The sequence below is a fragment of the Vibrio sp. 779(2023) genome (assembly GCF_033344285.1).
GTDB lineage: Bacteria > Pseudomonadota > Gammaproteobacteria > Enterobacterales > Vibrionaceae > Vibrio > Vibrio alginolyticus.
This window is the reverse complement of the sequence record NZ_JAWPOM010000004.1, coordinates 108,502-281,386: the sequence shown is the minus strand read 5'-3', so window position 1 is coordinate 281,386 and position 172,885 is coordinate 108,502. Positions and strand designations below refer to the sequence as shown.

Annotated in this window: 150 protein-coding genes, 2 tRNA genes, 1 other RNA gene and 4 pseudogenes (1 of these 157 cut by a window edge); 104 read left to right on the top strand and 53 right to left on the bottom strand. The window is 44.0% G+C overall.

The window, feature by feature from the left end:
* Positions 1–144 precede the first annotated feature (144 nt).
* From R8O70_RS08415 to R8O70_RS08395, 5 genes are all read left to right on the top strand, one after another.
* A tRNA-Asp gene (locus tag R8O70_RS08415) sits at positions 145–221 on the top strand.
* 35 nt (positions 222–256) lie between these two features.
* Positions 257–333, top strand: a tRNA-Trp gene (locus R8O70_RS08410).
* 476 nt (positions 334–809) lie between these two features.
* Complete coding sequence (locus R8O70_RS08405) at positions 810–1,142, top strand: DUF1904 domain-containing protein (protein ID WP_005381768.1); 333 nt, start codon at positions 810–812, stop codon at positions 1,140–1,142.
* A 12-nt stretch (positions 1,143–1,154) separates the two neighbouring features.
* Positions 1,155–1,991, top strand: a complete 837-nt coding sequence (mepA, locus tag R8O70_RS08400) for a penicillin-insensitive murein endopeptidase (RefSeq protein ID WP_005381766.1) — start codon at positions 1,155–1,157, stop codon at positions 1,989–1,991.
* A 323-nt stretch (positions 1,992–2,314) separates the two neighbouring features.
* On the top strand, positions 2,315–2,623 hold the full coding sequence (locus R8O70_RS08395; RefSeq protein ID WP_005381765.1) for a hypothetical protein: 309 nt from the start codon (positions 2,315–2,317) through the stop codon (positions 2,621–2,623).
* A gap of 42 nt (positions 2,624–2,665) precedes the next feature.
* On the opposite strand, the gene R8O70_RS08390 is transcribed toward R8O70_RS08395, so the two are convergent.
* The 3 genes from R8O70_RS08390 to rdgC form a co-directional block, all read right to left on the bottom strand.
* Positions 2,666–2,920: a YfhL family 4Fe-4S dicluster ferredoxin gene (locus R8O70_RS08390; RefSeq protein ID WP_005381763.1), complete on the bottom strand. Its 255-nt coding sequence runs from the start codon at positions 2,918–2,920 to the stop codon at positions 2,666–2,668.
* Positions 2,921–2,922: 2 nt separating this feature from the next.
* Positions 2,923–4,323, bottom strand: coding sequence for a tRNA 5-hydroxyuridine modification protein YegQ (yegQ, locus tag R8O70_RS08385; protein ID WP_005381754.1), 1,401 nt, complete (start codon positions 4,321–4,323; stop codon positions 2,923–2,925).
* 165 nt (positions 4,324–4,488) lie between these two features.
* Entirely contained in the window at positions 4,489–5,403 is a 915-nt protein-coding gene (gene rdgC / locus R8O70_RS08380; RefSeq protein WP_005381753.1) for a recombination-associated protein RdgC, read from the bottom strand.
* Between the two features lie 224 nt (positions 5,404–5,627).
* On the opposite strand from rdgC, the gene phoB reads away from it, so the two are divergent.
* From phoB to R8O70_RS08365, 3 genes are read left to right on the top strand one after another with little or no spacing between them, the layout of a single operon-like run.
* The gene (gene phoB, locus R8O70_RS08375) at positions 5,628–6,317 is read left to right on the top strand and encodes a phosphate regulon transcriptional regulator PhoB (RefSeq protein ID WP_005381752.1); all 690 of its coding nucleotides are present in this window, start codon (positions 5,628–5,630) and stop codon (positions 6,315–6,317) included.
* 40 nt (positions 6,318–6,357) lie between these two features.
* A complete protein-coding gene (gene phoR / locus R8O70_RS08370) occupies positions 6,358–7,656 on the top strand; it encodes a phosphate regulon sensor histidine kinase PhoR (protein ID WP_005383667.1) in 1,299 nt (432 codons plus the stop codon).
* Positions 7,656–8,615, top strand: a complete 960-nt coding sequence (locus R8O70_RS08365; protein WP_213966996.1) for a PstS family phosphate ABC transporter substrate-binding protein — start codon at positions 7,656–7,658, stop codon at positions 8,613–8,615. The genes phoR and R8O70_RS08365 overlap by 1 nt, the downstream gene beginning before the upstream one ends.
* A 34-nt stretch (positions 8,616–8,649) precedes the next feature.
* Here the strand turns inward: R8O70_RS08365 and ppx are convergent, their stop codons facing one another.
* The gene (ppx, locus tag R8O70_RS08360; protein ID WP_213966995.1) at positions 8,650–10,155 is read right to left on the bottom strand and encodes an exopolyphosphatase; all 1,506 of its coding nucleotides are present in this window, start codon (positions 10,153–10,155) and stop codon (positions 8,650–8,652) included.
* A complete protein-coding gene (gene ppk1, locus R8O70_RS08355) occupies positions 10,139–12,229 on the bottom strand; it encodes a polyphosphate kinase 1 (protein WP_318184141.1) in 2,091 nt (696 codons plus the stop codon). Before ppk1 ends, ppx begins: the two co-directional genes overlap by 17 nt.
* Before the next feature lie 207 nt (positions 12,230–12,436).
* Between ppk1 and R8O70_RS08350 the strand changes: the two genes are divergently transcribed.
* From R8O70_RS08350 to phoU, 5 genes and pseudogenes are all read left to right on the top strand, one after another.
* Complete coding sequence (locus R8O70_RS08350) at positions 12,437–14,641, top strand: ABC transporter permease subunit (protein WP_258623800.1); 2,205 nt, start codon at positions 12,437–12,439, stop codon at positions 14,639–14,641.
* A gap of 30 nt (positions 14,642–14,671) precedes the next feature.
* Positions 14,672–14,903, top strand: a pseudogene (locus R8O70_RS26485) (phosphate ABC transporter, permease protein PstA); the annotation flags it as partial.
* A 65-nt stretch (positions 14,904–14,968) separates the two neighbouring features.
* Positions 14,969–16,345 (top strand): annotated as a pseudogene (pstA, locus tag R8O70_RS08345) (phosphate ABC transporter permease PstA); the annotation flags it as partial.
* A gap of 2 nt (positions 16,346–16,347) precedes the next feature.
* Positions 16,348–17,166, top strand: a complete 819-nt coding sequence (pstB, locus tag R8O70_RS08340; RefSeq protein WP_213897169.1) for a phosphate ABC transporter ATP-binding protein PstB — start codon at positions 16,348–16,350, stop codon at positions 17,164–17,166.
* Positions 17,167–17,196: 30 nt separating this feature from the next.
* The gene (gene phoU, locus R8O70_RS08335) at positions 17,197–17,895 is read left to right on the top strand and encodes a phosphate signaling complex protein PhoU (RefSeq protein ID WP_005381744.1); all 699 of its coding nucleotides are present in this window, start codon (positions 17,197–17,199) and stop codon (positions 17,893–17,895) included.
* Positions 17,896–17,957: 62 nt separating this feature from the next.
* On the opposite strand, the pseudogene ppk2 reads toward phoU, so the two are convergent.
* The 3 genes and pseudogenes from ppk2 to R8O70_RS08320 form a co-directional block, all read right to left on the bottom strand.
* Positions 17,958–18,735, bottom strand: a pseudogene (gene ppk2 / locus R8O70_RS08330) (polyphosphate kinase 2).
* Positions 18,736–18,805: 70 nt separating this feature from the next.
* On the bottom strand, positions 18,806–19,549 hold the full coding sequence (locus R8O70_RS08325) for a copper homeostasis protein CutC (protein WP_238852845.1): 744 nt from the start codon (positions 19,547–19,549) through the stop codon (positions 18,806–18,808).
* A 283-nt stretch (positions 19,550–19,832) separates the two neighbouring features.
* Entirely contained in the window at positions 19,833–20,444 is a 612-nt protein-coding gene (locus tag R8O70_RS08320) for a peroxiredoxin C (protein ID WP_005381738.1), read from the bottom strand.
* 199 nt (positions 20,445–20,643) lie between these two features.
* Between R8O70_RS08320 and R8O70_RS08315 the strand changes: the two genes are divergently transcribed.
* From R8O70_RS08315 to aceA, 3 genes are all read left to right on the top strand, one after another.
* Positions 20,644–21,549, top strand: a complete 906-nt coding sequence (locus R8O70_RS08315) for a hydrogen peroxide-inducible genes activator (RefSeq protein ID WP_005383681.1) — start codon at positions 20,644–20,646, stop codon at positions 21,547–21,549.
* Between the two features lie 606 nt (positions 21,550–22,155).
* Positions 22,156–23,784: a malate synthase A gene (aceB, locus tag R8O70_RS08310; RefSeq protein ID WP_017820561.1), complete on the top strand. Its 1,629-nt coding sequence runs from the start codon at positions 22,156–22,158 to the stop codon at positions 23,782–23,784.
* Positions 23,785–23,904: 120 nt separating this feature from the next.
* Positions 23,905–25,218, top strand: a complete 1,314-nt coding sequence (gene aceA, locus R8O70_RS08305) for an isocitrate lyase (protein WP_005381733.1) — start codon at positions 23,905–23,907, stop codon at positions 25,216–25,218.
* A 123-nt stretch (positions 25,219–25,341) separates the two neighbouring features.
* Here aceA and R8O70_RS08300 read toward each other — a convergent pair whose 3' ends face one another.
* Positions 25,342–25,791 (bottom strand): CBS domain-containing protein, encoded by a 450-nt coding sequence (locus R8O70_RS08300; protein ID WP_309474982.1) that lies wholly within the window; start codon positions 25,789–25,791, stop codon positions 25,342–25,344.
* Between the two features lie 312 nt (positions 25,792–26,103).
* Between R8O70_RS08300 and R8O70_RS08295 the strand changes: the two genes are divergently transcribed.
* The 8 genes from R8O70_RS08295 (at position 26,104) to R8O70_RS08260 (ending at position 34,256) form a co-directional block, all read left to right on the top strand.
* Positions 26,104–27,270 carry a S1 family peptidase gene (locus tag R8O70_RS08295; RefSeq protein ID WP_104978820.1) on the top strand — a complete coding sequence of 389 codons (1,167 nt, stop codon included), beginning with the start codon at positions 26,104–26,106 and terminating at the stop codon, positions 27,268–27,270.
* A gap of 268 nt (positions 27,271–27,538) precedes the next feature.
* The gene (gene queA, locus R8O70_RS08290; RefSeq protein WP_005381728.1) at positions 27,539–28,591 is read left to right on the top strand and encodes a tRNA preQ1(34) S-adenosylmethionine ribosyltransferase-isomerase QueA; all 1,053 of its coding nucleotides are present in this window, start codon (positions 27,539–27,541) and stop codon (positions 28,589–28,591) included.
* A 147-nt stretch (positions 28,592–28,738) separates the two neighbouring features.
* The gene (tgt, locus tag R8O70_RS08285; protein WP_005381727.1) at positions 28,739–29,875 is read left to right on the top strand and encodes a tRNA guanosine(34) transglycosylase Tgt; all 1,137 of its coding nucleotides are present in this window, start codon (positions 28,739–28,741) and stop codon (positions 29,873–29,875) included.
* Between the two features lie 177 nt (positions 29,876–30,052).
* Complete coding sequence (gene yajC, locus R8O70_RS08280; RefSeq protein ID WP_005381725.1) at positions 30,053–30,382, top strand: preprotein translocase subunit YajC; 330 nt, start codon at positions 30,053–30,055, stop codon at positions 30,380–30,382.
* 21 nt (positions 30,383–30,403) lie between these two features.
* On the top strand, positions 30,404–32,260 hold the full coding sequence (gene secD / locus R8O70_RS08275; RefSeq protein ID WP_005381724.1) for a protein translocase subunit SecD: 1,857 nt from the start codon (positions 30,404–30,406) through the stop codon (positions 32,258–32,260).
* A gap of 14 nt (positions 32,261–32,274) precedes the next feature.
* A complete protein-coding gene (secF, locus tag R8O70_RS08270; RefSeq protein ID WP_005383689.1) occupies positions 32,275–33,222 on the top strand; it encodes a protein translocase subunit SecF in 948 nt (315 codons plus the stop codon).
* A gap of 164 nt (positions 33,223–33,386) precedes the next feature.
* Positions 33,387–33,803 carry a hypothetical protein gene (locus R8O70_RS08265; RefSeq protein ID WP_017633921.1) on the top strand — a complete coding sequence of 139 codons (417 nt, stop codon included), beginning with the start codon at positions 33,387–33,389 and terminating at the stop codon, positions 33,801–33,803.
* 141 nt (positions 33,804–33,944) lie between these two features.
* Entirely contained in the window at positions 33,945–34,256 is a 312-nt protein-coding gene (locus R8O70_RS08260; RefSeq protein WP_017633920.1) for a hypothetical protein, read from the top strand.
* A 70-nt stretch (positions 34,257–34,326) separates the two neighbouring features.
* Here R8O70_RS08260 and suhB read toward each other — a convergent pair whose 3' ends face one another.
* Positions 34,327–35,130 (bottom strand): inositol-1-monophosphatase, encoded by an 804-nt coding sequence (gene suhB, locus R8O70_RS08255; protein WP_005381722.1) that lies wholly within the window; start codon positions 35,128–35,130, stop codon positions 34,327–34,329.
* 231 nt (positions 35,131–35,361) lie between these two features.
* Between suhB and trmJ the strand changes: the two genes are divergently transcribed.
* The 20 genes from trmJ (at position 35,362) to R8O70_RS08155 (ending at position 54,144) form a co-directional block, all read left to right on the top strand.
* Positions 35,362–36,081, top strand: coding sequence for a tRNA (cytosine(32)/uridine(32)-2'-O)-methyltransferase TrmJ (trmJ, locus tag R8O70_RS08250; RefSeq protein ID WP_005383693.1), 720 nt, complete (start codon positions 35,362–35,364; stop codon positions 36,079–36,081).
* A gap of 125 nt (positions 36,082–36,206) precedes the next feature.
* The gene (iscR, locus tag R8O70_RS08245; RefSeq protein WP_005381720.1) at positions 36,207–36,713 is read left to right on the top strand and encodes a Fe-S cluster assembly transcriptional regulator IscR; all 507 of its coding nucleotides are present in this window, start codon (positions 36,207–36,209) and stop codon (positions 36,711–36,713) included.
* A gap of 28 nt (positions 36,714–36,741) precedes the next feature.
* Positions 36,742–37,956 (top strand): IscS subfamily cysteine desulfurase, encoded by a 1,215-nt coding sequence (locus R8O70_RS08240; RefSeq protein ID WP_025768862.1) that lies wholly within the window; start codon positions 36,742–36,744, stop codon positions 37,954–37,956.
* Positions 37,957–37,994: 38 nt separating this feature from the next.
* On the top strand, positions 37,995–38,378 hold the full coding sequence (gene iscU, locus R8O70_RS08235; protein WP_005381718.1) for a Fe-S cluster assembly scaffold IscU: 384 nt from the start codon (positions 37,995–37,997) through the stop codon (positions 38,376–38,378).
* Between the two features lie 70 nt (positions 38,379–38,448).
* Complete coding sequence (iscA, locus tag R8O70_RS08230) at positions 38,449–38,772, top strand: iron-sulfur cluster assembly protein IscA (protein ID WP_005381717.1); 324 nt, start codon at positions 38,449–38,451, stop codon at positions 38,770–38,772.
* 55 nt (positions 38,773–38,827) lie between these two features.
* Entirely contained in the window at positions 38,828–39,343 is a 516-nt protein-coding gene (gene hscB / locus R8O70_RS08225; RefSeq protein WP_033905803.1) for a co-chaperone HscB, read from the top strand.
* A gap of 21 nt (positions 39,344–39,364) precedes the next feature.
* Complete coding sequence (hscA, locus tag R8O70_RS08220) at positions 39,365–41,218, top strand: Fe-S protein assembly chaperone HscA (protein WP_053302969.1); 1,854 nt, start codon at positions 39,365–39,367, stop codon at positions 41,216–41,218.
* A 13-nt stretch (positions 41,219–41,231) separates the two neighbouring features.
* Positions 41,232–41,570 carry an ISC system 2Fe-2S type ferredoxin gene (fdx, locus tag R8O70_RS08215; protein ID WP_005381713.1) on the top strand — a complete coding sequence of 113 codons (339 nt, stop codon included), beginning with the start codon at positions 41,232–41,234 and terminating at the stop codon, positions 41,568–41,570.
* A 44-nt stretch (positions 41,571–41,614) separates the two neighbouring features.
* On the top strand, positions 41,615–41,809 hold the full coding sequence (iscX, locus tag R8O70_RS08210; protein WP_005381711.1) for a Fe-S cluster assembly protein IscX: 195 nt from the start codon (positions 41,615–41,617) through the stop codon (positions 41,807–41,809).
* 161 nt (positions 41,810–41,970) lie between these two features.
* Positions 41,971–43,269: an aminopeptidase PepB gene (gene pepB, locus R8O70_RS08205; RefSeq protein WP_151514537.1), complete on the top strand. Its 1,299-nt coding sequence runs from the start codon at positions 41,971–41,973 to the stop codon at positions 43,267–43,269.
* 95 nt (positions 43,270–43,364) lie between these two features.
* Positions 43,365–43,790 (top strand): nucleoside-diphosphate kinase, encoded by a 426-nt coding sequence (gene ndk, locus R8O70_RS08200; protein ID WP_042521171.1) that lies wholly within the window; start codon positions 43,365–43,367, stop codon positions 43,788–43,790.
* Between the two features lie 372 nt (positions 43,791–44,162).
* Positions 44,163–45,290 carry a bifunctional tRNA (adenosine(37)-C2)-methyltransferase TrmG/ribosomal RNA large subunit methyltransferase RlmN gene (locus R8O70_RS08195; protein WP_017633913.1) on the top strand — a complete coding sequence of 376 codons (1,128 nt, stop codon included), beginning with the start codon at positions 44,163–44,165 and terminating at the stop codon, positions 45,288–45,290.
* A 436-nt stretch (positions 45,291–45,726) separates the two neighbouring features.
* Positions 45,727–46,677, top strand: coding sequence for a cytoskeleton protein RodZ (gene rodZ / locus R8O70_RS08190; protein ID WP_005383707.1), 951 nt, complete (start codon positions 45,727–45,729; stop codon positions 46,675–46,677).
* Between the two features lie 6 nt (positions 46,678–46,683).
* Positions 46,684–47,802 carry a flavodoxin-dependent (E)-4-hydroxy-3-methylbut-2-enyl-diphosphate synthase gene (gene ispG, locus R8O70_RS08185; RefSeq protein WP_005381699.1) on the top strand — a complete coding sequence of 373 codons (1,119 nt, stop codon included), beginning with the start codon at positions 46,684–46,686 and terminating at the stop codon, positions 47,800–47,802.
* A gap of 26 nt (positions 47,803–47,828) precedes the next feature.
* Positions 47,829–49,097 carry a histidine--tRNA ligase gene (gene hisS, locus R8O70_RS08180; RefSeq protein WP_005381698.1) on the top strand — a complete coding sequence of 423 codons (1,269 nt, stop codon included), beginning with the start codon at positions 47,829–47,831 and terminating at the stop codon, positions 49,095–49,097.
* A gap of 126 nt (positions 49,098–49,223) precedes the next feature.
* On the top strand, positions 49,224–49,838 hold the full coding sequence (locus tag R8O70_RS08175; RefSeq protein ID WP_005381697.1) for a YfgM family protein: 615 nt from the start codon (positions 49,224–49,226) through the stop codon (positions 49,836–49,838).
* 12 nt (positions 49,839–49,850) lie between these two features.
* Positions 49,851–51,011, top strand: a complete 1,161-nt coding sequence (gene bamB, locus R8O70_RS08170; RefSeq protein ID WP_005381696.1) for an outer membrane protein assembly factor BamB — start codon at positions 49,851–49,853, stop codon at positions 51,009–51,011.
* 167 nt (positions 51,012–51,178) lie between these two features.
* On the top strand, positions 51,179–52,675 hold the full coding sequence (gene der / locus R8O70_RS08165) for a ribosome biogenesis GTPase Der (RefSeq protein WP_258623793.1): 1,497 nt from the start codon (positions 51,179–51,181) through the stop codon (positions 52,673–52,675).
* 59 nt (positions 52,676–52,734) lie between these two features.
* Entirely contained in the window at positions 52,735–53,610 is an 876-nt protein-coding gene (locus tag R8O70_RS08160; RefSeq protein WP_115386389.1) for an alanyl-tRNA editing protein, read from the top strand.
* Between the two features lie 309 nt (positions 53,611–53,919).
* Complete coding sequence (locus tag R8O70_RS08155; RefSeq protein ID WP_012842112.1) at positions 53,920–54,144, top strand: zinc ribbon domain-containing protein; 225 nt, start codon at positions 53,920–53,922, stop codon at positions 54,142–54,144.
* A 13-nt stretch (positions 54,145–54,157) separates the two neighbouring features.
* Here the strand turns inward: R8O70_RS08155 and xseA are convergent, their stop codons facing one another.
* Positions 54,158–55,489 carry an exodeoxyribonuclease VII large subunit gene (gene xseA / locus R8O70_RS08150; protein ID WP_258623791.1) on the bottom strand — a complete coding sequence of 444 codons (1,332 nt, stop codon included), beginning with the start codon at positions 55,487–55,489 and terminating at the stop codon, positions 54,158–54,160.
* A gap of 231 nt (positions 55,490–55,720) precedes the next feature.
* On the opposite strand from xseA, the gene guaB reads away from it, so the two are divergent.
* The 6 genes and pseudogenes from guaB (at position 55,721) to R8O70_RS08115 (ending at position 63,391) form a co-directional block, all read left to right on the top strand.
* On the top strand, positions 55,721–57,187 hold the full coding sequence (gene guaB, locus R8O70_RS08145) for an IMP dehydrogenase (protein ID WP_017633908.1): 1,467 nt from the start codon (positions 55,721–55,723) through the stop codon (positions 57,185–57,187).
* A 99-nt stretch (positions 57,188–57,286) separates the two neighbouring features.
* Positions 57,287–58,840 (top strand): glutamine-hydrolyzing GMP synthase, encoded by a 1,554-nt coding sequence (gene guaA, locus R8O70_RS08140; protein ID WP_005381685.1) that lies wholly within the window; start codon positions 57,287–57,289, stop codon positions 58,838–58,840.
* Positions 58,841–59,147: 307 nt separating this feature from the next.
* Positions 59,148–60,353: a tyrosine-type recombinase/integrase gene (locus R8O70_RS08135; RefSeq protein WP_031430517.1), complete on the top strand. Its 1,206-nt coding sequence runs from the start codon at positions 59,148–59,150 to the stop codon at positions 60,351–60,353.
* Between the two features lie 147 nt (positions 60,354–60,500).
* Positions 60,501–61,471, top strand: a pseudogene (locus R8O70_RS08130) (ABC-three component system protein).
* Positions 61,458–61,682 (top strand): ABC-three component system middle component 6, encoded by a 225-nt coding sequence (locus R8O70_RS08120; protein WP_000926259.1) that lies wholly within the window; start codon positions 61,458–61,460, stop codon positions 61,680–61,682. Before R8O70_RS08130 ends, R8O70_RS08120 begins: the two are co-directional and overlap by 14 nt.
* Positions 61,673–63,391 (top strand): DUF2326 domain-containing protein, encoded by a 1,719-nt coding sequence (locus R8O70_RS08115; RefSeq protein ID WP_031430523.1) that lies wholly within the window; start codon positions 61,673–61,675, stop codon positions 63,389–63,391. Before R8O70_RS08120 ends, R8O70_RS08115 begins: the two co-directional genes overlap by 10 nt.
* A 92-nt stretch (positions 63,392–63,483) precedes the next feature.
* Here R8O70_RS08115 and R8O70_RS08110 read toward each other — a convergent pair whose 3' ends face one another.
* Positions 63,484–64,521: a hypothetical protein gene (locus tag R8O70_RS08110; RefSeq protein WP_031430525.1), complete on the bottom strand. Its 1,038-nt coding sequence runs from the start codon at positions 64,519–64,521 to the stop codon at positions 63,484–63,486.
* Between the two features lie 85 nt (positions 64,522–64,606).
* Between R8O70_RS08110 and R8O70_RS08105 the strand changes: the two genes are divergently transcribed.
* From R8O70_RS08105 to R8O70_RS08060, 10 genes are all read left to right on the top strand, one after another.
* Positions 64,607–64,834 carry a helix-turn-helix transcriptional regulator gene (locus R8O70_RS08105; protein WP_001069954.1) on the top strand — a complete coding sequence of 76 codons (228 nt, stop codon included), beginning with the start codon at positions 64,607–64,609 and terminating at the stop codon, positions 64,832–64,834.
* A gap of 12 nt (positions 64,835–64,846) precedes the next feature.
* Positions 64,847–65,842: a replication protein RepA gene (locus tag R8O70_RS08100; protein WP_031430529.1), complete on the top strand. Its 996-nt coding sequence runs from the start codon at positions 64,847–64,849 to the stop codon at positions 65,840–65,842.
* Positions 65,843–66,658: 816 nt separating this feature from the next.
* Positions 66,659–67,033 carry a conjugal transfer transcriptional regulator TraJ gene (traJ, locus tag R8O70_RS08095; protein WP_030000430.1) on the top strand — a complete coding sequence of 125 codons (375 nt, stop codon included), beginning with the start codon at positions 66,659–66,661 and terminating at the stop codon, positions 67,031–67,033.
* Complete coding sequence (gene traI, locus R8O70_RS08090) at positions 67,030–68,790, top strand: TraI/MobA(P) family conjugative relaxase (RefSeq protein WP_031430533.1); 1,761 nt, start codon at positions 67,030–67,032, stop codon at positions 68,788–68,790. Before traJ ends, traI begins: the two co-directional genes overlap by 4 nt.
* A gap of 237 nt (positions 68,791–69,027) precedes the next feature.
* On the top strand, positions 69,028–69,801 hold the full coding sequence (trbJ, locus tag R8O70_RS08085; protein ID WP_004729338.1) for a P-type conjugative transfer protein TrbJ: 774 nt from the start codon (positions 69,028–69,030) through the stop codon (positions 69,799–69,801).
* Positions 69,802–69,803: 2 nt separating this feature from the next.
* On the top strand, positions 69,804–70,001 hold the full coding sequence (locus R8O70_RS08080; protein WP_030000427.1) for a hypothetical protein: 198 nt from the start codon (positions 69,804–69,806) through the stop codon (positions 69,999–70,001).
* Between the two features lie 2 nt (positions 70,002–70,003).
* Positions 70,004–71,296 (top strand): P-type conjugative transfer protein TrbL, encoded by a 1,293-nt coding sequence (trbL, locus tag R8O70_RS08075; protein WP_031430538.1) that lies wholly within the window; start codon positions 70,004–70,006, stop codon positions 71,294–71,296.
* 55 nt (positions 71,297–71,351) lie between these two features.
* Positions 71,352–71,549 (top strand): hypothetical protein, encoded by a 198-nt coding sequence (locus R8O70_RS08070; RefSeq protein WP_031430540.1) that lies wholly within the window; start codon positions 71,352–71,354, stop codon positions 71,547–71,549.
* Positions 71,550–71,569: 20 nt separating this feature from the next.
* Positions 71,570–71,824 (top strand): hypothetical protein, encoded by a 255-nt coding sequence (locus tag R8O70_RS08065; protein ID WP_031430542.1) that lies wholly within the window; start codon positions 71,570–71,572, stop codon positions 71,822–71,824.
* A 186-nt stretch (positions 71,825–72,010) separates the two neighbouring features.
* Entirely contained in the window at positions 72,011–73,531 is a 1,521-nt protein-coding gene (locus R8O70_RS08060; RefSeq protein WP_031430544.1) for a hypothetical protein, read from the top strand.
* Between the two features lie 124 nt (positions 73,532–73,655).
* Here R8O70_RS08060 and R8O70_RS08055 read toward each other — a convergent pair whose 3' ends face one another.
* The 3 genes from R8O70_RS08055 to R8O70_RS08045 all read right to left on the bottom strand — a co-directional run bounded on the left by R8O70_RS08055 (position 73,656) and on the right by R8O70_RS08045 (position 75,643).
* Positions 73,656–74,123, bottom strand: coding sequence for a hypothetical protein (locus R8O70_RS08055; RefSeq protein ID WP_031430545.1), 468 nt, complete (start codon positions 74,121–74,123; stop codon positions 73,656–73,658).
* A 122-nt stretch (positions 74,124–74,245) separates the two neighbouring features.
* A complete protein-coding gene (locus R8O70_RS08050; protein WP_031430547.1) occupies positions 74,246–75,229 on the bottom strand; it encodes a DUF4917 family protein in 984 nt (327 codons plus the stop codon).
* Positions 75,230–75,514: 285 nt separating this feature from the next.
* The gene (locus R8O70_RS08045) at positions 75,515–75,643 is read right to left on the bottom strand and encodes a hypothetical protein (RefSeq protein WP_004395831.1); all 129 of its coding nucleotides are present in this window, start codon (positions 75,641–75,643) and stop codon (positions 75,515–75,517) included.
* A gap of 172 nt (positions 75,644–75,815) precedes the next feature.
* Here R8O70_RS08045 and R8O70_RS08040 point away from each other — a divergent pair, with 172 nt between their 5' ends.
* Together R8O70_RS08040 and R8O70_RS08035 are read left to right on the top strand one after the other, a co-directional pair.
* Positions 75,816–76,001 carry a hypothetical protein gene (locus tag R8O70_RS08040; protein WP_031430549.1) on the top strand — a complete coding sequence of 62 codons (186 nt, stop codon included), beginning with the start codon at positions 75,816–75,818 and terminating at the stop codon, positions 75,999–76,001.
* Positions 76,002–76,160: 159 nt separating this feature from the next.
* Positions 76,161–77,654, top strand: coding sequence for an IS91-like element ISVsa3 family transposase (locus R8O70_RS08035; protein WP_001120888.1), 1,494 nt, complete (start codon positions 76,161–76,163; stop codon positions 77,652–77,654).
* Between the two features lie 378 nt (positions 77,655–78,032).
* Here R8O70_RS08035 and tet(59) read toward each other — a convergent pair whose 3' ends face one another.
* Complete coding sequence (tet(59), locus tag R8O70_RS08030) at positions 78,033–79,235, bottom strand: tetracycline efflux MFS transporter Tet(59) (RefSeq protein ID WP_001031679.1); 1,203 nt, start codon at positions 79,233–79,235, stop codon at positions 78,033–78,035.
* 80 nt (positions 79,236–79,315) lie between these two features.
* On the opposite strand from tet(59), the gene tetR reads away from it, so the two are divergent.
* Both tetR and R8O70_RS08020 read left to right on the top strand, forming a co-directional pair.
* A complete protein-coding gene (gene tetR / locus R8O70_RS08025) occupies positions 79,316–79,918 on the top strand; it encodes a tetracycline resistance transcriptional repressor TetR (protein WP_000113092.1) in 603 nt (200 codons plus the stop codon).
* Between the two features lie 178 nt (positions 79,919–80,096).
* Positions 80,097–81,590 carry an IS91-like element ISVsa3 family transposase gene (locus R8O70_RS08020; RefSeq protein WP_001120888.1) on the top strand — a complete coding sequence of 498 codons (1,494 nt, stop codon included), beginning with the start codon at positions 80,097–80,099 and terminating at the stop codon, positions 81,588–81,590.
* 175 nt (positions 81,591–81,765) lie between these two features.
* Here R8O70_RS08020 and R8O70_RS08015 read toward each other — a convergent pair whose 3' ends face one another.
* Together R8O70_RS08015 and sul2 are read right to left on the bottom strand one after the other, a co-directional pair.
* Entirely contained in the window at positions 81,766–82,068 is a 303-nt protein-coding gene (locus R8O70_RS08015; protein WP_000251875.1) for a phosphoglucosamine mutase, read from the bottom strand.
* 86 nt (positions 82,069–82,154) lie between these two features.
* Positions 82,155–82,970 (bottom strand): sulfonamide-resistant dihydropteroate synthase Sul2, encoded by an 816-nt coding sequence (gene sul2, locus R8O70_RS08010; RefSeq protein WP_001043260.1) that lies wholly within the window; start codon positions 82,968–82,970, stop codon positions 82,155–82,157.
* Between the two features lie 472 nt (positions 82,971–83,442).
* Between sul2 and R8O70_RS08005 the strand changes: the two genes are divergently transcribed.
* The 3 genes from R8O70_RS08005 (at position 83,443) to R8O70_RS07995 (ending at position 87,634) form a co-directional block, all read left to right on the top strand.
* Positions 83,443–84,966: a Na+/H+ antiporter NhaC family protein gene (locus tag R8O70_RS08005; RefSeq protein WP_054730033.1), complete on the top strand. Its 1,524-nt coding sequence runs from the start codon at positions 83,443–83,445 to the stop codon at positions 84,964–84,966.
* Positions 84,967–85,178: 212 nt separating this feature from the next.
* A complete protein-coding gene (locus R8O70_RS08000; RefSeq protein WP_005381683.1) occupies positions 85,179–86,861 on the top strand; it encodes a chitinase in 1,683 nt (560 codons plus the stop codon).
* A 182-nt stretch (positions 86,862–87,043) separates the two neighbouring features.
* Positions 87,044–87,634, top strand: a complete 591-nt coding sequence (locus tag R8O70_RS07995; RefSeq protein ID WP_005381682.1) for an acetate uptake transporter — start codon at positions 87,044–87,046, stop codon at positions 87,632–87,634.
* A gap of 100 nt (positions 87,635–87,734) precedes the next feature.
* Here R8O70_RS07995 and R8O70_RS07990 read toward each other — a convergent pair whose 3' ends face one another.
* Together R8O70_RS07990 and R8O70_RS07985 are read right to left on the bottom strand one after the other, a co-directional pair.
* The gene (locus R8O70_RS07990) at positions 87,735–89,282 is read right to left on the bottom strand and encodes an alanine/glycine:cation symporter family protein (RefSeq protein WP_005381681.1); all 1,548 of its coding nucleotides are present in this window, start codon (positions 89,280–89,282) and stop codon (positions 87,735–87,737) included.
* Between the two features lie 307 nt (positions 89,283–89,589).
* Positions 89,590–90,846 carry a D-amino acid dehydrogenase gene (locus R8O70_RS07985; RefSeq protein ID WP_047102136.1) on the bottom strand — a complete coding sequence of 419 codons (1,257 nt, stop codon included), beginning with the start codon at positions 90,844–90,846 and terminating at the stop codon, positions 89,590–89,592.
* Positions 90,847–90,952: 106 nt separating this feature from the next.
* On the opposite strand from R8O70_RS07985, the gene R8O70_RS07980 reads away from it, so the two are divergent.
* The 4 genes from R8O70_RS07980 to R8O70_RS07965 all read left to right on the top strand — a co-directional run bounded on the left by R8O70_RS07980 (position 90,953) and on the right by R8O70_RS07965 (position 95,622).
* The gene (locus tag R8O70_RS07980) at positions 90,953–91,864 is read left to right on the top strand and encodes a LysR substrate-binding domain-containing protein (protein WP_137281744.1); all 912 of its coding nucleotides are present in this window, start codon (positions 90,953–90,955) and stop codon (positions 91,862–91,864) included.
* A 119-nt stretch (positions 91,865–91,983) separates the two neighbouring features.
* Positions 91,984–93,252 (top strand): O-acetylhomoserine aminocarboxypropyltransferase/cysteine synthase family protein, encoded by a 1,269-nt coding sequence (locus tag R8O70_RS07975; RefSeq protein ID WP_005381677.1) that lies wholly within the window; start codon positions 91,984–91,986, stop codon positions 93,250–93,252.
* A 208-nt stretch (positions 93,253–93,460) separates the two neighbouring features.
* A complete protein-coding gene (locus R8O70_RS07970; RefSeq protein WP_318184129.1) occupies positions 93,461–94,792 on the top strand; it encodes an aspartate aminotransferase family protein in 1,332 nt (443 codons plus the stop codon).
* Positions 94,783–95,622, top strand: a complete 840-nt coding sequence (locus R8O70_RS07965; RefSeq protein ID WP_047102133.1) for a 3-keto-5-aminohexanoate cleavage protein — start codon at positions 94,783–94,785, stop codon at positions 95,620–95,622. Before R8O70_RS07970 ends, R8O70_RS07965 begins: the two co-directional genes overlap by 10 nt.
* Positions 95,623–95,696: 74 nt before the next feature.
* On the opposite strand, the gene R8O70_RS07960 is transcribed toward R8O70_RS07965, so the two are convergent.
* The 4 genes from R8O70_RS07960 to R8O70_RS07945 all read right to left on the bottom strand — a co-directional run bounded on the left by R8O70_RS07960 (position 95,697) and on the right by R8O70_RS07945 (position 100,574).
* Positions 95,697–97,064 (bottom strand): Na+/H+ antiporter NhaC family protein, encoded by a 1,368-nt coding sequence (locus R8O70_RS07960; protein ID WP_017635705.1) that lies wholly within the window; start codon positions 97,062–97,064, stop codon positions 95,697–95,699.
* A gap of 180 nt (positions 97,065–97,244) precedes the next feature.
* Positions 97,245–97,832: a DedA family protein gene (locus R8O70_RS07955; RefSeq protein ID WP_005383738.1), complete on the bottom strand. Its 588-nt coding sequence runs from the start codon at positions 97,830–97,832 to the stop codon at positions 97,245–97,247.
* A 204-nt stretch (positions 97,833–98,036) separates the two neighbouring features.
* Positions 98,037–99,572, bottom strand: coding sequence for a bifunctional GNAT family N-acetyltransferase/carbon-nitrogen hydrolase family protein (locus R8O70_RS07950; RefSeq protein WP_005381670.1), 1,536 nt, complete (start codon positions 99,570–99,572; stop codon positions 98,037–98,039).
* A 120-nt stretch (positions 99,573–99,692) separates the two neighbouring features.
* A complete protein-coding gene (locus tag R8O70_RS07945; RefSeq protein ID WP_085569924.1) occupies positions 99,693–100,574 on the bottom strand; it encodes a LysR family transcriptional regulator in 882 nt (293 codons plus the stop codon).
* A gap of 397 nt (positions 100,575–100,971) precedes the next feature.
* Here R8O70_RS07945 and R8O70_RS07940 point away from each other — a divergent pair, with 397 nt between their 5' ends.
* Entirely contained in the window at positions 100,972–101,535 is a 564-nt protein-coding gene (locus R8O70_RS07940) for a porin family protein (RefSeq protein ID WP_138940408.1), read from the top strand.
* A 121-nt stretch (positions 101,536–101,656) separates the two neighbouring features.
* On the opposite strand, the gene R8O70_RS07935 is transcribed toward R8O70_RS07940, so the two are convergent.
* From R8O70_RS07935 to R8O70_RS07915, 5 genes are all read right to left on the bottom strand, one after another.
* Positions 101,657–102,796, bottom strand: a complete 1,140-nt coding sequence (locus tag R8O70_RS07935; RefSeq protein WP_025768873.1) for a lipase family protein — start codon at positions 102,794–102,796, stop codon at positions 101,657–101,659.
* A 3-nt stretch (positions 102,797–102,799) separates the two neighbouring features.
* Complete coding sequence (locus tag R8O70_RS07930; protein ID WP_225466667.1) at positions 102,800–103,351, bottom strand: DUF6795 domain-containing protein; 552 nt, start codon at positions 103,349–103,351, stop codon at positions 102,800–102,802.
* Positions 103,352–104,393: 1,042 nt separating this feature from the next.
* Positions 104,394–104,855, bottom strand: coding sequence for a helix-turn-helix transcriptional regulator (locus tag R8O70_RS07925; protein ID WP_025795024.1), 462 nt, complete (start codon positions 104,853–104,855; stop codon positions 104,394–104,396).
* A gap of 114 nt (positions 104,856–104,969) precedes the next feature.
* Positions 104,970–106,301 (bottom strand): ATP-binding protein, encoded by a 1,332-nt coding sequence (locus R8O70_RS07920; RefSeq protein WP_031415399.1) that lies wholly within the window; start codon positions 106,299–106,301, stop codon positions 104,970–104,972.
* 288 nt (positions 106,302–106,589) lie between these two features.
* Complete coding sequence (locus tag R8O70_RS07915) at positions 106,590–107,384, bottom strand: metallophosphoesterase (RefSeq protein ID WP_031415402.1); 795 nt, start codon at positions 107,382–107,384, stop codon at positions 106,590–106,592.
* A 319-nt stretch (positions 107,385–107,703) separates the two neighbouring features.
* Here R8O70_RS07915 and R8O70_RS07910 point away from each other — a divergent pair, with 319 nt between their 5' ends.
* Complete coding sequence (locus R8O70_RS07910) at positions 107,704–107,991, top strand: hypothetical protein (RefSeq protein WP_025506926.1); 288 nt, start codon at positions 107,704–107,706, stop codon at positions 107,989–107,991.
* Positions 107,992–108,004: 13 nt separating this feature from the next.
* Here the strand turns inward: R8O70_RS07910 and R8O70_RS07905 are convergent, their stop codons facing one another.
* Positions 108,005–108,391: a hypothetical protein gene (locus R8O70_RS07905; protein WP_005392195.1), complete on the bottom strand. Its 387-nt coding sequence runs from the start codon at positions 108,389–108,391 to the stop codon at positions 108,005–108,007.
* Between the two features lie 414 nt (positions 108,392–108,805).
* Here R8O70_RS07905 and R8O70_RS07900 point away from each other — a divergent pair, with 414 nt between their 5' ends.
* On the top strand, positions 108,806–110,953 hold the full coding sequence (locus R8O70_RS07900; protein ID WP_318184125.1) for an AAA family ATPase: 2,148 nt from the start codon (positions 108,806–108,808) through the stop codon (positions 110,951–110,953).
* Positions 110,954–111,105: 152 nt separating this feature from the next.
* Here R8O70_RS07900 and abiEi read toward each other — a convergent pair whose 3' ends face one another.
* Complete coding sequence (gene abiEi, locus R8O70_RS07895; RefSeq protein ID WP_162808942.1) at positions 111,106–111,633, bottom strand: type IV toxin-antitoxin system AbiEi family antitoxin; 528 nt, start codon at positions 111,631–111,633, stop codon at positions 111,106–111,108.
* A 705-nt stretch (positions 111,634–112,338) separates the two neighbouring features.
* Here abiEi and R8O70_RS07890 point away from each other — a divergent pair.
* Both R8O70_RS07890 and R8O70_RS07885 read left to right on the top strand, forming a co-directional pair.
* Entirely contained in the window at positions 112,339–112,626 is a 288-nt protein-coding gene (locus tag R8O70_RS07890) for a hypothetical protein (protein ID WP_318184124.1), read from the top strand.
* Between the two features lie 636 nt (positions 112,627–113,262).
* The gene (locus R8O70_RS07885; protein ID WP_025506639.1) at positions 113,263–113,853 is read left to right on the top strand and encodes a recombinase family protein; all 591 of its coding nucleotides are present in this window, start codon (positions 113,263–113,265) and stop codon (positions 113,851–113,853) included.
* A 329-nt stretch (positions 113,854–114,182) separates the two neighbouring features.
* On the opposite strand, the gene drt2 is transcribed toward R8O70_RS07885, so the two are convergent.
* The 4 genes from drt2 to R8O70_RS07865 form a co-directional block, all read right to left on the bottom strand.
* Positions 114,183–115,493 (bottom strand): antiviral reverse transcriptase Drt2, encoded by a 1,311-nt coding sequence (drt2, locus tag R8O70_RS07880; RefSeq protein ID WP_025506640.1) that lies wholly within the window; start codon positions 115,491–115,493, stop codon positions 114,183–114,185.
* A gap of 620 nt (positions 115,494–116,113) precedes the next feature.
* Positions 116,114–117,109 (bottom strand): hypothetical protein, encoded by a 996-nt coding sequence (locus R8O70_RS07875; protein WP_318184123.1) that lies wholly within the window; start codon positions 117,107–117,109, stop codon positions 116,114–116,116.
* Positions 117,110–117,111: 2 nt separating this feature from the next.
* The gene (locus tag R8O70_RS07870) at positions 117,112–118,869 is read right to left on the bottom strand and encodes a restriction endonuclease subunit S (protein WP_318184122.1); all 1,758 of its coding nucleotides are present in this window, start codon (positions 118,867–118,869) and stop codon (positions 117,112–117,114) included.
* The gene (locus R8O70_RS07865) at positions 118,869–120,359 is read right to left on the bottom strand and encodes an N-6 DNA methylase (RefSeq protein WP_318184121.1); all 1,491 of its coding nucleotides are present in this window, start codon (positions 120,357–120,359) and stop codon (positions 118,869–118,871) included. The genes R8O70_RS07870 and R8O70_RS07865 overlap by 1 nt, the downstream gene beginning before the upstream one ends.
* A gap of 163 nt (positions 120,360–120,522) precedes the next feature.
* Here R8O70_RS07865 and R8O70_RS07860 point away from each other — a divergent pair, with 163 nt between their 5' ends.
* Positions 120,523–120,921, top strand: a complete 399-nt coding sequence (locus R8O70_RS07860; protein ID WP_318184119.1) for a hypothetical protein — start codon at positions 120,523–120,525, stop codon at positions 120,919–120,921.
* A gap of 167 nt (positions 120,922–121,088) precedes the next feature.
* Here the strand turns inward: R8O70_RS07860 and R8O70_RS07855 are convergent, their stop codons facing one another.
* Positions 121,089–121,238, bottom strand: coding sequence for a hypothetical protein (locus R8O70_RS07855; protein WP_017790133.1), 150 nt, complete (start codon positions 121,236–121,238; stop codon positions 121,089–121,091).
* Between the two features lie 75 nt (positions 121,239–121,313).
* Between R8O70_RS07855 and R8O70_RS07850 the strand changes: the two genes are divergently transcribed.
* The 3 genes from R8O70_RS07850 (at position 121,314) to R8O70_RS07840 (ending at position 123,043) form a co-directional block, all read left to right on the top strand.
* Positions 121,314–121,688 carry an elongation factor Ts gene (locus R8O70_RS07850; protein WP_318184117.1) on the top strand — a complete coding sequence of 125 codons (375 nt, stop codon included), beginning with the start codon at positions 121,314–121,316 and terminating at the stop codon, positions 121,686–121,688.
* A 60-nt stretch (positions 121,689–121,748) separates the two neighbouring features.
* A complete protein-coding gene (locus R8O70_RS07845) occupies positions 121,749–121,955 on the top strand; it encodes a hypothetical protein (protein ID WP_086587230.1) in 207 nt (68 codons plus the stop codon).
* Between the two features lie 398 nt (positions 121,956–122,353).
* A complete protein-coding gene (locus R8O70_RS07840) occupies positions 122,354–123,043 on the top strand; it encodes a DNA-methyltransferase (protein WP_069533382.1) in 690 nt (229 codons plus the stop codon).
* Between the two features lie 33 nt (positions 123,044–123,076).
* Here the strand turns inward: R8O70_RS07840 and hsdR are convergent, their stop codons facing one another.
* The 6 genes from hsdR to smpB form a co-directional block, all read right to left on the bottom strand.
* The gene (gene hsdR / locus R8O70_RS07835) at positions 123,077–125,521 is read right to left on the bottom strand and encodes an EcoAI/FtnUII family type I restriction enzme subunit R (RefSeq protein WP_412034571.1); all 2,445 of its coding nucleotides are present in this window, start codon (positions 125,519–125,521) and stop codon (positions 123,077–123,079) included.
* 167 nt (positions 125,522–125,688) lie between these two features.
* Positions 125,689–128,109, bottom strand: a complete 2,421-nt coding sequence (locus R8O70_RS07830) for a DEAD/DEAH box helicase (RefSeq protein WP_025506825.1) — start codon at positions 128,107–128,109, stop codon at positions 125,689–125,691.
* Between the two features lie 137 nt (positions 128,110–128,246).
* Positions 128,247–128,525, bottom strand: a complete 279-nt coding sequence (locus R8O70_RS07825) for a helix-turn-helix transcriptional regulator (RefSeq protein ID WP_025506824.1) — start codon at positions 128,523–128,525, stop codon at positions 128,247–128,249.
* 398 nt (positions 128,526–128,923) lie between these two features.
* Entirely contained in the window at positions 128,924–130,150 is a 1,227-nt protein-coding gene (locus R8O70_RS07820) for an integrase domain-containing protein (protein WP_025506822.1), read from the bottom strand.
* Between the two features lie 183 nt (positions 130,151–130,333).
* Positions 130,334–130,701, bottom strand: a transfer-messenger RNA (tmRNA) gene (ssrA, locus tag R8O70_RS07815).
* Positions 130,702–130,767: 66 nt separating this feature from the next.
* The gene (smpB, locus tag R8O70_RS07810; RefSeq protein WP_005381642.1) at positions 130,768–131,253 is read right to left on the bottom strand and encodes an SsrA-binding protein SmpB; all 486 of its coding nucleotides are present in this window, start codon (positions 131,251–131,253) and stop codon (positions 130,768–130,770) included.
* 119 nt (positions 131,254–131,372) lie between these two features.
* On the opposite strand from smpB, the gene R8O70_RS07805 reads away from it, so the two are divergent.
* Both R8O70_RS07805 and R8O70_RS07800 read left to right on the top strand, forming a co-directional pair.
* Positions 131,373–131,816, top strand: a complete 444-nt coding sequence (locus R8O70_RS07805) for an SRPBCC family protein (protein WP_005381641.1) — start codon at positions 131,373–131,375, stop codon at positions 131,814–131,816.
* On the top strand, positions 131,806–132,165 hold the full coding sequence (locus R8O70_RS07800) for an RnfH family protein (RefSeq protein ID WP_005381640.1): 360 nt from the start codon (positions 131,806–131,808) through the stop codon (positions 132,163–132,165). The genes R8O70_RS07805 and R8O70_RS07800 overlap by 11 nt, the downstream gene beginning before the upstream one ends.
* A 102-nt stretch (positions 132,166–132,267) precedes the next feature.
* Here the strand turns inward: R8O70_RS07800 and bamE are convergent, their stop codons facing one another.
* The 5 genes from bamE to nadK form a co-directional block, all read right to left on the bottom strand.
* On the bottom strand, positions 132,268–132,627 hold the full coding sequence (gene bamE, locus R8O70_RS07795) for an outer membrane protein assembly factor BamE (RefSeq protein ID WP_017820585.1): 360 nt from the start codon (positions 132,625–132,627) through the stop codon (positions 132,268–132,270).
* Positions 132,628–132,869: 242 nt separating this feature from the next.
* Positions 132,870–133,352 carry a GNAT family N-acetyltransferase gene (locus tag R8O70_RS07790; protein ID WP_258623769.1) on the bottom strand — a complete coding sequence of 161 codons (483 nt, stop codon included), beginning with the start codon at positions 133,350–133,352 and terminating at the stop codon, positions 132,870–132,872.
* 21 nt (positions 133,353–133,373) lie between these two features.
* Entirely contained in the window at positions 133,374–135,038 is a 1,665-nt protein-coding gene (gene recN, locus R8O70_RS07785) for a DNA repair protein RecN (protein WP_258623767.1), read from the bottom strand.
* 166 nt (positions 135,039–135,204) lie between these two features.
* Positions 135,205–136,395: a DUF3103 domain-containing protein gene (locus R8O70_RS07780; protein ID WP_005381632.1), complete on the bottom strand. Its 1,191-nt coding sequence runs from the start codon at positions 136,393–136,395 to the stop codon at positions 135,205–135,207.
* Positions 136,396–136,660: 265 nt separating this feature from the next.
* Entirely contained in the window at positions 136,661–137,545 is an 885-nt protein-coding gene (gene nadK, locus R8O70_RS07775) for an NAD(+) kinase (RefSeq protein ID WP_005381631.1), read from the bottom strand.
* Positions 137,546–137,691: 146 nt separating this feature from the next.
* Between nadK and grpE the strand changes: the two genes are divergently transcribed.
* From grpE to dnaJ, 4 genes are all read left to right on the top strand, one after another.
* Complete coding sequence (gene grpE, locus R8O70_RS07770) at positions 137,692–138,288, top strand: nucleotide exchange factor GrpE (RefSeq protein ID WP_021034134.1); 597 nt, start codon at positions 137,692–137,694, stop codon at positions 138,286–138,288.
* Between the two features lie 417 nt (positions 138,289–138,705).
* Positions 138,706–139,980 (top strand): dicarboxylate/amino acid:cation symporter, encoded by a 1,275-nt coding sequence (locus R8O70_RS07765; RefSeq protein ID WP_005381625.1) that lies wholly within the window; start codon positions 138,706–138,708, stop codon positions 139,978–139,980.
* Positions 139,981–140,327: 347 nt separating this feature from the next.
* Positions 140,328–142,241, top strand: a complete 1,914-nt coding sequence (gene dnaK / locus R8O70_RS07760; protein WP_149192387.1) for a molecular chaperone DnaK — start codon at positions 140,328–140,330, stop codon at positions 142,239–142,241.
* Positions 142,242–142,445: 204 nt separating this feature from the next.
* Complete coding sequence (dnaJ, locus tag R8O70_RS07755; protein WP_005381620.1) at positions 142,446–143,594, top strand: molecular chaperone DnaJ; 1,149 nt, start codon at positions 142,446–142,448, stop codon at positions 143,592–143,594.
* A 69-nt stretch (positions 143,595–143,663) separates the two neighbouring features.
* Here the strand turns inward: dnaJ and R8O70_RS07750 are convergent, their stop codons facing one another.
* Positions 143,664–144,095, bottom strand: a complete 432-nt coding sequence (locus tag R8O70_RS07750; protein ID WP_017820588.1) for a type IV pilin protein — start codon at positions 144,093–144,095, stop codon at positions 143,664–143,666.
* Positions 144,096–144,198: 103 nt separating this feature from the next.
* On the opposite strand from R8O70_RS07750, the gene R8O70_RS07745 reads away from it, so the two are divergent.
* The 6 genes from R8O70_RS07745 to tadA all read left to right on the top strand — a co-directional run bounded on the left by R8O70_RS07745 (position 144,199) and on the right by tadA (position 149,613).
* On the top strand, positions 144,199–144,714 hold the full coding sequence (locus R8O70_RS07745; RefSeq protein WP_064353664.1) for a GspH/FimT family pseudopilin: 516 nt from the start codon (positions 144,199–144,201) through the stop codon (positions 144,712–144,714).
* 10 nt (positions 144,715–144,724) lie between these two features.
* Positions 144,725–145,363: a PilW family protein gene (locus tag R8O70_RS07740; RefSeq protein WP_213915303.1), complete on the top strand. Its 639-nt coding sequence runs from the start codon at positions 144,725–144,727 to the stop codon at positions 145,361–145,363.
* Positions 145,363–146,604 (top strand): hypothetical protein, encoded by a 1,242-nt coding sequence (locus tag R8O70_RS07735; RefSeq protein ID WP_064353666.1) that lies wholly within the window; start codon positions 145,363–145,365, stop codon positions 146,602–146,604. Before R8O70_RS07740 ends, R8O70_RS07735 begins: the two co-directional genes overlap by 1 nt.
* Positions 146,594–147,004, top strand: coding sequence for a prepilin-type N-terminal cleavage/methylation domain-containing protein (locus R8O70_RS07730; protein WP_005381606.1), 411 nt, complete (start codon positions 146,594–146,596; stop codon positions 147,002–147,004). Before R8O70_RS07735 ends, R8O70_RS07730 begins: the two co-directional genes overlap by 11 nt.
* A gap of 288 nt (positions 147,005–147,292) precedes the next feature.
* Positions 147,293–148,852, top strand: a complete 1,560-nt coding sequence (locus R8O70_RS07725; protein WP_017635695.1) for an AbgT family transporter — start codon at positions 147,293–147,295, stop codon at positions 148,850–148,852.
* 212 nt (positions 148,853–149,064) lie between these two features.
* Positions 149,065–149,613, top strand: coding sequence for a tRNA adenosine(34) deaminase TadA (tadA, locus tag R8O70_RS07720; protein ID WP_213915304.1), 549 nt, complete (start codon positions 149,065–149,067; stop codon positions 149,611–149,613).
* A 588-nt stretch (positions 149,614–150,201) separates the two neighbouring features.
* Here the strand turns inward: tadA and mltF are convergent.
* Positions 150,202–151,779: a membrane-bound lytic murein transglycosylase MltF gene (gene mltF, locus R8O70_RS07715; protein WP_258623765.1), complete on the bottom strand. Its 1,578-nt coding sequence runs from the start codon at positions 151,777–151,779 to the stop codon at positions 150,202–150,204.
* A gap of 299 nt (positions 151,780–152,078) precedes the next feature.
* Between mltF and purL the strand changes: the two genes are divergently transcribed.
* Together purL and R8O70_RS07705 are read left to right on the top strand one after the other, a co-directional pair.
* On the top strand, positions 152,079–155,972 hold the full coding sequence (purL, locus tag R8O70_RS07710) for a phosphoribosylformylglycinamidine synthase (RefSeq protein ID WP_318184114.1): 3,894 nt from the start codon (positions 152,079–152,081) through the stop codon (positions 155,970–155,972).
* Between the two features lie 279 nt (positions 155,973–156,251).
* Positions 156,252–156,560, top strand: coding sequence for a DUF3622 domain-containing protein (locus R8O70_RS07705; protein WP_025998700.1), 309 nt, complete (start codon positions 156,252–156,254; stop codon positions 156,558–156,560).
* Between the two features lie 90 nt (positions 156,561–156,650).
* Here R8O70_RS07705 and R8O70_RS07700 read toward each other — a convergent pair whose 3' ends face one another.
* The 3 genes from R8O70_RS07700 to R8O70_RS07690 all read right to left on the bottom strand — a co-directional run bounded on the left by R8O70_RS07700 (position 156,651) and on the right by R8O70_RS07690 (position 160,727).
* Complete coding sequence (locus R8O70_RS07700) at positions 156,651–157,091, bottom strand: hypothetical protein (RefSeq protein ID WP_005381599.1); 441 nt, start codon at positions 157,089–157,091, stop codon at positions 156,651–156,653.
* 118 nt (positions 157,092–157,209) lie between these two features.
* Complete coding sequence (locus R8O70_RS07695) at positions 157,210–159,396, bottom strand: TonB-dependent receptor domain-containing protein (RefSeq protein WP_171346003.1); 2,187 nt, start codon at positions 159,394–159,396, stop codon at positions 157,210–157,212.
* Positions 159,397–159,659: 263 nt separating this feature from the next.
* A complete protein-coding gene (locus R8O70_RS07690; protein ID WP_005383764.1) occupies positions 159,660–160,727 on the bottom strand; it encodes a succinylglutamate desuccinylase/aspartoacylase family protein in 1,068 nt (355 codons plus the stop codon).
* Positions 160,728–161,057: 330 nt separating this feature from the next.
* Between R8O70_RS07690 and R8O70_RS07685 the strand changes: the two genes are divergently transcribed.
* Positions 161,058–161,597, top strand: a complete 540-nt coding sequence (locus tag R8O70_RS07685; RefSeq protein ID WP_258623763.1) for a DUF3332 domain-containing protein — start codon at positions 161,058–161,060, stop codon at positions 161,595–161,597.
* 64 nt (positions 161,598–161,661) lie between these two features.
* On the opposite strand, the gene R8O70_RS07680 is transcribed toward R8O70_RS07685, so the two are convergent.
* Positions 161,662–163,134, bottom strand: coding sequence for an aminoacyl-histidine dipeptidase (locus tag R8O70_RS07680; protein ID WP_017820602.1), 1,473 nt, complete (start codon positions 163,132–163,134; stop codon positions 161,662–161,664).
* Positions 163,135–164,157: 1,023 nt separating this feature from the next.
* Here R8O70_RS07680 and R8O70_RS07675 point away from each other — a divergent pair.
* From R8O70_RS07675 to R8O70_RS07635, 9 genes are all read left to right on the top strand, one after another.
* Positions 164,158–165,447 carry an NCS2 family permease gene (locus R8O70_RS07675; RefSeq protein ID WP_005381592.1) on the top strand — a complete coding sequence of 430 codons (1,290 nt, stop codon included), beginning with the start codon at positions 164,158–164,160 and terminating at the stop codon, positions 165,445–165,447.
* Between the two features lie 264 nt (positions 165,448–165,711).
* Positions 165,712–166,176: an oxytetracycline resistance phosphoribosyltransferase domain-containing protein Tet(34) gene (tet(34), locus tag R8O70_RS07670; protein WP_005381590.1), complete on the top strand. Its 465-nt coding sequence runs from the start codon at positions 165,712–165,714 to the stop codon at positions 166,174–166,176.
* A gap of 91 nt (positions 166,177–166,267) precedes the next feature.
* On the top strand, positions 166,268–167,515 hold the full coding sequence (gene frsA / locus R8O70_RS07665) for an esterase FrsA (RefSeq protein ID WP_005381586.1): 1,248 nt from the start codon (positions 166,268–166,270) through the stop codon (positions 167,513–167,515).
* A 115-nt stretch (positions 167,516–167,630) separates the two neighbouring features.
* A complete protein-coding gene (gene crl / locus R8O70_RS07660; protein WP_005381584.1) occupies positions 167,631–168,020 on the top strand; it encodes a sigma factor-binding protein Crl in 390 nt (129 codons plus the stop codon).
* Between the two features lie 121 nt (positions 168,021–168,141).
* A complete protein-coding gene (gene proB, locus R8O70_RS07655; RefSeq protein ID WP_005383771.1) occupies positions 168,142–169,281 on the top strand; it encodes a glutamate 5-kinase in 1,140 nt (379 codons plus the stop codon).
* Between the two features lie 17 nt (positions 169,282–169,298).
* Positions 169,299–170,549, top strand: a complete 1,251-nt coding sequence (locus R8O70_RS07650; RefSeq protein WP_213965672.1) for a glutamate-5-semialdehyde dehydrogenase — start codon at positions 169,299–169,301, stop codon at positions 170,547–170,549.
* Positions 170,550–170,755: 206 nt separating this feature from the next.
* Positions 170,756–171,205 carry a transcriptional regulator NrdR gene (gene nrdR / locus R8O70_RS07645; RefSeq protein WP_005381578.1) on the top strand — a complete coding sequence of 150 codons (450 nt, stop codon included), beginning with the start codon at positions 170,756–170,758 and terminating at the stop codon, positions 171,203–171,205.
* Between the two features lie 7 nt (positions 171,206–171,212).
* Positions 171,213–172,340, top strand: a complete 1,128-nt coding sequence (gene ribD, locus R8O70_RS07640) for a bifunctional diaminohydroxyphosphoribosylaminopyrimidine deaminase/5-amino-6-(5-phosphoribosylamino)uracil reductase RibD (RefSeq protein ID WP_182016573.1) — start codon at positions 171,213–171,215, stop codon at positions 172,338–172,340.
* 8 nt (positions 172,341–172,348) lie between these two features.
* Positions 172,349–172,885: the 5' portion of a riboflavin synthase gene (locus R8O70_RS07635; RefSeq protein WP_005381574.1), read on the top strand. 117 nt of this gene lie beyond the right edge of the window; 537 of the gene's 654 nt are visible here — the first part of the coding sequence; it begins with the start codon at positions 172,349–172,351; its stop codon lies off the right edge, out of view.

Sequence of the window (172,885 nt, the reverse complement as noted above, 5' to 3'; positions counted from 1 at the left end):
AAGTGAAACGAAATAGCGCCGATGGTAGTGTGGGGCTTCCCCATGTGAGAGTAGGACATCGCCAGGCTTTAGTTTTATTTTCACTTTTTCGAAAAGTGAAGACAAAAGCGGACACTTGCTTATTAAAGCGAGTGATACCACTGCGGAGTGGTAGTTCAGTTGGTTAGAATACCGGCCTGTCACGCCGGGGGTCGCGGGTTCGAGTCCCGTCCACTCCGCCACTTATTTGAGCGTCGTCTCAATAAACACGAATTACAGGGGTGTAGCTCCAATTGGCAGAGCAGCGGATTCCAAATCCGCGTGTTGGGAGTTCGAATCTCTCCACCCCTGCCATACTTTAAAGCCTCAGCAGTAATGCTGGGGCTTTTTTGCATCTGAAGAAAAGAGAAGCTGACTAGTTGGAAGAGTTGTCGATTCCTCTGATACCAAAGTATCGGGGGGATTGAAAGCTCATATCTCCGGGATATTGGTCCACTTCACCTATCCCCCCATATTCATAAGCTCTGGCTTAGGTCAGGGTCTCTTTTATTCCTAACGTATAGTTTCGATGTCAGGTGTATGTTTATCCAACGAATATGGCATACCTTTGCTTCAGATAGTTTTATTTTCTAGTAATGTAATTACTAAATGTTGATGTATCGCTTTGCTCTTTCTGTTTTACCTTCGAATTTCATAACACTTTTTCTTCGTTATCGAGCACATCTGATTCACAATCTATTGAAAGGTCAGTGGTTACATTGGCTTGGATGATTACTGACTTGGTTCCTGTTATCATCATGCATTAATGCTAATAATTAGGAAGTAAGTTTATGCCACATTTTCGATTCCGTGCTGTAGAGCCACAAGCTGTTCAGGCATTATCAAAACCTCTTACGGATGAACTTCAGCCTCTAATGGACTGTCCGCGTGAGGATTTTACTTTTGAGTATATCTACACTACGTTTTTCAATGAGGGTGAGGTGAGTGCTGCATATCCTTTTGTCGAAGTGCTTTGGTTCGACCGTGGCCAGGAAGTGCAAGATGAAGTTGCCAAGCTTATTACGCAACAAGTGCGCGGTATCGCTGGTGCCGATATTGATGTTGCGGTTATCTTTTCCGCCTTATCTCCTAAAGCTTATTACGATAATGGCGAACACTACTAAAGGTTAAAGGCTATGAGGCTGAGTTTCATTGTAACTTTGGGTTTATGTTTCTCAGCTTCAGTATGTTCTACTCCTTGGGAGTCTGCGGTTAATCCTACCCGAAACTCTTCCTCCTCTATTGGTAGTTATGCTAACGGTTGTTTAGATGGTGCATTACCCTTGCCTCTCGATGGCGTTGGTTATCAAGTCTTACGTAGTAAAACGAAGCGCTACTATGGGCACCCTAAAACGATAGAGTTTATTGAAAATCTGGCGCTTAAAGCTCATCAAAATCTCAACACCACTCTGCTAATTGGTGATTTGTCTTTACCTAGAGGTGGAAGGTTCTCCTCTGGTCATTCTAGTCATCAAACCGGGTTAGATATCGATATCTGGTTAAGACTTGCTGACCAACCGCTTTCTTATAACGAATTACAACTTCCTAAACCCATGAGTGTGGTGGATTTAAAAGGTTATTCCATACTTAATCATCGCTGGGAAGAACGGCACTTTAAGCTAATTCGGTACGCTTCAAAAAGTAAGGATGTTGCACGAATTTTTGTACATCCTGTTATTAAGGAGCAACTTTGCTTGCAAGAAAACGGCAAAGATCGTTCTTGGTTACGTAAAGTACGTCCATGGTGGGGGCATCATTACCACTTTCACGTCAGGTTATCTTGTCCTGATTCGAGCGACTATTGTGTTGATCAAGCACCACCTCCAGTAGGTGATGGTTGCGGTGCTGAGCTTGCAAGTTGGGCGCCAAAAGCAAAACCTACTGATACCCCTCAACGGGTAAAAACAACCTCTAAGCCCAAACGAAAAAAAGTCGTTCCACCTCAATGCTTGCCGCTTATCAATCCTAATTAGTGTTACTCTTCAGGTTTATCTGTACTTGGTGATCTCTTTTATGAAACTGGAGAAACATCATACTTTTGTCTACATTGAATAGTACCAATACAAAAACTAACCCAATCAGTTTTGGGGACATATTATAGAAATCTAAATTAAACAAAGAGTTGTAGTATGGGTAAGTTGTAACTTCTCTGTTTAGAAAAAGATCTTTCGTCACGATACTCTGGTTTCTTAGCAATATGTCTGTCAGTTGGCTAAAAAGCGATAACAACGCAGACAAGTGTGTAAGGCAGGGATATACCCTTTTCCTGTTAGAAGAGTAAATCAAGGACAAAACCATGACTATGATTTGTGCAAAAGAATTTGCAGAGTGGTTAAGACACAGATTTAGCAGTGATACTAAAGGAGTCTCTTTGACTCGAGAGGATGTGAATCACCTGACTGGGCGTCAACGCCTTGATCCGGGTTTTGTTAATGATGTGCATTATGAGCTGATGCAATATGGAATGGCTTTCGTTACTGATACGAGCCGAGAAAACTTTTATTTAATACCTGTTTCTCAAGCGGAAAATTGGCGTGAGAGACTAGAGTATCATTTTGAAAAAGAGCTGTTCTGCAATATTATCCCTATTGAAAAATCAGGTTGAGAAAAGGTTCAACTTTGATGCCAAAGTTGAACCTAATTGCTCTTATGCTAACCCTTGAATAATCACGAATTTTTCAAGCAACTGCTCTTCAGTTTCGACATGGTTCGGATCAGTGATTATGCATTTTGTAATTGGACACACTGACTGACAGGTCGGCTTTTCGTAATGCCCCTTACACTCTGTACATAGCGCTGGATCAATTTCGAAAATGCTCTCTCCCATACTGATTGCCCCATTGGGGCATTCGGGATCACACATGTCGCAGTTAATGCATTTATCAGTAATGAGCAAGGCCATGGTTACTTACCAGTCGGGTTACGGGTGTCCTGCCCTGAGTTTAGATTACGCATTAATAGGCCATATTCTAAATCTAGCTCTGCTGGTACTGGAATGAATACAAAGTGACCGTTTCCTTTCGCGTCTTCAATAGACTCTGACTTGCGGTTTTCCATTGCCTCTAGCGTGAAAACAATATTGCCTTTTGGCGTCATTAGTTCAAGGCTATCACCGACAAGAAACTTATTTTTTACTTCTACTTCAGCCATGTCACCACGACGTTTGCCAGTGAATTCACCAACAAACTGTTGAGCATCAGAGACTGAGTAACCGTAATCGTAGTTTTGGTAAGTATCGTGTGTATGACGGCGTAGGAAGCCTTCAGTGTAGCCACGGTGAGCTAGGCTTTCTAGTGTACCCATTAGGCTTTCATCGAATGGTCGACCTGCTACAGCATCATCAATTGCTTTACGATAAACTTGAGCGGTACGTGCGCAGTAGTAGAACGATTTAGTACGACCTTCAATTTTCAATGAGTGAACACCCATCTTAGTTAAGCGTTCAACGTGCTGAACCGCTCGTAGGTCTTTAGAGTTCATGATGTAAGTACCATGCTCGTCTTCGTAAGCTGCCATTTTTTCTTCTGGACGGTGTGCTTCAGAAAGTAGAACGACTTCATCTGTTGGTTTGCCGCGACCAATTGTGGTTTCAGGACGCTCGTCTTGTACCTCGACAGGCTGTGCTTCCGTCGGGTCGAATTTCTCTACGATGTCACCAGCGTCGTTTTCTTTACCCTCTTCAACTTTGTATTCCCAGCGGCATGCGTTAGTGCAAGTGCCTTGGTTAGGGTCACGTTTGTTGATATAGCCAGAAAGTAGGCAACGACCAGAATAAGCCATGCATAATGCACCGTGAACGAATACTTCAAGTTCAGTTTCAGGGCAATGCTCACGAATTTCTTCGATTTCTTCTAGAGATAGCTCGCGAGAAACGATCACACGTTCCACGCCATTCGCTGCCCAGAACTTAACGGTCGCCCAGTTTACAGCGTTCGCTTGTACAGAAAGGTGAATTGGCATTTCTGGGAAAGCTTCACGAACCATCATAATTAGGCCTGGATCTGACATGATCAATGCGTCAGGACCCATCTCTACGATTGGCTTAAGATCACGGATGAACGTTTTTAGCTTCGAGTTGTGTGGTTGAATGTTACATACCACATAAAGCTTTTTGCCTAGGGCGTGGGCTTCATCGATACCGATTTTTAGGTTCTCGTGGTTAAACTCGTTGTTACGTACGCGAAGGCTGTAGCGAGGTTGGCCAGCGTAAACTGCATCTGCCCCGTAGGCGAATGCGTAACGCATGTTTTTCAGGCTGCCTGCTGGAGATAGTAGCTCAGGCACGAATGCTTTCTCAGTTGTCATTGCTCAATTCTCTTTTATCTGATCACAAGTCAGGCCAATTCCACCTAATGGAAATGGGGCGCAAATTTTACGTCAAAATGTGAACTGTGACTAGGGTAATTGTGCTTCAGATAGAAAAACGCCCTCAAAAAAAGTGAGGGCGTTATGGTTAACCTTTATACAAAATTAAGCGTTAGGATTCGGTAAGCCGCCTAGCGCATCGTATAGGTTGGGAAGGAAAGCACTGAACTCTCCACACATTAGAGAGAAGTCTGCATCAAATCGAGCTGCTTGATCTTCACGTGGAATATCATCGTTTTGATCTTTCAATTCATCAGAGAATTTTAGACGTTTGATGCCCGCATCTTCCGTCATAATGAACTCAATACGATCTTGCCAATTAAGCGCAAGTTTCGTCACGACTTTATCCGCAGCGATGTGGTTGCGGATTTCATCAGTGGTTAGCTCTTGCTTCTTACAGCGAATCACACCACCTTCTTCAAGTACGGATTTTAGCTCAGCTTCGTCCATCATGCTGATACCTTGAGGTGTGTCACCGCTTTTCACCCACTCGGTTAGCGTAGTTTCAATCGCCACTTCTGGAATAGCAGGAACAACAGGTAGACTACCCATGGTTTTACGAAGCAATGCTAATACATCTTCTGCTTTTTTATAGCTGCTTGCATCAACAAGGATAAAACCTTCTTTTGGCATGATGAGCACGTGAGTGTGGCTGCTGCGGCTGAATGCGCGCGGCAGTAAATCCATTACGATGTCATCTTTCAGGTTGTCTTTCTCTTTCTTCTTCAGAGGACGACCTTCTTGCGCTTCCATTGCTTCTACTTTTGCATTCAATGATTCTTTGATCACAGAGGCAGGTAGCATTTTCTCTTCTTTCTTGGCGCAAATCAGAATGCGGTTTTCTGACACGTGAGTCATCATATCGCCATGTCTACCCATTGCACTGACCCAGCCAAATTTCTGTTTGTCTTGACTGCCACACGGGGTGAATCGGAATTCAGACAGCTGAGTTTCTAGTTGTTCGGCGTTAAAAGTAACCTCGCGGTTAACGCGGTATACCAGACAGTTTTTAAACCACATAAATCTTCTCTAGGCTTGATGACAAGGGACTAATCATAGGGAATTTTTGTGCTGATGTCTTAATAGAAATGAAAAATATTCGAATGAACCTCAAAAGAAAGTTATATGAAAATTTGTTTTCAAAGGTCACAAAAGTGTCATAATTGGTAGTGATAATGCTTATGCAAAGAGAGGCGCTTTGTCTCTTAAATTCATTAGCTCAACGAACATAAGGTTACTCAATTATGTCTAGAAGGATTCTGGTTGTTGAAGACGAAGCTCCTATTCGCGAAATGCTGTGCTTCGTACTTGAGCAGAAAGGTTACCAAGCGGTAGAAGCGGAAGATTACGATACTGCAGTAACCAAACTGGCTGAACCCTTCCCTGATTTAGTTTTACTGGATTGGATGTTACCAGGCGGTAGTGGCATTAACTTCATCAAACATATGAAGCGAGAGGAATTAACGCGCAACATTCCAGTTGTGATGCTTACCGCTCGTGGTGAAGAAGAAGATAAAGTGCGCGGTTTAGAAGTCGGTGCGGATGACTACATTACTAAGCCATTCTCTCCTAAAGAGTTGGTTGCACGCTTAAAAGCGGTGATTCGTCGCGTTACTCCGACTGCACTAGAAGATGTAATTGATGTACAGGGATTGAAGCTTGACCCTGTATCGCACCGTGTTACGGCTAATGATGCGCCATTAGACATGGGCCCAACAGAATTTAAGATGCTTCATTTTTTCATGACGCATCAAGAACGCGTATACAGCCGTGAGCAGCTATTAAACAATGTTTGGGGCACCAACGTGTATGTCGAAGACCGTACAGTCGATGTTCATATTCGCCGTCTGCGTAAAGCATTGGAAGCTGCAGGGCATGATAAGCTGATCCAAACTGTTCGTGGTGCTGGATACCGCTTCTCGACGAAGGCATAAATTAACACGCAGCTTATCGGTACCATTTCTGGAGTTATGAGTGGTTGAAAGATTAACGTGGAAAAAGCTGGCCTGGGAGCTGGCTTTTTTTTACACCCCATGGGTGATAGTAGGTTGGATATTCGGTTATATGCCGTGGTTGCTTTTGGCAGCTACGGCATTGCAGCTTGTGTGGCATTTGCATAACCAAGTACGTTTATCTTCTTGGTTATGGGATGAAAAACGCCTCACGCCACCGTCTGGTAGCGGTAACTGGGAATCTTTGTTCAATGGGTTGTATCGCTTACAACAGCGCCAACGCCGCAAACGAAAAGAGCTTACTAATCTTATTCGTCGATTCCGAAATGGTGCAGAATCGCTACCCGATGCGGTAGTGGTATTCCGTGCTGAAGGCAATATTGTTTGGTGCAACAAGCTGGCTCAGCACTTACTGGGCTTCCATTGGCCAGAAGATTCAGGTCAACCTATCTCCAATCTCATTCGTACACCTGATTTTATCAAGTACCTCAACAAGAAAGACTTCTCAGAGCCATTAGAAATGCGTTCACCACTCAACGTCGAACGGATGCTGGAATTGCGTATCGTACCGTATACCGAGGGTGAGCACTTGATGGTAGTGCGTGATGTGAGCCAATTAAAACAACTTGAGGGAATGCGTCGCAACTTCTTTGCCAACGTATCTCATGAACTGCGTACACCAATGACGGTGCTACAAGGTTATTTGGAGATGACAGAAGACCCTGATATGGTCGTGGGTCCAATGTGGAGCAAAGCTCATGGTGTCATGACGGAGCAGCTCAACCGCATGAACAGTTTGGTGAACCAACTACTGACACTATCTAAAATTGAAGCGGCACCTATGCATGAACTTGAGGAAGTCGTGAATGTGCCTGCGATGCTTGAAGTGTTAGAAAAAGAGGCAGTTAGCCTTAGTGGGGACAATCAACATAAATTGAAATTTGATGTTGATGCTAGCCTACGCGTGTTGGGCGATGATGACCAGTTACGTAGTGCTATCTCTAACCTCGTTTATAATGCCGTCAAATACACGCCGCCTGGTGCAAACATTAATGTTCGCTGGTTCCAGACCTCTCAAGGCGCATGCTTAGAGGTGGAAGATAGTGGTGATGGTATTGAACCTCAGCACCTACACCGACTTACCGAGCGTTTTTATCGAGTGGATAAAGCAAGATCACGTGATACTGGTGGAAGTGGTTTAGGGCTAGCCATTGTAAAACACGCGCTGAGTCACCATGACTCTCATTTAGAAATTCACAGTGAAGTAGGTGTGGGCAGTAAGTTTTCTTTCGTATTGCCTGAGCGTTTGGTGGTGAAATAATGGCTTTACGATTGGCAAAAACATTCAGTTTATTCGCGCTTGTTTGTTCTTTTATTGCTGCCGCTCAAGATAAACCATTGCCGACTTATCATAAAACGACGGGGATTGTCGGGAACTTGCTCTCTGTTGGCTCCGATACACTTGCGGGTATGACAACGCTTTGGGTTGAAGAGTTTAAATCCATTTACCCGAATATTAATGCGCAAGTCCAAGCATCTGGCTCTTCTACTGCCCCCCCAGCATTGACCGAACAAACAGCTCAGTTTGGTCCCATGAGCCGCCCTATGCGTTTAAGAGAGGTTGAAGCGTTTGAACGTGAACATGGCTACAAGCCAACTGCGCTCAGGGTCGCCATCGATGCAATCGGTATTTTTGTTCATCAAGATAATCCAATTCAAGGGCTTAACTTTAGTCAGTTAGATGCTTTGTTTTCTGCCACGCTGCGCTGTGGTGAAAGTCAATTTGTCACAAACTGGCAGCAACTCGGTCTTGAATCACAGTGGGCAAAGCGAAACGTCCAGTTGTTTGGTCGTAACTCCGTTTCTGGAACTTACGGTTACTTCAAAAGCAATGCCTTGTGTGGCGGCGATTTCAAGACCCGAGTTAACGAGCAGCCAGGCTCCGCGTCAGTTGTGCAAGCTGTAGCGTCAACCATCAGTGGAATTGGTTATTCCGGTGTCGGTTATCGAGTGGCAGGCGTGCGCTTAGTCTCTGTGGCTAAAATGGGAAATGACTACGTGACTCCAACGCGAGAACATATTGTTAGTGGTAAGTACCCACTATCACGTTACTTATATGTTTACGTGAATAAGCACCCTGATTACCCATTAACACCAATTGAAGCTGAATTTATTCGCTTTATCTTTTCTGCTCAGGGACAAGCGTTGGTTGAGAAAGATGGTTATGTGCCCATTACGGCAGATTTTGCAGAAGAAGAGTTAAAAAAAGTCGGCCTGTAAGCCGACTTTTTATTTAGGTATGAAGAGTACGAGATCAGAAAGTGAGTGTCCACTTCGCGCTGTCCCAACGTTCTTGTTCTTCCTGTAAATCCGCGTGAAGTAATTTATTGTTTTCTAGCCATGCTTCATCTGTGCATGTGAGAATCCATTCGTCATTTTTGATAGATAAGGTGATATCAGGCAATGGATCTTCATTACGCTGCCCATTTAATACGATAGAAAGTCGTAATATTTTGATGAGGCTTATAACGTCACTCTGTTTATAGAGGTTGAAATCTGGTAGTTCTTGCAATTTGAGCGCTTTACGCTGGAAGCGAGCTAATGTTGCAAGCACTAATTGCTGCTCACGGTTGAAGCCTTGTAGGGTGGAGTGCAACAGAATATAAAAAGAGTGGCGATGGAAACTACGCAAGTTAATACTTAATCCGACTTCATGAAGCAACGCTGCCCACTCTAGTAAGTCAAATAACTCACTCTTTTTCTTAATGCCTAGTTCAGAGCGTACCTGACATAACATCTCACGTGCATGACCCTTCACACGAGCGGCATGCTCTAAGTCGACTCGGTGCTTGTTGGCTAAATTTTCTGTGGTGCGCATGCGAATATCGGAGCGTGCGAAACGTTCTTCCATTTCGTACAACAGGCCTTCGCGTAGAGCACCATCGGAGAAAAACATTTGCTCAATGCGAAGCGCTTTGAAAATCGCGGACAAAATCGCTACGCCTGCTGCGAGTACGGGTTTACGTTCTTCTGTTAGACCCGTCAGCTCAATATCTTCAATTGAATCAAATTTACACAGAGTTTCGATAAGTGTATCCAGTCGACTCGCTGTGATCAGGCCATCTTCAAAACCTAATCCTACTAGCACTTCTTGAATCGCTTTGATGGTTCCTGATGAGCCGAGAGCAATATCCCAGCCCTTTTTACGATATGTTGAAGCAATGGACTCGAGTTTTTGTTCGGCCGCTAACATCGCCTTACTGAAGTTTTTGCCTGATAGTTTGCCGTTTTTAAAGTACTGTTCTGTAAAACTGACGCATCCCATCTGTTTACTGTTGAGAAGCTCAGGCTCAAATTCTTGTCCAATAATCATCTCGGTACTGCCGCCTCCGATATCGATGACTAGTTTGGAGTTGGATTCTACTTGAGTGTGCGCGACGCCTAAGTAAATCAGGCGGGCTTCTTCTTCTCCAGGGATAATTTCTATTGGGAAAGGCATCACTTCTTTCGCACGCTCGATGAAAAGGTGGGCATTTTTAGCGCGTCTTAGTGTGTGTGTGGCGGCGATACGTACATTTGACTCATCAAGCCCTTGCAGCCTCTCAGCGAACATGGCTAAGCATTCTAGCGCACGCTCCATTGCGGCGTGACTTAAGTTCAATTCACTGTCGAGTCCTGATGCTAAGCGAACACGTTGTTTATGACGACTAACCAGTTGTAGGTCACTGCCAACAACTTTGGCCACCACCATATGGAAACTGTTTGAGCCGAGGTCTATCGCGGCAATGTAGCGAGTATCTTGTTCAAGTATTTGAGGCATCTGAATTTTGTTTTCTAGTTTGCTTTTCTATATTTTTAAGATAGTCATAGATAGCGATTTGAGAGCGAACTTTTTTGCGATTACCTCGTGGTACGTAAGCGTTACTCATTTCTTTATCTATTAAACGAGCCTTTACTGTATCGGTAAAATGGATATTCGTTATATCAATAATTCTCTGTTTCAAACGTGGATCACGGACTGGTACTGCTACCTCGATACGGTGATCAATATTTCTTGTCATCCAGTCTGCGGAGGAGATATAAACTTGCGGATCGCCATCATTGTGGGTGATCACCACGCGAGGGTGCTCAAGAAAGCGGTCAACAATACTGATGATGCGAATATTGTCGCTGATCCCCTCAATGCCCGGTACTAATGAGCACATGCCTCGAATGATCATGTTTATTTTTACACCGGAAGTACTTGCTCCATAAAGCTTATTGACGATGCCTTTATCGACTAGGTTATTGACCTTGATCGTAAGAGCGGCTTTTTTCCCTAGCTTGGCATTAGCAATTTCATTATCAATTAAGCGGTAGATTTGGGTTCGAGAATTACGAGGAGATACCATAAGGTGATTGAACTTCACTGGTCGGTATGGATTCTCAATGTAACCGAAGACATTACGGACTTCATTAGTAATTTCTTGATCTGCCGTAAGTAGGGAGAAGTCGGTATAAATTCGTGCCGTCTTCTCATGGAAGTTGCCTGTGCCGATGTGTGCGTAACGAATAATTTCTTCACCTTCGCGGCGGCTAATCATCAATAGCTTTGAGTGAATCTTAAGGCCAGGCGCACCAAAGATGACGTGCACACCCGCTTCGGTTAATACTTTTGACCATTCGATATTGGCTTCTTCATCAAAGCGAGCTTGCAGTTCGACGACCACAGTGACATTTTTGCCGTTGTGCACCGCATCAATTAAAGAGTTCATCAAGCGAGAATCTTTCGCGACGCGATAAATGTTAATCTTGATACTAAGTACTTTGGGAGCGAAGGAGGCTTGGCGCACTAACTCACTAATGTGGTCAAAAGTGTGGTAGGGATAATAGAGCAGAATATCTTTCGCTTTAATCGCGTCAAAGCTGTTGGCATAACCTTCGAAATCGGCACATTTCATTGGCGGGAGAGGTTTATTTTCAAGATATTCTCGTCCAACATTTGGAAAGCCGATGAAGTCTTTAAAGTTGTGATAGCGTCCGCCGGGGATAAGGTTATCGTAGTTAGAGATATTAAGTTTGTTACACAGAAACTCTAACATTTGAGGCGGCATATCGCGTTCGTAGACGAAGCGAACGGGCTTTGCTGTCAGTCGCTGATTTACACCCTCTGACATTTGTTCAAGCAAGCTGTACTCGATTTCATTGCGTAAATCGTATTCAGCGTCACGCGTCATTTTCATCGCATAGCCGCTAAGCTCATCATAATCAAAAAAGCCTTTGAACAGCTCGTCCAAACAGTGGCGGATAATATTATCAAGTAAGATGATGGTTTTTCGACGCTTTCCTTTCTGTTCTGGTACCATCACAAAGCGGGGAAGGTGATCGGTTGGAATTTCGATCAGAGCGTATTGGTAATGTTCTTCTTTACGCAGCTCTACGGCGATGTAAGCGTACTCGTCTTTGAGAAATTGCAGAACATCGATCTCGTCTTTCATTAGGAGGGGAGTGATATGCGGCATTACCTCTCTACGGAAGTATTTTGCGATCCACTTTTGTTGCGATTCATCCAGTTGTTGTTCGTTGACCAAGAAAATGCGACGTCGCGCCATTTCTCGAATCAATTCGCTGTAAAGCTCATCAAATTGTTCGTTAAGCTTTAGTGCTTTCGACTGCATTTTGGTTAACAGTCGTTTAGGGCTATCACTGCCACCGCGCTCTTGGCTGATTAGGATTCTGCGCTTCACGTCCGCAAAGCGTACTTTGTAAAATTCATCTAAATTGTTGGAAAAGATCCCAAGAAAGCGAATACGTTCGATCAAAGGGACGGTTTTATCGGCAGCTTCTTGTAATACTCGTTCGTTGAAAGACAACCAACTCAGTTCTTTTTCTATATAGAGTTTTTCTGCGCTCATAACCTTACCTAGCCAAAAGTGAAGTAATACGTACTCATCTTGGAAAAATGGATGAGTGAGAACATTATGAGATTTTCATTACAGATTTATTTCATACCACGCATTGCATAAGAGTTGTATTCTTTTCAGGTGTTTAATGTGAGCTGTAATATAATTGTCATCTTAACGACATATTCTAGTACTAAGTCAAAAAAGGTAGAGATTTAAATGGCACAAGCCGAGTTTTCATTGCAGGAAAAAGATAAGAAACGACTGATAAAAGATCGTTTAGTTCGACTTGCAGTGACATCCGGTGGTGTCGGCGTACTCGCGGCGCTTATTTTGATCTTTGTCTACCTCGCTATGGTGATCATTCCGCTTTTTTCTGATGCGGAGATCAAAACCAACCAAGCCATTCGAGCTACTCATATTGAAACACCACTTGCGATTTCAGTGGATGATTACGCTCAGCTCGCGTTCGTTCTAACCCAAAGTGGTGAGATTCAATATTTGTCGATGGACGATCCTACGAAACCTGCGGTGTATACACAGCAAATCGTCCAGAAACCCGTTGCTTTCTCTCAATCTGCTCCTGGGCTAGGTTGGTATGGATTTGTTGATGGGCAGGGTAAAGCGAACCTTTTCAAGCCAGAATTTAATGCCACATTGAGAGAAAATACACGTCCTCCGGAAGTGATTGAGCTAGACACCAGCATGGATCTGACGCTGAGTATGCCTCAAGATCCTGTGACTCAGTTTGTATTTGCAGCTTCGACGCCCTTACCAACGGTTGTTTGGCAGACGCAAAGCGGTGAAGTGAAAGCTCGCTGGCAAGTGGCTTCGTCTTTGGGTACGTCTCCTACAACGATCGATTTTACGTTCTCTTCAGGCTTTAATACGCCTCAGCAAATGTTGTTGACACCTGACGGTGAAACGCTTTATTTGCGCGATGGCTCTGAGTTGATAGTGTTAAAGAAAACCGCACGTAAATTTGCTGTACGGGAGGTGGTCGATCTCACTCAAGGTGATAAGAAGCATTCCGTTCGTACGATAGACTTATTGGCTGGTGCTTACTCGCTTTTGGTGACGCACAACGATGGTCGGGTGTCGCAATGGTTTGATACGCTGCAAGAAGAAAAACGCACGTTAACGCATATTCGTGATTTTAAATTGGCATCAGAGCTTAAGTATTTGTTGCCGGAGTCTCATCGAAAAGGATTTTATAGCTTTTACACCAACGGCACGTTGCAAAGCCATTATACAACCAGTGAAAAACTGGTGTTGTTTAAGCGTGCGTACAATCAAGCGCCCGCAATCGCAGCAATGTCTAACAATGAACGCTACTTAATCACTTGGCAAAATAATGCGTTAAATGTTGCGGAAGTGGACAATGCCTATCCGGAAATTTCATTGTCTTCATTATGGCAAGAAGTGTGGTACGAAGGGTATCCTGAGCCTGAATTTGTGTGGCAATCGACTTCGGCGAGCGATAACTTTGAGGCTAAGTTCAGCCTAGTACCTATTGCGTTTGGAACGATAAAAGCGGCGATGTTTGCGATGCTGTTTTCAGTACCGCTCGCAGTGCTAGGTGCTATTTATACGGCTTACTTTATGTCGCCACGCATGCGTCGTGTAGTAAAACCGTCGATTGAGCTAATGGAAGCACTGCCGACGGTGATCATAGGTTTCCTAGCGGGATTGTGGTTCGCGCCTATTGTCGAAGATCATTTGATTACGATCGTCGTTATGCTGTTTGTTTTGCCCTTGAGCACCATGATTATGGGCGGGCTATGGGCATTAATACCGCAACCTTTGCGGAATCGTCTGCCTAATGGTTGGCATGCTTTAGTGCTCATGCCTGTCATATTGGTACTGATTGGGCTTGGAGTGTGGATTTCGCCTACGATTGAGCAGACGTTCTTTGGTGGCGATATGCGCTTATTCTTAACCGAGCATGGTATTGGTTACGATCAACGCAATGCATTGGTGGTGGGGTTAGCGATGGGGTTTGCTGTTATCCCGACGATTTTTACCATTGCCGAAGATGCCATTTTCTCTGTACCGAAGCATTTATCGGATGGCTCTTTGGCATTAGGGGCCACGCCTTGGCAAACTTTAATCTATGTTGTCTTGCTTACTGCAAGCCCAGGTATTTTTTCTGCCATTATGATGGGCCTGGGACGCGCTGTTGGCGAAACCATGATTGTGTTAATGGCAACGGGCAATACGCCATTAATGGACTGGAATATTTTGGAAGGATTGCGCAGCCTGTCGGCGACCATCGCCGTTGAGTTGCCAGAGTCGGAAGTTGGAAGTTCGCATTATCGCCTGCTGTTCCTAGCTGCATTGATTTTATTTGTGTTTACGTTTGCAGTAAACGCGCTTGCGGAGTGGGTTCGTCAGAGACTGAGAGATAAGTACCGTGCGTTGTAATAATGGTTTGAATAAAGAGCGAGTAATAACGTGTTAAATTGGATTCGTTCTGGCGCACCGTGGATATGGCTAACAGGCGGTGCAGTCAGCATCAGTTTGTTGTCGGTATTAGGGTTGTTACTCCTTATCGGCTGGAAAGGCCTGACTTACTTTTGGCCAGCGCCTTTGTATCAGTGGAATGTTGCAGCGCTGACTCCTGTACAAGGCGAAGTGCTACATGAAAATACTATTCTGATTGGTCAAGTGTATGAGCGCAGCTTTGTACCGAAGAGTTATTTGCCTGAAAGCGCAGCACAACAGTTAGAAGACGATGAAGATTTTGCCACGCGACTCAGTATCAAAATCGCTAACCGAGAGTTGTATCCCGCCGATTTTATCTCCGTATTGCAAATGCAGTTGGATGAGCCCACGATGCCAAAAGAGTGGGCGGTGATAGAGCGCAGTAGCGGTGGTTATTTCTTTGGTAAGCTGGTGGCGTTTCAAGATGGTGATAATATATACACCAGTGATATTCAATCGGTACTAAATAAAAAGCTTGATGATGCAGAAACTCTGCGCCATGAGATTGATTCTTTGGTGGTCGATCAGCTTAAAGAGCTTGGTTGGAAGCTAGAGCAGTTGCGATTAGAAAAGCGCAAGCATGAATTGAATGACACGCTGACAGAAAGCTTCTTAAACGAAAACCAGACGAAAAAAGAGCAGATAGAAAAAGCGCTTGCGACGTTAGATTTGCAACTTGATGGTTTACGACTTCAGCTCTCTGACTATGCCTTGATTGTCGAGGATATGACGGGGTCACAAGTATCGATTCCGCTCGAAGACATTTTGGACTACTGGTATCCAAACCAAATGTCACTACCTGATAAAGTCATGCATTGGGGAAAACAGGTTTGGAAGTTTTTATCTGAAGATCCAAGAGAGTCTAACTCCGAAGGAGGCGTGTTCCCTGCGATATTTGGTACGGTTTTCTTAGTACTCATTATGTCGATCATTGTGATGCCACTTGGGGTGATCGCCGCTATCTATCTACATGAATATGCTAAGAATAACGCTCTAACCAGAGTTATTCGTATTGCGGTTATAAACCTAGCGGGTGTTCCATCGATTGTTTATGGCGTGTTTGGTTTAGGTTTCTTCGTTTATACGATTGGTGCCTCTATCGACAACGTATTCTATGCGGAGAAGCTACCGGCACCAACCTTTGGTACGCCGGGTTTGTTATGGTCAGCACTAACTCTTGCCGTGCTGACGCTTCCAGTTGTGATTGTGACGACGGAAGAAGGTTTAACTCGTATTCCGAGCTCCGTACGACATGGCTCTCTGGCACTTGGTGCAACTCAGTTCGAAACGCTATGGCGCGTGGTTTTGCCTATGGCGACGCCAGCTATTATCACAGGTTTGATCCTTGCGATTGCGCGTGCAGCTGGCGAAGTAGCGCCACTGATGCTGGTGGGGGTCGTGAAATTGGCATCCAGTTTACCGGTTGACGGACAATTCCCTTATGTGCATTTGGATAGAAAGTTCATGCATTTAGGTTTTCACATTTACGATGTTGGCTTTCAAACCTCCAACATCGAAGCGGCGCGACCATTAGTTTATGCTACCTCTTTCTTACTCGTGACAGTGATTGTCGGGCTAAACTTAACAGCAATCAGTATTCGCAATAATTTACGAGAAAAATACAGAACGTTAGGACAAGATTAAGTATGTTTAATTTTGATAGTACATTAGGTTATGAGCCACCATTGGATGTTCATAATTTAACGGATGAACAAACAGCCATCTCAATCGAGAACCTTAATCTGTTCTATGGTCAAACTCAGGCGCTGCATGATATTTCGATGCGAATTCCCAAAGGGCGAGTCACCGCTTTTATCGGTCCTTCAGGGTGTGGAAAGTCGACGTTATTACGTTGCATCAATCGCATGAACGACTTAGTGGAAGGGTGTCGAGTCACAGGTAAAGTGCGTCTCCATGGCAAGAATGTTTATCGTCCTAATGTCGATGTTGCGACACTTCGACGCCGAGTGGGGATGGTGTTTCAAAGACCCAATCCATTTCCTAAGTCTATTTATGAAAACGTAGTTTATGGCTTACGCTTACAAGGTGTAAAAAACAGCCGCAGTTTAGATGACGCAGTGGAGCGATCCTTGCGCTCAGCGGCGTTGTGGGATGAGGTAAAAGACCGCTTGCATGAGAACGCATTTGGCTTATCTGGTGGTCAGCAACAGCGCTTGGTCATTGCGCGGGCGGTGGCGATTGAGCCGGAAGTCCTGTTATTGGACGAGCCAACATCAGCGTTGGATCCAATCTCAACTTTAACCATTGAAGAGCTTATCAATGAGCTGAAGACTCAATATACTGTGGTTATCGTTACCCATAACATGCAACAAGCGGCGAGAGTGAGCGATCATACTGCATTCATTCATATGGGTAAGTTAATTGAATACTCTGACGCGGACTCGATCTTCACTTCGCCAATGAAGAAACAGACCGAAGATTACATTACGGGTCGCTACGGTTAAGTCGCGACTCTATACGGAATAAGGAACATCATGCACTTTGGACGTCATATTTCAGGACAATTTAACGTAGAGCTAGAATCGATTCGTACTCATGTATTAACCATGGGAGGCTTGGTAGAGCAGCAGCTTTCGTATGCTATTCAAGCCTTGCATAAAGAAGACATCGAACTGGCGCGTAAGGTTGTGCGTGACGATCATAAAGTGAATGCGATGGAAGTCTCGATCGATGACGCCTGTACACGCATTATTGCTAAGCGTCAGCCAACGGCAAAAGACTTGCGCTTAATCATGGCTATCATCAAAACGATCACGGATTTAGAACGCATCGGTGATGTGGCGACACGCATTGCTTACGTTGCCATTGAAAGCCCATCATCAAAAGAACGACAATTCCAAGTGTCGTTAGAGCCTCTCTGCCGTCAGGCAATTAATATGCTGCATCAGGTTTTAGATGCGTTTGCCCGCATGGATGTAGAAGCGGCAGCAGAGGTGCATAAACAAGATGACAAACTAGACGCCGAGTATGAAGCGGTGATTCGTCAGTTGATGACTTACATGATGGAAGATCCAAAAAATATCCCTAATATTCTGCAAGTGATGTGGTCGGCGCGCGCGATTGAACGCGTGGGGGACCGCTGCCAGAACATCTGTGAATACATTATTTACTTCGTGAAAGGGAAAGATGTACGCCATCTAGGTGATCAAAGTATTGATGACGTACTGAAGTAACTGACTTCAATAAATAGACCAGCTTTTAGGCTGGTCTATTTATTAGAGAGAAGGAAAGCACGTCAATATTTATCAGGAACGAAGGTCTGATCATCAATGGGCGCTCTGACGTAACCTTCTTTATTGAGTTCAGGTAATTCGATGGGTGAGTACTCAAGTGCTTTGTAATCAATCTGGCTTAGTAAATGACTGATACAGTTCAAGCGCGCTTTCTTTTTGTCATCTGAAGGGACGACCCACCAAGGGCAGCTTTTCGTGTCTGTATAGGCAAACATCTTATCTTTTGCTTCCGAATACTCCGCCCAGCGATGACGTGACTCCAAATCCATGGGGCTGAATTTCCAACGTTTGATCGGCGTATTAATTCGACCTAGAAAACGTTTTTCCTGCTCTTCGTCTGAAACCGAAAACCAATACTTAATCAGAATAATCCCAGAGCGTTGCAACATTCTCTCTAATTCAGGGCAAGAGCGTAAAAAACTCCTCGTATTCGTCTGGAGTACAGAACCCCATGACTTTTTCGACACCTGCTCGGTTATACCAACTTCGGTCAAATAAAACGATTTCACCAGCAGATGGTAAATGAGCGACGTAACGTTGGAAGTACCATTGCGTTTTTTCTTTTTCGGTCGGTGCAGGCAGAGCCACTACGCGACAAACACGCGGGTTTAGCTTTTCTGTAATTCGCTTTATCACTCCGCCTTTGCCCGCAGCATCACGGCCTTCAAACAGAACAACCACTTTTAACCCTTTGTGTTTGACCCACTCTTGAAGTTTTACGAGCTCAACTTGAAGGTTTTTGAGCTCCTTTTCGTATTCCTTTTTCTTCAATTTAGACATACACCTTTCCTCACTCCTTGATAAACAATATGTTAGCACTCAAAAGCTATGCGCGTGAGGTTACGGTGGTCTATTTGAGAGTTGCTACGACATCGGTTATGGCTTGTGTACTTGTGATGGGGATTAAAAAATCATCGACATCGGATGCGCCCATTTTGCTTTGTTCAGCAACAAAGGTCATTTGGCTAGGGCGTGTGGTTTTGCCTGACAGATGGATTTCAGGAACTTGAGTGTCTTCTACTAACGCACGTACGTTACTCGCATTAACGCCAGCCCCCGCCATGATTGCTATGCGTCCTTGGGCTTGCTTAACCAAAGCTCTAAGCACATCGATCCCTTGTGGTGCTGAAGGCGCAAGACCGGAGGTTAAAATACGTTCACAACCTAAGCTGATCACTTCTTCCAAAGTTTTTTCAGCGTCACGACACTGGTCAAAGGCACGATGGAAGGTCACGCCTAAGCCAAGCGCTTGAGCAAATTCACACAGCGCAGCCGCGTAAGGCATATGAATATCACCGTCTTGAGTGAGCACGCCGAACACGACACCGCTCAAGCCTGATTGGTGAGCCGCTTCAATATCCCAACGCATCATTTCGATCTCTTCTTCATTGTAGAAGAAGTCACCTTGGCGTGGGCGGACCATGGCATAAACTGGAACACTCGAAAGCTTAGCCGCTTGCTGCATAAAACCATAACTGGGTGTTAGTCCGCCTAAAGCCAAAGAGGAGCAAAGCTCAATCCGAGTGGCGCCGCCAGCAATGGCGTAGTGCAGAGATTCAATATTATCGATACAGACTTCTAGGTGAGTAACCATGTTCATTCATCCTGCTAACGTTACAAATAGGTGTTGTGGCTAAGATATTAACAGGGCAAGTAAGCAGAATCTGTATGGAGGGGATGATAAATAGAGGTAAAGTTTACGCTAAAGCGTTACCTCATTTTGGCGGTTTATCTGAAGGAAAAAGAAAGCCCAGAGCAGAGGCTCTGGGCTTTGATAGGACTTTACTTAGACTGATTGGCGTTTGCGGTTTTCCGCATTAGCTTATTGCTTTATATACATCCAACCATCACACCCGTTGAGCTAGGGTGAAGGTCTATTATTTTTTGCCTAGGTCAGCTGCGTGCTCAGATAGGAACGCTGCAACACCTTTTGGAGATGCGTCCATACCTGCTTTACCTTCTTCCCATTGTGCAGGACATACTTCGCCGTGCTTCTGGTGGAAGTTAAGAGCGTCAACCATGCGTAGCATTTCGTCGATGTTACGGCCTAGTGGTAGGTCGTTAACTACTTGGTGACGTACAACGCCTTCTTCGTCGATTAGGAAAGAACCACGGAAAGCAACGCCTGCTTCTGGGTGCTCAACGTCGTAAGCTTTACAGATTTCGTGCTTAACGTCAGCAACTAGTGGGTACTTAACTTGACCGATACCGCCATCTTCGATAGCAGTGTTACGCCATGCGTTGTGAGAGAACTGAGAATCGATAGAAACACCGATTACTTCAACACCTTTAGCTTGGAAGTCAGCTAGACGGTTGTCGAATGCGATTAGCTCAGATGGGCAAACGAAAGTGAAATCTAGTGGGTAGAAGAATACTACTGCTTTCTTACCTTTAGTGAACTCTGCAAAGTTGAAGTTTTCAACGATTTCACCGTTACCTAGAACAGCTGCTGCAGTAAAATCAGGGGCTTGACGACCTACTAGTACCATTTTTTTGCTCCTAAAAAGTATGGTTAGCTCCAAACCGAATTCAGTTGTGTCGGTTTGGTTCGTGTTTGTACGAGACAAACTATAGTACAGATTGTAGTATTGAAAAAAGCGAAATAAATAGATTGAGTTAATCGAAAAAAACGATAATAACAAAACTCTTAACTCGATCACTGGAACGGCGGTAGATACAAATACAATTATGAATAAATGGCCCAGTTTGAAGCAGTTACACTATTTAGTCACACTGCATGAAACAAGACATTTTAGTGACGCTGCAGAGCGTTGTTTTGTCAGTCAGTCGACTTTAAGTAAGGGTATTCAAAACTTAGAGGAGTTGATTGGCTGTCCATTATATGAAAAGAAAGACAAGAAAAGTCCACTGGTTTTTACCCAAACAGGAGAAATGGTAGTAAAGCAGGGGCGAGAGCTGTTAGCAAAAGGGCAAGATTTGGTCGAGCTTGGACGTATGTGCCAAGGCGACGATATGCAAGGCCAGCTAAAAGTAGGATGCATACCAACAATTGCTCCGTTTTTACTGTGTGATTTGGTACAAGAGGTGAACTACCGTTTCCCACAACTGAACCTTTTATTAAGAGAAGACACGACGACAAACTTACTCCAAGCGCTCAGACATGGTGAGCTGGATGTGCTTATTTTAGCGTTACCAGTCGAAATTGATGGGATGGAAAGCCGAGTAGTGGGTAAGGATCCGTTTCGAATGGTTATAAGCGCTAATCAAGCCCAATCGGTCCCTGTGCCGATTCGTTACGCGGATTTACCTGACGAATCCGTCTTTCTACTAGAGAAAGAACATTGCTTAACGGAACATGCGGTATCAGCGTGTAAATTAACAGACAAAGAAAAAATCAATCCGTTTACGGCAACCAGCCTCCATACACTGGTGCAAATGGTTGCGAATGGTTTGGGAACAACGTTCATTCCTCAAATGGCTATCGACCATGGCTTGCTGCATAACCAGAATTTAGTCGTGATCGATCCTCCAGGTAAACAAGCTTATCGCGAAATCGGCTTAGTTTGGCGTCCGAGCTCGTCAAGAACGAAAACATTTAATCAACTTGCAGAAGTCGTTTCAGAGCTGCTTTAGCTATTAGTATTAGCCCTTACTTCTCCATTATTTATCTAAAAGCGCACTGGAAACAGTGCGCTTTCTAGTATTTTATTCTGTTGGTAAACTTTGACTTGTAAAATTTTACAGCTCTTCTTTGATGAAGCTTTCATAAAATAGTGAAATTTCACAATGTTAATTTTACACAAAGCCCTGCATACCTTGTTTGACCCCTGTTTAAATCCATCTCTTCAGCCCTTGTGAATACAAGGTGTTTGTTTACCTGTCAATATTCATACGCTTGTTTGAAATGATAAAGCGACTTTAAATTTAATGTAATTTTATTACGTAATAACTTACAAAATAAGGCGCTTGATAGATGGTTTTTACCTTGCGGAATAAAACTTTGAATTTTCTGTTTTGTTTATATTGGGGGTTTCACTAAACCCTTTGTTGATATAGCTTATTTAAAGGCCGATACGACTTATGTCTAGATTGAAAATACACGTAGCATTACGCAATCTATCGGCATGGCTAGACGAGTTGAACACAAAGTTAAAGGATGTAATTTGTTGTTCATAACTTACAAATGTAGCTTTACGCTGACTGCCCAAGATTGATAAAGCACGTTAAGGATGAATAATTATGCTTGCTCAGACAGAACAAAAAACACAACAACTAAAGCAAACCCAAGGCATGCTTGAGGTGAATGGAGTCGTTGCTCCAGAACATCAAGCAATTTTCCCTGTTGAAGCCCAAACCTTTTTATCTCTACTGTGTGAAAAATTTGCCGGACGTGTTGAACAGTTGCTGGAAGCAAGAGAAGAGAAGCAAGCACGTATTGATGCTGGTGAGCTACCAGATTTTCTGCCAGAGACACAAGACATCCGTGAAGGAAGTTGGAAGATCCTAGGAATCCCACAAGATCTGCAAGATCGCCGAGTGGAGATTACCGGACCAACTGACCGCAAGATGGTGATTAACGCACTGAATGCGAATGTAAAAGTGTTCATGGCAGACTTTGAAGATTCAATGTCTCCTGCATGGAGTAAAGTGCTGGATGGTCAAATTAACTTGCGCGATGCTGTTAATGGCACCATCAGTTACACCAATCCTGGCAATGGCAAACATTATCAGCTGGAAGATGACCCTGCGGTGTTGATCTGCCGTGTTCGCGGCCTTCATTTAAAAGAAAAACACGTTACGTGGCACGGTCAGATCATTCCAGGTGCGCTATTCGATTTCGCTCTGTATTTCTATAACAACTACAAAGCGTTACTTCAAAAAGGCAGTGGCCCTTATTTCTACCTTCCAAAACTGCAATCGCATCACGAAGCGAAGTGGTGGAGCGAAGTGTTCCATTTCACGGAAGACTACTTCGGTTTGGATACAGGCACCATCAAAGCGACTGTGCTGATTGAAACCTTACCAGCGGTATTTGAAATGGACGAGATTCTGTTCTCGCTTAAAGAACACATCGTTGGTTTGAACTGTGGTCGCTGGGATTACATCTTTAGCTACATCAAAACATTGAAAAAACACTCAGACCGAGTACTGCCAGATCGCCAAGTGGTAACGATGGACAAGCCATTCTTAAACGCTTACTCGCGATTATTGGTACGTACTTGCCATAAACGAGGTGCTTTCGCGATGGGAGGAATGGCCGCATTTATCCCAGCTAAAGACCCGAAAGAGAATCAAAAAGTATTAGACAAGATCCAGACTGACAAATCGTTAGAAGCTAACAACGGCCACGACGGTACTTGGGTGGCTCATCCAGGTTTGGCTGACACTGCTATGGAAGTCTTTAGTGCTGTGCTGGGTGAACGCACCAACCAGTTGGATGTGAGCCGTGCAGAGGATGCGCCTATTACAGCAGCTGAACTGCTTGAGCCTTGTGAAGGCGAGCGCACTGAAGGCGGAATGCGCCACAATATTCGCGTTGCGCTGCAATACATCGAAGCTTGGATTTCTGGCAATGGTTGTGTGCCGATTTACGGACTGATGGAAGACGCTGCAACGGCAGAAATCTCCCGAGCTTCGATCTGGCAATGGATTCAACACGGCAAGTCGCTAGACAACGGATTAAAGGTCACTAAAGAGCTGTTCGAGCTCTATCTCAAAGAGGAGATTGAAGTCGTGAAGCAAGAAATTGGCGAGCAGCGCTACCATGCGGGTCGATTTGAAGAAGCAGCAGACTTAATGGCAAGGCTCACGACGAGCGATGAACTGACCAACTTTTTGACAGTTCCTGGTTATGACTACCTGGATTAATAAAGAATAACTGTAACACCAATAACGTGAAGGATTTTCAAGGCAGATAGGGAAGTACTGCCTGAGAACGGAAACTCAACGCACACGCATAAAGTGCAAATTATAAAGAGGGATAGACCAATGACTAACTTAACTCGCCGCCAACAAATTGAAGCTCTGGAAAAAGACTGGGCAACTAACCCACGCTGGAAAAATGTGAAGCGTACTTACACTGCCGAGGAAGTGGTGGAACTGCGTGGCTCTATGGTGCCTGCAAACACAATTGCACAACGTGGTGCAGACAAACTTTGGTCACTGGTCAACGGTAGTGCGAAAAAAGGTTACGTAAACTGTCTTGGTGCGCTAACGGGTGGTCAAGCGGTTCAACAAGCTAAAGCAGGTATTGAAGCGATTTACTTGTCAGGCTGGCAGGTAGCGGCGGATAACAACACCGCCTCGACGATGTATCCAGACCAATCTCTTTACCCAGTAGATTCTGTACCGTCAGTAGTAAAACGCATCAACAACTCATTCCGTCGTGCAGACCAAATTCAGTGGGCTGCTGGTAAGACGCCTGAAGATGAAGGTGGAATTGATTACTTCCTACCTATCGTAGCGGATGCTGAAGCGGGCTTTGGTGGTGTGCTTAACGCTTACGAACTAATGAAATCGATGATCGAAGCCGGTGCCGCGGGCGTTCACTTTGAAGACCAGTTAGCATCGGTGAAAAAGTGTGGCCATATGGGTGGTAAGGTATTAGTTCCTACGCAAGAAGCGGTACAAAAGCTCGTTGCAGCTCGTTTGGCTGCTGACGTAGCGGGTACAACAACATTAGTTATTGCTCGTACTGATGCGAATGCGGCGGATCTCATTACTTCAGATTGCGACCCATATGATAAAGACTTCATCGAAGGTGAGCGTACTCAAGAAGGTTTCTACCGCGTTCGCGCGGGTATCGACCAAGCTATCTCTCGCGGCCTGGCTTACGCACCATATGCAGACTTGATTTGGTGTGAAACGGCTACGCCATGTTTGGAAGAAGCACGTAAGTTTGCAGAAGCAATTCACGCTGAATACCCAGATCAATTGTTGGCGTACAACTGCTCGCCTTCATTCAACTGGGAGAAAAACCTAGATGCAGAAACCATTGCTAAGTTCCAACAAGAGCTTGCAGACATGGGCTACAAGTACCAATTCATCACGCTAGCAGGCATTCACAACATGTGGTTCAACATGTTTGAACTGGCGCACGCTTACGCTCAAGGTGAAGGTATGCGTCATTATGTTGAGAAAGTTCAGCGTCCTGAATTCCAAGCGGCTGAAAAAGGTTATACGTTTGTTGCGCACCAACAAGAAGTAGGTACAGGTTACTTCGATAGAATGACCAATACTATCCAAGGTGGTAACTCTTCAGTGACAGCATTGACAGGTTCGACCGAAGAAGACCAATTCTAATTGGCAGAGAAACACTTCCTTAATCAGCGTCAGTAATGGCATTTTGAGCGGCAACCCTGCCGCTCTTTTTTCGTTTAACCGGTGTAAAAACGAAACTTACAACAAAGAGAATACGCTTGCGTACTACTCTTCCTGCTCGATTTCTTCAGGTTCCACTTCTTCTTGCAGTTCCAATAAGTTAATCGCAATGGTCACAAAGTCACTGTCAGTAATGATGCCGACCAATCGACCTTTGGTGACAACAGGTAGACAGCCAACTTTATGCTTTTGCATATAGATAGCGCTCTCTTTGAGCCCCGCGATAGGCTCTGCCGTCATGATATTGGTGTGCATCATTTCGTAGAGCGGTGTGTCTAAAGTAAAAGATTGTTCAGCCTCATCTGGGTGCAAGCTCGATTCTTGAGCAGCAAGAATGTCGCGTTGAGTCACCAAGCCTTGTAAGTGGTTATTGGTATCAACAACCGGAATGTGTCGAATATCAAGCGCATCCATCATGCTTTTTGCATCACGCAAGGTGTGCGTGCGCAGTAAGGTATGAGGATTACGAGTCATCATGTCTTCAACCTTGATCATAGAGACCTCCAGCGGCATTGTCCTTCTCTTAAATATAGAGAATATTTTTCTGTATATCTGGGAGCTAACTCGTTTTTCATCAATTAAATAGCACAATGCTGATGGGCTGCGTAATCTGTGTTTTATTGGTGTTTTTATTAATTTGAATAAGTCGGTTTGTGTGCGAGTCAGTTGGCATTTTTAGTTGATATTGAATGTGTTCCCAAGGTAATCCAATGAATTGAATCGCACATTTTTATTCGCTGGATTTTCCAAGATTCTTCTCTCGAAGAAGATACGTCCAGGCTTACCAAATTGAAGACAGCAACCTAGATGAAACGAACAACGTGTAACAAACTTATTGCGCTGGCAGTGGCGGCATTCAGTGTGCCATCAACACAGGCGATTGTGTTAGGAGATGAACAAACCGATCCTGTTGACCGCGTTACTTTGCGAGCAAGTAACATGGCAGAGTTTCCGCTGTGTGGTGGAACGATGCTGACAGAGCAATGGGTACTGACTGCGGCGCACTGTGTGGTGATGGGACAAGGAACCAATGAAGCAACCTACTATGTGACCCCGCCGGGTGAGCTGTCGGTGAATGCGAATGCGTATGAACTTAATTCTGCAGGGCTTGATAACTTTTATCCGGTGTCTCACGTTGTGGTTCATCCGGATTACACCCGGATTTCAAAAGCTGAGACCGACAGTAATGGCAACGTGAAACCTATCCAAACCGGTTTAGATTCAGACATCGCGTTGCTGTATCTCACGCGCCCAGTGGCAAACGCGAACTTTGCTGACCTAGCGAGTAAAGTTGACATGGAGAGTATCGAAGCACGTTTGGTGGCGGATTGGAACGATAATTACCTGACCAATCAACGTGTCGAAAATGTGCAAGTGTTTGGATGGGGGGCTACTCAGCCGGATGCTTCTGAACCTTCTAATACGCTCAAAACCACCATTAGCACATTTTTACCCATCGACAAATGTTATGAGCGTTTAGAAATTGGCAGCAGTTTTCCGGGGATCATTGATTCAAGAGACAACCAAACCAAAATTTGTACGCTACCAACACAAAACCATGTATTGGAGCCAGATAGCCATACTCAATATGGCAACTCTGCATGTAAAGGTGACAGTGGTGGCCCGTTGGTCGATGTGGCGACCGGCAAACAAATTGGTATTGTTAGTGGCGGCCCCCTTATTCTACCAACGTGTGGCTCTTTGACGATCCCAAGTTTCTACACCAAGGTGAGCCACTATTACGACTGGGTACAGTCTTACATCACTGCCGATGCGCCACCAAGTCGTTACATCATTGCGCCGAATTTTATCAAAAGTGCTAACAATGAAAGTGGTGACAATAAAGAGTGTCACGATGGCATTGCGACCAATAACTGTGATTTCAAAGGCTCAGATGATGAAGGTGGCAGTCTAGGGTTTTGGTTATTGGGTTTATTCGTGCCGTTATTCTTGTGGCGAAAGCATGAGGTTTGATAGGGCGATTGGAATGCCAAACTAATAAGCAGCGGTATACGCTGCTTTGCTTTTTTCATGTTCTCTCTTTTGGGCTCAAATTAAAAATAGTGCCAAGTCATCGAGGCTTTTCACGTTTTATTACACTCTTCACCATGGCTTTTACTGCTATATTCTGGTGATTTGCTTGCTATTGCAGCATGTAAACATATACTAGTCTGCTGCGAAAAACTCGTCGCAATTTTATCGTCGCCTAGACGTGATTTGACCAATAGATAAGACAAGTAACATGCAAGTATCAGATTTCCATTTCGACCTTCCAGATGAACTCATCGCTCGCTACCCTCAACCAGAGCGTACCGCTAGCCGACTGCTGCAAATGGACGGCAATACCGGAGAGCTCATTGATGGCACATTTACTGATGTATTGGGCCAAGTTCAACCCGGTGACTTAGTGGTGTTTAATAATACTCGTGTTATTCCTGCTCGTCTTTTTGGCCGCAAGGAATCGGGCGGTAAATTAGAAGTGCTGGTGGAGCGCATGTTGGATGAGAAAAGCATACTAGCGCACGTTCGTTGCTCTAAATCACCAAAACCAGGTACAACCATTATTGTTGGCGAGAATGATGAATATTCAGCAGAAATGGTTGCACGCCATGATGCTTTATTTGAACTGAAATTTAGTTCTGATAAGACGGTACTAGAAATTCTGGAAGAAATCGGCCATATGCCGCTTCCTCCTTACATCGACCGTCCAGACGAAGATGCAGATAAAGAGCGTTACCAAACGGTATATAATCAAAAGCCAGGTGCGGTTGCGGCACCGACAGCGGGCCTTCACTTTGATGATGTTCTCTTGGAGAAAATCAAAGCGAAAGGTGCAGAGTTTGCTTACGTTACTTTGCACGTTGGGGCGGGTACATTCCAGCCGGTAAAAGTGGAAAATATCAACGATCACCACATGCATGCCGAGTACGTAGAAGTACCACAAGAAGTCGTCGAAGCAATTAAAGCGACGAAAGCGCGTGGCGGACGAATTATTGCTGTTGGTACAACATCTGTGCGCTCACTTGAAAGTGCAGCGCAAGACGCATTGCAAAAAGGGACTGAGCTGGCCCCATTCTTTGGCGATACTGAAATATTTATTTTCCCTGGTTACGAATATCAGCTGGTGGATTGCTTGATCACCAACTTCCACTTGCCTGAATCAACATTGATCATGTTGGTGAGTGCATTTGCTGGATACGAGAACACCATGAATGCTTACAAACATGCGGTGGAAAACAAATACCGTTTCTTCTCGTATGGCGATTCAATGTTCATCAAGAAGAAAACGGCGTAGTTAAAAATAGATTTACGAGTGCTAGCAGTAAGCTAGGAAATAAAGCATCCATTGCTTTGTCTCTCGCAAGGAAAAGCGACCGCTCCTTAAAGTAGGGTAGAGCCCTAAACACTCAGTCAGACTGTTTCTCTGACACCCGGAGGCATCGTGAAATTAAAATTCGATCTTAAGAAGAAAAACGGCAATGCACGTCGTGGTCAACTGACTTTCGAACGCGGCACTGTTCAAACTCCTGCGTTCATGCCAGTAGGTACTTACGGTACCGTTAAAGGTATGACACCAGAAGAAGTAAAAGGTACTGGTGCAGAAATTCTGCTAGGTAATACTTTCCACCTGTGGCTACGTCCTGGTCAAGAAGTGATGAAAATGCACGGTGACCTGCACGATTTTATGAACTGGCACGGTCCTATTCTTACTGATTCAGGCGGCTTTCAAGTATTCAGCCTTGGTAAGATGCGTACGATCACTGAAGAAGGTGTTCACTTTCGTAACCCAGTAAACGGTGACAAGATTTTCATGGACGCAGAAAAGTCGATGGAAATTCAAAAAGACCTGGGCTCTGACATCGTTATGATTTTTGACGAGTGTACGCCTTACCCAGCGACACACGATGAAGCGAAGAAATCGATGGAAATGTCATTACGCTGGGCACAGCGTTCACGTGACCACTTCGAGAAGCTAGAAAACCCGAACAACCTATTTGGTATTGTCCAAGGTGGTGTTTACGAAGATTTACGTGATGTGTCGGTAAAAGGTCTAACGGAAATCGGTTTTGACGGTTACGCGGTTGGTGGTTTGGCAGTAGGTGAGCCTAAAGAAGACATGCACCGTATTCTTGAGCATACTTGTCCTCAACTTCCTGAAGACAAACCTCGCTACTTGATGGGCGTAGGTAAGCCAGAAGACTTGGTTGAAGGTGTTCGTCGTGGTATCGACATGTTTGACTGTGTAATGCCAACGCGTAACGCACGTAATGGTCACTTATTTGTGACTGGTGGTGTGATCAAGATCCGTAATGCGAAACATAAAACGGATACAACACCATTGGATCCGCATTGTGACTGTTACACTTGTCAAAACTACAGCAAGTCGTACCTTCACCATTTAGAGCGTTGTAATGAAATCTTAGGCGCTCGCTTGAATACAATCCATAACCTGCGTTACTACCAACGTCTGATGGAAAGCATTCGTAAAGCAATTGATGAAGATCGCTTCGATGAATTTGTTACTGAGTTCTATGAGCGTCGTGGCCGTGAAGTGCCACCACTAGCAAAAGAGCAGTAATTGAAAAACTAAAAGAATTAAAGCCTTTGGCATGTCGCCAGAGGCTTTTGCTAATAAAGTAGGCTAACGCACGTTATTTTTGAGAGAGCGATCTCTATTAGTTACTCTCAGACTTGAATCTAAAATGCGAAAGCCCAATTTGTTTGATTATCAATAAAATATAATGAGGATGTTTTAATGTTTATTTCTCAGGCTCACGCAGCAGCAGAAGGCGCGCCAGCAGGCGGTGGTTTTGAAATGCTAATCATGCTTGGCATGTTCGCAGTGATCTTTTACTTCATGATTTATCGCCCACAAGCGAAACGCGTAAAAGAACACAAAAACCTAATGGCTTCTATGGGCAAAGGCGACGAAGTTTTAACTAGCGGTGGCCTAGTGGGTAAAATCACTAAGATTGCTGAAGACAATGACTACATTTCAATTGAGCTTAACGCGAACAATGAAGTAGTAATCAAGAAAGACTTCATCACTGCAGTGCTACCAAAAGGTACGCTTAAGTCTCTATAAAACAGCTAAAGGATCCTCGCTGTGCTAAACCGTTATCCATTATGGAAGTACTTGATGGTGCTTTTTGCCATCATCACCGCTGCGTTATACGCACTTCCAAATATCTACGGTGAAGATCCGGCTATTCAAGTTACAGGGGCGCGTGGCGCCTCTGTAGATATGTCAACGCTGGATGCTGTCACTACTGCTCTTAACAAAGAGCAACTTTCTCATAAATCCATTGCTCTCGAAGATGGATCAATTCTTGTTCGTTTTAACGACACTGACACACAAATCAGTGCTCGTGATGTCATCAGCGAAGCGCTAGGCAAAGACACAATTGTTGCACTTAACCTTGCACCTTCTACACCCGATTGGCTAGAAGCGATTGGCGCGTCACCATTGAAGCTAGGTCTTGACCTTCGCGGTGGTGTTCACTTCTTAATGGAAGTGGATATGGATGCAGCGATGGAAAAGCTTGTTGGTCAACAAGAAGAAGCTTTCCGTAGCGAACTTCGTGACGCCAAGATTCGTTACCGTGCAATCCGCCCTTCTGGAAAAGAAGCGGTAGAAGTGTTGTTGCGTAACGAAGAGCAATTAGCAGAAGCGAAAGCAACGCTAGAAAAGAATCACCCGGACATGATTTTTGTCGATTCTGATTCAAATGGCCGTTACGCTCTTACTGCAACCTTTACTGAGCAACGTTTACAAGAGATCCGTAACTATGCTGTTGAGCAAAACATTACGATTTTACGTAATCGTGTCAACGAACTAGGTGTTGCGGAACCATTGGTTCAACGTCAAGGTGCTAGTCGCATTGTAGTTGAACTGCCTGGTGTTCAAGACACTGCTCGTGCAAAAGAAATTCTCGGAGCTACGGCAACGCTTGAATTCCGTGAAGTTGATGATAAAGCTGACCTATCAGCAGCGGCAAATGGTCGTGCGCCAGCAGGTAGTGAAATCAAGATGGACCGTGATGGTCGCCCAGTTGTGCTTAAGAAGCGCGTTATTCTTGGCGGTCAAAGCATCACAGATGCAAGCTCAAGTGTTGATGAATATGGTCGTCCACAAGTTAACATCTCGCTAGACAGCGAAGGTGGTAATAAAATGTCTGCGTTCTCTAAGAAGAACATTGGTAAGCTAATGGCTACCGTGTTTGCAGAATACAAAGACAGTGGCCGTCGTACGCCTGAAGGCAAAGTTATTCTGGATAAGCATGAAGAAGTCATCAACCAAGCAACGATTCAATCGGCTCTTGGTCGTAACTTCCGTATCACAGGTATCGACTCTGCTGCAGAAGCACACAACCTAGCACTTTTACTACGTGCTGGTGCACTGATTGCACCTATCTCTATCGTTGAAGAACGTACCATTGGTCCATCAATGGGCCAGCAAAACATCGATATGGGTATCCAAGCATGTATCTGGGGTATGGTTGCCGTAATGCTATTCACGCTGCTTTACTACCGCGGCTTTGGTTTGATTGCAAACATCGCTCTAATGGCAAACTTGGTGCTTATCATTGGTGTTATGTCGATGATTCCAGGCGCTACCATGACGCTTCCGGGGATAGCCGGTATCGTGTTAACAGTCGGTATGGCGGTTGATGCGAACGTACTGATCTTCGAGCGGATCCGTGAAGAAATTCGTGATGGACGTAGTCCACAACAAGCGATTCACCAAGGTTACGCGAATGCATTCAGCACGATTGCTGATGCGAACATCACAACACTAATTACTGCAATCATTCTATTTGCGGTCGGTACAGGTGCGGTGAAAGGTTTCGCAGTTACTCTATCTATCGGTATCTTAACTTCAATGTTCACCGCCATTATTGGTACACGTTGTATCGTGAACCTGATCTACGGTGGCAAACGCGTTGATAAATTGTCGATCTAAGGCTGGGAATTAATATGTTTCAAATTCTAAAAGCAGAGAAGACGATCGGCTTTATGCGTTGGTCGAAAGTAGCATTCGTTTTTTCAATTATAATGATTGCTGCTTCTATCTTCACTTTGTCAACCAAGTGGCTTAATTGGGGTCTAGATTTCACTGGCGGTACGCTTATCGAGGTCGGTTTTGAACAGCCAGCAAACCTTGAAGAGATTCGTGCAGCACTAGATTCAAAAGGCTTTGGCGATGCGACAGTACAAAACTTCGGTAGTGCTCGTGAAGTCATGGTCCGTCTTCGTCCACGTGATGACGTTTCTGGTGAAACGCTAGGTAACCAAATCATTGGTGCTATCAAAGATGGTACTGGCGAAAGCGTAGAAATGCGTCGTATTGAGTTCGTAGGTCCCAACGTTGGTGATGAGCTAACAGAAGCTGGTGGCCTAGCGATCTTGGTATCGCTGATCTGTATTCTGCTTTATGTATCGATGCGATTTGAATGGCGTCTAGCGGCTGGTGCGGTAATGGCATTGGCTCACGATATAATAATCACGCTAGGTGTCTTCTCGTTTCTACAAATTGAAGTTGACCTGACCATCGTAGCTGCGCTACTGACGGTTGTGGGCTACTCACTCAACGATACCATCGTTGTATTTGACCGGATTCGTGAAAACTTCCGTAAGATGCGTAAGGGTGAACCTTCAGACATTATGGACGCCTCAATCACTCAGACGTTGAGCCGTACATTGATTACATCTGGTACGACGTTGTTCGTGGTAATTGCACTGTTCATGCAGGGTGGTGCTATGATTCACGGCTTTGCAACCGCACTTTTACTCGGTATCACTGTAGGTACTTACTCTTCTATCTACGTAGCATCAGCACTGGCTCTGAAACTGGGTATCCAGAAAGAGCACTTGATGCCACCTCAAGTAGAAAAAGAAGGTGCAGAGTTCGACGAGATGCCATAAGGCAGATTGAGAACCGAAAACAAAAACCGCTGAGCAATCAGCGGTTTTTTTATGCCTGATAGATTTGAAAGTTTCATTTTTTTTTGAGGTACTTCCAGCTTGAATTGTAGTTTTTTGATTGAGTTGAATATCGGAAGTATGTTCAACAATTTCGGGAGGAAATAATGTCAAGGCAAGCTGAAATAAAAGTACAGTTACTGAAGTTTGTAGAGATTTCTTACAAGCACAATAAAGGTGTTACCACCAAGCTAGTTACTGGAGGGAAAAGGTTCAAGTTAGCAGTTGATGAGTCAGGTAAAGTAACTTTATCTGGTGAGCTTGGATTTACTAAGTTTGAAGTTTCAAAAGAAATGGTTGAAGAGCTGGGCATAAAATTAAAAGCCGTTTCTGTTACTTTTAAAACTACTCGTGATGGTGTTTTGACATACAGTGGGAGTGTTTCTCTTTTTGGTGTTGTTTCCTTTGGAGTTACTGGGCAGGTAAATGTCCGTGAGCTTTTAGAGCAGTGCGAGTGGGGGCTTTGTAAGTACAGATTTAAGCCGAGTAAAATTGATCAAGCGCTCCGTGAAGCTGGGGTTTAGTTGGTTATGCTAAATAGAATTCTACCTATTCCGGTTTTACTAAGTGTTTCAACGCCCTGCATCGCAAGTCCACTCCACGATACTTACCTTGATATACGTAATAATTTATACAAGATGCAGTATATAGAGGTGGTAGAAGCTATGGCAGGACCAAATCTATCGATTGAAGAGCTGAACAGTATTAAGTCTCACCCAATAAAATTTGGTCATCAATTTCCATTTTTATCATCTATCCCATCAAGTTTGGTTACAGAGCTGTCTTACTTTGAAGAGTACAGTGAGGATGGAGGAGTTGGATGTCTTTCTGTAAACGGCTTTGGTGATGTATACCAGCCAGTCACGGTTTCACTGCAGTTTTTAATGAAGGAACAAATATGGAAGGTTAAGCACGTAAAAATAGACCACTTATCTGACTACGACCGTTTCTACAAACAGGCTGATTGTTCGAAATAAAAAAGCCCCGCTCAATGAGCGGGGCTTTCTAAAGTCATCAGCGTGACGGGCTATATATGACTTTCAAATCTTACTTAAGGATCGCGCTGTTACCGTTTTCGCGAATGTGCTTAAGGATAGATTTTACGCCACGAGCGCTTGAAGCAACGATGTTACCAGACTTCATGTAGTCAGTGCCGCCAGCAAAGTCAGTTAGGATTGCGCCAGCTTCACGAGCAATAAGCTCACCTGCTGCCATATCCCAAGGTTTTAGGCCTAGCTCGAAGTAACCATCAACACGGCCAGCAGCCACGTAACAAAGGTCAAGAGCAGCAGAGCCGCTACGACGGAAATCAGCACATTCAGTGAATAGCGCACCAACGATCTTGATGTAAGACTCAGCGTGTTGTTTCTGCTTGAATGGGAAGCCTGTTGCTAGAACAGTACCTTGAAGGTCTTTTAGTTGAGCAACACGAATACGTGCACTGTTTAGTTGAGCGCCGGCACCGCGTTGTGCAGTGAATAGCTCGTTTTGCATTGGATCGTAAACACAAGCAACTTCAGTTTTGCCCTTAATACGAACAGCGATAGAAACCGCGAAAGTTGGGTAACCTTTTACAAAGTTAGTGGTGCCATCCAGTGGGTCGATGATCCATTGTACGTCTTTATCTTTACCTTCGATAAGACCTTGTTCTTCAGCAACGATACAGTGCTCAGGGTAAGACTGCTTGATAGTATCGATGATGATGTATTCTGCTTCTTTGTCTACGTTAGTGACAAAGTCATTAGTGCCTTTAAGAGTAGATTCTACTTTATCAGTGTTTTCTAATGATTTAGCAATATGATTGCCTGCCTTTCGCGCAGCGCGAATAGCAATGTTTAGCATTGGATGCATACGAATTTCCCAACGGATGTTAAAGAACAAATGAAAGCGGCGGCGAGTATACCAGAGATAATCAAAAAGGGAAGTGGTTATTTTTTGCTCTAATTGCGGCCGACTGAGTGTACAGAGCATACTGCGGACGAGAACAATAACCAAGAATGAGAAGAGAGGTCTGCTTGCCTCTAGGGTGTCTTAAAAAACTATGATAACATTCTGCGGTTTTAATTTAGGTAGCAAACACAGATGTTGGATCAAGTAAAAATTGTACTCGTAGGTACCTCTCATTCAGGCAATATTGGCTCAGCAGCTCGAGCAATGAAAGTGATGGGTTTAAACCAACTAGTATTAGTCGATCCACAATGTGAAGTGGATGAACAAACTCTTGCTTTAGCTGCGGGTGCTGGTGATATTGCTCAAAATGCAAAGATTGTCGGCACATTAGAAGAAGCGGTTGAAGATTGTGGCCTTGTTGTGGGTTCTAGCGCCCGCTCTCGTACATTAGAATGGCCAATGCTCGAGCCACGTGAATGCGGTGAGAAATTTGCAGTTGAAGGCCGAAAGCATCCGGTTGCGCTCGTGTTTGGCCGAGAAAGAACTGGTTTGACAAACGAAGAGCTACAAAAGTGCCACTACCATGTTTGTATTCCCGCTAATCCTGAGTACAGCTCGCTTAACCTAGCTATGGCTGTACAAACTCTCAGTTACGAAGTGCGAGTTGCACACTTGAACTTAGAGCAAAGCCAGTTTTCCCCAAATGAATCGGAAGAATACCCGCGTCATCGAGAACTCGAAATGTTCTTCGAGCATCTTGAAAAGGTGATGGTTGAGACCCAGTTTATTAACAAAGAGCAACCTGGACAGGTGATGAATAAGTTGCGCCGTTTGTTCTCTCGTGCTCGACCAGAAACCCAAGAACTTAATATTCTACGAGGCGTTTTGACTTCGATAGAAAAGAAGTTCTGAGTAAATAATAACCACTTTAGGTGTAAGGATGAATACCTGAGTAAAATGGTCAAATAAATACTTGACCAAATTACTCAGGTATGGAAAAATCTTAACCATTACAAACCATGTGGATACGGTGTGGTATGAAACTTACATCTAAAGGAAGATATGCGGTGACAGCCATGCTGGATGTGGCACTGCATTCGCAACAAAACCCTGTACCTCTGGCTGATATTTCAGAGCGTCAAGGGATCTCGCTCTCTTACTTAGAGCAGCTATTTTCAAAATTGCGTAAAGCAGGTCTCGTTGCCAGCGTTCGTGGTCCTGGTGGTGGTTACCGACTTGGTGCCGACGCTCACAGTATCGCTATTGGTACCGTGATTGCTGCCGTTGATGAGTCAGTAGATGCAACCAAATGCCAAGGTAAAGGAGATTGCCAAGGTGGAACACGTTGCCTTACTCACACGCTGTGGCGTGACCTAAGCTCTCGCATTAGTGACTTTTTGAATAACATCACTCTCGGTGAGTTGATGACAGACAATGAAGTACTCGAAATTTCTGATCGTCAGGACATTGATCTGGCGGTAACCCATGGGCTATCAAACAAAAATACAACCGCCGCGCCCATCGGTGTAAACGTCCGCTCTTAGCGGTCAGCTTTTTACATTGGAGTAGAGAATGAAACTGCCGATTTATCTTGATTATTCCGCTACATGTCCAGTTGATCCACGTGTTGCTGAAAAAATGGTTCAGTACATGACAATGGATGGCACATTTGGCAACCCAGCGTCACGTTCGCACCGTTACGGCTGGCAGGCAGAAGAAGCGGTCGATACTGCTCGTGAGCAAATTGCTGACCTTCTAAATGCAGATCCTCGCGAAATCGTATTTACATCTGGTGCGACAGAATCAGACAACCTTGCAATTAAAGGTGCAGCGCACTTTTACTCGAAGAAAGGCAAGCACGTCATCACTTGTAAAACAGAGCACAAAGCCGTTCTTGACCCATGCCGTCAACTTGAGCGTGAAGGCTTTGAAGTGACTTACCTTGAGCCAGAATCAAATGGCTTGATCGATCTAGAGAAGCTTAAAGCAGCCATGCGTGATGACACCGTGCTTGTGTCTATTATGCATGTAAACAACGAGATTGGTGTGGTTCAAGACATTACAGCGATCGGCGAACTGTGCCGTGAGCGTAAAATTGTTTTCCACGTGGACGCTGCGCAATCTGCAGGTAAATTACCAATCGACGTTCAAGAGATGAAAGTTGATCTAATTTCACTTTCTGCTCACAAAGTATACGGCCCTAAAGGTATCGGTGCACTTTACGTACGTCGTAAGCCTCGTATTCGTCTTGAAGCGCAAATGCACGGTGGCGGTCATGAGCGTGGTTTCCGCTCTGGTACACTACCTACTCACCAAATCGTAGGTATGGGTGAAGCATTCCGCATTGCAAAAGAAGACATGCAAAAAGATTACGATCATGCTTTAGCGCTTCGTAACCGTCTTTTTGATGGCGTGAAAGACTTAGAAGCAGTGACGGTAAACGGTGACTTTGAGCAGCGTGTACCACACAACCTAAACATCAGTTTCGCATTCGTAGAAGGTGAATCACTACTAATGTCGCTTAAAGATCTAGCGGTATCTTCTGGTAGTGCTTGTACGTCTGCAAGCCTTGAGCCTTCTTACGTTCTTCGTGCCCTAGGCATGGATGACGAATTGGCTCACAGCTCGGTTCGTTTCTCGTTTGGTCGTTTCACGACTGAAGAAGAAATTGATTACGCAATTGAACAAATCCGCGTTGCAGTGACTAAGCTACGCGACATGTCTCCTCTATGGGATATGTACAAAGAAGGGATTGATTTGAGCACTGTTGAATGGGCTCACCATTAATCTCAGGGATTGAAATAGAGGATTCGAGGTAATTTATCATGGCATACAGCGAAAAAGTAATTGATCACTACGAGAACCCACGTAACGTTGGTTCATTCGATAAAGAAGATCCATCAGTAGGTAGCGGCATGGTTGGCGCTCCTGCGTGTGGTGATGTAATGAAGCTTCAAATCAAAGTGACACCTGAAGGTATCATCGAAGATGCGAAGTTCAAAACATACGGTTGTGGTAGTGCAATCGCATCAAGCTCACTAGTAACTGAGTGGGTAAAAGGTAAGTCAGTTGATGAAGCGGCAGCAATTAAAAACTCTGAGATTGCTGAAGAGCTAGAGCTTCCACCAGTGAAAGTTCACTGTTCTATTCTTGCTGAAGATGCAATCAAAGCAGCGGTTGCTGACTACAAGAAAAAACACCAAGAATAATTATTCCGTAATATAATGGGAGCTTTGACGCTCCCATTCCAATCGAAATTTAGACAGACTAAGGTGCAGTATGGCCATCACAATGACAGAATCAGCGGCAAGTCGCGTAAGAGCATTCCTAGATAACCGAGGCAAAGGTATCGGTTTACGTCTTGGAGTGAAGACGACTGGTTGTTCCGGCATGGCATACGTACTTGAGTTTGTTGATGAACTCAATGAAGAAGACGAAGTATTTGAACTCTCTGGAGTGAAAATTATCATCGATCAAAAGAGCTTAGTGTACCTAGATGGTACTGAATTGGATTACGTGAAAGAAGGGTTGAATGAAGGTTTTGAATTCAACAACCCTAACGCGAAAAGTGAATGTGGTTGTGGTGAAAGCTTCAACGTCTAATTGATTGTCCTTCTGGGCAAACGAGTCCGGAAGGCTTTACTAGGACCCGAACTTAATGAATCACTTTGAATTATTTGGGCTACCAAGTCAGTTTAAGCTGGATGGTAGCCTTCTTTCTTCTCAGTTCCGAGAGCTACAAAAACGCTTCCACCCGGATAACTTTGCAACGGGCTCAGAACGTGACCGTTTGATGGCGGTGCAAAAGGCGGCGCAAATCAACGATGCCTATCAAGTTCTGAAAAATCCTATTTCTCGCGCCGAGTATATCCTCGCAGAGCAAGGTGTTGAGATCCGAGGTGAACAGCAAACAATGCAAGATCCGATGTTCTTAATGGAGCAAATGGAACTGCGCGAAGAACTGGAAGAGATTGCTGACAAGTCCGATCCTGAATCGGCGCTTTTTGACTTCGACTCTAAGGTCAGCAAAATGTACAAACAGCATCTGGCAAGCGTCGAGCAAGAGCTTGATGATGGTCTATGGGCTGAAGCCGCAGACCGAGTTCGTAAGCTAAAATTCATTGCCAAACTAAAGAACGAAATTGAGCTAGTCGAAGACAAACTCCTCGGCTAGTAAGCGTGACAAGGACCTATCATGGCACTACTTCAAATCGCAGAACCGGGCCAAAGCTCGGCACCTCATGAGCATAAGTTAGCAGCGGGTATCGACTTAGGTACTACCAACTCTTTGGTTGCTTCTGTACGTAGCGGCGATGCAACTCCACTTGCGGACGAGCAGGGCCGTACTATTTTACCTTCAGTCGTTAATTACGCTGAGGAAACGTTAACGGTCGGCCACGAAGCCAAAGCCAAAGCAGAGTTTGAACCAGAGAACACGATTATCTCTGTAAAACGTTTGATCGGTCGTTCATTAAAGGACATTCAGTCCCGTTACTCTTCACTTCCTTATCGTTTTAAAGAGAGTGAAAACGGCCTGCCAATTCTGCAAACACCTCAAGGTGACAAAAACCCGATTGAAGTATCTGCGGACATCCTAAAAGTATTGGGTAAGCGAGCTGAAGATACGTTAGGTGGTGAGTTAGCTGGTGTCGTTATTACCGTTCCTGCTTACTTTGATGACGCGCAACGTGCAGGTACAAAAGATGCGGCGAAATTAGCTGGTCTTCATGTTCTCCGTCTACTTAACGAACCAACCGCTGCGGCAATTGCTTATGGCCTAGACTCTGGTCAAGAAGGTGTGATTGCGGTTTACGATCTAGGTGGCGGTACTTTTGATATCTCTATCCTACGTTTATCGAAAGGCGTATTTGAAGTATTAGCAACAGGTGGCGACTCTGCATTAGGCGGTGACGACTTCGACCATCTATTTGCCGATTATTTAATGGAGCAAGCGGGTCTAGAAGCGCCGCTTTCTGCAGAAAAGAACCGTACACTGTTGAACATTGCTACTGAAGCTAAGATTGCTTTCTCTGAGCAAGACAGTGTTGACGTTGACGTTTTTGGTTGGAAAGGCACCGTGACTCGCGAGCAGTTCGAAGATCTGATTCGTCCGCTAGTGAAGAAAACCCTGATGTCTTGCCGCCGTGCGCTGAAAGATGCGGATGTAGATGCGGAAGATGTACTTGAAGTAGTCATGGTCGGTGGCTCAACCCGTACATTGCTGGTTCGTGAAATGGTAGGCGAGTTTTTTGGTCGCACACCCCTGACAAGCATTAACCCTGATGAAGTTGTTGCAATCGGCGCGGGTATCCAAGCAGACATTCTCGCGGGTAACAAGCCTGACTCTGAAATGTTGCTTCTTGATGTGATTCCACTGTCGCTCGGTATTGAAACCATGGGTGGTTTGGTCGAGAAGATCATCCCCCGCAACACTACGATTCCCGTTGCGCGTGCGCAAGAATTTACCACATTCAAAGATGGCCAAACGGCGATGAGTGTTCATGTGGTACAAGGTGAACGTGAAATGGTTGATGACTGTCGTTCACTTGCTCGCTTCTCGTTAAAAGGTATTCCTCCGATGGCCGCGGGTGCGGCACATATTCGCGTGACTTACCAAGTTGACGCTGATGGCCTTCTTTCTGTTACGGCAATGGAGAAGAGCACTGGTGTTCAATCAGAGATTCAAGTAAAACCTTCTTACGGCTTAAGTGACAATGAAGTGGCGGATATGTTGCGTGATTCAATGACGCACGCAAAAGAAGACATGCAAGCTCGTGCCTTAGCTGAGCAGCGTGTTGAAGCCGACCGAGTGATAGAAGGTTTGATTGCAGCGATGCAAGCTGATGGTGATGACTTACTATCAGAACAAGAGAAACAAAACTTGATTAAAGCCATCGAAGCCTTGATTGAGCTGCGTAATGGTGATGATGCAGATGCGATAGAGCAAGGCATTAAAGATACCGATAAAGCGAGCCAAGATTTCGCATCACGCCGTATGGATAAATCGATTCGAGCTGCGTTGTCAGGTCAATCAGTAGACGATATATAAGAGATAAGTAGTTATGCCTAAGATTATTGTATTACCACACGACGATTTGTGCCCAGAAGGTGCAGTGTTGGAAGCAAACTCTGGTGACACCGTTCTAGACGTAGCGCTAAAAAACGGTATCGGTATTGAACATGCGTGTGAGAAGTCATGTGCGTGTACTACCTGCCACGTAATCATCCGTGAAGGTTTTGATTCACTAGAAGAAAGTGAAGAACTAGAAGACGACATGCTAGATAAAGCGTGGGGTCTAGAGCCTGAGTCACGCCTAGGGTGTCAGGCGAGAATTGCTGATGAAGACTTGGTGGTAGAAATTCCTAAATACACACTAAACCACGCTTCAGAAGATCACTAAAACTATCTTCCCAATATAGGGAAGAAGCAAAAGGAAGATGAGCAATGAAATGGACAGATTCTCGCGATATCGCGATTGAACTTTGTGACAAGTTTCCAGATGTCGATCCAAAAACAGTGCGTTTTACCGATCTTCATCAATGGATCATGGAGTTAGATGAGTTTGACGATGAGCCAAACCGTTCTAATGAAAAGATTCTAGAAGCCGTTATCATGTGCTGGATGGACGAAGCGGACTAAGTCTGTAAAACACAGCCTAGTTAACAATTCTTACTAAAAAAAGCGGACCTTTAGGTCCGTTTTTTTATCCAATTGACATTTTTGCCCTACATAATGCTAACATCCGTGAGTTATTAAAAAGAAGCAGCGTAGGCAACGCTGCTATAAGACAAGGAGAAACCATGTCTACACAGATGTCTGTATTTTTAAGTCAAGAGTCGGCAGCACCACATTGGGGTGAAAAAGCACTGCTTTCATTCGCTGAAAACGGCGCAACTATTCACTTAGGTGAAGGTCATGATCTCGGCGCAATTCAACGTGCAGCTCGTCAGCTAGATGGCCAAGGAATTCGTTCTATTTTTCTTTCTGGTGATAACTGGGATCTAGAGAGCGTATGGGCTTTCCACCAAGGGTTCCGTAACCCTAAAAAACATGGCTCAGTTGAGTGGGCAGCATTGTCTGATGAAGATCAAGCAGAGCTTCAAGCTCGTATTACTTCGACTGATTTTACCCGCGATATTATCAACAAAACGGCAGAAGAAGTTGCTCCTCGTCAGCTAGCGACAATGGCTGCTGAATTCATCAAATCTGTTGCGCCGAAAGGCACGGTGACAGCACGTATCGTCAAAGACAAAGACTTGTTGGCAGAAGGTTGGGAAGGTATTTACGCAGTAGGCCGTGGTTCTGAGCGTACTTCTGCGATGCTTCAGTTAGACTACAACCCAACTGGTGACGAAAACGCACCTGTATTCGCATGTCTTGTGGGTAAAGGCATCACCTTTGATTCCGGTGGTTACAGCTTGAAGCCTTCTACCTTCATGAGTGCTATGAAAGCAGATATGGGTGGCTCGGGTACTATCACTGGTGGCCTAGGATTAGCTATCTTGCGCGGTTTAAACAAGCGCGTAAAACTGATCTTGTGTTGTGCTGAGAACATGGTTTCTGGCCGTGCCCTTAAGCTTGGCGACATCATCACTTACAAAAACGGCAAAACCGTTGAGATTATGAATACCGACGCGGAAGGTCGCTTGGTGCTTGCAGACGGTCTTATCTACGCCAGTGAGCAAAAGCCTGAGTTAATCATTGACTGCGCGACGCTAACAGGCGCAGCGAAGAATGCGTTAGGTAACGATTACCATGCGCTAATGAGCTTTGATGATGAGCTATCGCATCAAGCGCTTACGGCGGCAAGCCAGGAAAAAGAAGGCTTGTGGCCGCTACCACTTGCTGATTTCCATCGAGAAATGTTGCCATCTAATTTTGCCGATTTATCGAATATCAGCTCTGGTGATTATTCTCCAGGTGCAAGTACTGCAGCTGCGTTCTTGTCTTACTTCGTTGAGGACTACAAAAAAGGCTGGTTACATTTCGACTGTGCGGGTACGTATCGTAAAGCCGCTTCTGATAAATGGGCTGCGGGAGCAACGGGTATGGGTGTCCGTACACTTGCTCGTTTCCTCAATGAGCAAGCTGGAAAATAAGATTGATTGCAGCACTCTCTTGTTTGAGTGCTGCTCTTACCCAGTAAGTCACTTTAAAAGCACAACTATTATTACAAGTACAGAAAGGAAATTTTATGGCTCTAGAAAGAACATTTTCAATCATTAAGCCTGATGCTGTAGAGCGAAACCTAATTGGTGAAATCTACAATCGTATTGAAAAGGCTGGCCTACGTATCATCGCTGCCAAAATGGTTCACCTGACAGAAGATCAGGCAAGCGGCTTTTATGCAGAGCATGAAGGTAAAGAGTTTTTCCCTCCTCTAAAAGAGTTCATGACATCTGGTCCTATTATGGTTCAGGTATTGGAAGGTGAAAATGCGATTGCACGTTACCGCGAGCTAATGGGTAAAACCAACCCAGAGGAAGCGGCATGCGGCACTTTGCGTGCTGATTACGCACTCAGCATGCGTCACAATTCAGTTCATGGTTCCGATAGCCCTGAGTCTGCCGCTCGTGAAATTGAGTTTTTCTTCCCTGAATCAGAAGTTTTCTCTCGCTAACTCGTTCATGCATCACTTTTGCGTGATGATCTAGTTCGTAACAACCTCGGATTTGTCCGAGGTTTTTTATTCCGTGTTCTCCATTTCATCGGCGAGTTCATTCGTAAGTACTCGCGAAGACGTTGGCTAATCTGAGCACCTTACAGGGGGAAAGCTTAGTTACGTGTGTTTCTTCTCACTGCTTTCTCTGCACCACTTCTACGCTTTTGCTGTCGGTTGTCTAATCATTATTCTCACCGTAAAGTCTGATTAAAATTTAATCGTTTTTATTTTAATGCCTTAGCAAACTCAGGGTCTTACACCCCTTGTTGTAGCTGAATAAAGGCTGTACAATTCGCGCCCTTATTCTTGTTTCAGTCATTGAGAGGCAACATGACCACTGAAAAAATCAATCTACTCGACTTTGATCGCAAAGGCATGCGTCAGTTTTTCGCGGAAGAACTTGGCGAGAAAGCGTTTCGTGCCGATCAGGTTATGAAGTGGATCTACCATTTCGGTGTAGATGACTTCGAAAAAATGACAAACATCAACAAGAAGCTGCGCGAAAAGCTTTTACACAAGTGTGAAATTAAAGCACCAACTGTAGCAGAAGCTCAGCATTCTTCAGACGGCACGATCAAGTGGGCAATGAAGGTTGGTGATCAGGATGTAGAAACGGTTTACATTCCAGAAGATGATCGCGCAACGCTTTGTGTATCTTCTCAAGTAGGTTGTGCATTGGAATGTAAGTTCTGCTCAACAGCACAGCAGGGTTTTAACCGTAACTTGAAAGTTTCAGAGATCATCGGCCAGGTGTGGCGTGCTGCACGTGAAATTGGTCTTGAGAAAGAAACAGGCCGTCGCCCAATTACGAACGTGGTGATGATGGGCATGGGTGAGCCGCTTCTTAATATGAAGAACTTGATTCCAGCACTGGAGTTAATGTTGGATGATCTTGGCTTTGGTTTGTCGAAGCGTCGCGTAACCGTATCAACATCAGGTGTGGTTTCTGGTCTTGATCAGATGACGGGCAAAATCGACGTTGCGTTGGCGATCTCTCTTCATGCGCCAAATGATAAGCTGCGTAGTGAAATCATGCCGATTAACGATCGTTGGGATATTCAAGATTTCCTAGCATCCGTTCGTCGTTACATTGCTTCATCGAATGCAAACCGTGGCAAGGTAACAGTCGAGTACGTGTTGCTTGATCATGTGAACGATGACATGGACCATGCACGCGAGCTGGCTGAATTGATGAAAGACACACCATGTAAGATTAACTTGATTCCGTTTAACCCGTACCCAGGTTCACCTTACAAGAAACCAAGTAACTCACGTATTGATCGCTTCCAAAAAACATTGATGCAATACGAGCACACAGTTACGGTTCGTAAAACACGTGGTGATGACATTGATGCCGCATGTGGTCAGTTGGTCGGTGATGTAATTGACCGAACTAAACGTACGGCAATGCTGAAAGCGTCACGCGGTGCCGATACCATTGAAGTGAAAGCTGTATAAACGACCGGAATTCAAAAATAGCCAGAGCCATTCGCTCTGGCTATTTTGTTTATTGTTTAGGACATTTTCGCCAAGATTTGGGACTATCACTCTTCAACCTAAGGTTATTTGGGTATAATTTCGAATTCCTTTGTCAAAGTTTGGACAAAAGCTTGAGCTATCTGTTAGTTTGAGTGTAAAGAGTTTTTGTCTTCGTTGCGCATTCGCTTATCATGATATGTAACACTAACGATGACACCGATAATTCTCAGCACTTTCTCACATACGTTTTGCTGATTTTTGCAAAACGGGTATTCGCACTCAGATCGCTGAGAGTTTCTTAAAATTATTATTTTTGGTTAACGCGTTTAGGCTAGCTATCTTTTAAAGAGGCTTAAGAACAATAACGAAAATACATGACCACGTTAGCCACTAAAACAGATTAAATACCGCCATTATGACAGAACACGAAAATACGAATGAAGTGCCACTCTCTATTGAAGCTGGCACATTACTGAAAAACAAACGTGAATCCTTGGGAATGAGCCAAAAGCAAGTTGCCGATCGCCTGAGGCTTCGCATTTCTGTGATTGAAGATATTGAAAATAACCGATTTGAATCTCAACAAGTCGCGACATTTACGCGTGGTTACTTACGCTCTTACGCTAAATTCGTAGGTCTTGATGAGAAGGTGGTTTTGACGGCGTTAGAGCAGACTGCCGATGCTCAGCCTCAAGAGCAAGAAATTGAAATGCAAAGCTTCTCTCGTAAAACAAAAGACGAGAAGCACAATAGCCGTATTATGCTCCTTACTTGGGTTATCGGGCTAGTCATTATTGGCATTTCAGCTGCATGGTGGTGGCAAAACCAACAAGAGAATAGCCTAACTAAGGAAGTAACGGATTCAAGTGTTGAAGCGCCGCAGCCCACTGCTCAAGAATTAGCTGATATCGATTTGATGACGGCTGAAGAGTTAATCGCAAGCACTCCTGAAGAAGTTGCTTCAACTAATGAAGGTGTTGCTGAATTGACTGAAGCACCCGTTGAGCAAGGGGCGGATCCTTTGCTGACTGAAACTGAAAATACAACAAGCGTAGATTCTGAAGAACCTGTTGCCGTGATTGAAGCGGCGGAAGAGGAACAGCCTGCGCCAGTAGTACCTGAAGGCATGACACTTCTTACTATGAAGTTTAAAGCGGACTGTTGGATTCAAGTAAAAGACACCAATGGTAAAACGCTGGTAAGTGGTACTCATAAGCCAGGACAAGATGTAGAACTTACCGGAAAAGCGCCATTTAAAGTGATATTAGGCGCACCGGAAGGGGTTACAATGACATTTGCAAGTGAACCTGTCGACCTTTCTGGGTATACTTCAGGCAAAGTAGCTAGATTCACTCTACCGTTATAAAAAATTATGCAACACGAATCTCCAATTATTCGTCGTAAATCGACGCGTATTTATGTGGGTGATGTGCCAATTGGTGATGGTGCGCCAATTGCAGTACAGTCAATGACTAACACTCGCACGACTGACGTAGAAGCGACAGTCGCTCAAATCCGAGCACTAGAAAAAGTCGGCGCAGATATCGTTCGAGTTTCTGTACCTACGATGGACGCAGCAGAAGCTTTCAAACTGATTAAACAGCAAGTTTCTGTACCATTAGTGGCTGATATTCATTTCGACTATCGTATCGCGCTGAAAGTTGCGGAGTACGGAGTTGACTGTTTACGTATCAACCCAGGTAACATCGGCAATGAAGAGCGCATTCGCGCTGTTGTTGATTGCGCTCGCGATAAAAACATCCCGATCCGTATTGGTGTCAATGGTGGATCTTTGGAAAAAGATCTACAGATGAAATACGGTGAGCCTACGCCAGAAGCCTTGGTTGAGTCGGCGATGCGTCACGTAGATCATCTCGATCGTCTTAACTTTGACCAATTTAAAGTTAGCGTGAAAGCTTCAGACGTTTTTCTTGCGGTGGATTCATATCGTCTGCTGGCGAAGAAAATCGATCAGCCTCTTCATTTAGGTATCACAGAGGCGGGTGGTGCTCGAGCTGGCGCTGTTAAGTCATCTGTTGGCTTAGGTATGCTGTTATCTGAAGGGATAGGCGATACGCTGCGTATCTCTTTGGCTGCCGATCCAGTTGAAGAAATCAAAGTTGGTTTCGACATCCTTAAATCTCTGCGCATTCGCTCTCGAGGCATCAACTTTATTGCGTGCCCAAGCTGCTCACGCCAAGAATTCGATGTGATTGGTACGGTGAATGCACTGGAGCAACGTTTAGAAGACATCATCACTCCAATGGATGTGTCTATCATCGGTTGTGTGGTAAACGGCCCTGGTGAAGCAGAAGTTTCTCACTTAGGTCTAGCAGGTAGTAACAAGAAGAGCGCATTCTACGAAGATGGTAAACGCCAGAAAGAGCGCTTTGATAACGATGACCTTGTGAATAAGCTAGAAGCTAAGATCCGTGCGAAAGCAGCTATGATGAATGGCGAAAACCGCATCGAAGTTAAAGTACAAGATTAATCTCAACGAGAATTACGGTAAGTATTGTGGCAAAAACAATTCAAGCAATTCGAGGCATGAACGATTGCCTCCCAACTCAGTCGCCACTGTGGCAAAAATTAGAAAACACAGTGAAAAATGTAATTAGCGCATACGGTTATAACGAAGTGCGCATGCCAATCGTTGAAGAAACAAACCTATTCAGCCGCGCTGTTGGTGAAGAAACAGACGTCGTTTCAAAAGAAATGTACACTTTTGATGACCGTAACGGCGACAGCCTAACACTTCGCCCAGAAGGTACGGCGGGTTGTGTACGTTCATGTATCCAAAACAGCCTGATCAACCGTGATGAACAGCGTCTGTGGTACATGGGGCCTATGTTCCGCCATGAACGTCCGCAGAAAGGTCGTTACCGTCAATTCCACCAGTGTGGTGTTGAGGTGTTTGGTCTAAATGGTCCAGATGTTGATGCAGAGCTTATCATGATGACGGCGCGTCTATGGCGTGAGCTAGGTATCAATGAACATGTTCGTCTTGAGCTGAACTCTATCGGTTCTCAAGAAGACCGCGCAGACTACCGTACTGCACTGGTTGCATTCCTTGAGCAACATATTGATGTGCTAGATGAAGATTGTAAGCGTCGCATGCACACGAACCCACTGCGTGTTCTGGATACGAAGAACCCAGACGTTCAAGCTATTTTAGGTGATGCGCCTCGCCTTTCAGATTACTTGGGTGAAGAATCTAAAGCACACTTCGCAGGTCTATGTGAACTTTTAGACGCCGCAGGTATCAAATACACAGTTAACGAACGTCTAGTTCGTGGTCTGGATTACTACAATCGCACGGTATTTGAGTGGATCACCGAGAGCCTAGGTGCTCAAGGCACTGTATGTGGTGGTGGTCGTTACGATGGCCTTGTAGAGCAATTAGGTGGTAAACCAACACCAGCGGTTGGCTTTGCAATGGGCCTAGAGCGTCTAGTACTGATGCTAGAAACGTTGGAACTGACAGACGTTCGTCGCAGTGTTGACGTGTACGTAGTCACAGCGGGTGAAGGCACCATGATGGCAGGAATGAAGCTAGCAGAACAGCTTCGCGAGTCTGTTCCAGGCGTTCGTGTGATGAATCACTTCGGTGGCGGTAACTTCAAGAAACAGTTTAAACGCGCAGACAAAGTTGGTGCTGTTGTAGCATTAGTTCTGGGTGAAAACGAAGTTGCGGATAATACCGTAGTACTGAAAGACTTGGCTGGTGGTGAGCAAGAGACTTACAACCAAGCAGAAGTTGCAGAAAAGATCGCAGCACTGATTTAAGTCTTTTAGTAATCTAACAAAATTACATCCTAGTTCGTAAGCTAAGGCTCCCAAATGTGGAGCCTTTAAACGAAATAGGAACAATGGCAGCTAAGCTGCCATTTACATGTTTTAAGAGGACAGGAAGTGGAACTTTACGATACTGAAGAACAACAAGTTGAAGCCATTAAAGACTGGTGGAAGGAAAACGGCAAAGCCGTCATCATCGGTGCGGTTGTTGGTTTAGGTGGTCTATTCGGCTGGCGTTACTACCAGGATTCTGTGATTCAGGCGAGTGAAGCAGCTTCTCAAAGCTACACGACAGCAATGAATGCTTTGCAAGACAAAGGCACTGATGCTCAAGCTGACGTGAAAGCTTTCATTGAGTCAAATGAAGTAAAAGAATATTCAGTATTGGCTGCGCTACAACTTGCTAAAGCACAAGTTGAAGCTCAAGACCTTTCTGCTGCATTGGAGCAACTGAAGTGGGCGCAAAGCAACACTCAAGATGCTGCGTTGTTACCATTGATTAGTTACCGCATTGCGCGTATTGAGACGGAAATGGGTAACTTCGACGCTGCAACGGCAGAGCTAAGTAACGTCACTGATACAGCATGGACAGGTCGTATTGCTGAACTTCGTGGCGATATTGCGATTCGCCAAGGTGACAAAGATGCTGCGTACGCTGCGTATACTGAAGCTCAGCAAGCGGCAGATGCAAGCCCGACACTACAAATGAAATTGGACGATCTGGCGAAATAAGGACCGCATTGGATGAAAAGAGTCTTTAAGAAAGCCTTGCTAGGGGCGTTAACAATGGGAGTACTTGCCGGTTGTGCAGGTGAGAAAGACACCATTGTAATGGCGCCACTACCTCAGGTAGACAGTCAGTTTACAACCAGTAGTGAGTGGAGCACATCGGTTGGCGATGGTGTTGGTCATTACTTTTCAAAACTATCCCCTGTATTTGCGAATGATACATTGTTCGTGGCAAGTCGTGATGGCTTAGTAAAAGCGCTGGATCCTGAGAATGGTAAACAACGTTGGCAAACGGACCTAGAAGAAGATGTCATTGCTCGTCTCTCTGGTGGTATCACAGCGGCATACGGAAACCTCTACATTGGCTCTGAGAATGGTGAAGTCATCTCTCTTGACCAAGAAACAGGTGAAATTGTTTGGCGTGTAAAAGTTGGTGGTGAGGTACTGGCGAAGCCAGTTGCAGATTCAGGCCTTATTATCATCAATACTAGCCGAGGCATGTTGATTGCCCTTAATGAGAGTACAGGTGAGCAACGCTGGGCATTGAGTACAGAAGTGCCGAACTTAACTTTACGTGGCGACAGTACTCCGACTGCAATTGGCGGCGGTGTATTTTGGGGAACGGCAAATGGCCGACTCGCAGCTGCTATCGTTGAGCGTGGTCAGTTGATTTGGCAACAGCCTGTTGGTACTCCAAAAGGCGCGACAGAAATTGATCGTTTGGTTGACGTTGATTCATCGCCAATTGTGCTAGGCGGTACTCTTTTCACCATTGGATACAATGGTCAACTTATCGCCATTGACTTGCGTTCAGCGAACCCGATTTGGAAGCGTAATTACTCATCTGCGACAGACATTTCTACAGATGGTAGTCGCATCTTTGTGATAACGGAAAAAGATCATGTTGTTGCCGTTGATTCACGAAGCGGGACTGAGTTGTGGGAAAACAGCTTGCTTGAGCACCGACAACTTACAGCGCCAGTTATTGTTGGCAATTATCTCGTTGTCGGTGACACGCTTGGTTACCTTCACTGGATGGATCGTTCAACGGGCGAATTTGTTGCGCAGCAGTTTGTCGATGATAGTGGCTTGGCAGTTGGCCCGACGTTATTGTCGGATGGTTATGTGATTACAACTCGCAACGGCGATGTAAAGAAACTAACCATTAACGAATAATATCGTGATATAATTCACATTCGGCTCCTGGCTGGTGACAGCTAGGAGCCGTTTTGTTGTTTGAATTTATTAACCCTGACGTGGTTATAGGTAAAAAGCTGGTTTGATTTGGCATCGAGCAAGTCGTTACCTATAACTACAGAAGAAAGATTATTGTAGAGGTTGTTATGGTACCTGTTGTAGCTCTAGTAGGGCGTCCGAACGTAGGTAAATCTACACTATTTAACCGATTGACTCGCACTCGTGACGCGTTGGTTGCGGACTTTCCAGGCCTAACGCGAGACCGTAAATATGGCCAGGCGAGACTTGGTGAAGAGCACGAATTCATTGTGATTGATACTGGTGGTATCGATGGCACAGAAGAAGGCGTGGAAACAAAGATGGCAGAACAGTCATTAGCCGCGATTGATGAGGCTGATGTTGTATTGTTCCTTGTTGACGGTCGTGCTGGTCTGACACCTTCAGATGAAGCAATTGCTGCGCATCTGCGTAAAATTGAAAAGCCAGCGATGCTGGTAGTAAACAAAATCGATGGTATTGATGCCGATGCGGCGTGTGCTGATTTTTGGCAGCTCGGCGTGGATGATATGTACCAGATTGCGGCTGCTCATGGCCGTGGTGTGACCGCTTTGCTTGAGCGTGCTTTATCTCCATTCTTTGATGATCTACTAACAAGTGAATCTGAAGAAGGTGAGATTGAAGACCTGACTGGATTTGAAGACGAAGAGCCTCTTGTTGAAGATTACACTGAAGAAGACGCAGAAGCTGAATTCAAACGCCTTCAAGAGCAGCCGATTAAGTTGGCGATCATCGGTCGTCCTAACGTAGGCAAATCGACACTGACTAACCGTATTCTGGGTGAAGAACGTGTGGTTGTATACGATATGCCTGGTACAACGCGCGATTCTATCTACATCCCGATGGAGCGTGATGGACGCGAATACGTACTAATTGACACCGCAGGTGTTCGTCGTCGTGGTCGTATCAATGAAACGGTTGAAAAGTTCTCTGTTGTTAAGACGCTGAAAGCGGTAGAAGATGCAAACGTCGTTCTACTGGTGATTGATGCTCGTGAAAATATTTCAGACCAAGACCTAAGCTTGCTTGGTTTTGCACTGAATGCTGGCCGCTCAATTGTCATCGCCGTTAACAAGTGGGATGGTCTAGACAATGACGTGAAAGAAAGCGTGAAGAAAGAACTGGACCGCCGTCTAGGATTCGTCGACTTCGCGCGTATCCACTTTATCTCTGCGCTGCACGGTACTGGCGTTGGTCACTTATTTGAATCTATTCAAGAAGCATATAACTCGGCGACAACGCGTGTGGGTACGTCAGTACTGACGCGTATCATGAAGATGGCAGTGGATGATCACCAGCCGCCAATGGTTCGTGGTCGTCGTATCAAACTCAAATACGCACACGCAGGTGGTTACAACCCACCGATCGTTGTTATCCACGGTAACATGGTTCGTGAATTACCAGATTCGTATAAACGTTATCTGATGAACTACTTCCGTAAGTCTCTGGAAATTATGGGAACACCGATTCGCATTAACTTCCACAACAGTGATAACCCATACGAGAACCGTACGAATAAGCTTACGCTATCACAAGAGCGTAAACGTAAGCGTATGATGTCGATGGTGAAAAACCGCAATAAATAATGAAATTCGAATACCCAAGTTTCTACTTGGGTATTTTTTTATCAAAAGTAATCGTAAAAATGACTATCACAGCAACAAAGACTCGTTTTTGTCATCAAACATGGCAATTAGAAGCACAAATACAGCTCGTTCAATCTACGGAAGAAGTGACTTACGTTATTACAGATGTCACGCCGTTCCATCCCGTTAGTCACATATGGCCGGATCACCCTGCAGACAAAGGAACGTTGAAGGTGAATGGGGCTGAGCATGACGTAGTAGATTGCCAAGTTGGAGCAGTGGAGCAGGAGAGTGGTGCTTTGTATGTGGGTAGTGACATCCCTGTAAAGCGTGATGCTGAAGGTTGGGTGTTTGTCGTCGTGCATGTTTTATCACGTACGGAATCATTTGCAATTAATGACTTGGTAACATTAGCGGTAGATAAAGACTATCAAAATGCTTTGAGTCGAGGCCACACAGCAGGACACTTAGCGTATTTGGCGTTGAATAAAGTACTAGCGGAAGACTATTGGCGAAAAGACGCAGACCGCAAAGACCCACATGGTTATTATGACTTTAATAGCTATGCGCAAGTCACGAGTTATGTCACTCCAGACAAGTGCCTCGATACGTACCGTTTAGGCAAAACACTCCGTAAAAGAGGATTAAACAGTGCAGATATGCTGAATGACCTCCAGGCGATTGCAGAAAAAGTGAATGGCCAACTGGTTGAATGGCTTCAAAGAGATGCGATGATCACCATGGAATGCCACGGCGATAGATTAACGGATTCTCGCTATTGGAAGTGCGATTTAGGGGAAGGTCAATTAGCGGTAATCCCTTGTGGTGGAACGCATGCGAGCCATTTAAATGAGTTTGCTTTTATCCAAGTTAAACTCGTTGAGCTCGACGCTCAAACTATCGAAATGCACACCAATGTAAACACTGCTTTTTGAATAAGATCTTTTTATTAAATTCTGATTTTTCGTTTAATTAAATCTCTCTAAGGTTTTTTATTCTGTCTTAAATTGGAATGCAGAATATGTAACTTATGCTTTCGGTGTGTGGTTATATAAATATTCTTTTAAGGGGTGATCGCTGATCAAGGAGTAAATATCAGACGATCAGTATAAGATCCTACGTATCAAGTATGGTTAACGCCTCGTGAAACTTGTTGGGGCGGTGATGAAGATCAACATACTTGTTCGTTATTTTGAGTAGCATGCGTTACTCGAAATTGCTTAGTTTAGAGAGAGGAACGGGATATGCAGCAGAACATTTGCCCGACTTGCAATGTCGAACTGGAATGGACAGGACAATACCATTGTGCACAGTGTGAATCGGATTTTAAAAAAGTAGGTTTTTGCCCTGATTGTGAGGCGGAGCTGGAGAAGCTGCAAGCATGCGGTGCTGCGAGTTACTTTTGCAATGTGTGTAATGAACTCAAGTCAAAATCACGTGTCCGATTTGAGTTCCAGAAAATCAGTTAACCAGAGTTTGTATTCAGTTAACGGTAGAGCGAACGTCGCCTTCGGCTAATCGAGTAATCAATACATCTCCCGATTTTACATCTGAAGATTGCGTAATTACTTTTCCTTGCTCAGTTTGAGTAATTGAGTAACCTCGTTTCAATGTCGCTAGTGGGCTGACGGTGTCTAACTTCTCTGCAGCAATCGCGAGTTGATGGCGCATAGTCAGTAACTTGCGATCCATTGCATCCATGAGCTTTTGCTCAACACGTTCTAGCTTCGACTTCTGCTCGGCAAGGCGTGTTACAGGAGAATTTAATTGCAGCCGATAATGTTGACGCTCGATTCGCTGTTGACGCAAGGCAATAAAACGACTCATCGCTCGCTGTAAGCGCATGTCCAACTCATCTAACTGTTGCGTCTGACGTTGCAAGCGATAGCTTGGGTGCTGTCTCTCTAGACGGTGCACTAATTGAGCAGATTGCTGCTTTTGTTGTGCTAGGTAGTAACGCATCGCGCTCGCTAACTTATGCTGGCGGGTAACTAAAGCTTGATCTTTGTGGCTGTTATCACGGCTTACTAGCTCAGCGGCTGCTGATGGAGTAGGCGCGCGTACGTCGGCGACAAAATCAGCTATTGTCACGTCAACTTCATGTCCAACGGCGCTAATAATAGGAATTTGGCTTGCTGCAATCGTGCGAGCTAATATCTCGTTGTTAAAGCACCATAAGTCTTCTAATGAACCACCACCTCGGCCCACAATTAGCACATCACATTCATCACGGCTGTTAGCGCGACCAATGGCTTGTGCAATTTGAATGGCTGCGTCCTCACCTTGTACCACTGTCGGATAAATCACAACAGGTAGGGAAGGATCACGACGTTTCAATACGTCTAAGATATCGTAAAGCGCGGCACCAGTTTTCGATGTGATGACGCCAACACGTTTAGGGTGCTCAGGCAAAGATTGCTTATTGATTTGCGCGAACAACCCTTCTGCTGCAAGCTTCATTTTCAGCTCTTCAAACTCTTGTTGAAGACGGCCATCACCTTCCGGTTGCATGCTTTCGATGATCAATTGGTAGTCACCGCGAGGCTCATAAAGAGAAAGACGAGCTTTTACTAGGACTTGATTACCGTTAGCGGGCTTGAAAGTAACGCTGCGATTGTTACCACGAAACATGGCACATTTAACTTGAGCGCGAGAGTCTTTAAGAGTGAGGTACCAGTGACCAGAGACAGGAGCTGAAAAGTTGGATATCTCTCCGACGAGCCAAACGATCCCCATTTCGTTTTCAAGGAGTAAGCGAACTTCTGCGTTGAGACGAGAAACAGTAAAGATGTTTTGATTGGTCTTGGAGAGCACAGCTAATCTCTTAGACGTGAGTATGGAAATTAGCGGCAATATAATACATAGCAAGGGGGTAATTGCAAGAAAAAAATTAAAAAATTTGTGGTCAAGCGATTGCGTTAACCGTATAATCCCTCCGCAATATCTAATCCAAATGTAGCCAACAACCTAAAACTGGTTACCCTCATTATGCGAAACGATGAGATTGGATTGTCTTTTTACTCCTCTAATTGTGAGATATTGCAAATGCTAAGAATTGCCAAAGAAGCGCTGACATTCGATGACGTACTACTTGTGCCAGCACACTCCACCGTTCTCCCAAACACAGCTGATCTTCGCACTCAGCTAACTAAGAACATCACCCTAAACATCCCAATGATTTCAGCGTCTATGGACACTGTTACTGAAGCTCGTCTAGCAATTGCGCTAGCGCAAGAGGGTGGCATTGGCTTTATCCACAAGAACATGTCTATTGAGCAGCAGGCAGCCGAAGTTCGTAAAGTTAAGAAGTTCGAAGCTGGTATGGTAACTGACGCGGTTACTGTAAACCCTGACGCGACCATCGCTGATGTTGTTGCACTCACTGAAAAGCATGGTTTTGCAGGTTTCCCTGTTGTCACTGAGAGCAATGAGCTTGTTGGTATTATCACTGGTCGTGACGTTCGTTTTGTGACGGACCTTTCTAAGAAAGTATCTTCAGTAATGACGCCAAAAGAGAAGTTGGCAGCAGTTAAAGAAGGTGCAACACGAGAAGAAGTGCAAGAGAAAATGCACGAAGCTCGTGTAGAGAAAGTATTGGTTGTGAATGATGAGTTCCAACTAACCGGTATGATTACTGCGAAAGACTTCCACAAAGCAGAACGTAAACCAAACGCATGTAAAGATGAGCGTGGTCGCCTACGTGTTGGCGCAGCAGTTGGTGCTGGTGCGGGTAACGAAGAGCGTGTTGCTGCTCTAGTTGAAGCAGGCGTTGACATTCTACTTATCGACTCTTCACACGGACATTCTGAAGGTGTACTAAACCGCATCCGCGAAACTCGCGCTGCTTACCCAGATCTAGACATCATCGGTGGTAACGTAGCAACAGGTGCTGGTGCTAAAGCACTAATCGAAGCTGGCGTAAGCGCAGTGAAAGTTGGTATCGGCCCTGGTTCTATCTGTACAACTCGTATTGTAACGGGTGTGGGAGTTCCACAAATCACTGCAATCGCAGATGCGGCAGAAGTGGCTAATGATTATGGTATTCCGGTTATTGCTGACGGTGGTATCCGTTTCTCAGGTGATATCTGTAAAGCAATCGTAGCTGGCGCATCATGTGTGATGGTTGGTTCTATGTTTGCTGGTACTGAAGAAGCGCCGGGTGAAGTGATTCTATACAATGGCCGTTCTTACAAGTCTTACCGCGGCATGGGTTCTCTTGGTGCTATGTCTCAAGGTTCTTCTGACCGTTACTTCCAGTCTGACAACGCAGCGGACAAGCTAGTACCAGAAGGTATCGAAGGTCGTATCGCATACAAAGGCCGTCTAAAAGAGATCGTACACCAACAAATGGGTGGTCTACGTTCAAGCATGGGTCTAACTGGTTCTGCAACTATCGAAGATATGCGTACGAAAGCTGAATTTGTACGTATCTCTGGTGCTGGTATGCAAGAGTCTCATGTACACGATGTTCAAATTACTAAGGAAGCACCGAACTACCGTCTAGGGAACTAATTACCCAACGGAAACGTTTGCTTTTTCCTTGAAGCATTAAGAAGAGGCGAGTACACTCGCCTCGGTTTTAATCACTTAGCCTTAAAAAGACTGCTCAAAATGACTAAAAATATCCATGACCAACGTATTCTGATCTTGGACTTCGGTTCTCAGTACACTCAATTAGTAGCACGCCGCGTACGTGAAATCGGCGTTTACTGTGAACTATGGAGCTGGGATGTAGAAGAAGCGGATATTCGCGAATTCAACCCAGATGGCATTATCCTATCTGGCGGTCCAGAAAGCGTAACGGAAGAGAACTCTCCACGCGCGCCTCAATATGTGTTTGATTCTGGTGTTCCTTTGCTTGGCGTATGTTACGGCATGCAAACCATGGCGGAACAGCTAGGAGGCAAAGTAGCGGGCTCTAACGAACGTGAGTTTGGCTACGCTCAGGTTAAAGTTTCTGGTGAATGTGCTCTATTTAAAGACCTTGAAGCAACTCAAGACGTTTGGATGAGCCATGGCGACAAAGTAGTAGAGATCCCAGCCGATTTCGTAAAAGTTGGTGAGACAGACACTTGTCCTTACGCTGCGATGGCGAACGAAGAGAAGAAATACTACGGTGTTCAGTTCCACCCTGAAGTGACACACACAAAAGGTGGCCTACAAATGCTTGAGAACTTTGTTCTTGGCGTATGTGGCTGTGAGCGTCTATGGACTTCGGAATCTATCATCGAAGACGCGGTTGCTCGCATTAAAGAGCAAGTGGGTGACGACGAAGTTATCCTAGGTCTATCTGGTGGTGTTGATTCATCGGTAGTCGCGATGCTGGTTCACCGTGCAATCGGCGACAAGCTAACGTGTGTATTTGTTGATAACGGTTTACTTCGTCTAAACGAAGGTCAACAAGTAATGGATATGTTCGGCGACCAATTTGGTTTGAACATCATCAAAGTTGACGCTGAAGAACGCTTCCTAAAAGCACTTGAAGGCAAGTCTGACCCAGAAGAGAAGCGTAAGACTATCGGTCACGTATTCGTAGATGTATTCGATGAAGAGTCTAAGAAGCTGAAAAACGCGAAATGGCTAGCTCAAGGTACGATTTACCCTGATGTAATCGAGTCAGCTGCATCTAAGACTGGTAAAGCGCACGTGATCAAATCGCACCACAACGTAGGCGGTCTTCCAGATGACATGGAAATGGGTCTTGTTGAGCCACTACGTGAGCTGTTCAAAGATGAAGTACGTAAGATTGGTCTAGAGCTAGGCCTGCCTTATAACATGCTTTACCGCCACCCATTCCCAGGTCCAGGTCTAGGTGTTCGTGTTCTTGGTGAAATCAAGAAAGAATACTGTGACTTGCTACGCCGTGCTGATGCTATCTTTATTGAAGAACTGCACGCAGCTGATCTATACAACAAAGTATCTCAAGCGTTCACGGTATTCCTACCAGTACGTTCTGTTGGTGTAATGGGCGATGGCCGTAAGTACGATTGGGTTGTGTCTCTACGTGCGGTAGAAACTATCGACTTCATGACTGCTCATTGGGCACACCTACCATACGACTTCCTAGGTAAGGTATCTAACCGTATTATCAACGAAGTTGATGGCATTTCTCGTGTTGTTTACGACATTTCAGGTAAGCCACCAGCGACTATCGAGTGGGAATAATGCTCCTTTAAGAAAGGTCTGGCATTAACAGGCACCAAATCATACTTAAGTCCGCGTAATTGCGGACTTTTTTTGCTTTTGGCTTAGTCATTTTTGGCAATGTCTGGCAACGCCAAGCACGGTTTGACCGTGGTATTTTGATGGGTATGATTCATCGGTAATGCCATGGATTACGCCCGATACCATGCTGAGTGTTTTTGATGGGACATGGTATTAAATTTACATATCTATCTGTTTTATAAATATTAATCTCTATTTTTTTAGAGGTTTTTCAGCATGGTATCAAACAAGAATAAAAGGTCGAAACATGCTGACTGATACCAAGCTACGCAATCTCAAACCCAAAGATAAACTTTACAAAGTCAATGACCGTGATGGCCTCTATGTTGCTGTCACTACCGCAGGCTCTATCTCTTTTCGCTACAACTACTCGATCAATGGCAGACAAGAAACTATTACCTTTGGTCGTTACGGAGTAGGAGGCATCACGTTAGCTGAAGCGCGTGAGCGTCTCAATGAAGCGAAGCGAATGGTTACTGATGGAAAGTCACCGGCCAAAGAGAAAGCACGTGCTAAGGCGAGAACGAAAGATGCTGAAACCTTTGGTGCCTGGGCTCAGAAATGGCTGCGTGGCTATCAGATGGCCGAATCTACCCGGGATATGCGTCGCTCAGTCTATGCACGAGAGTTAGAGGGCAAATTTGGCAATCAGAAGCTGACCGAAATCACCCATGAAGATCTGCGAGCACTGACTGATGCGATAGTAGAGCGTGGCGCGCCCGCAACGGCTGTACACACGCGTGATATTGTACTCCAGGTGTATCGGTGGGCAATTGAGAGAGGGCAGAAAGTTGAGAACCCGGCAGATTTGGTGAGGCCTGCAAGTATCGCTCGGTTTGAGCCAAGAGACCGAACATTAACACCTGCTGAGATCGGTTTGATGTACCGCTATATGGAAAAGGTAGGAACCACGCCTTCGATTCGTGCTGCGGTAAAGTTGCTTTTGCTGACTATGGTACGTAAAAGCGAGTTAACCAATGCAACTTGGAGTGAAATTAACTTTAGCGAAGCGTTGTGGACAATCCCTAAAGAAAGGATGAAACGACGTAACCCGCATCTGGTGTTTTTGTCACGCCAGGTGATGGATATTTTGATCGCCTTGAAGACATTTGCCGGTGGATCTGATTACATTCTTCCTTCCCGTTATGACTCAGATGCCCCAATGAGTAGTGCAACGATGAATCGAGTATTGGCATTGACGTATAAAGCTGCTCAGAAAGATGGTCAGTCCTTAAGTAAGTTTGGACCGCATGACCTACGTAGAACAGCGAGTACACTGCTGCATGAAGCTGGATACAACACGGATTGGATAGAAAAATGCCTGGCGCACGAACAGAAAGGGGTGAGGGCAGTTTACAACAAAGCTGAATATCGAGAGCAACGTGCATCAATGCTACAGGACTGGGCAGATATGATTGATGAGTGGACAATGAAAACATATTTATCTCATTGATTTGTATGTCACTTACTCTTTGCTAAGATGAGTTACTTTGCCGTATAAATTCAAGGTGAAAACTGTTATATTGAGTACTAAGTTTTTATAACTTAACCATTGTTTAAACGCATATGTTCTTAAAACAGACTTCGGCTAGAAAAATAAATGAATAGAACAGCATATTATAACTATATTGATGAAAAAATTCATACCTTAGCTTACAGAATCGAAACCAACGGTAAGCTAAATATGTTGCATTTGCATATGCACTCAGAAAGCTTCTACTTACATCTTTTGAATTTATTATACGGTTATGAACTTGAAAACCTCAATAAGGTTTTACAGAATGTTGAAGCTATTGACTTAATTGATCATAAAAACAAAATAATTATCCAAGTGTCTTCTACTTGCACAAAAAACAAAGTCGAGTCTGCTTTAGAAAAAGAAATAATAAAAAATTACTTAAGTTATAAATTTAAGTTTATTTCAATATCAAAAGATGCGTCAAATTTAAGGAAGAGTAAATTTAAAAATCCACATGGAATTTCTTTTTCACCATCACGAGATATTATTGATATAACATCAATATTGAATGAGATTTTACAAAAAGATATAGCTGGACAAATGTCTGTTTATAGTTTCATTAAAGGTGAGTTAGGCAATGGTGTTGATGTTGCGAAGTTAGACTCTAATCTTGCTATTATTATAAATATTCTAGCAAAAGAAAATTGGCATGGTAATGTGGGTGAGTCTACTGTCAAACAGTTTGAAATAGAAAGAAAAATATCTCATAATGAATTAGATAGCGCTAAAGATTTGATAGAAGAATATAGCCTGTTCCATGGGAGAGTTGATTCTAAATATCTGTTTTTGATAGTCAAGGTAGTAACAAAAGTAGTTCTGTTTTGGCGACAATTAAGAGAGAGTATATTAAGTCTAAGAAAGGAGCTTCTGATTCAGATGAAATATTCTTTAATGTCATTGAAGTGCTAAAGAATAAAGTTATTGAAAGTGCTAATTACAGTGAGATTCCTATAGATGAACTTGAGTTATGTATAGATATACTAGTTGTAGATGCATTTGTTAGATGTAAAATAATGGATAACCCGGAAGGATATAGTTATGCTGCTTCCTGATAATATTCATCCAGATAATAGTGTTTATTACAACGGAGCTATTGTTCTTAAAATTCTTCAAGAATATAAGAAAGTAGAGTTATTAGAGCTTTATGAAAAAGTAAGAGAAGTAAAAACTATATCATTTCCATTGTTTATATTATGTCTAGATTGGTTATATTTGATTGATGTGGCGGTTTTAAACTCGGGTGACGTTGAATTATGTTTATAAAAAAAATTATTATAGCCACTCCATCTCATATTATTCGTGAGATACCTTTCCATAAGGGGTTAAATCTTGTTGTTGATGAGAGTGATGGTCAGGTAACTGGTAATAGTGTCGGAAAAACTACCGTATTGAAGTTGATTGATTTTTGTCTTGGAGCCAAGCCAAAAATCATATATGAAGACCCTGAGAATAAAAAAGAGATCTATTCACTAGTCAAAGGCTACCTAGTGGATAATAATGTATCAATATTTCTCTATTTATCAGAAAATTTAGACGATGAGAACTCAAGAACAGTTGTTATAGAAAGGAATTTTCTCGCTAGAAGTAAAATTATAAGAAAAATAGATGGGATTAAATATACCGAGAGCGAATTTGAAGATAAACTCACGGAAATATTTTTTCCTAGCCAAGTTGGGAAAAAACCAACATTTCGTCAAATTATATCACATAATATTCGCTATAGTGATCTCAGTGTATCTAATACATTAAAAACACTCGATAATTATACTAGTGATGCAGAATATGAAACTTTATATCTGTATTTATTAGGGTGTGATTTTTCTCAGGGAAGCTCTAAACAGAAGATTCTTCAAGATATACATCAAGAAAATGTGTTTAAAAATCGATTGGAAAAAGTACAAACAAAATCAGCGTACGAAGCTGCGCTTGCTATTGTTGAGACTGAAATTGATGAGTTAGATAGAAAAAAATCTTCATTAAACATTAACGAGAACTTTGAAAGAGATCTTAATAAACTAAACAAAGTTAGATATGAAATTAACCGCGTAAGTAATGATTTGGGTAACCTTAATTTAAGGAAAGATTTAATAGAAGAAACAAAATCAGAGTTATCTTCTACTGCTTCTTATATTGATTTATCTCAATTGGAATCAATCTATAATCAAGCTTCTAATAATTTAGGTAAATTAAATAAGACTTTCGGTGAGTTAGTAAGTTACCATAATAAAATGGTGAATGAACGAATTTCTTATATTACAAAAGAACTTCCAATAATAGAAAGTAAAATAAAGTCAAAAAATCATGAATTAAATAATTTTTTGAAAGTGGAAAAAGATTTAGCAGAACTGGTGTCGAAAAGTTCCTCCTTTGAGGATCTTGAAGTGCTAATATCGAAACTTAATGATAAGTATCGTGATAAAGGCGAGTTTGAAAGTATTATAAGTCAATTGATAGAGGTTGAAGAAAATATACAAAATTATGAGTCACAATTAAGTGATATAGATAATGAATTGTTTTCTGATGAATTTGAGGCAGTGGTTAAACAGCAGGTTAACAGATTTAATAAGCATTTTTCAGCCACGTCCCAGAATCTCTATGGTGAAAAGTACGCTTTAAAATATGATAAAATAATAAATAAAAAAGGTCAGAGATTATACAAGTTCTCTGCGTTTAATACTAATTTTAGCTCAGGAAAAAAACAGGGTGAAATTTCTTGTTTTGACATTGCTTATACTCTTTTTGCAGATGAAGAAAATATACCGTGTATGCATTTTTTATTAAATGATAAAAAAGAGCTAATGCATGATAATCAACTAGTAAAAATAGCTGATTTAGTTGATAAAAATAACGTTCAATTTGTTGCGTCAATTTTGAAAGATAAATTGCCAGATTCTCTAAATAATGAAGATTATTTTGTGGTTAAACTATCTGAGAGTGATAAATTATTTAGAATTGAGTATTTAGAAGATTAAGTTTTTAACGATTGATATAGTTACTAAGGATAAGGTTAGTCGATGATCTTATCCTAACCTTACCTTCTAAGATTCTGACAGGGTTTGGATATTCATAGTTTAAACTCATCACGTATGGTTCCCAAGGCTTTAGAAACTGCCTGGTTTGACAAAAGCTTACCCGTGATTTCACCCAGCAATATACCAATATCTTCATTAGATTTGTTCTGTTTGCGAAGAACCAGCATGCGTTTTTTATTGTCCGTTATCCGAGAATCTACCATCTTGCGCGCTAAATTGCGCAGTTCGGGTACATTAGTTGGGGCCAGTGAAGAGTTCAGCATGAAGTGATAAAAGTACTCATCAATTAATCTATCTCCGGACTTAGCGTTATGACGGTCTGGATGAGCGATTTGGCGTCGTAATCTCAAGACTTCTTTCTCAAATTGTTCTGCAGAGCGCTTGGCTTGCTTATATAGAGAGTTCCATCGGCCATGAAGCTTGGGACGATGGTTTAGACAGTAATTCGTACTCAGATCTGGTCGCTTTTTCTTTCCGTCTTTTTCATCATTGTCACGATCATTGTTTTCTCTCTCAATATATCCGTGTTTCGTCCATGTATGCATGAACTGTGAAAACTCTGTTGGGCTTCCACACAAGGCACACAGTCGTGTTTTTTTATCCGACTTTAAACTGATATCAGGCGCTAGTTTTGATCTATTAGGTTTCTTTCCTTCACAAATCATAAACAATGATTTGAGCATATCCTGAGTCGATATGAATAGTATGTCTTGCTCTGTGTGGGAGCTCTTATCAACAAAGTCGCGTAAATAAAAGTGAATTTGGTCGGCCGTATAACGAAAACCTCTCAACTTGATGAGAGCACTATAGTTACACTTTTCTCTTGAGATAGGGCAATAGGACAAATACTGGTTTGGAAGGCTACTCAAGTATTCCGATACCACGGGATCAATCACCTGTTTAATCAAGTTTATGATGCTGTGGCTTTTAGACTCTTCCGAGTATGAATGCCATTTCTCCCTAAAAATGCGAATGGCATTTGCCACAGAGTTGTCAGAATTCTCCCATACAGGAATATAAAACGGACCTAGTCGTTCTGACGCATCCATCTCAGTTTCAAATATTTTCATATCCAACTTTTTTGTCCAATGATTAGCCTAATCTACAGGCAGCTCCTGGCATTATCAACCCAAGAATGTTGAAAAGGAGAAGGTTATGAATCCATCAATGACAAACAAAACGCTGATAAATCGCAAAACCTTACTCAGCATGATCCCTTTGTCTGATCGAACCATCTATAACCTGGAACAGCGCGGTGAGTTTCCTCGTCGTATTGTTCTGACCAGCCGAAGTGTTGCTTGGGACCTGGCTGAAGTGGAGAACTGGATAGAAGAAAAGCGCAGGTCTGCGTTAAAAGCCGCAAGACCTGGTTTTATTTGGTAAGTCTGAGTTCACATGACGCTTAAAGATGTAACGGATGTTCAGGCTAGGGGAACTATTCGGCAAAAAAGTGCCTCGGGTGCCAGCGGTAAACTAGAGCTAAGCACGAAATATATAGACAACATCATAGCAATCCAGGAGTGCAGTGCTCAGGAGGCTAATGAACTCGGTTTTATTGCTCGGCTTCTGATTCAAGCAACCATACCGCACAGTAAGCCAGAATCGAATGAGTGGAGTCGGAAGAATGGTAATTTCACAATGCACATGATGGCCCCCTCATCTGTAGGTTTGCCTTACGGTTGCTATGCACGTTTGCTTCTGGTTTGGATGACCACTCAAGCAGTAAGAAACAAGTCCAGATTGGATAAGGGTTATATCGGTGAGACAGAGGCGCGTAGGCTTGAATTAGGGAATTCTCAGAGAAGCTTTATGGCCGAACTAGGGTTATCGGGAACTGGGGGGAAAGATGGTTCTATTCCGCGTTTGCGTGAGCAGATGAGCAAACTTTTTAAAACCACCATTAGCGTTATGTTTACGGAACATAATGAAGGTGATGAATATATTTCTGAGGATGAGATTGGTGCCAGAGTAGCGGATGTTTCACATATATGGTGGAGCACAAAGCATCCAGATCAAAATTCATTATGGGGCTCTTGGGTAGATCTGTCGCCAAAGTTTTTTCAACTGATAACAGATAAACCAGTTCCTCTAGATATGAGGGTATTACGGTTGATTAAGCGTTCTCCTATGGCTCTCGATATATATTGCTGGGCAACATACCGAGTCAGCTATTTAAAACGTTCAACAGTCATTCCCTGGGAAGGACTAATGGACCAAATAGGAGCCAATTACCCTAATACTCCTCAGGGACATCGAGATTTCAGAAAACGGTTTCTCGATGGGCTTAAAAAGGTTCAGTATGCATGGCCAGAGCTAGATGCTACTTCAACCGAAAAAGGATTGCTTTTGAAACCAAGTGCTCCACAAGTACCTCGACGGACAAAGCGATAGAGTGAACGGTATGAAACAGTATGTACGCACCATTCTAGATGTTATTAAGCCTGGGTATTTAGAAAGTTATCCACGCATGTTCTGTCCCGCTTTAAAGGGGGTATTTTGCGCATGTTCTGTCCCGGCTTACGCATGTTTTGTCCCGGAGTGCGCATGTTCTGTCCCGCAAAGTGCCAAAAAGTTTTTTAATAACAGGTGGTTGTAGAACTCCCTATAGTACTTTCCTGTAGGTATACCTATATAAAAATTAACCTGTAGTTAAGCAAACAAATATTGTGGATAAGATTTATAAAAATAAACTGCTTAAAACTGTCAATGAAATCATTTTTTGGGAAGTTATGTATTTTCAACTACATGAAAATAAAGTGTTTTTTATTCTTTTTTTCTTGGCGTCTAAACATTCATTGACACTTGAGGGGCAGTTAAACACGAAGGCTTTGAATTTAGCCTAGAGCGGAAAGTGTTAGGAAAGCTGTGTTTTTCTGTGTCGTGATATTGGAGTAAAGCCAACACGCATAAATCGCTGTAGACCGCTATTTTAGCGCTATTGAATCATTATAAGTGCGCTGTCATATCGCTATAAGTATCGGACTTATCGGGTAAACATGGTTTACACGGGAATAAACAGTTAAATGCAGAGAAATGCACAAGGGAATGCATAACTTTCCATGATAAAACCAAAGTTGAAATGCGGGCAGGATGTGTGAAGTAGGCACACCATGCAAGCATGGCGAAGCCTCTTCACTTTGGACTTATTCGCACCTTCGGAGCTCAACGTTAATCCTGCCCTGCGGGGCCAGAAAGAGGAGGCAAAGCATGGGGAACAGCACGAACAAGATCACTCGAAAGAATAGCCCACCGATTAAGGTTTACTGTCTGCCAGAGGAGCGTGAGTTGATCGAGTCGCTGTCTGTGCAAGCAGGTCTTAGTATTTCTACTTATCTACGTGAAGTCGGCCAAGGTTATCGCATTCAAGGTATTACCGATGTAGAACAGGTACGCGAACTGGTAAGAGTGAATGGTGACTTAGGGCGTTTGGGTGGTTTGCTTAAGTTATGGCTTAGTAATGATGCCAAGGTAGCGAATGTGGGAGTCAATACAATCTTAGCGGTGCTTAATCGTATTGAAGCGACGCAAGATCAAATGAGTTCACTTATGGAGTCTATTCTTCGCCCGAGGGCGGACCAATGATCGCCAAGCATGTACCGATGCGTTCTCAGGGGAAATCTGACTTTGCGGGCTTGGTGAATTACATCACCGATCACCAGAGCAAAGAGCATCGACTCGGTAACGTTCGTTTAAATAACTGTGAAGCGAAAACCGTGCGCGATGCGATCAGCGAAGTGTTAGCAACTCAATTCGCGAATACCCGAGCGAAGAGTGATAAAACCTATCACCTCATAGTGAGCTTCCCTAATGGTGAACAGTTAGAAGCGCATACTTTGGCCGCGATAGAAGAGCGCATTTGCCAAGGGTTGGGTTATGGCGAGCATCAGCGTGTCAGTGCTTTACACAACGATACGGACAATCAACATATCCATATCGCAATTAACAAGATTCACCCTACTCGCAACACAATCCATGAGCCGAACTACCCGCATAAGAAGCTAGCGGAAATGTGCGAGGCCATCGAGCAAGACTATGGCTTACAGCCGGATAATCATATACCGCGCAAGCGCGGGGCGGAATCTCGTGCGATGGATATGGAGCGCCATTCGGGTATTGAAAGCTTAGTGGGCTGGGTGAAGCGCGAATGCATGGACGAGATTAAATCAGCCAATAGCTGGCAGGCGTTGCACCAAGTCATGCAGGACAATGGTTTGCAGTTAAGAACCAGAGGAAATGGCCTAGTGATCGTTGCCGATGGTGAAGCGATCATCAAAGCGAGCACCTTGGGACGTGAGTTTTCTAAACCCAGACTCGAAGCGCGCCTTGGTCCCTTTGAAGCGACTGCATCGGGTTCTGTTAAGCCGAGCCGCCAATATACACACCGACCTGTTCGCTTAAAGGTGAATACCACCGAGCTATATGCCCGTTATCAAGCAGAGCAGAAACATGCCGCAGAGAGTAAAACGCAAGCCCTTGAACAGGCCCGCCGTGATAAAGATCGACAGGTTGAAAACGCCAAGAGAAAAGGGCGAGGCCGTCGTGCGGCGATTAAGTTAACTGGCAGCAATAAGCTTACTAAGAAGCTTTTGTACAAACAGGCCAGCAATGCATTGAAAAGCGAGCTTGAGCGCATTCACAAGCGTTACCAAGAGCAACGGCAAACGATATATCAAAGCAATAAACGCCAAGCCTGGGCGGATTGGTTAAAAAGCCAAGCATTGCAGGGAGATAGCGAAGCCCTCAAAGCGCTACGTAGCCGAGAAGCGGCACAAAAGCTTAAAGGCAACACGCTAAAAGGGGATGCAGTTCAGACAGAGCTCAAAGCAACGGTCGATACGATTACGAAAAAAGGCACCATTATTTATCGAGCAGGTAACAGCGCCGTGCGTGATGATGGTGAGCGTCTACAAGTGTCGACGGCTTCCAACCAAACCAGTGTTTTAGCTGCGCTAAAGGTAGCAATGGAGCGTTACGGTGATCGTATTACCGTGAATGGCTCGCCTGAGTTCAAGGCGCGAGTGATCAAGGCGGCAGTAGATGGCAACCTGTCTATAAAGTTTGCCGACCCAGGGCTAGAGCGTCGCCGTCAGGCATTAATAGCCCAGAGCAAAAAGGCCAAACGGTCAGATAAGCCTGGTGTGTTACCGATTGGCAAAGTGCCACCTTCACGCCGTGGCCGGTTGCAGAATCTATCTCAGTTAGAGGTTTTAGCTATTCAGTCAGCCCCTGTAACTGAAAAAGCGGTGGTCATGCCAGCATTAGAGCAGCGTAAAGCCAAGCTGCAAGCTGAGCAGGCAGCTAAAAAAGCGAAACGACAACATAAGAGCCGATCACGTTGATGTGATGGCATAGGAATCGACGGAAGCCCTAACCGCTTCGGTTGGTAATGACACCGATGTTTAACCCTATTTGACCGCGCGTTTAACGGTGTCGCGCTGGTCGGGCGCCGAGATAGTAAGTGGCGAGCTAGCTCTGTACAGGCCCACATTCACCGCTGGTAACGGCAGGAGTAGAGATCAAGTTTCTACAGGTTGGTGAATGCAACTTTTAGTCATAACAACTAAGAGTAATTAACCATGCTAAAACGAAAAATTTTAGCGGCTAAAATTCCCGTGCTTGCCATCTCCTTGGCGTTAAACCTTTCTAATCCTGTATATGCGGGGATTCCGGTTGCTGATGGTACGAATCTAGTTCAGAACATCATGTCGGCAATGGAAGCTGTTACACAGACTGCTAAGCAAATTCAGCAGTATCAAACCCAGTTGCAGCAGTATGAAAACATGCTGCAAAACTCGATGGCCCCGGCTTCTTATGTTTGGGACCAAGCGCAACGCACCATCAACGATTTGAATCAGGCTACCAACACACTCGCCTATTACCAAAACCAGCTTGGTAGTCTCGATGCGTACCTGGGCAAGTTCCAGGACGTGGCCTATTACCGCAGTTCGCCCTGCTTCTCGTCAGTGGGGTGCAGTGATGCTGAACGAGCCGCAATGACCGAGAACCGACGCCTTGCGTCAGAATCGCAGAAAAAGGCCAACGACGCACTGTTTAGGAGTCTGGAACAGCAGCAAGATAACTTGGAAGCCGATGCCCGCCAGCTCAATCGCCTGCAATCTGGTGCTCAGAGTGCGGACGGCCAACTGGCTGCGATTGGTTATGCTAACCAGCTCGCTAGCAACCAGGCCAACCAGCTCCTGCAAATCCGCAGCTTGCTGATCGCTCAGCAGAATGCCGTTGGCACACGAATGCAGGCGGATGCTGACCGAGAAGCGCAATATCAAGCGTCCCGTGAAAGGTTGTTCGATATGGGTGAACCAACCGACCGTTCAGAAAACAGGGGGTTTTAATTATGAAAAATATCACACGAGTTTTTATCGTTAGTGCGTTGGTCTCCTTCGTTCTGGTGGGATGCGGTGAAGATGACGGGCCCAAGCCTGCAACGATCGACTGTGACAACCCAAACCTAACGAAAGAGCAGAGGGAAGAAGGACATTGCTTTTGGGATATGGGCGAACCCACTGACCGCTCCAAGAACAAGGGATTCTAATCATGAGCAAGGTATTCATTCGACTTGTGATGACTCTGATCGTTTTACTGACTTCGCAAACAGCATCAGCGGCCATTGAGCCTAATGGTGTTTTGGATGAAGTGGCCGTGCGTTTCATGACAGCAAGTGCTACTTGGGGCACGGTAATTACAAACTATGCCGCCTGGCTGTTCTGGACGCTGGGCACTATATCCCTTGTTTGGACTGGCGGGACCTTAATTCTTAAACAAGCGGATATAAGGGAGTTCTTTGCCGAGTTCGTGCGCTTCATTTTGACGTTTGGTTTCTTTCTCTGGTTGCTCAGAAACGGCCCAGATTTTGCCACGTCAATCATCGACTCATTGAGAACGATCGGTGCTCAAGCCGGTGGCCTTTCGAGAGACCTAACTCCGTCAGAGCCTATTAGTATTGCGTTTGACATTATTGTGAAAGCTGGTGAGTCCTATAGCATCACAAGCCCGATAGATAACTTGTCTATCTTCTTAATCACGCTGGCAATTTTGGCGTGTATGGCGGTAGTGGCGGCAAATGTGTTGTTGGCTTTGGTGACGGCTTGGATATTGGTCTATGCCGGTGTTTTCGTGCTGGGGTTTGGTGGTTCGCGTTGGACTTCAGATATAGCAATCAACTACTTCAAAAGCGTATTGGGCGTTGCTTTGAAGTTGATGACAATGACGTTGCTCATTGGTATTGCCATGTCGATCATGGACGGTTTCTATGCCGATTTATCCAATGATGCCCCTATGCGTGAACTGCTGGTGATCTTTGTCGTTTCACTGGTTCTCGTGATGCTCATTCACTCGGTTCCCAATGTGGTTGCCAGCCTAGTCCCTGGAGGCGGCGCGGCGGCAGGTGCTGGCAGTATCAGTGCTGGGGCGATGGCCGGAGCGGCTGTTGCTACTGGTGGTATGGCTGCCGGTGCCGCAATGGCTACCGCCGGCGGAGCGTCTGCTATTCAGGCTGCATTTGCAAAAGCAGGCGAGAACGTAGCGAATAATACTGACGTTATGTCGAGCCTGGGCGGTGCATTTAGCGGCGGCGGCGATTCTGATGAAGCTGGCTCCTTTACCCAAGCTTCCGGTCAATCTTCTAGTGGTGGCGAATCCTCTGGCGGTTTTAAAGGTAGCGCTGTAAAAGCGGGGCGTATTGCAGCGGATACCGGTGCAAATTTGATGAAGGGAATGGGTGATATGGCCGGGGATAGAATCAGCGGCACTACAGGAGGTCGTCTAGCTAGCTCGATCCGAAACAGCACGAAAGATGACGGGGATAGCGATGACCAGGAGGGCGACTGACGACGCTTCCCCTGCATTTGACAACGATAACTTAGGCGGTGGCAGCACTGGCTGGATGAATCAAACCGGCGGCTTTGATGGATTATCCAGTGAGGACCAGGAAGAAGCCCGACAAGCACACGCAGAATGGCAAGAGCGCGATCTGGAAAAGCACACCTTCGACGTTGAGGACTATGTGTCGTATGCCCAGGAACGCCAGCAGGAGCGCAACGAAGAGGTTGCCAGTTTTGTTAAAAAAGGTCGCATGACCTAACTAGATAAGGATTACTCATTATGGAGTTTAGCTTTCCACCTCAAAACCTTGCGGAGTTATTTGGTTTCTTCGCCGTGATGTTCATTGTGATGCTTGCCTTCTATTTTTTTGGGCAGTGGTTGCACAACATCAGGCACGGGCCGAAGATGAAAGCCATTGCCGACAAAATGGAGGTATTCCAAAACAAGCTGGCCGGGCGTGCCTACAAGGACATGACGAGATCGGTCGATCAAATCGACAAAATGAGACGCTGGCCGGTTGGTCGACGCAAGTAGTTAGAAAGCACACGGGCCGGTGATGGTGCACCGGCCCGCATTTCCACATACCACCTGACCGAGAGGTGACACATGGCAACCACACATAATATCGAAGTTGAGCAAGTGATATATCAAGTAGCTGTTGAGTTCACATTTCAATTAAAGGAAACTATATTAGTTTGATCTTTATGGAAAAATAGAAAAATGGATGCATCAGGCTTACTTACGGTTATCGCAGTTCTACTTACGGGAGCTGCTCTTCTCCCAAGGAGAGTTATCCTTGATTTAGTTATTCGAATGACAATTATTGATTGGATAATAGTTTTTATCTTGTCAGTTTCTAGCCTTTATTTATTGTTTCTTGATGTCCTGATCAATAATAACATGGCTTTACCATTTAGTTGGTTATTCGGTTTTGATAAAGAAAGCTCGTTGTTATTAGTATCTATTGTGGCCATATTGTACGCAATATTAAAGATAAATGGCTCTAGAATAAGTAGAAAGAATTTTCGTAAGTTAAATTTAACAACTAGCCAATTACTAAAAGATAATAATTTCAAGGATGTTTCATTTTTCGTCGATAAATATTATTTCCAATTAAGAAGATATTGTTTATATAAATCAGTTTTCGTTCGTTTTGGAAATTTAATAGAGCCAAAATCAGAACTGATAATATTTGAATTTAGGCAGAATGAAAAATCACGGATTGAAATTAAAATTAATGAATTAAGGAGCAAGGTTTCCAATTTTTTTCCAAAAACTTATTGGCTTTCAAATGAGGTGAAAGAGTACTTTCTCTACTTATATAAATCTAGATCTTATATGCATCATTTAGCAATTGCTAATCCAGTTCTTGGTGTGAAAATTTTGACTAAAGATTTTTGTTCAGAGTCAATGTACAGACACGAGTTCTTTAAATTTTTGATTAGCAATTCGGTTAGTCCTCTTTATAGAGAGTTAGCTTTATGTCAATGCATTACTACAACAGACTGCTATGAATTAGATCCAACGAATGTACTATTAACAGAGTTGTTTTCTGATGTTTCTGTTGCCCATGATATGGAAGTTTATCAATCAATTTATGATTATGTCTCTGATTTTATTGAATTAACTGGGAAGGATAATTCCTACAATGTTCCCCACATAAATTACTACGATACCGATAAAGCATTCAGTTGCCCTATTTATATGTCGATCCATTTTTTTGACGTTATGATAAGAGCTTCAGTTGAACAAGCATATGAGCACCATTTATATCCAAATAAAATATTTCTATTTGTTAAGAATATAGTAGAACAACTTGATTACAGCCTTGTCGATGATATTGATTGTGAATTTCCAACTAGATACGACAGGTTAATTTATGAATCATTTTCTGTAACAAGTTCTTGGCTTGAAATGGTTAAAGACAGAATGAAACAAACTTTAAAGTATGATTCTTATCTTATTATTGAGTCATATGCTTTAATGCTGAATGAGGTTTTAGCTAGTGATAAGTTTAATGAAGATAAGAAAAGTTATTATTTGAGTATAGTTTTGAGAACAATGAGAGAATTTGATAAAGAAGGTTATTTTTCTCAATGTGAATATATTTCTCATATTGTCTTAGCTAGATATCAATATGGGGTCAAAGATGAAAAACTAGAGAGAATAGTGAAAGGTCTTAGACACAATATAAGTAGGGATGACTTTGAACTATCAGCTATGATTGATAAATATTTTTGATGTTAAGTATCATAATGTCTTGTGATAAAGCTCACGGGCTGGCAATGGTACACCTGCCCGCTTTTATTATATATCGTATTTTATATAGGTACTTGATTAATAAAATTTAATTCATGGTAATTTGCTATGTTTTAGGCTGCGATGCAACATTCAGTATCGCTTTAAACTCTTCTAAGCTATTTTTTGTCGTACTACCAAACAAGCGTTCATAGCCAAGAAAAAGAGCTGTGAGAACAACCGCTGAACTAAAAAGGATGTCATTCCCCAAGGCTTTTATAGAAGCAGCGAACAGGACACCAACAATAATGAGGAAAAAGTCTCGCTCTTTATGTTTGGATATATGAGTGTCTATAAGCAACTTCGCTTCAGCTATATCATCCTCCTTCAATTTATATCTAACCACTGCATGCTTTAAATGTTTCAACCACTTAGAGTTAAATTCTTTCTCGATACTTAGCAGTATTTCTAGCTCTTGATACTTAGTAGATTCTTTAGACCGAGCAAACCAACTTTTTGCTGTAAACCAACGCTCTTTGAATAACTTGTCCCGTTCCTTTGTGTAATCTCTTAGGTATTCTTCTATCCAAGACAATATTCTTCTCCCTTAATTGATAAATAACGAATGACATGAGTTTCTCTCTTGAAACATAGTCGCTCTTATTTGGTGATTTTTGGATGCTGTCAGGATTGTTTTAGATGCATCTTTATCAACGGCTACCAAATAGGTGTGGATGCGGCATCATAGAATTCTATATCTATGCGACGGTCAAGAAATCTATCTGCGTTTGCCATTACTTCTCGGTTTAAGTCCTGGTTCTCATCTCCAAAGATACTGATGAAGACTTTGTTTACTCTACTACGATTAATCTGATCGAATATATGTCTGTCGTTATGAGCTATTGAGTGACCATGAATGTAGAGAGTGCCTCTCAGTTCACCCAACGCTTGGTAGCAAGCATTTAGATATGGGTTATGTTTGATTTTCTCAAGCTTCTTTTGGTAGGTGGGTTCAGACACAAAAAGGGGAAACTCTCCTGCATCTAACCATCGTCTTACTTGGTCAACGATCGCATCCCAATCTTCTTGGTCATAAACCCGTTTATAAATACCTTGCTCAGTATTGTAGAGATGGAGGCCCCCGTGTAGAAAGTGCAAGTTTTGAGTACGTTGTTGCCATTCATCGCCATTAAAACCATCTTTCATACCACACCATCGATCTGGTCTAAAGGGAGGTAGATTCCATTTGTTTACAGCCCAATACAAAAGTAAGTCGTAATTGAGAGAAAATATATTGTTGAAACGAGTGAGGAATCTTCTAGTTAAGGTGAAACTATCATCCGCAATGGCTCCGGGGCGGTGAGGATGAGTATTAGCAATTACCTCAATAAGTGAGTCTTTTAACTGCTCTTGGTCAGCTTGAATCTGTTCAATGATATCTATGTTCACGTCATAGGTTTCGCAAACTTTTTCCGCTGATTGCAGAGCATGCATTATTTTTTCAAAATCAAAAGTATCAAAACGATCAAATATTTCTCTCAGCTCTCGGTCGCTGTCTCTAAAGTTGGCTTCATCGAACAAATTTTCATAATTGAATGTTCTATTGTTCCATGCCCGAGAAAAGCCATTAGCAAGCAGTATTGACGGCTGCTCCCTTTCTTCTAGTTGCTGAAGAGTATCTTCATAAGTCTGTAGTGGCATCGATGCATCCTTTTTGTTATGTAATTATATTTTTCAAGCAATTAACTCAACACAATGCAACCACACCAAAATAAAAAAATCATCTGTAAAGTTTTATGATAATGCTGAGCACTTAGTTAGTATGTTTCAGCAAACAGATCGTGTAGATTGATAATTTAGATGGCATTCTAGGGTATATATGTTGAACGGGCATGTAATGTTTCACATTGGCTAAGGGTGCTTGCGATTTAGAAATTTAACAACAAGAGTCAGTACCACTTACTCTGACTCGGCATTGGTGACACCTTACTTGGTCGAGGATTTACTCGGCTTTAAGCCCGGAGTGTTTCCTGGAGTTTTTTTGTTGTCACGTCGACGTTGATCTGGTTTACCAGTCGACTTGGCTATTGGTTTTGGTCCTGGTTTCAAACCCATGATTTGATCCTTTTATTTAACGAGGTTATTCCTCGTTGTATAATCTTTGGGCAGTATTGATGGCTTTCAAGATGTGTATGAAAAACAATCTAAAAATATCCCCAAGGTTTCTTGCTGGTAACTCATGTTTTGATGCGTTTTAAAATGTACTGCGACAAGTTGGAGGCACAAGATGGATAGAATTACCTCGGGTCCACGACGGCTTAGTGTTGAAGAGATACAAGAGCTTCGTCGTGATATGCAAGAATCCTCAGCTTGGGCCAAAGTAGAACTAAAACGCCGACGAGACGCAAAAAATCAAAAAAATTCTACGCATGGTATAGATGATGGTATCGAGAAAGGTTGCATTTCTAACTAGCTGTTATTCCGATGTATTTTGTGTCCGTTGATATTCGAGTGGGAGTGACGGGCACTGGCTGGCAATGTCTAGCAACGGCAGGCATTTCGGCTGAGGGTAAAAGAACTTTCCGCTAAGCGATAGACTGTATGTAAACACAGTATTGCAAGGACGCGGAACATGCCTCATGTGGCGGCCAGGACGGCCAGCCGGGATCGGGATACTGGTCGTTACCAGAGCCACCGACCCGAGCAAACCCTTCTCTATCAGATCGTTGACGAGTATTACCCGGCATTCGCTGCGCTTATGGCAGAGCAGGGAAAGGAATTGCCGGGCTATGTGCAACGGGAATTTGAAGAATTTCTCCAATGCGGGCGGCTGGAGCATGGCTTTCTACGGGTTCGCTGCGAGTCTTGCCACGCCGAGCACCTGGTCGCTTTCAGCTGTAAGCGTCGCGGTTTCTGCCCGAGCTGTGGGGCGCGGCGGATGGCCGAAAGTGCCGCCTTGCTGGTTGATGAAGTACTGCCTGAACAACCCATGCGTCAGTGGGTGTTGAGCTTCCCGTTTCAGCTGCGTTTCCTGTTTGCCAGCCGGCCCGAGATCATGGGGTGGGTGCTGGGCATCGTTTACCGCGTCATTGCCACGCACCTGGTCAAGAAAGCGGGCCATACCCACCAAGTGGCCAAGACGGGCGCGGTCACCCTGATCCAGCGTTTTGGATCGGCGCTCAATCTGAATGTTCACTTCCACATGCTGTTTCTCGACGGTGTGTATGTCGAGCAATCCCACGGCTCAGCGCGTTTCCGCTGGGTCAAGGCGCCGACCAGCCCAGAGCTCACCCAGCTGACGCACACCATCGCCCACCGGGTGGGTCGCTATCTGGAACGGCAAGGCCTGCTGGAACGGGATGTCGAAAACAGCTATCTGGCCTCGGATGCGGTGGATGACGACCCGATGACACCCCTGCTGGGGCACTCGATCACTTACCGTATCGCTGTCGGTTCACAGGCGGGGCGAAAGGTGTTCACTTTGCAAACTCTGCCGACCAGTGGTGATCCGTTCGGTGACGGGATTGGCAAGGTAGCCGGGTCCAGCCTGCACGCCGGCGTGGCGGCCAGGGCCGATGAACGCAAGAAGCTCGAACGGCTGTGCCGGTACATCAGCCGCCCGGCGGTATCCGAGAAGCGGCTGTCGTTAACACGAGGCGGCAACGTGCGCTACCAGCTCAAGACGCCGTACCGGGACGGCACCACGCACGTCATTTTCGAACCATTGGATTTCATTGCAAGGCTGGCCGCCCTGGTACCGAAGCCCAGAGTCAACCTAACCCGCTTCCACGGGGTGTTCGCACCCAACAGTCGGCACCGGGCGTTGGTCACGCCGGCAAAACGGGGCAGGGGCAACAAGGTCAGGGTGGCTGATGAACCGGCAACACCAGCACAACGGCGAGCGTCGATGACATGGGCGCAACGGCTCAAGCGTGTTTTCAATATCGACATCGAGACCTGCAGCGGCTGCGGCGGCGCCATGAAAGTCATCGCCTGCATTGAAGACCCTATAGTGATCAAGCAGATCCTTGATCACCTGAAGCACAAAGCCGAAACCAGCGGGACCAGGGCGTTACCCGAAAGCCGGGCGCCACCGGCTGAGCTGCTCCTGGGTCTGTTTGACTGACGAGCCTGAAGGCCAACGATACCAATCAAAATGCTGCGTTCACAGCGCCGCGGCAGGGATCCGCCGTGCTGGTTGTCGGAAAAGGAGCCGCTAGTGGGAAAGAGGAGGGTAAATTTTCAGCGTTGCTGGCTCCCCGTCAGCCGGATTGGGTTGCATCGCAGGGGTGTCGAAAGAGTCAACTGCGGTCCAAAGCTGTTGGACTTGGGTGAAAAGGGCGTTTATTCTTCCTATACGTTCATTAGGTCATCTAGCCTTTCTTCCGCAGGTTTTGTTCTTGGTTTTTTAGGGGGTAATGTCATAGGGTTTGTCTCTTAATATCTTGTGCTAAAAGCAAATCTGATAGGGGTATCATAGCACTTAATATTGATATGCTAAAACTTAGCTCGCTGGTAGCTTCGCTATTTTAACTATCTTTTTGGTGCTTCTATAAAAAGATAAAATAAATACAATCAATAAAACATACATTATCGCACCAATCATCCATATCCAGCCATCCCAACTTGCCAGTGTTTGACCAAAAATAAAGCTAAATAATAATGGGCCGATCACCCCCGTCGTATTGGTTAAGCTGACTAGAACGCCTTGTAGCTTACCTTGGTTAGTTTGATTGACTTGAGCTGACATTAACCCCTGTAAGGCTGGTAGCGCAATACTGCCGCCGGCGAGTAAGATTAATGTAGGGTAAATCATCCAACCCTTTGTCAATAATGACAAAATAATGAATGCTGCTCCATCAACAACAAAGCCCACAATAATCGTCACTTTTTCATTGAATTTCTTGGCGATTGCGCCCGCTACAAATGCTTGGAACAAGGCATGCATGATGCCTAACCCCGCTAAAGATAGGCCGATCTCCATACTGCCCCATTGAAAACGATGTTCCGTAAATAACACCCATGTCGTTGCTGGAATTTGCCCTATCATTTGAGTCATAAAAAAGATAAATAACAATAGTATGACTGGCTTGATCACTTGCAGGAAAGGTCGCGAATTTTCTGCTGTTTCTGTGGTGTTTTTTTCAGTATTTTTGATTTTATTATCTTTAAATATCAACATAATAACTAAAAAAGAGAGCGCATTTAAAATGGCAGCAATAATAAAAGGAAGATGAGCTGAGAATTGCCCTGTAAAGCCGCCAATTGCAGGGCCAGAGATTAACCCGACACCAAAAGCCGCCCCTAAGCGTCCAAACCACTTAGTACGCTCTTGTGAAGCAGTATTGTCAGCAATAACAGAAGCGGCGACCGCACCTGTTGCGCCAGTAACTCCAGAAATTAATCGCCCAACGTATAGCATCCAAAGTGAGCTAGATAATGCAAGCAAAGTGTAATCCACAGCAGCGCCTGCAAGAGATAGTAGTAATATTGGTCGGCGCCCGAATTTATCAGACCATTTGCCAAGTAGAGGAGCAAAAAAAACCTGCATGATGGCATACAGTGCCAGCAGGATACCGTAATGATTTGCTAAATTTTCAGCCGACACGTATTCACGTAACAATGTAGGCAATACAGGCATGATCAAGCCGATCCCCATAGCATCTAGGGCGGTGATCGTTAAAGCGGTGATCGCAAATTTATTCATCGTTTTTTCTCTATCATTGATAGAGTTGGAATATATCCCTATCAGTGATAGAGTGTCAATAGAAAAAAAGAGAGGGCAGTATGGCGCGATTAGATAAAGAAACCATCATCACAGTGGCATTAGAGTTGCTAAATGAAGTGGGAATGGAAGGGCTGACAACGCGAAAACTAGCTCAAAAACTGGGCGTAGAGCAGCCTACACTATATTGGCATGTGAAGAACAAGCGCACATTGTTGGATGCATTATCTGTTGAAATGCTAAAGCGTAATCATCGTCATTCATTACCCGCAGTTGGGGAAACGTGGCAACAATTTTTACGTAATAATGCATTGAGCTTTCGTGATGCATTATTAAGTTACCGTGATGGCGCAAAAGTGCATTTAGGGACTCGCCCGAGTTCAGACCAATATGACACCGTAGAAATGCAGTTGCAGTTTATGGTGGACAATGGTTTTTCATTAAAATGTGGGTTATATGCAATAAGCGCGGTTGGTCATTTTACGTTAGGTTCTGTGTTAGAGCAGCAAGAACATATCGCAGCACTTAATGATAGGCAACAAATAGCAGATGATACGATGCCTCGACTATTAAAAGATGCTTTGCAAATTATGGATCAAGATGATGGCACAGAGGCTTTTTTATTTGGTTTAGAAGCATTGATTAATGGTTTCGAAAAGCAGTGATAAGGTGTCTGTGTTTTTAGGCTCGCACAATAGGGGGGATTTGTGCGAGTGGTGGATTTATTTAGAACATTGTTTTTCAATTTGGCGTTTTTGTTCTACCAATTTTTTAGCTGTTGCCATCGCGAGTTGTTCATCGGCTTGCATTTTTGCTAAACACAGTATTGCAAGGACGCGGAACATGCCTCATGTGGCGGCCAGGACGGCCAGCCGGGATCGGGATACTGGTCGTTACCAGAGCCACCGACCCGAGCAAACCCTTCTCTATCAGATCGTTGACGAGTATTACCCGGCATTCGCTGCGCTTATGGCAGAGCAGGGAAAGGAATTGCCGGGCTATGTGCAACGGGAATTTGAAGAATTTCTCCAATGCGGGCGGCTGGAGCATGGCTTTCTACGGGTTCGCTGCGAGTCTTGCCACGCCGAGCACCTGGTCGCTTTCAGCTGTAAGCGTCGCGGTTTCTGCCCGAGCTGTGGGGCGCGGCGGATGGCCGAAAGTGCCGCCTTGCTGGTTGATGAAGTACTGCCTGAACAACCCATGCGTCAGTGGGTGTTGAGCTTCCCGTTTCAGCTGCGTTTCCTGTTTGCCAGCCGGCCCGAGATCATGGGGTGGGTGCTGGGCATCGTTTACCGCGTCATTGCCACGCACCTGGTCAAGAAAGCGGGCCATACCCACCAAGTGGCCAAGACGGGCGCGGTCACCCTGATCCAGCGTTTTGGATCGGCGCTCAATCTGAATGTTCACTTCCACATGCTGTTTCTCGACGGTGTGTATGTCGAGCAATCCCACGGCTCAGCGCGTTTCCGCTGGGTCAAGGCGCCGACCAGCCCAGAGCTCACCCAGCTGACGCACACCATCGCCCACCGGGTGGGTCGCTATCTGGAACGGCAAGGCCTGCTGGAACGGGATGTCGAAAACAGCTATCTGGCCTCGGATGCGGTGGATGACGACCCGATGACACCCCTGCTGGGGCACTCGATCACTTACCGTATCGCTGTCGGTTCACAGGCGGGGCGAAAGGTGTTCACTTTGCAAACTCTGCCGACCAGTGGTGATCCGTTCGGTGACGGGATTGGCAAGGTAGCCGGGTCCAGCCTGCACGCCGGCGTGGCGGCCAGGGCCGATGAACGCAAGAAGCTCGAACGGCTGTGCCGGTACATCAGCCGCCCGGCGGTATCCGAGAAGCGGCTGTCGTTAACACGAGGCGGCAACGTGCGCTACCAGCTCAAGACGCCGTACCGGGACGGCACCACGCACGTCATTTTCGAACCATTGGATTTCATTGCAAGGCTGGCCGCCCTGGTACCGAAGCCCAGAGTCAACCTAACCCGCTTCCACGGGGTGTTCGCACCCAACAGTCGGCACCGGGCGTTGGTCACGCCGGCAAAACGGGGCAGGGGCAACAAGGTCAGGGTGGCTGATGAACCGGCAACACCAGCACAACGGCGAGCGTCGATGACATGGGCGCAACGGCTCAAGCGTGTTTTCAATATCGACATCGAGACCTGCAGCGGCTGCGGCGGCGCCATGAAAGTCATCGCCTGCATTGAAGACCCTATAGTGATCAAGCAGATCCTTGATCACCTGAAGCACAAAGCCGAAACCAGCGGGACCAGGGCGTTACCCGAAAGCCGGGCGCCACCGGCTGAGCTGCTCCTGGGTCTGTTTGACTGACGAGCCTGAAGGCCAACGATACCAATCAAAATGCTGCGTTCACAGCGCCGCGGCAGGGATCCGCCGTGCTGGTTGTCGGAAAAGGAGCCGCTAGTGGGAAAGAGGAGGGTAAATTTTCAGCGTTGCTGGCTCCCCGTCAGCCGGATTGGGTTGCATCGCAGGGGTGTCGAAAGAGTCAACTGCGGTCCAAAGCTGTTGGACTTGGGTGAAAAGGGCGTTTATTCTTCCTATACGTTGTCGGCAGCGGGCCAAAAAGGAATACGTCCATGCCCATCGAGGTGAAACCGGCTGTGAGCGCGGGTTCAAGCATATAGCCCGACAGGCGCGTATCCTTGCCGATCACGACACGATGGCGGTGGTCACCGCGACGAAAGACACGGCCAGCCGCCATGCCGACGCGCAAGGCGGTTTCCGCCGTCATCGCGCCTTCGTTGGCTTTGCCACGAATACCGTCTGTGCCGAAATATTTGCGCACCATAAGGTCGATTATCCTGTCGTCGGGTCGCCCTCAAAGGGGACATGCCTGCTGAACCGCGAATATAGAGAAATATCCCGAATGTGCAGTTAACGAATTCTTGCGGTTTCTTTCAGCGCCGCCAATACCGCCAGCCCGTCGCGCAAGGGGCGCGGCTCGTGTGTGCGGATGAAGTCAGCTCCACCTGCGGCGGCGGCAAGCTCTGCAGCGAGTGTCGCGGCCCCGACATCCCCCGGACCACGGCCTGTGAGCGCGCGCAGAAAGGATTTGCGCGAAACAGACAGAAGCACCGGCAAATCGAAGCGCAGCCGCAATTCATCGAACCGCGCCAGCACCGAGAGCGAGGTTTCGGGAGCAGCCCCCAGAAAAAACCCCATGCCGGGATCAAGGACAAGGCGGTTGCGTTTGATACCGGCACCCGTCAGCGCCGCGATGCGCGCGTCAAAGAACGCCGCAATGTGATCCATGATGTCGCCAGCGGGTGCCTCGCGCCGATCTGCCTGCCCGTCTTGCACCGAATGCATAACGACGAGTTTGGCAGATGATTTCGCCAATTGCGGATAGAACGCAGCGTCTGGAAAACCGCGAATATCATTGAGATAGGCCACACCACGCGACAAGGCATAGGCTTGCGTCGCGGGTTGATAACTGTCGAGCGAGACGGGAATGCCATCTGCCTTGAGCGCGTCCAGCACCGGCGCGATACGCGCGATTTCTGTGTCGGACGAAACAGGCGCGGCGTCGGGATTGCTGGATGCCGGACCGAGGTCGATCACATCTGCCCCCTCGGCCATCAGCTTACGCGCCTGCGCAATGGCTGCGTCTGGCGCCAGATACCGGCCTCCATCGGAGAAACTGTCCGAGGTTATGTTGACGATGCCGAAAATGATGAGCGATTTATTCATGGGGGCTTCTATAATAATAATAATCGAGCATGAGTCTCATACGGATGCTCGGGTCGAAAGGGAATCCCCAGGCGAGTAACCTGTTTGCGGTGATCCATTAGCTGCAGGAGCAGAATAGCATACATCTGGAAGCAAAGCCAGGAAAGCGGCCTATGGAGCTGTGCGGCAGCGCTCAGTAGGCAATTTTTCAAAATATTGTTAAGCCTTTTCTGAGCATGGTATTTTTCATGGTATTACCAATTAGCAGGAAAATAAGCCATTGAATATAAAAGATAAAAATGTCTTGTTTACAATAGAGTGGGAATAATTTTCCTCTAGACTGTTGAGTTTATAAGAACCAGCCTTCGGGCTGGTTTTTTTGTACTTCAAGTTTGTGAAGAGGTGGCTCAACTTTTTTGTGAGAGATATATACATGCGGTTAAATTAAATATATATTCATTTTAATTGTTTGGTTATCATAAATGGTATTGCTATGGAACAGGCTGACGTTACCTCTCTCATTCCCATTCTTATTACTCTTTTCCTCGCGCTGACCACAAGAAATGTCGTTGTTGGTTTATTCGCGGGTGTGGTGAGTGGTGTCGCTATGCTCGAAGGGACATTTGTCGAAAAAGGGCCACTAGACTCGTTTAGTGCATTGATGAAAAGCTATCTACTGCCGCAATTAACTGACAGCTACAATGCGGGCGTCATTTTGCTCTTGGTCTTTATTGGTGGCTTTGTTGCCTTGATGGAGAAATCTGGCGGTGGTGTGGCGTTTGCTAAAAAGGTTACTCAATGGGTTGCGAGTAAATGCCAAGCTCAACTGTCCGCATGGTTCGGTGGTGTGGTTATTTTCTTCTCAGACCTTGGTACACCACTGATTGTTGGCCCTGTTTTTCGCCCTTTATTTGATAAGTTAAAAGTATCACGCCAAAAATTAGCTTTTATTATCGACTCTACTTCCTCTCCCGTCGCAATCTTGATCCCTTTTATCGGATGGGGCGTTTACATCATGGGATTGATTCAAAAAGAGTTTACTGCCCTGAATGTCAGTATGAGTGATTGGGATGCTTTCATTGGTGCGATCCCGTATCAGTTTTACGCCTTTCTTGCGATCGCGATTGTGCCGATTGTCTCTTTCTTCAAATTAGATTTCGGACCGATGGCGAAGGCTGAACAACTAGCAGAGCAGGGCTCCGACTTTGGGAAAGTGCAGGAGTCCATGAATGTGTTTACGCATAAAAATGCAAAATCTAGTTTTGTATGGGCACCTTTGCTCGTTATGCTGGTGGTTCTATGTACCATCCTCGTGCCACACGGTTTTCCATTTCAAAAAGTGGCAGGATCAACGTTTAGGGCTGCACTTTCTTCTGCATATTTCTTCGCGGCCTTCACTTTAATTGCGCTGATGGCGTTTTATGGAGTAAGAAAGCTTTCGGATGGTATTCAGGTTTATCTGAAAGGGATGTCAAACATGATGTCAGTGGCGGTGATTCTGGTATTGGCTTGGGCGCTTAGCTCGGTTGGGAAAGAATTAGGTGCAGCTGCATACATTGCTGAACAAGCTCAAGCCGGTTTCCCGTACTGGCTATTGCCAGCAGTCGCCTTTTTGCTTGCTGGTGTTATCTCATTCGCTACGGGATCATCTTGGGGGACGTTCGCCATCATGATGCCATTAGTGATCCCAACTGCCGTTGCGATTGATGCACCACTGTTGGTTTGTATTGGTGCGGTATTATCTGGTGGCTTGTTTGGCGATCACTGTTCTCCCATCTCTGAAACTACGATTTTGTCGTCGACAGGAGCGGGGTGTGAACAGTATGAGCACTTCCGTACACAATTGCCTTACGCATTACTCAATGGAATGATCGCATTAGGGTGTTTTCTTTTAGCTGGAATCAACGCCTCACCAGTGATTGTGCTTGCCGCAATTATTTCTCAGTGTGTGGTTTATTTTGTGCTGTCTAAACAAAAGTCAACCGCGAAGCTAGAGGTGGTTTCGGCAGAACAATAAAGAGAGAAACATCACAAAGCGGAGGCTCACAGGGTCTCCGCTTTTCTTTTGAGTCAAGGTAACATTTTTCTTGTGACAAAATGTGTGTGAGGACCTATTTATTCATTTTGTCTCGCAGAATCAACGTACTTGGCTCGGTGTTTCGTATATATGATCCACTATATGTCTAGTTATTCCTCGTATATTGTATTGTTGAAATCCGGAGACTAGACATGTTTGCACTCAAACATCTTCCTCTTGCATTGAGTTGTGTCTTAGCAGCACAAGTGAATGCGAGTATGAATATTCAGCCCGATCCGCAAAATCCGAATGGTTATGTTATTGCTCGTGGTGACGTTCAAGCCGTAGAGCAAAGCAAAACTTCTGATCCTATGTATGCCATTTGGTCACAAGCATTAGAGACACGCCCGAACTCAGTGGTTGAAGCGATTGTTCCAGGGGCGACAACCAACCCAGAAAACGTGAAGCGTGTAGAGCGTGTATTCCCCGAAAGTGAGTGGGACTTCCTGACTCAAATGGCGGCACCTGAATACACTTATACGCGTTTCCTACGTGCAATTGGTAAGTTCCCTGCATTCTGTGGTGAGTACACAGACGGTCGTGATTCGGATGCAATTTGTAAAAAATCGATCGTGACAGCGTTTGCTCACTTTGCACAAGAAACCGGTGGCCATATTTCGATTGATAACGTATCGGATAATCCGCTAGGGTTGGAAGAGTGGCAGCAAGCTTTGGTTCATGTGCGAGAAATGGGATGGTCTGAAGGGCAAGAAGGTTACACAACAGGTTGTGGTCAAAATGACTGGCAAAACAAACGCTGGCCATGTGAGTCTGGACAAGGTTACTTTGGACGTGGTGCAAAGCAGCTTTCTTACCATTTTAACTATGGCGCGTTCTCTGAAGTGATGTTTGATGGCGATGCATCTGTATTGCTGAAAAATCCAGGCTTGGTTGCGGATTCGTGGCTGAACTTAGCATCGGCTATCTGGTTCTTCCTAACCCCACAAGCACCGAAACCTGCAATGCTACATGTGATTGACCGTACTTGGGTGCCTTCACAGCGTGAGCTTGATGCTGGCATTGGTTACGGCTTTGGTACCACCATCAACGTGATCAATGGTGGTATTGAGTGTGGAGAGCAAAACAAAGATAAAGGTCAACCTGTTAACCGTATTCGCTATTGGGAAGGACTTGCCGCTCATTATCAAATTCCAATTGAAGCCGATGAGACCAATACCTGTTGGCAGCAGACGCCTTACGGCAGCTTAAATCTGAATGGTGCGACAGACGTGTTGTACACCAACTGGGATGGGAACTGGAAATACTACTCAGATCGTCCGGGAGGCCACTCTTTTGAATGTGAACTTGTTGGTTTCCAAACGGCTTACTCTGCGCTAGTTGCGGGTGACTATGAGAAATGTGTAACTAACTTCTACCAATCTCATGCGGGTTGGCCAGAAGTTCGTGTAGTTGACAAGTTAGACCCAGTGGATCCGGTCGATCCGCCTGTAGGTGGTGTGGCAGCTTGGGATTCTGGCAAAGTATATAACACGGGTGATCAAGTTTCTTACCAAGGTGCTGTTTACGAAGCGAAATGGTGGTCACAAGGTAATGAGCCAACGAAAGGAGACCCTTGGAAGCTGGTTTCAGGCACTCCTACGGAGCCGCCTACAACGGAACCTGAACCACCGGTGACTGAGCCAGAGCCGCCAGTAACCGAGCCAGAACCACCAGTGACAGGCAATTTTATTCAGTGGGAGCCGGGTGTAACGCAAGTCGCTAACGGCGATAAAGTGACGTACCAAAACAAATGTTTTGTTGCGAAAAATGGCCCAGGAGTGTGGGAAAGCCCAACGCAAAGCAACTGGTTCTGGGACGAGATTTCTTGTCAGTGATCGAGTAAAAAACAACCTAACCATCTATAAAGACTCTGCTTTTTTGCAGGGTCTTTTTTTATATATGTAGTGGTTTATTTATGGAATCTAAGTTTTCAATAACAGCTTTTCTCTTTTGTTCTGGAGCCCATTAAAATTCGCGCGCATTTTTTATCAACATTTTTGAAAAAAGGTATTTGTACATGTCGACAAAACTGGCTAACCCAGCACCGCTAGGTCTTATGGGTTTCGGTATGACCACTATTCTGCTCAATATTCATAATGCAGGATTTTTCCCAATTGACTCTATGATTCTAGCGATGGGCATCTTTTACGGTGGCCTTAGCCAAGTAATCGTTGGCATCATGTGCTTTAAACGCGGTGATACATTCGGCACAACTGCGTTTACTTCTTACGGTCTATTTTGGCTAACATTGGTTGGTCTAATCGTAATGCCTCACATGGGTCTTCCTGCAAGCCCTGCAAGCTTTATGGGTTGGTACCTAGCGCTTTGGGGCATCTTCACTGGTTTCATGTTCATTGGTTCTCTATGTTACCCAACAGCGAAGCAAGTGGTATTTGGCTCTCTAACTATCCTGTTCTTCTTGCTTGCTGCTCGTGATTTCACTGGTAGCGAAGTGATCGGTGCTATCGCTGGCTTCGAGGGTATCTTCTGTGGCGCAAGTGCAATTTACTTCGCAATGGCACAAGTACTGAACAACGAATTTGGTCGTGAAGTGTTACCTGTAGGTAAAGCAAAAATCGCTCGTAAAGTTGAAGCGGTTATCGCCTAAGCTGCTACTCATAATGAAGAAAGGGGGATTAACCATTGGTTAATCCCCCTTTTTTATGTCCTCAATCGGACCACTGCTTTTTCTTATTTATGTGATAACGCTATGTTGATGGTTGCTCAACAGTTTCTGCGCTATTGCTGTCTGCCGTTGGTGCTTTACCCGTTTTACGTCGGTACTTATCTTCCCAGTAATCTGCGCCTTTAATGCCCAGTGCAACAGGGTTAAATGTAAAATCGGTCACACCACGTTTTTGTTGCTCTTCGTAGTCGTTCAGTGCTTTGAGTGCAGGCTTCGACATAAAGAAGATGATCAAAATACCGATGATGTTTAGCCACGCCATCAGTCCTACGCCTACATCACCCATCGCCCATGCTAAGTTGGCGGTTTTCACGGTTCCGTAGAACACGGATGAAATAATGATGACTTTCAGAATAAACATCAGTCCATTTACTTTGAACGTACGACGAATGTAAGCAATGTTCGTTTCTGCAATGTAGTAGTAAGCCAGAATGGTCGTAAACGCGAAGAAGAATAGAGCGATTGCGATGAATGGTTTACCCACGCCAGGTAGTGCGCTTTCGATCGCCATCTGTGTAAACACAGGACCATTTGCACCAATATCCGCTGGTAGGTTTTGAACCAGGAATGTACCTTCAATCGCACCATTTACGTTGTACGCGCCAGTGATAAGAATCATGAACGCGGTTGCTGAACACACAAGTAGTGTATCGATGTAAATAGAGAAAGATTGAACAAGACCTTGCTGAGCTGGGTGATCAACACTCGCTGCTGCTGCTGCGTGAGGACCAGTACCTTGACCTGCTTCGTTGGAGTAGACACCACGTTTTACACCCCAGCCGATTGCTGCACCAACGCCTGCCATTGGTGTGAACGCGTCACCAATGATCATGCCGAAAATGCGTGGAACCTCACCAATGTTTAGAAGGATGATGACAAACGCAGTAATGATGTAAGCTAACGCCATAAATGGCACAACGACTTGGGTAAAGTTCGCGATACGCTTTACGCCACCAAAAATGATGAAAGCCAAAATGACACAAACAACCGTACCAGTGAAAATTTTAGCAAAACTGAAGGTACCAATAGCGGTTTCAATCATGTCACCTGAGCCAAATGCGGCTTCTACTGCGTTACCGATACTGTTCGATTGAACGCCAGGAAGTAGGACACCACAAGCAAAGATGGTCGCGATAGCAAAGATCCAAGCGTACCATTTTTGTCCCATTGCTTTCTCAATATAGTAAGCAGGGCCACCACGGAACTCGCCTTCGTCTTCTTCTTTATAAATTTGTGCAAGTGTTGATTCTGCGTATGCGGTTGCAGCGCCAAAGAAGGCTACGACCCACATCCAGAATACGGCGCCTGGGCCACCGAAACCGATAGCAGCAGCTACACCAGCAATGTTACCTGTACCTACACGGCCAGACAGTGAAACGGCAAGTGCCTGAAATGATGATATCCCTTTTGTTGAACTCTTCCCTGAAAGTAATAAGCGCCACATCTCAAAGAAGTGACGAATTTGTACAAAACGCGTCATGATTGAATAGAACAAACCTGCGCCAAGGCACAAATAGATCAGTACCGGGCTCCAAATAATTCCATTCAGAAAATCAACTAATGACTGCATGAGTATTTTCCCTGTTAGTTGTGTTTGTGGTTGTTTTTCACACAATACATTACCCTTTATGTAATGCAATTGTTAACTTTTTTAGCTACAAATCCTTTGTAGCGTGATGATGAACACAGAATGGAGAGTAGTTGTTAAAATTTGGTTCTTGTTGCTTATTTGCTCCTTTTAGGTAGAAGATTTGCCTGATGATTAATTATGCAGCACATTGTCATTTAAATGTGCTGCGATTTTGATGAGTTAAAAATGCCAGTGGTTATGCATTTTGTGGAGTAAGTGTCTGCCTGTTTTTTGTTCAGTCATGTCCTCAGGCGTAACGACAAAGGTTAAGCTCCGCATTATCCATCACTTTTGCTTTTTCACCTTTCATTACGCTTGCTAGCAATTGACCTGAGCCACAAGCCATCGTCCAGCCCAGAGTTCCGTGTCCGGTGTTAGTAAAAAGGTTATCGTATTTAGTCGCACCGATAATTGGTGTGCCATCAGGCGTCATTGGCCTAAAGCCGCTCCAAAACTCAGCTTGGCTGAAGTCACCACAACGAGGAAAAAGATCACGGATGACCATTTCGATGGTGTTTTTGCGCTTTTGTGGAAGGGAAGCATCAAACCCTGCTAATTCTGCGGTGCCAGCTACGCGAATTCTGTCATCAAATCGAGTCATAGCGACTTTATAGGTTTCATCCATCACAGTAGATCGAGGAGAGAAGTGTTCATCTTCCATCGGGATGGTGAGTGAATAGCCTTTGACAGGGTAGACCGGAATATCAATATCGAGTTGCTTGAGTAGCGCTGTAGAGTAGCTGCCAGAGGCCACCACATATTGGTCTGCTTTAAATTGTCCTCGGTTCGTTTGGACACCTATGATCTTTTTGCCTACTGTAACCCAATTGCTTACTTCAGTATCGAACTCAAATCGGACACCGTGTGCCTTAGCAAGCTCCGTTAGTTGTTGGCAAAATTGATGGCAATCGCCCGTTTCGTCATCAGGTAGATGCAAGCCACCAACCAGTTTGTCTTTCACAAGTGCAAGCCCTGGCTCTTGTTCAATACATTGTTCGACGTCCATTAGCTTAAATCGGGTTCCGCTTTGTTCAAGGAGCTGCATGTCCTTTTCAATAGCTTGCAGCTGTTGATGTGTTCGGAATACTTGCAAGGTCCCAAACTGACGCCCTTGATACTCAATGGCGTGTTCTTGGCGTAACTGTTCTAAGCAAATACGGCTGTGGTTAGCGATAGAAAGCATGCGAGCCTTGTTAACTTGATAGCGAGGTAGGGTGCAATTCGCGACCATTTTACTCGCCCAGCGGATCATGTCGGCATTCAGGGTGGGTTTGATTTTAAGTGGAGCATGCTCTTCCATTAACCACTTAATGGCTTTAACAGGAACACCAGGCGCAGCCCAAGGTGAAGAGTAACCATATGAGATCTGCCCGGCATTGGCGAAGCTCGTTTCCATGGCACTGCTTGGTTGGCGGTCAATGACGGTAACTTGATAGCCTGCTTGAGATAAATACCAAGCAGAGGTTAAGCCGATAACGCCGCTGCCTAATACGATGACTTCCATTGATGCACTCCACACATTTATCAGAGTGCTCAGTTTCTTTTCTTTACCTTTTGTTAACAATCGATATAAATTACACACTGCGTTTAGAAAAACTATAGGCTCAAGGATGAAAAGTAATCTGATAAGTGGTTTGTGCCTATTTAGCCAAGTCGCGGAGTACAGCAGCTTTACTGGTGCCGCAAGACATTTACACCTCACCACTGGTGCCATAAGCCAACAAATTATTCATTTAGAAGCGTTATTAGGTTTTACTTTATTTGAACGCCACTCTCGCGGTATTCGTTTAACCGTAAAAGGCACTCAGTTACACCAAGCGACGCAGTTTCACTTTTCGGAACTGAGCAAATTGCTTGATGAGCTCAAAGTAGAAAAGCAAACCAATGAAATTCGTTTGAAGTTGACGCCTTCTTTTGCTTTCAAATGGTTAGTCCCAAAGCTCGAAAGCTTCCATCATGATAATCCGGATATCCAAGTACAAATCTTTGCGGAAGGTGCGCTGGTAAATAGTGAGATAAAAGACTATGACGTCGCAATTGACTATGGTCTTCATCCTTATAGAAATGCTAACGCGGAGCTGATTTTGGATGAGCATCTGCTACCGGTGATGAGTCCAAAATACCTTGAGGATCATGGCTGGCTAAAAACGTTGTTTGGTGAGCAAAAAAACTCAATGCCAGTGAAGCAATGGCAAGAGGCGACGCTACTACACGATGCGATGCCATGGGAAAAAGCGACGCGTGACTATGAGTGGCTATATTGGGCGTCAGCGATGGGGTTGGATTTTAAAACCGATATCGGACACTTTTTTAATCGAACGGATATGGCGATGTCTGCAGCCGAAGCTGGCGTTGGGATTGCGATGGCTCGAATGGCATTGATTGAGGATGAATTGACGACAGAGCGTTTGGTTTCTCCATTCAAACCGATTCCTGCCAATGCAGGGTATTACTTGATCATGAACACACGTACGAATGCGACAGAAACGTTTCGTCACTGGTTACTTGGACAGTTGAATTAGCGTTTTATCTCTGTGATTCATCCCTACGTTATTTGTTGAAAAATTGGGCAATATAAGTTTTATAAGCAAGGTAAGTGCTTTGCTTGCCGCTATTTGAGTGATGAAAGACAGGGAAGAACATGAAAGACGAAACGCTATCTATCCATTTTGGTTACGAAACTGACCCGACCACCAAATCTGTCGCGACACCGATTTATCAAACGGTCGCGTACGAGTTTGATAACGCGCAGCACGGCGCTGATCTGTTTAACTTGGAAGTGCCGGGGAATATCTACACTCGCATCATGAATCCGACTAATGACGTGCTGGAAAAACGCATGGCAGCGTTAGAAGGCGGCATTGCTGGATTGGTCGTGAGTGCGGGGAGTGCAGCGATTAACTATGCGATTCTGACGTTAGCGCAAGCGGGCGATAACATCGTTTCTACGCCGCAACTTTATGGCGGTACTTATACCTTGTTTGCGCACATGCTCCCAAATCAAGGTATTCAGGTGAAGTTTGCTAAAGATGACAAGCCAGAAAGTTTGGCCGAATTAATTGATGAAAATACCAAAGCGGTGTACTGCGAGAGCATTGGTAACCCTGCGGGTAATATCATCGATTTAGAACGTGTGGCGGAGCTTGCTCATGCACAAGGCGTACCTGTGATTGTGGATAACACCGTTGCGACGCCAGTGCTTTGCAAACCCATCGAATTTGGTGCGGATATCGTAGTTCACTCTCTCACTAAATACGTTGGTGGGCATGGCACCACATTAGGTGGCGTGATTGTGGATTCCGGTAAATTCCCTTGGGCACAGCACAAAGACCGCTTTCCTGTTTTCAACCAACCAGAACCTTCTTACCACGGCGTGGTGTATACCGAAGCGTTTGGTGAGGCGGCGTTTATCGGGCGTGCGCGTACCGTACCACTGCGTAATACCGGAGCAGCATTATCACCGATGAATGCATTTATGCTTATGCAAGGGTTAGAAACGTTACCGCTGCGTATGGAGCGCCATACCGAGAACACACTCAAAGTGGCTGAATTCTTGGAACAGAATGACAAAGTCAGTTGGGTAAGTTATGCCGGATTGCCAAGTTCTGAACACTTCCATCTCGCCGAAAAATACATGAAAGGTAAGCCTTCTGCGATTTTGTCGTTTGGTTTAAAAGATGGTTATGACGCTGGTGTGCGTTTTTATGATGCTTTGAAAATCTTTAAGCGTTTGGTGAACATTGGCGATGCAAAATCATTGGCTTGCCATCCTGCATCGACGACTCATCGTCAATTGAGCGAAGCAGAACAAAAACAAGCTGGTGTGTCTCCAGAGATGATTCGTTTATCGGTGGGTATTGAACATATTGACGATATTCTAGCCGATTTAGAACAGGCACTAAACGCGTAAAACGATTCTGTTTTTAGCTTTGGGTTACCCATAGGCCAGCCTTTAAAAAAGCTGGCCTATTTTTATTTTATTGTTTAAATATCAAGGGTTTTGGTGTTTTTGGTTTGTGGTATTCCAAAAGCTCATAGAGGGTGAGATTTATTCTCTTGTCACGTTTGGGTTTGTTCCTGATTATGTGTGCAAGTATTACACATTGGAAGGGACTCAAATGTCTTACGTATTTCACCGTCATTGCCATGCCACGCTACCAATCATCGATAGAGGTGAAGGTGTTTATCTATTCGATAAGCATGGAAAGCAGTATCTCGATGCTTGTTGTGGTGCTGCGGTATCAAACCTTGGCCACAGTCATCACGCCGTTAAAAAAGCCATGTTGGAACAGATCGAGCGAGTGCCATTTGCTCATACTGGATTTTTTACTAGTGACAACAGTGAGCGCCTAGCAGAATTGATTTGTCAGCACATGCCTGAACAGTTCAACCATGTGTACTTAGTCAGTGGAGGATCAGAAGCGGTGGAGTCGGCACTAAAAATGGCGCGGCAGTATTTCGTGGAATCAGGTAAGCCAGAGAAAAAGCAATTCATCGCGCGTCAGCAAAGTTATCACGGCAATACCTTGGGGGCTTTGGCTGTCGGAGGTAATGAATGGCGACGTGAACCGTTCAAACCCATCTTACACCCGAGCCATCATATCGCCCCTTGCTATGCTTATCGTTATCAGCAGAGTCATGAGTCGGAATTGGATTACTCATTGCGAGCGGCGAATGAGCTAGAGGCAAAAATTCTTGAGTTGGGGGCTGATAATGTCATGGCTTTTGTCGCCGAGCCCATTGTGGGTGCCACCGCTGGAGCTGTGCCTGCAACGCAAGGCTATTTCAAGCGTATTCGCGAAATATGCGACCAATACGATGTGTTATTGATCTTGGATGAAGTCATGTGTGGCGTTGGACGCAGTGGCAGTTTTTTTGCGTTTGAGCAAGAAGAGGCAGAACCCGATCTGGTGTGTATGGCTAAAGGGCTTGGTGCGGGTTATCAACCTATTGGCGCGGTGGTTGCGAATGATCGAGTCTATCAAGCTATTGCTGATGGAAGCGGTTTTTTCCAACATGGTCATACTTTTATGGCGCACCCTGTGGCGTGCGCTGCTGCCGTGGCGACCATTCAAACCATCTTCCAAGATAATTTGTTAACGGCGGTGAATCGGCAAAGTGCTTTGCTGCGTAATGAGCTTACTTCTGCATTGGCCCATTTACCGTACATTGGCGACATTCGTGGTAAAGGTTTGTTTTTTGGCATTGAGCTGGTGGCGGATCAAGAAAGCAAGGCGCCTCTGAGTAAAGCCACATTGGCAGACAAACGCATCAAACAGCGAGCAATGGAAAATGGCTTAATGTGCTATCCAATGGGCGGAACGATTGATGGCGTTAATGGGCACCATATCTTGCTTGCGCCGCCATTCATTATTCAGCCTCACCATATTGATGAGCTAGTTGGCAAACTCTCATTAACGCTAAAAGAGGTAGCGAAGGAATGGAATTAGAAAATCGATGTATACGAGAGCCTATCGCTATTATCGTGGCCCCAAACGGTGCAAGAAAAACTAAGCACGATCACGCCAGCTTACCCATGACAACAGACGAACTGGTTGCAGAGGCTATCGCTTGTCAAACGGCAGGGGCTGCCATGATCCATTTGCATGCTAGAGACGCCAACGGACGTCATTCATTAGACATCGACGACAACATGGCAATTTACCATGCCGTGAAAGAAGCGGTGGGACAAAACATGATGGTACAGCTCACCACAGAGGCGGTGGGCTTGTATTCTCCGCCACAACAGATGGCGTTAGTTAAAGCTGTGAAACCAGAAGCGGCTTCTTTTGCATTGAGGGAGTTAATCCCTGATCGCGCAAGTGAGAAAGAAGGGCATGCCTTTTTCCATTGGGTGGCAGAACACAACATCGTGAGCCAAATTATTCTCTACGATGCAACCGACATTGAACGTTATTTCCAACTGCGTGATGCGGGCGTGTTACCTAAAACGCATCAGCATGCATTAGTGGTGTTAGGGCGTTATCACCAAGCTCAACAGTCTTCGCCATGGGATTTACGAGGTTTGAATTTGGCGCGTTTTGTCGAGGAAGAAATTCGATGTGCCATTTGTGCTTTTGGCGCGCGAGAGCAAGACTGTTTAGCGAGTGCGATGTTACTTGGATTCGATGTGAGAGTGGGGTTTGAGAATAACCACGTCGATGTGGCAGGCGAATTAGCAATCAGTAACGCGGCTCAGGTGGAAGCTCTACGCGATGTGGCGCATCGCTTTGCTATTCCTTTACACAGTGCGCAAAGTTTGCGTTCAGCTTTGAAGTAAATCTGCTCGCGGAAAAGAAAAAAAGAAGAAAGGAAAGTAAAAAGGCTCCATCAGAGCCTTTTCGGTATTTGTCGTTAGTTCTCAGTTTGCGCTACAGGTTGACGAGCGGGATGTTTGATAAACACCGCGACAACAGCCGCTATCGCTAATGCAAAACAGTAGTAAGAATTGGCAACTACTTCAAGTGGCGATAGGTTGAATACGGAACCTAGCAGCAGTACTTGAGCACCGTAAGGCAACACGCCTTGCACCACGCATGAGAAAATGTCTAACAAGCTTGCTGAGCGGCGAGGAGAGACATTATTCTCTTCCGCCAGTTGGCGAGCAACGCTGCCCGATACAATGATGGCTACGGTGTTGTTTGCCGTACAGCCATTGACCATTGATACCAAACCTGCAATACCTAGCTCGCTTGCACGACTGTTCGCATGCTTAGAGTGACTAGAGCCAAACGCGTGGATAAGGCTACTAACGAAATTTGTTAGAAAAGCAAGACCACCTTGGCGACGCATCAGTTCACTCAAACCACCAATCAGCATGGATAACAAGAAGATCTCTTGCATGTTACCAAAGCCTTTGTATACGTCTTGGGCTAGATTAGTTAGTCCGTAATTGTCAATCGATGCCAAGCTCACGCCGCCAGCCAAAAGAATGCCAATCGACAGAACCACAAACACATTCACACCAGATACCGCTAGGATCAAAATAGTGATGTACGGCAAGACTTTTAGCCACTCAATATCGCCAGTTTCAGGCACTTGAGTCGCGGTACTGTTGAAAGCGAACACTGCAATCGCGATCAACGCCGCAGGTAAAGCAATACGAATGTTCTCTTTAAACTTGTCTTTCATCTCACAACCTTGAGAGCGTGTCGCCGCGATGGTGGTGTCAGAGATGATAGAAAGGTTATCACCAAACATAGCGCCGCTCAGCACAACACCAGCGGTTAACGGTAAGCTCATTCCTGCTGATTCAGCAATCCCCAACGCTACGGGGGCAACGGCTGCGATGGTACCCATCGAAGTCCCCATTGCTGTTGCGATAAAAGCAGAAATCAGAAAAATGCCCGGTAAAATCATGCTGGTTGGAATAGCGGATAAACCAAGGTTCACTGTTGCATCAACACCACCAGAGGCTTTTGCTACCGCAGCAAAGGCACCTGCAAGCAGATAGATCATACACATTGCGATGATGTCTGGGTGGCCAACACCACGCATGAAGTGTTCGATTGAGCGGTTAAGTTTCTCTTTACTTAAAAGAAACGCAATGATGATGGCTGGTAATACCGCGATGGGTGCAGGCAGCTGGTAGAAGGCAAATTCCACGCCTTGCAAAGATAAGTAAGTGCCTACGCCAATAAATAGCGCAAGGAATACAATTAATGGGATCAGTGCGACCGCAGACGGTGCAACTGTTTTAGTAGTTTGTTGGGAACCGGACATGTAAACGACAATGTTAATGATAAGAGAGAAGAGCAGACTAATATCACATTTCTACATTGTCAACGTCTAGACGTCTAAATGGCTGTTTAAATTTTACACGTAAAGAAAAAGATAAAAGCTCGTGTTGCGTATCTCACTGATACCACGAGCTTTAGTTATGCGCTAATGAAGAGACTGTCGTTATTGCATTGATTTGGCTTTTTTGCGTTTAACAATACCTAAAACCATCCACGTAAATAAGACAGCAGCAAATGCCCATACCAGATATTTGTATTCGGTGTACAGGTTGCTCAACACGCTTAAATGTTCAAATGCAAAGTGAGTTAACAAGCTGAATACCAATACCCAAACCGTCGCCGCGAGGGCGTTACCGAGCAAAAACTCTCTACGTGGCATTTTCGCGATACCGCATGCAAGAGGCATAAATTGCTTCATTCCTTCAATAAAGCGGCTGACCACCAAGCACGTAGGGCCGTATTTCTGGATAGTCAATTGAAGCGTTTGCATCTTCGGGCCGGAAATGTAGCCTTTTTTATCTAACCACCCCTCAAAGTAATAACCGATTAAGTAGCCACAGGTATTACCAAAAAAGCAGCTCAGCCACGATACCATCATTACCATACTTAGGTTCATGACTTGTTCTGACGAGAGCAAAGATGCCGCGATCATCAGTGATTGACCAGGCATCGGGATACCTATCCCTTCTAGAAATATACTGACAATCAGCGCAACGTAGCCGTATTGCTCAAGCAAAGGCTTCATTGACATGAGAAGTTCGTTAATATGTTCCAAAAGCTTTCCCCTAATAAAAGCGGAACGAAGTTGGAGTGATACTCCGAATGTCCTATTGGGTCAATTCTTGTTTCTCACCATTGAGAAAAACTGACATGCCTCTGATAATTGCGCAGAATCAACCTGCAGCTGGCTTTACTCGCCGCCACGCTCTTTGGTAGCGGCGAATTAGGGAGATCCTTATGACTCTTTGGCTTTGGTGAATGCGCCATACAAATCAAGGCGGCGATGACGTAAGTTGGTGACAGAGCCTTCGGTATTAAGCTGTTTCAACTTAGTCAAATCAACATCAGCGAAGATTATCATTTCGGTGTTGGCGCTTGCTTCTGTCAAGGTCGCATCGTGTGGGAAATAGATATCCGACGGTGAGAATACGGCAGATTGTGCGTACTGGATATCGACATTATCAACACGAGGTAAGTTGCCGACACTGCCCCCAATTGCAACGTAGCATTCGTTTTCGATGGCTCGTGATTGGGAACAGATTCGTACTCGTTGGTAGCCATTTTTTGTGTCTGTCCAGAAAGGAACGAACACAATTTGTGCGCCTTGCTCGGCGAGCATTCTTCCCAACTCTGGGAACTCGCTGTCATAACAAATCAGTATGCCGACTTTGCCTGCATCGGTTTCGAACACCTGAACATTGTCACCACCGTCGATCACCCAGTCTTTTTGCTCATGGGGCGTGATGTGAATCTTATATTGAGCGTTTATTTCACCATCTCGTTGCAGTAAGTAGGCCACATTATACAACTTGCCATCTTCGATGACGGGCATACTGCCAGCAATAATGTTGATGTTGTAGGTGACTGCCATCTGCGAGAAGCGGTTTTTGATCTCTTCTGTAAAGCTAGCCAAAAAGCGAATTGCTTCGACGGAGTTTTGGTCGTTTTGCAAGCCCATCAGCGGCGCGTTAAAGAATTCAGGGAATAGGGCGAAATCGGCTTTGTAGTTCGCAAGAGAAGAAATGAAGAACTCAGCCTGATCGAGCAAGTCCTCTAAGTCATTCATGGCGCGCATTTGCCACTGCACAACACCAATACGAATCAGCGTTTTTTCTACATCATGTACGGATTGAATATCCTCTTCGTAGAAGAAGTTATCCCACTCCAGCAGAGTTGCGTAGCCTTTAGAAGCACTATCCTCTGGCAAGTAACCGCGCATAATACGTTTTACATCGAAGTCGTTTGCAAGCTGAAAAGACAAAATAGGATCGTGAAGCTCACGGCGTTTTATTTTGTCGATGTATTCAGCCACGCTCAATTCGTCAGCATATTTGTGGTAATTCGGGATGCGACCACCGGCTAAAATTGCTTTGAAGTTTTTACTCCGGCAAAGTTCTTTACGCGCATCATACAGACGGCGACCTAAACGCAGTCCACGGTAGTCCGGGTGAACAAATACATCGAGACCATACATGGCGTCACCGGTCACTTGGTTTTGGATGACGTTGTTCTCGGTGATGATGTCGGTGTATAGGTGAGGAAGTGAAAATCGGTTGTAGTCCACTTTGATTGTTAGCGCTGCGCCGACAATTTTTCCGTTATCCTCAATACAGATTTGTCCATCAGGAAACTGATGAATGAGATCCATGATGGTCAGGCGTGGCCATGAGCCACCAACATCAGGAAAAACAAGGTCCATTAATTCCGCGAGCTCTGGGTAATCGGTCGGCTCAATGGTGCGTAAAGAGAGTCTTGGCGTGTTGCTGTCCATATCCTACTATCCATTTATCCTTTTTAAATAGTATGGATGAGAATGCCATAAATTTGAGCAGACAGATACCGAAGTCTTTGAGTTGTTTTGGTTTACCTAAACGAGCTTAAAGAAATAACATTAACTTAGCTTGCTCTTCAGCCATTCGTGAAACACCGCTACTTTTTTAGCCGAAAGTCGATAATTTGGAATCATCACGTAATAACCATAACCGCTCTGTAAAGAAAGGTTGAGAACATGCTGAATGTCCCCTCTTAAAATCGAATACTGCGCCATAAAATCGGGAAGCAAGGCGAGCCCTTTTCCCATTCTGACAGCTTCGCAAGCTAGGTAAAAATGTTCGACGCCTACAGGTTGATAGGTAACGGGAGATTCTACAGTGTAGACAGCTTTAAATTGCTCCCATAGCTGAGGGCGAGTGATTTGAGGTATAAACGGATAATTACTAACAGCGTGCACACTCTCAATTGCAGGAGCATTTGTGCAACCGACTAATAACAATGTTTCTTCGCACAGTAAGTGGCTGTATTCATAATGTGTGGATAATGGAAGGCAGCGAATATGTAAGTCACTTTCGTTGCTCGAATCTTTGACGTTCCCATCCCCGGTACAGACTCTTACTCGAATGTTAGGATGTTGCTGGTGGAAGTCATCAATATTAGGTATCAACCAAAGGCTGGCAAAAGAAGGGGTTACGTCCACGGTGAGTAATTCTTGCTTTGAATCTGACTGGATTAAGTTGGCAGTTGCATGCTGAATAAGCTCCAAAGCTTCTGTGACTTGCGGCAGATAACGCTTGCCCTCTTCGGTTAACTCAATACCACTCGCCCCTCTTTGTATTAAAGGTAAACCCACCAATTGCTCCAGCGATGCGATTTGTTTGCTTACTGCGCTTTGCGTAATACATAGGGCATCCGCTGCTTTAGAGAAACTGAGGTAATTAGAGACCGCGACAAACGTCCTTAATGCTCGAATAGAAGGGTATTCACTGCCTTTTAACATACTTCTGTTCCATTAAACTCTGCTTAGGCAAAGAGTAGAATATTCACGGCTTGAAGCAAAGTAAGATGCAACGTATGTGTGATTAGCTTCCTTTCTTATAAAAACTAGCTAAGCGTTTTTTGACGGATTAATCTACAAGAGTATTTTAGATGTTTATTTAATTTCTTTGAAAAATCTACAAATTAACAAGAATATTTTTCACATCAGCGATTAACCCCAATTTAGTATTGTTTATATAAAGTAAACAGACAGCTCTTTTTTCTATTTTTGTTCGGCGATCTTTAGAGGATTGTCAGTATTCTATAAAATTAAATATATTTTTCATTAATTTAAAGTTGGCATTGCATTTGCTCTTTACTATTCGAACCTTCAATGGAACTTATATTAGGAGAACGAAATGAAAAGCAATGTTGTTACTTTGATTAGCCTTTTTTCTTTAGCAACGTTTAGTACTTTATCACATGCTGCGGACTCCAACGATCATGGTGTATATGTTGGCGCCAACTACGGTTACTTAAAAGTTGATGGACAAGATGACTTTGATGATGACAGCGATGTTATTCAAGGTTTAGTTGGTTACCGTTTTAATCCTTACTTAGCGTTGGAAGGTGGTTACATTGATTTCGGTAGCTATGGTAATAACCTAGCAAATGCCGAAACAGACGGCTATACAGCGGCTATAAAAGTTACCGCTCCCATTGCTGATCGTGTCGACCTTTACGCAAAAGGCGGTCAAATGTGGTACTCGACGGATTACAACGTTGCGGGCTTCCAAGGCAACAAAGATGATGAAGGTGTATTCGCTGGTGCTGGTGTCGGTTTTAAAGTTACTGATAACTTCTTAGTTAACGCAGAATATATGTGGTACGACGTAGAACTCAATGCGGAGAATGTCGCGAACGGTGCAAACACGGAAACAGACTTTAACCAAGCATCACTAGGTGTGGAATATAGATTTTAATATTGTTAACAACTCTAAGCCCTAATAAAAAGCGAAGCCTAAATAGCTTCGCTTTTTCTGAACTCAATCTAGTTGAGGATAATTGAGCGGTTTTTAGAATAATTGTTAGTGTCTTTTACTGTCACGCTACTATATTTAGAGCATTTCTAACATGACTGTCTAACCTTCTTACTAGTCTCGAAAAACAAAGTTTTATCACTCTATAAGTAATACTCGATAGGTCGATCGCTGCGCTACCTGACATTACATTCATGTGACCTAAAATACCGCGGACGTGTTCTGTATACTCGTTTTTTAGTTTTGAAATGTACGCCATAGCTTTAGCTAGTTGATCCCAAGCAGTAAGGCCTACGGTTGCTATTTGTTGTATTATATGACCCAGACCTGAAATTCTTAGTAAGGTCAAAATTGAAGAGACTATTTTACTTACCCAACCATCAGTCATTCGAGCATTATATCTATTGTTGAAGTCAAGAAATACGTTGCGTTCTAGGTAAGTTTGAGATTTGGGTTGTAGTGCCGACCACTCATTACTTGTAGCGGTATTGACATAACCCGGAACAGATTTTTTTCCTAGTCCATGAGCGCAGAAGTAGATGCCAGAACTTCCATCTAGCCGATACTCAATACCACCGTGAGTAAATGGCCAAAGAGGAGACATAGGAACTGGATCTGCACCATGAGTGCAGCGATATGAAGAATCTAACTCCCTTCTTGCGTATGGTTTAAAGCCAACTTTTGGTGCGCCAAAAGTATATAGGTGTACGCTATAGCCGTACTGACTCTTCACCCAATCTGCCGCTAATGAAGCAAGAGCACCACCTAAACTATGACCTACACAGTGTATTGCCTTCGGTGCTTTCATGTTCTTTTTCGAATAACCAGCGATGTATGCTGCAAGTTGTGGCTTTATCGTATTGAAGAGATTTACAAAACCTGCATGTACCCTGTAACCTGATGAGGTACCTGATATCCCAATGTTTCCATCGGTCATAATGTCGCCGATGTTTGCTTGAGTGCCACGAAAGGAAAATACTAAAGTATCGGTAAACTCGCCCTTACCTCGACCTATCGCTACAAAATCTGATGTCATTCCACCAAATCCCATAAAGCCACTTGTCGTTCCTTTTTTGACATCATTCCTTAGATCAAATGTAAAAAACTTTGCTATATAACCACTAACGTTACGAACATTAGTTGCGAATACAGAATAAGGGATTTCTGCGATTCTAGATGATAGCTTTGGTGAGAGTGATTGCATTCTTTAATTTCCATATAAATCAGAGTCAATATATCCAAATAAATCACATTGACTATTTACGTAGTAGTCATCGTTTTCGTCATCATCAATTGAAAAAGCAAAGTACTTAAGAGGGTTTGCTGCATCACAGACTAGATTAGCCATATTGTTTTTTACGTAATCCTCTATTTCATAGCCATCGAACGAACCTTCCCAAATAATAACGCTTTCATCAATATCTAGTTCTGTGGTTAAAACAATAGTTACATAATGTTCAATAAGCGGGATCTTAACGCTCTCTTTGTTCTCATACACAGGAGAAAATTCAAACCGACCATTGCTGTCAGTAAATGTTGATAAGTCTATTGATTTTCCTGAAGCGCTTAAACCAATACTAAGACTAACCTTTTGGTTATCAATCGGCTTCCCTTTTTTTGTTAGCACACCATTGATTTGTGGTGTGTATTGGTTAACTTTATCGCTATTCAATATACTCTCTCCAAAACTCATATTAATGCTCAACAATATGATTGTAATAAATCCAACTAAGTAATTTCTCACATCGACTTTTTTCATTTTAAAAATCTATAAATGTATATGTATTGTGTGTTTTTACAATATTTAATGCTAACTATGTGATTCGTACTGCATTGCCCTTGTAACTTGTGAATTTGAAAATTACATTTTTAGATTTATGTTTATCTACTTGACCGATTTTTATTAGCATTAATAAAGTTTAAATCTGGAATACTCAGTCTACGCTAACCTTAGGTAGTTATATTGTATTGGATTTTTTAGGCTTTCATCAGGTAATGTGGAAGCAAAATAAACGAGAGCTATCGAATGGGAAAGAGCTCTATAAATACTAGGTTTCAGACAATGAAATCGTATTGAAAATAGTTAATTAGTCGCTTGCTCAAGAGGTGTTTTTATTACTTTACATCGTAATGCTAGATTGACTTGATAATTTATTTTTCCGCCAATTGTGATAACCAAGAACAAAAGAAAAGGCTTATTGAGTATCTTTTGATGGTTAGTGATAAACCCAAATTGTTCAACTTTAACCCATCATAATTCTATAACTTAGATTTAGCACTCGTAGTTGTTGATACCCCAAAAACTTAGAACACTTTAAATCGAAGAGCATATAGTACACACTTTTTGTCCTTGAATGAGTTCTTCTGAACTTCCATGTGTTTTTGGTGGTGTATTTATGAGCGTATCGCCTGTTACTTAATACTCAACGAGTTTTTAAATCGGTGTACGTTCAGAGTTATGCAGTAATGCTCGTGAAAAGTTATCAGGTAGCATGAGTGCGTGAGAAAAGAAGACAATGTGGATAGTGGATAGTGGATAGTGGGTTGTTGATACAAAAAAGGCCACCCGAGGGTGGCCTTTTCCAAACGTTTGGTGGGCTGGCGGGAGTTGAAATGGTTTCTCACTTTTCATAAATTCAGTAACTTATAACGATGTTACCAATTTGGTGTTGCATCAAATGTTACATCAATTTCCTGCTTAAAAAGGAACTGAACCCGCGTCCATGTATTCCTAAATCATTTAAAAATACTAGCTTTTTATAGCAATTCAATCTAAATAAATAGGGCTGATACTGAGCATTTTACCCATCCTCACCATCCATTAATAGCGATTTTAACGCATCGGGAGAAGAAGGGAGTAGTCCGACTTTTAAGCCAAATGGTTTGAATACCTTGTTGAGAATCTCTGTATTGTAGCTGCCCCGATCATTCTCTATATCTGAGAGTGTTTTTCTTGAAACACCGACGAGTTTTGCGAACACATCCTGTTTGAGTCCCAGTATATTAATACGTAAATATTTCAACGCTTGACCTTGCGTAAGTTTACCAAGCAAGAGTTGCTTGATGGTTTTGCTTGCCTCGGTTTTGCGTTCTGATGGACGAGTGGAGGGGGCGATTTTTGAGACTCTCTGATTTATTGAAGTTTTGGGCGATGTATTAACTACATATCTCTCTGATATCTCGTGAGGTGCATCTCGATTGGCCCTTAAACGAGCTATGACTTCTTCTACAGACTCTCTTTTTTCTGGAGCACTTTTATTCATAGCAGCCTCGCTTCATCAGATCCTCTAAAGCTTATGAATTAGTTATTAATGTTATGAGTAAAAAATTACTCATAACATTGATTCTTAGATGTTAATGAGTATTTTCTTACTCACTTAGCTTTTATCTAGATCTCTGAGGTGATCAAGTAAGTATTCTGTGTAGTAAAGCGGCATCACGATGTGCTCCTTCTCTGTTGCTGGAGAGCCTTGAGTACCTGTAAGTTTGATTGTCTTGTGGGGGTTGCACTTCTCGATGTAGGATTGCAATGATTTCGCACGGGTTCGCTTACCACTCTTTACTTCTACAGGCACAATTCGACCTAGGTCATCAGCGATAATGAACTCTATCTCTGCTCTTGCGTCTCCCCAAGAGAAACTTGGTTCAATACCTAGCGCAGCGATTTCCTGTTGAACATAGTTTTCGGCGACATATCCCTTGTATTCATAGCCTTGCTGTTTGATTTCACGGTAACCAGTGCCGAGCATATGGTTCAATAGCCCGACATCAAAGAGAAACAGTTTAACCGTATTTTCCTTCTGATAAGCAGCTAAAGGAGAACGAGGCTGTCCTTCAATAGGATGATTTTTTAAAGCAAGCCGACACTTGTGAAGCCATGTGATCGCACTTTCATACTCAGCATAGCGAGACTTGCGTTCGTGAACTCCCTTGAATTTAAACCGTTTAACGGAGTCGTCGAATACCGAAGATAGTTGAGCGGGAATGCTTCGAAATACTGATTCGATTAGCTGTGCATCCACTTTTCCAGAGTACTTTCCGAAATCACGCATGTAGCCCTCAATTAAGTTCCTATGGACTTCAGACACGGCTTCAATGCGTTCAATAATACTGAGTTCTGAGTTTTCGAACCATGAGTTTACGGCTTCAGGCATGCCGCCAACAAAATAATAGTCGGTCAGTAGTTCGATTAATTTTGTATGAGCTGCTGGAGAATTCAGCTTTTGGTCAAATGCTTTTTGCAGTGCTTTTTCTCCAGATGCCCACAAGAATTCCCTGAAAGTCAGTGGCCTTAAATTGTGTTGCTCAACTTTTCCAACGGGAAAGGACGTGAGCAATCCGATATTTGAACCACTAGCAGCAACATAAGCTTTGGGAGCCTTTTCTGCAAAGTACTTAAGAGAGGTGACCGCTCTTGGACATTCACCAATTTCATCTAAAATAAGAAGATCTGTCGATGGTTCGAAGATTTCTCCTGTTAAGAGTTCAATGTTGGTGATGATGTCATCAGGGTTTAGAGAGCCTGAAAAGGCTTCCATTAACTCAGGGCTTTCTAGAAAATCGATTCTTAGGACATTTTCGAATGTACTTCCTAATAGTTCCTGCAATAGGAATGTTTTACCAGTTTGTCTAGCACCGTCAATCAGCAAAGGCTTCCTTGTCGGCTTGTCTTTCCAGGTGAGTAGGTTTTCAAGTAGTGTTCGTTTCATCTAGCCACCTCAGTTAAAGTGCTTATCTGGTCGATTGTTTATTACATAAAAATGCGCAATAAAATGCAAGCGTTAACATTTAAATGCGCATAAAAATGTATTAAATAACACTTTTATGCGCGTAAAAGTGTTATGTGTGTATTTGTGCGAATGATAGTGTTGGGATTGTGAAGGGAGGTGATGAATCTATGCATCATTTCTGATTGGTTGCTTGGCAAGGTGATCAATTATCGCAGCGAGAAAGCCCTAACGGACTTTCAGATGCCGAAGTTTCTTGCTGTCTAGCTCTTATAGGTAATAAGCTTTATTAGTAAGTAATCCACTAGTTAATAAGCTGACAGAACCCTTGGGGTTAGAAATGAATGTGGTACTACCGTCAGCGATCACTTTCTCTACAGCATCATGTTGATGCCCTGCAACCCAATACCTAGCTCTTGAGATCAACTCATTACTCAACCCTGCATGATAATACGGAGCATAATCGTTGCTGGCATTTTGCTCGAAAGCAAAAGCTTCTTTAGATGGAAGGTGGTGAGATATTGCTATATCAACTTTCTCTGGAAAGTTGTTAATGAATGCTTTGTGCTGCTCTTCAATCATTTGATGGCTGATGTACTTTGTATCATTCATCAGTTCTGAGTACGCATCAATCAGTGTAGACGAGTATGTGTGAATAGGAAACCAAAGAGTTCCCCCATAAATGCTATATCCATGTAAATCAATTGACTCATTATTCAAAAAGAACAGGTTTTCAGTTGTATCACTATGAGCCTTAAGCTTGGCTAGTACGGAACCCCTAGAATCTTTGAGAACGTCAGAGTTAGCACTAGATTTGCACCCAACGGACGTACTTCTATGGCGGTAGGATTTACTCTTATTGCTATACCATTCATGGTTTCCTGCAATCATTATCACAGTCTTAAAGTGGCGGCAAAGTACATTCTTCACATACGCCATGCCTAAGAGGCCGTTCGCTGTGTCACCTGCAACGACTAAAGTGGCTTCGTTATCGAAGCTATACCAGAAATCACGGCGTATTCCGTGAATGTCGAGATGCAGATCGGAAACAACGTAAAACTTCAAACTATCATGACCTTAGAGTTGATTGACTTCTCCATGGTACAGTGTTTTTTTAGATTAGAGAAGTGAGCACATACGCTAAGTGCTTTAACATCAGTAGCTTAAAGTGAAACCTCCATGGAAGACAATGATTGGACGCTTTGTTTGATTTTTCGGCACTAAGATTTAGACACTAACTTTTAGTGTCTAAATCTTAGTGGTTTATAACTGTCTGAAATTAATCGTTTTTATTGTAAAAAGTTAAGATTTTTTGCTGAGGAAACTTCTCAGAGGCTGGCGAGAGTGTAATTGTGCTACAGCCGTGTGTACGGCAGGCATTTTTATGAGCGAGGCTGATATGAAGAACGAGGCTAAGGCTACAAGAAGTGATAACGAGCAAGCCGAATCAAAGGATAGTAAGGTTACGCTAAATGGACTTCTTGACTTGCTTGATCACGCTATCTTTACAAATACTGATAAGCTAGTTGAAGTAACTGAAGCCCTCAAAATAGAACTGGAAGAGATCATTGATGGCTATCAAGTTGGCCTAGACGGAAAGTATCAAGAACAATCACCATTCGAGTCTGCACAGCATGAAGCTGTGCTACCCAAGCGGCATGCGCCGCAGTAACGAGTGTTCGGTATCATGCAAGATAGCCTTCTTGCAGTGTATTCTCTAATTCTTTGCCGAGAATAATCTCAAAGTCAGTAAATACAGCAATAGGGCGGCAAGCGTTGCCTTTTTCCTCTAACTGGATGAATCCTTTTGATGATAAGTCGTCGAGAGTTCGTGAGAGTTCGCGGATATGATGACCGCTAATCTCCGCAAGCTCAGCTAGACTTTCAGGCTTTTCTCTATTGATCAGCAGCATTAGTTCGATATTCTCATTACACAGTAGCTTTGAGGCTTCATTTAGTGACGTGAACCAAAGCGTCGGTAGATGCTTGTTATGGCTAATGTTGCCTGCGGCCACACTAATCATATGCCTACGAATGAGATCTTCCGATGCAACCCCAATGCGAGCTTTCATGGGTATCCTTCTCAGAATGAAGTAACGGAACCCTAGTGTATACGACGCTGTTCTGAAAGAAAAAGTGGATAGTTATATTCGCTATGCGAATGGACGCCATTTTCATGACAGAGAGGTCAAGAGAAACAACGATATCTGAATAGCCACCGACTTTATAGACATGCTTCGGTTAGACTCGTTTACTTGGTTTTATACAATTCAACTTATCCGAAGTGCACGATTTTGATCACCAACTATAACTCGTTTGTGCCCCATTCTGCGTTTCCACAAAAATCTTGCGAACTACCTTAGTAATAAAAAGCCATAATTTTCCTAATAGTAGGTAATGCACCAAGCGGCTAATTTGCATGTAATGTTAGGATATTGAAGGGGAAGCACAGTTTTATCGCAATATCATCCCTAGAATTGCACTTTATGCAACTTGCTGCTTTTGTGGTGAGCTTAGAGACTGAGCTTTTTATGGGATTTCATATGCTAATAGACATAACTCACTGTAATAACATTGACAGTGCCAGCTTAGAAATTGAAAAAGGTAAACTGAACATAAAATTTGCCCCGAATGGCACAGGCAAGAGCACTATAGCCAAAGCTTTAATCTCTAATGGTGATGAAGACAAGCTTTCTGAGCTAATGCCTTTTAAGCTGAGAACTCTCAATCCAGATCATCTAAAGCCTAAGGTAACAGTTACAGAAGAGTTGAACACAGTAATGTGTTTTAACGAAGATTATGTCAGTCAGTTCACATTCCAATCAGATGAACTCTTGAGTAATAGCTTCGATATTTTTATTCGTAATGAAGCATATGTTGAGACTGAGAAAGAGATTGAAAATATTGTTAAAAATATCAAGATGTTGTTCTTAAACAACGTTGAGCTAGACACGTTGATTGCAAACCTGAAGGAGTTAGGAGCTGCATTTAAGCTGACAAAAACAGGAATCTCAAAGGCCTCGACAGGTATGAAAGGCTTGTCTTCTGGGAATAAAATTGAACATATTCCTGCTGGTTTAGAGGTATATCAGCCATTTATTAGAAGTTCTAGCAACGTAAACTGGATAGATTGGCAGACCAAGGGACAAAAAGAGTTTTCTGAAATATCAAATTGTTGCCCATTTTGCTCTAGTGACACGCAGGACAAGAAAGAGCAGATAGAAAAAGTTGGGAAGGAATATGATAAAACAGTCATCAAAAACCTTGTTGGCATAATCGCTGTCATAGAAAAGCTAGGAGATTATCTTTCGGATGATACTAAAGAAAAGCTAACGGTAATAACCTCTCTACCCAATGGCTTAGGTAAGGAGCACGAACAATTCTTAAGTGATATAAAAAGCCAAATTGATAACCTCCTTGAGAAGCTTGAACTACTTAAAAAACTCAATGGGTTCGATTTTAAACAAGGTGAAAAAGTTAATGAAAAATTAAGTGATTACAAATTGGATTTGCAATTTTTCGCAATTATCGACTCAGAAAAGACGCGAGAAGCAATTGCCTCAATTAATGATTCAATTGATGACGTCAGTAAACAGGCTGGCAAGCTTCAAGGTAAAATCAACATACAGCGGGCAGGAATGCAAAAGCTTATTGTTAAGCATCAAACAGATATAAACAATTTTTTGTCTTACGCTGGGTATAAGTATGCAGTCGAAATTTCTGGTGAGGATGACCAATCGCAGTTAAAACTTCGACATGTAGATTACAATGATTTTGTTAGTGGAGGCGATCAACACCTAAGTTATGGTGAAAGGAATGCCTTTGCAATCGTCTTATTTATGTATGAATGTTTAGCTAAAAAGCCAGACTTAATTGTATTGGATGATCCCATCTCATCTTTTGATAAAAATAAGAAGTACGCAATATTAGAGATGCTATTCCGTAGGAAGTCAAAAGAGTGCTTACAAGGTGATACAGTCCTGATGTTAACACATGATGTTGAGCCAATTATTGATACCGTGAAAGCTGTTTCTGAGCAGTTTAATAATACAGTGAGAGCATCTTTCTTAAAGTTCACTCAAGGGGAATTATACGAGCAGTCAATAACAAAGGCTGATATCAAGACTTTTTCTCAGATCTGTAGTGGCGTTATAGATAAAGAGTGTGATGTAATCCTTAAGCTCATTTATCTTCGACGAAATTATGAAATCTTGGATGACAGAGAAGATGCTTATCAAGTGCTTTCGAACTTGTTCCATCTACGAGAGGCTCCTGTTGATAAAAGAGAACCTATTGTTGGTGAAGAGTATCCTGAAATGGATCCAGAGAAATTTGATTTAGGCTGTTCAACTATTGCTAATAGAATCACCGATTTTGACTATGCTGCTACTTTGGAACGTTTGAAAAATCAAGCTTCTTTAAAAGAAATTTATGAAGGATGTGGTAACGGTTATGAAAAGCTGCAAGTGTTTAGGCTGTTCAATATGGATGTTAAAAACTCCGTTATACGTAAATTTATTAATGAAACTTACCATATTGAGAATGAGTACATCTGTCAGCTTGACCCTAGCGAGTTCGATCTCATACCTGAGTATGTCAGGATAGAATGCGATAAATATTTAGGAATAGAGTGAATTAAGGCTCAACTCTAGCAATACTGGACACTTAGATAAGCGCTTTTGCCATACTTGAATTAATTTATAGAATGTTAAATTATAGATGGCGCTGACACGTTTCTGTCCAAAAGTGAGTTGTGTGTGTGGTTTTTGGGAGTGCCAGCATCTGCCTACTTGTGATTCGTCACTATTAAGTGCGTGTTTCTTCCAACCCTTTTCAAATCTCGAATCGCAGCTTCTTTTTTCGCAATTCGCAGAGGCCGATCTGAAGTTATAGTATTGTTGATAATATCAATAGCATCACGCTTCGTATGTGTGAACTCGATAACGCCGTAAGGTGTCTTAAACTCTCCCTTGCGTCCAGTCGTCATGATCGTAATTCGATCAAGCATTACTTGGGAAATAACACTGTATTCCGAGAGTGCCGATTCTAGAGAGATGTAGTTGTACTCTCCTCGTCGCAAGCATTTAGCAATGTATTCAATGGTATAACCGTCCTTATGACGACTGTATGAGAATACATAAACCCCGTTGCACACCCGCTCTAGTACTCCAGCTTTCACCAAACGAGGTAAACTTTGCTGGAATGCTGTAAGTGAATCATCAAAAAATAACCTCCTGAGGTCACTTTTTCGATAAACGTGTATGCCTCGCTTGTCAAACTTATACAGACGCTCCAAAGCGGTCTTAATCTTCACTTCAATACTTATAAGTAGTCATAAAAAGTAAGTTTAGCATATATTTTTGTCTACTTGTGATTGAGGCTAAAGCACATCGGTAGTCGCTGATAGCCTAGTGATTCCTGACTTGTTTTTCCGAGTTAGGATCCTAACTCGGAATTTTTGGGATGAATATGGTTACTTTGAGACTAGGGGAAATAGCTGTACTAAGCGCAGCCAGATTCCGATATTCATTCTTGGTTAGGATCCTAACGTGGAATACGTAGTGATGAATGTGGTTGCTGTGAGGCTAGGGAAACCGAAGCACTAATCGTAGCCAGATTCCGATGTGTATTTTCGGTTAGGATCCTAACTCGGAATTTGTAGTGATGAATTCGGTTGCTATGAGGCTTGGGAAATAGAATCACTAATCGCGGCCAGACTCCGATGCTCATTCTCGGTTAGGATCCTAACCGAGAATTCATAGTGATGAATATGTGGTTCTTTGAGGAGAGAAATCGCAACACTAATAGCCCAGAATCTGATCTTTTTCATTTTTAGGTAGAAGTTTAACTAATTATTATTTTTCTAATTTAATAATTAAAAAACAAACGGTTTTTATTTAATAATTAAATGTTAACGTGATTTTTAAAATAGTGATTAAAGGTCCTTTACAAAGAGAATATTACTTGATAAATATAAGAGTCATTGAATTTATCTATATATATCAAGAGGGTTGTCGATATGTCTCAAGTTTTGGTTTATTCTAAACGTAATCGTGAAATGAGTTATCTATCTGCAAGAGAAGAACGTGAAGCTAAGCCAAATAGATTTCAAATCGTTTATAATGATATTTCGGATGAAGAAGCATTACGTAGAGCAAACTCTATTAATTTAGATGAAAAGAACAATGTTCCTCAAGTTCGTTTAAAAAGACAACCTATTAAGGAAGAGAAAGAATGCCGAGTGCCTGGCTTGTATGGTTGTAACCGTTATAAGTCAAGAAAAAATGAGACATTCAACGTGTTCTAACGTTGTTCTTTTTTTGCACAACGTTAAAGCCTATGGACTTGTATCAGGCAAGTGATAAAAGCCTTAAAAATTCCGTCATTAAAGCAGGTGGCAAGAGAATTTGCCAAGATTGGCAATCAATGTGCCAATGCTGGCATTGAAAGTGTCAGTAGTGGCAGAAGAATTTTTTCAATAATTTAATCTTTCTTCGTCATAAACTTCCTTTTTTAAAAGGTCAACCTTATATTAGAATTATAACTTTATAATAGTTATAACAGTTATAACAGTTATAATAGTTATATCATGAAAAATTAAATAAATAAAATTTAATTTTTTATGTTGGATTTTAATGTCAAGGTGTTTTTAAACTGAATTTGTTTTTAATTATATATAAATAACTTTAGAGTAATGATATTTGCCTATGCGTATTAATTTATTTACTCGATTTTTATTAAGGCAAAGGTGGTTTGCCAAAATTATTGACTAGTCAACTTTAGCGAGATGTAAACACCCCTGTAGTATCAACAAACATCCGTTTTCTGATACCAGACGGGAATGAAGTGTTTGCGGTCTCATAAAGTAGGGTTCGGATTTTTATGACACCTAGCAGGTTGATGATACCAATTGTGATGCCAAAAGGAGTGAGTAGTGAATAGTATTGGACGGACATTCGCTTATTGTCGTGTATCGACTAGTGAGCAAACTGTGTCAAATCAGATCTTAGCTATCAGAAATGCTGGCTACGATATTCAAGAACACCGAATTGTCCATGAAACAGTTTCTGGTAGTGTGCCTGCAACAGAACGACGTGAGTTCAAAATGTTGATTGAGCATAAACTAGAGCCAGGGGACAAACTAGTTGTACTTAAGCTTGATCGACTTGGAAGAGATAACATCGATGTTCAGCATACGATCAGTATGCTGTTAGAAAAAGGTGTTACGCCAATTTCTCTGGATCTGCCGACCGCTGATCTAAGCTCGGCGGAGGGACGATTGATGCTGCAAATGTTCTCAGCATTTGCTGAATTTGAGCGAAACCGTATTCGAGAGCGGACATTGGAAGGGCAGGCTAGGGCTAAATCTGAGGGTAAGCGGATTGGGCGACCAGAAGCCATCAGTACAACTCAAAAAGTTCAAGAATGTAGATCAAGGGGACTGAGCCAATCTAAGACAGCAAATGCTCTAGGCATCTCCGTCCCCACGGTTAAGCGGCATTGGAACAAGCGGCTAACTGAAAGAGTTCAATGAGAACAATGTTCCATGATACCGAGAGGCGGAGATCTACCAGTCAGTAGTAGTTATCAGCTAAGAGGTTTAAACGATATTGTAAGAACCTTGTTCTCGCTAGCTTATCGAATAATACCAAGTTCTCTCGCCGACATTCAGTAGAAGTCTTATCTTTCGCTAGTTTTGAGTAAGCTGCTAATTGATGTCTGATAATCATATCGAGAATGAACTGCTCTTTACTCAGAACAATGTTCTTATGGTAACCCTAAAATAGTAAAGATTGGTTATTTGAATAATTAATAAAAAACAGAAGCATAATAAATATGTTCTAATTACTGGTATCCGTCTCGTTATTTGCTTATTTCGTCTTGAAGCCGTTGCCATAGAGGCTTCAATTGTCTTTTGATACTTTTTGAGTTCATAATCTTGGCTGCTCGGTAGCCGTATGAGAGGAAGTTTCTTCTTCCTCTGTAAGAATACAGGCGATGGAGCTTTCTCTTGTAAAGCTGATTCTGTTCTGGTTCGCCTTTACTTTTACGTATTCTGTTCTCTTTCTCCATCGTTTTCTTGGCCAATTTAACACCGCCTTTCATTTTTTCTGAGTAGCGAGCGAGGGCTGTAGAACGAAGAAAGATAGAATGTCCATCGAATAAGAAACCTAGATATTGAAGCGGTTTCTGTTTGCCAAATTCGTCAAATGAGCAAAGTTGTCCATTATGGAATTTAAAATCTCTGATTTCTGTTTTATCGCTGTTTATCTGTACCTTTAGTGCTGTAATTTTACTATTAGCCAGCTTCTCAACAGTATCTCGATACTCTGATGGAACAATAAACAGCATATCGTCACAATATCTAAAGTACTTTCCTCCGATAGAGTCAACATAATTCTTCATGTGTTTATCAAATGAGAACATGTAGATGTTAGAAAGTAATGCGCTGATTGGAGAGCCTTGAGGAATGCCCATAGCACCATTTGGGTTTGGGTTTATCAAACCAGAACCACGAACTTTTTCTCTGAATTCAAGTGGGGTACAGACGCGATTTCTTCCATTCGCTTTTTGGTTGTATTGAGATATACCAAACGTTTTGAAAAGCTCATCTCGTTCGACAGTCGAAAACTTGGTTAGAGATCGAAAAACGTTGTAGTGATCTTTTGGAAGGTGTTTGACTTGGAGTAGTTTACTCCATTCTTCTTTTAGAATTCGATGGTCAAGAGTGTTAAAAAACTTAGAAAAATCGAGAGCGATAACTGAACACTCTTTCATTTTACGTATGTAATTAAAAGCATCGTCCGCGAAATGGATATTACTTTTTCCATCAAGCTTTCTAAATGCTAAAACCGATTCATGTAGTCCTGATTTTTCAACTTTTTGTTCGTATAAATTAGATAGTTGATTAGCGTAGTAAGCATAAATATGGCTATCTATATGAGAAGAGTATGCTACCTCTCTTGGCTTTGGCTTGCGGTAAAGTTTACCCGTAGAAGTATCTCTATCAAGTTTAGTTAGCTGGAAACTGTAGGAGATAAAAGGGAAAAATGCGTGCCTGGCAACAGATGTTGTACTCGTTACGATCTTTTCTGCTTTTGTTCCAGATACAGGTACATCAAAGTGAAGGTAATTTCGTTTTGTATACCAGAGTGGAGCGGACACCTTTTTCATACTTTGAGCGCACAAGTTCTAGCAAAACCCAAGAGGAGTGGACATGCGGCCTTTCCGTATATCCCCTTGGGCTTTAACTAACTGGCCTAACCAATCATCTGGCCCCGAAAGGCACTCGCCGCGATCTATTAGAAATGATGTATAATGTAATCTGCGATGGAGACTATATGATGATAATCGTACACCTCATGACAATGTTGTTGTCTTGGCTCAGCAAGCGCAACGGTATTGACAATCTGTCACAAACCTCCACGCCTTTCGCGTGAAGCTCCGACAGCATATTGATTTTTATATATGCAATCAAGTCTTTATTGGTGTCTTGTTTCTCATCACTTGCTGCTTTATGTTTCTTGTGTGGTTAGACTTTCTCAGTCGCCTTTGCTTGAAAATGAGCTTGAAATTTCCTATCCACTCTAATTTTCATAACAGAGAACAATGTTCTCTGAGTAACGAGTTGAGTAACAGGGTATTGGTGAGCTGGCTATTGATACTGCGAGAACACTGTTCTCGCTCAAATTATCAAAATTTAAAGATTGAGTATTTGATTAACAAATAAAAAATGCTTCGAGGAGAACTATGTTCTACTCAAAGCTTGTTACCTGAGACTTTGGGTAGCTGAATCAGTCTGCTTTCTCTACAACCATGTCACTTTGCTCTGCAAAGTGAATCAATCGAGTGATATTGCTGAGGCTCCACTGGTTGGTAATCGCTATCACCTCGTCGTTAGGCAACGTAATTAGCGCATCTTCATCGCTGTGGAAACGGCGAATTCTACCTTGAGGGATATCATCCGCTAGGATGGCAATGCGTCGTCTTACTGGCTCGTTAAATGCGTTGAGTACATCATTCAAGCTTTGTGGCTGATGCTTCTCGATCCAGTCTGTGACTAACGCTAGCGCGAGGTGACGCTTTTTATAGGTATGACCGTTATAGCGGTACTCCGAGTAATCTTTTTCGCCTTTTTGAACGCTTGTGCGCTGCTCGGCACGCTTCTCGCGGAACTTCACCTGGTACTCTTCTACCTCGGGTACAGGGATGATCTGTTCGGCATTGATCAGTACATCTTCTTTGTAGCGATAGGGCGTGAGGCGCACACAACTGATATCGATGCCTTTGTCACGCAGCCACAATACAGAAGTGGTGAGTTCTTTACCGAAATCTGCTGAGGCTAAAACGATTCGAACATCGTTACCAAAGTCATCCAAGCTGTTTTCATCCAGATCGACAAACTCTAGAATGGCTTCGCGGGCCTCAATCTCTTGGCTTTCTTTCTTCAGGTATTGGGCATAGTAGTCACACGCTTTATCGAACGTCATGGTAGAGATCATTGCGGCATAACGTAGCGCTTGAAGTTCCATATGCGCACCGATTTCATCCCGCTTAAGCTCAATGACCACTAAGTTGGCGTTTTTATCGATGGCTAACAGGTCAATGCGGCGACGGCTGTCTTCCCAATCAGAAAACTCTTCTGATATCACCAAACAATCAGGCGCGATGGCATCAATACAGCCTTTCAGCGCTTCTTGTAAATCGTGCCTTTCTTGCAGCCCTTCGGCTGCAAAGGTGGTTGGTGTCAGTGCGGTGAGGTTTTTATTGGCGATATTATACAGGCTCATAGTTACACCACCTGGTCAACAATAGCGTCAGTGAGGTACTGCTGAGTGGATTGAGACTCTTTTAAGCGAGCTTTGAGTTGATCGCAAATGACTATCAGAGCTTTAGCCTTTTCTACTATTCGATACTGCTTATTCAGTGGGTATAAAGGCAATGTGATGTTTATCATCCGTGTTAAGCCCAAGTCTTTATTTCCTATACCGTTAGTATATGTCTGAGATTGTATATAACAATGCGGACTATTTAGAGCAAGGGCCAAGTATTCATTCAACAGTTTATCATTCGGTATTTGTAACACTGCTAAATGAACCCAAACACTAAACTCAATATCCAAATCATTTACTTTGGCAATTCCTGTTGTGCCACCTTTCGTATATAAAACATCACCTTTTTTTACTTTAACTCGTTTACAAAACTCTTCATGATCTTCGTGAGATACATATTTAGCACTTTCCATATCTATGTTAGAGCTAGAAATGTTACGAGTAGAAAGAAAAGGGACTCCTTCATTTTTCTCTACATACTGAGGCGAAAAATGAGGCCCATCAGCTACCGTAAAACATAAGTCACCCAACCTCACCCACTCAGCACCATCCTCTAAAGCAAACGGCCTATCTAGCTCAACCCAATCTTTCATTTTCTTAGGTTTACGTATAATTTTTTCTTTTATTAAAGATGCTTTTTCCTCAGCAATACGCTCAAGCAACTTTGCAGCAGGCTCATCATTTGGATCTTGCGAAACCAACTTACCCATCACCGCCAGTTGTAGAATGGTTTGCTTAAGCTGGTCGATGCTTTCTTCAGTAGTGAATAAGGTATCGAAATGCTCACTGATTCGCGCCCAGTTTTGCATTAACTCGTCAGCATCGGCAGAGTTGGTGAGTGTGTCCAACAGAGTTGTCACCAGCACTTGATGCGCTTCGATACTGGCTTCGGTTTGTTGCTCTAGCTGATCGCAGAGTGCCATTAGCTCATCGACTTTGGCGACGATGCGTTTCTGCTGATTGAATGGTGGTACGATAAACAACAACTGCTTTAACGCCGTCGCGTTTACATTAGGTTGTCCTGTTCCAGCAGAGTTTTCAATCAGTTGCTTCCAGTACAACTGGCTTCCTAAAAATACCTTAGTAAATGGCGCATAGACTGCTTGAACTCTTTTTACACGTATCAAATATGATGCAAAGACGGCTTGTAAGTCGATATTTTCAACAAGATATGACTTGCCTATAGTGCCACCTGTCCTAGCAATTAAAATATCATCATTTTCAAGTAAGTAAGATTTAGCTTTTTCTTCAGTAATATCACAAGCTGGGACTGTCCCCCAGTTCACCTTATCATTCTGAATGTCAGTAATTCTAAGCAGTCTGACTCCTTCCGAATTGGATTTTGCTGAAGCTGTATACCCATAGTGAATATCACTACTTAAATTTCCTAGCCTCGTCCATTCCCAACCCTTTGGAACATTAAATGGAGCTTCTTGTTCAGTAACTTCAGGAAGAGCTTTTTGTTTCTTAATCTTCTTCTCTTTCACTAACTGCGTTTTTTCAGCAGCAATACGCTCAAGCAACACTGAAGCAGGCTCATCGTTAGGATCTTGAGGAACAAGCTTGCCTCGAACCGCTAACTCCAGAATTAGCTCACGCAGCTTTTTAACCCCATATAGCTCTAGCTTCTTATTGCTACCTCGACCAGAGGCCGATTTGGTCTTTACTGCGGAAGTCCAAATATCAATATGCTCGGTAATCAGGTTTTCTACAGCCATTATTGTGCTCCACCTTGCTTTTTACCTTGAATGGTAGAGCTAAGAGCATCACCGAGAATGCCTTTTAGTTGGTCACGCAGTGCTTTAATGTCTTGTTGCTGCTGCTGATAGCTCGCCAGCAACTCTTCAGGGTCATGGCTGACTACTTCGTCCTGATACGGGTTTTTAATATCAAGGTTAAAGTTGCGCTCGACAATATCCTCAATCGACACTTTCCAAGCTTGCTTGGTCTCGATACGGCTAGCGAATCCATCAGCCTCGATACCCCACCAATCGATCTCTTGCTGGAACTCCTCAAACTTCATTGGTTTGGTTTTGCTGTAGTTCTTCACGCCCTCAGGGTAGGGGTGTTCATAGAACCACACTTCTTTGGTTGGTTGGCCTTTGGTAAAGAACAGTATGTTGGTCTTAATACCTGTGTATGGGTTGAACACGCCATTAGGTAAGCGAACAATCGTGTGCAGGTTACACTCTTCCGTCAGCATCTTTTTGATTTTGGTTTTTACGCCTTCACCAAACAAGGTGCCATCAGGTAACACCACACCAGCGCGACCATCTTTATCCAATACTTCCACAATAAGCTGCAAGAACAAATCGGCCGTTTCACGAGTCTGCATTTCTGCTGGGAAGTTCTTTTCAATCCCGTCCTCTTCTGTGCCGCCAAACGGTGGGTTAGTCGCAATCACATTGATATTGCTGTCCCAGTTTGAAAGCGGCTTGTTAAGCGTGTTGCCATGCTTGATCTGCACAGGGACTTCGATGCCGTGGAGCATCATATTGGTGATGCACAGCAAATGTGGCAGTTGTTTCTTCTCTACACCATGGATTTGCTTTTGCAGTGTTTGGTGGTCGGCTGCGCTTGTCACGTAGTTCTCTTTGACGTGATCGAATGAGCACGCTAGGAATCCGCCCGTACCGCAGGCGGGATCCATAATCTGCTCACCTAGTTTAGGGTCAAGACGATTGACGATAAAACGAGTCACCGCGCGAGGGGTGTAGAACTCACCCGCATTACCTGCACTTTGTAGGTCGCGTAGGATCTGTTCGTAGATATCACCAAACAGGTGACGTTCTTTAGAATCAGTAAAGTCGATCTCGTTGAGCTTGTTAATCACTTGGCGCAGCAGTGTGCCATTTTTCATGTAGTTGAAAGCATCACTAAAGGCTTCTTTCACTACAAAACCACGTGGGTTGGTGTCTTTCGGTGCGGTTAGGTTTTTTAACGTCGGGAATAGGTCATCATTGATGAATTCCAGCAGCTCATCACCTGTAATGCCTTGGTTATCTGCCGCCCAGTTACGCCATAGGTACTTGGCTGGGATGGGTTCGCGGTAATCATCTAACTCGAACTCTAGCTCTTCCTCTTGAGCATCAAACACTTTAAGGAATAAAAGCCATGACATTTGGCCTAGACGCTGCGCGTCACCATCCACACCTGCATCTTTACGCATGATGTCTTGAATAGACTTGATAACTGAACTGATTGACATGGAGTTCTACTACTAACTGACTGAAAAAATTGGGGGAGATTATAGCAGAAATGGATCGAAGAAAATGAACTTATCGCTATGAAACTATGTTTGTAATTGTGGTTTAATAATGAATCAGTGATATAAATGAAACAATAAAAAATATAACCAGGTTGTCTAGAAAATGAAGGTTGAGTGTCCCCATTGTCACACTGACAATGTCATTGAATATGCAGAGCATATCTCGTGTGAGAAGTGTGAAAAAAGCTTCAAAGGCTTTAAATTTAGTAAACGGAAACTGGTGTCTGCCAGTACGGCATTGGTCGTGGGCGTGGTTGGTGGTTATAAGGTGAATGGTGCTTTTGATGAAGAGCGTTACCCATTAGAAGTAGAGTATGCCATCGTTGATACCTGCATAAACTCGTCAAAAAATATGGTGTCGGTGAGTTGGTATGAGAGTAAGCGAGAAACGTGTTTATGCGCTCTTTCACAAACGGAAAAGTCTGTGCCGTATTCCGATTACAAATCTGATCAAAACTTGTTTTTGAGTAACTTCAAGCTGAATGCGAGACGTTGTTCATAATAGAAAAATGAGGCAGCTAGACTGCCTCATTTATATCTAATGTGCTTAGCGTTTAGGTGTGTTGCCTCGACCTTTGCCTGAAGGCTTGCCAGTTGTGCTTGGGTAGTTTGGATTACCTTTCGGCGCAGTCTTTGGTGCAGAACTTGGTTTTGCCATGATGGTTCCTCCTATTTACCTTGTTTTTGGTTGTTGGCAGCAGCGCGTTGAGCGCGAGCCGCGAATGAATCTTTAGAGACTTGTCCGCCATTCTGTTTTGCTTGATTCGCTTGAATACGAGCAGCGGCTTCAGGAGTCATTGGTGCTTTGTTTTTAGACATAGTATTTTCCTTTTCATTAATTGAATGCTTGTCTCCGCTGAGACCATTGCATAGTAACTAGTAGGGTAGGGACAAATGGGGACAGCCCAAAAACAAAATCAAATTCGAACCATGATGGATGCGTTAGGTTGGAGCCATAAGCAACTGGCCGATGTATTATATGAAGAGCTTTATTGCTCTGAGTATGAGGAGCTTCATGATGTAGATCCCGAGGCTGTGAGCAAATTTCAACAGACGTTAAAAAAGCAACTTCGACGTCCTTCTACACCAGAAGATAGGCTAGAACGGTACGTAAAAATCGTATCAGAACACCCAGAGTTTATTGCTTTGGGATTGGGAGTTGTTGTGCCTAAATACGTAGGACACACATGTTTAAATCAATGCCTTATAGATGGGCTTTCCGAGATCTCCAACACACTAGATAATGAAAATGAATGCATAGATGCTTAATATGTTAAATAATGTGCAAGTTATGAAATTGTTTTAGGTGGGGAATATTCGGGGGACGCTATGTACAAGGGGCATTGGTACGATGTTATGGGAAAAGAGAGAACGGATCTTCGAGCTATGAGCCTTGATTTCGACTCATTAAAGTTGGCTATAGATGAAGCAATGAGCGTTTTGCCTGATACAAAACTGATCGTAATTAATGAGAATTTAGGCTGGGGTCTTATCTCTATCGAGGAAACCAAGCGGATGCTAATTTGTAAGGACTAGAAAGTTACCTTGCTATGCAGCTAAAACGAACTTTGTTGCTTTCCTCACTGTTTGATTTATAAGCAGCCCGTATCATAAAGCGTCTATGATACTTAAAGAGGTGCTTTGCATGACTTGCAGTTGTTGTAACAAACGTTTGAACGTAGGAATGATACACAAGAGAGATCCCCACACGGGCCAAAAATTTAAGTCCTGCCCTCATTGTTCCGATGCGAATGGAGGAGAGCATGTTTTTCATCCCTATCCATCGTCCTTTGGCAAAACTCCTGCTAGAGTGACGGCTAGGAACCCCGAAGGCTACCAGAGCTACTGTATCGATTGTCGCCGCCTAAATAAAGGTGAGCTATCTCATACATATATGAATGGAAAAACGTGCAGTAGTCTTGTTTAGGAATCGAATGAATTTATCCCAAGATGATGCAGTAAACTGGCTATCAATGCTCGATTCTGCGAGCGTTGATTTGCTAATAACAGATCCACCTTATGAATCTCTAGAGAAACACCGAAAGATCGGTACGACAACAAGACTTAAAGTCAGTAAGTCCTCAAGCAATCAATGGTTTGAGATATTCCCAAATGCAAGATTTGAAGAGCTACTGCGCGAAGTTTATCGTGTGCTCAAGAAGAATGCGCATTTCTATCTTTTCTGCGATCAAGAAACGATGTTCGTTATTAAACCGATTGCGGAAAAAGTCGGTTTTAAATTCTGGAAACCAATTATTTGGGATAAGGTTAGTATTGGTATGGGTTACCATTACCGTGCTCGACACGAATACATACTGTTTTTTGAAAAGGGCAAGAGGAAGCTTAATGATTTGAGCATACCTGACATATTGACTCATAAACGGGTCTATAGAGGGTATCCAACTGAAAAGCCAGTAAGTCTCTTGGAAGTTCTGGTCGCTCAAAGTAGCAGAGAAGGCGAGCTAGTTGTTGATCCGTTTTTTGGCTCTGGCTCGACCTTGGTTGCAGCTAAGAACTTGAATCGTCAGTGCAAAGGAAACGATATTTCCTCGTCTGCCCATGAGCATATTCGTCAGCGTTCGGATTTGGAACCTAAAAGGCGAATACAGTTAACGGCTACCTGAAGGTAGCCGAGTAGCAATGTGGGGTTGTGGGGATTAGGCTGATTGATAAATTTCAGCTTCCAGTTCAGAAATCGCTTCTAAGTATTGCTCTTTTCCGCCAAAGCACTTTTTGACGATTTCAGCAGGGCGTCCCATCTCGTCAAAAGGCTTAACTTTGAGTACATGAATATTCTCAATCTCTTGAACGCCTTCGTCTGCGTACTTGTTCAGTAGGTTGTTCAACACCTGCTGAGCCGTTTCACCGTACTTAGTGAAGTAGTTGCGCTTTTTGACGTTGTCAGCGCGTTCTTTTCTGGTGAGTGCTGGTTGGTCATACACGACATGACAAATCATGTCGAATGGGTCGAGATCTTTGCCTACTTCCAGCTCTAACGCTTCCCAGATAATACCTTCCTCTGCCAGTTCATCAATGATTGCTTGCTTTTTATCGGCATCTTGCCAGCGCTTAACAAAGTCATCCATTGAGGTGAACTGTTTTGCCATCGTCTTGCGGGTATAGTCTTTGAACGATTCGGTTACGAGTTTACCGTCGGCATCGTAGTATTGAACACGTTCGGCAATGGCTTTCACCGTCACACCGTTGACATGGAACTTTCTAACTCGGTTTTCATCCTGCCAATCATCATCGGAATTGCCACCGTCAGAAGGAGATGAACCTGAGTCGTATGGAGCTTCTGGTTCATGGATGCTTTCAGGGTCGATATCTTCCCCTTCAAATGGATTATGTTGTTCAAGTTCATCCTCACCATCGATGATCTCATCGAGTCCTTCATCGGTTTCGAAGTCTTCGGGTCTTGTTTCTTTAACTCGCTCGGGGACACCATCAAAGCGCTCATCAGCGAACAGTTCAGTCGCCTTTTTGAAGTCAAGAATGGTAAACCATAGCTTTCCGTAACGATCATCGATACGAGTACCGCGACCGATAATCTGCTTAAACTTGGTCATCGACTGAATGCCCTGGTCAAGAACAACCAGTTTGCAAGTTTTTGCATCGACACCTGTTGTCATAAGTTCTGAGGTGGTTGCGATAACAGGGTAAGCCTTTTTGGGGCTGATGAAGTTATCAAGCTGAGCTTTGCCGATTTCATCATCACCAGTAATTTTCATTACGTATTTTTCATTTTTAGCAACTTGCTCAGGGTTGCAGTTGATTAGTGCTCGTCGCATACGTTCTGCATGGTCAATGTCATTGCAGAAAACAATAGTTTTCGCCATCGGGTCGGTGCGCTTGAGGTAGCTGGTGATGGTCTGTGCAACCAGTTCTGTTCGCTCATCAATGACCATAGTTCTGTCGAAGTCTTTCTGGTTATAGATTCTGTCTTCGATGACTTCACCATGTTTATCGACTTGTCCTTTGGTTGGTCGCCAACCTTGTAAATCTACATCGATATCTACACGCACAACTTTGTAAGGGGCTAAGAAACCGTCTTCAATACCTTGCTTTAGAGAGTAGGTATAAATGGCATCGCCAAAGTACTCGGTGTTAGACACGATATCGGTTTCTTTCGGTGTCGCGGTTAGCCCTATTTGAGTCGCTGAACCGAAATACTCAAGAATCTCGCGCCATGCACTGTCCTCAGCGGCACTGCCACGATGGCACTCGTCAACGACAATAAGATCAAAGAAATCAGGATCGACCTGTTTGTATGCTTTTTGGTGCTCTTCTGGGCCAGTCAAAGCTTGATACAGAGCTAGGTGGATTTCGTAAGCGGGATCGACTGTTCGACCAGTGACTTTGGTCATAGCGGGGCCAAACGGCTGGAAATCGTTCCTCTTAGTTTGATCGACCAGAACGTTTCTGTCCGCCAAAAACAGGATGCGTTTTTTGGCTCGGGACTTCCACAGTCGCCAAATAATCTGGAATGCAGTGTAAGTTTTACCCGTACCTGTTGCCATAACCAAGAGTACACGGTTTTGTCCTGCTGCGACCGCTTCCACAGTTTTGTTTATCGCCTGTAGCTGATAGTAGCGCGGAGACTTACCGCTACCATCATCATGGTAATCTTGAGTAATAACTGGAAGGTGCTCGGTTTTATAGCCTTTCCAAACGCAGTACTTGTCCCACAGTTGCTGAGGTGTCGGGAAGTCTTCAAGTCGAATTTCAGTTTCGAGTTGAGCTGGGTTGGTTTTGTCGTGGAAGATAAAACCGTCGCCATTTGAGGCAAAGACAAAAGGGACTTCAAGTAAGCTGGCGTAATCTAGACCTTGTTGCATACCTTTGCCGATTTCATGCTTATTCGCTTTTGCTTCGACAACGGCTAGAGGCATACTCGGTTTGTGGTAAAGGACGATGTCCGCAGACTTAACCTTTTTCCTCGCCGCTGCCTGACCACGAACAATGACCTTACCGTCACGCAGTTTTACCTCTTGACGGATTTGAGACATATCATCCCACCCCGCATCTTTGATAGCAGGAAGAATGAATTTCGTGATGATGTCGGTTTCAGATAGCTTTGATTTATTGATTGTCGATTCCATGCGATTAGCCAGCTCAGTACAAATGCATTTCATGACTATACCAAAGGATGCATAAAAGCAGAAAAGATACTGACTTATCAGTGAAGTGGGTAACGGTATGCATGAAATACCAGATGCTATTCGTGGAAATAGTTATCCCGTTATGCAATAGCATAACGGGAAGTCAGTTAAGCAACGATATCTAGAGACTCGGTACTTAATCTAGTGTAGCTACGCGCCCTTTGAGTCAGAGAGATTTTCGCTTTATTTGTTGTTCCGCTAAATCTACCGATTTCAAAACCCAGAGACTTCATGAGTTGCCCAAAATACAGCATCTTTTTATTTGTCGTGCTGTTTTCGTTGAGTGATAGTGGGATGTGAGTATCTTTGTGCAGTGTCCAATTGACTAAGTCCCGATTTTCGATCATCAGATTAACAAACCCCAAAATCTGCTCCCTATGGATCATGATAGAAGGTGATTGAGAATTAAGCTGGTGTCCGTTGAACAGACCCTCATTGATTAAATTCGCCAAGCGGCGATATGTTGAGTACTTGCTGTTATCTTCGTTTGGCGCTGGAACAGAAAATAGCTTGTCGAAGAGCTTTCTGTTCTTAGAAAACAGGAAATGAAACTCGACATCCTCTTTCGTGACTTCAGTCAAATGATAGTAGCTTTTGATTGTATGCTTCGAGATGGCTGCGTTGTCACTGGCTGTGCGCTTATCAGCCATCATAAGCCGCTTCACGTCATGCTGGGTTAAATCGACAGATTGCATAATGGCGTTGACCAACGCCTCTCTGTAAGCTTTTAAATATTGCTTGTTCGTTTTAGACCCACAGCTCTGTGAGTACACTGAGGATGGTAGCGGATCAACATGAAAGCCGAGTTCCTTCAATGTTAGCCATAGATGTAGCCCCAGAGGTGCGGTGAACTGTGATTTCACGTTACCGAATGCAATCTCTAGGTGGTCTGTTGGCGCTGAGTGAATATTCGCATTGTAGACTCTTGCCCTTGTCGGGCGGCAGAAGAAGTCTTGATGGGCATCTACGGTGAAACAAATCTCCTTTGCTTTACGGAATCGACGTGCGAAGTTAACTAGTTCAAATGGATTTAGTGTTTTGTCACAGAATACGACAACTCTATTGGCAAAGTTTTTGACGATTGAGAAGCCTGACCCTAGACAGGGAGAAGCGATAATCGCTTTGTATTTGGAGATTTCTTCATTCGGGTTAGCCAGAAAAGCACGTTGTGCGTCCATTCCTTTATTCTCCCCGTGAATGACTAGCACACCGTCGTTTAGAGCCGCAGTCTCACTATCTAAACCTTGTTTGTCCTCATAACCAAGTTGTTTAACTACTCCTCGAAGTGTCACTAGCGAGTCAAAGAGAAACACCTTGTCCTCCAACAATTTGGACTTGAGATCATCCTGACTATAAAGATACTGATTTTTATCTGTGATAACTGCTTCAATTCCCAGATATGGGTTTTTGTCGCACTGGATTAAAGTCACGTCACCTCGTAAATCCTTCAAGAAGCCTAAACTAATATCGGAAAGATCAGCATCGCCCACAATGACTTGTGGAATGGAGCGAATAATCTCAGACAAGCAATGAAAGACGCGTTGTTTAGGCATTTGTAGTGAATGCTCCGAACACACGACAGTTGAAATTACTTTCTCAAACTCATCAATAATCAAGGTATCAGCATTGTGGCAATATGCTTGGATATGTGCTTTCCACACACTATTGACGACTAATCCCATCGCTTTCGACTGTTCAAGCTGAGTTAAGTTTTGAGTGGTATAGCTGACCGCATGATTTTGAATGCAGTATTGTTCTACTAAAGCCATCAGGTGAGAAAGATATACCACGGATTTATTGTTTTGCTCAGCTAGCTGAGTAATAGGGCCAAAGACGTGTTTCGTTTTACCAGTCCCTGTTGCAGATTTAATCGCAAGGGTTCGCTCATTGGCTAGCGCTTCACACACTTCTGGACAGTCGAGAGTTGAAGTACGGATTGTTTTCGTCGGCGTTCTAAGCTTCATAAAATCTTGAACTGACGAATGATAGTGGTGTAGCTGTAGTTCAAGGCAATCTAAAACTTTGCTTAGGAAATTATTGTCTTTGTGAAGACAGAAACGGTAAGTTCTCAAGCATGATTTAGCATCGGAACAGATCAGAGGAATTGTACGGACTAGTTTTTTAGCTAGCCAGTCAATGATTTCGTCACCCCGCATGCCGCAATTCGTCAACTGATAGCAAAGAGATAGATACTGGATTGTATCGTTGTAGTCTTTCAGACAGTAGAGTCGCTTTGACGCTAAATCATAAAGATCACACCTAGCATGGCGATAATTAATCATCATGAAATCTACAGCTTGATCAGGGAGCTTTTTTGAATCAATGATTAACTTGATGCTATTGAAGCCAGCATCACGGTAATAGCGGATAACTTCAGCCAGGTTGTTTTTGTCGTTGCGAACAGCAACGACCCTGTACTTGTCATGATCGAAGCTTAGAGACTCGCCGCTAAGAATAGCGACTGAGCAGGACTCTGTTGAACGAACCAGTGTATGTTCTGAGGCTTGAGATTGCGCGATAACGTTCATTTATTCTTATTCCTAGTAGAACGTAAAAGTGCAAAGTTTCTAAGTAATATATATAACTAAAGAACTCTGCACTTTTACCAGCATGCTAAAGCATGCAGTAAACAATTGATTTATTTGTGCTTAGTGAGAGTTTTTAGTTATGCGGCTAGTGCATAGAGACTGTTGTCGAAAAGAGACTGTCTTTGCTCAACAAGATGAGAAACGGTTTGATGTAGATCTTTGCCTAGTGCCATGGCTGCGATAATGGCATCGACCTCATGAGACAAGAAACCAACAGAGTTTGCACCAAGGGGAATTGAAGGTGGAAATGTTCCATCGTTAATTTTGCGGTGGAGAGTCGCTCTTGAGAAGGGTACGCGTTGTAGAACGTCAGATTTACGTACGATTTTTAGAAGAGGAGTTGTATTTACAGACATAACGATAACCTATGTTAATTCATGTCTAGCACCGCCTTCATATTCTAATACTTACACTGATCCACTGAAATTTAACTTCAGCAAAGTAATAATAACCTAGGACTGAAACCTTTATGTTGGTAACAGCCTCACCCTTCGCAACAGGAGGGAAGGTGTTGTGTATGTAATAAAATAAAGAAGTCTTAAAAAAAGACTCAGAAAATTAAGTTAGTGCTAAAACAATAAAAAATAGTTAAACCGAAGTTTAACGAGCATAAGGCTGTTGCCGCGGAGCGGACTTTAAATGTCTGTTTCCTATGTAAAAATTAAATATTTAGACGCGATTTAAAATAATGCGGGTGATTCTCATCGTCAATACAAAAACACCCGCATCTTATTGAAAGTGTGATTTGTATCACTTATTTTGATGGTTTTGCTATTGTGTTGGTGTTTTTAGAAGCATCAAGTATGAAGTTGCTCCACCATTCCATTATCTTACGACGCTCCTGAAGGTACTCAGCATTGTTGTAGATGTCACGAATCGTGTTCTTGTCTACGTGTGCTAGACACAGCTCAATAGCATCTTTGTTGAAGCCCTGTTCGTTGAGCGCTGTACTGCCGATTGAGCGTATACCATGGCTCACCAGCTTTCCTGCCATACCTGCACGTTTCATTGCGGCGTTGATACTTTGACTGTTCATGTGTTTGTCTGCTGAGCTAGCGCTTGGGAAAACATATCGTTGACCGAATGATATAGGCTTCATAAAGTTCAATAGCTGTAATGCAGCGTCTGAAAGAGGGATCTTATGGTCACGTTTCATTTTCATTTTATCTCGACCAATGATCCAAAGCCTGTTTTCGAAATCTATCTCATTCCATTCGGCTCTAGTGCACTCATTTGGGCGAGTTAGCGTGTGAAGCTGAAACTCAAAGGCACAACGAGTAGTAAGCTTGATATTTGCCAATGACATTTTTTGCATAAGAATATTTAGCTCATCAGGCTTTATCGTAAGCATGTGTTCAGCTTTTGGCTTTTTGAAAGCTTTCGAGATTTTTTCGAGCCGATTGACTTCAACTTTGCCGCAGTGATGTGCATACGTCATAATCTCGTTCAAGCGCTGACAGACGCGTCTTACTGTTTCTAAAGCTCCTTTCGCTTCACAAGGCCGTAATGTTTGAATCACTGTTGGAGCACTTAATTCGCTAACTGGCATATTTCCTAAGTTAGGGAAAATATGAAGCTCAAGAGAGCGCCAAATGTCATCTGCATAATCATCTGATACATCATGCTTCTTCACTTCAAACCATTCTTCAGCGACAGCTCTTAATGTGTGAGACTGTGCTATCTGAGTATTAAAACGTTGGTTATCTCTGTGAGTCTTAGGATCTACACCCTCTGCTACCAACTGTCGCATGTCTCTTGTTTTTTCTCTCGCGGACGCGAGAGTGATGTCAGGAAATGCACCAAGACTGATGTTCTTACGTTTTTTAGTAGTTGGATGGATATAGTTGAAAATCCAAAGTTTTGCGCCATTGGGCTTTACACGTAAGTACAGACCATTGCCATCGGCAAGCGAATATTCTTTCTCTAAGGGCTTAGCTTTGGTTACTTGAGTCGGTGATAAGGGCTTGATTTGCTTAGCCATTTTAATAGTTCCTTTCTGATGTAACACTAATTTGTGTTGTTATTGGTTAGTGTTACGCAGAATGTTACTAAATGACTGAGATTAAGTGAATCTCGATGAGACGCCCTGAACCACTTAAAGCTAGATAGGACAAGGGTTTAGAAAAGAAAACGGGACGTCCTGAGACGTCCCGTTACTAGTGATTGGTGGAGCTGGCGGGAGTTGAACCCGCGTCCGAAAACCGTTCATCATTGGTACTACATGCTTAGTCGATCTTTAATTTCGCCACCCACCTGCGAACCGACACGCTAATGAATGACTAGCCTGAATTAAAATTCGCCGTTCATCTCTCAGGCGGGAGAATCCGGGCTAGCGCGTTTGGGTTTGATCCCTCGTTATTCCCCGTCTTACGTGCGGAAGCTAGGGCGAGAGAGCTCTTAGCAGGTTATTAAGCTGCTAGTGCGTAGTTTTCGTCGTTTGCGACTATTTTTTTGCGGTTTGTTAACGAGGCCTACCGCACCTCGGCATGCACCTCAGACTTCTGAATTCCCGTCGAATCCTAAATCAGCCCCAGGTAATATTCGCATAGTAACAGAAAAGCATTGGCTGTCCAGTACTATGCGTTTAAGTGGTCAAGATTAACGCAGCGCGCTCTTCATTACGCGTGCTTTTTCTCTTGCCCAGTCTTTTTCTTTTAGATCCGTACGTTTATCGTGCAGCTTTTTACCTTTTGCTACGCCAATTTTTAGTTTCACCCAAGAGCGAGACCAGTACAGTGAGAGGGCCGTTAATGTCATACCTTCACGGTTTACACGTCCGAATAGGTTATCCAGTTCACGACGACTCATTAGTAGTTTACGCACACGTGTGGGATTCGCCACAACGTGTGTCGATGCCTGATTTAAAGGAGTGATTGTCATGCCACTCACAAAGGCTTCACCGTCACGCATAAATACGTAACTTTCAGAAATATTGGCTTTACCTTGGCGAAGGGCTTTCACTTCCCAACCTTGGAGCTCCAAGCCAGCTTCGATTTCATCATCGATGAAATACTCGTGGCGAGCTTTTTTATTCAGCGCGATAGTATTGCTACCCGCTTTTTGTTTCGTTTTTTTCTTTGCCATAATAGCGTCATTATACGGGTTGGATATCGGATAGGAAATCCTTTTATTTGCGCAATCGTGGAATAAAAGTAAAATTGGCGAGTAGCTTTAAATCTGTACATGTATCGATAGGAGTATGTATGAAGCAAGTCAGCCGTTCTGCGCTTGTGTCTTTTAGCGCCGAACAGATGTTCAATCTGGTTAATGATGTTGCTAAATACCCTGAATTTCTGCCTGGTTGCTCGGGCTCTAGAATCATTGAGTCTTCGGGGAATGGTATGGTGGCTTCTGTCGATGTGGCGAAGGCTGGAATCAGCAAAACGTTTACGACTTCAAATGAGTTGATCCCCGGTCAGGCAATTATGATGAACTTGGTGGATGGCCCGTTTAAGACGTTGCGTGGTGGTTGGATTTTTACCGCGCTAGATGAGCAAGCTTGCAAGGTTGAACTAAAGCTTGAGTTTGAATTCTCAAGTAAAATGATTGAGATGGCCTTCGGTAAGATTTTTAACGAGCTTACTAGTAATATGGTAAATGCATTTACTAAACGCGCAAAACAGGTCTACGAGTGTTATGAGTATTGAGTCAGATATGATTCACGTTGAGGTTGTCTATGCTCTTCCTCATGAACAGCGTGTATTTAACTTAGTGGTAAATAATCACGCAACGGTAGAAGAGATCATTCGACAATCCGGTGTATTGGAGTTGTACCCTGAAATTGATTTGTCCAAGAACAAAGTGGGTGTGTTTAGTCGTAACGTGAAGTTAGATGCGACCGTTCGAGATCGAGATCGAATAGAGATTTATCGTCCGTTACTCGCCGATCCGAAAGAGATTCGCCGTAAACGGGCGGAGCAGGCTAAAGCCGAGGGGAGTGCAGACCCAGTCACCGGTGGCAAGCCTAGTTCTGTACGTAAAAATAAGCAGGATTAATATAAACCCAATAGCTCATGTGAGTTACTCAAAGTTTGACTAACGTGATTTCTATAATAATAAAAAACCTCCCAAACGGGAGGTTTTTTTGCAAAAGTCAGTTTACTGAATTTGCTCGTAAAATGCGTCACTTTTTGGAAAGTCACCACTGATGTCTGCGAGTGTGCCTTGGTCATTAAAGTTTACAATCAGATCTTTCTGTACTGGTTCGCCATGGCCAGGAGTATGATGATAGATGTAATACCAAGTGTTTGGATAGCCGTTTTCAATAAGCATTGGCGACCCTAATACGAAGCGAACCTGTGCTTTAGTCATCCCAAACTTTAATTTATCAACCGCACTTTGTTCTACATAGTTGCCTTGGTTGATATCAATACGATAAACCAGTCTTTCCAATACCGAACATCCTGTCAGCAATGTCATTGCTAATGGTACGGCAACTAACCACTTCTTTAATTGCATAATAATTTCTTAGTAACCTTTAAAATACTGCGCTGATAATAAACAAGCTCGACGCAGATGTAAAAAGCTATGCGTCGTATGGTAGACAATCTGACAACGAATTTTGAGTTGAGTTGCATTTATTCACCGATATTAGGCGGTAAATGTCACCACATGACGTATTAGTTAGGTGACGAAGAGCAAATTTCAATCGGAAGTAGGGTGATGGACGCTTTCAGCGGTGAGCAAAGCCTAGTGACTCGTTAGTCGGTTTTGGCGAATTCGCGTAATGCATCACCTGAAAAACGATAATACTCTTTTTCATGAATTAGTGTTGCACCAATTGAGCGGTAAAACTGACCTGCGGTAGGGTTACTACTTTCAGCTGTCCAGTCCAACCTTTGGCATCCACACTTGATCGCCAAAGATGCCAGATACTTCATTAACTTGAGACCAACCCCTTTTCCTCGAACCTTCGAAGATACGAACAGATCTTTTAAGTACATCTGCCCTGAGAGTTTTGGGGCAGGGAACATGACGGTATAAGATGCAAAGCCTACGACGTCATCATTATCGTAAACCGCAATGATATTAACACCAGAATGTTCAGAGAAAACTTGGTTCTTTAGATAATGGACCAGATCGTGTTTTGATGAAGCTTTTTCTTTGAAGTAGTAATGTTCTAACTCAATAAAAATAGGGATGAGATCTAAGCAGTTGGTTTTGTGTATTGCTCTGATATCCATATCTCATCCCTTGTCGATTTATTAAGCGGCGATAAGCAGTTCTTTTGCGTTTGCCAACGTTGAGTCGGTTATTTGACTACCACCAAGTAAGCGAGCTAATTCTGCCACACGTTGTTGTTCATCTAATGCGTGCATTTGGGTTTCGGTTTGGCCTGCTTTGGTTTGCTTAGCTACAAACATTTGTTGATGGCCGCATCCGGCAACTTGAGGGAGGTGAGTGACACACAATACCTGAGTAGATTCGCCAAGCTTGCGTAGCATTTTGCCCACTACGGCAGCTGTTGGGCCACTAATACCTACGTCCACTTCATCGAAGATTAAACTTGGTGTATCTACTTTCTGAGCGGTGATCACTTGGATCGCTAGAGAGATGCGTGATAGCTCACCGCCTGACGCAACTTTTGCTATAGGTTGTAATGGTTGTCCCGGGTTGGTCGATACTAAGAAGCACACGCTGTCCATGCCAAGCGGCGATGGGTGCGTGTTGTCATTGCTAACTTCGATACTGAATACTGCTTTCTCCATGCTCAATTCGTGCATGCTTTGTGTGATCAGTTTGTTCAGTTCTTTTGCGTAACGGCTGCGTGATTTGTGCAGTTTTTCTGCTTGTGTTAGAAAGCTTTGGTACTTGTGTTCTACTTCTTGAGCAAGCTCATCTAAACGTTCATCGGAGCAATCTAACGCTTCTACTTGGGCCAGAAGATCTTGATGATGTTGGTATAGTTCTTCTGGCATTACGTGGTGTTTACGAGCTACAGACATCACTTTAGAAAAACGTTCTTCTACATAAGCCATACGAGCTGGATCAACATCGATGCCATCTAAGTAGCTGCGTAATTCATTCTTCGTTTCTTCAAGTTGAATCATCGCTTCTGACAGCATGTTAGGTAGCTCAGATAGCTTTTCATCTAATTCGGCTAATTGAATTAGGGAGTGATTGGCCGATTGCAAAATACCAAGCGCATTGACTTCTTCACCTTCGTAAATAAGTTCGATGGCTTGCTGACAGGTAGTGGCGAGTTCACCACTGTTGGATAGTCGTTTATGCTCTTGCTCGAGCTCTGCAAATTCTTCTTCACCTAGCGATAACTCATTCAGTTCTTTGATTTGGTATTCAAGCAACTGTTTTTGCGCCTGGTTTTGCTGGCTATTTTCTTTTAGCTGCTTGAGGTTATTATCCGCCTGACGCCAATGCTGGTAAGCACTTCGTGTGCTTTTTAGTAGGTTTAAATGCCCAGCATATTGGTCGAGCATGGCCATTTGGTGCTCACTTTTCATCAATTGATGATGAGCGTGCTGCCCATGGATATTGATAAGTAGCTGCCCTAGAGATTTGAGTTGTGATAGTGGAACAGGGCTGCCATTAATGAAGGCTCTTGAGCGGCCTTCTTTTGTGATAATACGACGCAAAATACACTCACTGCCATCTAGCAGATCGTTATCTTCTAACCAACGTGTTGCATGTAAGTTGTTGTCCAATAAAAAAGCGGCGCTAACTTCGGTTTTCTCTTCACCTTGTCGCACCATGCCGGCATCGGCTCGTCCGCCTAAGCAGATCCCTAAAGCATCGATAGCAATGGATTTACCCGCGCCTGTTTCACCTGTAATGGTGGTCATGCCCTTAGAAAGCTCGAGTTGTAAAGACTTAACAATCGCAAAATTATTAACACTTAGATGAGCCAGCATTTTATTTACCTGTATAACTGAACAATACTGTATAAGAGAACAGTATATACTGTTTCTTTATACAGTAAAGTCAGGTAAGGAAAATTTTCTTTGTAGGCTGTTTTTTTGTGATGAAGTGGGAAAAATGAGCCGATGTGATTACAACGACTCATTAAAATTGAACAGGTTACGGACGAGTTGGGTTAATCGTTAGTGGTTCTAGTGTGACGACTGCATTCACACCCGCACCTGGGTGATCCACGTATGAAGTATCTTGCATTAGAGTGTAGTATACGTCGACGAAGTCATCATCATTCGTGAGTACACCATCGGGGATAGTGTCGATGATCTTGTTCGTGATTTGCGGAATAATCGCGTAAGCCTGAACTTCTGGATCTGGAATCGCTTTCAATACTTCTTCGGCAACTTGAACAAGGAGTTTTGCCAATTGTTTATAGTCTGTGCCGTCATCTTGCTCCATGAGCACAATGTCTGCCGCACCCCAGCGGTAACGAGACCAGTGAATAATGATCTGATTTGGATAGTAATCTTGGTTATCGTAGTCTAAGTATGGAAGCTCCACCAAATCGAGAGTAGGTTCATCACGACTTGGATTGACGCCCGTTACGATAGCGTAGATTTCTGCCTTGCCAGAGATCCAAGGTTCTTTGTCATCGGCTAGACGGATCTTTTTCAACTGCGTGGTTTGAATTGGAGCCGCTTCGCCTACTGCGCTACTTGACAATAGCGGTGTATTTTGGCGTTGTTCATCAGCAATATATGGTTGAACTAAAGCTGGTTGACCGAGTTTTTTCATCTCAGCTTGCATAGCTTGCAAGCCTGCTTTTAGCTCTGCAGAGCTATTGTTATCAACGACAAGTACAGGTACCTCAGGGAGCTGGTAAACATCGAGTTGATGGACGTTGCCATAAACATCAAATGCTTCGATGTATTGCCAATTCTCATCATCACCACTTGGTTCAAATGCAAATAATGGCTCGACCTCGCCACTTTGCCATGCTGTTATCATGGCTTCATTTGCCAAGCGAACTTCTAACAACTGATCTGAGTATTCAGAAATACCTTTCCAGCTACGAATTTGAGTGTCAGCTTGTACAAGCTGGCGGCTGAACTCTGAGTTAGGGTTTTGCTTAACAAATGCTGATACAGACACGTTAGTCTGTTGCGGAGTAATATCTCTTCTCAACATGGGTTCAATGGCAGCATAGTTCTCACTCAATTGTTGAGCTAGGGCACGCTTCGTCTTAGTGATATCTTCCGCTTTTGCGTTGGACACACTGTTGACTTGCGTTTCCTCTGATTGGCAGCCAATAAGTGCTAATGTACTGAGAACAGACAGAATGATGGTTTTCTTCATAATATGTCCTTTATTGATTGTATGAAATAGAGTTAATACTCTATTCATGATGAGAATATCACCGGACATAGATCATTGAATTTGCTTTTCTATCTTTTGTGTAAAGTTTGCCCACAGGATCAAAATTTATAAGCTTCTCTTTAATGATGACAAATATCGTGTCGCCTCACTACTTTGTGTCTATTTCTTGTCTAAGAAAGCCAAAAGCCAGTAGCAATTGAGCTGCTGGCTTTTTTATTGAAGTTATTGCCCTGAGTAACAAGTGTTAGAACAATTTACTAGACCAGCCAAGCTTATTCCGTAAGACGTGATAGTAGCTGTAGTCTTTTGGATGGATGAGCTTTAGTACATTTGGACTTTGATAGATGTGAATTTCGTCGCCAGGGGTAACTGGAAGTGAGACTTGTCCATCACAGCTAACTTCTTGTGTTCCACGGTTTTCTGGTGATACCACCAATTTAATTCGACGTTTTCCATCAACCACCAAAGGTCGACTCGACAATGTATGAGGGAACATTGGCACGAGTGAAATGGCATTCAAGCTAGGAGAAAGAATTGGGCCGCCGCCAGAAAGTGAATATGCCGTCGAGCCAGTCGGAGTAGAGACAATCAAACCGTCGGCCCGTAAAGAGAAGGCGAAGCTTTCATCAATATACACTTCAAATTCAATCATATGAGCAATTTGCCCTGGGTGAAGTACGGCTTCGTTTAGCGCAGCGTTATGGCTCTTTATTTGTCCGTGGCGGTGTACTTCCGCCTCTAAAAGAAAACGCTCCTCTTCAATGTACTCACCGTCGAGTACCGCTTGCAGAGACGCTTGGAAGTCGTCTGGGTTCAAGTCAGTTAAGAAGCCCAAATTTCCGCGGTTCACGCCTATAACTGGTACATCAAATCGGGATAAAATTCTTGCTGCACCTAGCATGTTGCCATCGCCACCAACCACAATGGCTAGATCGGCATTTTTTCCTAGTTCAACTAAGCTAGCAAACTGACTCTGTGGGATATCATCCAGTATTGCGGCAAGGCGATCGTCAATGAATACTTTATAGCCCTCAGAGGTCAACCATTGGTACAACTCTTTATGAGTTTGAATTGCTTGTTGATCTCTTGGTTTTCCGATAATCGCGATCACGTTACATGGATTTTTCATAGCATTTCCGCATTAAAGAGGCTTGAATCAGGAATCTTCATCCCCATAATAATGGCAAGTCACCTAAATATGCGAATTTTTATGTGGTTAAAGCCCGCAAAAACGCGCATGGCTTTAAGGGCATTATGTTGAATTCTGGAGATATCATGAGCAACGAAGAAAACAAAGTTACAGAAGAAGAGCTTGATCAAATCATCGAAGAGGCTGAAAAAGTAGAAGCTGAAGCACAAGAAGTTGAAGCTGAGCTTGAAGAGCTTGGTGATGAGACAGACGCTAAGATTGCTCAACTAGAAGCGGCACTATTGTCTAGCGAGGCAAAAGTAAAAGAGCAACAAGATGCGGTGTTGCGTTCTAAAGCTGAAGTAGAAAACATGCGTCGTCGCACTGAGCAAGAGATCGATAAAGCACGTAAGTTTGCGTTGAACAAGTTTGCAGAAGAGCTGCTTCCTGTTATTGATAACCTAGAGCGTGCAATTCAAGCGGCAGATACAGAGAATGAAACTGTGAAGCCGTTCCTAGAAGGCGTTGAACTAACACATAAAACGTTTGTAGACGTTGTCGCGAAATTTGGCTTGAAAGCAATCAACCCTGAAGGTGAAGCATTCAATCCAGAGTTCCATCAAGCGATGTCGATTCAGGAGAGCCCTGATCATGAATCAAACACTGTTATGTTTGTTATGCAAAAAGGTTACGAACTAAACGGTCGTGTGATTCGTCCGGCAATGGTAATGGTTGCTAAGTAACTTTAACTACCTGTTTTTTAAATATAAAAGCGCCCATCATTTTTGATGGGCGCTTTTTTGTTTTAAACATAAATGACTGCATCGAACTTCGTTGTATATCGATAAATGAAAATTTGATCCCCTTCATATTTTTTCCTATTGGTTAATTATTTTCCTATAGGAGATTTTCTCTCATCTCGCTGCGTGTTTATTAACGGAAAGGGCTATAAGTGATTGTAATCATTCGTTGTGTGAATATTTGTTCTGCATAGGAATGTAAATATAGTCATTTTTTCTAAAACAATGTCGTTAACAAAAATGTAAATTATCACTTTATTTTGTAACTTCGGTGTGTATGATTTGCGACTAATGCTTTAAAAGTGAGCATATATAACTACAAAAATGTAAATAGTAAACACAACATATCGGAGATTTATAATGGATAAATCGCTTTCTAGTAAGATTTTTATAGGCTTGTTTGCCGGCCTTGTGCTGGGGACAGCAATTCAGTACTTATTTAGCGGTATTGCGATTTTTGATACATACCTACTTGGAGCAGCAGAAGGTGTTGGCGGCATGTTCGTCTCACTGATCAAATTGCTTGTTGTTCCTTTAGTTTACGTTTCAATCGTATGCGGCATTGTTGACTTGAAAGACATCAGTGCATTTGGTCGTCTTGGTGGAAAAACTTTTACCCTTTACATTCTTAACACCATCATTGCGATTACGGCGGCTTTGACTGTCGGCTTGATCTTCCAGCCAGGAGCGGGCGCTAATCTAGCAGGAACTGTATCTGAGGCTGTACAGCTGACAACGACAGAGACGCCGGACATTTTCTCTTTAGTTGTTAACATTGTTCCTAGCAATCCTGTACAAGCGTTTGCTAGCGGCGACATGCTGCAAATCATCTTTATGGCAATTTTGACGGGGCTTGCAATTCAAGCTTTGGATTCTCGTGGTGGCCCAGCTATTCGCACATTCAAAATGGCAAATGAAATCATGATGAAATTGGTTGGATTAGTGATGAGTCTTGCACCATATGGTGTGTTCGCACTAATGATTCAACTAGGTGCAACGCTAAACGCCAATACATTAATGTCCGTTGCCGGTTACGTGGCTTTGGTGGTTGCGATGTTGGTGTTCTGGATCTTCTTCTTCTACCCAATGGCAGTGAGTATTGCGACAGGAACTTCTCCAAAGACTTTCCTACGTGCAACTCGTGAGCAGATTCTTTTCTCTCTATCTACCGCGAGCTCAAACGCGACTATCCCGGTAACGATGCGCACACTGACAGAAAAGCTTCAGGTCTCTAAATCGGTTGCTGGCTTCGGTGTACCACTGGGCGCAACGATGAATATGTCTGGTGTTTCTATCTATATTGCTCTAGCAACGATGTTTGTTGCGAACGCTTTTGGCCAGCCAATTAACACCGCAGACATCTTCACACTTGGCTTAACTATTCTTCTGTTATCTATTGGTGCTGGCGGTGTTCCTGGGGGCGGCGTGGTAATGGTAGGCGTTTTGCTTCACCAACTAGGTTTACCACCTGAAGGTTTAGCAATCATTGCAGCGGTCGACCGTATTAATGATATGTTCTGTACATCATCTAACGTTGTCGGCGACACGGCAGTGAACACCATTGTTGCAAAAACAGAAGGTGAGATCGGTAAAGAAGAAGGGGTTGATGCTGAGCCTGCTCAAGCGAACGCCTAATACCTTGAATAATTTATTTTAACCCTAATATTGAAGCGAGCTCTTATGAGCTCGTTTTTTATTTAGGAAGAGTCGGACATAAATAAATTTATCTGGGAAATGACGTTTTGTTGCGCTACAGCAGTGTGACGAGTTCCCAACTAATCAGAAAGAAACACATAAATTTCGAAAAAAGACGCTTTTTTTTAATTCTGCCCTTGAAAAGCATTTTGCCGCCCTTATCTATGTGGCATAGAGAAGCAAACATTGATTATTTTTGTTTGTGAGCAAGGGTTGAAACCCGATTCTCCTCCCCCCACATTGGGGTTATAACCAAACGAAAATAGAATTTATTCGGAGATAGCCAGATGGGTAAAATCATTGGTATTGACTTAGGTACTACTAACTCATGTGTTGCTGTATTAGACGGCGACAAACCACGTGTAATTGAAAACGCAGAGGGCGAACGTACTACTGCATCGGTTATTGCTTACACTGACGGTGAGACGCTAGTAGGTCAACCAGCGAAACGTCAAGCAGTAACTAACCCAGAAAACACGCTATTTGCAATTAAGCGTCTAATCGGTCGTCGTTTTGAAGACGAAGAAGTTCAGCGTGACATCGAAATCATGCCTTACAAAATCGTTAAGGCTGACAACGGTGATGCTTGGGTAGAAGCGAAAGGCCAAAAAATGGCAGCTCCTCAGGTTTCTGCTGAAGTTCTTAAGAAAATGAAGAAAACTGCTGAAGACTTCCTTGGTGAGGAAGTAACTGGCGCAGTTATCACAGTACCTGCTTACTTTAACGATGCTCAGCGTCAAGCGACAAAAGATGCTGGCCGTATCGCAGGTCTAGAAGTTAAACGTATCATCAACGAACCAACAGCAGCTGCGCTAGCTTACGGTCTTGATAAGAAAGGCGGCGATCGCACTATCGCGGTATACGACCTTGGTGGTGGTACATTCGATATTTCAATCATCGAAATCGATGAAGTTGAAGGCGAGAAAACATTCGAAGTTCTAGCAACTAACGGTGATACTCACCTAGGTGGTGAAGACTTTGATAACCGTCTAATCAACTACTTGGTTGATGAGTTCAACAAAGAGCAAGGCATCAACCTTAAGAACGACCCACTAGCAATGCAGCGTGTTAAAGAAGCAGCAGAGAAAGCGAAAATCGAGCTTTCTTCTACTTCTCAAACAGACGTAAACCTACCTTACGTTACTGCAGATGCAACTGGTCCTAAGCACATGAACATTAAAGTGACTCGTGCAAAACTAGAATCTCTAGTTGAAGACCTAGTACAACGCTCTCTTGAACCATTAAAAGTAGCTCTAGCTGACGCTGACCTATCAGTAAACGACATCACTGACGTAATCCTAGTTGGTGGTCAGACTCGTATGCCAATGGTTCAAGCGAAAGTTGCTGAGTTCTTTGGTAAAGAAGCGCGCCGTGACGTAAACCCTGACGAAGCAGTAGCAATGGGTGCTGCAGTTCAAGGTGGTGTACTTGCTGGTGACGTTAAAGACGTACTACTACTAGACGTAACTCCACTGTCTCTAGGTATCGAGACAATGGGTGGCGTGATGACTAAGTTAGTTGAGAAGAACACAACTATCCCAACTAAAGCGAACCAAGTTTTCTCTACAGCGGAAGACAACCAGAGCGCGGTAACTATCCACGTTCTACAAGGTGAGCGTAAGCAAGCGATGTACAACAAGTCTCTAGGCCAATTTAACCTAGAAGGCATCCAGCCTGCACCACGTGGTATGCCACAAATCGAGGTTACGTTTGACCTTGATGCGGACGGTATCCTACACGTATCTGCGAAAGACAAGCAGACTGGTAAAGAGCAGAAGATCACTATCCAAGCTTCTGGCGGTCTAAGCGATGAAGACATCGAGAAAATGGTTCAAGAAGCAGAAGCTAACAAAGAAGCGGACAAGAAGTTCGAAGAGCTAGCGACTGCACGTAACCAAGCTGACCAAATGATTCACGGTACTCGCAAGCAAGTAGAAGAAGCTGGTGAAGCGCTACCTGCAGAAGAGAAAGAGAAGATTGAAGCAGCAATTTCTGAGCTAGAAACAGCACGTAAAGGCGAAGACAAAGATGCTATCGATGCTAAAGTTCAAGCACTAATGACTGCTTCTCAAAAGCTGATGGAAATCGCTCAACAACAAGCTCAAGCGCAGCAAGCACAAGGTGCTGACGCAGGTGCACAGTCTAAAGAAGACGACGTTGTAGATGCTGAGTTCGAAGAAGTTAAAGACGACAAGAAATAATATTTCTTAACCAGATGGCTGCATAGCCATCTGGGGTCGATAAGACTTCGTGTGCGGGCGTTTGGGGCAACTCTTACGCCCGTCTGTTTGTAAACGCTGTCTTTCTAGTTAAGTATGTTGCAGACAAGTGCACTTACCTAGAACGATACAAACACCAAGCGGTGAATCGATGCCGTTTGTAGTAATTAACTGGTGACGAAGAACATGTCAAAACGTGATTTTTACGAAGTATTAGGCGTAAGCCGTGATGCCTCAGAGCGCGATATCAAAAAGGCGTATAAGCGTCTAGCGATGAAATTCCACCCAGACCGAAACCAGGGTGATGATTCTGCGGCGGACAAGTTTAAAGAAGTAAAAGAAGCGTACGAAGTTCTGACCGACCCTCAAAAGAAAGCGGCGTACGACCAATACGGTCATGCTGCTTTTGAACAAGGCGGCGGTGGTTTCGGTGGCGGCGGCTTTGGCGGCGGCGGTGCTGATTTCGGCGACATCTTTGGCGATGTATTCGGTGACATCTTTGGTGGTGGTCGTCGTGGCGGTGGTGGCCACCGTGCCCAGCGAGGTGCTGACCTACGTTACAACATGGAATTAACGCTAGAAGAAGCAGTTCGTGGTGTAACGAAAGAGATCGAAGTACCGACACTAGTACACTGTGATACCTGTGATGGTAGTGGCGCGAAGAAAGGTTCATCTGCTGAAACATGTGGTACCTGTCATGGTCATGGTCAAGTACAGATGCGACAAGGCTTCTTCGCAGTGCAACAAACCTGTCCTACCTGTCACGGTAAAGGTAAAATCATTAAAGACCCTTGTAATGAGTGTCATGGTCAAGGTCGTAAGCAGAAAACAAAAACACTTAACGTTAAGATCCCAGCAGGTGTTGATACTGGCGACCGTATTCGTCTATCTGGCGAAGGTGAAGCGGGAGAAATGGGGGCGCCTGCTGGCGACTTATATGTACAAGTGCACGTGAAAGAGCACCATATCTTCGAGCGTGATGGCAACAACCTATACTGTGAAGTGCCAGTAAGCTTTGCGATGGCGGCTCTAGGTGGTGAAGTTGAAGTGCCAACTCTAGATGGTCGCGTAAGCCTAAAAGTACCTTCAGAAACGCAAACAGGTCGTATGTTCCGCATGCGTGGTAAAGGTGTGAAAGGCGTTCGCGGTGGCGGTGTTGGTGATCTTATTGTGAAGTTGGTTGTTGAAACACCAGTAAACCTAAGCTCACGCCAAAAAGAACTGCTCAAAGAGTTTGAAGAGTCTTGTGGTGGTGAAGCGGCGACAAAGCACAAGCCTAAATCAGAAGGCTTTTTCAACGGTGTGAAAAAGTTCTTTGATGATTTAACCAGCTAAGACGTTAGTGAAAAGCACAAATACAAAGGCCTGCTAAAATGCAGGCCTTTTTGCATCTCGGTGTTCTTGCTAGTTCCAGCAATCACTTGGTTCTTCGACATTTGTTGACGTTAAAGTAATCGTTTTAGAACCAGTCAAGCACTCGTCGTCGTCTTGTCCCAGAGCCGATTTTGCTGTTGCTGTAATGGTATAGGCCGTACTTGCAGAGCTCGCAATATCGAAAGAAAATCTATTTGTGTCTGAGTCACATAGAGTGCATGTGCCTCCAGAGAGAATATGACTCCAGTCGTACCCACCATCATAAGATGTCTCTAGCTCTAGCTGAATTCGACTAAGATCGCTCAAGGCAACCGTCCTATGAGACTTGATTACATGATTAGTGTAAGAGGGGTATGCGACTGCAGCAATGATCCCGACAATCACTACAGCTACCAGTAATTCGATCAATGTCATCCCTCTCAATCCTTTTTTGTAGCCGTTACAACGAGAAATTCGAATCATCACGAGTAGTTTCCTTTTCACTTTTCCGCCTATTTTTGGCAGGTGATAGCATCTGTGCAAGATGAATTACGGCCCTTTTGCCGTTTACATAGGAATTTGGGAAATGCCTCGCGGGTTTACGTTGTTGGAGCTTCTTATTACTGTTGCTGTACTGAGTATTATATTGGCGTTTGCAGCTCCATCTTTCCAAAATGTTTTTGAAACCAACAAAATGCAGCGCTTAGCTAATGAATTGCATGGCTTTGTTATTGAAGGCAAGTCTGAAGCAGTATTACGGCGTGAAAGACTTTGGGCACACATCATCATGTCTGGGAGTTCATCTAGTGACGGAAACTGGCGTATTGATTTGACAGATAACGGAGCTGAGGGGGCTGGGACTGTGTTGTTCTCTTTATCAGGTAAGCCGTATGACGGTATTGTCGTTACACCTAGCTACGATTCAGACCAAATCAGTTTTGACGACGTTTATGGCCGACCATCATCAGGAAGCTTGAAGTTTCATCCTGTTGGTGAATCATCAAAAGTCTTAAAACTTATTTCTCACACTTTATCTGCTCGCGTGCGAGTGTGTAGTGATAGCAACAGTACAGAATATTACGGTTATTCAACTTGCTCTTAAAAGGATGATTATGTTTAAACAAAAAGGGGCAAGCCTTGTTGAGTTTATGATCGCATCGGCATTTGGGCTTATTTCTCTTGCTACAGTGGGGTCAATCTATGTGAGTGGTCAAAGGGTGATAATGGAACGGTCGAAAGAGCTAATGTTGTTACAGAACTCTGAAAGTGTTGTGCAAATGCTCAAGAGTGACATTCAGCGTGCTGGTTTTGATGGTAACGATGGCAATTCTATAAAAATATCTGGCTCATCAAACACAATTTACACTCTCGATGATGTTGATAGAGGGGTGATTGCTTATGCTTATTACATAGGTGTTTCTGGCGCTGGCGCTAGCTCTTTTCCTTTATATAAAAACGTAGCTTATGAGCAACGAGTTAGCACGCCAGAGTCGCTATTTGTTTGTGAAAAAAAACAAACAACGATATGGGATGTTGATGACGTGATTAACCTTGCAGGCACTCGCTCATGTAAAAATCTTTTTGATAAGAAAGTTATTCACGTTAATCGTTTTGACCTTACTAGTGAACTGTTAGAAAGCACTGATGCAAAAAGTGTACTGGTGACCGTTACATTGGGAACCGAATTGAAAGATGCGACTGATATTCGCACTCAGCAGTCGTTTACTGCGATGCAAAGGAACTGGCAGTAATGAAGAAACAACAAGGTGCAGTAGCGTTACTCGTTGTCAGTGTATTACTTGTCGCAGCGTTAATGATGTCGCTTGGTAGCTACAAGTCTCTTTTTTATCAGATCAAGCGTGCCAACAATCAAATTGAAGCACGACAAGAACATTGGCTTGCAGAAGGGGGATTGGAGTGTGGCTATGCGATAAATAAAGCGGATATGTCGATCGCACCAAATATGCAAGACTACTCTAGTTGTTTACAAAGTACTGTTGTCGCAACTCAATCTTTGGTGGATCCCAAATTCTACGAGCTATCTTCAAGCGTAAATAACCGAGTTGAGACCTTCAAAAGTATTGAAGTAGTTGGTAGACCAAGCGGAGCTATACAAGCCCGCTCAGATTTGAAGTTAATGGGCTCTTATCTTTTTACACCTGAATTTGTCGAGCAGGATACTTGTGTTTCTGTTCGATTTATGAAATCAGTAGTAATGGAGGGCGCTTTTGTTACTTCACACCCTTCTGGAAAAACGTGTAGTTCATCTCATATGACTAACACTGCCCGCTTAGGGTTATGCGTTTCTGGTGACGCTAACTGCGATGATTCTGGTGGCGTAAACGACTACAAAGTGAAAGTCATTGGTAACAATCAAAATTATATTGGCGACGAAAAGATGTTTGAGCATGATTTTGTTCATGACCCAAATCTTGACCCTTTTGAAGCTTTTTTTGGTTATCCTCGCTCCCAATTAACTCAAATAAAGAATGGATTTGTGGTGATTGATGGGAGTGTGGCAAGCAGCTCGTCAACAGTTAAATCTTGTGTTGATAGAATTGTTAGTTCATTTTCTGTGAGCGACAAAGTGTGGGTGGTTGGTGATTGTGACCTAGAAACTGGTATCGGAATCAGCCTCAATTCTAGCCCTAAGCTTCTTGTTATCGAGAATGGCTTATTGTCGGTTAATGGGGTTGACTCTTTTCCCGGAACTGTTTACCAATTGTTTACTTCTACAGTTAGTGACATGTCCGCAAGATGGACATCAGATGTCTCAGTCACTCCATTTATAGGAGGACTCTCTACAGACGAAATAAAGAAGCTTACTTTTTTTTCCCGTGGCGCTTTCAAGCCTGTAGGTGGATATGTTTTCGACACCCCAGGAGGGTTAAGTGTCTTTGGTGCTGCAGTTAATTTGGAGTTTGATTCAACATCTGTACCCAATGTTCACAAGAAAGTAAAATGGAAAAAGGGCTCCTGGAATGATCTCTAAACAAAAAGGTTTTAACCTTCTTGAAGTTCTAATTTCTTTTCTACTTATCGGTGTTGGGGCACTAGGTTTAACTAAGCTAAACGTGTATTTAGAACGCGAATCCGAATATGCCATAAAAAGTATTGAAGCACTTCGTCTAGCAGAAAACCAGCTCGAATGGTTCCGGACGCGTGGTGCTTCTGCGGCGATGTCTACCATCACACCTGCAAATTTTGCTTCTATTGCAACAGGCTCTTCTGTTACTGGATCTTATGTCGTCGAGTGGGAAGTTCCAGCTGCCACGGTTTCAGGAACACTGAAAACTATCACCATTACCTCTAGCTGGAAGGATAGAATCGGCGAGACACGATCAGTTCAGCTTAAAACGATGATCTCACAATACAGTGAATTCGAAAACTAAGTTCAATTGCATACATGGGCTGAGACAAATGCGGATGTAACTCCTGTTTGATACCGGATTTGTTACGGTTAATAAATGGTTTTTGAACTGTTAATTGAGTTGATGTTCTACTGTTTTTATTATGTTTAATTGAAGTGGTGTTTTTGCAAAATATGTCTCCAATTATGAAAAAAAATCTAGAACCTTGTGCTTTCTCCATTAGTGTTTACTAGAATACTCGTTGGATAGTAGGTCGTTATAATTATTCAAATAGGCCTTGGCACCAACATCATTCACTATGGAGTTACCATGAGTAACCAAGCTGTAAATAAGGCACCATCATCGAAGCCGAGCGGGATGGAGCGCTTTTTAAACTTTATCGAGAGGACAGGTAACAAAATTCCTGATCCTGCGATTTTGTTCTTCTGGGCATTGATCATTACTTGGGCGGCGTCAGCACTTTTGTCGAATGTATCATTCGATCTTCCAAACCCTCGAACGGGCGAAGCTCTTACTATCACCAACTTACTTACGGGCGAAGCGCTAGCAAGTTTCCTTGCTAACATGGTGACGACGTTTACTGGCTTTGCGCCACTGGGTATCGTACTTGTCGCAATGCTAGGTGTGGGTGTTGCAGATTCTTCGGGCTTTATTACGACGGGTCTTAAGAAGATGCTGAACTTCACGCCAGCTAAGCTTCTTACTCCAATGCTTATTTTGGTTGCCATTGTATCGCATACTGCGGCAGATGCAGGCTATGTTCTGGTTATTCCTCTTGGCGGTATTATCTTCCATGCGGCAGGTCGTCACCCTTTAGCAGGTATTGCGGCAGCATTTGCAGGTGTATCTGGTGGCTTCTCTGCAAACTTTATCCCTTCAGGTATCGATCCGCTATTGGCTGGCTTTACGCAAACTGCGGCGCAGGTTCTTGATCCTGAATATGTGGTTAACCCATTAGCGAACATCTTCTTCACTGGCCTATCCTCTATCATTATTGTGGGGATTGGTTGGTACGTGACAGAGAAAATCATCGAGCCTCGTTTATCAAAAATGCCAATTGATGATGATGCGGAAACCGCGCCAAACCTAGGTTCATTTACTGAACTGGAATCAAAAGCATTCCGTTATGCAGGTTGGGCAATGATGGCGGGTATTGCTTTACTTGTTGCAGCGTTAATTCCAGAAACATCAGCACTTCGCTCGCCTGAAGGTGAAATTACTGCCTTCTCAGCACCGATAATGAAGTCTATCGTGCCGTTGATCTTTATTCTGTTTATCATTCCTGGTTACGTTTACGGTAAAGTGTCTGGAACGTTCAAGACCAGCAACGACATTATCAAAGCGATGGCTGATACTATGTCAACCATGGGCGCATACATTGTTATGTCGTTCTTCTGTGCTCAGTTCTTATCTGCATTTGCTCAGTCAAACATCGGTACGATGCTAGCGTTGTATGGCGCAGAAGGCTTAAAAGCGATGAACCTACCAGGTGAAGTGACCATCATCGGTATGATCCTTCTAACCGCGTCTGTAAACCTACTTATTGGTTCGGCATCGGCAAAATGGGCTTTAATTGGTCCAATCCTAGTGCCAATGCTAATGGCGGTTGGTATCTCGCCTGAGCTGTCTCAGGCGGCTTACCGTGTGGGTGACTCTGTATCGAACATCATTTCGCCTCTAATGGTATTTTTCCCTCTTGTTGTGGTTTACTGTCAGCGTTATGTGAAGTCGGCTGGTATCGGTACGCTTGCGTCACTAATGATGCCATTCTCGATCGCAATGCTGATCGGTTGGTCTATCTTCCTAGTTGCTTATTGGATGGTAGGTATCCCGCTAGGCATTCAAGCTCCTTACACTTACACAATGTAAAAACGTGTAGGGTGTGAAAGCCGCTAATTGGCAGCCAAAAAGCGCAGGTCTTCGATCTGCGCTTTTTTGTTCTCGTAAAACGAACATCGATAGGTCTTGTAACTAGTTTTTTGGAGTTGCAGACTTTGTCCCGTGATGTGTTGCTGTAGTGAAACCGAAGTTGGTGATAAAATTCCTGACTTCAATCGTTTTTTGTTTCTTTGGAGCCTCCTTTGTCTAACCATCCGTTTTCCCCTCAAGATGAATTGTTTATGCGCAGAGCGATGGAGCTTGCTGAGCAAGCAGAAGCTGAGGGGGAAGTACCTGTTGGCGCAGTGCTTGTCAAAGATGGTGAAATTATCGCTGAGGGGTGGAATCGCTCTATTGGTACTAATGACGCTACCGCACATGCTGAGATTCAAACACTGCGTAAAGCAGGCCAAAAGCTAGAAAATTACCGTCTTCTGGATACGACTTTGTATGTAACACTTGAGCCATGCCCAATGTGTGCGGGAGCCTTATTGCATAGCCGTGTTAAGCGGGTTGTTTTTGGAGCGCCAGATTTAAAAGCTGGAGCTGCAGGAACAGTGCTTAATTTGTTTGAAAGCCAAGCCGCTTACCATTACGCCTTAGTTGAAAAGGGGCTGCTAGAAGATGAGTGCCGCACTCAGCTACAAGCGTTTTTTAAGCGTCGCCGAAAGGAAATTAAAGCGAAGAAGCAAGCACAAAAAGCATTAGAAAATCGAGAGAGCGAGCAAGGTAGTGGGAGTAGTGAGGGCTAGCAAACACCTACAACATGGTAGATGTTTGCTTGGACGCACTAGTGATTGACTAAATGTACAAAAACACGATTACGTGAACTTACTTTCTTTTTCATACATGTCAGTTTACGTTTACGTCGGATAGCAGCTACTGTGTTATTTAAACGCTTTGACTGCACTCTACGTCTTCTCATATTCAAAACCTCCTGCAGACAAGACTTATACCAGTAAAGCGCGGCTCATCGATGCTTGGCAATAGGCTCGATAATCGCACTAAACATTGTATGGTTTAAACGTTCTTCATTTGACTTCTGCATTGCACAGAGCCAGCAAACAATTTCAATACGATGCTTAATAATAGGAGTGACGTTATTTCGGCAGAGTGTAGCCGAAAGTGCCGCTTCATCAAGTGAGCTAAACCATGTGGTTGTAAAGTAATCTGTTACAAAGCAATCAGTTTTACTAACGATGAAGAAAAGGCGACCAACCAAAGGAATGGTTGAGTGTGGTTGGTGTCACTCAGAATATTGGAGTCTAGATAAGTTTTCGTTAGGACTCAACAAAAATGACGAGCTTCATAGGCTCGTCATTTTTTAGTTTACCGTGGGTTTATTCTTCAATGCTTTCTTGTTCGGTGTCTTCTTCAACCGTGACGTCAGAAGCGCCAGAGACTTGTTCTACGACGGTCTCTACTGCGCCCGATATAAAAATGTCGGGGTTGAGCGGCGGAATCACTTGCAAATCATCGCTATTCTCATCAATCGCTGGCTGTTGGCTGACATGACCAATGATGGATTGGTAGTAACGTCGAATATTTTCTACGTAATTACGCGCTTCATCGCCTCTGGCGTACCCATAGCGAGTTTGGCTGTAATAGCGCTTCTGACGAAGTAAAGGCAGCCTGTCTTTTACATCCGCCCAAGCGTTTGGATCGCCACCTTGTGCTTTGGTGAGTCGTCGTGCGTCCATCATGTGGCCGTAACCAATATTGTATGAAGCTAACGCAAACCATATTTTTTCATGCTCGTTGATGCTATCAGGCACGCGACCTACAATGCGACGTAAGTACTCGACACCACCACGAACAGATTGCTCAGGGTCTAAACGGTTTGTTACCCCGACGCTTTTCGCTGTTGGCAGAGTAAGCATCATCATCCCCCTAACACCCGTTGGCGATTTTGCTGTTGGTTTCCAATGTGACTCTTGATAAGCCAATGCTGCAATTAATCGCCAGTCGAACTCTTCGCTGTATTTTTGGAATAAAGGTGCCCATTTAGGCAATTTGTCATCCAGAGCTCGAATGAATGCGCGAGTATCAACGTAGTCAAATGCTTCAATATGACCAATGTACTTTTCTTCGAGGGTGGACAGTTCTCCTGATTGTTTGATGTTACCGAAAAACTCTATCAGCATTGCATACAAGCTTTCGTCTTCAGAACGTCGAGTAAACCAAGACACAGGTTGATCTTCTGTAAGTTCGAACGCGAGCGCAAGATCGGGGTAAAGGCGTTGAGCTAGGGAAAGTTCCACCGAATCAGTCACAGTAAAACGTAACTCACCCTTCGATACGTATTTGAGTAAGTCTCTCGTGTCAGCATCACCAACAATTTCAAACTGAAGTTCTGGATACTGCTTCTTTAACGCTGTTAGGGTCGGAACATATTGCGATTGTTCAACGATCTTTAATGTTTGAGCGCCTGCATTTGTATCTTCGTCGGACTCGTCGTCTTTCGAGGCTTGGTATTCAATGAGTTGTTCGATATCACGTGGTCGAAGTTGCCCTTTTTTATATACCACTTGTTGGCTTACATAATAATAGGCAGGGCCTGGTCTAAATCGTTTGACTGCTTGTGACGTTTGATTTAAACCCGTAGCGATGATATCGATATCTCCTTTCTTAAGAGCAGGAAAAAGCTCAGCTTGGCGAAAGGCTGGTTTAATCTCGAGTTTGACGCCGAGCTGCTCCGCAAACTGACGCGCCAATTCGTAATCCAACCCTGCGGGACCATCGGGACCTATGTAGTAGGAGAGCTGATTGTTTAGCGTGCCAACACGAAGCACACCACGTTCTTGAATTTTTTCAAATTCACTTTTGGGCTCCGACTCAATCTGGCAAGCAGAGAGTAAAAGAACAGAAACTAAAATTAGAGCACTGCGCTTGAGCCGGTTGAAGTGACTTATTTGCATTAATAGGTACATCTTGGAAAATTTCTATTTGCCTTTATATCAAAGCGAGCTCATGGGGCAAAGTGAATCACACACTTATAACGTGACATTGTGTGTTTTATCGACATTTTAGTTGTAATTCAAATTTGACAAAAAAAATGACGCAAACGGTTGCTTTTGGTGTTACATCACAAAAACAATTACTATATAATGCGCTCGCAATGACGAGGTGGAATCGGCATAGGTTCGACAGGGCTTATTTTAAGTGTCTGAATTTATTCCAATATCACCTTAATCAATTGCATAAGAGACCTAAGCACATGAGAATTTTGCGTGGCTCCCCAGCTCTTTCTGAGTTTCGTGTTAATAAACTACTGGAACTTTGTCGTGAACAAGATCTGCCTGTAACTGGCATTTATGCCGAGTTTATGCACTTTGCCGATCTAAAGTCAGACCTTGATGACCAAGAGTTAGAAAAACTTGAAAAGTTACTAACTTACGGCCCAACCATCGAAGAGCATGAGCCTGAAGGTCTTCTACTTCTTGTCACCCCTCGTCCTGGCACTATCTCGCCTTGGTCTTCTAAATCTACCGATATCGCTGTTAACTGTGGTCTGGATAAAGTGAAACGTCTAGAGCGTGGTACGGCTTATTATGTCGAATCTTCAGTTGTTCTATCAGAAGCTCAAGCTGACGCTGTTAAAGCGTTAATTCACGACCGCATGATGGAAACAGTATTCACAGAATTTGAAGCCGCATCAGCATTATTTACTGTTGCAGAGCCTAAGCCTGTCGCACATGTTGATATCTTAGCTGGCGGTCGTCTTGCGCTTGAAGAGGCAAACGTTTCCCTTGGCTTGGCACTCGCAGAAGATGAAATTGATTACTTGGTAGAGAACTTTACTAAGCTTGGGCGTAACCCAAACGACATTGAATTGATGATGTTTGCTCAGGCGAACTCAGAGCATTGTCGCCACAAAATTTTTAACGCAGATTGGACTATCGACGGGGTAGATCAACCTAAGTCTTTGTTCAAAATGATCAAAAACACTTTTGAAACGACACCTGACTATGTGCTGTCTGCATACAAAGACAACGCAGCCGTTATGACAGGTTCTAAAGCGGGGCGTTTTTTCCCTGACCCTAAATCTCGTCAATACACGTACCACCATGAAGATACGCACATCTTGATGAAGGTAGAAACGCACAACCACCCAACGGCAATCTCTCCATGGCCGGGCGCATCGACTGGCTCAGGCGGTGAAATCCGTGACGAAGGCGCGACGGGTATCGGCGGTAAGCCAAAAGCGGGTCTGGTTGGTTTTACAACCTCTAACTTACGTATTCCTGGTTTTGAACAGCCATGGGAAACCGACTTCGGCAAGCCGGGTCGTATTGTAAATGCGTTAGACATCATGCTTGAAGGTCCTCTAGGAGGCGCGGCATTCAACAACGAATTTGGTCGTCCAAATCTATTGGGTTACTTCCGTACTTACGAAGAAAAAGTCACTTCTCATGCGGGTGAAGAAATTCGTGGTTACCACAAACCAATCATGATTGCTGGTGGTATGGGTAACATCCGCGATGAACACGTGCAGAAGAAAGAGATTCCAGTGGGTGCGAGCCTAATCGTACTTGGTGGTCCGGCAATGAACATCGGTCTTGGTGGTGGTGCGGCATCTTCCATGGCATCTGGTCAGTCAGCAGAAGATCTGGACTTCGCTTCAGTACAGCGTGAAAACCCAGAGATGGAACGTCGCTGTCAGGAAGTGATCGACCGTTGTTGGCAGTTAGGCGACGACAACCCAATCGCATTTATCCACGATGTGGGTGCAGGCGGTATCTCTAACGCATTGCCTGAACTCGTCGACGACGGTGAGCGTGGCGGTAAGTTCCAATTACGCGATGTACCAAACGATGAGCCGGGCATGAGCCCACTGGAAATTTGGTGTAACGAATCACAGGAACGTTACGTTCTAGCGGTAGCGCCAGAAAACATGGAAGCATTCGACGCCATCTGTAAGCGTGAACGCGCACCGTATGCAGTGGTGGGTGTGGCGACAGAAGAGCGTCATCTAACGCTAGAAGATTCTCACTTCGACAATACGCCAATCGATATGCCAATGGATATCCTGCTTGGTAAGCCACCGAAGATGCACCGTGACGCAACCACACTAAAAGTGGAAAGCCCTGCCATTGTTCGTGATGGTATTGAGCTTAATGAAGCGGTGGATCGCGTACTTCGTCTTCCTGCTGTTGCAGAAAAAACATTCCTAATTACTATCGGTGACCGAACAGTAACGGGTCTGGTTGCTCGTGATCAAATGGTTGGTCCTTGGCAGGTACCAGTAGCAAACTGCGCAGTAACAGCGGCAAGCTACGACACTTACCATGGCGAAGCAATGTCGATGGGTGAGCGCACGCCAGTGGCATTACTAGACTTTGGAGCATCGGCTCGCCTAGCCGTTGGTGAGTCACTAACGAACATTGCGGCAACAGACATCGGTGATATTAAACACATTAAACTGTCTGCGAACTGGATGTCTCCAGCGGGTCACCCAGGTGAAGATGCGGGTCTTTACGAAGCAGTGAAAGCGGTTGGTGAAGAATTGTGTCCTGCGTTAGGTTTGACTATCCCAGTTGGTAAAGACTCCATGTCGATGAAAACCAAGTGGGAAGAAAACGGCGAGAGCAAAGAAGTCACTTCTCCACTGTCGTTAGTTATCACGGCATTTGGTCGTGTGGAAGACGTACGTAAGACCGTGACTCCACAACTACGCACTGACAAAGGAAAGACTTCTCTAGTTCTTGTTGACTTGGGTAACGGCAAAAACCGCTTAGGTGCGACAGCATTGGCACAAGTATACAAACAGCTGGGTGACAAACCTGCTGACGTAGATAATGCAGAGCAGCTAAAAGGCTTCTTTGATGCAATGCAAGCGTTAGTACGTGATGACAAGCTAGTGGCTTACCACGATAAAGGCGACGGCGGTCTTTTTGTTACACTGGCTGAGATGGCGTTCGCGGGTCACTGTGGCGTAAAAGCGAACATCGCAGAGCTGGGTGATGATGCGCTAGCCGTTCTATTTAACGAAGAGCTAGGTGCGGTTGTTCAAGTTAAGAATGATGATCTAGATTCAGTTCTATCTACTCTGGCGGCAAACGGCTTAGAGGCATGCTCACATGTGATTGGTTCTGTTGAAGCTTCAGACGACTTTGTTATCACTTCTGGTGATGCAGTTGTGCTTGAACGTTCACGTACCGAACTACGCGTTATCTGGGCTGAAACAACGCATAAGATGCAAAGTCTACGTGATAACCCAGCGTGTGCAGACCAAGAGCACGAAGCTAAGAAAGACAACTCTGACCCAGGTCTAAACGTTAAGCTCAGCTTCGACGTAAATGAAGACGTTGCAGCACCGTACATTGCGAAAGGTGCTAAACCTAAGATGGCAATTCTACGTGAGCAGGGCGTTAACTCCCACGTCGAAATGGCAGCAGCGTTTGACAGAGCTGGTTTTGAAGCAACCGACATCCATATGAGCGATATCCTAACAGGCCAAGCGGTACTGGATGAATACCATGGCCTAGTAGCTTGTGGTGGCTTCTCTTACGGCGACGTACTAGGTGCGGGTGAAGGTTGGGCTAAGTCTATCCTGTTTAACGCACAAGCTCGTGAACAGTTCCAAGCCTTCTTCAACCGTGAAGAGACGTTCTCTTTAGGTGTATGTAACGGTTGTCAGATGCTATCAAACCTGAAAGATCTGATCCCAGGTGCAGACTTGTGGCCACGTTTTGTGCGCAACGAATCTGAGCGTTTTGAAGCGCGCTTTAGTCTAGTTGAAGTTCAGAAATCTGATTCTGTATTCTTCGACGGAATGGCTGGTTCGCGTATGCCAATCGCGGTTTCCCACGGTGAAGGGCGTGTAGAAGTACGTGATGCAGAGCACCTAGCAGCGATTGAGGCATCAGGTACGGTTGCGGTTCGTTACGTGGATAACCTCGGTAACCCAACACAACAATACCCGAACAACCCGAATGGTTCGCCAAACGCGATTACCGGTTTAACAACAGCAGACGGTCGCGTAACTATCATGATGCCTCACCCAGAGCGCGTATTCCGCACAGTTGCAAATTCTTGGGCTCCGGAAGGTTGGGGTGAAAATGGCGCTTGGATGCGTATGTTCCAAAATGCCCGTAAGAATATCGGTTAATTAACCAAAAGTTAATCTAGCTTAAGTAAAGCGTTGGTTGAGAGACCAGCGCTTTCTTTTTTCTTCGTCGCTCTTTCTAGTGACTTGGCGAAACGTTGCTTTGTTCTGCCTCTTCTTTGTCATCTATTATCTAGCGTAAAAAACTTGCAGCGTTTAGATTACTTTTATGCTCTAATACCGCGCTTACCAAGGGATGGTGTTAAACAGCTCAGCTTAGATGGAGTTATCAAGTTGACCGAATCCCTGATTGATCCCTAAATCCCTTAGGAAATGAAAGAAATGTCTAAGAATCCAAAATTTGCTATCCGCGTCACTGAAAAACGTAACGGCTGGAGCGCAGAAATCACTCGCCAAGTGACATCTCGTAAGACTGTAGTATCAAAGCGTGAAACAGGCTTTGACAGCGAAGAGAAAGCACAAGCTTGGGCTGAACAAGAACTGGCTGGATTTATCCAAAACCAAGTGGTTCGTAACGAGCGTAAAGCAGCGCAACGTCAAGAGCGCGAAGCAGAACAACTAGCGGCAAAAGTTCGTAAAGAAGAAGCCCGCAAAGCACGTGAAACCGAAGTAGACACTGACGAAGAATAAGTTTAAATCGGTGAGATGGTGACGTTACCCATCAAACAAATAGTGAAAATGCCCTGAGTTTTGTCTCAGGGCATTTTTTATTTATATCGGCTAAAAACAATCCGACGATACGGACAAGCTAAACGTGCCGTCTTCAGGGGCTGCAAATTGTTTATTGCCAGGAAGAAGGTGAGGGTTATTAGCATAAGTGCGATGTGTCGATTTGACCTTTGCAGAATGTCTTTCCGGTAAATCAAAGTGTTGTAAGCCGTCAGATAGATCGTTTGCTTCACCGTAGTCGAAATGTGTTGCGACGTCTTTGGGCTGCTTGGCGTAACGACAGTGATCCGGCTTACCATCTTCGTGCCAAGTTAAAGAGTTAGTTTTTGCATCTAGATTCAGGTTATTTGCTGTTGGCTGTGCGTAAAAATCTTCTGAAACTTGGTGCTTGCTTTGTTCTTGTAAGTAGTCTGCAATGTTCTCAGAAGCTTGCGCTAGGCTACCTACAGGGAAGAAGCAAATCAGAAGAAGCCGTGTTTTTAGATTGTTCATAATGTGTATGCAAGCAAAAGGAAATGATAATACTGATAAATAAAACGGCGTGCAATTATGGCCATTGGATACGATATAACAGGGCAGTTAATGTCTGCCCTGCATCTTTTAGGTATGGTTAGTATTGATAAGTGAGGTGCAGTTTGACTTCGCGACCAGGCGAAGGCACGCCATTAGATAGGTATGCTTCGTAGTAACGATCGGTTAAGTTTTTCACAACCGCGCCAACGCTCAAGCCTTCGACTTGTTGTATTTCCCAAACCACGTAAGCGTTTTGTAGCGTGTATTGCTCACTTGGCGATTTCACTTTTAAATTATTACCGCTTGCCTTGGTTTTGGTTTGCGCATCATACCAGCGGACTTCCCAGCCCGTACGTAAACCAGGAATCCATTCGTAACCTAAACCCAGATTAATGTTTAATGGCGGTACATCAGGATGATCATCATCTGAACCTGTAGAGTCAGATAGGCTACCTTTGTTTTTGCCGCGAATGTAACTTGCTGAGAAATTACTGTAGAAATCTTCAATCCGGTATTGTGAAATTAGCTCAAAGCCATAGTTTTTAAAGCCATCTAGGTTTGTATTCCAGCTTTGTAACTCAGTAGTATTTTTGTCGAGGTTTTCGCCCGTTCGTATATCAACTGTGTCGCTAACATCGTTATAGAACATAGTTAACTCTGTTGCGAGGTTATCGCGAGAGTTCACCAGCCCTTCCGTTAAGTTGATAACGCTTGCTTGATAAGCATGGATACGAGACACGTCCAGATTCAAAGCAGTAGCCGTAGCGGTAGCTCGCGCATATTGCACTGAGTAGATGTTATCAACGGTTGGTGCTTTTAAAGCGTAGGCGTAGGAGGCGTTTAAACGCGTATTATTGCTCGCATCAAAGTCGATATCCAAACGTGGGCTAAAGCCTTTATGCGTCGTTTCACCATAGTCATGTCCGGCAGCTGGATCATTATAATCCGGCGCTGCGTTCCCTTTTCCTTCACTCTTGATGTATTCGTAACGCAGAGAAGGTGTGATTGTTAGGCGGTCTGTTGCTTGATAGTGATCAGCAATGTAAGCGGCATAAATTGACTGCGTGCCAGATGGTTCGTAGTAAGGGGTGTACCAACCGTAGTTTTTCGCTTCATTACTGTCGTATGATGCGTTGAATACTAACGAGTCTCTATCGGTTTTTTGATATTGAAGCCCAGTGACTAGAGTGTGGTCTCCGAATTGTGCTTGGTTAAACACATCAACGTAGTCACGCTCGTAACTCAGCCATGACTCATGACCGTAACTGCCAACAGAAACGAACATTTTCTCGAATGCTACGTCAGGGCGAACCCAATGACGATCGTTTTCGGAACGTGCCATTTTGATATTGAAATCAATATACGGGTTAGTCGGCATGTAGTGGTAAGAGATGGTTGTGGTGTTGTCCGTGTATTTGTTATCGACGGTGTAAGCGTATTGGGCTTTTTCTAATGAGCCGTATTTCTTGATATTGTATTCGGTGATGTTAGGCATTTTTCCTCGGCGGTTAGCCCAAGGTTTACGACCTTCATCTTTGTAGCGAGTGTGGCTAATTTCAAACTCGTGATCGTTGTTTTCATAACCGACCTTTACGAGCATGTTTTCTTGCTCATAACCTGAGTAATCCAACGTTTCACCACCTCCGACTTTAATGTCATCAGAATCTTTTACCGAGCCATTCGCTAGAAAATAAAAACCAGTATCGTTTTTACCATAGAGTGTTAGCGTGTAGGCGTTCTCATCACCGTTAGTGTTGTATGCACTTGAGATGCGAGCACCAAAGTTTCTGTCGCCGTAAAGGAGATCATCGACACTTTTGGTTTTAATGCGAATGGAGCCACCAAACTTCCCGTTGAGTGCTCGATAGTCGTGCGCGCCCTTGATAATTTCTGCTTCGCCAATTAAGAACGGATCAAAAAAGAAGGTACCGTAGCGGTATTGTTGAAAGCCAATTGGAGCGCCATCGACAAAGACGGCGATATCGCTTGGATCATCAAAGCCACGAATGTTAATACGTTCGCCACCAGAACGACCGCCACCATCTATTGATGCACCGGGAACGGCATCGATCATTGAGGCAAAATTAGAGTACTGTTGCTCTTCAATCTCTGACCAATTAATGGTGGTTTGCGCAGGCTCAGCAATGGTAATAGGTTTGGCATAACGAACGCCTATGACTTCAAGCTCTTCATTTGGCGCTGTCTCGGCATATGAATAAAGAGGGAAGAGCAAAGCCAGTGAAATGAGATTTACTTTGAATGGATGACTTTTTAATCGTTTCATATTGATGATTTATAGTGTTTTTATGAAGCTGGGATTATAAGAACATTATTACGATTAATAAATGATAATGAGATTAATTATCAAATGTGTTTTTGCGACGGATTGTAAAGTTTTTTATCCATTCGTGGAAACTGCGATGAGTATCGTTAGCTTACATAAAACAAAAAGCCCAGCATCATGGACGCTGAGCTTATTGGCTTTAAACAAGATAGTGCGAGCACTGTTGCTCCTTTTGAGCTAATCAGGCGCCTACTTGATAGGAATTACTGAGTTTCTAACGGTATCTGTCCGGTTGTCAGCGGCTCGGCATCGAATTCAGTGAGGCCTTCAATATAGCTTTCGACTGCTTGCTCTAAAGCATTATCACCTTGGTTAAAATAGGCAAGGTGGAAAATTGCATCGCCTTCGTTCACCAATGGTAATGTTTGTTGACCGATAACCAAACCACGCTTCGGGGCTTTTAGTTCTATCTCATCATGACCAAGAGGAGAGCTAATATAAGCGAGCGTTTCACCTTGTTCTACTTTGTCTCCCAGATTAACGACAGTACGCAAAATGCCGTTACCTGACGCGCGAACCCAGCTGGTGGACTTCGCTATGATAGGCTCAGGCAGCTTTTTCCTGCTCGCACGCAACATACCAATGGCTTGCATTACGCGCCGAACCCCGAGTACACCAGCGCTGATCGAAAGTGGATCAAAGCGCAATGCTTCGCCAGCCTCGTAGGTGAGCACTGGAATATCACATTTTTCTGCTTCACTGCGTAAAGAGCCATCACGCAATGCTGAATCAACAATCACTGGCGTTGCAAATGCTTGAGCAATACGCAGAGTTTCTGGGTTGCTTAAGTTTGCGCGGATCTGTGGCAAGTTCGTGCGATGAATTGCCCCTGTGTGTAGATCCAAAATGTAGTCACAACGCTTGGCAATGTTGTTAAAGAACCCGTGTGCCATACGAGATGCAAGTGCGCCTTTTTCACTGCCAGGAAAGCAACGGTTGAGATCTCGTCGGTCGGGCAAGTAACGAGATTTATGGATGAAACCAAAAACGTTAACGATAGGTACTGCAATGACAGTGCCTTTCAGTTTTTGTGGATCCAGTTGGTTAATGATCTGACGAACGATTTCTACGCCATTAAGCTCATCACCATGGATAGCAGCATTCACCATTAACACTGGTCCTTCTTGTTTCCCATGGATGATTTCCACAGGAATAGATAAAGGCGAATGTGTATATAGCTTCGCTGCTTCAAATTCGATCTCTAATCGTAGCCCTGGTTGTATTTGATGTCCTAAGAGCTCAAACACTTTGCTTTTTTTACTTCTGGCCATAAACCATCTCTGTCAAATGCGTCATCAGCAATGTAACAATTGCTGCAAAATCGCACTAATCATTCTCATTAAGGACACGACAAATTACTTTAATCGTCATGCGTGAAATTTTGTTATGTGTGAAGTTTTTGTTTTCAATATGATCTTTTCTATCAGTTTAATACATAACAAGACATAGAGAAGAGAGCGCAATAATAGCCTTAAAAAATGTGACTGTATTAAAAATAATACTGTTCATGGAGGACAAAAAAACGGACTTTTAACCCTACTTTTTATCCGATAATATCCGCGCCGAATTTGAGGTTTCACACTTTATAACTAGAGGTTTTGATGAAAAAGGCAATTGCTAAAATTGGTGCATTGACTGCGGTAGCAGTTTCACTTTCAGGTTGCGTAGGTAGTAATGCCGTGACAGGTTATGTCATGGGGTTTAACTTGAAAGCTGTTGACAACCGTTACGCTCGAGGTGGTCTAAATATGCTTTTAGCGCCTGTTTATGGTGTCGCGATCGCAGCGGATTATATCGTGTTTAACTCTCTAGAATTTTGGACGGGTAAGAACCCGTTAAATGGTAAGCCACATATCTTCGATACAAAGGTAGATACTTACATTGATGTCAATCACCAGTTAGATAAGTCGTTAACGACGGCACCAATCGCACCATTAGCGGATAACCGTGTCATTGAGCAGGGGCGAATGCAGCAAATCGATGAGAACACTGTTCAAATGGATATTACTTACAGCAACGGTGAAAAGGCGACACTCATGGGTGCGCGCGATGGTGAGTTTGTTACTTACTACATTGATGGTGAAGTTGTTGCACAAACCTCAATGGATGAATTAGCCGCTTACGCGCAAAACCGTGTGTAGTTGGGTTCAACTAAACCAAAAAAAGGGTGCCGTATGGCACCCTTTGTCGTTTTTCGTGATTGAATTATGCTTTCTCTGGAATCGCTTCTAAAAGCGCGACCATCTGATCCCAGTACAACTGAACAGTATCAATCTTCACTTTCTCATCTGGAGAGTGAGGGAATTTTATTGTTGGACCGAAAGAAACCATATCCATGTGTGGGTATGGTTCTTTAAATAGGCCACACTCAAGACCTGCATGGATGACCATGATGTTCGGCTTATGACCGTAAATGCCTTCATACATATCACGGAAAATTGCCATGATCTCGGAATCTGCATCTGGCTTCCAGCCAGGGTAAGCGCCTGAGAACTGAATTTGTGCGCCTGCTAGCTCAGTAATCGAGCGCAGCATGCTTTCCACTTGGCTACGGCCAGAGTCAATGAGAGAACGAATCAAGCAAAGCACGGTGACTTTATTTTCTTCTGTGCTGATCACACCAACGTTTAGAGAAGTTTCAACAACGCCTTCCACCTCATCACTCATACGGATTACGCCGTTTGGACAAGCGTTAAGTGCCGCAATGAATCGTTGCTGATCGGCGATTGAAAATACTTGCGCGTCAGTCGTGATCACTTCATTAAAGGTTACGATACCTGTTTCGATTTTACCCAATTCAGTTTTAAGCAGCTCAGTGTAGTGGTTGAACAGCTCAGCAAGCTTGTCTTGGTTTTCGACAGGAAGCGCGACAGTAACAAACGCTTCGCGAGGGATTGCATTACGTAAGCTACCGCCACGGAATTCGACTAAACGTAAATCAAGCTCTTGAGCATGACCGGCAAGGAAACGACCAAGTAATTTGTTGGCATTACCGCGACCTGTGTGAATGTCACAACCTGAGTGACCACCTTTTAGGCCTTTCAGCGTCAGTTGGCGTGTTACAAAACCTGCAGGCGTTGATTCTCGAGAAATATCGAAAGTCATGGTGCCATCAACGCCACCTGCACAACCCATGTAGACTTCGCCTTCTTGCTCAGAGTCTGTATTTAGAAGAATCTCACCCTCTAACCAACCAGCTTCAAGGCCAAATGCGCCAGTCATGCCTGCTTCTTCATCAATCGTCAGCAGAACTTCGAGTGGACCGTGCTTAATATCTTTAGATGCCAATACAGCAAGGCAAGAAGCCATACCAATACCGTTATCTGCACCAAGCGTCGTGCCTTTCGCAGTTACCCATTCGCCATCGATGTAAGGTTGGATTGGATCTTTGGTGAAGTCGTGTTCAGTGTCTTCGTTTTTCTGCGGCACCATGTCGATGTGTGCTTGAAGTACAACAGCCTTCTTATTTTCCATTCCTGGTGTCGCGGGCTTTTTGATGAACACGTTACCGGTTGGATCACGGCGAACGTCAAAGCCTTGCTCTGTTGCCCAGTTGATAATGTACTGTGCTAATGCTTCTTCATGTTTCGATGGATGAGGGATAGAACAAATCTTATCGAAAAACTGCCAAAGTGGAGCAGGTGATAAGGTACTGATCTCAGAATGGAACTCAGACACGGAGGACTCCTTTTGATGTGCTTTGCCAAATATATACCGTAAAAATATTGTCAAGGTAGCATTAAATGCTAGACGATTTGGCCTTCAAATTGCCGTTAGCATACCACCAGATAAGGAGTACGAGTAGTCGCGATCACAAGGATTTCTCTCAGAACTGTCACAGTTTGTGAATACAATAACAAGCACTATGTGTTCTCTATCATACATTCTGAAAGTGGCTTTATTTTTTAATTCATAAAATTGTAATTTAATTACACATAAACTTTGATAAAGGTCAATTTATGCATTTTTTGTGATTTCAATCACTAAAATGCTTGTAATTAAATTTCTTGGTGGTATATTTGTAACCAGCTTCTGAGAGAAGAATGAAATGCTCAAAGGATGAGTCCGTTTTATCGCCTCCAAGGAACCGAGAAATCAACGAATGTTTAATTGATTTAAAAGGTGATAGTTATGAAAGGTTTACCAAGTACAATGTTCTGGAATAGCAAGTCTGTTTACACCGGTAACTTTGTATACCCAACAAGCTTTGGCTACTAAGTGAAGTCAACGCATGTGACTCGAACAGTTTGTTCACCCCTATAAATTGGAATTTTTTTTCAGTGATAGTGCTGACATGATTCACCGCCACCCAAATTGGGTGGCGTTTTTTTATCTCTATTTTCTCTTCCTGACTCACTTATTGCCATCAAAGCCTTCTTCTATTCCCCATTCTTCGGTTTTATCGACTTTTCCATCAAATCTGTTAGATACCATGTTTAAAATGGGCCTTTTTCATCTGAAAGTTTAGTACATTGCTCAGTTTTTATTCTCTTTTAGAGAACTGTGTTATCTGGGTTACCTATTGTTTTATAAGAATATATTTCTTTGCTTGCTTTGATAGATTAGAGAATGTGTTTCATATCCAAAGAAAAAAAACGCATTAGAGTGAAGATTCTATCTAGAATTTGCTATTTGATAACTTTATAATTCCCGCCAATCGATTACGCAACCGTTTACTTTTTACCTTTACAGGATTCGATCATGCTCGAGAGGCTTTTTAAACTCAGTGAAAATGGCACAAATGTGCGCACTGAGATCATTGCAGGTGTTACGACCTTCCTAACTATGGCTTACATTATTTTTGTAAACCCAGCGATCCTGTCGGATACCGGTATGGACCGTGGCGCCATTTTTGTTGCGACTTGTCTTGCTGCCGCAATCGGCTGTTTTATTATGGGATTTGTTGCCAATTACCCAATCGCACAGGCACCAGGAATGGGCCTGAACGCATTTTTCACTTACTCTGTTGTATTGGGAATGGGTTATACGTGGCAAGTTGCGTTAGCGGCTGTATTTGTTTCTGGCCTTCTGTTCATTCTTTTAAGCGTATTTAAGATCCGTGAGTGGATTATTAACTCGATCCCGCATTCTCTACGAACAGGTATTTCAGCTGGTATTGGTCTTTTCTTAGCGTTTATCGCATTAAAAAATGCAGGTATCGTCGTTGATAACCCAGCGACATTAGTTTCTATGGGAGAGATCACATCATTGCCATCTGTATTGGCCGCGATTGGTTTCTTTCTTACGATTGCATTGGTTCACCGTGGTGTGAAAGGTGCGGTGATGATCGCCATTCTTGGCGTTACAGCGCTTGGTCTTCTATTTGGTGATGTGCAGTGGGGCGGTATTATGTCAACGCCACCAAGCATTGCGCCAACTTTCATGCAACTGGATTTCTCTGGTTTGTTTGAAGTAGGCATGATTTCCGTCGTATTTGCTTTCCTATTTGTCGATTTATTTGACACCGCAGGTACGCTCGTTGGCGTTTCTCAAAAAGCAGGCCTAACTGATGAGAATGGCAACATCCCTCGTTTAAACAAAGCGTTACTTGCAGACTCAACAGCAACGTCAGTAGGTGCATTACTTGGTACCTCCAACACGACATCTTATATTGAAAGCGTTTCTGGTGTGGCTGCGGGTGGGCGTACTGGTCTAACAGCCGTGGTTGTTGGTGTACTGTTCCTACTTGCTCTATTGTTCTCACCACTTGCGGGTATGATCCCTGCTTATGCAACGTCAGGTGCGCTATTCTATGTGGCGATCTTGATGCTGTCTGGGCTAGTAAGCATTGATTGGCGTGACTTAACTGAAGCGTCCCCAGTTGTTGTGACTTGTTTAGTTATGCCGCTAACATTCTCGATTGCAGAAGGTATCACGTTAGGCTTTATCGCATACGCGGCGATCAAGTTATTCAGCGGTAAGGGCCGTGAAGTGTCGATGAGTGTATGGGTGATGTCAGCCATCTTCATCGTTAAATACCTCGTCGGTTAATTTCTCGAGCAAAAAGCCAGTGTGGATTTATTCACGCTGGCTTTTTCTTTTTTTACGTTGTTCACAGAAGACGGTTTTTCTGCGGAATAGGCAGAGAATTTTGATATCACCGTTGGTATTAGCGGTGTGTTTCGGTAGAATAATCGTTTGCGCAGCTTGAAATCCTCGTCTCCAAACATTTTGGAGAAGTTAGTGAGCATTCCGCTTTTGAGTGACTTCGCTAGATTTTGAGGATGCATATTTTCAAATTATTAGGTTATTACAATGAGTAAAAAATTCATTATCACTTGGGATGCAATGCAGACTTACTGCCGTGAACTGGCTGAAAAACAAATGCCAGCTGAGCAATGGAAAGGAATTTGGGCGGTAAGCCGCGGCGGTTTGGTTCCTGGCGCTATTTTGGCTCGTGAACTGGGTATTCGTTACGTTGATACAATCTGTATTTCAAGCTACGACCATGATCATCAGCGCGACATGACGGTACTAAAAGCACCTGAAGGTGATGGCGAAGGTTACCTAATCGTTGAAGACCTAGTAGACAGTGGTGATACAGCGCGCAAACTACGTGAGATGTATCCAAAAGCGAAAATGATCGCTGTGTGTGCGAAACCATCAGGCAAAGAGCTGCTGGATGATTACGTTGTAGATATTGCTCAAGACACTTGGATCGAGCAGCCTTGGGATATGTCAATCCAGTATGCTGAGCCAGTAAACCGCAAGCAAAAATAAGCGCGGTTAAAGAATATTGAGAAATGCCCCTTTATAGGGGCATTTTTTTTATTATGATATTAAATCATGCTAATAGCCTAGGGTTCTTCCTATGTCTGAAGACGTCAGTAAAAATCTTTCCGAAACTTTGTTCGTGAAACATAAGCAAGCAAAAGAAACCTCCGCGCTTACCCAGTACATGCCGACCAGTAAAAAAATACTTGATGAACGAGAAGCGCAAGGTGATCGTGCTTGGTATCGTCATTTGCGTCGCTTGCAATGGGCTTGGCAAGGATTGTCTCCGATCGAAATGGAAGGCGTACTGTCCAAAATTGCTTCATCTTCTCACTCGCGAACCAATGATGATTGGTTAGACACTGTAATGGGTTATCACAGTGGTAACTGGACATTTGAGTGGATCAAGCTTGGTATGGATCATCAGAAGCGAGCAAATGAAATGCAAGGAGAAGAGGCAGCGGATGAACTCTTCACTGCTTCTTTGTGTTTTAGTATTGCAGGCTACCCACATTTAAAAAATGACAATTTGGCATCGCAGGCTCAAGTACTGGCAAACAAAGCGTATTCTGACGGCGCAGAAAAAACTAAGTACACCATCAAGCAAATTGAAGTGCCTTACCAAAATCGCAAAATCATCGCGAACCTCCATTTACCAAGAACGGATAAACAGTTGCCTGTGGTCATGGTGAGCGCTGGTTTGGATACTCTACAAACCGACATGTGGCGTTTGTTCCGTAATCGTCTTGCACCGCGAGATATTGCGATGTTAACCGTGGACATGCCTTCGGTAGGGCATAGCTCTCATTGGCCCTTGACCGAGAATTCAAGTTGCCTACATCAAGCGGTATTGAATGAGCTTTACTCGCTACCTTGGGTTGATCATCACAAAGTGGGGTTAGTTGGGTTTCGTTTTGGTGGTAATGCCATGATCAGACTCTCTTTTGTCGAGCAGGAAAAGATCAAAGCTTGTGTCGCTCTAGGCGCACCCGTACATGATATTTTTACTTCCCCTCAGAAGTTACAAAAAATGCCGAAGATGTATTTAGACCTTTTGGCTTCCCGTTTGGGGAAAAATGCGGTTGATATTAATAGCATGGCTGGTCAGATGATGGCGTGGTCATTGAAGGTTCAGGGCTTCCTGAGCAGTCGAAAAACCAAAGTGCCTATTTTGGCTTTGAGTCTTGAAGGCGATCCAGTGTCGCCACACAGTGATAATCAACTTGTTGCTCTATTTAGCCAGTATGGTAGAGCGAAAAAAATCAGTTCCAAAACAATTACAAAAGGATATGAGCAATCCCTCGATTTAGCCATAAAGTGGCTAGAAGATGAATTATTAGGGTGACAATTCTCCTAAATTAGTTAAGAGTGATATATCTGAGCAAAAAATAAGCTCATGATAATTAAAAATAATAATCATTCTTGGGTGTTTACTTTTAACTATGAAAACGGAGATTCATATGTCAGAGACGACTCAGGGCCCGACTCACTTTCGCTTGATGTCAAAGTTGAAGGCGATAGGGCCTTACCTGCGCGAACCACAATCGCAAGAAGGGCGCTATTATTTTGATTGTTTATCTGTATGTGTAGACGACAAAAAATCGCCTGAGAAGCGTGAATTTTGGGGCTGGTGGATGGATTTGGAATCCATCGAGGGAGGCTTTACTGCTAAATATCATATTGGCAAGTACAACAAAGAAGGGCAATGGGTATCTGAAGCCCTTCCCAAAAAAGTAGTAGAGGAAGTGTATCTCACGCAGAGCACATTCCATCAAAAGCTGGTTGATACTTTAGAAGAACACTTCAAATTAGAAGTCGAATATCACACGGAGTCTTTCGATTTCGCTTAATTTGGTTGTTTTCATTTAATACCAAACAAAAAGGTGCGAAAACGCACCTTTTCTCTTGTTAATTCCCTATTTGATTGTTAAAACATCCTCTCTTTATTTGTTTTTCACTTCAGAAGACATCATGACAACGAATCAACAAAATGCAGTTGTTTCACAACCACAAACTGTCGTTGTGAAACTGGGTACAAGTGTGCTGACAGGCGGCACTCTGGCACTCGACCGTGCACACATGGTTGAGTTAGCACGCCAGTGTGCTGAGCTTAAAAAACAAGGCCATTCAATCGTAATGGTTTCGTCTGGTGCGATTGCAGCAGGCCGTGAGCATCTTGGTTACCCCGCATTGCCCAACGAGATGGCGAGTAAGCAGTTACTTGCCGCGGTGGGGCAGAGTCGCTTGATTCAAACATGGGAGTCTTTGTTTGGTATTTATGGTATCAAGATCGGCCAAATGCTACTAACCCGTGCCGATTTAGAAGATCGTGAGCGATTCCTTAACGCGCGTGACACTATTAATGCGCTCGTTGCGAACGATATTGTTCCTATCGTAAACGAAAATGATGCCGTTGCGACTAGCGAGATTAAAGTTGGCGATAACGACAACCTTTCCGCTTTGGTAGGCATTTTATGTGGTGCAGATAAGCTCTTGCTTTTAACTGACCAAAAAGGTCTGTTTACTGCTGACCCTCGTAAAGATCCGAACGCAGAGCTTATCAAGGAAGTAAAAACCATCGACGATACGCTGCGTAAAATCGCTGGTGGAAGCGGTACAACATTGGGTACTGGTGGTATGGCAACGAAGCTGCAAGCCGCAGACATCGCTCGCCGCGCAGGTATCGAGGTTATTATTGCTGCTGGTAGTGCGCCGAATGTTATCTTTGACTCTTTAAGTGCTGAACCTCAGGGCACGCGCTTCCTACCTTGCGCTGAAGCCTTAGAGAACCGTAAACGCTGGATTCTAGCGGGGCCTGCGGCATCGGGCGACATCGTTATTGATGATGGTGCAGTCAATGCTGTGGTTGGCAAGGGCAGTAGCCTACTTGCTAAAGGGGTCATCAAAGTTAGTGGTGACTTCGCACGAGGCGAAGTGGCGCGTGTAACAAACGCTCACGGTAAGTTGGTGGCTCGTGGCATCAGCGCCTACTCAAGTGATGACCTAACTAAAATTACGGGTAAGCACAGTAAAGATATCATCTCTATTTTGGGTCATGATTATGGCTCTGAGGTGATTCACCGCGATGATTTGGTCGTCATTCAGGAATAGAATTAGAGGGAAGCAAAGTGGATTTAACGAATATGGGTAAAGCTGCTAAAGATGCAGCTTTCGAATTAGCGACAGCGTCAACTGCGCAAAAGAACCAAGCATTAGCCATCATTGCTGATGAACTAGAAGCAAACTCTGCTGCTATTTTGGCGGCAAACGCTAAAGACATCGAACTTGGCCGTGAAGCGGGTTTAACCGATGCGCTGCTCGATCGCCTTTTGCTTAATGAAGAACGATTGACTGCAATTGCGAATGATGTTCGCAACGTCATTAGCTTGAACGATCCTGTAGGCAGCGAAATAGACAGTAAGGTACTGGAAAATGGGATGTCACTGTCTCGTCGTCGCGTGCCGCTTGGTGTCGTGGGCGTAATTTATGAAGCGCGTCCAAACGTAACCATTGATATCGCAGCGTTGTGCTTGAAAACCGGCAACGCAAGCATTTTACGTGGTGGCAAAGAGACCTTTTTCTCGAATATGGAATTAGTGAAGGTTATTCAGTCTGCGCTCGCAAAGGCGAACCTTCCAGCCGCTTCTGTGCAGTACATTGAAAAACCAGATCGTGAGCTTGTTTCTCAATTGCTTAAGTTGGACGATTACGTCGACATGATCATTCCACGCGGTGGTGCTGGCCTACACAAAATGTGTAAAGAAAACAGCACGATTCCGGTGATTATTGGTGGCTTTGGTATCAGCCATATCTTTGTCGACGAATCCGCTGATCTAGAGAAATCCCTGAATGTGGTTGAGAACTCTAAAGTTCAACGTCCATCTGCGTGTAACTCATTAGATACGCTGCTCGTGCATGAAAAAATTGCAGCGCAATTCCTACCAATGATCGTAGAGCGCATGAACGATAAAGTGACCTTCGTGATAGAGCCTAAGGCAAAAGCACTGATGGCTCAAGCAACACAAATTCGCGATGCTGTTGAAGGTGACTTTGATACGGAATGGTTGAGCTACACTCTTGGTGTAAAAGTTGTGTCTGATGTGAAAGATGCCATTGATCATATGCGTGTCCATAACGCGAGCCACTCAGATGCGATCATGACCAATAGTTTGGAAAACTCAGAACTGTTCATCAATTCTGTCGGTTCGGCGGCGGTTTATGTGAATGCTTCAACGCGCTTTACAGACGGTGCGCAATTTGGCCTTGGCGCAGAAGTCGCAGTATCTACGCAAAAGCTACATGCACGCGGTCCGATGGGCTTAGAAGAGCTAACTAGCTACAAGTGGGTTGGTAAAGCTAACTACTTAGCACGCAGTTAACACATTCGACGAGATCTTGAGTGAAAAAGGGGCCTTTGCGCCCCTTTTTGTTTTGTCTAACATACCAATTCCGCTACACTACATGAGCTTTTATTTCGGTTTGAAAGCGTTATACCCAAATAGCTTTAATAGAGTCCGTATAACCATGAACGCGTGGTTATCCGTGATTGCTCATGAGGTTATTTTGGTATAGATATGGAGGTGATATGCATTGTCCTTTTTGTTCCGAGAACGATACCAAAGTTATTGATTCCCGCTTAGTGGCTGATGGCCATCAAGTTCGACGTCGCCGTCAGTGCTTGGCGTGTAGCGAGCGTTTCACTACGTTTGAAAGCGCAGAGTTAGTGATGCCTAAAGTGATCAAATCGAATGGCAACCGTGAACCATTTGATGAAGATAAAATGGTCGGCGGTATTCAACGCGCTTTAGAGAAACGCCCAGTGAGTGCCGATTCTATAGAATTAGCGATCAGTATGATCAAATCACAACTGCGTGCGACGGGTGAGCGAGAGGTTCCGAGTGAAATGATTGGTAATTTAGTCATGGACCAGCTCAAAGAGCTCGATAAGGTGGCTTACATTCGTTTTGCTTCGGTTTACCGCAGCTTTGAAGATATTCGCGAGTTTGGCGAAGAGATTGCCCGCCTAGAAGACTGAGTAGCTCATGACTCAACACACTCCTGAAAGAGCGTTTTCTGATTTAGATTTCGCCATGATGTCACGAGCTATTAAGTTAGCGAAACGTGGCATTTACACCACCGCCCCTAATCCAAATGTAGGGTGTGTCATCGTTCGTGATGAAGAAATTGTCGGTGAAGGCTATCACCATCGTGCTGGTGAGCCGCATGCCGAAGTGCACGCGATGCGCATGGCGGGTGAAAAAACAGTTGGTGCAACCGCTTATGTGACGCTAGAACCTTGCTCTCATTACGGCCGTACACCGCCATGTGCCGAAGGGCTGATTAAAGCCAAAGTGGCACGTGTGGTTTGCGCCATGGTAGACCCAAACCCGAAAGTTGCAGGTCGCGGCATCCAGATGTTACGTGATGCCGGAATTGAAGTACAAATCGGCTTGTTAGAGCAAGATGCCCTTGCCCTTAACCCTGGTTTTATAAAGTACATGCGTACAGGCATGCCGTTTGTTCAATTAAAAATGGCAGCCAGTTTGGATGGGCAAAGCGCACTCAGTAATGGTCAGAGCCAATGGATCACCTCCCCAGCGGCCCGCCAAGATGTGCAGCGTTATCGAGCGATAAGTGGTGGCATTCTTTCTACTAGCAAAACGGTGATTGATGATAATGCATCACTCAATGTGCGCTGGGATGACTTACCTAAAAGTGTTCAAGCGCAGTATTTACAAGAAGAGCTTCGTCAACCAGTACGTGTAATCTTAGACCGTCAGAACCATTTAACTGATGCGCTCAAGCTGTTCCATACCGATGGAGAACGAGTTATTGTTCGCTCTGATGGAGACTGTATCCCTCTATTGGACAGCGCTGACCAAATTGACTTATCAACGACATTAAAGCGTATCTCTGATGAGCACCATATCAATCACTTATGGGTTGAAGCTGGAGCTACGCTAGCGAGTGCGATGATAAAGGCTAATCTTGTAGATGAGCTCATTGTTTACCTTGCGCCAAAACTCATGGGCAGCGATGGTCGGGGGCTTATCGGTGCTTTAGGGTTAAGCGCTATGGCTGACGTCATTGATTTAAACATTACAGACGTTCGTATGGTTGGGGTAGACATTCGCATCACGGCCACCATAAAACGTAATGAAATTAGATAAGAAATAGTATGTTTACAGGAATAGTAGAAGCAGTTGGCAAGTTAGCTGCGATTACGCCGAAGGGCGAAGACATCACCGTCACGGTTGAAACGGGTACGCTTGATATGTCAGACGTTAAGTTAGGCGATAGCATTGCGACCAACGGTGTTTGCTTAACGGTAGTTGACTTCGGAAGCCACTATTACAGTGCTGATCTGTCATTAGAAACCTTGAAGAAAACTGGGTTTGCTGAATACCAAGTAGGCGATAAGGTGAATCTAGAAAAAGCCATGTTGCCAACAACGCGATTGGGTGGACATATCGTTTCTGGCCATGTCGATGGGGTTGGTGAAATTGTCGAACGCAATTCAGTTGGCCGTGCGATAGAGTTTTGGGTTGCAATGCCTGCGGAAATTAGCAAGTACGTTGCAGAGAAAGGCTCGATTACTGTTGATGGTATTAGCCTAACCGTCAACGACTTACGTAAAAATGCTTTTAAGCTGACGATCGTTCCTCATACGAGTGAAGAAACTACGATTGACCAGTTTCAAGTGGGGCGCAAAGTC

Coding starts and splice junctions, on each gene's coding strand:
- R8O70_RS08405 (WP_005381768.1), top strand. CDS start 810: ATGCCACATTTTCGATTCCGTGCTGTAGAGCCACAAGCTGTTCAGGCA.
- mepA (WP_005381766.1), top strand. CDS start 1,155: ATGAGGCTGAGTTTCATTGTAACTTTGGGTTTATGTTTCTCAGCTTCA.
- R8O70_RS08395 (WP_005381765.1), top strand. CDS start 2,315: ATGACTATGATTTGTGCAAAAGAATTTGCAGAGTGGTTAAGACACAGA.
- R8O70_RS08390 (WP_005381763.1), bottom strand. CDS start 2,920: ATGGCCTTGCTCATTACTGATAAATGCATTAACTGCGACATGTGTGAT.
- yegQ (WP_005381754.1), bottom strand. CDS start 4,323: ATGACAACTGAGAAAGCATTCGTGCCTGAGCTACTATCTCCAGCAGGC.
- rdgC (WP_005381753.1), bottom strand. CDS start 5,403: ATGTGGTTTAAAAACTGTCTGGTATACCGCGTTAACCGCGAGGTTACT.
- phoB (WP_005381752.1), top strand. CDS start 5,628: ATGTCTAGAAGGATTCTGGTTGTTGAAGACGAAGCTCCTATTCGCGAA.
- R8O70_RS08365 (WP_213966996.1), top strand. CDS start 7,656: ATGGCTTTACGATTGGCAAAAACATTCAGTTTATTCGCGCTTGTTTGT.
- ppx (WP_213966995.1), bottom strand. CDS start 10,155: ATGCCTCAAATACTTGAACAAGATACTCGCTACATTGCCGCGATAGAC.
- ppk1 (WP_318184141.1), bottom strand. CDS start 12,229: ATGAGCGCAGAAAAACTCTATATAGAAAAAGAACTGAGTTGGTTGTCT.
- R8O70_RS08350 (WP_258623800.1), top strand. CDS start 12,437: ATGGCACAAGCCGAGTTTTCATTGCAGGAAAAAGATAAGAAACGACTG.
- pstB (WP_213897169.1), top strand. CDS start 16,348: ATGTTTAATTTTGATAGTACATTAGGTTATGAGCCACCATTGGATGTT.
- phoU (WP_005381744.1), top strand. CDS start 17,197: ATGCACTTTGGACGTCATATTTCAGGACAATTTAACGTAGAGCTAGAA.
- R8O70_RS08325 (WP_238852845.1), bottom strand. CDS start 19,549: ATGGTTACTCACCTAGAAGTCTGTATCGATAATATTGAATCTCTGCAC.
- R8O70_RS08320 (WP_005381738.1), bottom strand. CDS start 20,444: ATGGTACTAGTAGGTCGTCAAGCCCCTGATTTTACTGCAGCAGCTGTT.
- R8O70_RS08315 (WP_005383681.1), top strand. CDS start 20,644: ATGAATAAATGGCCCAGTTTGAAGCAGTTACACTATTTAGTCACACTG.
- aceB (WP_017820561.1), top strand. CDS start 22,156: ATGCTTGCTCAGACAGAACAAAAAACACAACAACTAAAGCAAACCCAA.
- aceA (WP_005381733.1), top strand. CDS start 23,905: ATGACTAACTTAACTCGCCGCCAACAAATTGAAGCTCTGGAAAAAGAC.
- R8O70_RS08300 (WP_309474982.1), bottom strand. CDS start 25,791: ATGATCAAGGTTGAAGACATGATGACTCGTAATCCTCATACCTTACTG.
- R8O70_RS08295 (WP_104978820.1), top strand. CDS start 26,104: ATGAAACGAACAACGTGTAACAAACTTATTGCGCTGGCAGTGGCGGCA.
- queA (WP_005381728.1), top strand. CDS start 27,539: ATGCAAGTATCAGATTTCCATTTCGACCTTCCAGATGAACTCATCGCT.
- yajC (WP_005381725.1), top strand. CDS start 30,053: ATGTTTATTTCTCAGGCTCACGCAGCAGCAGAAGGCGCGCCAGCAGGC.
- secF (WP_005383689.1), top strand. CDS start 32,275: ATGTTTCAAATTCTAAAAGCAGAGAAGACGATCGGCTTTATGCGTTGG.
- R8O70_RS08265 (WP_017633921.1), top strand. CDS start 33,387: ATGTCAAGGCAAGCTGAAATAAAAGTACAGTTACTGAAGTTTGTAGAG.
- R8O70_RS08260 (WP_017633920.1), top strand. CDS start 33,945: ATGGCAGGACCAAATCTATCGATTGAAGAGCTGAACAGTATTAAGTCT.
- suhB (WP_005381722.1), bottom strand. CDS start 35,130: ATGCATCCAATGCTAAACATTGCTATTCGCGCTGCGCGAAAGGCAGGC.
- trmJ (WP_005383693.1), top strand. CDS start 35,362: ATGTTGGATCAAGTAAAAATTGTACTCGTAGGTACCTCTCATTCAGGC.
- iscR (WP_005381720.1), top strand. CDS start 36,207: ATGAAACTTACATCTAAAGGAAGATATGCGGTGACAGCCATGCTGGAT.
- R8O70_RS08240 (WP_025768862.1), top strand. CDS start 36,742: ATGAAACTGCCGATTTATCTTGATTATTCCGCTACATGTCCAGTTGAT.
- iscU (WP_005381718.1), top strand. CDS start 37,995: ATGGCATACAGCGAAAAAGTAATTGATCACTACGAGAACCCACGTAAC.
- iscA (WP_005381717.1), top strand. CDS start 38,449: ATGGCCATCACAATGACAGAATCAGCGGCAAGTCGCGTAAGAGCATTC.
- hscB (WP_033905803.1), top strand. CDS start 38,828: ATGAATCACTTTGAATTATTTGGGCTACCAAGTCAGTTTAAGCTGGAT.
- hscA (WP_053302969.1), top strand. CDS start 39,365: ATGGCACTACTTCAAATCGCAGAACCGGGCCAAAGCTCGGCACCTCAT.
- fdx (WP_005381713.1), top strand. CDS start 41,232: ATGCCTAAGATTATTGTATTACCACACGACGATTTGTGCCCAGAAGGT.
- iscX (WP_005381711.1), top strand. CDS start 41,615: ATGAAATGGACAGATTCTCGCGATATCGCGATTGAACTTTGTGACAAG.
- pepB (WP_151514537.1), top strand. CDS start 41,971: ATGTCTACACAGATGTCTGTATTTTTAAGTCAAGAGTCGGCAGCACCA.
- ndk (WP_042521171.1), top strand. CDS start 43,365: ATGGCTCTAGAAAGAACATTTTCAATCATTAAGCCTGATGCTGTAGAG.
- R8O70_RS08195 (WP_017633913.1), top strand. CDS start 44,163: ATGACCACTGAAAAAATCAATCTACTCGACTTTGATCGCAAAGGCATG.
- rodZ (WP_005383707.1), top strand. CDS start 45,727: ATGACAGAACACGAAAATACGAATGAAGTGCCACTCTCTATTGAAGCT.
- ispG (WP_005381699.1), top strand. CDS start 46,684: ATGCAACACGAATCTCCAATTATTCGTCGTAAATCGACGCGTATTTAT.
- bamB (WP_005381696.1), top strand. CDS start 49,851: ATGAAAAGAGTCTTTAAGAAAGCCTTGCTAGGGGCGTTAACAATGGGA.
- der (WP_258623793.1), top strand. CDS start 51,179: ATGGTACCTGTTGTAGCTCTAGTAGGGCGTCCGAACGTAGGTAAATCT.
- R8O70_RS08160 (WP_115386389.1), top strand. CDS start 52,735: ATGACTATCACAGCAACAAAGACTCGTTTTTGTCATCAAACATGGCAA.
- R8O70_RS08155 (WP_012842112.1), top strand. CDS start 53,920: ATGCAGCAGAACATTTGCCCGACTTGCAATGTCGAACTGGAATGGACA.
- guaB (WP_017633908.1), top strand. CDS start 55,721: ATGCTAAGAATTGCCAAAGAAGCGCTGACATTCGATGACGTACTACTT.
- guaA (WP_005381685.1), top strand. CDS start 57,287: ATGACTAAAAATATCCATGACCAACGTATTCTGATCTTGGACTTCGGT.
- R8O70_RS08135 (WP_031430517.1), top strand. CDS start 59,148: ATGCTGACTGATACCAAGCTACGCAATCTCAAACCCAAAGATAAACTT.
- R8O70_RS08120 (WP_000926259.1), top strand. CDS start 61,458: ATGCTGCTTCCTGATAATATTCATCCAGATAATAGTGTTTATTACAAC.
- R8O70_RS08115 (WP_031430523.1), top strand. CDS start 61,673: ATGTTTATAAAAAAAATTATTATAGCCACTCCATCTCATATTATTCGT.
- R8O70_RS08110 (WP_031430525.1), bottom strand. CDS start 64,521: ATGAAAATATTTGAAACTGAGATGGATGCGTCAGAACGACTAGGTCCG.
- R8O70_RS08105 (WP_001069954.1), top strand. CDS start 64,607: ATGAATCCATCAATGACAAACAAAACGCTGATAAATCGCAAAACCTTA.
- R8O70_RS08100 (WP_031430529.1), top strand. CDS start 64,847: ATGACGCTTAAAGATGTAACGGATGTTCAGGCTAGGGGAACTATTCGG.
- traJ (WP_030000430.1), top strand. CDS start 66,659: ATGGGGAACAGCACGAACAAGATCACTCGAAAGAATAGCCCACCGATT.
- traI (WP_031430533.1), top strand. CDS start 67,030: ATGATCGCCAAGCATGTACCGATGCGTTCTCAGGGGAAATCTGACTTT.
- trbJ (WP_004729338.1), top strand. CDS start 69,028: ATGCTAAAACGAAAAATTTTAGCGGCTAAAATTCCCGTGCTTGCCATC.
- R8O70_RS08080 (WP_030000427.1), top strand. CDS start 69,804: ATGAAAAATATCACACGAGTTTTTATCGTTAGTGCGTTGGTCTCCTTC.
- trbL (WP_031430538.1), top strand. CDS start 70,004: ATGAGCAAGGTATTCATTCGACTTGTGATGACTCTGATCGTTTTACTG.
- R8O70_RS08070 (WP_031430540.1), top strand. CDS start 71,352: ATGAATCAAACCGGCGGCTTTGATGGATTATCCAGTGAGGACCAGGAA.
- R8O70_RS08065 (WP_031430542.1), top strand. CDS start 71,570: ATGGAGTTTAGCTTTCCACCTCAAAACCTTGCGGAGTTATTTGGTTTC.
- R8O70_RS08060 (WP_031430544.1), top strand. CDS start 72,011: ATGGATGCATCAGGCTTACTTACGGTTATCGCAGTTCTACTTACGGGA.
- R8O70_RS08050 (WP_031430547.1), bottom strand. CDS start 75,229: ATGCCACTACAGACTTATGAAGATACTCTTCAGCAACTAGAAGAAAGG.
- R8O70_RS08045 (WP_004395831.1), bottom strand. CDS start 75,643: ATGGGTTTGAAACCAGGACCAAAACCAATAGCCAAGTCGACTGGTAAA.
- R8O70_RS08040 (WP_031430549.1), top strand. CDS start 75,816: ATGGATAGAATTACCTCGGGTCCACGACGGCTTAGTGTTGAAGAGATA.
- R8O70_RS08035 (WP_001120888.1), top strand. CDS start 76,161: ATGCCTCATGTGGCGGCCAGGACGGCCAGCCGGGATCGGGATACTGGT.
- tetR (WP_000113092.1), top strand. CDS start 79,316: ATGGCGCGATTAGATAAAGAAACCATCATCACAGTGGCATTAGAGTTG.
- R8O70_RS08020 (WP_001120888.1), top strand. CDS start 80,097: ATGCCTCATGTGGCGGCCAGGACGGCCAGCCGGGATCGGGATACTGGT.
- R8O70_RS08015 (WP_000251875.1), bottom strand. CDS start 82,068: ATGGTGCGCAAATATTTCGGCACAGACGGTATTCGTGGCAAAGCCAAC.
- sul2 (WP_001043260.1), bottom strand. CDS start 82,970: ATGAATAAATCGCTCATCATTTTCGGCATCGTCAACATAACCTCGGAC.
- R8O70_RS08005 (WP_054730033.1), top strand. CDS start 83,443: ATGGAACAGGCTGACGTTACCTCTCTCATTCCCATTCTTATTACTCTT.
- R8O70_RS08000 (WP_005381683.1), top strand. CDS start 85,179: ATGTTTGCACTCAAACATCTTCCTCTTGCATTGAGTTGTGTCTTAGCA.
- R8O70_RS07995 (WP_005381682.1), top strand. CDS start 87,044: ATGTCGACAAAACTGGCTAACCCAGCACCGCTAGGTCTTATGGGTTTC.
- R8O70_RS07990 (WP_005381681.1), bottom strand. CDS start 89,282: ATGCAGTCATTAGTTGATTTTCTGAATGGAATTATTTGGAGCCCGGTA.
- R8O70_RS07985 (WP_047102136.1), bottom strand. CDS start 90,846: ATGGAAGTCATCGTATTAGGCAGCGGCGTTATCGGCTTAACCTCTGCT.
- R8O70_RS07980 (WP_137281744.1), top strand. CDS start 90,953: ATGAAAAGTAATCTGATAAGTGGTTTGTGCCTATTTAGCCAAGTCGCG.
- R8O70_RS07975 (WP_005381677.1), top strand. CDS start 91,984: ATGAAAGACGAAACGCTATCTATCCATTTTGGTTACGAAACTGACCCG.
- R8O70_RS07970 (WP_318184129.1), top strand. CDS start 93,461: ATGTCTTACGTATTTCACCGTCATTGCCATGCCACGCTACCAATCATC.
- R8O70_RS07965 (WP_047102133.1), top strand. CDS start 94,783: ATGGAATTAGAAAATCGATGTATACGAGAGCCTATCGCTATTATCGTG.
- R8O70_RS07960 (WP_017635705.1), bottom strand. CDS start 97,064: ATGTCCGGTTCCCAACAAACTACTAAAACAGTTGCACCGTCTGCGGTC.
- R8O70_RS07955 (WP_005383738.1), bottom strand. CDS start 97,832: ATGTCAATGAAGCCTTTGCTTGAGCAATACGGCTACGTTGCGCTGATT.
- R8O70_RS07950 (WP_005381670.1), bottom strand. CDS start 99,572: ATGGACAGCAACACGCCAAGACTCTCTTTACGCACCATTGAGCCGACC.
- R8O70_RS07945 (WP_085569924.1), bottom strand. CDS start 100,574: ATGTTAAAAGGCAGTGAATACCCTTCTATTCGAGCATTAAGGACGTTT.
- R8O70_RS07940 (WP_138940408.1), top strand. CDS start 100,972: ATGAAAAGCAATGTTGTTACTTTGATTAGCCTTTTTTCTTTAGCAACG.
- R8O70_RS07935 (WP_025768873.1), bottom strand. CDS start 102,796: ATGCAATCACTCTCACCAAAGCTATCATCTAGAATCGCAGAAATCCCT.
- R8O70_RS07930 (WP_225466667.1), bottom strand. CDS start 103,351: ATGAAAAAAGTCGATGTGAGAAATTACTTAGTTGGATTTATTACAATC.
- R8O70_RS07925 (WP_025795024.1), bottom strand. CDS start 104,855: ATGAATAAAAGTGCTCCAGAAAAAAGAGAGTCTGTAGAAGAAGTCATA.
- R8O70_RS07920 (WP_031415399.1), bottom strand. CDS start 106,301: ATGAAACGAACACTACTTGAAAACCTACTCACCTGGAAAGACAAGCCG.
- R8O70_RS07910 (WP_025506926.1), top strand. CDS start 107,704: ATGAGCGAGGCTGATATGAAGAACGAGGCTAAGGCTACAAGAAGTGAT.
- R8O70_RS07905 (WP_005392195.1), bottom strand. CDS start 108,391: ATGAAAGCTCGCATTGGGGTTGCATCGGAAGATCTCATTCGTAGGCAT.
- R8O70_RS07900 (WP_318184125.1), top strand. CDS start 108,806: ATGCAACTTGCTGCTTTTGTGGTGAGCTTAGAGACTGAGCTTTTTATG.
- R8O70_RS07890 (WP_318184124.1), top strand. CDS start 112,339: ATGTCTCAAGTTTTGGTTTATTCTAAACGTAATCGTGAAATGAGTTAT.
- drt2 (WP_025506640.1), bottom strand. CDS start 115,493: ATGAAAAAGGTGTCCGCTCCACTCTGGTATACAAAACGAAATTACCTT.
- R8O70_RS07875 (WP_318184123.1), bottom strand. CDS start 117,109: ATGAGCCTGTATAATATCGCCAATAAAAACCTCACCGCACTGACACCA.
- R8O70_RS07870 (WP_318184122.1), bottom strand. CDS start 118,869: ATGGCTGTAGAAAACCTGATTACCGAGCATATTGATATTTGGACTTCC.
- R8O70_RS07865 (WP_318184121.1), bottom strand. CDS start 120,359: ATGTCAATCAGTTCAGTTATCAAGTCTATTCAAGACATCATGCGTAAA.
- R8O70_RS07860 (WP_318184119.1), top strand. CDS start 120,523: ATGAAGGTTGAGTGTCCCCATTGTCACACTGACAATGTCATTGAATAT.
- R8O70_RS07855 (WP_017790133.1), bottom strand. CDS start 121,238: ATGTCTAAAAACAAAGCACCAATGACTCCTGAAGCCGCTGCTCGTATT.
- R8O70_RS07850 (WP_318184117.1), top strand. CDS start 121,314: ATGGGGACAGCCCAAAAACAAAATCAAATTCGAACCATGATGGATGCG.
- R8O70_RS07845 (WP_086587230.1), top strand. CDS start 121,749: ATGTACAAGGGGCATTGGTACGATGTTATGGGAAAAGAGAGAACGGAT.
- R8O70_RS07840 (WP_069533382.1), top strand. CDS start 122,354: ATGAATTTATCCCAAGATGATGCAGTAAACTGGCTATCAATGCTCGAT.
- hsdR (WP_412034571.1), bottom strand. CDS start 125,521: ATGGAATCGACAATCAATAAATCAAAGCTATCTGAAACCGACATCATC.
- R8O70_RS07830 (WP_025506825.1), bottom strand. CDS start 128,109: ATGAACGTTATCGCGCAATCTCAAGCCTCAGAACATACACTGGTTCGT.
- R8O70_RS07825 (WP_025506824.1), bottom strand. CDS start 128,525: ATGTCTGTAAATACAACTCCTCTTCTAAAAATCGTACGTAAATCTGAC.
- R8O70_RS07820 (WP_025506822.1), bottom strand. CDS start 130,150: ATGGCTAAGCAAATCAAGCCCTTATCACCGACTCAAGTAACCAAAGCT.
- smpB (WP_005381642.1), bottom strand. CDS start 131,253: ATGGCAAAGAAAAAAACGAAACAAAAAGCGGGTAGCAATACTATCGCG.
- R8O70_RS07805 (WP_005381641.1), top strand. CDS start 131,373: ATGAAGCAAGTCAGCCGTTCTGCGCTTGTGTCTTTTAGCGCCGAACAG.
- R8O70_RS07800 (WP_005381640.1), top strand. CDS start 131,806: ATGAGTATTGAGTCAGATATGATTCACGTTGAGGTTGTCTATGCTCTT.
- bamE (WP_017820585.1), bottom strand. CDS start 132,627: ATGCAATTAAAGAAGTGGTTAGTTGCCGTACCATTAGCAATGACATTG.
- R8O70_RS07790 (WP_258623769.1), bottom strand. CDS start 133,352: ATGGATATCAGAGCAATACACAAAACCAACTGCTTAGATCTCATCCCT.
- recN (WP_258623767.1), bottom strand. CDS start 135,038: ATGCTGGCTCATCTAAGTGTTAATAATTTTGCGATTGTTAAGTCTTTA.
- R8O70_RS07780 (WP_005381632.1), bottom strand. CDS start 136,395: ATGAAGAAAACCATCATTCTGTCTGTTCTCAGTACATTAGCACTTATT.
- nadK (WP_005381631.1), bottom strand. CDS start 137,545: ATGAAAAATCCATGTAACGTGATCGCGATTATCGGAAAACCAAGAGAT.
- grpE (WP_021034134.1), top strand. CDS start 137,692: ATGAGCAACGAAGAAAACAAAGTTACAGAAGAAGAGCTTGATCAAATC.
- R8O70_RS07765 (WP_005381625.1), top strand. CDS start 138,706: ATGGATAAATCGCTTTCTAGTAAGATTTTTATAGGCTTGTTTGCCGGC.
- dnaK (WP_149192387.1), top strand. CDS start 140,328: ATGGGTAAAATCATTGGTATTGACTTAGGTACTACTAACTCATGTGTT.
- dnaJ (WP_005381620.1), top strand. CDS start 142,446: ATGTCAAAACGTGATTTTTACGAAGTATTAGGCGTAAGCCGTGATGCC.
- R8O70_RS07750 (WP_017820588.1), bottom strand. CDS start 144,095: ATGATTCGAATTTCTCGTTGTAACGGCTACAAAAAAGGATTGAGAGGG.
- R8O70_RS07745 (WP_064353664.1), top strand. CDS start 144,199: ATGCCTCGCGGGTTTACGTTGTTGGAGCTTCTTATTACTGTTGCTGTA.
- R8O70_RS07740 (WP_213915303.1), top strand. CDS start 144,725: ATGTTTAAACAAAAAGGGGCAAGCCTTGTTGAGTTTATGATCGCATCG.
- R8O70_RS07735 (WP_064353666.1), top strand. CDS start 145,363: ATGAAGAAACAACAAGGTGCAGTAGCGTTACTCGTTGTCAGTGTATTA.
- R8O70_RS07730 (WP_005381606.1), top strand. CDS start 146,594: ATGATCTCTAAACAAAAAGGTTTTAACCTTCTTGAAGTTCTAATTTCT.
- R8O70_RS07725 (WP_017635695.1), top strand. CDS start 147,293: ATGAGTAACCAAGCTGTAAATAAGGCACCATCATCGAAGCCGAGCGGG.
- mltF (WP_258623765.1), bottom strand. CDS start 151,779: ATGCAAATAAGTCACTTCAACCGGCTCAAGCGCAGTGCTCTAATTTTA.
- purL (WP_318184114.1), top strand. CDS start 152,079: ATGAGAATTTTGCGTGGCTCCCCAGCTCTTTCTGAGTTTCGTGTTAAT.
- R8O70_RS07705 (WP_025998700.1), top strand. CDS start 156,252: ATGTCTAAGAATCCAAAATTTGCTATCCGCGTCACTGAAAAACGTAAC.
- R8O70_RS07700 (WP_005381599.1), bottom strand. CDS start 157,091: ATGAACAATCTAAAAACACGGCTTCTTCTGATTTGCTTCTTCCCTGTA.
- R8O70_RS07695 (WP_171346003.1), bottom strand. CDS start 159,396: ATGAAACGATTAAAAAGTCATCCATTCAAAGTAAATCTCATTTCACTG.
- R8O70_RS07690 (WP_005383764.1), bottom strand. CDS start 160,727: ATGGCCAGAAGTAAAAAAAGCAAAGTGTTTGAGCTCTTAGGACATCAA.
- R8O70_RS07685 (WP_258623763.1), top strand. CDS start 161,058: ATGAAAAAGGCAATTGCTAAAATTGGTGCATTGACTGCGGTAGCAGTT.
- R8O70_RS07675 (WP_005381592.1), top strand. CDS start 164,158: ATGCTCGAGAGGCTTTTTAAACTCAGTGAAAATGGCACAAATGTGCGC.
- frsA (WP_005381586.1), top strand. CDS start 166,268: ATGTCTGAAGACGTCAGTAAAAATCTTTCCGAAACTTTGTTCGTGAAA.
- crl (WP_005381584.1), top strand. CDS start 167,631: ATGTCAGAGACGACTCAGGGCCCGACTCACTTTCGCTTGATGTCAAAG.
- proB (WP_005383771.1), top strand. CDS start 168,142: ATGACAACGAATCAACAAAATGCAGTTGTTTCACAACCACAAACTGTC.
- nrdR (WP_005381578.1), top strand. CDS start 170,756: ATGCATTGTCCTTTTTGTTCCGAGAACGATACCAAAGTTATTGATTCC.
- ribD (WP_182016573.1), top strand. CDS start 171,213: ATGACTCAACACACTCCTGAAAGAGCGTTTTCTGATTTAGATTTCGCC.